Annotated in this window: 214 protein-coding genes, 1 tRNA gene and 4 pseudogenes (1 of these 219 running past the window's edge); 96 read left to right on the forward strand and 123 right to left on the reverse strand. The window is 62.0% G+C overall.

Annotated features, from left to right (window positions below; translation table 11 throughout):
• The 5 genes from AC24R4_RS10455 to AC24R4_RS10475 all read left to right on the forward strand — a co-directional run.
• The coding region (locus tag AC24R4_RS10455; protein WP_487523010.1) for a vWA domain-containing protein at window positions 1-489 on the forward strand (489 nt) is incomplete at its 5' end.
• Complete coding sequence (locus tag AC24R4_RS10460) at window positions 486-1,247, forward strand: PP2C family serine/threonine-protein phosphatase (RefSeq protein WP_487523011.1); 762 nt, start codon at window positions 486-488, stop codon at window positions 1,245-1,247. The genes AC24R4_RS10455 and AC24R4_RS10460, both read left to right, overlap by 4 nt.
• 5 nt (window positions 1,248-1,252) lie before the next feature.
• Window positions 1,253-3,187: a helix-hairpin-helix domain-containing protein gene (locus AC24R4_RS10465; RefSeq protein ID WP_487523012.1), complete on the forward strand. Its 1,935-nt coding sequence runs from the start codon at window positions 1,253-1,255 to the stop codon at window positions 3,185-3,187.
• A gap of 54 nt (window positions 3,188-3,241) precedes the next feature.
• The gene (locus tag AC24R4_RS10470; protein WP_487523013.1) at window positions 3,242-5,179 is read left to right on the forward strand and encodes a DNA recombination protein RmuC; all 1,938 of its coding nucleotides are present in this window, start codon (window positions 3,242-3,244) and stop codon (window positions 5,177-5,179) included.
• Between the two features lie 1,267 nt (window positions 5,180-6,446).
• Window positions 6,447-7,250: a DNA adenine methylase gene (locus AC24R4_RS10475; RefSeq protein WP_487523948.1), complete on the forward strand. Its 804-nt coding sequence runs from the start codon at window positions 6,447-6,449 to the stop codon at window positions 7,248-7,250.
• 377 nt (window positions 7,251-7,627) lie between these two features.
• Here AC24R4_RS10475 and AC24R4_RS10480 read toward each other — a convergent pair whose 3' ends face one another.
• Window positions 7,628-8,788: an IS30 family transposase gene (locus tag AC24R4_RS10480; RefSeq protein ID WP_487523014.1), complete on the reverse strand. Its 1,161-nt coding sequence runs from the start codon at window positions 8,786-8,788 to the stop codon at window positions 7,628-7,630.
• Between the two features lie 130 nt (window positions 8,789-8,918).
• Between AC24R4_RS10480 and AC24R4_RS10485 the strand changes: the two genes are divergently transcribed.
• Both AC24R4_RS10485 and AC24R4_RS10490 read left to right on the forward strand, forming a co-directional pair.
• Window positions 8,919-10,280, forward strand: coding sequence for a hypothetical protein (locus AC24R4_RS10485; protein ID WP_487523015.1), 1,362 nt, complete (start codon window positions 8,919-8,921; stop codon window positions 10,278-10,280).
• The gene (locus AC24R4_RS10490; protein WP_487523014.1) at window positions 10,213-11,373 is read left to right on the forward strand and encodes an IS30 family transposase; all 1,161 of its coding nucleotides are present in this window, start codon (window positions 10,213-10,215) and stop codon (window positions 11,371-11,373) included. The genes AC24R4_RS10485 and AC24R4_RS10490 overlap by 68 nt, the downstream gene beginning before the upstream one ends.
• Window positions 11,374-12,037: 664 nt before the next feature.
• On the opposite strand, the gene AC24R4_RS10495 is transcribed toward AC24R4_RS10490, so the two are convergent.
• Window positions 12,038-12,787: an SDR family NAD(P)-dependent oxidoreductase gene (locus AC24R4_RS10495; RefSeq protein WP_487523016.1), complete on the reverse strand. Its 750-nt coding sequence runs from the start codon at window positions 12,785-12,787 to the stop codon at window positions 12,038-12,040.
• A 105-nt stretch (window positions 12,788-12,892) separates the two neighbouring features.
• Here AC24R4_RS10495 and AC24R4_RS10500 point away from each other — a divergent pair, with 105 nt between their 5' ends.
• Window positions 12,893-13,774: a LysR family transcriptional regulator gene (locus tag AC24R4_RS10500; protein ID WP_487523017.1), complete on the forward strand. Its 882-nt coding sequence runs from the start codon at window positions 12,893-12,895 to the stop codon at window positions 13,772-13,774.
• 236 nt (window positions 13,775-14,010) lie between these two features.
• On the opposite strand, the gene AC24R4_RS10505 is transcribed toward AC24R4_RS10500, so the two are convergent.
• The 5 genes from AC24R4_RS10505 to AC24R4_RS10525 are packed head-to-tail and all read right to left on the reverse strand — an operon-like array spanning window position 14,011 to window position 18,052.
• On the reverse strand, window positions 14,011-14,601 hold the full coding sequence (locus tag AC24R4_RS10505) for a hypothetical protein (protein ID WP_487523018.1): 591 nt from the start codon (window positions 14,599-14,601) through the stop codon (window positions 14,011-14,013).
• On the reverse strand, window positions 14,598-15,278 hold the full coding sequence (locus AC24R4_RS10510) for an SCO family protein (RefSeq protein WP_487523019.1): 681 nt from the start codon (window positions 15,276-15,278) through the stop codon (window positions 14,598-14,600). The genes AC24R4_RS10505 and AC24R4_RS10510 overlap by 4 nt, the downstream gene beginning before the upstream one ends.
• A complete protein-coding gene (locus AC24R4_RS10515) occupies window positions 15,244-15,852 on the reverse strand; it encodes a c-type cytochrome (RefSeq protein WP_487523021.1) in 609 nt (202 codons plus the stop codon). Before AC24R4_RS10515 ends, AC24R4_RS10510 begins: the two co-directional genes overlap by 35 nt.
• A gap of 1 nt (window position 15,853) precedes the next feature.
• The gene (locus AC24R4_RS10520; protein WP_487523022.1) at window positions 15,854-16,465 is read right to left on the reverse strand and encodes a cbb3-type cytochrome c oxidase subunit II; all 612 of its coding nucleotides are present in this window, start codon (window positions 16,463-16,465) and stop codon (window positions 15,854-15,856) included.
• Between the two features lie 3 nt (window positions 16,466-16,468).
• Window positions 16,469-18,052 (reverse strand): cbb3-type cytochrome c oxidase subunit I, encoded by a 1,584-nt coding sequence (locus tag AC24R4_RS10525; protein WP_487523023.1) that lies wholly within the window; start codon window positions 18,050-18,052, stop codon window positions 16,469-16,471.
• Between the two features lie 722 nt (window positions 18,053-18,774).
• Between AC24R4_RS10525 and AC24R4_RS10530 the strand changes: the two genes are divergently transcribed.
• A complete protein-coding gene (locus AC24R4_RS10530; protein ID WP_487523024.1) occupies window positions 18,775-19,176 on the forward strand; it encodes a CBS domain-containing protein in 402 nt (133 codons plus the stop codon).
• A gap of 53 nt (window positions 19,177-19,229) precedes the next feature.
• On the opposite strand, the gene AC24R4_RS10535 is transcribed toward AC24R4_RS10530, so the two are convergent.
• On the reverse strand, window positions 19,230-20,246 hold the full coding sequence (locus AC24R4_RS10535; protein WP_487523025.1) for a LysR family transcriptional regulator: 1,017 nt from the start codon (window positions 20,244-20,246) through the stop codon (window positions 19,230-19,232).
• A gap of 204 nt (window positions 20,247-20,450) precedes the next feature.
• Window positions 20,451-21,068 carry a response regulator transcription factor gene (locus AC24R4_RS10540; RefSeq protein WP_487523026.1) on the reverse strand — a complete coding sequence of 206 codons (618 nt, stop codon included), beginning with the start codon at window positions 21,066-21,068 and terminating at the stop codon, window positions 20,451-20,453.
• Window positions 21,069-21,339: 271 nt separating this feature from the next.
• Between AC24R4_RS10540 and AC24R4_RS10545 the strand changes: the two genes are divergently transcribed.
• From AC24R4_RS10545 to AC24R4_RS10570, 6 genes are all read left to right on the forward strand, one after another.
• Entirely contained in the window at window positions 21,340-21,894 is a 555-nt protein-coding gene (locus tag AC24R4_RS10545; RefSeq protein ID WP_487523027.1) for a TetR/AcrR family transcriptional regulator, read from the forward strand.
• 90 nt (window positions 21,895-21,984) lie between these two features.
• On the forward strand, window positions 21,985-22,992 hold the full coding sequence (locus AC24R4_RS10550) for a bestrophin family protein (RefSeq protein WP_487523028.1): 1,008 nt from the start codon (window positions 21,985-21,987) through the stop codon (window positions 22,990-22,992).
• Window positions 22,993-23,223: 231 nt separating this feature from the next.
• The gene (locus AC24R4_RS10555) at window positions 23,224-23,799 is read left to right on the forward strand and encodes a YbhB/YbcL family Raf kinase inhibitor-like protein (RefSeq protein WP_487523029.1); all 576 of its coding nucleotides are present in this window, start codon (window positions 23,224-23,226) and stop codon (window positions 23,797-23,799) included.
• Between the two features lie 279 nt (window positions 23,800-24,078).
• Window positions 24,079-24,822 carry an acetoacetate decarboxylase gene (locus tag AC24R4_RS10560; protein WP_487523030.1) on the forward strand — a complete coding sequence of 248 codons (744 nt, stop codon included), beginning with the start codon at window positions 24,079-24,081 and terminating at the stop codon, window positions 24,820-24,822.
• A 25-nt stretch (window positions 24,823-24,847) separates the two neighbouring features.
• Window positions 24,848-25,633 (forward strand): 3-hydroxybutyrate dehydrogenase, encoded by a 786-nt coding sequence (locus AC24R4_RS10565; RefSeq protein ID WP_487523949.1) that lies wholly within the window; start codon window positions 24,848-24,850, stop codon window positions 25,631-25,633.
• 67 nt (window positions 25,634-25,700) lie between these two features.
• Window positions 25,701-26,915, forward strand: coding sequence for a DUF3734 domain-containing protein (locus AC24R4_RS10570; protein WP_487523031.1), 1,215 nt, complete (start codon window positions 25,701-25,703; stop codon window positions 26,913-26,915).
• 1,037 nt (window positions 26,916-27,952) lie between these two features.
• Here the strand turns inward: AC24R4_RS10570 and AC24R4_RS10575 are convergent.
• The 10 genes from AC24R4_RS10575 to AC24R4_RS10620 all read right to left on the reverse strand — a co-directional run bounded on the left by AC24R4_RS10575 (window position 27,953) and on the right by AC24R4_RS10620 (window position 38,031).
• On the reverse strand, window positions 27,953-28,696 hold the full coding sequence (locus tag AC24R4_RS10575; protein WP_487523950.1) for a response regulator transcription factor: 744 nt from the start codon (window positions 28,694-28,696) through the stop codon (window positions 27,953-27,955).
• Between the two features lie 248 nt (window positions 28,697-28,944).
• Window positions 28,945-30,153, reverse strand: coding sequence for an NAD(P)/FAD-dependent oxidoreductase (locus AC24R4_RS10580; protein WP_487523032.1), 1,209 nt, complete (start codon window positions 30,151-30,153; stop codon window positions 28,945-28,947).
• Window positions 30,154-30,316: 163 nt separating this feature from the next.
• Complete coding sequence (locus AC24R4_RS10585; RefSeq protein WP_487523033.1) at window positions 30,317-30,724, reverse strand: cupin domain-containing protein; 408 nt, start codon at window positions 30,722-30,724, stop codon at window positions 30,317-30,319.
• A gap of 4 nt (window positions 30,725-30,728) precedes the next feature.
• Window positions 30,729-31,208, reverse strand: coding sequence for a carboxymuconolactone decarboxylase family protein (locus AC24R4_RS10590; protein WP_487523034.1), 480 nt, complete (start codon window positions 31,206-31,208; stop codon window positions 30,729-30,731).
• A gap of 196 nt (window positions 31,209-31,404) precedes the next feature.
• The gene (locus AC24R4_RS10595; RefSeq protein ID WP_487523035.1) at window positions 31,405-31,905 is read right to left on the reverse strand and encodes an Ohr family peroxiredoxin; all 501 of its coding nucleotides are present in this window, start codon (window positions 31,903-31,905) and stop codon (window positions 31,405-31,407) included.
• Window positions 31,906-31,920: 15 nt separating this feature from the next.
• Complete coding sequence (locus tag AC24R4_RS10600) at window positions 31,921-32,670, reverse strand: SDR family oxidoreductase (RefSeq protein WP_487523036.1); 750 nt, start codon at window positions 32,668-32,670, stop codon at window positions 31,921-31,923.
• A 154-nt stretch (window positions 32,671-32,824) separates the two neighbouring features.
• Entirely contained in the window at window positions 32,825-33,796 is a 972-nt protein-coding gene (locus AC24R4_RS10605; RefSeq protein ID WP_487523037.1) for a GlxA family transcriptional regulator, read from the reverse strand.
• A gap of 661 nt (window positions 33,797-34,457) precedes the next feature.
• Window positions 34,458-35,414: a Bug family tripartite tricarboxylate transporter substrate binding protein gene (locus AC24R4_RS10610; protein WP_487523038.1), complete on the reverse strand. Its 957-nt coding sequence runs from the start codon at window positions 35,412-35,414 to the stop codon at window positions 34,458-34,460.
• A gap of 16 nt (window positions 35,415-35,430) precedes the next feature.
• Window positions 35,431-36,960: an argininosuccinate lyase gene (argH, locus tag AC24R4_RS10615; protein WP_011299945.1), complete on the reverse strand. Its 1,530-nt coding sequence runs from the start codon at window positions 36,958-36,960 to the stop codon at window positions 35,431-35,433.
• 165 nt (window positions 36,961-37,125) lie between these two features.
• Window positions 37,126-38,031 carry a LysR substrate-binding domain-containing protein gene (locus AC24R4_RS10620; protein WP_011299946.1) on the reverse strand — a complete coding sequence of 302 codons (906 nt, stop codon included), beginning with the start codon at window positions 38,029-38,031 and terminating at the stop codon, window positions 37,126-37,128.
• 494 nt (window positions 38,032-38,525) lie between these two features.
• Here AC24R4_RS10620 and AC24R4_RS10625 point away from each other — a divergent pair, with 494 nt between their 5' ends.
• Complete coding sequence (locus tag AC24R4_RS10625) at window positions 38,526-39,146, forward strand: hypothetical protein (RefSeq protein ID WP_487523039.1); 621 nt, start codon at window positions 38,526-38,528, stop codon at window positions 39,144-39,146.
• A gap of 667 nt (window positions 39,147-39,813) precedes the next feature.
• Window positions 39,814-40,725: a tyrosine-type recombinase/integrase gene (locus tag AC24R4_RS10630; protein WP_487523040.1), complete on the forward strand. Its 912-nt coding sequence runs from the start codon at window positions 39,814-39,816 to the stop codon at window positions 40,723-40,725.
• A 163-nt stretch (window positions 40,726-40,888) separates the two neighbouring features.
• On the opposite strand, the gene AC24R4_RS10635 is transcribed toward AC24R4_RS10630, so the two are convergent.
• From AC24R4_RS10635 to AC24R4_RS10650, 4 genes are all read right to left on the reverse strand, one after another.
• Window positions 40,889-45,754: a putative Ig domain-containing protein gene (locus AC24R4_RS10635; protein WP_487523041.1), complete on the reverse strand. Its 4,866-nt coding sequence runs from the start codon at window positions 45,752-45,754 to the stop codon at window positions 40,889-40,891.
• 366 nt (window positions 45,755-46,120) lie between these two features.
• Window positions 46,121-47,680 carry a hypothetical protein gene (locus tag AC24R4_RS10640; protein WP_400395588.1) on the reverse strand — a complete coding sequence of 520 codons (1,560 nt, stop codon included), beginning with the start codon at window positions 47,678-47,680 and terminating at the stop codon, window positions 46,121-46,123.
• A complete protein-coding gene (locus AC24R4_RS10645; RefSeq protein WP_400395586.1) occupies window positions 47,677-48,495 on the reverse strand; it encodes a hypothetical protein in 819 nt (272 codons plus the stop codon). The genes AC24R4_RS10640 and AC24R4_RS10645 overlap by 4 nt, the downstream gene beginning before the upstream one ends.
• Before the next feature lie 17 nt (window positions 48,496-48,512).
• Window positions 48,513-49,445 (reverse strand): hypothetical protein, encoded by a 933-nt coding sequence (locus AC24R4_RS10650; RefSeq protein WP_400395584.1) that lies wholly within the window; start codon window positions 49,443-49,445, stop codon window positions 48,513-48,515.
• Window positions 49,446-49,858: 413 nt separating this feature from the next.
• Between AC24R4_RS10650 and AC24R4_RS10655 the strand changes: the two genes are divergently transcribed.
• Window positions 49,859-50,509: a hypothetical protein gene (locus tag AC24R4_RS10655; RefSeq protein ID WP_487523042.1), complete on the forward strand. Its 651-nt coding sequence runs from the start codon at window positions 49,859-49,861 to the stop codon at window positions 50,507-50,509.
• Here the strand turns inward: AC24R4_RS10655 and AC24R4_RS10660 are convergent.
• Window positions 50,452-51,528 (reverse strand): helix-turn-helix transcriptional regulator, encoded by a 1,077-nt coding sequence (locus AC24R4_RS10660; RefSeq protein ID WP_400397452.1) that lies wholly within the window; start codon window positions 51,526-51,528, stop codon window positions 50,452-50,454. The two genes, AC24R4_RS10655 and AC24R4_RS10660, sit on opposite strands and share 58 nt — an antisense overlap.
• A 337-nt stretch (window positions 51,529-51,865) precedes the next feature.
• Here AC24R4_RS10660 and AC24R4_RS10665 point away from each other — a divergent pair, with 337 nt between their 5' ends.
• A complete protein-coding gene (locus AC24R4_RS10665) occupies window positions 51,866-52,192 on the forward strand; it encodes an EthD family reductase (protein WP_487523043.1) in 327 nt (108 codons plus the stop codon).
• Between the two features lie 127 nt (window positions 52,193-52,319).
• Here AC24R4_RS10665 and AC24R4_RS10670 read toward each other — a convergent pair.
• Window positions 52,320-52,634, reverse strand: a pseudogene (locus AC24R4_RS10670) (phosphatidylserine decarboxylase); the annotation flags it as partial.
• 141 nt (window positions 52,635-52,775) lie between these two features.
• Window positions 52,776-53,915: a citrate synthase gene (locus AC24R4_RS10675; protein ID WP_487523044.1), complete on the reverse strand. Its 1,140-nt coding sequence runs from the start codon at window positions 53,913-53,915 to the stop codon at window positions 52,776-52,778.
• A gap of 117 nt (window positions 53,916-54,032) precedes the next feature.
• Between AC24R4_RS10675 and AC24R4_RS10680 the strand changes: the two genes are divergently transcribed.
• The 5 genes from AC24R4_RS10680 to AC24R4_RS10700 all read left to right on the forward strand — a co-directional run bounded on the left by AC24R4_RS10680 (window position 54,033) and on the right by AC24R4_RS10700 (window position 58,030).
• A complete protein-coding gene (locus tag AC24R4_RS10680; protein ID WP_400395428.1) occupies window positions 54,033-54,986 on the forward strand; it encodes a 2-hydroxyacid dehydrogenase in 954 nt (317 codons plus the stop codon).
• A 33-nt stretch (window positions 54,987-55,019) separates the two neighbouring features.
• On the forward strand, window positions 55,020-55,697 hold the full coding sequence (locus tag AC24R4_RS10685; protein WP_400395426.1) for a fumarylacetoacetate hydrolase family protein: 678 nt from the start codon (window positions 55,020-55,022) through the stop codon (window positions 55,695-55,697).
• Window positions 55,698-55,800: 103 nt separating this feature from the next.
• Window positions 55,801-56,559 (forward strand): SDR family oxidoreductase, encoded by a 759-nt coding sequence (locus AC24R4_RS10690; protein WP_400395423.1) that lies wholly within the window; start codon window positions 55,801-55,803, stop codon window positions 56,557-56,559.
• An 86-nt stretch (window positions 56,560-56,645) separates the two neighbouring features.
• Entirely contained in the window at window positions 56,646-57,635 is a 990-nt protein-coding gene (locus AC24R4_RS10695; protein WP_487523045.1) for a Bug family tripartite tricarboxylate transporter substrate binding protein, read from the forward strand.
• Between the two features lie 302 nt (window positions 57,636-57,937).
• A complete protein-coding gene (locus tag AC24R4_RS10700) occupies window positions 57,938-58,030 on the forward strand; it encodes a winged helix-turn-helix transcriptional regulator (RefSeq protein ID WP_487523046.1) in 93 nt (30 codons plus the stop codon).
• A 1,033-nt stretch (window positions 58,031-59,063) separates the two neighbouring features.
• Here the strand turns inward: AC24R4_RS10700 and fahA are convergent.
• The 8 genes from fahA to AC24R4_RS10740 all read right to left on the reverse strand — a co-directional run bounded on the left by fahA (window position 59,064) and on the right by AC24R4_RS10740 (window position 68,158).
• Window positions 59,064-60,335: a fumarylacetoacetase gene (gene fahA / locus AC24R4_RS10705; protein WP_487523047.1), complete on the reverse strand. Its 1,272-nt coding sequence runs from the start codon at window positions 60,333-60,335 to the stop codon at window positions 59,064-59,066.
• A 13-nt stretch (window positions 60,336-60,348) separates the two neighbouring features.
• Window positions 60,349-61,428, reverse strand: a complete 1,080-nt coding sequence (locus AC24R4_RS10710; protein ID WP_487523048.1) for a Rieske 2Fe-2S domain-containing protein — start codon at window positions 61,426-61,428, stop codon at window positions 60,349-60,351.
• Between the two features lie 41 nt (window positions 61,429-61,469).
• Window positions 61,470-62,420 (reverse strand): PDR/VanB family oxidoreductase, encoded by a 951-nt coding sequence (locus AC24R4_RS10715; protein WP_487523049.1) that lies wholly within the window; start codon window positions 62,418-62,420, stop codon window positions 61,470-61,472.
• Entirely contained in the window at window positions 62,417-63,385 is a 969-nt protein-coding gene (locus tag AC24R4_RS10720) for a Bug family tripartite tricarboxylate transporter substrate binding protein (protein WP_487523050.1), read from the reverse strand. Before AC24R4_RS10720 ends, AC24R4_RS10715 begins: the two co-directional genes overlap by 4 nt.
• A 9-nt stretch (window positions 63,386-63,394) precedes the next feature.
• Window positions 63,395-64,471: a porin gene (locus tag AC24R4_RS10725; protein ID WP_487523051.1), complete on the reverse strand. Its 1,077-nt coding sequence runs from the start codon at window positions 64,469-64,471 to the stop codon at window positions 63,395-63,397.
• 125 nt (window positions 64,472-64,596) lie between these two features.
• Complete coding sequence (locus AC24R4_RS10730) at window positions 64,597-66,222, reverse strand: FAD-dependent monooxygenase (protein ID WP_487523052.1); 1,626 nt, start codon at window positions 66,220-66,222, stop codon at window positions 64,597-64,599.
• Between the two features lie 56 nt (window positions 66,223-66,278).
• Window positions 66,279-67,262, reverse strand: a complete 984-nt coding sequence (locus tag AC24R4_RS10735) for a VOC family protein (protein ID WP_487523053.1) — start codon at window positions 67,260-67,262, stop codon at window positions 66,279-66,281.
• Window positions 67,263-67,297: 35 nt separating this feature from the next.
• Window positions 67,298-68,158: a fumarylacetoacetate hydrolase family protein gene (locus tag AC24R4_RS10740; RefSeq protein WP_487523054.1), complete on the reverse strand. Its 861-nt coding sequence runs from the start codon at window positions 68,156-68,158 to the stop codon at window positions 67,298-67,300.
• Window positions 68,159-68,314: 156 nt separating this feature from the next.
• Between AC24R4_RS10740 and AC24R4_RS10745 the strand changes: the two genes are divergently transcribed.
• Window positions 68,315-69,250, forward strand: a complete 936-nt coding sequence (locus AC24R4_RS10745) for a LysR substrate-binding domain-containing protein (protein ID WP_487523055.1) — start codon at window positions 68,315-68,317, stop codon at window positions 69,248-69,250.
• Window positions 69,251-69,556: 306 nt separating this feature from the next.
• Here the strand turns inward: AC24R4_RS10745 and AC24R4_RS10750 are convergent, their stop codons facing one another.
• Window positions 69,557-70,564, reverse strand: a complete 1,008-nt coding sequence (locus tag AC24R4_RS10750; protein ID WP_487523056.1) for an LGFP repeat-containing protein — start codon at window positions 70,562-70,564, stop codon at window positions 69,557-69,559.
• 230 nt (window positions 70,565-70,794) lie between these two features.
• Window positions 70,795-71,913 (reverse strand): helix-turn-helix transcriptional regulator, encoded by a 1,119-nt coding sequence (locus AC24R4_RS10755; RefSeq protein ID WP_487523057.1) that lies wholly within the window; start codon window positions 71,911-71,913, stop codon window positions 70,795-70,797.
• Between the two features lie 2,550 nt (window positions 71,914-74,463).
• Between AC24R4_RS10755 and AC24R4_RS10760 the strand changes: the two genes are divergently transcribed.
• The 4 genes from AC24R4_RS10760 (at window position 74,464) to AC24R4_RS10775 (ending at window position 76,827) form a co-directional block, all read left to right on the forward strand.
• Window positions 74,464-74,841, forward strand: coding sequence for a hypothetical protein (locus AC24R4_RS10760; protein WP_487523058.1), 378 nt, complete (start codon window positions 74,464-74,466; stop codon window positions 74,839-74,841).
• A gap of 428 nt (window positions 74,842-75,269) precedes the next feature.
• Window positions 75,270-75,563: a hypothetical protein gene (locus AC24R4_RS10765; RefSeq protein WP_215531386.1), complete on the forward strand. Its 294-nt coding sequence runs from the start codon at window positions 75,270-75,272 to the stop codon at window positions 75,561-75,563.
• Window positions 75,564-75,613: 50 nt separating this feature from the next.
• Window positions 75,614-76,240, forward strand: a complete 627-nt coding sequence (locus AC24R4_RS10770) for a tyrosine-type recombinase/integrase (protein WP_487523059.1) — start codon at window positions 75,614-75,616, stop codon at window positions 76,238-76,240.
• Between the two features lie 92 nt (window positions 76,241-76,332).
• Window positions 76,333-76,827, forward strand: a complete 495-nt coding sequence (locus AC24R4_RS10775) for a hypothetical protein (RefSeq protein WP_487523060.1) — start codon at window positions 76,333-76,335, stop codon at window positions 76,825-76,827.
• Window positions 76,828-77,079: 252 nt separating this feature from the next.
• Here AC24R4_RS10775 and AC24R4_RS10780 read toward each other — a convergent pair whose 3' ends face one another.
• Window positions 77,080-78,240, reverse strand: a complete 1,161-nt coding sequence (locus tag AC24R4_RS10780; protein WP_487523014.1) for an IS30 family transposase — start codon at window positions 78,238-78,240, stop codon at window positions 77,080-77,082.
• A 449-nt stretch (window positions 78,241-78,689) separates the two neighbouring features.
• Window positions 78,690-79,070, reverse strand: a complete 381-nt coding sequence (locus AC24R4_RS10785) for a LysR substrate-binding domain-containing protein (protein ID WP_487523061.1) — start codon at window positions 79,068-79,070, stop codon at window positions 78,690-78,692.
• A gap of 327 nt (window positions 79,071-79,397) precedes the next feature.
• On the opposite strand from AC24R4_RS10785, the gene AC24R4_RS10790 reads away from it, so the two are divergent.
• Window positions 79,398-80,195, forward strand: coding sequence for a gamma-glutamyl-gamma-aminobutyrate hydrolase family protein (locus tag AC24R4_RS10790; RefSeq protein WP_487523062.1), 798 nt, complete (start codon window positions 79,398-79,400; stop codon window positions 80,193-80,195).
• A gap of 114 nt (window positions 80,196-80,309) precedes the next feature.
• On the opposite strand, the gene AC24R4_RS10795 is transcribed toward AC24R4_RS10790, so the two are convergent.
• Window positions 80,310-81,167, reverse strand: coding sequence for a helix-turn-helix domain-containing protein (locus AC24R4_RS10795; RefSeq protein WP_487523063.1), 858 nt, complete (start codon window positions 81,165-81,167; stop codon window positions 80,310-80,312).
• Between the two features lie 115 nt (window positions 81,168-81,282).
• Here AC24R4_RS10795 and pdxR point away from each other — a divergent pair, with 115 nt between their 5' ends.
• Window positions 81,283-82,692: a MocR-like pyridoxine biosynthesis transcription factor PdxR gene (pdxR, locus tag AC24R4_RS10800; protein WP_487523064.1), complete on the forward strand. Its 1,410-nt coding sequence runs from the start codon at window positions 81,283-81,285 to the stop codon at window positions 82,690-82,692.
• A gap of 28 nt (window positions 82,693-82,720) precedes the next feature.
• On the opposite strand, the gene AC24R4_RS10805 is transcribed toward pdxR, so the two are convergent.
• The 7 genes from AC24R4_RS10805 to AC24R4_RS10835 all read right to left on the reverse strand — a co-directional run bounded on the left by AC24R4_RS10805 (window position 82,721) and on the right by AC24R4_RS10835 (window position 88,494).
• Window positions 82,721-83,233 carry a YkgB family protein gene (locus AC24R4_RS10805; RefSeq protein WP_487523065.1) on the reverse strand — a complete coding sequence of 171 codons (513 nt, stop codon included), beginning with the start codon at window positions 83,231-83,233 and terminating at the stop codon, window positions 82,721-82,723.
• Between the two features lie 251 nt (window positions 83,234-83,484).
• A complete protein-coding gene (locus AC24R4_RS10810) occupies window positions 83,485-84,435 on the reverse strand; it encodes a cupin domain-containing protein (protein WP_487523066.1) in 951 nt (316 codons plus the stop codon).
• A 226-nt stretch (window positions 84,436-84,661) separates the two neighbouring features.
• The gene (locus tag AC24R4_RS10815; protein WP_487523067.1) at window positions 84,662-85,111 is read right to left on the reverse strand and encodes a GNAT family N-acetyltransferase; all 450 of its coding nucleotides are present in this window, start codon (window positions 85,109-85,111) and stop codon (window positions 84,662-84,664) included.
• Window positions 85,112-85,231: 120 nt separating this feature from the next.
• A complete protein-coding gene (locus tag AC24R4_RS10820; RefSeq protein WP_487523068.1) occupies window positions 85,232-85,927 on the reverse strand; it encodes a glutathione S-transferase N-terminal domain-containing protein in 696 nt (231 codons plus the stop codon).
• Between the two features lie 155 nt (window positions 85,928-86,082).
• On the reverse strand, window positions 86,083-86,628 hold the full coding sequence (locus AC24R4_RS10825) for a carboxymuconolactone decarboxylase family protein (protein ID WP_487523069.1): 546 nt from the start codon (window positions 86,626-86,628) through the stop codon (window positions 86,083-86,085).
• 37 nt (window positions 86,629-86,665) lie between these two features.
• On the reverse strand, window positions 86,666-87,301 hold the full coding sequence (locus AC24R4_RS10830; protein ID WP_487523070.1) for a nitroreductase family protein: 636 nt from the start codon (window positions 87,299-87,301) through the stop codon (window positions 86,666-86,668).
• Between the two features lie 266 nt (window positions 87,302-87,567).
• Window positions 87,568-88,494, reverse strand: coding sequence for a LysR family transcriptional regulator (locus tag AC24R4_RS10835; protein ID WP_487523071.1), 927 nt, complete (start codon window positions 88,492-88,494; stop codon window positions 87,568-87,570).
• Window positions 88,495-88,964: 470 nt separating this feature from the next.
• On the opposite strand from AC24R4_RS10835, the gene AC24R4_RS10840 reads away from it, so the two are divergent.
• The gene (locus AC24R4_RS10840) at window positions 88,965-89,387 is read left to right on the forward strand and encodes a tripartite tricarboxylate transporter substrate-binding protein (protein ID WP_487523072.1); all 423 of its coding nucleotides are present in this window, start codon (window positions 88,965-88,967) and stop codon (window positions 89,385-89,387) included.
• A gap of 366 nt (window positions 89,388-89,753) precedes the next feature.
• Here AC24R4_RS10840 and AC24R4_RS10845 read toward each other — a convergent pair whose 3' ends face one another.
• The gene (locus tag AC24R4_RS10845) at window positions 89,754-91,157 is read right to left on the reverse strand and encodes an FAD-binding oxidoreductase (RefSeq protein WP_487523073.1); all 1,404 of its coding nucleotides are present in this window, start codon (window positions 91,155-91,157) and stop codon (window positions 89,754-89,756) included.
• A gap of 124 nt (window positions 91,158-91,281) precedes the next feature.
• On the opposite strand from AC24R4_RS10845, the gene AC24R4_RS10850 reads away from it, so the two are divergent.
• Window positions 91,282-92,217 (forward strand): LysR substrate-binding domain-containing protein, encoded by a 936-nt coding sequence (locus tag AC24R4_RS10850; protein WP_487523074.1) that lies wholly within the window; start codon window positions 91,282-91,284, stop codon window positions 92,215-92,217.
• 682 nt (window positions 92,218-92,899) lie between these two features.
• On the opposite strand, the gene AC24R4_RS10855 is transcribed toward AC24R4_RS10850, so the two are convergent.
• The gene (locus AC24R4_RS10855; protein ID WP_487523075.1) at window positions 92,900-93,229 is read right to left on the reverse strand and encodes a hypothetical protein; all 330 of its coding nucleotides are present in this window, start codon (window positions 93,227-93,229) and stop codon (window positions 92,900-92,902) included.
• Between the two features lie 991 nt (window positions 93,230-94,220).
• Between AC24R4_RS10855 and AC24R4_RS10860 the strand changes: the two genes are divergently transcribed.
• The 5 genes from AC24R4_RS10860 (at window position 94,221) to AC24R4_RS10880 (ending at window position 97,256) form a co-directional block, all read left to right on the forward strand.
• Window positions 94,221-94,451, forward strand: coding sequence for a hypothetical protein (locus AC24R4_RS10860; protein WP_487523076.1), 231 nt, complete (start codon window positions 94,221-94,223; stop codon window positions 94,449-94,451).
• Between the two features lie 55 nt (window positions 94,452-94,506).
• Window positions 94,507-94,716: a hypothetical protein gene (locus AC24R4_RS10865; protein WP_487523077.1), complete on the forward strand. Its 210-nt coding sequence runs from the start codon at window positions 94,507-94,509 to the stop codon at window positions 94,714-94,716.
• 151 nt (window positions 94,717-94,867) lie between these two features.
• On the forward strand, window positions 94,868-95,071 hold the full coding sequence (locus AC24R4_RS10870; protein ID WP_487523078.1) for a hypothetical protein: 204 nt from the start codon (window positions 94,868-94,870) through the stop codon (window positions 95,069-95,071).
• 222 nt (window positions 95,072-95,293) lie between these two features.
• Entirely contained in the window at window positions 95,294-96,046 is a 753-nt protein-coding gene (locus AC24R4_RS10875) for a polysaccharide deacetylase family protein (protein WP_487523079.1), read from the forward strand.
• Window positions 96,036-97,256 (forward strand): glycosyltransferase family 4 protein, encoded by a 1,221-nt coding sequence (locus AC24R4_RS10880; protein WP_487523951.1) that lies wholly within the window; start codon window positions 96,036-96,038, stop codon window positions 97,254-97,256. The genes AC24R4_RS10875 and AC24R4_RS10880 overlap by 11 nt, the downstream gene beginning before the upstream one ends.
• Before the next feature lie 549 nt (window positions 97,257-97,805).
• On the opposite strand, the gene AC24R4_RS10885 is transcribed toward AC24R4_RS10880, so the two are convergent.
• The 10 genes from AC24R4_RS10885 to AC24R4_RS10930 all read right to left on the reverse strand — a co-directional run bounded on the left by AC24R4_RS10885 (window position 97,806) and on the right by AC24R4_RS10930 (window position 106,872).
• The gene (locus AC24R4_RS10885) at window positions 97,806-98,132 is read right to left on the reverse strand and encodes a hypothetical protein (RefSeq protein WP_487523080.1); all 327 of its coding nucleotides are present in this window, start codon (window positions 98,130-98,132) and stop codon (window positions 97,806-97,808) included.
• Between the two features lie 124 nt (window positions 98,133-98,256).
• On the reverse strand, window positions 98,257-98,520 hold the full coding sequence (locus tag AC24R4_RS10890) for a hypothetical protein (RefSeq protein ID WP_487523081.1): 264 nt from the start codon (window positions 98,518-98,520) through the stop codon (window positions 98,257-98,259).
• 557 nt (window positions 98,521-99,077) lie between these two features.
• Window positions 99,078-100,271, reverse strand: a complete 1,194-nt coding sequence (locus AC24R4_RS10895) for an ABC transporter permease (RefSeq protein ID WP_487523082.1) — start codon at window positions 100,269-100,271, stop codon at window positions 99,078-99,080.
• Window positions 100,268-101,758: an efflux transporter outer membrane subunit gene (locus tag AC24R4_RS10900; RefSeq protein WP_487523083.1), complete on the reverse strand. Its 1,491-nt coding sequence runs from the start codon at window positions 101,756-101,758 to the stop codon at window positions 100,268-100,270. The genes AC24R4_RS10895 and AC24R4_RS10900 overlap by 4 nt, the downstream gene beginning before the upstream one ends.
• Window positions 101,755-102,690 carry an efflux RND transporter periplasmic adaptor subunit gene (locus AC24R4_RS10905; RefSeq protein WP_487523084.1) on the reverse strand — a complete coding sequence of 312 codons (936 nt, stop codon included), beginning with the start codon at window positions 102,688-102,690 and terminating at the stop codon, window positions 101,755-101,757. The genes AC24R4_RS10900 and AC24R4_RS10905 overlap by 4 nt, the downstream gene beginning before the upstream one ends.
• Window positions 102,687-103,367 (reverse strand): ABC transporter ATP-binding protein, encoded by a 681-nt coding sequence (locus AC24R4_RS10910; protein WP_487523085.1) that lies wholly within the window; start codon window positions 103,365-103,367, stop codon window positions 102,687-102,689. The genes AC24R4_RS10905 and AC24R4_RS10910 overlap by 4 nt, the downstream gene beginning before the upstream one ends.
• A 156-nt stretch (window positions 103,368-103,523) precedes the next feature.
• Window positions 103,524-104,819, reverse strand: coding sequence for a sensor histidine kinase (locus AC24R4_RS10915; protein ID WP_487523086.1), 1,296 nt, complete (start codon window positions 104,817-104,819; stop codon window positions 103,524-103,526).
• Entirely contained in the window at window positions 104,803-105,492 is a 690-nt protein-coding gene (locus tag AC24R4_RS10920; protein ID WP_487523087.1) for a response regulator transcription factor, read from the reverse strand. Before AC24R4_RS10920 ends, AC24R4_RS10915 begins: the two co-directional genes overlap by 17 nt.
• A 48-nt stretch (window positions 105,493-105,540) precedes the next feature.
• Complete coding sequence (gene dmeF, locus AC24R4_RS10925; protein WP_487523088.1) at window positions 105,541-106,548, reverse strand: CDF family Co(II)/Ni(II) efflux transporter DmeF; 1,008 nt, start codon at window positions 106,546-106,548, stop codon at window positions 105,541-105,543.
• A gap of 45 nt (window positions 106,549-106,593) precedes the next feature.
• A complete protein-coding gene (locus AC24R4_RS10930) occupies window positions 106,594-106,872 on the reverse strand; it encodes a metal/formaldehyde-sensitive transcriptional repressor (RefSeq protein ID WP_487523089.1) in 279 nt (92 codons plus the stop codon).
• Window positions 106,873-107,331: 459 nt separating this feature from the next.
• Here AC24R4_RS10930 and AC24R4_RS10935 point away from each other — a divergent pair, with 459 nt between their 5' ends.
• Window positions 107,332-108,003 carry a zinc-binding metallopeptidase family protein gene (locus tag AC24R4_RS10935; RefSeq protein ID WP_400395548.1) on the forward strand — a complete coding sequence of 224 codons (672 nt, stop codon included), beginning with the start codon at window positions 107,332-107,334 and terminating at the stop codon, window positions 108,001-108,003.
• 64 nt (window positions 108,004-108,067) lie between these two features.
• Here AC24R4_RS10935 and AC24R4_RS10940 read toward each other — a convergent pair whose 3' ends face one another.
• The 4 genes from AC24R4_RS10940 to AC24R4_RS10955 form a co-directional block, all read right to left on the reverse strand.
• Window positions 108,068-109,504 (reverse strand): Shedu immune nuclease family protein, encoded by a 1,437-nt coding sequence (locus tag AC24R4_RS10940; RefSeq protein ID WP_400395545.1) that lies wholly within the window; start codon window positions 109,502-109,504, stop codon window positions 108,068-108,070.
• Between the two features lie 49 nt (window positions 109,505-109,553).
• Complete coding sequence (locus AC24R4_RS10945) at window positions 109,554-110,363, reverse strand: TIGR02391 family protein (RefSeq protein WP_400395542.1); 810 nt, start codon at window positions 110,361-110,363, stop codon at window positions 109,554-109,556.
• Window positions 110,364-110,455: 92 nt separating this feature from the next.
• Window positions 110,456-110,680: a hypothetical protein gene (locus AC24R4_RS10950; RefSeq protein ID WP_400395539.1), complete on the reverse strand. Its 225-nt coding sequence runs from the start codon at window positions 110,678-110,680 to the stop codon at window positions 110,456-110,458.
• Complete coding sequence (locus AC24R4_RS10955) at window positions 110,661-111,224, reverse strand: hypothetical protein (protein WP_400395536.1); 564 nt, start codon at window positions 111,222-111,224, stop codon at window positions 110,661-110,663. Before AC24R4_RS10955 ends, AC24R4_RS10950 begins: the two co-directional genes overlap by 20 nt.
• A 142-nt stretch (window positions 111,225-111,366) precedes the next feature.
• Here AC24R4_RS10955 and AC24R4_RS10960 point away from each other — a divergent pair, with 142 nt between their 5' ends.
• Window positions 111,367-111,558, forward strand: coding sequence for a hypothetical protein (locus AC24R4_RS10960; RefSeq protein WP_487523090.1), 192 nt, complete (start codon window positions 111,367-111,369; stop codon window positions 111,556-111,558).
• A 582-nt stretch (window positions 111,559-112,140) separates the two neighbouring features.
• Here the strand turns inward: AC24R4_RS10960 and AC24R4_RS10965 are convergent.
• The 3 genes from AC24R4_RS10965 to AC24R4_RS10975 all read right to left on the reverse strand — a co-directional run bounded on the left by AC24R4_RS10965 (window position 112,141) and on the right by AC24R4_RS10975 (window position 114,676).
• Complete coding sequence (locus tag AC24R4_RS10965) at window positions 112,141-112,623, reverse strand: DUF4411 family protein (RefSeq protein WP_487523091.1); 483 nt, start codon at window positions 112,621-112,623, stop codon at window positions 112,141-112,143.
• Window positions 112,610-113,758, reverse strand: coding sequence for an ImmA/IrrE family metallo-endopeptidase (locus tag AC24R4_RS10970; protein WP_487523092.1), 1,149 nt, complete (start codon window positions 113,756-113,758; stop codon window positions 112,610-112,612). The genes AC24R4_RS10965 and AC24R4_RS10970 overlap by 14 nt, the downstream gene beginning before the upstream one ends.
• 102 nt (window positions 113,759-113,860) lie before the next feature.
• Window positions 113,861-114,676 (reverse strand): cell envelope biogenesis protein TolA, encoded by an 816-nt coding sequence (locus AC24R4_RS10975; protein ID WP_400397200.1) that lies wholly within the window; start codon window positions 114,674-114,676, stop codon window positions 113,861-113,863.
• 220 nt (window positions 114,677-114,896) lie between these two features.
• Here AC24R4_RS10975 and AC24R4_RS10980 point away from each other — a divergent pair, with 220 nt between their 5' ends.
• Window positions 114,897-115,730: a hypothetical protein gene (locus AC24R4_RS10980; protein ID WP_487523093.1), complete on the forward strand. Its 834-nt coding sequence runs from the start codon at window positions 114,897-114,899 to the stop codon at window positions 115,728-115,730.
• Between the two features lie 32 nt (window positions 115,731-115,762).
• Here the strand turns inward: AC24R4_RS10980 and AC24R4_RS10985 are convergent, their stop codons facing one another.
• The 4 genes from AC24R4_RS10985 to AC24R4_RS11000 form a co-directional block, all read right to left on the reverse strand.
• Window positions 115,763-116,413, reverse strand: coding sequence for an RES family NAD+ phosphorylase (locus tag AC24R4_RS10985; protein ID WP_487523094.1), 651 nt, complete (start codon window positions 116,411-116,413; stop codon window positions 115,763-115,765).
• Window positions 116,413-117,054, reverse strand: coding sequence for a hypothetical protein (locus AC24R4_RS10990; protein WP_487523095.1), 642 nt, complete (start codon window positions 117,052-117,054; stop codon window positions 116,413-116,415). Before AC24R4_RS10990 ends, AC24R4_RS10985 begins: the two co-directional genes overlap by 1 nt.
• 944 nt (window positions 117,055-117,998) lie before the next feature.
• Window positions 117,999-118,226, reverse strand: coding sequence for a hypothetical protein (locus AC24R4_RS10995; RefSeq protein WP_487523097.1), 228 nt, complete (start codon window positions 118,224-118,226; stop codon window positions 117,999-118,001).
• Window positions 118,227-118,815: 589 nt separating this feature from the next.
• Window positions 118,816-119,082, reverse strand: coding sequence for a hypothetical protein (locus tag AC24R4_RS11000; protein ID WP_487523098.1), 267 nt, complete (start codon window positions 119,080-119,082; stop codon window positions 118,816-118,818).
• Here AC24R4_RS11000 and AC24R4_RS11005 point away from each other — a divergent pair.
• Complete coding sequence (locus AC24R4_RS11005; protein ID WP_487523099.1) at window positions 119,075-119,404, forward strand: hypothetical protein; 330 nt, start codon at window positions 119,075-119,077, stop codon at window positions 119,402-119,404. The two genes, AC24R4_RS11000 and AC24R4_RS11005, sit on opposite strands and share 8 nt — an antisense overlap.
• Before the next feature lie 330 nt (window positions 119,405-119,734).
• Here AC24R4_RS11005 and AC24R4_RS11010 read toward each other — a convergent pair.
• Window positions 119,735-120,750: pseudogene (locus tag AC24R4_RS11010) on the reverse strand (IS110 family RNA-guided transposase).
• 138 nt (window positions 120,751-120,888) lie between these two features.
• On the opposite strand from AC24R4_RS11010, the pseudogene AC24R4_RS11015 reads away from it, so the two are divergent.
• From AC24R4_RS11015 to AC24R4_RS11035, 5 genes and pseudogenes are all read left to right on the forward strand, one after another.
• Window positions 120,889-121,041, forward strand: a pseudogene (locus AC24R4_RS11015) (helix-turn-helix domain-containing protein); the annotation flags it as partial.
• A 158-nt stretch (window positions 121,042-121,199) separates the two neighbouring features.
• Entirely contained in the window at window positions 121,200-122,570 is a 1,371-nt protein-coding gene (locus AC24R4_RS11020; protein ID WP_487523100.1) for an LLM class flavin-dependent oxidoreductase, read from the forward strand.
• 24 nt (window positions 122,571-122,594) lie between these two features.
• Entirely contained in the window at window positions 122,595-123,704 is a 1,110-nt protein-coding gene (locus AC24R4_RS11025) for an LLM class flavin-dependent oxidoreductase (protein ID WP_487523101.1), read from the forward strand.
• A 153-nt stretch (window positions 123,705-123,857) separates the two neighbouring features.
• Window positions 123,858-124,856, forward strand: coding sequence for a Bug family tripartite tricarboxylate transporter substrate binding protein (locus tag AC24R4_RS11030; RefSeq protein ID WP_487523102.1), 999 nt, complete (start codon window positions 123,858-123,860; stop codon window positions 124,854-124,856).
• A gap of 12 nt (window positions 124,857-124,868) precedes the next feature.
• Entirely contained in the window at window positions 124,869-126,149 is a 1,281-nt protein-coding gene (locus tag AC24R4_RS11035; RefSeq protein ID WP_487523103.1) for an LLM class flavin-dependent oxidoreductase, read from the forward strand.
• Window positions 126,150-126,323: 174 nt separating this feature from the next.
• Here AC24R4_RS11035 and AC24R4_RS11040 read toward each other — a convergent pair.
• The 3 genes and pseudogenes from AC24R4_RS11040 to AC24R4_RS11050 all read right to left on the reverse strand — a co-directional run.
• Window positions 126,324-126,497 (reverse strand): annotated as a pseudogene (locus AC24R4_RS11040) (TolC family protein); the annotation flags it as partial.
• Window positions 126,479-126,778, reverse strand: coding sequence for a hypothetical protein (locus AC24R4_RS11045; protein ID WP_487523994.1), 300 nt, complete (start codon window positions 126,776-126,778; stop codon window positions 126,479-126,481). The gene AC24R4_RS11045 and the pseudogene AC24R4_RS11040, both read right to left, overlap by 19 nt.
• A 940-nt stretch (window positions 126,779-127,718) precedes the next feature.
• A complete protein-coding gene (locus AC24R4_RS11050) occupies window positions 127,719-128,039 on the reverse strand; it encodes an IS66 family transposase zinc-finger binding domain-containing protein (RefSeq protein ID WP_487523104.1) in 321 nt (106 codons plus the stop codon).
• Window positions 128,040-128,100: 61 nt separating this feature from the next.
• On the opposite strand from AC24R4_RS11050, the gene AC24R4_RS11055 reads away from it, so the two are divergent.
• Both AC24R4_RS11055 and AC24R4_RS11060 read left to right on the forward strand, forming a co-directional pair.
• A complete protein-coding gene (locus AC24R4_RS11055; RefSeq protein WP_487523105.1) occupies window positions 128,101-128,580 on the forward strand; it encodes a helix-turn-helix transcriptional regulator in 480 nt (159 codons plus the stop codon).
• Window positions 128,577-129,776, forward strand: coding sequence for a type II toxin-antitoxin system HipA family toxin (locus tag AC24R4_RS11060; protein WP_487523106.1), 1,200 nt, complete (start codon window positions 128,577-128,579; stop codon window positions 129,774-129,776). Before AC24R4_RS11055 ends, AC24R4_RS11060 begins: the two co-directional genes overlap by 4 nt.
• 189 nt (window positions 129,777-129,965) lie before the next feature.
• On the opposite strand, the gene AC24R4_RS11065 is transcribed toward AC24R4_RS11060, so the two are convergent.
• The 3 genes from AC24R4_RS11065 to AC24R4_RS11075 form a co-directional block, all read right to left on the reverse strand.
• Window positions 129,966-130,241, reverse strand: a complete 276-nt coding sequence (locus AC24R4_RS11065; protein WP_487523107.1) for a hypothetical protein — start codon at window positions 130,239-130,241, stop codon at window positions 129,966-129,968.
• 309 nt (window positions 130,242-130,550) lie between these two features.
• Entirely contained in the window at window positions 130,551-131,366 is an 816-nt protein-coding gene (locus AC24R4_RS11070) for a MetQ/NlpA family ABC transporter substrate-binding protein (RefSeq protein ID WP_084004136.1), read from the reverse strand.
• A gap of 710 nt (window positions 131,367-132,076) precedes the next feature.
• Window positions 132,077-132,199: a hypothetical protein gene (locus AC24R4_RS11075; protein WP_487523108.1), complete on the reverse strand. Its 123-nt coding sequence runs from the start codon at window positions 132,197-132,199 to the stop codon at window positions 132,077-132,079.
• Between the two features lie 37 nt (window positions 132,200-132,236).
• Between AC24R4_RS11075 and AC24R4_RS11080 the strand changes: the two genes are divergently transcribed.
• Window positions 132,237-132,518: a hypothetical protein gene (locus AC24R4_RS11080; protein ID WP_061958609.1), complete on the forward strand. Its 282-nt coding sequence runs from the start codon at window positions 132,237-132,239 to the stop codon at window positions 132,516-132,518.
• Window positions 132,519-133,147: 629 nt separating this feature from the next.
• Window positions 133,148-133,366: a hypothetical protein gene (locus AC24R4_RS11085; RefSeq protein WP_061958610.1), complete on the forward strand. Its 219-nt coding sequence runs from the start codon at window positions 133,148-133,150 to the stop codon at window positions 133,364-133,366.
• 1,085 nt (window positions 133,367-134,451) lie between these two features.
• Here AC24R4_RS11085 and AC24R4_RS11090 read toward each other — a convergent pair.
• Window positions 134,452-134,688 (reverse strand): molybdopterin cofactor-binding domain-containing protein, encoded by a 237-nt coding sequence (locus AC24R4_RS11090; RefSeq protein WP_487523952.1) that lies wholly within the window; start codon window positions 134,686-134,688, stop codon window positions 134,452-134,454.
• A 159-nt stretch (window positions 134,689-134,847) separates the two neighbouring features.
• Here AC24R4_RS11090 and AC24R4_RS11095 point away from each other — a divergent pair, with 159 nt between their 5' ends.
• Together AC24R4_RS11095 and AC24R4_RS11100 are read left to right on the forward strand one after the other, a co-directional pair.
• Window positions 134,848-135,822 carry a Bug family tripartite tricarboxylate transporter substrate binding protein gene (locus tag AC24R4_RS11095; protein ID WP_487523109.1) on the forward strand — a complete coding sequence of 325 codons (975 nt, stop codon included), beginning with the start codon at window positions 134,848-134,850 and terminating at the stop codon, window positions 135,820-135,822.
• An 11-nt stretch (window positions 135,823-135,833) separates the two neighbouring features.
• Window positions 135,834-137,297: an N-acyl-D-amino-acid deacylase family protein gene (locus AC24R4_RS11100; protein WP_487523110.1), complete on the forward strand. Its 1,464-nt coding sequence runs from the start codon at window positions 135,834-135,836 to the stop codon at window positions 137,295-137,297.
• A 22-nt stretch (window positions 137,298-137,319) separates the two neighbouring features.
• Here the strand turns inward: AC24R4_RS11100 and AC24R4_RS11105 are convergent, their stop codons facing one another.
• A complete protein-coding gene (locus AC24R4_RS11105) occupies window positions 137,320-138,231 on the reverse strand; it encodes a LysR substrate-binding domain-containing protein (protein WP_487523111.1) in 912 nt (303 codons plus the stop codon).
• Between the two features lie 135 nt (window positions 138,232-138,366).
• On the opposite strand from AC24R4_RS11105, the gene AC24R4_RS11110 reads away from it, so the two are divergent.
• Window positions 138,367-139,860: an amidase family protein gene (locus tag AC24R4_RS11110; protein WP_487523112.1), complete on the forward strand. Its 1,494-nt coding sequence runs from the start codon at window positions 138,367-138,369 to the stop codon at window positions 139,858-139,860.
• A 192-nt stretch (window positions 139,861-140,052) separates the two neighbouring features.
• On the opposite strand, the gene AC24R4_RS11115 is transcribed toward AC24R4_RS11110, so the two are convergent.
• The gene (locus tag AC24R4_RS11115) at window positions 140,053-140,367 is read right to left on the reverse strand and encodes an H-NS histone family protein (protein ID WP_487523113.1); all 315 of its coding nucleotides are present in this window, start codon (window positions 140,365-140,367) and stop codon (window positions 140,053-140,055) included.
• A 710-nt stretch (window positions 140,368-141,077) separates the two neighbouring features.
• Between AC24R4_RS11115 and AC24R4_RS11120 the strand changes: the two genes are divergently transcribed.
• Window positions 141,078-141,329: a hypothetical protein gene (locus tag AC24R4_RS11120; RefSeq protein WP_487523114.1), complete on the forward strand. Its 252-nt coding sequence runs from the start codon at window positions 141,078-141,080 to the stop codon at window positions 141,327-141,329.
• A 1,156-nt stretch (window positions 141,330-142,485) separates the two neighbouring features.
• Here AC24R4_RS11120 and AC24R4_RS11125 read toward each other — a convergent pair.
• From AC24R4_RS11125 to AC24R4_RS11135, 3 genes are all read right to left on the reverse strand, one after another.
• Window positions 142,486-142,734, reverse strand: a complete 249-nt coding sequence (locus AC24R4_RS11125) for a hypothetical protein (protein WP_153950065.1) — start codon at window positions 142,732-142,734, stop codon at window positions 142,486-142,488.
• 688 nt (window positions 142,735-143,422) lie between these two features.
• The gene (locus AC24R4_RS11130; RefSeq protein WP_487523115.1) at window positions 143,423-144,409 is read right to left on the reverse strand and encodes a PAS domain-containing protein; all 987 of its coding nucleotides are present in this window, start codon (window positions 144,407-144,409) and stop codon (window positions 143,423-143,425) included.
• Entirely contained in the window at window positions 144,406-145,317 is a 912-nt protein-coding gene (locus AC24R4_RS11135; protein WP_487523116.1) for a LysR substrate-binding domain-containing protein, read from the reverse strand. Before AC24R4_RS11135 ends, AC24R4_RS11130 begins: the two co-directional genes overlap by 4 nt.
• A 101-nt stretch (window positions 145,318-145,418) precedes the next feature.
• On the opposite strand from AC24R4_RS11135, the gene AC24R4_RS11140 reads away from it, so the two are divergent.
• The 6 genes from AC24R4_RS11140 (at window position 145,419) to AC24R4_RS11165 (ending at window position 153,304) form a co-directional block, all read left to right on the forward strand.
• Entirely contained in the window at window positions 145,419-146,504 is a 1,086-nt protein-coding gene (locus tag AC24R4_RS11140) for a tartrate dehydrogenase (protein WP_487523117.1), read from the forward strand.
• 273 nt (window positions 146,505-146,777) lie between these two features.
• Window positions 146,778-148,385 carry a BCCT family transporter gene (locus tag AC24R4_RS11145; RefSeq protein WP_487523118.1) on the forward strand — a complete coding sequence of 536 codons (1,608 nt, stop codon included), beginning with the start codon at window positions 146,778-146,780 and terminating at the stop codon, window positions 148,383-148,385.
• Between the two features lie 148 nt (window positions 148,386-148,533).
• Window positions 148,534-149,670: an aromatic ring-hydroxylating oxygenase subunit alpha gene (locus AC24R4_RS11150; RefSeq protein ID WP_487523119.1), complete on the forward strand. Its 1,137-nt coding sequence runs from the start codon at window positions 148,534-148,536 to the stop codon at window positions 149,668-149,670.
• A gap of 31 nt (window positions 149,671-149,701) precedes the next feature.
• The gene (locus AC24R4_RS11155) at window positions 149,702-151,150 is read left to right on the forward strand and encodes an NAD-dependent succinate-semialdehyde dehydrogenase (protein WP_487523120.1); all 1,449 of its coding nucleotides are present in this window, start codon (window positions 149,702-149,704) and stop codon (window positions 151,148-151,150) included.
• 30 nt (window positions 151,151-151,180) lie between these two features.
• Complete coding sequence (locus AC24R4_RS11160; RefSeq protein ID WP_487523121.1) at window positions 151,181-152,158, forward strand: PDR/VanB family oxidoreductase; 978 nt, start codon at window positions 151,181-151,183, stop codon at window positions 152,156-152,158.
• Between the two features lie 57 nt (window positions 152,159-152,215).
• On the forward strand, window positions 152,216-153,304 hold the full coding sequence (locus AC24R4_RS11165) for a porin (protein WP_487523122.1): 1,089 nt from the start codon (window positions 152,216-152,218) through the stop codon (window positions 153,302-153,304).
• Window positions 153,305-153,942: 638 nt separating this feature from the next.
• Here AC24R4_RS11165 and AC24R4_RS11170 read toward each other — a convergent pair.
• Window positions 153,943-154,545 (reverse strand): DUF6036 family nucleotidyltransferase, encoded by a 603-nt coding sequence (locus AC24R4_RS11170; RefSeq protein WP_487523123.1) that lies wholly within the window; start codon window positions 154,543-154,545, stop codon window positions 153,943-153,945.
• Between the two features lie 888 nt (window positions 154,546-155,433).
• Between AC24R4_RS11170 and AC24R4_RS11175 the strand changes: the two genes are divergently transcribed.
• The 9 genes from AC24R4_RS11175 (at window position 155,434) to AC24R4_RS11215 (ending at window position 163,213) form a co-directional block, all read left to right on the forward strand.
• A complete protein-coding gene (locus AC24R4_RS11175; protein WP_487523124.1) occupies window positions 155,434-155,586 on the forward strand; it encodes a hypothetical protein in 153 nt (50 codons plus the stop codon).
• A gap of 150 nt (window positions 155,587-155,736) precedes the next feature.
• Window positions 155,737-157,140: an LLM class flavin-dependent oxidoreductase gene (locus tag AC24R4_RS11180; protein ID WP_487523125.1), complete on the forward strand. Its 1,404-nt coding sequence runs from the start codon at window positions 155,737-155,739 to the stop codon at window positions 157,138-157,140.
• Window positions 157,141-157,158: 18 nt separating this feature from the next.
• Window positions 157,159-157,704, forward strand: a complete 546-nt coding sequence (locus AC24R4_RS11185) for a carboxymuconolactone decarboxylase family protein (RefSeq protein ID WP_487523126.1) — start codon at window positions 157,159-157,161, stop codon at window positions 157,702-157,704.
• Window positions 157,705-157,740: 36 nt separating this feature from the next.
• Window positions 157,741-158,976, forward strand: a complete 1,236-nt coding sequence (locus tag AC24R4_RS11190; RefSeq protein ID WP_487523127.1) for an ABC transporter substrate-binding protein — start codon at window positions 157,741-157,743, stop codon at window positions 158,974-158,976.
• Window positions 158,976-159,746 (forward strand): ABC transporter ATP-binding protein, encoded by a 771-nt coding sequence (locus AC24R4_RS11195; protein WP_487523128.1) that lies wholly within the window; start codon window positions 158,976-158,978, stop codon window positions 159,744-159,746. Before AC24R4_RS11190 ends, AC24R4_RS11195 begins: the two co-directional genes overlap by 1 nt.
• Window positions 159,743-160,552, forward strand: a complete 810-nt coding sequence (locus tag AC24R4_RS11200; RefSeq protein ID WP_487523129.1) for an ABC transporter ATP-binding protein — start codon at window positions 159,743-159,745, stop codon at window positions 160,550-160,552. The genes AC24R4_RS11195 and AC24R4_RS11200 overlap by 4 nt, the downstream gene beginning before the upstream one ends.
• A complete protein-coding gene (locus tag AC24R4_RS11205; RefSeq protein WP_487523130.1) occupies window positions 160,549-161,409 on the forward strand; it encodes a branched-chain amino acid ABC transporter permease in 861 nt (286 codons plus the stop codon). Before AC24R4_RS11200 ends, AC24R4_RS11205 begins: the two co-directional genes overlap by 4 nt.
• Window positions 161,406-162,275 carry a branched-chain amino acid ABC transporter permease gene (locus tag AC24R4_RS11210; RefSeq protein WP_487523131.1) on the forward strand — a complete coding sequence of 290 codons (870 nt, stop codon included), beginning with the start codon at window positions 161,406-161,408 and terminating at the stop codon, window positions 162,273-162,275. Before AC24R4_RS11205 ends, AC24R4_RS11210 begins: the two co-directional genes overlap by 4 nt.
• Window positions 162,276-162,406: 131 nt before the next feature.
• Window positions 162,407-163,213, forward strand: a complete 807-nt coding sequence (locus tag AC24R4_RS11215; RefSeq protein WP_487523132.1) for an HAD family hydrolase — start codon at window positions 162,407-162,409, stop codon at window positions 163,211-163,213.
• A 434-nt stretch (window positions 163,214-163,647) separates the two neighbouring features.
• On the opposite strand, the gene AC24R4_RS11220 is transcribed toward AC24R4_RS11215, so the two are convergent.
• Window positions 163,648-164,304, reverse strand: a complete 657-nt coding sequence (locus AC24R4_RS11220; protein WP_487523133.1) for an eCIS core domain-containing protein — start codon at window positions 164,302-164,304, stop codon at window positions 163,648-163,650.
• Between AC24R4_RS11220 and AC24R4_RS11225 the strand changes: the two genes are divergently transcribed.
• Entirely contained in the window at window positions 164,303-165,841 is a 1,539-nt protein-coding gene (locus AC24R4_RS11225) for an IS3 family transposase (protein WP_134275084.1), read from the forward strand. The genes AC24R4_RS11220 and AC24R4_RS11225 overlap by 2 nt on opposite strands.
• A gap of 242 nt (window positions 165,842-166,083) precedes the next feature.
• Here the strand turns inward: AC24R4_RS11225 and AC24R4_RS11230 are convergent, their stop codons facing one another.
• The 3 genes from AC24R4_RS11230 to AC24R4_RS11240 all read right to left on the reverse strand — a co-directional run bounded on the left by AC24R4_RS11230 (window position 166,084) and on the right by AC24R4_RS11240 (window position 170,036).
• Entirely contained in the window at window positions 166,084-167,496 is a 1,413-nt protein-coding gene (locus AC24R4_RS11230; RefSeq protein WP_487523134.1) for a M20 family metallopeptidase, read from the reverse strand.
• A complete protein-coding gene (locus AC24R4_RS11235; protein WP_487523135.1) occupies window positions 167,489-168,862 on the reverse strand; it encodes an MmgE/PrpD family protein in 1,374 nt (457 codons plus the stop codon). Before AC24R4_RS11235 ends, AC24R4_RS11230 begins: the two co-directional genes overlap by 8 nt.
• A 106-nt stretch (window positions 168,863-168,968) precedes the next feature.
• Complete coding sequence (locus tag AC24R4_RS11240; protein WP_487523136.1) at window positions 168,969-170,036, reverse strand: Bug family tripartite tricarboxylate transporter substrate binding protein; 1,068 nt, start codon at window positions 170,034-170,036, stop codon at window positions 168,969-168,971.
• 152 nt (window positions 170,037-170,188) lie between these two features.
• Here AC24R4_RS11240 and AC24R4_RS11245 point away from each other — a divergent pair, with 152 nt between their 5' ends.
• From AC24R4_RS11245 to AC24R4_RS11270, 6 genes are all read left to right on the forward strand, one after another.
• On the forward strand, window positions 170,189-171,127 hold the full coding sequence (locus AC24R4_RS11245; RefSeq protein WP_487523137.1) for a LysR family transcriptional regulator: 939 nt from the start codon (window positions 170,189-170,191) through the stop codon (window positions 171,125-171,127).
• Between the two features lie 1,581 nt (window positions 171,128-172,708).
• On the forward strand, window positions 172,709-173,335 hold the full coding sequence (locus AC24R4_RS11250) for a tyrosine-type recombinase/integrase (RefSeq protein ID WP_487523138.1): 627 nt from the start codon (window positions 172,709-172,711) through the stop codon (window positions 173,333-173,335).
• 646 nt (window positions 173,336-173,981) lie between these two features.
• Window positions 173,982-174,572 (forward strand): hypothetical protein, encoded by a 591-nt coding sequence (locus tag AC24R4_RS11255; protein ID WP_487523139.1) that lies wholly within the window; start codon window positions 173,982-173,984, stop codon window positions 174,570-174,572.
• Entirely contained in the window at window positions 174,557-175,492 is a 936-nt protein-coding gene (locus tag AC24R4_RS11260; RefSeq protein ID WP_487523140.1) for an alpha/beta fold hydrolase, read from the forward strand. The genes AC24R4_RS11255 and AC24R4_RS11260 overlap by 16 nt, the downstream gene beginning before the upstream one ends.
• A gap of 122 nt (window positions 175,493-175,614) precedes the next feature.
• A complete protein-coding gene (locus AC24R4_RS11265) occupies window positions 175,615-176,055 on the forward strand; it encodes a hypothetical protein (protein ID WP_487523141.1) in 441 nt (146 codons plus the stop codon).
• 628 nt (window positions 176,056-176,683) lie between these two features.
• The gene (locus AC24R4_RS11270) at window positions 176,684-177,844 is read left to right on the forward strand and encodes an IS30 family transposase (RefSeq protein ID WP_487523014.1); all 1,161 of its coding nucleotides are present in this window, start codon (window positions 176,684-176,686) and stop codon (window positions 177,842-177,844) included.
• Between the two features lie 106 nt (window positions 177,845-177,950).
• On the opposite strand, the gene istB is transcribed toward AC24R4_RS11270, so the two are convergent.
• Window positions 177,951-178,724: an IS21-like element helper ATPase IstB gene (istB, locus tag AC24R4_RS11275; protein WP_400397135.1), complete on the reverse strand. Its 774-nt coding sequence runs from the start codon at window positions 178,722-178,724 to the stop codon at window positions 177,951-177,953.
• Window positions 178,725-179,264: 540 nt separating this feature from the next.
• Here istB and AC24R4_RS11280 point away from each other — a divergent pair.
• A complete protein-coding gene (locus AC24R4_RS11280; protein WP_487523143.1) occupies window positions 179,265-179,462 on the forward strand; it encodes a hypothetical protein in 198 nt (65 codons plus the stop codon).
• A gap of 76 nt (window positions 179,463-179,538) precedes the next feature.
• Here the strand turns inward: AC24R4_RS11280 and AC24R4_RS11285 are convergent, their stop codons facing one another.
• From AC24R4_RS11285 to AC24R4_RS11305, 5 genes are all read right to left on the reverse strand, one after another.
• A complete protein-coding gene (locus AC24R4_RS11285) occupies window positions 179,539-180,390 on the reverse strand; it encodes a DUF2971 domain-containing protein (protein WP_487523144.1) in 852 nt (283 codons plus the stop codon).
• Between the two features lie 12 nt (window positions 180,391-180,402).
• The gene (locus AC24R4_RS11290) at window positions 180,403-181,311 is read right to left on the reverse strand and encodes an FRG domain-containing protein (protein WP_487523145.1); all 909 of its coding nucleotides are present in this window, start codon (window positions 181,309-181,311) and stop codon (window positions 180,403-180,405) included.
• Window positions 181,312-181,468: 157 nt separating this feature from the next.
• Window positions 181,469-181,795, reverse strand: coding sequence for a hypothetical protein (locus AC24R4_RS11295; protein WP_487523146.1), 327 nt, complete (start codon window positions 181,793-181,795; stop codon window positions 181,469-181,471).
• 106 nt (window positions 181,796-181,901) lie between these two features.
• Complete coding sequence (locus AC24R4_RS11300; protein ID WP_487523147.1) at window positions 181,902-182,411, reverse strand: 3'-5' exonuclease family protein; 510 nt, start codon at window positions 182,409-182,411, stop codon at window positions 181,902-181,904.
• Window positions 182,408-182,707 (reverse strand): hypothetical protein, encoded by a 300-nt coding sequence (locus AC24R4_RS11305; RefSeq protein WP_487523148.1) that lies wholly within the window; start codon window positions 182,705-182,707, stop codon window positions 182,408-182,410. The genes AC24R4_RS11300 and AC24R4_RS11305 overlap by 4 nt, the downstream gene beginning before the upstream one ends.
• Before the next feature lie 250 nt (window positions 182,708-182,957).
• Between AC24R4_RS11305 and AC24R4_RS11310 the strand changes: the two genes are divergently transcribed.
• Window positions 182,958-183,203 carry a helix-turn-helix domain-containing protein gene (locus tag AC24R4_RS11310; protein WP_487523149.1) on the forward strand — a complete coding sequence of 82 codons (246 nt, stop codon included), beginning with the start codon at window positions 182,958-182,960 and terminating at the stop codon, window positions 183,201-183,203.
• 28 nt (window positions 183,204-183,231) lie between these two features.
• Window positions 183,232-183,489, forward strand: a complete 258-nt coding sequence (locus AC24R4_RS11315) for a helix-turn-helix domain-containing protein (protein WP_487523150.1) — start codon at window positions 183,232-183,234, stop codon at window positions 183,487-183,489.
• A 121-nt stretch (window positions 183,490-183,610) separates the two neighbouring features.
• On the opposite strand, the gene AC24R4_RS11320 is transcribed toward AC24R4_RS11315, so the two are convergent.
• The 7 genes from AC24R4_RS11320 to cysS form a co-directional block, all read right to left on the reverse strand.
• Complete coding sequence (locus AC24R4_RS11320) at window positions 183,611-185,296, reverse strand: site-specific integrase (protein WP_487523151.1); 1,686 nt, start codon at window positions 185,294-185,296, stop codon at window positions 183,611-183,613.
• A 117-nt stretch (window positions 185,297-185,413) separates the two neighbouring features.
• A tRNA-Ser gene (locus AC24R4_RS11325) sits at window positions 185,414-185,507 on the reverse strand.
• 137 nt (window positions 185,508-185,644) lie between these two features.
• The gene (locus AC24R4_RS11330) at window positions 185,645-186,895 is read right to left on the reverse strand and encodes an aspartate kinase (protein ID WP_400393854.1); all 1,251 of its coding nucleotides are present in this window, start codon (window positions 186,893-186,895) and stop codon (window positions 185,645-185,647) included.
• 177 nt (window positions 186,896-187,072) lie between these two features.
• Entirely contained in the window at window positions 187,073-188,566 is a 1,494-nt protein-coding gene (gene tilS, locus AC24R4_RS11335) for a tRNA lysidine(34) synthetase TilS (RefSeq protein ID WP_400393856.1), read from the reverse strand.
• Entirely contained in the window at window positions 188,532-189,503 is a 972-nt protein-coding gene (locus tag AC24R4_RS11340) for an acetyl-CoA carboxylase carboxyltransferase subunit alpha (protein ID WP_092596150.1), read from the reverse strand. The genes tilS and AC24R4_RS11340 overlap by 35 nt, the downstream gene beginning before the upstream one ends.
• A gap of 135 nt (window positions 189,504-189,638) precedes the next feature.
• Entirely contained in the window at window positions 189,639-190,448 is an 810-nt protein-coding gene (locus tag AC24R4_RS11345) for a DNA-3-methyladenine glycosylase family protein (RefSeq protein ID WP_153948895.1), read from the reverse strand.
• Entirely contained in the window at window positions 190,445-191,836 is a 1,392-nt protein-coding gene (gene cysS / locus AC24R4_RS11350) for a cysteine--tRNA ligase (protein WP_400393858.1), read from the reverse strand. The genes AC24R4_RS11345 and cysS overlap by 4 nt, the downstream gene beginning before the upstream one ends.
• A 166-nt stretch (window positions 191,837-192,002) precedes the next feature.
• Here cysS and AC24R4_RS11355 point away from each other — a divergent pair, with 166 nt between their 5' ends.
• The 4 genes from AC24R4_RS11355 to AC24R4_RS11370 all read left to right on the forward strand — a co-directional run bounded on the left by AC24R4_RS11355 (window position 192,003) and on the right by AC24R4_RS11370 (window position 194,797).
• On the forward strand, window positions 192,003-192,704 hold the full coding sequence (locus tag AC24R4_RS11355) for a tetratricopeptide repeat protein (RefSeq protein WP_487523152.1): 702 nt from the start codon (window positions 192,003-192,005) through the stop codon (window positions 192,702-192,704).
• Window positions 192,705-192,783: 79 nt separating this feature from the next.
• Window positions 192,784-193,389, forward strand: a complete 606-nt coding sequence (locus AC24R4_RS11360; protein ID WP_400393862.1) for a peptidylprolyl isomerase — start codon at window positions 192,784-192,786, stop codon at window positions 193,387-193,389.
• Between the two features lie 50 nt (window positions 193,390-193,439).
• Window positions 193,440-193,940, forward strand: coding sequence for a peptidylprolyl isomerase (locus AC24R4_RS11365; protein ID WP_153948899.1), 501 nt, complete (start codon window positions 193,440-193,442; stop codon window positions 193,938-193,940).
• A gap of 65 nt (window positions 193,941-194,005) precedes the next feature.
• Window positions 194,006-194,797: a UDP-2,3-diacylglucosamine diphosphatase gene (locus tag AC24R4_RS11370; protein ID WP_487523153.1), complete on the forward strand. Its 792-nt coding sequence runs from the start codon at window positions 194,006-194,008 to the stop codon at window positions 194,795-194,797.
• Window positions 194,798-194,860: 63 nt separating this feature from the next.
• On the opposite strand, the gene cysE is transcribed toward AC24R4_RS11370, so the two are convergent.
• Window positions 194,861-195,604 (reverse strand): serine O-acetyltransferase, encoded by a 744-nt coding sequence (cysE, locus tag AC24R4_RS11375; protein WP_400396022.1) that lies wholly within the window; start codon window positions 195,602-195,604, stop codon window positions 194,861-194,863.
• Between the two features lie 301 nt (window positions 195,605-195,905).
• Window positions 195,906-196,802: an RNA methyltransferase gene (locus AC24R4_RS11380; RefSeq protein ID WP_400396020.1), complete on the reverse strand. Its 897-nt coding sequence runs from the start codon at window positions 196,800-196,802 to the stop codon at window positions 195,906-195,908.
• 230 nt (window positions 196,803-197,032) lie between these two features.
• Between AC24R4_RS11380 and AC24R4_RS11385 the strand changes: the two genes are divergently transcribed.
• Window positions 197,033-197,866 carry an inositol monophosphatase family protein gene (locus tag AC24R4_RS11385; protein WP_153948903.1) on the forward strand — a complete coding sequence of 278 codons (834 nt, stop codon included), beginning with the start codon at window positions 197,033-197,035 and terminating at the stop codon, window positions 197,864-197,866.
• A 30-nt stretch (window positions 197,867-197,896) separates the two neighbouring features.
• On the opposite strand, the gene AC24R4_RS11390 is transcribed toward AC24R4_RS11385, so the two are convergent.
• On the reverse strand, window positions 197,897-198,355 hold the full coding sequence (locus AC24R4_RS11390) for a pilin (protein ID WP_487523154.1): 459 nt from the start codon (window positions 198,353-198,355) through the stop codon (window positions 197,897-197,899).
• Between the two features lie 376 nt (window positions 198,356-198,731).
• Here AC24R4_RS11390 and AC24R4_RS11395 point away from each other — a divergent pair, with 376 nt between their 5' ends.
• The 4 genes from AC24R4_RS11395 (at window position 198,732) to AC24R4_RS11410 (ending at window position 203,407) form a co-directional block, all read left to right on the forward strand.
• On the forward strand, window positions 198,732-198,914 hold the full coding sequence (locus tag AC24R4_RS11395; RefSeq protein ID WP_487523155.1) for a type II toxin-antitoxin system HicA family toxin: 183 nt from the start codon (window positions 198,732-198,734) through the stop codon (window positions 198,912-198,914).
• A gap of 29 nt (window positions 198,915-198,943) precedes the next feature.
• Window positions 198,944-199,348 carry a type II toxin-antitoxin system HicB family antitoxin gene (locus AC24R4_RS11400; protein ID WP_487523156.1) on the forward strand — a complete coding sequence of 135 codons (405 nt, stop codon included), beginning with the start codon at window positions 198,944-198,946 and terminating at the stop codon, window positions 199,346-199,348.
• A gap of 388 nt (window positions 199,349-199,736) precedes the next feature.
• The gene (gene mutS / locus AC24R4_RS11405; protein WP_400395783.1) at window positions 199,737-202,358 is read left to right on the forward strand and encodes a DNA mismatch repair protein MutS; all 2,622 of its coding nucleotides are present in this window, start codon (window positions 199,737-199,739) and stop codon (window positions 202,356-202,358) included.
• Window positions 202,355-203,407: a hypothetical protein gene (locus AC24R4_RS11410; RefSeq protein WP_487523157.1), complete on the forward strand. Its 1,053-nt coding sequence runs from the start codon at window positions 202,355-202,357 to the stop codon at window positions 203,405-203,407. The genes mutS and AC24R4_RS11410 overlap by 4 nt, the downstream gene beginning before the upstream one ends.
• Window positions 203,408-203,554: 147 nt before the next feature.
• Here the strand turns inward: AC24R4_RS11410 and AC24R4_RS11415 are convergent, their stop codons facing one another.
• The gene (locus AC24R4_RS11415; RefSeq protein ID WP_153948906.1) at window positions 203,555-204,094 is read right to left on the reverse strand and encodes an FKBP-type peptidyl-prolyl cis-trans isomerase; all 540 of its coding nucleotides are present in this window, start codon (window positions 204,092-204,094) and stop codon (window positions 203,555-203,557) included.
• An 11-nt stretch (window positions 204,095-204,105) separates the two neighbouring features.
• Between AC24R4_RS11415 and AC24R4_RS11420 the strand changes: the two genes are divergently transcribed.
• Both AC24R4_RS11420 and AC24R4_RS11425 read left to right on the forward strand, forming a co-directional pair.
• Window positions 204,106-205,314: a ribosomal protein uL16 3-hydroxylase gene (locus tag AC24R4_RS11420; RefSeq protein ID WP_400392554.1), complete on the forward strand. Its 1,209-nt coding sequence runs from the start codon at window positions 204,106-204,108 to the stop codon at window positions 205,312-205,314.
• A gap of 199 nt (window positions 205,315-205,513) precedes the next feature.
• Window positions 205,514-205,753 (forward strand): hypothetical protein, encoded by a 240-nt coding sequence (locus tag AC24R4_RS11425; protein ID WP_082926518.1) that lies wholly within the window; start codon window positions 205,514-205,516, stop codon window positions 205,751-205,753.
• A 98-nt stretch (window positions 205,754-205,851) separates the two neighbouring features.
• Here AC24R4_RS11425 and AC24R4_RS11430 read toward each other — a convergent pair whose 3' ends face one another.
• The 7 genes from AC24R4_RS11430 to AC24R4_RS11460 form a co-directional block, all read right to left on the reverse strand.
• Window positions 205,852-206,640, reverse strand: a complete 789-nt coding sequence (locus AC24R4_RS11430) for an MBL fold metallo-hydrolase (RefSeq protein ID WP_400392556.1) — start codon at window positions 206,638-206,640, stop codon at window positions 205,852-205,854.
• A gap of 67 nt (window positions 206,641-206,707) precedes the next feature.
• Entirely contained in the window at window positions 206,708-207,958 is a 1,251-nt protein-coding gene (gene bamC / locus AC24R4_RS11435) for an NlpB/DapX family lipoprotein (protein ID WP_400392558.1), read from the reverse strand.
• Window positions 207,959-208,016: 58 nt separating this feature from the next.
• Window positions 208,017-208,901, reverse strand: coding sequence for a 4-hydroxy-tetrahydrodipicolinate synthase (gene dapA, locus AC24R4_RS11440; RefSeq protein WP_400392560.1), 885 nt, complete (start codon window positions 208,899-208,901; stop codon window positions 208,017-208,019).
• 168 nt (window positions 208,902-209,069) lie between these two features.
• On the reverse strand, window positions 209,070-209,639 hold the full coding sequence (locus tag AC24R4_RS11445; RefSeq protein WP_400392563.1) for a class I SAM-dependent methyltransferase: 570 nt from the start codon (window positions 209,637-209,639) through the stop codon (window positions 209,070-209,072).
• Between the two features lie 60 nt (window positions 209,640-209,699).
• Window positions 209,700-210,365: a site-2 protease family protein gene (locus AC24R4_RS11450; RefSeq protein ID WP_400392566.1), complete on the reverse strand. Its 666-nt coding sequence runs from the start codon at window positions 210,363-210,365 to the stop codon at window positions 209,700-209,702.
• 103 nt (window positions 210,366-210,468) lie between these two features.
• The gene (locus tag AC24R4_RS11455) at window positions 210,469-211,104 is read right to left on the reverse strand and encodes an L-threonylcarbamoyladenylate synthase (RefSeq protein ID WP_153948910.1); all 636 of its coding nucleotides are present in this window, start codon (window positions 211,102-211,104) and stop codon (window positions 210,469-210,471) included.
• 31 nt (window positions 211,105-211,135) lie between these two features.
• Entirely contained in the window at window positions 211,136-211,981 is an 846-nt protein-coding gene (locus AC24R4_RS11460; protein ID WP_400392569.1) for a 3',5'-nucleoside bisphosphate phosphatase, read from the reverse strand.
• 120 nt (window positions 211,982-212,101) lie between these two features.
• Here AC24R4_RS11460 and AC24R4_RS11465 point away from each other — a divergent pair, with 120 nt between their 5' ends.
• On the forward strand, window positions 212,102-213,169 hold the full coding sequence (locus AC24R4_RS11465; RefSeq protein ID WP_400392572.1) for an NAD(P)/FAD-dependent oxidoreductase: 1,068 nt from the start codon (window positions 212,102-212,104) through the stop codon (window positions 213,167-213,169).
• A 38-nt stretch (window positions 213,170-213,207) separates the two neighbouring features.
• On the opposite strand, the gene AC24R4_RS11470 is transcribed toward AC24R4_RS11465, so the two are convergent.
• Entirely contained in the window at window positions 213,208-214,101 is an 894-nt protein-coding gene (locus AC24R4_RS11470; protein WP_400392575.1) for an alpha/beta fold hydrolase, read from the reverse strand.
• Window positions 214,102-214,246: 145 nt separating this feature from the next.
• Between AC24R4_RS11470 and AC24R4_RS11475 the strand changes: the two genes are divergently transcribed.
• Window positions 214,247-215,986, forward strand: coding sequence for an acetate--CoA ligase (locus tag AC24R4_RS11475; protein WP_400392578.1), 1,740 nt, complete (start codon window positions 214,247-214,249; stop codon window positions 215,984-215,986).
• Here AC24R4_RS11475 and AC24R4_RS11480 read toward each other — a convergent pair.
• Window positions 215,983-216,867 carry a ferritin-like domain-containing protein gene (locus AC24R4_RS11480; protein WP_400392581.1) on the reverse strand — a complete coding sequence of 295 codons (885 nt, stop codon included), beginning with the start codon at window positions 216,865-216,867 and terminating at the stop codon, window positions 215,983-215,985. The genes AC24R4_RS11475 and AC24R4_RS11480 overlap by 4 nt on opposite strands.
• A gap of 132 nt (window positions 216,868-216,999) precedes the next feature.
• Here AC24R4_RS11480 and AC24R4_RS11485 point away from each other — a divergent pair, with 132 nt between their 5' ends.
• The 3 genes from AC24R4_RS11485 (at window position 217,000) to AC24R4_RS11495 (ending at window position 219,154) form a co-directional block, all read left to right on the forward strand.
• Entirely contained in the window at window positions 217,000-217,524 is a 525-nt protein-coding gene (locus AC24R4_RS11485) for a gamma carbonic anhydrase family protein (protein ID WP_066738778.1), read from the forward strand.
• A 47-nt stretch (window positions 217,525-217,571) separates the two neighbouring features.
• On the forward strand, window positions 217,572-218,576 hold the full coding sequence (gene hslO / locus AC24R4_RS11490; protein WP_487523158.1) for an Hsp33 family molecular chaperone HslO: 1,005 nt from the start codon (window positions 217,572-217,574) through the stop codon (window positions 218,574-218,576).
• A 167-nt stretch (window positions 218,577-218,743) separates the two neighbouring features.
• Window positions 218,744-219,154 carry a hypothetical protein gene (locus AC24R4_RS11495; protein ID WP_487523159.1) on the forward strand — a complete coding sequence of 137 codons (411 nt, stop codon included), beginning with the start codon at window positions 218,744-218,746 and terminating at the stop codon, window positions 219,152-219,154.
• A gap of 96 nt (window positions 219,155-219,250) precedes the next feature.
• Here the strand turns inward: AC24R4_RS11495 and ftsB are convergent, their stop codons facing one another.
• The 10 genes from ftsB to AC24R4_RS11545 form a co-directional block, all read right to left on the reverse strand.
• Complete coding sequence (ftsB, locus tag AC24R4_RS11500) at window positions 219,251-219,592, reverse strand: cell division protein FtsB (RefSeq protein ID WP_153948917.1); 342 nt, start codon at window positions 219,590-219,592, stop codon at window positions 219,251-219,253.
• 241 nt (window positions 219,593-219,833) lie between these two features.
• Entirely contained in the window at window positions 219,834-221,123 is a 1,290-nt protein-coding gene (gene eno, locus AC24R4_RS11505) for a phosphopyruvate hydratase (RefSeq protein ID WP_153948918.1), read from the reverse strand.
• Window positions 221,124-221,186: 63 nt separating this feature from the next.
• The gene (locus tag AC24R4_RS11510) at window positions 221,187-221,477 is read right to left on the reverse strand and encodes a DUF1330 domain-containing protein (protein WP_400392732.1); all 291 of its coding nucleotides are present in this window, start codon (window positions 221,475-221,477) and stop codon (window positions 221,187-221,189) included.
• A 133-nt stretch (window positions 221,478-221,610) separates the two neighbouring features.
• Window positions 221,611-222,480 carry a 3-deoxy-8-phosphooctulonate synthase gene (kdsA, locus tag AC24R4_RS11515; protein ID WP_400392731.1) on the reverse strand — a complete coding sequence of 290 codons (870 nt, stop codon included), beginning with the start codon at window positions 222,478-222,480 and terminating at the stop codon, window positions 221,611-221,613.
• A 25-nt stretch (window positions 222,481-222,505) separates the two neighbouring features.
• Complete coding sequence (pyrG, locus tag AC24R4_RS11520) at window positions 222,506-224,158, reverse strand: CTP synthase (protein ID WP_092596280.1); 1,653 nt, start codon at window positions 224,156-224,158, stop codon at window positions 222,506-222,508.
• A 137-nt stretch (window positions 224,159-224,295) separates the two neighbouring features.
• Complete coding sequence (locus tag AC24R4_RS11525; protein WP_400392730.1) at window positions 224,296-225,117, reverse strand: alpha/beta fold hydrolase; 822 nt, start codon at window positions 225,115-225,117, stop codon at window positions 224,296-224,298.
• A gap of 99 nt (window positions 225,118-225,216) precedes the next feature.
• On the reverse strand, window positions 225,217-226,020 hold the full coding sequence (locus AC24R4_RS11530) for a proteasome-type protease (RefSeq protein ID WP_092596288.1): 804 nt from the start codon (window positions 226,018-226,020) through the stop codon (window positions 225,217-225,219).
• A gap of 104 nt (window positions 226,021-226,124) precedes the next feature.
• Window positions 226,125-226,958 carry a transglutaminase family protein gene (locus AC24R4_RS11535; RefSeq protein ID WP_400392728.1) on the reverse strand — a complete coding sequence of 278 codons (834 nt, stop codon included), beginning with the start codon at window positions 226,956-226,958 and terminating at the stop codon, window positions 226,125-226,127.
• A gap of 82 nt (window positions 226,959-227,040) precedes the next feature.
• Window positions 227,041-227,994, reverse strand: coding sequence for an alpha-E domain-containing protein (locus AC24R4_RS11540; RefSeq protein ID WP_153948922.1), 954 nt, complete (start codon window positions 227,992-227,994; stop codon window positions 227,041-227,043).
• A gap of 33 nt (window positions 227,995-228,027) precedes the next feature.
• On the reverse strand, window positions 228,028-228,236 hold the end of the coding sequence (locus AC24R4_RS11545) for a circularly permuted type 2 ATP-grasp protein (RefSeq protein ID WP_092596291.1). The gene runs 1,267 nt beyond the window's last position; the window shows 209 of its 1,476 coding nt (coding positions 1,268-1,476); the start codon falls outside the window, past its right edge; its stop codon occupies window positions 228,028-228,030.

Genomic DNA, 228,236 nt, shown 5'->3' on the forward strand with positions numbered 1-228,236 from the left:
ATGAAGCGTGTCGAAGTTGGCATCATCACCTTCGGCCCGGTCCGCACCGAAACACACTTCCAGACGGCGGCTTCGTTCTACCCTCCGACCCTGACGTCCCAGGGTGACACCCCGATGGGCGAAGCGATCCGCCAGGGCATCGCTATGGTCAACGAGCGGAAGGCGGAGTACCGCCGCAATGGCATCGCCTACTATCGCCCCTGGATTTGGCTGATTACCGATGGCGGCCCGACCGACGAGTGGCAATCTGCAGCGGCCCAGATTCGGGAAGGCGAAGCATCGAAGAATTTCGCCTTCTTCGCCGTTGGCGTAAAGGGTGCGAACATGGACGTTCTTCGTCAGATCAGCGTTCGCGAGCCGCTGTCTCTTCAAGGGATGAAATTTCGCGAGCTCTTTACGTGGCTCTCCAGCTCCATGCGCTCCGTTTCCCAGTCGACACCGGGTACGGAAGTCAAACTTGACTCTCCTTCCGGCTGGGCTTCGGTGTGACCTGGGCAACCGTTTCCGCATCCGTCATCGGAACGTCTCACATAGCGGCTGGCACTCCTTGTGAGGACAGCTGTTACGCGAATGTCGAAAGCGACTTCCACGGACGACCGGTCCTAGTCGCTCTGGTAGCCGATGGCGCAGGGAGCGCTGCCCACGGCGGCAGTGGAGCTGAACGCGCCATCGAGACTGCGGCGGCAGCAGTTCTGAAGCAAATTCAGCAGGTCGAGTACTGCTTGAATGAAGAGTTCGCGACCAATTGCGTCATCGCCGTTCGCGAGCGACTCTATGCCGATGCGAATGCCGAGGGGAACGTTGCACGTGACTATGCCTGTACGTTCCTGGGTCTCGTATCCAGCGGTGCAACCACTGTGCTGTTCCAGATCGGCGACGGCGGGATTGTCGTCGACATCGGCGAAGGGCTAACCCTAGCGGTAGAGCCGATGTCCGGCGAATACGCTAATCAGACCTATTTCGTCACCGACATGGATGCCCTCGATCATCTCGCCGTGAAGATTCTGCCTGGCAGCCTCAAATACGCCGCAGCTTTCAGTGATGGCATACAACGACTCGCATTGAATCTGGAAGTGAACGAGCCCCATGCACCCTTCTTCGCCCCGTTTTTCGGGACGATGGACAAGATGCCGATGGAAAAGGTGGCGGACTTGGACACCCCCTTGCGAGACTTCTTGGGCAGCCCGGCCGTAAACGAGCGGACAGATGACGACAAGACACTGGTTCTTGTAGCAGCCAAGCAGTAGCAGCAATGACTAAGACGTTGTTTGATGCCAAGGGCAACTCCATCCGCCTGGGACGTGAGATCGGGCGCGGTGGAGAGGGATCCGTTTTCGACGTGGAGGGCCGCCCTGGCCTGGTTGCCAAGGTCTATCACAGCGCGCTGAGTGCCGGCAGGCAGTCCAAGCTCGCACACATGGTCTCGGCCGTCGACAAGTCGATTCTCGGATATGCGGCATGGCCCCAGGAAACTCTGCATTCACAGAGGAACGGTGCGATAAACGGCTTCTTGATGGACAAGGTTGTGAATCGTCAGCCGATTCACATGCTGTACTCCCCTGCTCACCGCAAGCAGGAATATCCTCGAGCCGCATGGGATTTCCTGGTGTTCGTTGCACGAAATACTGCGGCAGCGTTCTCCACAATCCATTCACACGGCCATGTGATTGGCGACGTCAATCAAGGAAACGTCGTCGTTGGAACGGACAGCAAGGTCTCGCTTATCGACTGCGACTCGTTCCAGATCAACGCAAACGGAAAGGTGCATCTCTGCGAGGTGGGCGTCCCACACTACACGCCACCTGAGCTTCAAGGTACGAGCGCGTTCGACAAGGTTGCACGCACCGCGAATCACGACAACTTCGGGCTCGCCCTGCTTGTCTTCCATCTGCTGTTCGGCGGTCGACACCCCTTTTCCGGTGTGCCGCTGCGCAACGATGTCGGCAATCAGCTCGAGGCTGACATCAAGGCGTTCCGCTTTGCATACGGCCACGACTCGATAGCCCGAGGTCTGGAACCGCCTCCTAGGTCCGCTACGCTAGCGCTCGTACCTCCCACGTTCGGGAACCTGTTTGAGCGCGCCTTTACTGAAACCGGCGCCTCAAAAGCTGGACGACCAACTGCATCCGAATGGGTAAGCGCTCTCGACCAGCTTCGCGCTGGAACGAAGAAATGCAGTGCATCCTCGGTACATATTTATCCGACCGCCCTGCAGAAATGTCCCTGGTGTGAGCTGGATGCGAAGGGAGTCGTGTACTTCATCGACACCCAGGTTCATCATCACGCAGGTAGTTCGAGCTTCCACCTAGCTCGGGTATGGGCAGCGATTGAGGCAATTCCAACGCCCGCAGCACTCGCCATGCCAACGTCGAACTTCAAGGCTGTACCTCGACCGCTTCCGGCGGAATACCAATCGGCGCGGAATCGCGCCCTGTTCGTCAGAACAATAATCATAGCGCTGGGGATCTTTGCCACCATCACGAAGCCGGCTTCCTTCGTTTTCGCGTTGATGCTGGGTGGCCTCGCCTGGGCGATTTTTGGTAAGATGAACTATGGTCCCGAGCGCGATCGCCGCGCTCAGCAGTTGATCGGTGCCGAGCGGCGCTGGACCTCCATCACCTCTCAGTGGGATGCCGAAACTGGCCCAGGCGGCTTTGCGAAAGCGAAATCGGATCTCGCTCGTTTGAAAGCCGACTATGAGTCGCTCGGCGCCAAGGAGCAGCAAGACCTGGATGAGCTCAAGAGAACTGCAGAATTCCGGCAGAAACAGCGCTATCTGGAGCGCTTCTTCATCTCCGATGCAGGAATCTCTGGGGTCGGTCCTGGACGCACGACAACCCTTGCATCGCACGGCATCGAAACGGCCGCTGATATCACGGCATCTCGCATCAAGAATATCAAAGGCTTCGGCGAAAGCCTCACTCGGGCCCTTGTTGACTGGAGGAAGCAGAAGGAACTCGGCTTCCGGTTCAACGCTAGCGCGGCGGTCACACCCGCCGACATTGCCACTGTGCGGAACAAATTCATGGCAATGAAGATTCAACTGGAGAAATCGCTTAGTGCAGGACCGGAACAGTTGAAGCGATACAGAATGGATCAGCAGAGCAGAGCCGCCTCGCTCCAGAAAAAGGTCCTAGATGCGGCAGCCGACCTGGCCCAAGCGCGCGCAGATATCGCCGCGCTGTAGCGAGGTTTTCCCGATTCCAACGTTAAGCCCCAGCCGACACGGAGAGTAACTCTAATGAACAACATGGTGGCAATCCTTAGCGCTGCGTTCACGGCTCTTTTCATCGGACTGGTCCTTGGCTACTTCGCAGCTCGAAGCCGCGCAGCGGCTATGTCGCAGCTTGCCGCCGCTGAGGCAAAGGCTTCGATGCAGGTCGAGATAGCCTCGTTGACAGAGAAGTTGAACTCGGCATCGACGTCTCTTCATGAAGAGAAGCGACAGCACTCCACCTTCCGCGACACCGCCGAAAAGTGGCGAAAGTCGCTCGACCAAGCTACCAACGAAATCGCGACGCTATCGGAACGCGCCAGCCGCGTACCGACGCTTGAAGCGCGAATTGCCAAGCAAGCGACCACCATCGACGAGCTCGAGGCTGACTTACGTCAGCTCTCGTCGGAGCATGGGCAACAGATGGAAAAGGCTACCCAACTGGCGGCACAGCTTGCAGACGAACGAAGCGTGCACGGCAAGCTGCAAGCCCAGAACGACGAACTGACAATCGGACTACGTCACGCAGAGGAATCTAGGGCGGCTTTCGAACAAACTGCAATCCGCGTCCCAAATCTCGAAATTCAGCTTGAGGCGGCGCGCGCGGAGCTCGAATCGACCAAGAAAGCCAGTGCTGATGCAAAGGAAGCGTCGAGCAGTGAGATCTCTCGGCTAGCCGCGCAACTCTCTGCTGAGCAAGACATCTCGGCTAGGTTGAACGCTCAGCTATCCGATGCGCTTGCAGCAAAGGCGTTGCTCGACGACAAGGTTGTGTCCCTGTCTACGGACCTCAGTGAGTTGCGCACCCGCACGGACGACGAACGGAAGCACGCAGCTGAGAAGCTCCAGCTTCTAGTTGAGGCGAAAGAGCAGCTCTCAAATCAGTTCAAGATTCTGGCGAACGACATCCTAGAGGAGAAAGCGAAGCGATTCTCCGAACAGAACCAGACCACGATTGGCCAGCTCCTTGAACCGTTAAAAACCCAGCTCACCGAGTTCAAGGGGAAGGTCGAGGAGGTCTATGTCCAGGAGGGCAAGGATCGCACCGCGCTGGCCGAGCAGGTGAAGCAGCTCTTCAACATGAACCAGACGCTGAGTCAGGAGGCGAAGAACCTCACTTCGGCACTGAAGGGACAAGCCAAAACTCAGGGTAACTGGGGCGAACTTATCCTTGAACGAGTTCTCGAGGCATCTGGGCTTCGGAAGGGCGAAGAGTACAAGGTACAGGATAGTCAGGTGCGCGAAGACGGAAGTCGTGCGCAACCAGACGTTGTCATTGAGTTGCCCGAAGATCGGAAGCTTGTCGTCGACGCGAAGGTCTCCTTGGTCGCCTACGAGAGGTTTGTCGCGGCGGAAACTGATGAAGAGCGGGCCGTTGCGCTCCGACAGCATCTTGATTCGGTCCGTTCCCACATCAAGGGCCTGTCCGAGAAGCGATATGAAGTTCTGTACGGGATTCAGTCTTTAGACTTCGTTCTGGCGTTCATACCCATCGAGCCTGCATTCATGGCCGCGGTCACCAACGACAGCGAACTTTTCATGGACGCTTGGCAGAAGAGTGTGCTGCTTGTCAGCCCGTCGACGCTGCTCTTCGTCGTTCGTACCGTCGCTCACCTTTGGCGCCAGGAATATCAGAGCAGGAATGCCCAGGAAATCGCGAAACGTGGTGCCGAGCTGTATGACAAGCTCTGTGGATTTGTTGGCGATCTGCAAAAAGTAGGAGACAGGCTGACTCAGGCGCAAGCGGCATATAACGAGGCTCATAGCAAACTGGCCACCGGCAAGGGAAATGCGATTCGGCAAGCTGAGATGTTGCGTGCGTTGGGGGTGAAACCTGGGAAAAACCTGCCCTCAGCATTGATTGAGGGCGCTCGCGCAGATGAGGACATAATCGTTCCGTCACTCCCGGGCCTGCCCTTGGGGGCATCGCAGAGCGAGTCCGACGAGTTGGCGGGGAACGCCTGATCGCGACGCCTCAGAAGGCCAGCTATTGCTTCTGGGTGACCGCCACCCAAAAGTGGGGCAGACGTAACTCATACTAAGCGACGACGCCCACAGCCTGCCTATTTTTTGAGCATTATACCTAGTTCGGATAACGAGGGATAAGGCGGCCTATCCAGCGCCTATCCCGGCGAGGCATCCAGGTTGCTCCGCCATCAAGATGTTGTGATCCCTTTGCAACGAGTGTACATGCCGCACGAAGCCAATGTGGTTATGCTCGCCTCGAGCGCTTCCACAAGCCTCATACACTGATACCAATTGAACCGCTGGAACCGACTCCTCGCTCAGGCTCTCCTTACCACGGCACTCATCGTGGGAGCCGCCATCGTGTCTCGCGGAATCTTTCTCTTCTTCTCGCAACCGCCTACCGTTGAGATGGAAGATGTCAGTGACTTCGACCGACCGGCACAGGATTGCCCTGCTCCGCGATGGGAGCAGACTACCCGTCAAGAAGATCGCAACGTAGGGCGCGAAACGCCGAGGCCGGCTGGTTGTCTCGAATCCTAGATGCGTCATTCGGCCATTGCTTGCACTCAGAAATGCAACCGGTTGCATTTGACGCAGGTCACCCGAGCGCGCCACAACCGCGTACATGCTTGACCGGTGACATCAAGTAATACACGGCTCGCGCCGTTAGTATGGACTCGCTGTGCACACCCCGCTACGGCGCTTTCCAAGGCGAGCAGCACAGTCCCGCTGCTCACCTCTTTCCCGCCGAACCAGCTTGTTATCCAGCAACGGAAGCGGCATTTGCACCGTGACGGAAGCCCCTCTGATATTCATAGACGACTCAGCGACAAAATAACCCGCCAGCGAACTGGCGGGCTACAGGGGCCTCGGGATGGGTCAATATCCCGAGGCGAAGGTTACGGGTTCCGTGTCTCGCATTGTGTCAGAGTCTGTCTGATACGTGCAGAGAGTTTCCGAACCGAGACTTCAGCAAAAAAGGAAGCCCATCACATGGCGATAAGGGGCTTTGCTCAAAATACGGAGTTGAAGCAGGCACGCTCCTGAGTAAGCGCACCGATCTTAATGTAAGTACGCCTTAGCGACTGGATGTCGGTGTTCCGCTGATTCGGCCTTGCTGCCTACCTGGCTGCCCTCCTCATTGTGCGCGCGATCATGAACACTCCGCACACCTATACTGAGGATGCAAAAACATCCTCAATTCCAAGCCGACCAAGCCGGCGCTCCCTCTCTCATCAATATCCCCGCTTCGACTGGGCCGATTTTGAAATGGCCGGGTGGAAAGACGCAGCTCCTGCCAACGCTCCGTGAATTGCTACCCGCCGGAAATCGCCTCGTGGAACCGTTCCTTGGCGGCGCAAGCGTGTTCCTGGGAACCGATTTTCCGAGCTACCTGCTACTTGACGCGCACGTGGACCTCATCGGGATGTACAAGCAGATGGTCCAACGTCCCGAGCGCATCATCGAACTGGCACGACCGTTGTTTTCGCAGTATGCGGCAAACGAGAAAATCTACCTCTATGTCCGCGAAGCGTTCAATCAAGCCACGCCTCCCGATGTCCGCGCCGCCTACTTCCTCTACCTGAATAAGTTTGGCTTCAATGGACTGTCGCGGTACTCAGCAAAGGGCAACTTCAACGTGCCGTGGAATCGGGCTGCCCAGGCTCCGGCGCTGCCAGAAGAGAACATCCGAGCGTTCAGCGAGCGGGCGCGAAGCAAAGCGGTCATCGTGCAAGGCGACTTCACGGACGCGTTCAAGCTTGCTATGCCTGGCGACGTCATCTATTGTGACCCGCCGTATGTCGACTTGGACGATGCGCCGTCCTTTACGAAGTACACCTCGGGAGGCTTCCCGAAAGAACGCCAGCAGGAGCTTGCAGATTTGGCGCGCGCCACTGCGGCGAGGGGCATTCCAGTCGTCATCTCGAACCACCTGACTAGCGAAACCCAAGAACTGTATCGCGGCGCTGAGTGTCACGAGGTCGAAGTCCGACGGAGCGTGGCAGCACAGGCTGGCAGCAGAAAAGTTGTAGCCGAGGGGATTTTTGTGTTTGGAGCATACGAGTAACAACATTCGTCGCTAAAAGTGGCACCAACCAAGTGCGTTGGAATTCCGAACTTAGGGCAGCTTGGATTTATACTCAACATATAGCGACCAGGTCGTGTCGGTCACGTTTTTGACTCGAGGAAAAATGAAATTCGTTGACGCCGTGAGAAGAGACACAGTCGTGGGCCCTCTGCGCCGAAAATTCGATGAGCGCCGATGGCGTGAGCAATATGAACGCCTGCGCGAAGACGAAGCAGATGACAGCCTCTTTCTTGGAGGCCTGTTGATCCACGGCAAGATGGCGAAGATCCGACGCAACGTTCGTCACAGCCCTTCCTCTGAGATCAACAATACGACGAAGATTCGAAGCCTCGTGGCGGCGGCGAACCACTGTGGATTCAACCGGTCAACGCAACAGCTTGATGGAGTCGTTCAGCCGGTGTATCGAAGTTTAGTGTCTTGCGCGGGCGTTCATTGAGGCGCCTGGCCACAGCATTGAGCTTGGCTTGGGAGTATGTAGATAGGTCAATGCCTTTGGGGAAGTACTGCCTCAAGAGTCCGTTGGTGTTCTCATTGGAGCCTCGTTGCCATGGATGCTGAGGGTCGCAGAAGTAGACCTGGATATCGGTCGCGACGGTAAAGCGCTTGTGGTCTGCCATCTCTTTACCTCGATCCCAAGTCAACGATTTGTACAGCTCATTTGGCGATTTTCCGGCGTGCTTGATGAGGGCGTTGACGACGGTCTCCGTGTCTTTGCTGGACACCTTTAACAGCATCACAAACCGTGTCTGGCGCTCGACCAAGGTAACGATCTGGCTATTCGCACTGCCGAAGAGTAAGTCGCCTTCCCAATGACCTGGTATCGCTCGATCTTCAACGGTAGCGGGTCGTTCGCTGATGGAGACGGTTTCACGGATTCTTCCGCGCTCGTCGGTCTTGGCAGAATAGAGGCGCGAGTGACGCATGTTTCGGCATCGCCTCAAGTGTTCAAGCAGCTCCTTCTTCAGGGCGCCACGGGCCTGCACATAGAGGCTACGATAGATGGTCTCGTGTGACACCTGGTAGTCCTTGTTGACCGCATATACATGCTTGAGCCAACCTGCAATTTGCTCCGGGGACCACTGCTTCCTCAGTTTGGCTGCCACAACTTGCGCCAGCGTACGATTCCTGACGAGCTTACAGGTCTTTGGACGGTGCGCGCGAGCCCAGGCAAGTTCATCGGCCTGAGTCGCGCGATACCCTTGGTCTGTGCTATTGCGTCGCAACTCTCGGCTAATGGTAGACGGCGCACGCCCGAGCCGAAGCGCGATCGACCTGATCGACAGCCCGGCCACCACGCTGCGAGAGATCTCGTCGCGTTCGGCGAGTGTCAAGGCAAGCCGAGAACGGTGTCTTTGCGCTGGCTGTATGCCGCCAGTTCTTGCAAGGATCCCCTGTATCGAAGAGTGGTACCGATCGAACAACCTGGCGATCTCGTGAAGCGTGTCACCTTTACGCCACCGCTCCCACATTAGTGCCTTCTGAGCCTCGGTGTAGTAGATCCTGCGCCTTTGTTTCATTTGCAACACCTCCACTGCCTACGCAGCGTCTAGTGTTGCATCGACCCATTGAATCCACGACGCATTTCTGTCAGTCAAGCTTCATACGAATGCCGCGCTCGCTCGTTTTTTCTCGCAGAGTACCCCCCTCTTGATATCAGATATCGCCAAAATCAAGCTTCCAGACATTCTTGGCGTCGAACGCTCCCCGGACGAAATGATTCAAGGGATTGTCGATGGAGTTCACATCTCAGTGCGAGCACTGCTAAGCGGCCCCGAGGGCGTAGCGGGGAATGCAAAGTACAAGCGGGTAGACTGGGAAGATGTGATACGCGAGCTGGGTGCCGGCACATCATTCGTCTTCATAGAGGATCTTTGGGCCGAGCTGCTCTGGAACGACTACCGGATAGTCCAACAAGAAGACGGCGCCTACCACCTCACCCTGTCCAACCAAGAGTGGAAGCGGAAGTATGCAATTTCCCGGGCGCGGCAGGACAGCTTACTACAGCAGTTTGTGGGGAACGCTACAACCGAGATGAATCGCGTAAGCCACGAGATTCTGGCTCTCAAACTGCCACGAGAAGTTCGAAGTATTGAAACGCAATTTGGTAAGCAAAAAATTCACATCGGAGGCCCGCGAGCACCGGATCGCGATGCAACGATCGCCTTGAGCATGGAGTTTCATGCCCAGAAGATTTATTACGGCGCCTTGCTAGATACTTCGTACACTCAGCTAGACAACGCCACCCTGCGCAATCTGATGCAGGCCCGTCTTATCATCGCAGATATCATTGAGCTTACCCATCCCAGTAGGATGCCGCCAGCTGGCTCCGATATGCATCGTTGGGCTGGTGACTTTGTGCCTGTTCTGCAGGTGGACGCGTTGGCGGTGGCTGTCTCCGAAGCTATCGGCGTTCGTTACGCGCAAGCCCGAGCCATGGTTGATTTTTTCGTTTTCCGCGACAAGGATCACGAACCGTATGCACAACCTCTTATTCCGATAAGCGACACGGCGGTGACGGGGTGCTGGGCAGCGACTCAATCCCCAAACCTGTCTCGCTTGGTTGATATCTGGCTAAGGCAGCTTGGGGCAGATTTGGCAGAACGCGGCTCTGCCTTTGAATCTCATGTCAGGCGGGAGCTCCAAACCGAGCTTGATGAGTCCCCTTTACTGCGTGACGGGAAGATTCTCCCGGATGCCTTTGTTTTTTCATCCCCGGACCGGGCCGAGGAGATTGATGTCGTCGCCGTTTTTGGTGACCTCGTGATAATCGGCGAAGCCAAATGCATGGTGCAACCCACCGAACCAAAGGACATCGCCTTGCACCGACAAAAAGTCATTGATGCGGCGCGACAGATTCGGAGAAAAGCTGACGCAGTTCGAATCGTGGATTCAATGGGTCGATGCAACACTAGACGCTGCGTAGGCAGTGGAGGTGTTGCAAATGAAACAAAGGCGCAGGATCTACTACACCGAGGCTCAGAAGGCACTAATGTGGGAGCGGTGGCGTAAAGGTGACACGCTTCACGAGATCGCCAGGTTGTTCGATCGGTACCACTCTTCGATACAGGGGATCCTTGCAAGAACTGGCGGCATACAGCCAGCGCAAAGACACCGTTCTCGGCTTGCCTTGACACTCGCCGAACGCGACGAGATCTCTCGCAGCGTGGTGGCCGGGCTGTCGATCAGGTCGATCGCGCTTCGGCTCGGGCGTGCGCCGTCTACCATTAGCCGAGAGTTGCGACGCAATAGCACAGACCAAGGGTATCGCGCGACTCAGGCCGATGAACTTGCCTGGGCTCGCGCGCACCGTCCAAAGACCTGTAAGCTCGTCAGGAATCGTACGCTGGCGCAAGTTGTGGCAGCCAAACTGAGGAAGCAGTGGTCCCCGGAGCAAATTGCAGGTTGGCTCAAGCATGTATATGCGGTCAACAAGGACTACCAGGTGTCACACGAGACCATCTATCGTAGCCTCTATGTGCAGGCCCGTGGCGCCCTGAAGAAGGAGCTGCTTGAACACTTGAGGCGATGCCGAAACATGCGTCACTCGCGCCTCTATTCTGCCAAGACCGACGAGCGCGGAAGAATCCGTGAAACCGTCTCCATCAGCGAACGACCCGCTACCGTTGAAGATCGAGCGATACCAGGTCATTGGGAAGGCGACTTACTCTTCGGCAGTGCGAATAGCCAGATCGTTACCTTGGTCGAGCGCCAGACACGGTTTGTGATGCTGTTAAAGGTGTCCAGCAAAGACACGGAGACCGTCGTCAACGCCCTCATCAAGCACGCCGGAAAATCGCCAAATGAGCTGTACAAATCGTTGACTTGGGATCGAGGTAAAGAGATGGCAGACCACAAGCGCTTTACCGTCGCGACCGATATCCAGGTCTACTTCTGCGACCCTCAGCATCCATGGCAACGAGGCTCCAATGAGAACACCAACGGACTCTTGAGGCAGTACTTCCCCAAAGGCATTGACCTATCTACATACTCCCAAGCCAAGCTCAATGCTGTGGCCAGGCGCCTCAATGAACGCCCGCGCAAGACACTAAACTTCGATACACCGGCTGAACGACTCCATCAAGCTGTTGCGTTGACCGGTTGAATCCACAGCCGATCTGAGACATAGAGCCGTGGCCGCTGGGCTCGGCGGCAGGCACTCCCACCGTAGTCCGCTATCGGCCATTTGCTGTCGCTCGACATTCAGTTTCTGCAGTCGGCACTATTGCGTTCATCAGCCATTCATGGCTCCGACCAGCTTGTGGGGCGTAGGACAGAGTCGGATATCAGCTTTGAGTTGCAGCGCGCACGATGCCATAAAAGGGGGCGATCGACGCTGCGACAAATGTGACGGTGGGCGTGCCTCGCAAGGACATTTGCTATCGGGGGCCTTCGTCATGGACACGTTCAACATACGAAAGTAGAGCAGTATCGGGGTCTGGTACTGCAGATGGTGGTGTTTCAGAGTGATGCCGATGATGAGCTGTCCGGCCACCATAGTTGGGGATACCGCGTGGCCGTCGGAGAGCCGGCGAATGCAGAGAGTCCGTATTTATGTGGGCCCTACTATCACTCATCTCCATACCCGTCCGTCGCGGAGGCCGATACAGCTTGCGTGCAGCGAGGACACCTTGCCGTTGAAACCTTGCGTCAGCAGCACCGTGGGATCCGCGACCAACAGTACCGGATGGGATGCTAGGATTCACGGGGTCCGAGTGGCTCTGCCTGCGACATTAGCTATGGGGGTCACCGCCCAAGCATGCACCGGATCAGCTCAGGGCAATGCCGCCATCCACGCGCAGATTGACTCCTGTGATGAAACTGCCGTCCCCGCTCGCTAGCAGCAGTGCGGCCGACGCAATTTCCTCCGCGCGGCCCAGGCGTCCCAGCGGGATGGCTCCCGCCACGGCGGCCTCGAATGCAGGACGCTCCGCGGGCGCGACGCCGAGCTTGCCAAGTATCGGCGTATCGACGGGCCCAGGGCTAATCACATTGACGCGGATGCCGCGCGCCTTGAACTCCAACGCCCAGCTCTGCGCAAAAGCCTCGATGGCGGCTTTGCTGCCGGCATATACAGCGTGCCCCTCCAGCACCTTGGCCGTGGCAATCGAGCTGACCAGTAGGATCGCCCCGCCGTCGCGCATCAGAGGGCCGATCTTCTGAACACCGAAAAAGATGGCACGCGTATTGGTCGCGAACTGCATGTCATATTCCTCGACACCGACCCGATCGGACGGCGTGATCTGATTTATGCCGGCATTGGCGACATAGATGTCCACGCCGCCGAACCGCTGCGCCGCCAGCGCCGCCACGCGGTCATGCGTCACCAGATCGGCCAGATCGCCGGTCAGGCCCATGGCTCGCGGGCCCAGGTCGGCCACCGCCGCCGCCACGGCGTCGGCCCGCCGGCCGACGATCATCACCGCGGCGCCTTCCTGCACGAAGCGCCTAGCCATCGCCAGACCGATACCACTGTTGCCGCCGGTGATTACGGCGACCTTCCCTTCAAGCTTGCTCATGATGTGCCTCGACATTGCGTGTTGAATACGCGTGCCAATCTATGGCAGCTCATCTGGCCCTGAAAGCCCTACAATGGACGCTTCACTTGTGCCAGATTGTCAACCATGTCGATGGAACGCCTGCATGGCCTGTCAGCCTTTGTCCGCGCGGTAGAGGCCCGCTCGTTCACCGGCGCCGCGCGTCTGCTAGGCACCACGCCCTCCGCCATATCAAAAAGCATCTCGCGGCTCGAAGCGCGGCTTGGCGTGAAACTGGTCCATCGCTCCACCCGAGCCTTCGCGCTGACCGACGAGGGCCACGCCTACTACAGCCGCGTGGCAGCGCTGGTGCGAGGCCTCGAGGAAGCGTCGGAAGTGCTGGCCAGGCCGGCGGCCGCAGCCGGCAGACTGCGTGTGAGCATGACCAGCGATCTGAGCCGGTCCCTGGTGGGGCCAATCACCGCAAAGCTGATGCCGCGCCATCCTCGACTGTCGCTAGATATTGGGGTCAGCGACCAGCACGCCGATCTCATCCGCGAAGGCTTCGACCTTGCCCTGCGCGCCGGGCATGCCAACGACAGTGGGCTGTATGCAATGGTATTGAGCACGTTGCCGCTGGCGTTAGTGGCGTCGCCAGCGTACCTCGTCACGCATGGTAAGCCTGATTCGGTGGAAGATCTCCGGCAGCATCGCCATGTGCGCTACCGCCTGGCCGGACAAGTGATGCCCATCATATTCGCGGACGGCACGCGGATACCGATCGAGGGGGAGTTCGACACGGACAGCGGCGAGGCGATGCACACGGCGGCCGTCAACGGCCTGGGCATCGCCCAGTTGCTGCGCCACATCGTCCAGGAAGATCTAGACACCGGTCGCCTGAAGGTGGTGTTGCCTGATGCGGCATTGCGTCCAGTACCGCTGCAACTGCTGCATGGCTACGGACGACGCATGCCAGCCCGGGCAAAGGTGTTTATCGATTTTGTGGCGGAGGAGCTCGCAGGGCGGTGACTATGCGCCTGACGCGCTTCCCTCTCCGGCAAAGCGGGACAGCATTGGGGGAGCAACATCCTTAACAGCCGTCAAAGGCAGCTTTTCGTAATAAGCCTTGGGGACTGGATTGTTATCACACGCACTCGCTACGGCGTCCGGCGCACACCTGCGCTGCATGCTTCACCCGACGCGCCGAAGTCCATGGATCAAGGGACTGCTGACGGGGCAGGAGCCACCGCTCAAGCTGACTGCGCTTACCTGTTGGACTCCCGTTCCGAGGCTTGCGCACGCTGCGCCACCCATGCCATCAGCCAGACCCCCAGCCCAAAGGCGTAAACGGCCAATCCCGCGCCGGCCAACCGCTGGTCGCCCAGGAGGTAGTTGGCACAGAGCCGCGTTTGCGCATCGATGAACAGCATGCCGAAAGTCAGTCCCATCCAGACCATGTTGCCGCCAAAAAACAATACCAACGGCCACGGCGCCACGCGCACCGCCGCGACGCTTGCCAGACCCGCCAGAAAAACCGAAAGGTCGCGTGCCACACCCAGCGACGGCAACATGCGCGACAAGTCGATGGCAACCGGCAGCATCCAGAGCCCATATGCCAGCGACGCACCCGCCAAAAGCGCAAGCGCGTAGGGGCGCACCGCGCGGCTGGCGCGCACACGGCATCGGCGCACCACGAGGCTGGGCGCCAGGCATCCGGCCGCAAACAACGAGGGTAGCAGCCCAAGCATCAGCATCGCCATCGACGCCTCGAAGGCGCTGCGCAGCGGGGGCAACGCCGGCAGCACGCACAGCAGCATGATCAGGCGGGTGCGGATATCCCGCCCGCAGATGTTCATGGACGCGCGCCCTCGACATGGGCCCGTGCAAAAGCATAGGCATCGCGGAATCCTTCCAGCGGATAGACGGCCAGCACGCGCCCCGCAGCGTCCACCACATGCAGGCCGCCGTTGTGCTCGAAGCCGCCCAGGCCATCAGGGATCGCAATCACATCGGCCGCCATCAGCACCTGGCGCATGGCTTCCGGCACAACGGGCCCCAACACCAGCCAGCCCGGCGCCCGCGCGCGGTAGGTGATGGCGTAGCCGAGCAAATCCGCCGCGGTATCGCGCGGGTCGAAGGACAACGAGACCAGGCCGATGCGCCCCGTCATGCTTTCGGCTTTGGCCTGGCGCGACAACTGCTCGAACTCCGTGCCCAGCGCCCGGCATACGGTCGCGCAGCGCGTATAGATGAAGTCGACGATATACACACCGGGCGCCGTCACATGACCGCCCAGCCCCCCAAAAAGCCGTACGCGCTGGCCGTTCTGGTCGCGTACGTCGATAGCTGGCAGATGCAGGGTCTGACGCGCGATGCGGACATCGCGCCGCTGGTCCAGCGTCCACGCCGACAGCCCATACGTCAGCCCGTGGACCGCCATGGCGCCGACACCCAGCACGGCACATAGCGCCACCCATGGCGCCACGCGCGGCGCGCGGTCAGCCGCCCGGCGTGCCGAGTGCGGCGTCGCCATCGAACGGCGCCTTCATGGCGGCGGTATCGGCCCGTGCGGTAGCCACCGTTTCGGCTGTGACGGCTGGCGCGGCGTTGCCCCACTGGCTGCGCACATGCGTCAGCACGGCGGCAATTTCCGCGTCGCCGAGCTGGTCGGCAAAGGCCGGCATGGCGCCGTTGTAGGCGGTGCCGTTGACAGTGAGCTTGCCGGTCACCCCGTGCAGAACGATCTGCGCAAGCCTGGCATCGCGGCCGGCCACCCAGTCCGATCCGGCCAGCGGCGGAAACACGCCTGGCAGGCCCTGGCCCGTGGCCTGGTGGCACGCCACGCAACGGCTCTGGTACAGGGCCGCGCCATCCACCGCATGGCCGGCGGTCTCCGGCTGGCCATGCAAATCGGCCACGGTGCGCCGGTCGCCCAGCGCGGAAGGCTGGTCGATGGGTGCCGTCGCGATATACCATGCGCCCCATACGACCAGTACCGCCACCATCGCCAGCACCAGGCGCGGAATGGGCATGCGGTTTTCGTGCGGGTCTTCATATTCCCGCGTGCGCGCAGCGCTGGCGTGTCGATCTTCCCGGGAATCGGCCATCTCACCCTCCAGACTTGCCGGCCGCCGCGCCCGCCGGTGCCGGCAGCACCGCACCGGTACGTTTCAGCGATTGCAGATAGGCCACGAGGTCCAGCGCGGCAGCGGTGGGCACCACCACCTTACCGATGGGTGCATAGCCCGGTGGCAGAGGCACCGCCTTCTCGCCCGCCTCGGGCGTGTCCTTGACGTCGAACAGGTACGGGTAGCTTGGCATGATGCTGCCGCTGACATAGGCACGCGGCTGGTACAGATGGCCCAGATGCCAGTCCGCACTGGGCTGCCGCACGCCGATATTGAGCAGATCCGGGCCGGTGCGCATGGTGCCCAGCAGGTGCGGGCGATCGTAGACGTAGTCGCCGGCCACGGCGGCACGGCCCCATCCGCGCTTGGCATCGGGCGCAAAAGCGCTGTCGCGCGGCTGCTGCGAATGGCAATAGATGCAGCCATTGGCGATATAGATCTCGCGCCCCCGCAATTGCGAGGCCGTATAGGGCTTCACCCCTTCGGTCGGCTTGATGTCGTGCAGCTGGAGATACGGCACCACCACCAAGGCACTGGTCGCGAGGGCCAGCATGGTCATGCCGCCGGCCAGCAGGACGCTTTCGTTGTTCACGGCTCAGACTCCCTGTGCGGGCTTGCGGCCCTGATGGAACAGCGCCGGGCGGTTGCGGTTGGGGCCCAGGCCCAGAATCACGCAGACGAAATTGGCCACGAAGCACAGATGGCTGGTGAGCATCATCATGCCGCCGAGCGACCGGGCCCTGAGGTACGGCACCGTCAGTGCCACCGAATCCATGAACGGCCGCGCGGCGTCGAGCATGGCCAGTCCCTGCAACCAGCCGCCGATAGTCAGGCTCGCAAAGTAGATGCCGATGCCGCCCACGGCCAGCCAGAAGTGGAAGTAGATCAGCCAGCGGTATGGCCATTCCCGCCCCGTGATGCGCGGCACGATGAAGTAGATGGCGCCGAAGAACGCAAAGCTGACGAACGCATAGAGTCCCAGGTGGGCATGTGCGACCGTGTAATGCGTGAAGTGTGCCACACGATTGACAGCCCGCAGCGCCTCGAATGACCCCTGTATCGAGCTGAGCGTGTACATCATCCCACCAAACGTCACAAAACGCAGCGTCGGCGAATCGATGAGCCGGTGGAAGTTGCCGCGCAGCGTCTGATGCTGGTTGATCGAGAACGCGATCACCGGGATCAGCATCATCATGCTTTGCACGACCGACAGCGTGATCAGCCAGCCCGGCACCGGCCCGCCAACCAGATGATGGCCACCCACTTGGCCATAGAAGAACGCCAGCGCCCAGAAGCCTAGCAGCGACAACCCGTACGACCGCACCGGCTGACCGATGACTTTGGGCAGGAAGTAGTAGATCGACGCCAGCGCCAGCGGCGTGTAGAACAGGCCCAGCACATTGTGGCCAAACCACCAGTTCATCGTCGCTTGCTCCACGCCGAAATGCAGCCCCGGAAAGTTGGCCACCAGGAACAGCACCGGAAACCAGAACAGCGCGCAGCCCATGTACCAGACCGAAACGTACAGGTGGCCCACCTTGCGATTGAGCAGCGTCAGGATCAGCGGAAAACCCACGAACGCGCCACCGACCACGAATAGGATGTCCACCTGCCACGGAATTTCGAGCCATTCCAGCCCGTCGGAAATACCGGCCCCGATGCTACCGATCCCGGCAATCAGCCCAGCATTCCACAAGGCCACGCCCAGTGATGCCCAGCGCGCGCCAACCAATTCGGTCTTGAGCAGCCGCGGCAGTAGGAACATGGCAATGCCGAGCCCGGCCATCGGCGCCCAGCCATACGCCACGGCGTTCAGATGGATAGTGCGGATGCGGCCGAACGAGAGCCAAGGCACAGACGCCAGCAGATCGGGCTCGTGGAGCTTGATGGAGGCCGTCAGCCCCGCAGCGGACGCCACCACGAGCCAGACCATCGAACAGCATAGGAACAAAAACACGACGGGCGCCGAAGAGCGGTCGGCCGCCTCACGCGATGGATCGGCCAGGCCGGCCTTCGCCGCCGCCGGATCTTCGGGGTGCCCGGTCTCGGCATCTCCAAAGATCACGCGCGCGGCCGCCGGAGAAGTATCGAAAAGGCCTTTTTGCATGCTCCAAATGAACGCCCCAAGGGCGAAAACGGAGAGCAAAAACGCTGACAGCAAAATGACAATGGTGTTCATGGCAGGCTCGCGGGCGAGTCGGATATCGAGGGCGAGATAGCGAATAGAAGGCAATGGATCTGGCTATGCACGCTGAGCGGGCTCTTGCTGTAATCGCCGCTCACACAGGCGTTGGGTTATAGATACAATCCAGAGCGTTTCGCAACAATCATCCTTAGGTCCTACTAGCGAAAAGGAAGTGAGCCGGGCGTGCACCAATCCATGAGCAGCAGTGCCACCCCTACCGCCACACAACTGCGCGGAAGCCAGCCCATCATGTAGCCACCGAACGCGGCTTACGACGTATTGCGCGATCCGGAAAATCCGCTGCGCAGGATCAGGGGGGGCGCGGCGGAAGTGAAGTGCCGAAGTCGACAAGGCGCGGCGCCACGCCGCAAGCACAGCCAACCACCACCCGCTCAGCAGGCGTCGTAACACCGGCAGGCCGCACGCCCCGCACAGCAAGGCCATGCCGCAAACACTAACAACACCGGCGATGGCATCGTTCTGCGACGCTCACAGCTTCAACGGACCATGCAGTTGGCATGGGCCTCCCGCTACTTCGCGAACCCTGGCGCCAATTGGCGTCTTTCTGGAAACGGTGTTGCGCGCCTCGACGCATTGTGACAAGTGCCCGTGCCAAATACACTCGCAACCTGACCGTTTGTATTGCCACGACGCTTCCCTGCGGTGATGGACCCGCTCGTCCTGGCAATACAGTAACGACATTCAGGAGCCGAACCATGACCGCCTTGCCTCTGCTGAAGCGCATCACCCAGTGCATCCCGGGTGTGCAACAAACGGCGAGCCTGGGCGACGTGTTACGCATCCTCGCAAGATATCCATCCGCCCAGGCCGTGGTCGTACTGAACGGCCATACTCCCGTGGGCATCATCTGTCGCGACCTCGTCGCGGATGTTGTGGGATTGCCGTGTTACAGCGCGTGGATCGATCGCCAGTCTTGCCTACAATTCGTATCGCATCCGGCCTGTGTACTTGGTGTCGATGCTGACGCTTCCGAGGTGGCGCACCTGCTGGCATCGGCGACGAACCGCCACCCGGCGGAGCCGGTGGTCGTGACGAACGGTGGAGCTTACTTGGGCATAGTCGAACCACAGGCATTGATGAGAGCGGCGGCCTCATAGCCCGGCCGCCGCCGCAGATTTCACGGTAGCGCTACACATTGCCAGGCAATGCCCTATAGCCGCGCCATCGTCGGCATTTCGTCGCGTCGCCCTGCGAGGTCCGAGCTACGGATGGCCTCTGTCATGAAGTCAATAAACGCACGGCTGCGTGCGGGAAGGTAATGTCGGCATGGATAGCAGATGTGGTGGCCGCCGTCGTCGGGGGCGTACGGCCCCAGTGCCGCGAGGAGTTCGCCGCGCGCCACGTAGCGCCAGACCTGGTGGACCGGCATCTGCGCGATACCCCGGCCCTCGAGCACAGCGTGCAAGACAAGTCCCGCATCGTTAAAGGTTAACCGCGACGCGGGCATCTGGGAGACTTTTCGCCCTGATATATGGAATTCCCACGGTTGCAGGGTGCCAGTGGAAAGCCGCAGGTTGATGCAGTCATGCTCCGCCAGCGCGTCGGGGGTAGTGGGCATGCCGCGTCCCTGCGCGTAGGCTGGCGAGGCACACACCATGCGTGCCATGGGTATTAGCTGTTTGGCGATGATGCTGGAGTCTTCTAGGTGACCGTCAACGAAAGCCACATCGAAGCGCCCTACACCAAAGTCTGCCGGCTTGTCATCGAGGACGAGCTCGACGGCGATGTCAGGGTGGGCGTCGGAGAACTTCAGCAGAAGCGGCGCCACCACGTTGCGGCCGAATTCGGCGCTCGCTGCCACACGCAACTTGCCGCGAGGCGGGCCGTCGCGCAGATCCAGCATGTCGTTGACCGCGCCCACGATCTTGCCGACGCCGATGCTGCAATGCCGGAAAAAGCGTTCGCCTTCGGCTGTCAGACTCGTGCTGCGGGTGGTTCGCCGGAAAAGCCGTGTGCTGAGCGCATCCTCCAGCCGCTGGATGCTGCGGGATACCGCGGAGCGGCTGACGCCCAGCCGCTCTCCGGCACGAGCGAAACTGCCTTCTGTCGCTACCGCCATGAACGCGAGGATACCCGCGTAGTTGGCAGTCAGAGAGTTTGACAAGGTGTCCATGCGGTTCGGCACACCGGTGCGAAACGCGCGTTGCGAAACATCCTCTCGTATCATCGATGACTCCTGGCCCTGATGGCCAATTCCTCGCAGCGCCGATTTGGACGCCACCTGCGACATCTTGGCTTCGCATGCGCTTACTGTGACCTGTGCAGCGTTGATCCACCATACTTCGCGGAGCTGGAGGCGATTGCTACCTTGGCAGGGAAAGGTAGTACCGGCGGATGAGGGGGAACGTGCCGGGCCCGGATAGCGGGGTGCCTACGCCCCAGGCTGCAGGGACAGGCTCAGCGACTCCGCCTTTCTGACCGGGTCCGCCACCGAGCGCGCGCCCATCTTGCGCATGAGTTGGCCGCGATGACATTTGACCGTGACTAGGCTGATGCCAAGATCCGCTGCGATCTGCTTGTTCATCTGCCCCACCACAACCCGAGCCATGACATCGCGTTCCCGGGGCGTAAGAGACGCGTATGCAGCCCGCACGCTGGCGTTCGCGTGCTCGGCGGCGAGGCGATCCACGTCGCGCGCAAGCGCATTCGCCACGGCGTCTAACAGGTCCTGTTCGCGGCACGGCTTGGCAAGAAAGTCCACCGCGCCGGGCTTCATGGCGCGTGCGGTCATAGCGATGTCGCCATGGCCAGTGATGAACACGACAGGGATATGCCCGCCGCTTCTGGAGATGTGCTCCTGAAACGCGAGCCCGCTCTCCCCCCGCAGACGGACGTCGAGGATCAGGCAACTGGGCGCATCGTACTTCGGGAAAGCAGAAAATTCCCGCGTCGACTCGAACGTCCCCACACGCAGGCCCTCCGATCGCAGCAACCGGTCGACGGCCAGGCGCATAGAAGCATCATCGTCGACGACATATACGACACCCATCTGGGCGTCGTGTGGGTCTATCTCGGGGGGCAGAGACGCGCTCAGGTGAATTCATCGTTACATTTGACATACTTTTTGGTATTCGAATACCATTCTGTATCCGGTTGGAAAATTTGTCCAGCCGTTTGTTTGTCCTCTTGTCTTTCTTCCTCTTAAGTCGCAGCACGGCCATGAGGAAAAAGGCATCGCGGCTGCCTTCGGCATGGCTCAAAATCGCAGGCCCAGGAATCCACTATCGATGGCACGTTTAACGAGACAGGAAAGTCGCGCATTGACGCGTGCGAAGTTGCTGGCTGCGGCCGGCAAGGTGTTTGCGCGGGAAGGATTGGGCGGTGCCTCGATTGACCGCATCGTGGAGGAGGCTGGGTTCACCAAAGGCGCGTTCTATTCGAATTTCACGTCTAAGGAAGATATCTTCCTTCAGTACGTGGAAGACGCCAGCTTCCGCGACGTTGCGGAACTGGAACGCGTGGCCCTCGACATCGAGGATCCGGAGGCGCTGCTGACTGCCATCTGCGACTGGGCGACGGAGACGTCGCGCGAGCCAGGCCCGCGTTCACTGATTCTCGACCTGATCCGGCACGCAAAACAGGATGCCGCGCTCACCAGGCGTCATACCGAAATGTTCACTTGTCAGTGGACCCAGGTCGGGATGGTAGTGACGAGGATCTTTCCGCCTGGGCGCGCGCCGGCCACCCCGCTCGAACTCGGCGCGCTTGTCATGGAGCTGACGTTCGGCATCGCGCTGCAATTCCACGCCGGCCCCTCTGCCGGCGATTTGATCGGCTTGTCGCTGCGGGCAATGATGGAGGCAGCGCGCCCGTGAACCTGCGGAGTAGTGCCCATTTCTGGCATGATGGTGCCACAAGGACGGCAGCGCGTCTTCATGTCTGCCATATCGCCGTGAGGACCGCGCATGCATCTGGGGAAATCGTATTCGATAGCCGAGCTGACGTTCTGGTCAAGGCGGCAGATCTACGCCTCGCTGGCCTGCGCCGTGTTGCCCGTCATCCTCTATCAGTTTCTCGGGCTCAAATGGCTGACGATTCCGATCCCTGTGGTGGTGCTGCTGGGAACGGCCACGTCCTTCATCGTGGGCTTTCGCAATGTGCAGACCTATAGCCGCGCGCTGGAGGCCCAGCAGATATGGACCGAGATACTCAACGGCAGCCGATGTCTTGGCGTGATGAGCCGCGACTTCCTGACCGGGCATCCCGCGGCCCGCGAGCTGATTCAGCGGCATTGTGCGTGGCTCACCGCGCTACGGTATCAGTTGCGCGCACCGCGGATATGGGAAAACGCGGGCAAGCAATCCAACGTGGAATATCGCAAAAATTACCACGTCCCCGAATGGGAGACGCCATTGCCGCAGGAGCTGGCGCATTATCTTTCACCGGCCGAGTTCGATGCCGTCATGCATGCGCCGTGCAAAACCACCCGGCTGCTCGGCATCCAGTCCGCAACGATCAAGCGGTTGCTTGAAGCCGGCGAGATCGCCAACGGATTCTATATGGAGCTAGGCGGCGCGATCCGCAGTTTCTTCCACCAGCAGGGCCGGGCGGAGCGTATCAAGGACTACCCATATCCCAGGCAATATGCGGTGATCAACAAGCTGTTCGTCCGTACGTTCTGCCTGCTGCTGCCGTTTGGCATACTCACCGAGTTTGAGAGGCTCAATGCCAGCGTGTCCGGCATGATGCATGGCCACATGATTTGGTTCGTGATTCCTTTCAGCACGATGATATCGTGGATGTACCTGGCGCTGGAGCAGGTAGGCGAAAGCACGGAAAATCCGTTCGAAGGCAATGCCAACGATGTCCCTATGGCCTACATCTGCCGCAAGATCGAACGTGAACTGATGGACCTGCTTGGCGAGCCATGCACCCTCCCCGACGCTCCGGCCGAGCACGACGTGGTGCTGTAGCGGCGAGCACCGGTTTAACGCTCCGATCCCTTTCCGGCCATACGCCCGATTTGGCCCCAAGAGATTGTTGCCGGCGCGACAACACTGTGAGCCATAGATCCGGCCTATTCGCTTCTGGTGTCCTTTCCTAAGATTTGCCTCGCCATTGGCTCCATTGGCTCCAAATGCTGGCAGCCGTGGCGTGAATCTGTCGGCATCCCCGGCATACCGACATTCTTAAAGGAACCCATCATGCGATCGGACAGTCTTCGGCCCAACAGGATGTTCCCCACGGTGCTTCTTGCCCTGCTTCCTGCTGTTGCCTTTCCCCAGTCGTTCAGTGTCAACGTCGATAACCTTGATCGGCACGGCAATTTTTCAAACGCGCAGGTCTACAACGGGTTTGGATGCCATGGCGACAATGCGTCGCCGCGCATCGCATGGTCCCATGTTCCTCCCGGAACGAAGAGTATCGTCGTGACCGTCCACGATCCCGATGCGCCAACAGGCGGCCTGGGATGGACGCACTGGAAGGTCGTCAACATCTCGCCGACCGTCACGTCGATCGAGACTGGTGCTTCGGGCGACGCCACCCGAATGCCCGCAGGCGCCATCGAGACATTGACAGACTTCGGAAGCTCGGCATACGGCGGGCCGTGCCCACCCGCAGGGGAATCGCACAGATACGTCGTGACTGTCTCCGCGCTTTCCGTCGCCAGCATCGACGTCAAGCCGGATTCCAGTCCGGCGCTTGTCGCCTATGTGATGCACGGCAATATCATTGCGCAGGCGAAATATGTCGCCAGGTATCACCGCGCAGCGAATTGAGGCATGTCCTCTGCGCGGATCCCCAGCCACGGCAACCGCCGTGGTTTTTTTTCGCCCATAGTCGGAGCTTGGGCACCCTGCTGCCGCGGCAATGAGATGGCGCCCAGGCCGCGCCGCGATCCACCGGAAGCAACCCGATCATACGTAAGAATTCCTGCCCCGATACCCAAGTGTGATAGCCGAGCTGCGTCCGGCCTTCCAGAATTATTCTTGTCCGCGCTGACCCGCTGTCATGGGGGCAACGGCATCGCGGCACGGCATCGACGAGGAGGCCGCCACATGGACGTCCAGACCATCCGGGCGCGCGCGTACGCCACGCCGCTCACCAGCCCCGCCTACCCGATGGGACCGTACCGGTTCCTGCATCGCGAGTACTTCATCATCTCCTACCGCACCGACCCCGAACTGCTTCGCGCCGTGGTGCCGGAGCCGCTGGAAATTGCCGACCCGGTGGTGCACTACGAATTCATCCGCATGCCAGACTCGACGGGATTTGGCGATTACACAGAGTCAGGCCAGGTCATTCCGGTGACGTATCAGGGGCGCCCGGGCAACTACACGCATTCGATGTTCCTGGACGACCATCCTCCGTTGGCAGGCGGTCGCGAGATATGGGGGTTTCCGAAGAAGCTGGCCACCCCGCGCCTGTCCGTGGAGAAAGACACGTTGCTCGGTACGCTCGACTACGGCCCTGTGCGCGTCGCCACGGGCACCATGGGCTACAAGCACCAGTGCATCGCCCAAGCGCAGGTACGCGACGCGCTGGCCGGCACACCCAATTACCTGCTCAAGATACTGCCGCATGTCGATGGCAGTGCGCGTGTGTGCGAGCTGGTCTGCTACTTCCTCAAGGATGTCGAGGTAAAGGGCGCGTGGAGTGGCCCTGCCGCGCTCTCACTGTTCCCGCATGCCCTGGCACCGGTGGCCTCACTGCCCGTGTTGGACGTGCTAGGCGCCAGGCACTACGTGGCCGACCTGACGCTTGGTCTTGGCGAAGTTGTCTTTGACTACCTGCAGCAGTAACCATTCTTCCCATTTCCGGAGAACCATCATGAAACTTCAAGGCAAATCGGCCATCGTCACGGGCGCCGCCAGCGGCATTGGCAAGGCCATCGCGGAACTGCTCGCGCGGGAAGGCGCGGCCGTGGCCGTGGCCGATCTCAACGAGGAAGCCGCCATCTCGGTAGCGCGTGCGATCGAGGCCGAAGGCGGCATCGCACTAGGCGTGGCCATGGACGTCACAGACGAAGGCGCGGTAGATCGTGCCACCGATGCAGTGGCGGAGCGTTTCGGCGGCGTCGACATTCTGATCTCCAACGCCGGCATCCAGATCGTCGCGCCGGTGCATGAGTACAAGTTTTCCGACTGGAAGCGCATGCAGTCCATCCACTTGGATGGCGCGTTCCTGACCACGCGCGCGGCACTTCGCCACATGTACCGCGCCAAGACGGGCGGCACGGTGATCTACATGGGCTCCGTGCATTCGCACGAAGCGTCGCCGCTCAAGTGCGCCTATGTGTCCGCCAAGCACGGCCTACTAGGCCTGGCGCGCGTAGTGGCCAAGGAAGGTGGCGAGCACAACGTACGCTCCCACGTGATCTGCCCCGGCTTCGTGCGTACGCCGCTGGTGGACAAGCAGATTCCCGAGCAGGCTCGCGAACTTGGTATCAGCGAGGAACAAGTGGTACGGCGCGTAATGCTGGGTGGCACTGTCGATGGCGTGTTCACCGCGGTCGACGACGTGGCGCAAACCGCGCTGTTCCTGTGCGCATTCCCGTCCGCTGCACTCACGGGCCAGTCATTCGTGGTGAGCCACGGCTGGTTCATGCAATAACCGCGCCCCAGCCCCGCCGGTTGCTTGCCGGCACCGGCACGCGAAATCCGACCCTCCAGGAGCAGACATGTATCAGGAAACACCGGACTTACAGGGCACCTCCGGTGCCGCGACGGCGCGCCCCGCCATCGATAGTGGCTACGCCGTCAAGGCGCTGGTGCTGCAAGGCGGCGGGGCTCTAGGCTCCTACCAGGCCGGCGTCTACGAAGGCCTTGCCGAAGCCGGGATCGAGCCGAACTGGGTGGCGGGCATCTCCATTGGTGCGCTCAATGCCGCGATCATTGCCGGCAACGCCCCCGAACTCCGCGTGGAGCGCCTGCACGCGTTCTGGCAGCACATCTGCCGCCAGCCATGGCTTCCCAGCCTTTTTCCATACGAGGTGCTCGCCGACAGCGCGCGACATTGGCCCGATGCGATGCGCATCTGGCTCGATGGCATCGAGGCCGCTCGCGCACTGGTGGAAGGCCAGAACGGCTTTTTCTCGCCGCGCTTATGGCCGGGCGGCTTCGTGCAGCCCGAGGGCACACATAGCGCAAGCTACTACGACACACGGCCACTGAAGGCCACGCTGGAGCGATTTGCCGATTTCGAACGCATCAACCATCATGAAACGATGCGCGTTTCGGTGGGCGCAGTGAATGTTCGCACCGGCAACTTCGTCTACTTCGACAACACCCACACCACGCTGCGCGCCGAGCACTTCATGGCTTCCGGCGCCTTGCCGCCCGGCTTTCCGGCCGTGGAGATCGATGGCGAATACTACTGGGATGGCGGCCTGGTATCGAACACGCCGCTATCGAAGCTCCTTCGTGAAAGGCCTCGCCGCAATGCACTCATCTTCCAGGTTGACCTGTGGAGCGCACAGGGCGCCCTGCCAGAAACACTGCAGGCCGTGGCCACGCGTCAGAAAGACATCCAGTATTCCAGCCGCACCCGCTTCATCACCGATTACATGAACGAGCAGCAGAATTTCCGCCGACTACTCAGCGATGTACTGGCCCTCGTCCCCGCTGCACAACGAAAGACCGAGGCCTACCAGCGCGCCGTCGAAGACGCCTGCGACGCCCGCCGCAACGTCATACAGCTCATCTACCGAGACAAATCATTCGAAGGCAGCGCCAAGGACTTCCAGTTCGGCCCGCTGGCCATGCGTGAACACTGGCATAGCGGCCTGGAAGACATTCGAGGCACTTTGGCACATCCCGAGTGGCTCGCCATGCCGACGCACGGCGCCCCGTTCGTCACCCATGACATCCATCGATGCCAGTTCAGTCAACGATAGGCACCTGTAGACCTTCGCGCCGCCACATCTGAGGCGCGACGTCGACGTGAGCATTCTGCCTTATCGCCCACTCAATGGCCCCTCACAAAATTGATGGGCTAGCCTACGTCGTGGAGTCTGGCCTCAAAGGAAAATTCAGCGTCCGGTGACACCGGCTGATGCGACGAACTTCGGCCAACGACCCTGACTGCCTTTCAGTCTCCTGGCTGTTGGCGTCTTGTTCCTCGTGCTCGGTGTAAGCTCCGCAAGGCCTATCTCTTGTTGAGGCACCCCATTCAACTGGGAAATGGGGCTGCACTGACGAATTGGCTGATAGTCTTGGCGGCAGATAGTACGTAAGACTCTGGGAACGCAGCCGGCCACCTAGGTGGCCCGTACCAACAGATTTACTAGTGGCGCGGCGCAGTTAACGTCATAGACCATATCCGCGCGCTGGAATGCACACTGACCGAGTCCGCGAGATCCGCCGCGATCTGTACAGGATGTTCCGGGATGCCGGCGGTTAGAGAGGAGATATGACAACCGTGCGGATTAGTGGGAACGAGTTCCCACGGGGCGATGTACTGGACGACCCTCGCCGCCATGCGCGCGTCACCTCGGGCGCGCAAAGACGGTCCAAGGCTTTGCCAATGCGGGTGCAGAACACAACGCCCAAGGCCTAAACATGTTCCGCCGTCACAGGGACATCTTTCTGCTCGCGCGATGGCCAGAATAAGTCAACGGCAAGCCTGCCCACGGTTTGTTCACATCCTGCAGCGATGGGATGCCACCACGGCTGCCCCCTTGTAGTCGCCCAAGGCCTGGCCGCCGCCAAAGACGCCGCGACCTGCCCACACGTCCTCGCCACCGGCCGGCCGGCCGTCAAGTAGAGGTCATCGGATGAAGCACTGCTCTGCTACCGCGCCTATGCTGTCTTGTACTCGGCCCGCACCCGTGTCGCGCGCTGCTACGCCGAGCGCTTTACGGCCGCAGCCGTGACTTTTTTGCACGGATGGAGGCGGGCCGGCCTGCACGGTTCCCGCGTCGGCCTGCTTCCGTCAATGGGCAACCATCGGCTGCACGACCGCGCTCGGGGCTGCACGTTTCGCAAGCGTGGTTGGCGCCTCGCCTACGGAAGCCACGGCATAGGCGGTCTCAGGGTCCAGTTGCAGATCGAGATCGATGGCCATCTTCACCAGTTTGGCAAACGTACGCGCGCCCATCTTGCGCATGGCCCGGCTGCGGTGGATCTTGATCGTGACCTCGCTTCTGCCGATCTTGCCGGCGATCTGCTTGTTCATCAGGCCAGACACGGCCAGCGCCATCACCTCGCGCTCACGGCCGCTCAGCGTGGCAAAGCGAGCCCGCAGGTCGTCCCCGCATTGTACAGCCTGCCGCTTGCTGCGATCCACGGCGATGGCCGCGGTCACAGCATCGAGGAAGTCCTGGTCGCGGAACGGCTTGGCCAGGAAATCGAGCGCACCGGCTTTCATGGCGCGCACGGCCATCTCGATATCGCCATGGCCGGTGATGAACACCACCGGCAGGCAGACGCCGCGCCGGGTCATCTCGCGCTGCACTTCCAGGCCGTTGGCGCCGCGCAGCCTCACGTCCATCACCACGCATCCCGCCGCCGGCTCGGTTTGCGTTTCCAGGAACGCATGGGCCGACAGGAACGAGCGCGCCCGGAGTCCAACCGAGCGCAGCAGATCGGCCAGCGCTTCGTTCATGTCCACATCGTCATCGACGATGTAGACCACAGGTTCGATGGCCTCGCGGCCCCGGCCGGGCTTCGATGTCATGGCGATCACGATGGACTCCGGTATCTCTAAAGGAAAGACCTTGGTGCAACGCGCGCAGGGCTGCGCTGGCGCGCTTCGGGTGTATGGCTGGAAGTCTATATTGCCCGCGATGGAGCAACAAGACGCCGCCGGTTGAAGCCGCGTTTCCATGCACGCACCAATCGCCGGGACCGTGGGGCGTAAAAATAACCGACGCATCCGAAGGCGGAAGGCGTCGGCAAACGGGACCGAACAACGATCGATATGCGCTACACGTAGCTGATATTGGGATCGCCGGCGGCCAGTGCCTGTGCGCGCTCGGGCGCGGGTGGGTAGATCCACTGGGTATTGATCAGCACCTTGCGTTCCTTGCCGGCGGCGTCCGTCAGCTTGACGTCGCGGTCCCAGCCTTCGGTGTACACCGCGCCCCATGCCCCGAGGTCGAGGCAGGTCGCATAGAACGCCTGGCGATATTCCATCGTGGGCATGCCCAGCAAGTCGGCGACGACGTTGTGGCCCGCAAAGCGGCCCATGAACAGCGCGTGCTGGCACGACATCAGCGAGTAGTGGCCTTCGTCGTCGGTCAATGCGCGCACCACGTCGCCCGCGCCGAAGATGTCCTTCACGCCGACCACGCGCAGGTCGCCCGTCACTTCGAGGCGGCCCTGGCGATCCACTGGCGGCCCGATCTGCGCGGTCAGGGCGCTGGCAACCATGCCGCCCGTCCAGATAACCGTGCTGGCGTCGATCCGCTCGCCGGTGCTCGTCACCACGCCCCTGGCATCGAACGACACCACACCGCTGCCCACGCGGGTTTCAATGCCCAGTTGCTCCAGCGCTTCAAGAATCTGCGGACGCGGGCCGGGGCCAAGATCGGGGCCGATGGCATCGGCGCGCTCCACCACCACGATGCGCGGGCGCATGGTGTTGCCAAAGATCGCGCTCAGCCGTTCGGGCAGCTCGGTGGCTACCTCCAGCCCCGTAAAGCCGCCGCCCACCACGACGAACGTATTGCGGGCCGTCGTGTCGGGCTTCGATGCCAGCCCTTCCAGATGCTGGCGAAGCTTAACGGCCTCGTCGATCTGGTCGACGGCAAAGGCATGCTCGGTCAGGCCCGGCAGCGGCGGACGGAACAGGCGGCTGCCGCTGGTGAGCACCAGGCGGTCATAGATCACCGACTTCTCGCCGCCGGCGGCCAGCCCGATATCCACGCTGCGATCGCCCGGATGGATCCGCTCGACCATGCCTTCGATAAACGTTACGCCCACCGCATCCAGCAGCGGCAGGAACGGCACGGCCATCTGCTCGGGGTGCGCTTCATGCAGGCGCGGACGTACGTGCAGCGCGGGCTGCGGCGACACCAGCGTGATTTCCACGTCGGATGCGACAGCGCCTTGCTGGTCGAGGACGCGCGCCGCGCCCAGGGCTGTCCACACTCCGGCGAATCCGCCGCCGACAATCAGGATGTTTCGCTTCATTTGATTACCTCACTTCTTCATTAGCACAGGACGAGCGACGCCGGACGCCTGGGATGCAGGCGGCGGATCGCGGCGGGGGAAAGATGAAACGACGGGTAAAGCGGTGACCCGGCGTGGGCGCTGCAGTACGAAGTACCGGCGCCGGCCGGCCCAATGGGACGGGCTACTTCTCCAGGGTCAGGATCGGCGCGCCCTGGTTCTTGATCAGGAACACGATGAACCTGGCCGGCTTGCTGTTACTGGCGTTGCGCCCGACGGTATGGATGTCGTTGGGGCCTTCATGAAAGGTCTGGCCCGGCTTGAGCGTGACTTCCTTGCCGCCCTTCACGCCCATGATGATGGTGCCATCGAGCACGTAGATGAAGCCGTGGGCGTCATGACGATGCACGGGATCGTAGCCGCCCGGCGGGTACTCCACCATGATCATCTGTACCTCCTTGCCCGGATACTCGGGCAGCGGTTCGGTGGTGAGCGGCGTGACCTTCACCTCGGCCGCCGCGGCAAAGGCTGGCGGCGCCAGCAGCGCACAGGAGGCAGCCAGCATGGCCGCGATGGACAGGACGCGTCTCATGGCCTTACTCCAGTCCGGCCTTGTCGAGACCGAACATCTTGTCGGCCGAGCCCGGCACCATCTGGAATGCCACGTTAAGCCGGTTCCACGCATTGATGGCGCCGATCTGGAACGTCAGGTCGGACAGTTCCTTCTCCGAAAACTGCGCGCGTACGCGCTCGAACACGTCATCGGGCACGCCGTGGGCGGGCAGCTGGGTCAGCGCCTCGGTCCAGGCCAGTGCGGCGCGTTCGCGCGGCGAGAACAGCGTGGACTCGCGCCAGATGGCCACGTGATGCAGGCGCAGTTCGCGCTCGCCGTGGATCTTGGCCTGCTTGACATGCATATCGACGCAGAATGCGCAGCCGTTGAGCTGCGACGCGCGGATTTCCACCAGCTCGCGGATGTGCTGCTCGAGCGTGGTCTTCTGGAACAGGGCACCGAGTTCGACGAGCTTCTTCGTCAGTTCCGGCGATTGTTGGAAGTAGTTCAAACGTTGTGACATGTGTCGCTCCTGCGGAACCAAGGGGAATACGTTCGCCGACCCGCCGCCGCGCGTTGCGCAACGGGATCGGCTTGATATGGATCGTAGTGCGCAGCCCGCCGTGCCGGTAGTACCGCCAAGGTGCGCAGTCTGTTGCCGACCCGGCACCAATGGCGCACTGCCCGGCACGGCGGGCCCTCATGCACCGGTCAGTGGCTCAGTCGATCACGCGCACGATGCTGTAGATGCCCCCGCGGGCCATCTTCGCGTACGGGCACAGCCGCTCGGTGTCACGCACGAGTTCCTCGGCCACGTGCCGGGCCACGCCGGGCATGCGGATGCGGATCTCGGCAATCAGCGCGTAAGCGCCGTCAACGGGATCGCGGCCAAACGAAACTTCGGCCGCAACGGTGGCGTGGGCCATATCCACCTGCGCGCGCCTGGCCAGCAGGCTTAGCGCACCGTGAAAGCACGCAGCGAAGCCAGCGGCGAACAACTGCTCGGGGTTGGTTCCGCCGCCAGGGCCACCCATGGCCACCGGCAGCCGAAGTTCGAGGAAGAGACTGCCATCGTCGGACCTGGCGACGCCGGAGGCGCGGCCATGCGCGGTCTGGCCCCCGCCGACCGTGACGGTCGTCGTGTACAGCGCCGTGAAGCCCTGGCCCCGGTATCTGTCGAGCAGCGTCAATGGCGGAGGCTGCAACCTCTCGTTCTCCATCGCGTCGTCTCCAGACTATTTCTGCAGTTGACGAATCCAGTCTTCGAAATGCATGTGGCCCAGACGCGCCTCGCCTTCGGGCACGAGCGTGCCTTCCTGCAGGTCGGCGCCGAAGTAACGCGCGGCGGGGTCGGCCACGACCGTGCGGCGGTCGCCGGTGGCCTGCAGGTAGCGTTGCACCAGGTCGCTCATGCGGAAGCGTTCGGGCCCGGCGATGTCGATCGTGCCGTTGACGGGGGCGGCCAGCGCGGCATCGGCTACCGCATCGGCCACGTCGTCCGACGAGATCGGCTGGATCAGGGCCGGGGTGAGGCGGATCGTGTCCGCCTGCCCCGCCGACTGGGCAATGCCGGCCAGGAATTCCAGAAACTGTGTCGAGCGCACGATCGTGTACGGAATGCCCGCCTGCCGGATCAGGGCTTCCTGGGCGATCTTGGCGCGGAAGTAGCCGCTTTGCGCGAGCTTGTCGGTACCCACCACCGACAGCGCCACGTGGTGCGCCACGCCGGCTTCCTTCTCGGCGGCCGCCAGGTTGCGGCCCGAAGTCTCGAAGAAGTGCAGCACCGCCTGATCTTCGAACGATGGCGAATTGGCCACGTCCACCACCACCTGGGCCCCGGCCAGCGCCTGTGTCAGGCCTTCGCCCGTCAGCGTATTGACGCCGGTGCCCGGCGACGCGGCCAGCACGTCATGCCCCTGCGCGGCCAGCCGCGCCACCACCTTCTTGCCGATCAGGCCGGTGCCCCCTACGACTACGATCTTCATGATGCGTCTCCATGCTCGAAAGTGGAACGAGTCCACGTGCCTTGCATGCTAGATGCGGCCGGGGCGGCTCACCAGACCGACGCCGGGCGCACGGTGTTTCCCGATTTGCACCAATCGGATCGAAAAAGAACGCAGGGGCGGACGGCGCGCGGACCTAGCGATTGACCTTGAGCCGGTATTCGCTCGGCGACAGCCCGAAATGGCGCTGGAACGTCACCCGCATGCGCTCCTCGCTGCCAAAGCCGCACTCGTGGGCGATCACGTCGATGGGCCGGCCCGGGTCCTGCAACTGCCGCCGCGCCGCTTCCAGCCTGAAGTGCTCCACGCCCTTGGCCGGCGTACGGCCGGTCTTTTCCTTGTAGACCCGCGCAAAGTTGCGCGGACTCATGCCGACGTACCCGGCCAGTTGCTCGACGGACAGGTCCTGCGTGGCCAGGTTCTGCACGATCCACAGGTGCAGCGCCTCGAACACCGGCACCTGCCGGCTCTGGGAGATGAGGATCTCGCTCAGTTGCGGTTGCGCGCCGGGCCGCTTCATGTAGACCGCAAGTTCCTTGGCGGCATTGAGTGCCACCTCGTGGCCATAGTCGGCTTCCACCATGGCCAGCGCCAGGTCGATCCCGGTGGTGACGCCGGCCGACGTCCACAGGTTTTGCTGCCGCACGAAGATCGCGTCGGGATCGAGGTCCACCGTGGGAAACAGTTCGCGGAAGCGATCGAGCATGGCCCAGTGCGTGGTGGCACGCTTTCCGTCGAGCAGGCCCGCGAATGCCAGCAGGAAGGCGCCGCTGCACACCGACGCCATGCGGCGGATCGTGCCCGACGCATTGGCCAGCCAATCCAGCAGCGCGGTCTCGTTCTTAGCAACCTCCAGGATGATGGGCGAACCGGGCACGATCACGGTGTCGATCATCCGCAGGTCGAACGATGCCAGCGACATCGAATCCATCGTGGTGCCCTCCACCGTCGCCACCATGCCGCCGGTGAAGCTGGTCGTGTGGCAGCGATAGCCGGCCAACCCACGCGCGCGTGCGTAGTTGGACGCGGCCCAGAACACGGTCTGGGGCCCGGCTAGGTCGAGCAGGCTGACATCGGGGTATGCCACGAACAGGATGTTGCGCGGCATGTCTTCAATGTTTCCCGACGCGGGGGGCGGATGATTCTGGAGCATGGGAGGTATTGCTGTGGACGAGCGATGCTATGCCAATGGGGCGATCCCTTGCAAGTTCCCCCTGGCCCTTGCCGCGCGGGCGCAAGCCGTGGGCGCCGGCATCGCCAATCCACGGGTTGTCCGCGCGGCATGTCGTCCGCCTCGCACGCCGGGTAGGCCAAGGTCGTGCTCACCCATAAGCCATGACCGTCGAGGGCGATGCGAGGGTAGGCGATAGCGCCCATGTCCGTTGCGATCCGATGGACGCCAACCCGCTTGAGCTGCTGGGGGCAATCGCCTCGCTGAAACGTCTGGTCGGGGACGTGCCATGGCGCCAAGCGGCACTCAGATCGCCCACGTAAGACACTAGAATTCGATACACCGGCTGAACGATTCCAACAAGCTGTTGCGTTGACCGGTTGAATTCGCAGCCGGCCCCAGTCGTTGGCCCTCAGTCACAGGCCAGGCCCGGCTCAGTCGGCAGCTCTCGACCCATCACGGTCGCTCTACCATTGCAATGCCCAAGGCGTTGCATCGCTCGCTGGACGATCAATTCTCGGTCTGTCATTTGTTCATCAGGAAGTGCGGGAACGCTCGGCCTTCAGGCCAGGATGGCATGCCTCGTCAATGCAGTGATTTAGTCCAGTGAAATTTTGGCGTGGTCAATGACTTCACCCCAGCGCTTGGCTTCCTTTTCAATGAGCTGAGCCATGTCTGCACTGGAGCCGGGGTACGGTCGGGCACCTTGCTCCGCCAGTTGAGCAATAAAGCGCCTGTCTTTTGTCATACCAAGCAGAGTATCCTGGAGCTTCTTCACCACCTCCGGTTTCGTACCGGCAGGAGCCATGAGGCCGTACCATGACTCGACAACTGCATCCTTTACACCGGCTTCAGCAAAAGTGGGAACATCCGGAATTGCCGGATCGCGCTTTTCGCTGGCTACAGCTAACAGATGGACTTTTCCCGCCTTTGCAAAGGGCAGCACGTTCGGCAGATTTACGAACATCAGTTGTACTTGACCGGCGAGCAAGTCCACGCCTGCAGGACCAGCACCCTTGTACGGTACGTGTACGAAATCCACTCCCGTTCTGGACATGAATAGCTCACCGATAAGGTGATTGATGGAACCCGTCCCCGCCGAGGCCATATTCAGTTTTCCGGGATTGGCCTTCGAATAGCTGATCAGCTCCGAGACATTCTTTGCGGAAGCTTTGCCGGATACCGCCAGGACATTCGACACCGTCGCGAACGTCGCAACCGGAATGAGCTTCTTGGGGTCGTACGACAGCCTCTTGGTGAGCAGCGGATGAACGGCTTGTCCCATCGAACCCAGCAACAAGGTATATCCATCGGGGGAGGCCTTGGCGACGAAGCCCGCGCCAATTGCGCCACCGGCACCAGCTTTGTTGTCGACGACAACCGGCTGACCCAGCTTTTCCCCCATATTCTCGGCTACCAGGCGACCCATCATGTTCACGGTGCCTCCGGCCGCAAAGGGCACGACAAGCATGATGGGCTTTGAAGGATAGGTCTCCGCACGAGCACCCATGGAAAGTGCGGCGATCGACACAACTACTGCAACAGACTTCAACATAGCCTGCGTCTCCCCTTTAAGCAACGAGTTTGACAACGGCCTCGATGAGCATCCGTTGCGAACGATCCAAATGGGTGCGCGCCATACTCACCCATTGTCGGTCTGCTGCGCGCTCCTGCGCGGCATGCTCGAGCAATCGTGCAACCTGATGCGGCCCGACGCTTCCATCGGTAATCCGGGTCTCGACAAACCGACGTGGATCGAGCGCCTCCTGAACTGCACAGTCGCTCAGACGGAGACGGACTCCAGCCGTTTCGAACGCGGCTTCGTCGAGACGAGCACTGGTCAATTCATTTGGGCTCAGGCCTTGAGCCACGCAATTGCGGACTGCACGGGCGACGATGTGGTGCACTTGGCGGAAGGAAAGGCCACGCTCACGCACGATTACATCCGCGAGGTTGCTTGCCGTGCACCAACTACCCTTGAGCGATTCGGCCATGCGGTCCCGATGCACGATCAGCGTTTCGATGACTCCTGTGAACAGATCAAGCATGCTCTCAGTCGTTGAGAACGCTTCATCGATGTGAGAGACGGTTCGCATCGCTTGGTCCCCAGTCCCCTCGGCCCGGAAAGTCGCCAGCGCAGCGCCCAGCCACGTTACTGCGGGGCCGGCAGCCTTCCTGATGGTCTCCAAAGCTACTGGGTTCTTCTTCTGGGGGAAGATGCTGCTCGTGCCACAGTAGCTGTCATCGCATTCAACCAGTCCAAATTCGGTGCTGGACCAAATATGGAGATCGGTAGCCAGATCGTTCAAGTCGGCCATGATGAAAGAAAGTGCGCAGATGGCATCTGCGGCGTCAAAAGCTTCGCGACCCAGCTTGGAGTTTTCGACCAGACCGTCGAAGCCGAGCAGTTCCGTGGTCCGCTCGCGGTTGAGCGGCCACGACGTGCCCGCAAGGCCGACCGTCCCCAATGGATTGCGGTTGACGCGCCCGTAGGCCTGAGCGAGACGCTCAAAGCTGTCATGCAGGCGAGAGCTGAAACTGAGGAGATAGTGCCCGAAGACCCAAGGCTGTGCCTGCTGCATATGCGTGTAGCCGGGCATGATGGTGTGAGCGTGGCGGCGCGCTTGCTCGGCGACTGCATCCTGAAACTCGTTCAGCCGGTCCATCACATCCAGAATGCGATTGCGCTTATACAGCCGGCGTACGGTAGCGCCCTGGTCAATCCGGCTGCGGCCTGTGTGCATCTGCCCACCGACATCCTCGCCAATCGCGCTGAAGAGATACGACTCCATCTGCAACAGGAAGCTGCCTTTGCGCGCATCAACTGGAAAATCCGAAGGTTCCATGTCGCGAATGGCCAGTAACTGCTCCAGGATTGCGCGTCCGGTAGCTGTGGAAACAATGCCCTGCTCCACCAGCATGGTGGTATGGGCAAGATCGACGGCGACAAACTCGTGGAACTGCCTGCGCTCGCGCTCCAGTCCCGGCAGGGCGTAGTGCTTGGTAAGCCGGGAGGCCGGGGGCGAGCTTAGCCGGGCTTCGGCAAGCAGTGTTTCGTGGGAAGTGGAGGATGTCATGGCATTAAGTGAGGCAGATTCCATGACGAGATGATGAATTCTTGGTCAGGCAGTCACAACTACAGACAGGGTTGGACGCGCATAAGAGATTCTTGTGCTCGCACAGAGGCTTGGTGCGACGGTCGTCCAGCTCTGGGTGTGAACAACCCTAACCCCGGTTTGCTGTTGCGGACACGGGAGTGGGGAGGGCTAGGGCCGAGCCGCGTTGGCTTTGAAGAGCGCCTTGACCACCTTGATGAAATCCTCGACGACTTTTGATTTCGGTTGATGGGAAGGCAGAACGATGGAAAAGTGGAACTCCACTACCGGCCACAAAGGGCGCCAAACCACGCCCGGCTCGCGCACCCTGCGAGCGGTAAAGGGATCGACGACTGTCAGGCCAAGGCCGCCAGCAACCAGACTGCACGCCACATGGCCCAGCGATGTGACCACCGAGGGCTTGCATGTCACGCCGGCGGCTTCGAGTTCCATCTCCAATCGCATACGTACCGGGCTATTGCGGCTCAGGGAAATAAGCGGCTCGTCTTGCAGGTCAGTTATCTTCAAGGATCTTTTGCGGGCGAGAGCATGCCCACGTGGGAGCACGCAGACCGCCGCGACGCTTGGCAACGGAAAAACATCCACGCCTGGGAACTCGTTGCCGGACATCTGCACAAATCCGATGTCGATCTGGTGTGCGGCGGCAAGCTCAAGCACGCCGAGAGAGTTTCGAACGTCGAGCGAGATGGCCAAATCGGGCCGCGAAAGCGAGAACTCCTTGATTCCCTCGCTCAGCAAGCTCAAGCCTAACGTATGCATTGACGCAACCCGTAACGTACCGATGCGTGCAGACTTGAGGTCCATCGCCACGCGCTCGATCTGCTCCATGCCCTGGTAGAACCGGTCCACCTCCCGGAACAGTCGCTGGGCTTCCGCTCCCGGAATGAGCCGATTGCCTTCCCGTCGAAACAGCCGAATCTCAAGTCTCTTTTCGAGCTCCCTGATCAGTGAACTGACCGCAGGCTGACTGATCTTCAGAAGCTCGGCTGCAACAGTCATGCTGCCGGCGACCATGACACTGCGGAAGGCTTCTAGTTGCCGGGGGTTCAGTTGCATTGGGAGTTAGGCTAGGTTCTTCGGAGCATAAGCGTAATGAACGTCTCACACTGCCGCAAGCAGCATGAGAGGCTCCTTTAGGTCCTGGAGCGGCCCAACGAGTTTCCCGGCTGGCGTGCGGGCAAATGTCCCTTACTGGCCGGCCCCAGTCGTTGGCCCTCAGTCACAGGCCAGGCCCGGCTCAGTCGGCAGCTCTCGACCCTTAGCGGGCACTCGGAAACTCTTCGCCGCGATGACCGGTGTCGGTAGACGACTGGTCGGTCACGAGACGGCTCAACCGCGGTTGGGCTTGAGAGGGCGTAACCACCGCTTCCGAAATAGAACTGCCGTTCGATGCATGCGCTCGTATATGCCACTCGTTTGGGGGATGGGACGCGCCGGTATGGCACCCTAGACTTCGATTGATACTCTTCTACTCCCACTCAATACAACTTTGACGGCGCCACGGAATGATATTGCAACGGACGTTTATTTAAGTTGATCCTTGGTGAAATATGTATCAATCATTGATTGAGTCGCTCCTAATAAGGAAGACTGCTTTCCTTAAAATCTCGCTATTTTATTGTGCGGTTGCCTTTGCGACGGAAATCACATCCGATGGGCATTACTATTTCACCATAGGCGCGAACAACCCGGATACGGCGGCGTCGTTTAGCGTTCCAAAAAATTATAATCCGGATGTCAAGGATGAGTTTTTTAGGGTGCTCGTTTACTACCCGTCGATGAAGCCCGCCTTGAAACCTTACCGATACACCAAAACAAGCAAAATCGTGGATATAGTTGTGATGCGTTATCCACCGAACGGAAATGAAGTCGATGACTTGATTAGCGGCAGATGGGGGGCAAAGAAAGTCAGGGCGGAAAACGGGTTAGATATATATTCTGAGCCAGTTGGAAAGAACGGAAGCGTGCAAGTGTTTGTTTTTCGCTCCAAAAATGACAATTATGTTGCCGTGACGGATCTGGGGGATTGGAGCGTTAAATACCAAATGTCATTCTATAAAAATGGAAGGTATGTAGTGAGATGTTTCTTTGGGAAGGAAATTGGATCATCATTTCAACAAGTTCAATCGGTAGTAGCCGATTTTGTTGAGGCACTTGAAGCGCGAAATTAACTTCGTCGCCCTTCTGGAGACACCGGACATTCAAATGTCTTATGGTCGGAGCGCCGGACGGCGCCTCCTGGCCGGATCCCGACGCCGGATCTTCAATGACCGTTGTCAGGCTTTTGTCCGGCAACACGCTGCTCAACAGTCTGCCACTTCAGGCCAGCGCCACCGCCACCGCCACCGCCCCTACACGGGTATCCGTCAATGCTGTGCCGCACAATGAGTGCAGGAACATTGGCTTAGCGCTTTGCAAGTTTCGGCCGCCCCAATCGTGCAGATTACGATTGGCGTTGACACGCTGACCACGGCGGCCCTGCCCTGGCCCAACAAATCAGCTTCCATCCGAACGGCCAGCCGCTCTACAGGACATACTGTGTCTATGCCGTCGGCGACAGCGTGCTTTTCAACGAGCCCGCTCCGGGGCGGTTTGCGCTAAAACTCGCCGTACTGCGAGAGTTGTTCGATGGCCCGACTGGCCACACTGGATGCGCTGAGGTTGATCACACAGTTGCTGCCCCGGCCGTGTGTCGTCTCCAAGTGGATCTCGCTGACCGGTATTCGATGCCGCACTGAGTCCGTGACCCATGGCCCTCCACTTCTGGGAGCAATGACCGCATCGAAGATGCGGTTAGGGTTGTGGGGAGGCGCAACTTTCAGTATATAAATACAAACCATGGATACCCTTTGGCATCTCGACCCCATCCGCGCCTACGCCCACTGGCAGGAACGCGAAGCCGCCGGCGCAGATCGTCGACCGTTCTCCCAGCGATCCATCATCCAGCACCGGGCCATGTTCGACCGGTTCTACCGATACCTGGTCGCTCGCGGCGATACGGTGGCCAGCTTCGGTGCCGATGTTCTCGATGGCTTCTGGCTGGACGGCGATGCCGTGCACTACTCGCCGGCGACGCGCATGCGTTATCTCAAGCTCATCGATCGTCTCTGCAGGCATCTAGTGGCCATCGGCGTCCGCGATGCAAATCCCGCCAGCGCCCTCGTTCTTGGTCAGCACTGGCCTGTTGATGATCCCGACGTACGGTTCCTGTCAGAAAATGTGGACCGGGACCTGCAAGCATTCGTGTGCCCGCAGCCCGACGACGATCCGGCCACGCTGCAGAAGCGCGCGATCGTCGCACTATTCCTCGGCACCGGTGTCACTGCTAGCGAAGGCCGCGCCGTGCGCATCCAGAATCTCACCCCGTATGCATCTCCTCCATATCTCCACGTGCCTGCGCGGCGGCATAGGCTATCCCGTACCATTCATCTGGAATCCTTCGCAGTGGCGACCTTGAACACTTGGCTCGATGTCCGCCGCACGTGGCCAAGCGATGGCGATCTGCTCTTCTCGCTCACGCGCACGGGCACACCCATTACGGACATGAGCTTTGGCAAGATCGTGCGTGAAGCTCTCGCCGGCGTGGGCCACGAGGCTGAAGACATGGGCCCGCGGCTTCTGCGAAACACATACTGCCGGCGCCTGTTGATTCGTGGCGTTGCGCCTGACGCAGCCACGGAAAGGCTCGGCCTGTCCAGCAACAGGACAGTTACGCGCATCGCCGCCACTATCGAACGCTCCGATAGCTAGAATCGCCACATGGTCGAAACTTCGCAGCGGGCAACTGCCTGACGTCAGACTGTATGTCACCGATTTGCGATTTCTGCGCGGCAGCTTCACGCCACACCGAGCCGCGCAGGACCGCCACACGAGCATAATGCTGACAACGCCATGGATTCCCGGCCCGGCACCCTCAGAACGGCGCAGCCAGCGTCAGTCGGACGCCTTGCTGCAGCCCGCCCATGCCGAACATCACGTTGTAGTCCATGCCAAACGTCGCCGTCCGCGTTCGCAGCTTGCCGCCCAGCCAAACCTGAACGCGGTCGCGGCCGAACGGTGTGCCGTTGACGGTATAGACGCGGCCGGCGCCCAGCAGATCGGCATAGGCCAGGTTGGCCACGCTCTGGCCTTCGAAGTCGTGCTGATACTCGACACGCGTGAACGGCAGGAAGGTGCCCCATCGGGTGGGCTGAGCGTACTCGCTGCGCAGGCCCAGGGTGCCCGATACGCTATTCACCGTTTGGCCGAAGTACGTCAGCGCGCCAATGCCGGCGCCATCTTCCCTATACGGGTCCAGCGTGCTCCGGGCAGCCAGTATGCGTCCATACGGTGAAATCAGCCACCGGGTGTCGCGGTACTCGTAGCCCGAGGTGAGCGAGGCGAACCACTGGTGCCCGTCGCGCTTGCCGGTGGCAAAGGCCGATTCGTCGGTGACCCAACGGCGCGAATCGAAGCGCAGCGCGCCGTAGCCGCCCACGCCGTCGACGAAGTAGGACGGCACGGGACGATAGCTGCCATACAGCGCCACGCTGAAGGCGTCGGCGCTGCTGTGGGTGCCAAAGCTACCGATATCGGTGCGATCATGCCCATATCCTAGGCCCGCCCCTAGGGTCAATTGATCAGAGACGCGATAGTCCGCGCCCGCCGTGACGCCCCCGGTGTTGAACCGGAAACCAGAGTGCTGCGCGCTAGCATTGGCGAAACCGAAATCGACGATGCCGGCCGTCCAGAACGCGACGCGGGGATCGTCGGCCGAGTCGCCGCCGGCTGCCCCTGCAGCGCCGGGCAACTCTGGCAAGCGGGGCGCCAGAATGGTGGCCGGCTGACCGGCCGCTCCATCGCTGGCCTGCCGTGCGCCTGCCGGTACGTCCGGCTGACCGCCCGCTGCCGCCACCAATTGCAGCTTTTCTCTCTGGGCGGTGCCTCCTGCCGATGCCATGCGTTCACCGTCTGCCCCATGTGAGACCGCTTTGCCGCGCAGGCAATCGTCATGAGCGACGAGGCCTTCGACGCCCTGGCATGCACGCGAGTCCGCGCCATCCATGCGCGGCAGCGCGACGTTCATCGTATTGCGAAACGCCGGGCGGCCCCCGCCATGCAGTTGCTCCAGGCGCTGGTTGTAGTTGCTGATCTGCGCGGTGGCAAAGCGGCGCGCCGCCTGGATCTGCGCATTGATCAAACCCGAGACATCGGGATCCGTCGACGGGTCGCGCCGCTCTGCCACCGTAATCGTCAGGATCGCCGGCGCCGATGTGGCAACAGCGTTGCTGATCGTATAAGTGACGACAGCGGTGCCAGCAAACGCGGCAGCCGGCGTGAACGTGACGACGAAGTCGCCACCCGACGATGCCGGGCCCATCTGGCTGGCGGATAACATGGGCTTCCGCGCGGCACGCTGGCTCACTGTTGCCTCGCCCGCATTCGCAGGCACCACCGACACCACGCTGACGCCCGTGAACGGACCGCCGCTGGCGTTCTCGGTGACGTTGACCGTCGCGTCCTTGCCTGATGACACACTGGCTTGCGCCGAAGCCACCGGCACCGGCACCGCATCGACGTTTACCGTTGCCACGATGGGCGCCGACTGGCCGGCCACGTTCTGCAGCGCGTAGGCGAACGTGATGGCGCCCGACGACGTTAGCACCGGCGTATAGACGATATCCAGCCCTTGCACCGCCGCTGACCCGCTGGCCGGCGGTGTAACGATGGTGACGCCGGTAAACGGTCCGTTTGCGGCACTGGCAGCGGCATGAATCGTCACCGGCACATTCGCCCTGGTGCCGACGACCACCGGGGGCGCGGTGGGGATGGCCTGGAGCGTGCTGAGCGTGAAGGTACGCGCGGCGCTGTAAGGCGCCCCCGTGCCTGTGCTGCTGTCGGTCGCGCGGATCGAGAACGTGTTGGCGCCCGATGTCGTGGGCGTGCCACGAATTGCACCGGTGGCGGCGTCAAGTGTCAGCCCGGCCGGCAACGCCCCGGCGGTGACAGCATACGTATACGGCGCCACCCCGCCGCTAGCGGTTACGGTTTGACTGTATACAGTACCCACAGTCGGCGCCGGCAGCGATGCCGGGTTCAACACCAGCGTGGGCCCTCCTAGCGTGATCGAGTACGACCGGCTGGCGCTATACGGGCCCGCCCCGCTGCTGGAGTCCGTGGCGCGCACCGTGAAGTTGTAGCTGCCTCCCGCCGTCGGCGTGCCGGACAGCACGCCCGAGGACGACAGCGCGAGGCCCGCCGGCAATGTACCGGTCACCGAGAACGTATAGGGCGCCATGCCACCGCTCGCCGTCAAGGTCTGGCTGTACGGCATGCCGACCGTGGGCGTCGGCAGCGTGGCAGGTGCCACCGCGAGGGTCGGGGCCGTGACGGTCATCGTATAGGCTTGCAAGCCCGAAAATGGCCCGCTTCCGCTGCTGTCAGTGGAAGTCACGGTGAAGCTGAAAGTGCCGCCCGCAGTCGGCCGACCGCTCAGCAGGCCTGTGCCCGACAACGTGATACCAGGCGGCAACGCGCCTGCCGTCACGGCATACGTATAGCCGGGGGTACCCCCGGCCGTGCTGAGCGACTGGGCGTAGTCGACGCCCACCGTCCCCCCGGCCAGCGTGGGTGGAGACACCGTCAGAGTCGCCGCGCCCACCGTCATCGTGTAGGGTCGCGTCGTCGTGAACGTGCCGCCAGTGGTGCTGTCCTGCACCTGGACCGAAAAATTATAGGTGCCGCCCACAGTTGGCGTTCCGGAAAGCGTGCCGCCCGAGGCCAGCGTCAGACCCGATGGCAGCGCGCCGGCGACGACCGAGAACGTGTACGGCGCATTGCCGCCCGTCGCCGTGAATGCCTGGCTATACGGCGCACCCACGGCCGCGCCGGATACCGTCGCCGGCCCCAGACCGATGGCGGGCGCCGCCACAATCAGGTTGATAGCGCGGCTGCCCGTGTAGCCGTTGGTGTCGGTTGCCATGACGGTCAAGGCGAAGGTGCCCACGGCCCTCGGCGTCCCGTTGAGAGCGCCGGCTGCACTGAGCGACAGCCCTGCTGGCAGCGCCCCGGCCGTGATGACGAACTGGTATGGGCTGGCGCCGCCGCTGGCGGTAAACGTCTGGCTATAAGCCAAGCCCGCGGTCGCGCTGGACGGCGTCGCCGGCCCGATCGTCACAGTCGGGACCGCGACGGTTAGCGTGTAGGTCGAAGTGACCGAGAATGGGCCGCCCGTACCGGCGGAGCTGTCGGTGGCCGTGACCGAGAACGTCACCGATCCCGCGCCGGTCGGGGTTCCGGACAGCGTGCCCGTCGCAGTATTGAAGGCCATGCCCGTCGGCATGACGCCGGACTGGACGCTCAGCGCATACCGATACGGACCGGTGCCGCCCGAGGCGCCAAATGTCTGGCTGAATGGTTGGCCCGGCACAGCGTTGAACGTGGTGCCGCCGGGGTTGAGCCCCATCGTCGGCGCGGCCACGCTCAGCGTCAGGACGCCGCTAGTCGTGCTCACCGGCCCATTTCCCGTGCTGCTGTCGGTCGCCACCACGCTGAACGCGTAGTTGCCAGCGCCGGTGGGCGTGCCGGACAACGTGCCCGTCGAAGTCAACACGATGCCCGGGGGCAGCGTGCCCGAAGCCAGCGCATAGTTGTAAGGCGCGGTGCCGCCACTGGCGGACGCCACGCTTTGGCTGTAAGGCGCGCCGACGCTGGCGCCAGGCGGCGATACCGGCGCGTATGCGACCGCAGGTGGATTGACCGTGACCGAGATCGCCGCCGGCGCGGACGTACCCGATCCGTTCGACGCGGTGTACGCCAACGCATCGGGCCCAACATAGCCAGCATTGGGCCGGTACACGATGGTCGTGCCAGACGCCGTGGCCGTACCGTGAGCCGGTGGACTGGCAATCGCCACGGCTGTGGCGGCGCCTCCAGTGATCGATAGCGGGATGGGACTGTCGCCGCTATTGGCCGCTACCGATACCGAGACGGCCCCCGCTGTCGGCGGCGCACTAGCGCGGGCCACGTTGATCTGGTAGGTCTTGGTGCTGCCGTCTTGTGCGGTCACGATTACGTTCAGCAGATTCGTGCCGACGGCCAGCGGTATCGTCGTGGTTGCGCCTGCGGTTGTCGCTGCCCCGTTGACCGTCAGACTGGCGCCGGCATTGGCCGCCGTTGGTGTCAGCACGATGGACGACACACTGTTGGCGACAGCCACGTTGTAACTAGTCGTGCCCGGGGCAAATCCCGGTGCCAGCGTGCCGGCCGACAGCGACAGGGCCGACAGCGTGGCATCGCTGGACAGCGCCGCGCCAGAGCAGCTCACGATCACCGGACTGAGGTAACTCGTGGCGTTGATGCGCAAGTACAGTCCGTTGGTCGTCAGGAACGAGGAATCCACGCTGCCGACATGACTCCCCACTGTCCCTGTATCGCTGGAGTACCGGTACTGTGCCACCGTGCTGTATTGCCCGAGGATTACCACATCGGCGGTAACAGGAGACCCTCCGATGCCGGCCCCGTTGTCGGAGAAGGAGACGGACACGCTTTCGCCCGCCTGGAATGCGCTGGCCTGGAAGCGCTGGGTGTAGGACGTTGTCGCTCCCAACCCATTCAGCGTGCTGCAGGCGGCGGACATGGCATGCGCCTCTGACATTCCGACCAGCCATTGCAAGATCAACACAAGCATCAGCCGCACGACAACCCGGTGGCAATCCCACCACCTCACCCTCAAACCCGTGCTCCGCAACATTCCCTCGTCCTGGTCGTTCGCGCGCAAGACTTTCGCGCTGAACGTCATATATCGGCAAGAGAAGAGCATCCTTGCAGGCCGGACATCGCCCACTCCCCACCGAAGAGGGGCAAAACGACCGGCCAGCACAAAGGACGGCGACAAAGAAACCGGCAGCGCCGACAAAGAAGGTTGCATCCCTAGCAAAAAAGGGCTGTCATGCGCCCGCACGGTCGCTTCTGCCCGCCAGAATCCAATTGAGACCGGCGAGCCTCCGATGCCTGCGCCGAACAGCGGAGTGCGCCCCACCCGCATATCTAGTCGACCATCGCACGTTCGGCGCTGCCGCGCTACCGCAGCCTCACATCGGCCGCGGCGTGAAATGAACTGTGCAAAGGCGGCGCCCTTTAGCGCCTTCGGACCACGGCACCTCGTTCAGATGACCAACGGCCTGCCGCTGCGCAGGTGCGCGCCGAATGCATCCCTGTCTGCAAACCGCAGCGTCATTCCCATGGCCGATGCCACTTGGCCGAGCCCGTCATGAATGCTCCGGCCCTGGACCAGCGCGTCCGACATGGACTGGAAGCCCGCACCGATTCGTTCGCGGCTCTCGGCAAACCAGGTGTCGAACACGGCGTTCATCTCGGCACGATATTGCCGATGCTGCGCGATCAGTGCACTGCACATGGCCGCCGTCTGCTGCCGTTTCCGTTCGGACATTGCAACGGAACGTGCAGAACGCTGCAGCTCCGCATAGAGGCTGCCGCTTAGCATCGTCGCCACCATACCACCGACCAGTCCCCCCACCAGCGTGCCCACGCCAGGCATCACCAGGGTTCCAACCATGGCCCCGAGATTGGACCCCGTCATCGAGGTCGCCAGCAGCACGCCTTCGCGACTGACATGCGCGGCGAACTCGCCGGGGGGCAGATCGTCGTCAAGCATGCGGTAGAACGCCGTGGCAAGCATCGCCCCCGATTGCACGATGGCCGCCGGCGCATTGGTGCGGCCCATATTGCGCACGAGCTGATTACCGGCGCTCTGCATGGCCCCGGCCAACGCGGTGGACGACGCCCCGACGGCGTAAGCGCCCACCGCCGCCTTGCCGGTGTCGATGGCCACGTCGGCAACGGCCTCGCGGATATCCTTGTCGGCGCGCGCAACCTGATACGTGTTCCGGACCAGGCTGAACGTGCCACCAATCATGGCGCTCTGCCCTGCGGCCTCTATCCCGGCGCGATGCGACAAATCAAGCACGTCGCGCGCCACGCTGGTTGTCGGCGCCGTGCGGGCCTCCATCGCTTCGGCGGTGGTGACATCCGATTTTCGCGCGCGACGCCGGGCGTCCCGGATCGCGTCGATCTGTTGCTGCTTCTGCGCCGCAATCTCAGCGTTGCCGCTGCCCGCCAGTTTGTCGCGCTGCTTTTCAAGCGACTTGACCTGCGCGTCCCAGTCCGCCATCACGGCGTCGAACTGATCGGGCGGGAGCACCAGGTCCACGCTCTGGTACTTTTCGAAGTTCTCGCCGTACAACTGCCGGTATTTCTTCAGGTCCTTGTGGACCTTCATCTGGGCGCCATCCGCGAAGGAGCCGTCCGGATTCATTTCCGGCAAGCCCGTCTGCGGGTCCACGGCGACGAAATCGGCCACCGGATGGTTGACGTGCCCGAGGTCATCGGTTCGGATGACGCGCCGCCGATCGCGCGAGGCGATCGATTCGGCGTTCTGCCGCGCAACCTGCTTGATTTCCGCCGAGAATCCGGCCTGCTGCCGCAGGTTCTGCTCGCGATAGTCTGGATTGATCCGATGGCCGGCGATTTTGGACAAGTCCGCGTGACTGCCATAATGCTCGGCAGTCGCGCGGCCGAACCGCTCGATCATGATGGCGATGGTCTGCTGCGCCACCATCGTCGCGCCTGCCGCGTCGCGGATATCCTCATTCAGCCCATCGCTGTCGCCAGACGCCGCCTGGAAGGGAATGGACGCCTTGTTCATGCGGCGGATAGCGCGGGCGTTGCGGCCGTCTGCTGTTCAAACGTCTCGATGGCCTGCCTGTGCCCGGCAAGCTGCGCCATGATATTCGGCACCAGCGCACCGTCGCCGTCCAGCAGAGCCGTTTCAAGCACGCTGCGCAGCAACACGGCCGCGTTGGCCGCATCCATGACAACGGGCTCCAGTTGCGTGACGGAAGCGTCGGCCTCACTGGCCAGCGCTTCAAGGGCCCGACACGCGTCGTCGGCGCCGGCCTGGATGGCATGGGCTTCCGCCACGAACCGATCCGCGGCCATACCGAAGTCGCGGACCTGTACGGCAAAGCCATCAATGACCTGTGCGTTGGCGTGTGCCACGCGATATGCCACGCACATCGCGCATATGAGGGAACCGACGCCCGCCACGGCGGCCGGCACAAGCAGGCTTACAGACGGCACCAACGCAATCGCCGCCGCTGCTACACCCGCCGCACCCAGCACCGATGCGGCGGCACCTGCGCTGGCCGATCGAAGGGAAGGGATTTCGGGCGCAACCGGCACGGCCGCCAGGAATCGCTCTGCCTGCCCCGCGGTCGGCGCCGCGCCCGCCATCACGATATTGCCGCGATGCAGCGCCTGAATCGGCACGATCGATCGTTCGAAGACCGCCGCACGGGTGGCGTCGACCTGCCGTAGCGCTTCGGCGGCCGCCTTGCCGGTTTGCCCGATACGCCCGCGCGTTGCCTCGATGTGTTGTGCCGCGTCTTGCTGCCGGGCCCGGCTGGCCTCGCGCAGATCGGCCCCGAAGCGCAGGAAGCTGGAAAATTTGAAGTTAGACATAATGGAAAGAGGGCTGGTCAGGCGGCAAGCGTGCGGTACCCGTCGACGGCGTCTGGCACGAGCTTGCCGGCGGCATCGACGATTTCGATATCGAGCGCTTTCTGAAGCGTCGCCGCGCGCTGGCCCGTGAAGGAGATGGCGGCATTCATGCGTGCGTTCTGTCCGCGCACGACGGTGTCCAGTGCGCGAATCACCTCGATCATCAATTCGGCGGCTTCTGTCACCTTCGTCATCTGGCTGACCATGGTGTTGACTTCCTCGACGAATACCTCGACCTCGTCGCGGAAATTGCGGGCCTCGTTGAGCTGAACCTTGGCCTTGTTGTGGCCAAAGTACATCGCAAAAATTGCCGCCGGTACCAGTGCAATGCCGCCGAGCACGGCGGCGCCGCCGGCCATGCCTAGTCCGCCAGCCGATGCAGCACCGCCGCCAAGCCATGCGAGCGTGGCATTGGTGGCCGCCGCACCGCTCAGCGTACCAATGGCAGTGCCCGTCGAGGCTGTGCCGACCATGCCGGCCAGGCCCCAGGCGCCGGCAGCCAGCGTGGCACCGCCCACCGCACCTGCACTGCCGCCGACGAGCATGCTCTCCACATGCCCACTGACGGCTTTCAGCTCGCGGACATCGGTGCCGATCCGGTGCGTATCGACCGTCTCCTCAAGACCGTGAAAATCCCTGGCCGACACGCTGGCCAGGCGCTCATAGAGCGAGACAAAATCCTTCACGGTGGTGTGGTACACGTCTACCCGCAATTGCCCGAGCGTGTCGAGCGTTGCCTGCGACGACATGCGGCACGCCTCGATACGCTCTTTGGCCTCGTCCGCTTCATTCTGCGAGGACCGTACGATGCGCTCACTCTTCTTGCGGTCCTGGTAGCCGCCGGTTACGAAGTTCGCGGCCTTTCCCAGCGCGCGGGACGTGTTGTCCTTGATGCTATCCCACAAACTCACGGGTCTCTCCTGATGCATTGCCAAGGGGCTGCGACCGGACGTCGCCCCCACCCTGTCCCTATCGACAGCGACGCGCCACTCTGTAGCACCCGTTGGTGGGGTATGCCATCGCTGTCCTTGGCGAATCGGCGCTGGAGTCTGGAGGTTCAACTGGACAATCGGTGTCCAGTTCGGACGCTCACCGTACTGGACACCGCTCGTCCACCTGCGGCTTAAGACTCGGGGGCATCGCAACAGACGAGATCCAACCCATGCCACATCTTTCGCACCGAGACAGCCATGCCAGCGACGCCGGCCGTCTCGGACGTGCGCTCACGTTAGCCGACGTCGAGCCAGTCCACATTGCTGGCCAGGCACCGGTAATCCGGCTGTCGCTCCAGCGCTGGGGTCTCGCAAGCGGGATACTTCGCGCCATGATCAATACGCTCAATGCCACCGACCCGCGTGTCGTCTGGTCCGACCATGAGGATGGCGCGCCCGCCGACCTGGTCGTGCATATAGTCGACGTGGACGGCCTGGCCGGTCCGTCGCTGCAGGCTCCATGGAATCTGATGGGCCCCGTAGATGCCATGCGCGCGGCGCGGGCGCAAGGCATACCCGCCATCGTACTGGCAAAGGGCAAAGCGCGAGATTTGCCGATGGCGCGCACGGGACACTGGATCGTGGCCGGCTCCGGCAATCTCGTGACGGCCGCCCGCATCCTTGCCGGTGCGGCCTTCGTGAATGCGGACGACGTGAATGCAGGTGCCGTGCCTGGGCGGCTTGCCGCGTTCGCGTCGCGTAGCGCGCTGGCGTGTCTGCATCGCGTCGTTGCAGCTTCTCCCGCGATCCTGGCATCTAGTGTGAGGGCGTTGATCGACAGGGTCCGGGTCAACGGATACGCGGCCGTATCAGGTGTCAGCATCGGCGTCGCCCCGGAATTGGACCTGAACCTTCCACCAGGCAGCACGCCATTGCAAATACTGCGTTCCCAGCTTACCGAGACTGAAGCCGACATACTTGTGTCTTACCCGTGGCCAGACTTCTCCATGTCGTCGCAAGCGGACGAGTCCGCTTGGTCGTAGGCTTCGAGCGCACGCCGCAACCGCCCTGCAATAGCGCCGCGGAGATTGGCCGGCGATACCACTTCGACCGCATCCGCCCGTTCCAGAAGCAGATTGCTCAGTGAAACCGAGGGTGTAACGGTAGCTTCGAGCATGAAGCCACCGGCCATATCGGTGATCACCTGGTCCTCGGAAAACTTCAGCTCCCGGAACGGGCTGAGAAATCCACCCTCCTCGCGCACGCGCAGCACCAGCTTCACGGGTGGTTCGGAGAAAAACTCAAAGGTCCGTTCTTCTCTTACATATGCATCGAGCGAGAACGACGCGTCGCGTGCCAGCACGGCATCGCATGGAGCCACGGCGTGAATCCGATCCATTCGCAACAGGTGCCGCTTGGTCCCACCTTCGGCGCGCGGCCGGTCGGCCACCAGGTACAAGACCGGGCCTTTCTCCACGAGTGCCAGCGGCAAAACGGCGAAATGCCGAGGTCCCACGGTCGATGTGCGTCCATTTTGATAGTGAATCTCGACGCAACCATCCCGATAGAGCGCGTCGAGCACGGCATCGAGCACGCCTGCGCGAACCTGCGGCGCGATCAGCGGATAGCGGCCGTCGAGCCGGGTCGTCTTATCTATCCACGCCCGTGCCGCCGTCAGTCGCGTTGCCGTCGCGCTTTCTTCCAGGACGCGCACTGCGCCGTCGAAGTAATCCGTCAGGCCATCGGCGACCGTGGCAGGCATATGCGCATTGGCAAGTTGCCGCAATTTCAACAATGCCACAGCCAGATCCACGGGCGGTCGCAGCGCATCCCTGTTTACAGGGCCAGTCGACATTGCCCGCCACTCCCGATTGGCATCTTCGCCACGACGCTGCGCGAGTTGCTGGGTTTCCAGCTTTAGGAAAGACCGGGTCACCTTTTTTGGGTAGGCGGAAGCATCTCGCGCGGTGACCTCTCGCACCAGATCGCCCGACCGCTGCCATCTTCCGGCATGCGCCCGAAGCACCTTCAACACCAGGTAATCAAAATCGCCCAAAGGCATGGGGAGTAAGGAAATTGCGGGAAAGCCACTCTAGGGGACTGGTTCCTTCGTGTCTATCCCACCGTGGCGGGTCCCTCTACCGCTACCGTCAGATCGAGCTTTTTTCTGTTCGCCCGTCACGCTGCAGAAGCGAGCGGTCAAAGCCGAAGGACGATTGCCGGCCAGTAGCTGCCCTTGAGGTATGCTCTCGCCGATATGGCCCGCTTCTCTTCAACTTACCGGTACACCACAAGAGTACGCACGCGCCCCGAACACGAGCCAGCCATTGAACCGCTCGCCATGCATGAGCGGCGTTCTACCGTCGGAAATCTCAGTCAGTGCAATGTAGGGGAACTCCATGATCAAGGTCACCGTGATGTACCCGTACACCGAAGGCGCGCGCTTCGACCACGCCTACTACCGCGACAGGCACATGCCGATGGTGAAGGCGAGGCTGGGCAACGCCTGCGCCTACTACACCGTCGAAAAGGGCTTGGCCGGAAGAGCGCCAGGTGCACCGCCCGCCTTCGTGGCGATGTGTGCGTTCATTTGTGGTTCGGCCGAAGGCTACCAGGCCGCCATGCAGGAGCATGCCGCCGAGATCCTGGGCGACATCACCAACTACACCGACATCGCGCCGGTGGTCCAGGTCAGCGAGGTCGTCGTCGAACGGTCGGAGCGTTGAACGCAACAGATCGAGTATGACGACACCCGACGCCTGGCATCGGCCAAAAGCTGCCAAAGCGTGTTCCAATTCCAGCGCCCAGTTTGCATCCCAAGACGGTCGTTGACCATCGAGTGGCTTCTCGGGCCTATCGCAACTTAGCAAGAGACGCATTGACGCGAACCACTTTTCCTGAGCCGGTAGCATGGTGCAAATCAAAACCCAATTCGGCTTCCGTCAGCAGGCACCATGTCGAGCCTCCGTACTGGAAGTGGCCAAGTTCCTGTCCCTTCTCCACTCGCTGACCTTCCTCCACCGCGATGACGCATGACGAAACCTCGGCCATGCCGACGAACAGGCACGCCACGTAGCCCAGCACGGCGTCGCCAAGGTCAATAACAATCACCGCCCGCGTTGCTACCGCGGTGGTATAGCCCTGCGAATCATTTAGCCCTTCCGGGTCCCAGTCTGGTCCGTCGAAACGGCTGCGGCTATCAGCGTTCTTCCCTCCCCGGCCATGCAGGGTGTCGAGCACCCTGTGATATCGAGCCTATAAACCGCCCCAAGGAAATTCGAAGAGAGGCGGTTTAAAGCTCGTCCGGCCTCACTTATCAGGCATCGCACCGACATAGCGGCCCCTCGGGCGAATGACCTGCCCAACCCCCAGCTGCTCCAGGCTGTGCGCCAGGAGCCCAATGCTGCGTGCCGTGGCAAACATGGCGAACGCGGCGTCGTCGCGCAGTGTGCAATGGGTCACCAGTGCCGCCAGCGCCACATCGATATTGGGCTGCAATCCCGTGAGCCGCGTCGCCTGTTCGATAAACCGGGCAATACCCGGCGGCGGTGCGAACCGGCTCAGTAGCGCCAAGGCACGCGGGTCGCCGTCGGGATAGAGATGGTGGCCGAAGCCTGGGAGCGGCTGGCCGGTAGACAGGTACTGCGTGATGACTTGGTCTTCGCCCTGCCGCTCGACTTCTCTGAATAGCGCCTTGACGCGCCCCGAGGCGTCGCCGTGCAGCGGCCCCGACAGCGTGGACAGCCCCGAGAGCAGGCAGGCTGGCAGCGACGCGCCGTTCGACGCCGCGATGCGCGCGGCAAATGCCGAACTGGTCAGTTCGTGATCGACCAGTAGCACCATGGCCACGCGTAGCAATTCCGCCACGTTCGGCCCCTGCCCCCAGCCCTGCGCGAAGCGTTCGTGCAGCGGTGCCTGCCCCGGCTGCGCGCCGAATGCGTTGGCCAGCAGTCCCACCAACGCCTGACCTTCCCCATGCAGCACGCGCGTCATGCGGCCATGTGTGGAATGGCCGGTGGCCGCCAGTTCGGCCAATGCCATGAACGCCGCCACACGCCCCGGCTTGTCGATCCGCACGGACGACGACAGATCCACCGCCTGCGCCGAATCCCACAGCAAGCGCGCCGCGTCTTCCAGCGTGGCTGTGTCGGCCAGCTCCACGGCGTCGCGCCCTCGGAAGTAGAGCCGCTCGCGCACGAACGTCGAGATCGACGTGGGGATGCTGGGCTCGGCACCAAACAGCGTGTTGGTGGCCAGCGTCTCGTGCTTGCGGCCGGCCTGCTTGCGCCTGGCCAGCGTCGCCACATCCTCGGCCCGATACAGGCTGCGGCGGGTATCCGCCGGGTCCGACGTCACCTCGATCTTGCCCCGGCTCACGTACGCATAGACCGTCTGCGGCCGCACGCCAAGGCGCGAGCACGCTTCGTCCATCGATATCCAGGCTCCCATTGCACTCCTGCACGCCGCGCGGCATCTTATTTATGTTGATTTTATATATCAATATTGCGTACTGAATCAACATTTAACTACCATGAGTTCCACATTCCAGCCGACAACCGACCGCTCATGAAGCCTCAGATCCTGCAACTGAATCCCATCCTGATTCCCGCCGCCAATGACGAACTGGCTTCGCTGTACCAGGTACACAAGCTGTTCGAGATCGACGACCAGGACGCCTGGGTCGCGCAGCACGGCGCGTCGATCGAGGCTGTCATCACGGGCGGTCACACCGGCATTTCGCGCGCCATGCTGGAACGCCTGCCGGGCCTGAAGGTAGTGGCCGTCAACGGCGTGGGCACCGACGCGGTCGATCTGGCCTATTGCCGTGCGCGCAAGCTGCCCGTCACCGCCACGATCGGCGCCCTGACCGAGGACGTGGCCGACCTGGCGATCGGCCTGCTGATTGCCGCCTGCCGCAACATCGCCGCAGGCGACCGCTTTGTCCGCGATGGCCAATGGGAACGCTTTCCGCAGCCGTCGGCCATCCCGCTGGCACGCCGCTTCAGCGGCATGCGGGTGGGCATCGTCGGCATGGGCCGCGTAGGCCGTGCGGTAGCCACGCGGGCCGCGGCGTTCGGCTGCCCGATCCGCTACACGGACCTGCGCGCCATGGACGATCTGCCGCACGAATTCGTCCCCGACCTGGTCGATCTGGCACGCCACAGCGACGCCCTGGTGCTGTGCGCCGCGGCCGACAGGGCCGAAGGCATCGTCAATGCCGCCGTGCTCGACGCGCTGGGGCCGCGCGGCTTCCTGGTCAACGTGGCCCGGGGGCGTCTGGTCAATGAAGACGACCTGGCGCAGGCGATCGAGTCCGGCCGCATTGCGGGCGCGGGCCTGGATGTCTTCGTGGACGAACCGCGCGTGCCACTGGCGCTGCGCCGGTCCGACCGCACCACGCTGCAGGCCCACCGCGCCAGCGCCACATGGGAAACTCGCGCCGCGATGATCCGCATGGTGCTCGACAGCGTGGCCGACGGCCTGGCGGGCAAGCGCCCCGCCGCGAGCCTGACCACCTGACACGGCCCGACGGATCCCAACTGGAGCGCGAAGATGGAATTCGTCCTGCCCGCACCGGCGCCCTGCGCCCTGGCCGTGGCCAATAGCAATGCGCATTTCCCGGTCGGCCGGGTGTTCTGCATCGGGCGCAACTACCGCTGGACCGCGAACGAGCTGGCCCCGGCCGACATGCCCGCCTGGTTCATGAAGCCGTTCACCGCCGTGGCGCCCGCGACCGGCACGCTGCCCTACCCGCCCGGCACCGACGATTTCTGCCATGAAGTGGAGCTGGTGGTGGCCATCGGCCGCGATGGGCGCGATATCGACCCCGCGCACGCCGAATCGCATATCTGGGGCTATGCCGTCGGCCTCGACATGACGCGCCGCGACCTGCAGCAGCAGGCCAAGCGTGCCGGAGGCCCCTGGGAGCCGGCAAAGGCCTTCGACCATTCGGCACCGTGCAGTCCGATCGTTCCGGCTGCCACGGTCGGTCATCCGCGCGATGCCGAGATCCGGCTGGCGATCAACGGCGCGCAGCGCCAGCGCGCCACGCTGGCCGACCTGATCTGGCCCGTGGCAGACCTGATTGCCATGTTGTCGCGCTCGGTAACGCTGCGCGCCGGCGACCTGATCTTCACTGGCACGCCCGCTGGCGTCGGCCCGCTGCAGCGCGGCGATGTCGTCGACGCCAGCGTGGCGGGCATCGGCCATATCTCGCTGACGGTCACGTAGCGCCTGCGGCGGCTGCGTGCCCTGACACGTAGCGCCGGCGGCGGCTGCCTGCCCGGACGAACAAGAACGGACAAGACCTCGCATAACGCATTTGGAGACCGTAATGCACCCTTCCCGACGAATCGCGCTAGTCACCGGCGCCGGCAGCGGCGTCGGCCGGCTGACCGCGCTGGCCCTGCTGGACGATGGCTGGACTGTCGTGCTGGCCGGCCGCCGTGCCGACCCGCTGCAAACACTGGCGGCCGATGCCGCCGCGCGCGGCCAGACGGCGCTGGCTGTCCCGACCGATGTCACCGACCCCGCCAGCGTGCAGGCGTTGTTCGACACCATCGAGCAGGCGTTCGGCCGCATCGACCTGATATTCAACAACGCCGGCGTCAACGCGCCGGCCGTACCGATGGACGAACTGCCATTGGACAGGTGGTTCAACGTGGTGAACACCAACGTGACCGGCGTGTTCCTGTGCGCGCGGGCCGCCTTCGGCCTGATGCGCCGGCAGTCCCCCCAGGGCGGGCGGATCATCAACAACGGCTCGGTGTCGTCGCAAACGCCGCGCCCGTTCACCGCACCCTACACGGCCAGCAAGCACGCAGTCAGCGGCCTGACCAAGGCGCTGGCGCTCGATGGCCGTGCCTTCAACATCGCGGCGGGCCAGATCGACATCGGCAATGCCCTGACCGAACTGTCCGAACGCATGACGCGGGGCGTGCTGCAGGCCGATGGCACCACCGCACCGGAGCCGATGATGGACGCGCGCCACGTGGCCAATGCCGTGCGGCACATGGCATCGCTGCCGCTGGACGCCAACGTATTGAACATGACGGTCATGGCCAGCGCCATGCCGTTCGTCGGCCGCGGCTGACACCCGACCGCGCCCCCGGGGCCTCGCATCCCCGGTGGCACCACCCAGAGTTGACTCAAGTTGACCAATTTCCCAAAGGAGACCCCATGCGATTCACTACACGAAAGCTCATCGCCCTGGCCGGCACCCTGGCTGGCAGCGCCGCGTTGCTGGCGGCACCAGGGGCCGCCTCGGCTCAGAATTATCCGACCCGTCCGGTCACGATCATCGTCCCGGCGCCGGCCGGCGGCGGCATCGACCTGATTGCGCGCGTGGTTGGCGAAAAGCTGTCGGTCAAGCTCGGCCAGCCGTTTATCGTCGAGAACCGCCCGGGCGCCTCGAACAACCTCGGCACGGCCGTGCTGGCCAACGCCAAGCCCGACGGCTATACGATCGGCATCGTCGGCGGCAGCCATAACATCAACAAATTCCTGTTCAAGAACCTGGGCTGGGACCCCGAAAAGAGCTTCGAGCCCATCGTGTACACGCACGAAATTCCGCTGGTGTTCGCGGCTTATCCCAAGCTGCCCGTGAAGACGGTGCCCGAACTGGTGACGTGGATGAAGGCCAATCCGACCGAAGCCAAGGTGGCCACCTCGGGCCGCGGCAGCGCACAGGAAATGGCCGCCGAGATGTTCCGCATGGTCAGTGGCGCGCCGGTACTGCTGGTGCCGTACAAGGGCTCGTCCGCGGCCCACCCCGACCTGATTGCCGGTCGCACCGTGCTGTACATCGACACCATCAGCGCCATCCAGGAACAGGTGAAGTCCGGAAATGTGCGCGCGCTGGCGGTGTCCACCCGCAAGCGCTCGAAGGCGCTGCCCAACGTGCCCACCGCCGACGAACAGGGCCTGAAGGGGTACGACGCCAGCACCAACGGCGGCTTCCTGGCCCCGGCCGGCACGCTCAAGGACATCGTGGCCAGGCTCAATGCCGAGATCAACGCCGCGCTGAAGCTGCCGGAAGTGCGCGCCAAGCTGGAGACGGCTGGCATCGAAATCCAGGGTGGCACCCCGCAGGAGTACGCCGCCGTGATCAAGGCCGACTTGGCCAAATGGAGCAAGGTGGTCAAGGAGGCGAATATTCAAGCCGAGTAATCACAAGACCTGCCAGTGCGGCACTGGATGGCGACAGTGAACGAAGGTCCCCTTTGCGGGCCTTTTGCAGCGTGGGCAGCGGCGGCCTCCTCCAGTGCACTGGTTTTTCCCGGTCGGCCGTGGACCATGGGCTACAGCGGGGTCGCCCACCCAGCCGCTCATGTTGTTGCGACGGTTCGCCTCACCGGCCAACGCATTGCGCAGTGAGCTTGCACACGGCATCACTGCACGACCTCGGGGCATGTATGGCCGGGCTGCGCCATGCCGAAATCGGCAGGCGCTTGCACGGGGCGACTCAACGCATGCTGACGCGCACTCTGCGGCAGTTGGAGCGTGACGGATTGGTGTTCCGTCCTGATTCGAAGAGGTTTCCCCCGAGAGCCGAGTACGAATAGTCGGACACGGGCACGGAGCTTCTCATTCGGATGGTCCCGCTGTGGACCTGGATCGTTCAAAATGCGGACCGCTTCCGGCAGGCTAGAGAGGTCTTCGACCGACAGCACGCCGACACAAGCGCTTCAGCGCGCTACAGACTTCTGATACGAGTCGCCTACCGCCCTCCGTGGCCACGTCAGCTAGGTCTATCGGACGCTTCTCGGCCACAAGCGGCCGCCAGGAATTGGACTTGGAATGTGTGCAATCTCGCTCGCGCCACGTTTTCGGTGCGTTACAACCATCAAGCGACGTCCTCTACGAACGCTACTCGGGTGAAGCCCCGAGCGAGTCGGACCCTGAACATGGCTAGAATGGCGTCTTCAACCAACGCCTGCTCATGGCGCCCAACGTAATAGAACTCGACGAGTCTATTCACCAGATGATCAAGGCGCATTGTTCCGAGGGGTGATGCTCTGGCGGACATAGCTCAATATGAAGCTGCTGTCGCAGCCTATAACAAAGCGTGGGCGCTGGTTCCAGATCCGAAGACCGATTGGAACGCGTCCACCGGGATTCTCACCGCCATCGGCGATGCTTGCTTCTTGGAAGGCTATTCGACTTCCAGCAAGGAAGCCCTTTCCTTTGCGCTCGCCTGCCCCGGCGAATTGGGCAATCCAATTCACGTGCGCCTCGGGCAACTGGCCTACGACGCTGGCAATCTTGATGCGGCAGCGAACGAACTCATGCGCGCGTATATGGGAGCTGGTAATGAGATCTTCGAAAACGAGGACGGGAAGTACCTTACGTTCTTAGGCGCGCGCGAAGCTGTAAGGGCTCGTCGGAAGCTGCCTATCCCGCGCGCGCCAGTGGAAAATCGCGAAGGGCCGGCTTCCGCCCACGGCAGCGATCGGCCAGAAGGCGTCATTCCAATTGAACCGAACGACTGTCCGAGACTTCTTCAATCTCGGACGGTCACGTGTGAAAGCTTGGCAAGATTGAAGCCCAATGACCTACGCTGCGGCCGCACCGGTTGCGCGCCACGCCAGGGCGCAACTACTCCGCGAAGTCCTTCCCCTGCCTCACCTCCCCGCTCACTTCACCGAATCCCACACGGTAGCCATTGCCCTGACACCATCCACGGATCGATACCTCATCGCCATCGAGCAGGAAGTGCCGTGTGCTGCCGTCCGGCAGGATCAGCGCCTCCCTGCCGTTCTTCGTGATTTCGAGCAGGCAGCCAAGCGAGTCGGGCGTCGCGCCGCTGAGCGTCCCCGAGCCCATGAGGTCGCCAACACGCACATTGCATCCCGATACGGTGTGGTGGGCGAGCTGCTGCGCCACAGTCCAATACATCGTGCGGAAATTGGTGTGGGTAACCGGAACACGGGCCTTCCCCCCTGCCGGTCTGATCGACGCCTCCAGTGCGATCGCGTAGGCGCCCTCCCCGTCCTGACGGAGATAGTCCAGCGGCGCAGGCTGCTGCACCGGATGGGCGCATCGGAAGGCCTCCAGTGCATCCATGGTCACGATCCATGGCGAGATCGACGTACAGAACGACTTGCTGTTGAAAGGCCCGAGCGGCGCCGATTCCCACTGCTGGAAGTCGCGCGCGCTCCAGTCATTGAGCAAGACCATACCGAACAAGTGGTCAGCCGCCTGTGCGATCGGGATTGGCTCGCTCATCGCACTCGGCTTGCCGATAACGAAGGCCATTTCGAGTTCAAAGTCGAGCTTGCCGGACGGTCCGAAGACTGGCCGCGGCTCACCCGGCTGGCGCCGCTGCCCGCTGGGACGGCGCACCGGCGTGCCGCTGACCACGATCGTACTGGCGCGGCCGTTGTAGCCGATGGGCAGTTCCAGCCAGTTGGGCGGCAGGGCATTCTCCGGCTCGCGGAACAGCCTGCCACAGTTCTCAGCATGGTGGCGCGAAGAATAGAAGTCAGTGTATCCGGTCACCTCCAGCGGGAGGTGCAGCCGGGCTTGCGTCATGGGCACCAACGCGCGTTCGCGCAGCGCGCCGGCGGCGTACGCATCGGCATCCAACGCAAGCCATTCGGTCAGGCGTTGGCGCACGTCGCGCCAGGCGGATTGGCCCAGCGAGATGAATTGATTCAGTGTGCTCGCCGCGAATACCTCTCGCATCGCCTCTGGCAGCAAGCCGGCCGCTGTTAGCTCTTGGAGATCGACGATCTGGTCACCGATCGCGACACCGGCACGGGTGCTCCGTTCGGCCGTGGAGAATACGCCATAGGGAAGGTTCTGCAGAGGAAAGTCGGTCAAGCCGGTATTGGCAGATTCGATCCAGCTCAGTCGAAGTGTGGTCAAGGTGGGGCTCCTGTCAGGCTTGCGCTTGGAGATTCTGAGAGAGCGCACTGCTCTGCATGGGCGGCGCGGCCTCGCGCGCCAGCATGTCGACAACGATCCGCCGGGCAAGCACGAGGCCCGCATCGGAGGCGATCATCACCAGCGGGCCGTCCGGATTAGCGTCCATCGACATCTGCTGGGCCTCGACCACCACCTTGTCCTCACCAAACGTGATCGGAAGGCTGCGCATCAGCGACGCCCGGGTCTCCTCGTGCCTGTCCGGCCCGCAAGTACGCGCCCCGGACCAGAAGTAGTGAGTGGTCGTAGCGGTTTCCGGCGTCTGCAGGTTCAAGCCCATGAATGCGATACCGCCGCTGCGATTGCCTTCACGCGCGCCGGTTCCTGTGTCCACGGCACCGGTATGGATGCGGACCACAGACGGCGGGATGAATTCGATCTCCATCCAGCGGTCAACCTTTGGCGTGCCGAAGGTATGGGCAGCGAGATATGAGGGCGGCGGCACCGATTCCATCATCCAGCGCGTAACGCGCACGCCGTTGTCCAGTCGCGTTGTCTTCGTCTCGGCGTCGGAATGGGCCTCTGGCGTGCCGCCTATGGTGCGGGTATGGACGTAGCCGACATGCGTCAGGTCCATCAGGTTGTCGGTGATCAGTTGATAGTTGGCGTTGACGAGGTAGCGGTCCTTGACCCAGCTCCAGGCCGGATCGCCATGAATCGCGTGGCGCGGCGCTGCAGCCGGATCGGCCTGGGCCGGATCGCCAAGCCAGATCCAGACGACCTGGTCCTGTTCGACGACGCAGTAGCTGGCAACCCGCGCCGCCGAGGGAATGCGGGTCTGGCCGGGGACCTTCACGCAGCTACCATGGCGGTCGAAGGTCAACCCGTGGTAGCCGCACTGTACCTGGTCGTCTACAACGCAGCCGTGCGACAGCGGCAGTGCCCGGTGGCAACACCGGTCTTCCAGCGCGGCGACCGTGCCGTCACGCATCCGGTAGAACACCACCGGCCGGTCGAGCAGCCTGCGTGGCAGCATCTCGCCGACCTTAATCTCATCGGCCCATGCGCCCATGTACCAGGCATTCATCACGAACATAACTGTCTCCTAATTCAAACATGAGGCAACCTTGACAGGTTTCATAGGTCGAGGACGAGGAGCGGCGAATGCGAGCGCGAGCAGCACGGCAGGAAGCAGTCATTGCCGGCACGCTCGTCGTCGCCGAGGAAGGCGTCGCGGTGATCTGGGGTGCCGGACAGCACCCCTGTCCGGCAGGTGCCACAGACGCCCTGCTCGCAGGAATGCGGCACATCAATCCCGGCGGCGGTAAGCGCATCCAAAGCTGACTGGTCGGATTCGACGCGGATTCGTACGCCGGACCGGCGCAGTTCAACGTCGAACGCAGCGTCGCTTGTGCGCACATTCGGCGCCGTGCCGAAATACTCGCGATGCAGGCGCGACTCCGGCCACCCGTTCCGGTGCGCCGCGGCAAAGGCGGCGTCGATCAGTCCCGTCGGGCCGCAAACGTACAGGTGCGTTCCCGTCTCGGGCGATGACAACAACGCGTCCAGCGACAGGCTCTGTGCGGGTGCACCGTCATCGGCGTGAATCGATACCGATCCGGCCAGATCGGCGTGCATCAACCGATCACGGAACGCTGCGGCAGCTTCTGTTCGCACGCAGTAATGCAGCGCGAACGACGCGCCCGTCCGCGTCAGATGCTCCGCCATCCCAAGCAACGGCGTGATGCCAATGCCCCCCGCCAGCAGCAGGCTTGACGTGGCAGTTGCGTCCAACGGGAAATGGTTGCGCGGCACCGAGACCTCCAGGTCGTCGCCGACTTGCGCCTGCGCGTGGAGGGAGCGTGACCCACCGCGGGAATCCGGGGCGTCGAGCACACCGATCACGTACCGGTGGCGCTCGTCCGACCGATTGCAGAGCGAGTATTGACGGGTCAGACCGGCCGGCGTCAGGACATCCAAGTGGGCGCCGGCGGAAAACGGCGGCAGGATTGTCCCGGATGGGTCGACCAGTTCGAACGCGCGGATCGAGGGGGTCTCCTGCCGGATACAGGCAATCCTGAGCTTCATGGCTGCTTCCGGATCTTCATGCCTGCGAGCACGTTGGACCAGCGTGTGCGTTCGGCATGGATGAATTGGCCGACTTCGGCGACCGACATCGGACTGGGCTGCACACCAACACTGGCCATCTGCTCGATCACCGTCTTGTCGGCCACCACCGTATTGAGGTCGCGGTTGATGCGCTCCACGATGTCCGAGGGCGTCCCTTTGCGCGCCAGCAGTACGAACCAGCCGTTCACATCCTGTCCCGGCAGCGTCTCTGCCAGCGCCTGCACGCCGGGGGCCAGCGGCGTGCGAGTCTTTGACGTGACCGCCAGCGCCTTGATACGTCCGCCCTTCAGCATCCCTTCCACACCGGGGATGCCGTCGAACAACAGTTGGACGTCGCCGTTCATCACCGCCGTCAGCGCCGTGCCACTACTGCTGAAGGAGACGATATTCAAGTCCAGGCCGGTACTGCGGCGGAAGGACTCGGCGGCCAGATGGGGCAGCGAGTACTGCCCGTTCACGCCGACATTGACTGCGCCGCCCGCTTGTTTCGCCTGCGCGATGAACGACGGCAGGGAGTCGGCGCCCTGCCGCTTGTCGGCAACAATTACCAGTGGACCCATGGCGACCATCGCCACCGGCGCGAAGTCGGTGTCCATATCGTACCGGGCGCTGGCATTTACCTGCGGCGTCACGGCGATGGCCGCCGCATTCGTCAGGATGAAGGTGTAGCCATCCGCCGGCGCTTGCTTGAGCGCGTTCATGCCGATGATGCCGCCTGCTCCAGGTTTGTTGTCGACGATGACCTGGCCGCCCCAGCGCGAGCCGAGACGCTGGGCGATCAGCCGGGCCATCACGTCTGGGGGACTTCCGGCCGCGCTGGGCACTACCATGCGGACCGGATGGCCGGGCCAGCCCGCGGCCCCGGCGGATAGCGATACCGCCGCCAGTACCAAGGCCGTCAGGGATCGAATACGTCTGATCATGTTGTCTCCTCAGAATCGATGCAGCACACCGGCCACGACGCCGGTCTGGCTCTCGCCCGGCGTCACGCTGTTGGGGGCCGCGAGCCCGACCGTGGAACCGTGGCGATTCTTCGCATAGCCGATGTTGGCGTATACCAAGGTCCGCTTGGAAAAGTTGTACAAGGCCGACAGCGCAAACGTTGTCGCATCCTTGTCGCTGCCCTTCTGATCATTCTGGTAGACCGCGCCAGTCAGGCTGAAGGCCGGCGTGAACTTCCAGGTGAGACCCGCCCAGTAGATATCTGCGATGGCGGTGATGCCGCCCACGCGCGAGCGCAGGTTGCGCACGCCAACGAAGGCCTTGGCGCGCTCCCCGGCATAGGTGGCCGCCACCACCGTGCGGCGGTCGGTATTGTCCTGTGTGGCAACCGCGGCGCCGTGGCGCTCGTCGTAGGCCAGCATCGCACCGAACGGCCCCGCGCCATATTGGATCGAGCCGCCCCATTCCTGGCCCACCTTCAGGTTGCCGGGGACTTCACTGCCGTTGGCGATCGTCGAGTCGTAGCCGAAGCTGTATTGCGCCGACACCGTCACCGGACCGGCTTCCTTGGTGTAGCGCACGGCGTTGTCGACCCGGCCGCCCATCTGCGGATCCTGCCCGAAGACCGAGTACAGGTTGTAGACCATCGGGTCGAATGGGATCGCCACATCGAAGATGGCATTGCGATGGCGGCCGAGGGAGACCAGCCCGTAAGGCGTTTCGATGCCCACGTAAGCCAGTCTTCCAAACAGCCTGCCTCCCTGCTGCAGCGAGCCGCTGTCCATGCTCAGCCCCGATTCCAGCACGAAGAACGCGGAATTGCCGCCGCCGAGGTCTTCGTTGCCACGAAAGCCCCAGCGCGAGCCCGCCTGACCGCCACTGGTCATGCGGGTGATGCTGTGCGAGCCATTGGGCTGGTTGTTGATGACCTCTATGCCGTTGTCGAGAATGCCGTAGATAGTGACGCTGTTCTCCGCATGCGCGGTGCCGGCGGCTGCCAGGCACAGCACCAGTGCTGCCTTGCCGGAACGGCGGCTAATATCCTGTGAGGGCTGCTTGGGTTGCAATGTCTCCTCCTTTTTTCTGGATGTCGGTCAGGACGATCCGTTTATGTAAGCGGGCGTGCCTGCCTGACTGTGCAGGCTTTCGGCTACGCCTCGCATGCTTCAAATCCGTATTGCCGCGGTCGCGGTCAGCCGTGTCCGGTCACCCGCCGGAGCAACGCATCGGGTTCGGCGGGCAGCGCGTCGGCACGCCACGCTACGTGCTGATCGGGGCGGATCAGGGCGTAGCGGGCGTCATAGAGCGCTCGGACTTGTGCGTTGTTCAACCGCACGATCGTCAGCGGGCATCCAAGCCGGGCCGCAGCGTCTTCCAGTGCACCAACCCCGTTCGCGCTGTCGTCCAGCACCAGCAGCGTGAGGCCGCCGCCGAACATGTCGTAGAGTGACGCGCCCCTGCCAGTGCCTTCCGCCAGCCACGCATGCGGCGCGCGGCAACCGGGGATGGCGGACGGCACGAAGCTGCTCGGATGGCAGTCCGCCGCCGCCCCAGCGCCGTAGTCGATCAGCGGCGACGCCGTGTAGCGATAGCCAAGCACCACGCCCAGCGAGTCGAACTCCCGCGCCTTGGCGGTGCGGACCTGCGCGGCTACAGTCTCGCGCGCGGCATCACCGGCCGGGCCTTCGGCCTCGATGTCCGGCACGCACAGGTTGCTGGTCCGTGTAGCGTGATTCAGCACGGCTTCGTCGATCACGCGGCGGTGCACCGGGCGCCGTTCGTACTCGTAGCTGTCTAGCAGGCCAGGGCCGCCCCAACCCTGCATTGTTGCGGCCAGCTTCCAGCCCAGATCAACGGCATCGCCGATGCCGAGGTTCATACCGTAGCCGCCATAAGGTGGATGAAGGTGGCAGGCATCACCGGCCAGGAGCACGCGCCCTTCACGGTAGCGTTCAGCCAGCAATTGGTGCGCTTCCCAGTCGTCGACCGAGAGAATCTCCGGCGCGATATCCAGCCCGGTGGCGCCACGGATGAACCGCACGGGATCCTCGGTCAGTGCCGATACCGCCCCGCCGATGTACCAGCGGTCCCCGGTATCGAGCGGGCCCATCACCGCGGGCGAGTCGGCATTGACGAGCCAGTACATCACGGCTTTTGGCAGGTCGTGCATCGTCTCCAGGCCGGGCTGACGGAAGACGATCATCCGATTCCGCGACAGTCCGCCCGAGCCTTCCATGCGGATCCCCAACAGCCGCCTTACAGCGCTGCGCGCGCCGTCGGCGCCGATCAGGTAGCGGGCGCGAATGGGCTCCGCGCCGCAAACACCGTCGAGCACGGCATTCACGCCATCGATGTCCTGCGTGAACGCCTCCAGCCGCGTGCCGAACGACAGCCTGACACCGGGCTGCGCGAGCACGTGGTCCTGCAGCACCTCCTCCAGCTTGTACTGCGGAATCCACTGCGCGTGCTCCGCATAGAGCGGGTTCTGCCCGGGCCGGCAATAGAATGCGTTCTCGAATGCGGTGATCGGCCAGCCGGCAAGCCGGGTTGCGAAGCAAACGGTCGAGGGATAGTCGACGCCGAAGGGCGCCTTGGCCCGGAATGCGTCGATCAGGCCCCAGCGTCGCAGGTGTTCGCAGCTCCGGACGTTGGTGGTTTTTGCCCGTGGGGCATTGCCCACGCGGGCATTGGCTTCGACGATCCGCACCGTCACACCGCGCTGACCGAGTTCGATCGCCGCTGCCAGGCCTACCGGCCCGGCACCGACGATCAGGACATCGACGTCGCATGCGGCGACGTGCTCATCCTTCATCTGCATGATTTTCATCCTGTTGACTAACGCCGCCGGGCGACGCCGGTGACTGGCTTTAACGTCTATTCGGCGTCGCCCTGAACGCCCGTCGTGCCGCTGGTACCCGGATAAGGCGGCGCCCAGCTTGCGAGCATTTCGATGCTGTTCGGATAGAAGCCCGCAGGCGTGCTCTCGTTGAAGACGTCGCCGTCGGCGTAGTGCTCGACGACATTGCCGGCGGGGTCATGCCAGTAGTCGAACACCTGGCTCCCCAGTACGTGCCGACCTACCCCCCAACGCGGCTTCCAGCCCCGGCTGCCCAGCCAGTGGTGCCCCGCGCTGATCGCGTCGAACGACTCCACCTCGAACGAGGCGTGATGCGCCGTTCCCGCCAGCGGGGCCGGTGCCTCGACAAAGCCTATGGCGTGGTGATCGACGTACTGGTCTGCCTTGGACAGCCGGTAGAATCCGGCCACCATGCGGTCGCCGCCAGGCTCGATCAGGCCATCGGAGAGCCGCAGCCCGAGATGCCGCGTGTACCAAGCGTCAGTGGCCGCGATGTCGCGCACATTGAGCAGCACGTGCCCGAGCCGGAAGACCGGAGCGGGTCCACGCGGCGGGCGCAGCGTCGCGCCGAGCCGAGATTTCGTTGCGGGCGTGTTGGTCTTCGCCGCGCACGCAGGCGGTTGGGCGTTGTCCGCGGCCGCCGCTCGAACGCGCCTCCAGTGCACGAGGTGGATCGCGAAGCCGTCGGGATCGCGCAGCCGCACGCGCAGGCCTGCGCACGGACCGCCGACTTCCTCGATCGCGCTCGCACCTGGAATCGTGACCGCCCGGCGCAGTTCGTCGGCTGATGCGACTTCAAAAGCAACGTAGGCCATGCCGGACCTCTCCCTGCCTGCAGCCAGCGTGACATGCGCGTATGGCTGTACGCCGCTGCCTTTCATGTACAACGCATCGCTGGTTTGCGACAGCGGCGCGAGTCCAAAGTCGGCAAGGAAGACCGACGTCATCGCGAGGTCTTCGGCGTGATACGCCACATGGGCGATGTCTTCGAGATGGATCATGGCGGGATGTCCGTGTATTGGCGCCGGGCTGCCGCTCATTGCGCGGCCGGGTCGCTGACCACGGAATTGCTCAGCACACCGATGCGGTCCACTTCGACCTCGACCACGTCTCCCGCCTTCATCCACAGCGGGGGATTGCGCTTGGCGCCCACGCCACCCGGCGTGCCCGAGACGATCACGTCCCCGGTCTCCAGCGGCATCACCGTGGAGAGATAGGCGATCAGTTGCGGGATGCTGAAGATCAGCAGGTCGGTCGTCGTGCGTTGGACTTCTTCGCCGTTCAGGCGTGTCGTCAACGTCATCACGGTGCCGGGCGGAATCTCGTCAGCCGTCACCATCCACGGGCCGAATCCGCCCGTGCGATAGAAGTTTTTGCCCGGTCCCCACTGCGGCGTATGGACCTGCCAGTCGCGCACGGATCCGTCGTTATAGCAGGCGTAGCCGGCAATGTGATCCCAGGCGTTCGCCTCCGCAATGCGGCGGCCTGGTTTGCCAATGATGACGGCAACCTCGCCCTCGAAGTCGAACTTGTGCGACTCGGTCGGCAGCAGCAGCGGTTGCCCGTGCCCCTGCTGCGAATCAGCTACGCGCAGGAAAATGGGAGGATGGGCCGTTTCGGCCTTGCCAGTTTCGGCCAGGTGGGCGTGGTAGTTGAGACCTACGCACAGAATCTTGCCCGGGTTAGGGATCGTGGGCAGGAAGATGACGTCCTCGGTACGAAAATCAGGACCGTCTACCGAGGCGGTCGCAGCGCGCGCCGTTTCCGCCGGCGCGCCCAGCAATGCCTTCAGGTCAGGATAGCGATCGCCAAAGCGCGCGGAGAGGTCAATGATGCCGTCATCAGTGACGACGCCGTAGGCCGGCCGGCTGTGGGCCAGGAAGGAAGCAAGGCGCATGATGGGGGCTGTCTCGGGTGATGTGTTCGTCGTTTTTGCGGCATGTCGTCGCGCCACGGAACGAAAGGTAGCCCCGCCCCCGTTTCCCCGAAAGATGGCAAAATTGCGCCGGAGATAGCCGACAGCTATCACTGACCCCACACAGGCCCGACTCCGATGAAGCTTCACAACCTCCGCGACTTCGTCGCCGTCGCCCAGACAGGCAGCCTCCGGGCGGCAGCGCGTAAGCTGGAACTGGCACAACCTTCGCTGTCCAAAAGCATCCAGCAGCTCGAAACGGAGCTGGGCGCGACGCTGTTCGAGCGAAATGCGCGCGGCGCGATGCTGACGCCGGCAGGAAAGGCATTCCTCCATCGCGCGCAGGCGGCACTCAATGAGCTGAAACGGGGCCAGGGTGAGGTGCGGCAGATTTCCAGCGGGACGGGCGGCAGCGTCAGCATGGCCGTCTCAGCGGCGGTGGCACTTTCGGTCCTTCCAGACACCATCAAAGCATTCAGCGCAAAATTCCCCGACGCGGCCATCCGCATCATCCCGGCTCAGCCCGGCACGATGCTTCCGGAACTCCGCGCCGGCGCACTGGACTTTGCCATCGGGCCCCGCCCATCCGTACCGCTCGGCGACGACTACAGCGTCGAACTGCTGATGCAAAACAGGCGCGCCATCGTCTGCCGCCGGGAGCATCCGCTGCGCAAGGCGCGCAGACTTCGCGATCTGCTCAGTGCGCAATGGCTTGTGTCGAACGCTACGGGCATGATGGCGACCGACCACGATCAATTCTTCCAGTCGCACGGACTCGACGTGCCACCCCGCGTGGTGCAGTGCGATTACGGCACGGCGACATGGTCGCTTCTGGCTTCCACCGACATGCTTGCGGTGCAGCCCCGGCAGTGGGTCGAGGCCGCGTTGATGAAAGGCGTGCTGATGGAGATCCCGATCGAAGAGAAGCTGCCTTCTGTAGATATCGTCCTTGTGCGGAGGCGAGGTTTGCCGCCAACGCCTGCAGCAGAGACGATGCTGTCTCTTTTGCAACGGCATATCGTGTACTACGCCGGCAAAGCGGGCAGCGGGGACTCTAGCGGCGCTGGCAGCTAGTTCTACCGACTTCGTTGTGTCGTTCTCGAAAGACCTCTACCTGGGTCCGTCTACTTGACACCCGTCGCTAGGCACTAAACTTCGATACACCGGCTGAACGACTCCATCAAGCTGTTGCGTTGACCGGTTGAATCCACAGTCGTCCTGCGACGGTCGCGGTTCGGACAACTCCGAAGCCCGGGTCTCCACCAAGAGTTGGGAGCTGCCAGCTACCCCTTGGCGGCGGCGGGCACGCCTCGATCCAATTCTGAAGCGCACGCCCAAGCCGGCCACTAGTGGCCGGCTCGCCCGTGCGCTTCAATCGATCTAGACGGTGACCACGCTGTAACAAGCCTTGTAGGACGCACCGTCACCCGAGATCAGCGGTGTCTGCACCTTGAAGCCCACGCCGTGATAGGTTTCGACCGGCTTGCGGGCTGCCATGACCACCATGTCTTTCGCCGTGAGCACAAAGTTGCCGTAGCCAATGGTGTCGTCTGCCAGATCCAGCGCATCATTCAAAGCCGAGCTGATCACTGGTACCGTACTTGCCAGTAAGGGTCCTACTACTGTTGCTAGTAACGCTCCAACGGCGGGAATCACCGCCACCGCCGCCGTCACGCCAGTGGCGGCGGCAGCCACTGCCGCACTCATGGCGTCCTTGTATCGATCGGGGTTCTCATCATCATGCTCCATGATCAGCGAGCTGATCGTGATGCCGTACGGAGGTCCGCGATAGATTTCTTTCATGTCAGGGACGCCCTCTCCACCGTCGACATCGTCATAGATCGCACTCCGGTCCGATTCCGATCCGAAAGGGGTTACTGTGCCGATCACCACATAGGGTTCATCCGAGTCCGAAAACAACTGATCGGAGTCGCTCTCACCGAAGCAAAGAAGACCGGTGTAGTGAACTGCGACGTCCCTCAATTCGATCGCACCAACGTCAGGCCACCAATAGACGGCGCCATGCTCGAACTGACTCACCCGACCGCTTTGGGGGAATGCGGCCTCATCCGACAAGGGGAACCCGAGCCACGAGCCAGCGCCGCCCAACTGGTCATAGCGGTCGCCAATCGCGCCGTAGACCCACACGGGGTGTTTCGTCGGGCCACCATAGTAGAGCACGCCGTGCTCGTATCGCTTCCGCTTGCCGCCAGCTATGCTCTCGACGTCGGAGACGGCCTTGCCTGGTGATCCGCCAAGTTTGTTCCAATAACTCTCGAAGATTCGCTCTGGATTGATGATGAGTCGCCCTGGATCGAAGATAGGCGGGCGAAACCCTGTCTTTACGAAAGGCCCTGCGGCTTTCAGATTCGTCGCGACGTTTGGCATACGAGACTCTCCGGATTAATTGACCCGATCATTGAGCCTTGCGTGCCTTCGCTGCACGGGCTCGGGCTAAAGTCTAGAATTCGTGCCGAAAAGGAGTAGCTCCAAGCGGGCGACACGAGCTATGGGCTGACGTCCTCAAATGGAGACGCGGGCGAGAATGTTCGAGGACGGCCACGAACGGAAAAAGGCGGCGCTTCCCGCCAAGCACCGAAAGACTGGCCCCGCCGAAATCAGCAACCCCTCTTCCTTAGCAGCGCAATCAGTTCGCCCTGTCGATGCGTGTCAGTTTTGGCGAACACTCGCCTCAGGTATGTGCGCGCCGTCTCTTTGCTGATGTTCAGGTAGCGGCCGGCATCGTCGAGGGAGTGCCCCTCCAATAGTTGCGCGACCAAGTCCCGCTCCCGCGGCGTCAGCTCGCTCAGCCGTTGCGCTGTGCCTGCCGCCAGCGGCTTGCCCCCCTCCTCTGTCAGCACCATTACCAACCGTGCGGCGTCCATCATCCAGGGCACGTCAGGATCCAAGGGGACTACGGTAATCGAAAGCGGCGGCAAGGGCGACTCGCGTGAAAGATGGCAGCAGAGGCTTCTGTCAATGGCAATTGGCGACCCCCGACGCCCGCGCGAATGGGCAAGGATCGCCGCCCGCGCTATCGTCGCAAACAGTGATTGTCCGTCTTGCGGAACTGCCGCCGAAATGCCGGTGGACTGTACGGTCAGATATTTGCCCGCAAGCTTCAACGCCGTCGCGTCAGCATGAATCGGGCGCAGGTCTTCATCGAGCCAGATCAGGCCGACACCGCTGTCCGTTACCAGCCTTTCCGACACGGCGACCCGCTGCTCGGTCGCCGCAATTCGCGCCCGCAGGTCCAGCGCAGTCTGCAGATGAGGAACAAAGGTTGCCGCCGTCGCCACATCGTGGCTCTGAAAATCACGATGACCGCGGACGCGTCCCGCCACAAGAAGCGCGCTGCGGCGTCGGACTCGGAAGAGCGGCGTCACCATGCCATAGAAGCCATCCACTGGACGGACAGCCTTCTGATAGAGGTCAGACTTGGCGAACTCCGAGTCGGAAATACGCGAGGTCTGCGGTGTGGGCACACCGACAGGTATCGTTGCAATCCAGGCGGGGCATGCAGTCGCCAGTTGCCGGCGAATTTGATCGCATGCATGAACGCTCATGCCATATGCCGCGAGAATCGTGCCGCTCGACGCGTCGCCAAGTGCAATCATGGAGCGCTCGGCCTTAACCAGACGCGAAAATGCCTCAAGCGGTGCGCCCCACGCATCCTCGCAAAGGACCGCCCGATACGTGAGTTGTATAACGTGAAACAACTGATCGGTGGCTGTCAAGGCGGTCTCCCGGACAAGGTTCGTTCGATCAAGCGGACTTCATTCGCACGTCCTCACACGGCCATGGCAATGGTGCGCGAGCTCTGCGCGATTCTTCGATGGACCTTTTGCGCTAACGTGGAACGCATTTTTTCCACAGCCTTCGCGCTTCGTCACACCGGGGAAAATGATGCACCCGCTAAAGGCCATCCATTCGAGAGAGACCACAGTAGCACAGCGGGTGCCGCAGGAATTGGCCGCGCGGTGTGACCCTGAGTGGCGGCAGCCTGCGCAATGTTAGAAGCGCGTTCAAGTCTAGACGATTGTGCAGGGTGTGCAATTTCAAAGCGCTTCCATCTGTTATTGATCGCTTGCAGGCTTTCATTTACATCCAACCGATGGACCGCAGCAACTTGCCATATTCGTGCCCGTTTGATATTCGCCCCATCCAGATTGCAATGTGCATATATCGCATCATGGCGAGAAGCGCGTGGCTTTTGTCAAGGGGATCGCTTGCATCTCGAATAGGTCGAACGGCCCTGTCGCCTACGGCGCATGTCTGAACCGCCAGATCACTGCGCTGCAAAATTCGCCAGGAATCCGAAATCTACGTCTGCAAGCTACGACATCGAAGCGCGACGAATCATGGAGCTGGCGTGCGTTTCGGAAGGTTGCACGGACCTGTCGGCTATGGCGCGTTTTTGTGCGAGCGAGGCTGGGGATAGTCCGGCGACTGCTCTCAAGGCGAAAGAGGCTATGGAAGGCTGACCCATTCTGGCCATTTGCTGTCGCTCGACATCCAGTTTCTGCAGTCGGCACTATTGCGTTCATCAGCCATTTATGGCTCCGACCAGCTTGTGGGGCGTAGGACAGAGTCGGATATCAACTTTGAGTTGCAGCGCGCACGATGTCATAAAAGGGGGCGTTCGACGCTGCGACAAATGTGACGGTGGGCGTGCCTCGCAAGGACATTTGCTGTCGGGGGCCTTCGTCATGGACACGTTCAACATACGAAAACTCGAGCAGTATCGGGGTCTGGTACTGCAGATGGTGGTGTTTCAGAGTGATGCCGATGATGAGTTGCCCGGCCACCATAGTTGGGGATACCGCGTGGCAGTCGGAGAGCCGGCGAATGCAGAGAGTCCGTATTTAGCTGGGCCCTACTATCACTCATCTCCATACCCGTCCTTCGCGGAGGCCGATACAGCTTGCGTGCAGCGAGGACACCTTGCCGTTGACCTGCTACTTGGCACTATCTGAGCCTCTCATGCCGCAGACGACGGAGTTCTGCATAGCCCAGGCGCAGACACCGCAGGGTCCGCATGGCGAGCTTGACGTCGCCGCCTTCGTTGAGCGCCGCCCGGACGCGGCCAATCTGGGCACAGACGCGCTCGCGCGCCCGCCACACTTCATCATCCAGCTCACCGGTGCTCCGCCCATATCTCGCTCGGTATCTTGCCTCGTACATGATCCGTGCCAGTCCCCTCCTATCCCATCGCCACCTTACGGAAAGCCCGGCTGTCAGGCGCTGTCCACAACGCATGGGTTTTAGACATTGCACCCTGTATGGGGTCTGCCTGGGTGGGGCGTTGTTAGTCGCCCCGGCTTTCCGACCTGGCCGGTGATTGCCCTACGGCCCGCGCTTGCCGACGCTGAATTGAACCGTCCGCCCTTCAACAGCGCTCAACTACGGACACGGCCGGCCGGCGGCATCGGCGGGGGGACCGCTACGCCGTCAGAGCTTTCGATGCAACTGGGCGAGGAGATCCTCCATCCCACGCCCTATTTCTAAGTTTCGCCCAGATAATGCGAACCCAACGGCAGAGAAGGGAACGTCCGTTCCGGGAATGCGCTCGGTCATTCAGCGGACTAGGTACCGGTGGCCGCGATGGGTCGGCTGCAGCCGTTGGCGCTGCTCTGCCCGATCGACAGGGTCGACTGCACACACTCCGCCTATGCCCGAAGCGTCCGTAATGATTAGATTAAGTCCACAAGGGCACGCCTTCATCAAAGGCCTCCCTTGTCGATAGATTGGTTTGCTGCGAGCTACCCCGCTACAGCATTGCAGGGCGAGGCAGCTCGACAGCGCTGTCTCGCCTCTTTTTTAGGCGCCCACACCCTTATCATTAGCGCCTGCTGCGAAGGGCCCGCTGACACAAGCTGTCCAGGTGATACCGCCATATTCCAAGAGTGTGTCGAGTGCGTCGGTCGCGTCTTTCAAACTGCGCCCGCGCCGCGAGCTCAAATCGACGCGGGCCCTTCCCCTCCGTACCCCGCGTGATACCAGGGCTTCCTTTTCGCCTCGCGTCAGCTATACTGTATATATATACAGTATCGAGTTCGACGTGACCACGCTTCCAGAACCAGCAAATTGCCCCTTGTGCGGCACTGCCGCTGAGCGGATCCGGTCTTCCGTGCTGAGGGGCTACAAGTACGCTTGCCCTAGATGTGGATCTTTCGGCATAGAGAGTGCGGCATTGCCGGATCTTGAAGCCGTGACGTTGGCCCGGCAAGCCGTGGCCCGCTTGCGGTCGTACGGGCATTTGCCGCTCATCCAGCGAGACAAGCAAGGTGTTCGCGTCGGACCTGGCCGCTCTTAAAACCGCCGCAGCGACGTCGTCCGATTGGCAATCGAAAAACAGCATCATGGGAAACAGCCGCCTGGCAGCGAAATGCCATCTATCTCGCGACATCGCCAGCCAGCCACCAGCGTCCGGGGCAAACGGCATCCTCGGGCGCATTCAGGGGCAGTACATCGCTGAGGCGACAAACCTGCTTCCCCCTGCCGCCACGTCGACCGCGACGCATCAGGAGATCGACCTCGATGCGGGCCCTGCGGGACGCGTGCGCTTTTTCGCAGAGAGGAAGCAGGCCAAGCACCATCGACATTCACATTACTTCTGGTCGGTGTACCGAGCCGAGCCGGTTGACGATGAGAATTCACTCTGAACTTATCGACAATGCAAGCTTGGACTGCGTTTCTTATGCGGATGCTTCTTCTCGTCACCGCGATAGTCCTGGTGGCAATTGCATCGAGATCGATCTATCTGCGTGTCCACTCGCCATCGTTGTCTGAGGCTCAAGAGGACGAGAACGTTCATCGTGAGATGGCAGATTGCGAAGGCCAACGTAGACAGGCGCCGCATTCGAAAGACAACGTCCTCACAACCATTGGTTGTTTGAAGTCCTGACTTTAAACGGATCTTTCCGGTCTCTGGCAGCGACATTTCTGAGCGATCAAGATGCGGCTCTAATACTGATAGCGCAGAGTCGTTCGTGCCCTGTTCGGGCGATGCGAAGTTGATCAGTTATGTTCATGATCCATGGACGCGAGTGCCTCGAACCAGTTCACTGAGCACTCCACACCAGGAGCAACCATGAACTACATCGAGCCAGTTACATGCAAGTGCGGTGTCAAGGTCCAGATCCACGAGTATCTGATGGACCTTGGGGAGGATGAGCCGCTAGATCGGGGCTACTGCCCGATGTGCAGCCGCTTTTTGTTTGAGATGGAGCATCCAGGAATACTGGTCACCGAGATCATTCTCCCTGGGGATCGGACCAAATGCGGGGACGGTGATCGCCATCTGGGGCTACCCCCAGGATATGACGATGAGGACTGGCCATTTCCCACACTGGCCGAACTGCTTCGCCGACAGCAGGGGCGATGATGCATTTTGAGGCGCACACTGGCTCTCCCTTCATCTGAAAGGAGACCATCATGGAAGCCCCCGCCATCCACCGGACGCGCCCGGTTCCATGGAACAAGGGACGACTTACCGGTCAGAAGCCGCCTCTGAAATTGAACGAGATATGGGCAATACGAACGCGACTCCAGCTCACCTCAAACGTGCGCGAGCTGGCACTGTTCAACTTGGCTATCGACAGCAAGTTGCGGGCGTGTGACCTAACTCGTTTGCGCGTTCAGGACATTTGCGTTGGCAGCCAGGTAGGCACCCGCGCAACAGTAAAGCAGCAGAAGACGCACCATCCCGTACAGTTCGAAATCACGGAACAAGCACGGGCGAGCGTTGAATGCTGGATCCGAGCTCGCGGGCTACGGCTCGGCGACTACCTTTTTCCGAGCCGGCTGCATTCCTCGCCGCATTTGTCGACACGACAGTATGCACGGATCGTCCACCGGTGGGTCGCCTCCATCGGCCTGGATGATTCGGCTTACGGAACGCATTCAATCCGCCGCACCAAGGCGTCGCTGATTTATCGGCGCACCAAGAATTTGCGCGCTGACCAACTGCTCCTCGGGCATACCAAGCTCGAAAGCACTGTGCGCTATCTTGGCATCGAGGTTGACGACGCGCTTGAAATAGCAGAACAGACTGAAGTGTAGCTAGGGAAAGTTGGCCGGCCAGCGGTCGCTTGCCGGCCAAATGCGGCCGCCAGGCACCGTCGCGCTTCATGGCCTCGACGAAGGATTCAGCCATGAGATTTAAGGGGCCGTTCCATCAGGTAAGCTCTTGGGATTCGCCCGGCCAACCATTGAGAGGGGATTTCGTGGGATATGACGTTCGTATTACTCGACGTGAAAACTGGTTTGATGAAGTCGGCCCAGAGATTGAGCTATCCGAATGGTTGAAGCTCGTCGAAAGCGATTCAGAAATGCGCCTTGATGGCTGCGCCGAAGCACCCCTCAAGGATGGAGGCGTTCTACGAGTTGAAGAGAGCGGTCTCTCCATATGGACTGCCTATTCTCAGCATGGGAAAGGTCAAGGCATGGCCTGGTTTTCATTTAACAGCGGAAACATCGTGGTGAAGAACCCAGATCCAGAGATCCTTCGAAAGATGTGGACGCTATCGAAGTCGCTGTCGGCCAAAGTTCAGGGAGATGAGGGTGAACTTTACGATCAGGACGGCGAAGTCGTGCTGCACAAGAAAGCTGGTCATCCCGCCTCCAAACCGTGGTGGAAGCTCTGGTAAGCTCGGTGACATCACGCTGCTCGATGAAGGTGCTGCAAGTAGGGATGCCCTTCCCAGACAGCATTACCTAATCTTGGCTGAAGGGCGGCAGATGCCTTCCCAGGCGCGGTCTCCTACAAGAACTGCGAGACTGCGCCCTACTGCACGAATGACTGCTGATGGCGAAACTGACGGGCCGCTCAGGGTCGGGAGCGGAAGTTCGACGCCGCAGCGGCGGTCCGCACCGCTGAACTTCCGCGTTCGGCTGTGGATTCAACCGGTCAACGCAACAGCTTGATGGAGTCGTTCAGCCGGTGTATCGAAGTTTAGTGTCTTGCGCGGGCGTTCATTGAGGCGCCTGGCCACAGCATTGAGCTTGGCTTGGGAGTATGTAGATAGGTCAATGCCTTTGGGGAAGTACTGCCTCAAGAGTCCGTTGGTGTTCTCATTGGAGCCTCGTTGCCATGGATGCTGAGGGTCGCAGAAGTAGACCTGGATATCGGTCGCGACGGTAAAGCGCTTGTGGTCTGCCATCTCTTTACCTCGATCCCAAGTCAACGATTTGTACAGCTCATTTGGCGATTTTCCGGCGTGCTTGATGAGGGCGTTGACGACGGTCTCCGTGTCTTTGCTGGACACCTTTAACAGCATCACAAACCGTGTCTGGCGCTCGACCAAGGTAACGATCTGGCTATTCGCACTGCCGAAGAGTAAGTCGCCTTCCCAATGACCTGGTATCGCTCGATCTTCAACGGTAGCGGGTCGTTCGCTGATGGAGACGGTTTCACGGATTCTTCCGCGCTCGTCGGTCTTGGCAGAATAGAGGCGCGAGTGACGCATGTTTCGGCATCGCCTCAAGTGTTCAAGCAGCTCCTTCTTCAGGGCGCCACGGGCCTGCACATAGAGGCTACGATAGATGGTCTCGTGTGACACCTGGTAGTCCTTGTTGACCGCATATACATGCTTGAGCCAACCTGCAATTTGCTCCGGGGACCACTGCTTCCTCAGTTTGGCTGCCACAACTTGCGCCAGCGTACGATTCCTGACGAGCTTACAGGTCTTTGGACGGTGCGCGCGAGCCCAGGCAAGTTCATCGGCCTGAGTCGCGCGATACCCTTGGTCTGTGCTATTGCGTCGCAACTCTCGGCTAATGGTAGACGGCGCACGCCCGAGCCGAAGCGCGATCGACCTGATCGACAGCCCGGCCACCACGCTGCGAGAGATCTCGTCGCGTTCGGCGAGTGTCAAGGCAAGCCGAGAACGGTGTCTTTGCGCTGGCTGTATGCCGCCAGTTCTTGCAAGGATCCCCTGTATCGAAGAGTGGTACCGATCGAACAACCTGGCGATCTCGTGAAGCGTGTCACCTTTACGCCACCGCTCCCACATTAGTGCCTTCTGAGCCTCGGTGTAGTAGATCCTGCGCCTTTGTTTCATTTGCAACACCTCCACTGCCTACGCAGCGTCTAGTGTTGCATCGACCCATTGAATCCACGGCCATTCTCGGCCGCTCGCTCTCTCGGTCATGCGGTCACTCAAGCGACCGATTCGCTCCGTAAACAGCCCCTCATATTCGGAGTGTGTCGGGCCGCTCGCCAGTCATAGCTGTCTCCCACCGTGCGACCTCAACAAAACGCCAACAAAAAGGCAAAATACTCTGAGGGTGCAGGTGGGCCTCAACTTCTCCGTCAGCGTCGTTGACCCAATACGTCTACTTTGTCGATTCGATTAGGCCTCGGCCAGAATCCAGTCCAGGAATGCGTTTGCGCAGCGCTGCGCGGTTGCTGTGCGTCTACACAGGCGAAATAGCAGCGTCCGGCGTCCACAGTCAAATCAAGAGCCTTCACCAGTTCACCGGCTTCGTCTCTCAATCAGGCGGCGTTGCGTTAGCGCAATAGCCTTGCCGCGAAGATCGAGTTGATGCTCAGGTCGTGGCCAAGGCCCAGCGCGGGTGAGGCTCTGAGTCCGGCTGCTTTCGCCCACAGCGCCCAGTTCTCCGGAAAATTTGTATGGTGCAGCAACACCTCTTTGAGCAACTGGCAGGGACGGCTCAAGCGCTGCAGTAACGATGGTGCGCAGACGGGAACGATTTCGCGGCCGAGAAGGTATTCCACTTGCATCCTGGCCGGCCAACGTCGCTTCGGGCGCTTCACCTCAAGCCAGATGTCTACATCGTCGCGGCCGAAGTCCTCATCGTGTCGAAACTGCCGCATCTCGACTTCCGCCTCTGGATGCGCCGCCCTGAAGCGCGCCAGGCGCGGAAGCAACCATTGACTACCAAGCGTAGGAATACTCAGCCGTAGTTTCCCGTCAGCGCGGCGGACCCTGCAGTCGAATCGCGCCCCGCCACACCCTGCGACGACCGCTCGAACAACTAGCAATCGCCCAGATGATGGGCACTGGATTCTACCGGCGACCGAGGTTTTCCGACTGACGCGGACAATCGACCACAGTCCCCGCTGCGCGCTTCGGACCGCCATTGTTCTTCTCGAGCATGTTTTTATTGAGCCTGCTGTGATATTGCGCTCCAGTATCCAGCCCAGCAAAGTCTTCGCATACCATCGGCTGACTGCACATCATCAAAACGTCTGGCCATGGCATATCCTCCTAACCCTGCGTGTCAGACCATTCCGGCGCTTGTCGGAGTTGTCTGCAACCGGTTCTTTGCCGGTGGACACGACCAGCATGGCGCCAAGGAAAGGTATCGTCGCGCATTGAGCAACGTGGCCGGCGTTACACCGGTCTTCATTCCCGCGACTGGGATGGTTACCGATGCCTCCTCCTATTTGCATGTCCTCTCTGGCTTGCTGTTCCCTGGGGGGTCTTCCATTGTCAATCCGGCTCTCCATGAAGATGTGCTGGCAACGGGATTCCCGCTTGGTCCTGCGCGTGACCATGTCATCGTCCAATTGATGCGTGGCGCCGTGTCACGGGGAATGCCTATACTTGCGATCGACCGTGGCTTTCACGAGATGAACGTCGCTTTTGGAGGCACACTGCACTCTGACCTCTGTGCGGCCGGTTACAACAAACACCATTGGGAAGGTTTGTCAGAGGCACTGGACACGCGCTATCGGTACAAGCACAGAGTTCACCTATCGTCCGACGGCATCCTCAGCGGCTGGCTGGGAACAGATGTAGCCCTCGTGAATTCCCTACACACACAAGGCGTTCGCGCCCTAGGCGAAGGCCTGGTGGCCGAAGCCATTGCGCCAGACGGCTTGATTGAGGCTATGCGGGTCGTGGAGGCCCGCTTTGCAATTGGCGTTCAATGGCATCCTGAAGTCAGCGCGAGCACAGACCGACTCTCGCAATCGCTATTCGTGGGCTTTGGAGACGCATGCCGTCGGTATAGGCGAAGCCAGGGAACGCGTGAAAGTGCGTCGGCATGAGCGACACGCGCTGCCCAGGCCCCGCGCATTGCAATTGTCGAAAGGAAACGTGCGGCTCAGGTGTGCACTGCGCAGGCGCCAGTCCAACGCAAATTCCATGCTTTGCCATGTCACTTACGAGCGCTCCGAGCGGATGCGCCCCGGTGTGTTCCCCGCAATGCGACGAAAGCATGTCGTCATATGCGAACGATCTGCGAAGCCGCAGTCGCGGGCAATCTGGACCAGTGGTGTGCTGGTTTCCAATAGCAATCGCGTGGCCCGGGCCACTCTCCGTCGCATGATGAACCGCAGCGGCGCCTCACCGGTCGAAGTGCGAAAAGCGCGCATGAAGTGCGCGAGACTCACTTTGGATATTGCCGCCAACTCTGTAAGGGCAATGTTCTCACCAAGATGATCTTCGATGTAATCGAGAACACGTCGCAAGCGGAACGGAGCGAGTCCTCCCTTGCAGGCCGCGCCTCGGCCGATTGTCTCGAGCCCGGCCAGCTCCACTGCGAGCATGCCAACCAGACTCTCGCAGTAAAGCCGCTGACCGATGCGCGGCGTGACGCATGCCAGTGCGAGCCGATCGGCCATAGCCCAAATCGGCTTGTTCTCGAACATGAGCCGCGAGCGGAATTCTGCCGCAGCCGTTGCGCTCCCGCATGCTTCACCCAGCAGCGCATCGTCGAAGTGGATCGCCACGCAACGAAAGCCGCGAATGAAACGGGTATAGCCGTAGGCTTCGCCGCCTTGCTCGATCAGACTCAAGTGATCACTGCCGTGATAGGCATCGGCAAGCGGCTTGGATGGCGCGTAGCGTGCCTCGATACGGCCGCCGATCTCTCGCAAGGCCGCCCGCAGACTAACTCGCTGCGATCCAATCGGACGCGCCACATCTTGCAATTCGCCGTATTCGAGCACTTCAACTTCTGTGTTTGCCCAGATGCCGCTGGTACGGCTTTGATGCACGTTTGTGACGATACGGACCACATTCAGTCTCCCACCTGAACGTGGTCCGTGCGCTCCGCTTGACCGACGCAACTGGAGCCCGCGATGGCACAGATATAAGAACCGAGTATTTCAATCAGTGTGTGTACGAAAGTATATGGACGCGACGCTTCAAATCCACCTGGACCGGAAAGCAAAGATTCCCTTGTCAGAGCAGATTCGACTAAGTATTGCAAAGGCAATTGACACCGGGGTGCTCGCGCCGGGTACTCGATTGCCGTCGTGGCAAGACCTCGCGGCGCAACTCGGTGTGGCGCGCGGTACCGTTCAAGCGGCGTATGAGCGCTTGGCCGACGCACAGAGAATCGAGGCCTTTGGAGCGAGAGGCACCCGCGTCGCGCCTTGGCGGAGTACGCCAACGGCTCTGCCCGGAGCGCCCGCTCACGGGGATTTTTTCCGTACCTATCTCGCGATGCATGCGGGTCCCGCCATATTTCAGCTTGGAATTCCGGCGTTAGGCTCATTACCGGACACGCTTTTCGCTCGCGCGCGCTCCTCAAATGTATTGAAAGTAGGATCTTCCTCGTCATTGGTCTATCCCGATCCCCGCGGGGAGTTAGAGCTGCGCCGGGAGATTGCCGCTTATCTCGCGATTTCCCGGAACCTTCACTGCATCCCAGAACAGCTGTTTATCACTTCCGGATACAGCGCCGGTCTCGGGCTCGCACTAAGCGTACTCGGGCTCGACCGTAAAAAGGTCTGGATGGAGGAGCCCGGCTTCATGGTGACCCGAAAAGCGTTGGAACTCGCTCGCCTAGAGCGTGTTTTGGTCCCTGTAGATGCCGAAGGGTTGGATGTCGACTATGGAATCGATAAGGCTTCAGACGCCGCGCTCGCTGTTGTGACGCCCGGCCAACAAGCACCTTTGGGGCCGACCTTGTCGTTACAGCGACGGCTTCAGTTGCTTGAATGGGCAGTATCCAGCGGCGCCTGGATTATCGAAGACGACTACCTCAGCGAATTGCAGTTGGAGGGCAGGGCTGCCCCCGCCCTGGCGTCTTTGGGAGAAAGCCATCGGGTTATCCATATCGGGACGTTCAGTAAGACCATCAGCCCGGGACTGCGGCTTGGATTCTTGGTGGCACCGGTTGGATTGATCAACGAATTCTCTGAAGTGGTGGCCTCGCTTGCCCCGGCGCCCTCGCCGATCATTCAGCTTGCCACAGCCCAGTTTCTGCGCGATGGGCACTACATCCGGCGCGTTCGTCGGCTCAAGCGCCTATATACAGCCCAGCGTGACGCGCTATGCGAGCAGTTGCGAACCCACCATGCGCAATGGACAAACGCGGGCCTAGCCATACTTCTCAGGCTCCCGCATGGCGCCCCCGACATACAAATCGCTCGAGAGGCGAAAAACGCCGGGATGGCACCATCACCGCTTTCCGGGTGGTTCGCGCAGCCGTCTTGTGGTTCGTCTGGCCTTCTTCTCGGGATTGCGACAGCACCTGAATCGCAAGTCGTGACTGCATGCAATCGCCTCTTTGAGATCATCGATCGCCATTGCTAACGCGGGACATTGAACCGGCTTGTACCCGCTAAACGTCAGGCGCTGCGGTGCCCAACCATGTGCTGCGGATAGACGCCAAAAGAAGAGAGATCGATGCGGCGAGCAGAACGAGATCTTTAAGAAGAAACTGACCAGGCAGCGCTGAAATCGCTGGGAAGCCACCCGCTGTCGCTTCTGCTACGCCAGGTGTGCTCAGAAAGAAGGTGAGCGTGATAACATAGGTCGTAGTGGACATCGCTGCGCCTAAAGCGGAGAAACCAGGCTGGAATGCTCCAAGAATCAGCGCCAATGCGGTCGACAACTCCAGTACGCCAACGGCGTAACTTGCGCCTTGAACGCCAAAAAAGGCATGCAGCCAACTCATGATCGGACTGTTGGCGATGAAAGGCGCGATCCCGTGGGCTTCGTATGCGGTGAATTTCATCGCGCCAAACCAAAGAAAGATGACGACCAGTGCCCACCTCAGTGGGGCGAGAAGAGAGAGCGATTGGACGCCCTTTTCGGCGATTCTCAGACGAAATGCGTTTGTATTGGCAGTCATTTTCTTCCCCTTTCAATGACGGTTGGCTGGACGCTTTCACTTTAGCGCTGCACCCTAGCGGTTTCGAGACTGGAATGACTCAATATGATGCTTACAAGGATCAAAAGAAGACGGCCGTCGTCATGTCCGGCCACGGACAAACTACGGTTACGCTGTATCGCAAAGGGCAGCTTGGCATAGTCGATGGCGAGGGCTTGCGGCTGGCGTGTGGCCGGGCTGCACGAGAACGGCGCGTGACAGGCGAGCGGGTATTACTCACCGTTGCGCGCCAGACGTCGCCATTGCCCCGGCGTCATGTTCATCCTGCTAGCGAATACCCGCCGGAAGGCGGCAACGGACTGATATCCGACCGAGTCGGCCACTGCCTCCGTGGTCATCGTCGGCTTCTTCAATTCGTTGGCGGCTATGCTTATCCGGATATCAGTTAGCAGGTCGTTTGCCGAACGCCCGAGCGTGGACTGAAAGTGCCGCATAAACGTGGCGCGGGACATATTGCACAAGCCTGCTAGGTCGGACAGACTCCAGGGCCGAGCCGGATCGGCGAACATGGCTGAAATCGCCGGGGCCAGTCGTGGGTGGCCGGCAAGCGCCAATAAGCCCTCGGGCGACTGCTCCAATTCACTCGCCGCGCGCAGCACGAGCGTGAATAGCGCGAAACTCAGCGCGTTGAGCATGGCGTTGCCTCCCGGCTTGTCGCCGGTAGCCTCCATGCGCATCAGCCCCACGAGGCTTGCAAGATCCGCCGAGGCCGACATGATGCCTTCTTCCCCGACCACGGACCGTACCACCAACGTTTCCGGAAGATAATCGCGGATGATCCGATCATGGGGCGACCGGATACAAAACCGCCCGCAAAGCATGTCGAGACGTTCCCCGTCGCCGTCGTTCTCGCTAAGCATGAATCCCGCGGAGCCCTGTCGATTGTTGGTCTGACGGGGTGCGTGTCCGCTGCCATCGTGCAACACATGGGCCGACCCGTGCGGTAACAGTACGATATCGCCGCTCAGGAGCTCCTTGAATGAGCCTGTCTGTGGATCCTCAAGAATCGCCCTACCCTTGAGGACGACGTGGTAAGGAATTTCATGCGGTGCGGACTGATCCCATGCGACACGCCATGGCGCGCCATAGATGCAGCGAACCTCAAGTTGGCCTGTGACGTTAATCATTTGCAGGAGTTGGCTCAACCAGTCGACTTGGGACATAGGACCTCGAAAACATCAAGCGCTAGAGTGAAATTTACTGATTTGGTCGCACATCTGTTGTACCGGACCGATGGTCTGAGCCCGCACGCGCATCCGCACCCCGCCCCTCTGCGCGGCCGCCCGGCTGCCCGCCTGCGGGAGGGGCGATCACCTTGTCCGGCATAGAAGGGCAGGAGCGATCCCCGCGCTGGCCAGGTCCTGACGATGGTGTATTCGCGTCAGCGGATTAGCGCAAGCGCCTTCGATACTGGACGAAACCCGTACGTTCAGCGACGCGGTCGTAAAGCTGCATGCCGCGATGGTTAGATTCGTGTGTCAGCCAGTGCACACGAGGCGCACCCCGGCGATTCGCATGCGCACAAACATGCTCGATGAGTGCACGACCGATGCCGGCCCCGCGCGCATGGTCCACCACGAACAGATCCTGTAGGTAGCAATCGTCGCCGACTGTCCAGACCGAACGATGGTAGATGGCATGCACCAATCCCAGTGCCTGTTCGCCTACGATGGCCAGCGCTGCATACATTGGTTCGTTGGGGTCTAGAAAGCGCTGCCAGGTATTGTGTGTCACGGAGTCGGCGATCTCTACGTTATAGAATCGCTGATAGCTTTTCCAAAGCGGCAGCCAGGTGTGAAAATCTTTGCAATCGATGGCCCTGACTGTGATGGTTTGCATACGATCTCCCTGCGATACATGGTTTGCGTTGCAGCGCCGGTCGTCACATATGGCATGCCAAGCCTGCTACATAGGCGACGTCGGTCGGCTGTGGGTTGCGGTGACTAGGGCAATCTGTGGCTAGGCCGCCGTCACTTCGAGTCCGCGTTGCACCCCCGGACGGCAGAGGCCACGATCGAGCCACCTTTGAACACGCGCAAAGCGTTCGAAGCCGACGAGCTCGCGGGCTTCGTAAAAGCCGATCAGGTTGCGCACCCAACCTAGCAGCGAGATATCGGCGATGCTATAGTCGCGCCCCATCACCCAGTCTCGGCCTGCGAGCCGTTCGTCAAGCACGCCGAGCAGCCGCGCTGATTCAGTCAGGTAGCGCTCGAGGGGGCGCTTGTCTTCATAGGCTTTGCCGGCAAATTTGTTGAAGAATCCAACCTGGCCGAACATCGGTCCGACACCGCCTACCTGCCACATCACCCACTGAATGGTTTCGTAGCGGGTGGCGGGATCGGTGGACAGAAACTGTCCCGTCTTGTCCGCGAGATAGATCAGGATCGCTCCCGATTCGAACAACGCCAGGGGCTGTTCACCTGGCCCATGCGGATCGTAAATCGCAGGAATCTTGCCATTCGGGTTGAGCGCGACGAAGGCCGGATCATGGTGCTCGCCAGCGATGATGTCGACGCGATGCGGCTCATAAGCGAGACCCGTTTCTTCCAACATGATGCCCACCTTCACGCCGTTGGGCGTCGGTAAGGAAAACAGCTGCATTCGAGCGGGGTGCCGTGCAGGCCAGCGCGAAAAAATTGGATGATTGAGGGTCACTGTCTTCCTCGAGATATTGTCGACTTGTACAAAGAGTACCGAGGCACCCCAAGACACGTGCTTTGGGATACCTCAGACCTTCGTTGTTACTTCAGGCTCCACCGCTCAAAACTTCGGCCGACTCTCGGTGCGAAGCCGATGGCGCTCGATCTGGCTCAGATCGATCCCGCGGGTGCCACCGCAGGGAAGTCCTTATCCGGATCGAACACGTTGTTAAAGTAGTTGGTGAGCGAGTACATGGCTACGAGCGCGACGATCTCCATGAGATTGGCATCTGTGTAACCGGCTTCGCGAACGGCGCTCAGATCGGCGTCGCTGACTTGGCCGCGGGTCAAGATGACCTTGCGTGCAAACTGCAGTGCTGCGTCGCGCTTGGGCTCACTGGCGTGCCCCTTGCGAGCCAGGAGGATTTCGTCGGGGGGCAACTTGGCCATGTGCTCGGCCGTAAAGCTATGCACGGTCAGGCAGTAGTTGCAACCATTCACTTCGGACACAGCCAGGCCGATACCGTCGCGCGTCTTTACATCGAGCGCCTTGCTCAGGCCGCCCAGGAGCGTCGCCCATGCGTTAAACGCAATCGGGCTCTGCGCGAAGCTCGCCATCATGTTCGGTGTGAAGCCAATATTTTTCGTGAATGCATCGAGCGTCGCCCTCGATTCGGCCGGTACCTGTTCCGGGTTCAGCACTGCGGTTCTTGCCATCATGGACTCCTTGGATAAATAGAAAAGTGATTGACGGTTAAACGAGATCCAGCACGTCGGCCACGGGCAGGCGCGGCTTCTGCGCCCAGTTTCCGGGACGCTCGACGCCCACGGAGAGCAGCATGACCGGCACCTCGTTGGCTGCCAATCCAAACTCTCTATGCACCGCCTCGGCATCGAAGCCGATCATCGGGGTCGACCCCAGGCCCAGCGACCGGGCCGCGTAGATCATTGCCGCCGCGCCGAACGTGCCGGTGCGCACGGCTTCATCCCGCTGGCGTTGCGGATAGTCTTGGTACAGATCGCGTGCGGGGTTTTCCCACTCGGGCACCATCGCTGCCGGCATAACGCCAGCCGCCACCAGTGGCGCCAGACGTTCCGGAATCACGCTGGCATCGGCCAGTTGGCCGATGATGATGAAGGTCACGGCGGCGTCGGCGATCGCAGGCTGGCTCCAGGCAATCGGGCTAAGCTTGGCCTTGGCAGCCGCAGTGCGTACGGCGATAAAGCGCCAGTTCTGCATGTGGAACGACGTCGGCGCGGATGTGCCGATGCGCACCAGCTCGCGAATCTGGTCGTCGCTCAGGGTGGCGGCCGGGTCGTAGTACTTGGCCGCGCTGCGGCTTAGGATGCATTCAATAACGGCGTTGGTCATGTTGATTGCGGTGGTCATGTTGATCTCCGAGGTCGAAGTCTTGCGCCGAAGGCCATTGGGCAAGGCGGCGCGAACTTCCGGCGCGAACGTTTCATCAGTTGGTTGTGAGCCTCCACTTTAGGTGTGTCGGGTAGCGATTTCGAGGCTATTTTTGCTCAAAACAGTGCTCAAAAGGATCAGATAGATATGACCTTCAAGGCGCACAGGCAGCACAGGGCCACCGCGCCTCACGGGTGCGTCGTACGTGACATGCGAGGGCGGTAAATCCTTGGTATGTGTCTGGATCAGGCCGCGAGCTTTGGTGCCTCGGCACTGAAATGCGGATGCCGGGAAAATATGTCGGCAGCCCAGTTCACGAACACCCGCACCTTTGCCGACAGGTGCCGGTTCTGCGGATACATCGCGGAGATCGGTATTGGGTCGGTCTGCCACTCGGACATGATTTCCACCAGCCGGCCACTGCCGACATAAGGCGCGGCTGTCGCCCGTGACATGCGTGCAATGCCGTGGCCGTCCAACGCGCAGCCAAGATGGACATCGGTATCGTTCGTGGCAATCACGGAGGGCAGCAGCACTTCGCCGCGTTCGCCGCCGCAAGCGAGCGACCACGGCGTCGCGCGTCCGGTGCGGTTCGACAGAAAATTCACCGCCTTGTGCTGCGCCAGTTCGTTAAGATCCTCTGGCGTGCCAAAGCGGCGCAGATAGATCGGCGACGCATAGAGGGCCAGCCGCAGCCAGCCTATGCGGCGTGCCACCATGGCTTCTTCCAGCGCGCCCACGCGCAGCACCACGTCCACGCCTTCTTTTAGCAAGTCAATTGGCTTGCCGTTGCTGGTCAGTTCGAGCCGGAGCTCCGGATAAGCATTGCAGAAGTCATGCAGTTGCGGCACCAGGACCATTTTCGCGATCCCGCTCGTGGTGTCTACGGTCAGCGTGCCGCGCGGCGAGTTGTTATGGCGCGTTAGCAGATATTCCGCTTCGTCGATATCGGCCAAGATGCGCACGCAGCGTTCGTAGTAGGCGGCGCCATCGGTAGTCACGCTGATGCGACGCGTCGTCCGGTGCAGCAGCTTGACCGCAAGATGCGTCTCCAGCTTCTGGATCAGCCTGGTAAGCGTGGCCTTGGGAAGATTCAGCGATTCCGCGGCGCCCGCAAAGGTGCCCACATCCACCACCCGCGTGAAAGCCTGCATCGAGACGAGACGATCCATGACGACAGCTCTCCAAAGGCGTAGGGCTTAGAGACCGTCTCACGCTTGGCGCTGGCCGAGTGAATAGGAGACCGTCTTGGTGTCCGCATTCTGTACGGTTGGCGGCGCGATTTGAAGAACCAAGATTTTCGCTTTCGTGTGTACCAAGAATGAAATGCACGAAGGTGCGTTGACGGAACCGGCCAAGCACACTAATAGTCAGGACGATGTGCTTGCGCCGCCTCGACTTCGCGGATGCGTCGAACGACGCTGATGGTTCGGTAGTAGCCTAGCGCCTGCCAGCACCCTGCTAAGGGTGGTCTATTGCAGACACCGGATGCGGATTCAACCGGTCAACGCAACAGCTTTTTGGAATCGTTGAGCCATGTATCAGACTCTAGTGTTTTGCGTGGGCGATAGCGTGCCGTCTTCCATGCCACTGGCGACGAGTGGCAAGCTCAAGCACTTGGTGTCGTTGCGGCCAAGTGCCCATGAGCCCGGACATTCCGACGGTGGCCGAAGATGGACTTCCCGGTTCGAAAATGAAGAACTGGTTTGCGCTACTGGCACCCGCCGGCACACCGGGAGAGATTGTCGCTCTGTGCTACCACGTACTTGCTCCGGCAAACTCTGCTTCGTTCGGCTTCGCCCGCCAGCCCAACCTACACATCGAGCGTATCGAGGTAGCGCTTGCCGCGCTTCCAGAGACTGATGTGAAGTTCTTTCGCGAACTAACTAAGGCGTTCCAGTGCTATGGAAAGCTGGCTGCCATCTTTCGCATCTTCATCAGATACCACGATGGAACGCCGCAGGTCGAGGCGTCATCGATCAGCTATTACGATGTGGACAATCCTAACGGCGGAGCAAAGAGACGATGCTCACTCTCGACCGGGCCGGCTTCAACCGACGTTTGATCGGCTTGACATGATGGGCGCTGGGTCCGAAATCAACCCCAAAGGAGACATCCGTGGTGTCGCGCCTGGGTGTCTCACATGGGTCGTTATGCGACGGCCACCGCTTCCGACGGTTCCATCGAAAATACAACGCGCAGGCCAAATTGGGGGACGCTGTTCTCCGCCCGACGATTAGTGGAAATTAAACCGCTGCCAACGACGTGAGATTCGCCAAGGGAGCGGCACCGGGCGTGAGCGGAAAAGAAATGCATGGCACCATATGGCGGCGGCGTGTGGCGGAGAGGCCGTGGTCCCGCGGCGTCTACCTCGTCCGGGCAACTCGGGGGACTGCAAAGCGCCTGCATCGAGAGGGGGACTCATGCAGTGCTAGCCCGCCGCCGGATCGATATTCTGGTTCCGCCGGAACAGGTTTTCCGGATCGTACCGGCGCTTCAGGGCCAGCAGCCGCGGATAGTTCTGACCATAGGCTTCCCGGATTCTTTCCGTGCCTTCCTCGCCGAGGTTGTTTGCGTAGACGCCGCCGCTGGAGAATGGGCGCACCGCCTGCCACGCTGCGCGGACCCACGCGGTCTGTTCGGCGTCGTCGTCCGCATCGTCCCAGATGGCGACAGGGAAGCAGTCGAAGTTTGCCTCGCGGTTCACGTATGGTGTCGCGCCGCGTGGCACTCGGGCGATGGCGCCGCCGACATGCTGGAACACCAGCAGTGACGATGCCGATGGGGCGCGGGCGTATGCCGACTCGACGGCGGAAATGGCGGACGCGTCGATGCTGTGAAGGAACTGCGCCTTCCAGTAGTAGCGACGGTGTCTTGGAAAGATGCTATCGCTTGCCGATTGCATCTCCAGGTAGGGTACCAGCGACAGGCTGGCGTCCGCCGGGTGGCCGAAGTCGAGCAATGGCTGGAGCGCTGCACGCCCGACGGCGGGATCGCCGACATGGCAGGCCGAGATGCTGAAGTACTGCTCACCGTCTGCGTCGGTGATCCAAGCCGCATCCGCGCACACTTCGTCAGGGGCCCCGCGCGCGAACCGGTCGTAATGCCGCATGGCCTCGGCGGCCTGTGTACGCGGATAGCGCACCTTACACACCGGCATGCTGGCTGGCACGCGATGCAACCGGTAGTGGAACGCCGTCACGATGCCGAAGTTGCCGCCGCCGCCACGAATCCCCCAGAACAGGTCCTGGTGCGCGTGTTCGCTAGCGGTGATGTGCTGGCCATCTGCAGTGACAATTTCGGCTGCGATCAAGTTGTCGCAGCTCAGGCCAAACTTGCGGGCGAGCTTGCCGAACCCTCCCCCCAGCGTAAGCCCTGCGATGCCCGTGTCGCCGTTCACCCCCATGGTCGTAGCCAGGCCGTGGCGCAGCGTGGCGCGATCAAATTCACCGAGAGTGAGACCGGCTTCCGCACGGACTTCACGGCGGGCCGGGTCCACCTCGATCTTCTTCATGCGCGACAGGTCGATCACCAGGCCGCCGTCGCATGTCGATAGGCCGGCGACATTGTGGCCGCCGCTGCGGACTGCAAGGCTCGCCGCCGCCCCACGTGCAAAACGCACTGCGGCGGCTACGTCGAAGGCATCGGCGCAGTAGAGGATCACGGCGGGGTGTCGGTCGATGGCGCCGTTCCAGACGCGGCGCGCGGCGTCGTAATCTGCGTCCGTCGGTCCTACGACCGGGCCACGACAGGTCCGGCGCAGCCGTGCTGGCCAGTGAGACCGGTCGCCAACGCCGCCGGGGCTGTCCAGTTCGCGAAATGCTTCATCGGTCATGCTAGCTCCCGGGGATACCACGCGATGCGCGTGCCACTACTGGCTATAGTTGGCGGCCGCATGGCTTCGCGCAAAGGCAAAGAACTCATCCTGTGGATGAGAAAAGCTCACCTACACTGGTTACATGAGAAAGTTGCCGCCCCTCCGGGCCTTACAGGCATTCGAGGCTGTTGCGCGCCACGGCAGTTTCAAAGCCGCGGCAGCGGAGCTTAACGTGACCGCCACTGCCATTAGCCATCAGGTGCAGGCGCTGGAGCAGGCCTGCGGCCGTGGGTTGTTGCAGCGGCGGCCACGTCCGCTGCGCCTGACGTCAGCCGGCGCACAACTGTATCCGGCGCTGCACAGCGGCTTCGAGCAATTCGCGGACGCCATGGCAATGATCGGCACGATGGAGGCCAGAGGATCAGGAGCATACGCGCAGCCGCTGCGCATAACTTGTCCAAATGCGTTCGCCAGCCGGTGGCTTGTGCCACGGCTGCCGCAATGGCAGGCGGCGCATCCAGAATGTCTGCTTGAGATCATCGGCACCGATCGTGTGCTCGACCTCGCTGCTGGAGAGGCCGATGTTGCCATCCGCTACGCGCGTGACGTGCCACGCGGCGTCCTGATGGCCATGGAGATCGCCCGCGATGCCTTCTATCCGGTGGGCAGTGCCGCGCTGCTTGGCGCCGCGCCGGCATGCCTGGTGCCCCGCGACCTGCTCAGATTTCCGTTGATCCATTACGCGTGGACCAGTGGCGATCCGTTGGCGCCGTCGTGGCCGCGGTGGTTTGCCGCTATGGGCGTGCCAGCTTCCGAGGCATGGGCTTCAGTGCCCGGTGAACTGGTGTTTCGCGAGGAATTGCATGCCATCGATGCGGTAGTTGCCGGGCAGGGGATCGCGCTATGCAGCGACATCGTGGTGGCAGACCTGCTGGGCTGCGGCGCGCTTCGCAAGGCGCATGCACAGGCGCTGCCCGGATATGTATTCCACGTGGTGCACGCGCACCAACACGACAGGGCGGCGACGATCGGGGCCTTCGAAGACTGGTTGCGCTCGATGGCCGGCGCTCATGTGTAGCGCCCGCAGCCAGACTGCGAATGCCGGTGCGGCAACCTGCTGATTCCGAAGTTTGATGCCAGGGTCATCGGTCCCTTCGGATAACTTGTTGCGCCCGACCTATTTCGCGCCGTAGAGAATTTTCCTTATAGGAATTGCCATGCCATAGAACTCAGCTATCGCTCCCAGAGGGGCTCAAGGCTTCCGCCGCGGCCCTTACTACATTCAGTCGATTGTTCAGCCGCCGCAAACGTGACTTCCTCTGCGCTGCTCGCTTCGCCCACCATCTGCTAGCCTGAGTCCTTGAGCGGCGCGCCTGTGTACGCTGAAAACAAGGAACAACGATCATGGACCCGTCGCGTGTGCCCAGGGCGTTCCAGTGCGTGGTGCGCGCGTTCATGTCGACGATCCTGATGTGTGGTGTATGGAAGGGCCGGCCCTCGCCGGCGATGTGACCGGCGCCGGTTCCACGTTCGTCTATCCGTGGATGTCCAAATGGGCGGCCACGTATTACTCAAAGACGGGCCAACAGGTCAACTACCAGCCCGTGGGATCGGGCAAGGACTTCCGTTCCCGACCCCGCTCAGCCTTTCATTGCAATGTTCCGGAAGGCCGATGTCCACCCGAAATCCGACGCTGGCCGCAATCGGGCCAGTGATGGACTGGTGCGGAGTAAGGGGCACCTGGCTTACCCATGGGGGTTTCAGGCTGGCGCGCTCGCACCGCGTAGCCAATTCGTAGCACTGACGTCTGCATCCCGGGCGATCTCCTCCATAAAATCTGCCGGCGGTGGTACCTCGAAGGCATGCACCACGCCGTGCACGTCCAGGGCACAGAAACCCTTCTGGAGGATTTCGGCGAGCACCACGGGCGGCGAGATGCTCGGCAGCGGCATGTCGGTCGTCAGTTCGGTCGCGCTCAGCGTGTATGGGGCGCCCAGCCAATGGCGGACCAGCAGCGGGCGGGCGATCAAGTCCATGTCGTGCGGCAGGATCAGCGCGCGTTGGCCGCGGCGCAGCAGGATGATGTGCATGGCGGTCGGCTATACGGGAACGGTCGGGGGTGCATTTCATCATAGTCAGGCCGCGGGGCGCTCGCTAATGCACCACAGTCACAGCTCCTTGATGAGGTTTTCCGGGACGGCGGTATTCCGGACGTGGCGGGCGTGACGGCCACCCTGCATGCCCTTGAACTGCGTCTGGAGACCTTGCGCGGTGCGGCAGCCTATGTCGGCTATGTGAGTCCCGGCGCCCGCGCTGAGCGGCGCGCAAAAAAATGCCCGCCGCGGGGAGCGCGGCAGGTCACGACCGGCCAAGGGGAAGGGCCGATCCCGCAGGCATTTTGACCGGGCGCAGATGCGCCGCGTCCCCCACGCGCGGGGGATTGCATCCCAGGCAGCCCGCGCACGCGGGGGCGGCGGTTAGCATGCCGATTCCGTTGGTGTCAGACCATTTCGTTGCACGTTTCCGACGGTTCCCTGCAGAAGCCTCGGCATGCGCTTAAGGGTCCGTAAATCTTCGGTCGCTACCATGAAGTCGGTAACCCCTACCGAGGGGCCCAAAGGATCCCTCATGACATCAGACCACGCCGTTGTGTTGGATGCCGCAACCGGCGAAGCCGATCGGATCCACTTAGAGGCGGCCCTCGGGAGCTTAACGCGCCTGGGGTGGCTGTCTGGGTGGCAGCGCCTGCAAGATGGTCGATATCGGGTCGAGGTCGATCCCTGTGCGGTCAAGGATTTTGCCGCGCTGACCCGGCCGCAGGACCACCACGCGCCTGTGGTGGGGGCAGCACGGCTTCAATAGGATCGCGTCGGCCGTGGCCGCGAGGCGGTGCGCGTGGAGAAGGCGGAGCTCCGATGGCCCACGCTTTCGCTGACGGCCCCATGCCTTGACGCTCATTCTTTCGATACGCAATCCACGCGCGTCTGGCAGTTGAGCGAGCCACCTGCCGGTCGTGCTACGTGTAGACGGCAGGCAGCAGCAAAAACAATATGACGATTGTTTCGCGGCGAGGGTTCGAACATGCGCAAGGATTTGCCGGGGCGGCCAGGCCTGACTGTTGAAGAGCTTATCCAGGTCTTGCAGAGATTGGCCGATGAGGGAGGTGGTAGGCTGCCGGCGCACGCGTTGATGGGCGATGTGACCGGTCCCATCCGCGGTGCCGGAGCCGTGCCGTCCTGGGGCGCGGAAAATCAGACCGTGGTGCTCGTCATGGCCGACGAGGATGATGTCACCGCAACAACAGGGAAATGATGCCGTGGCGCTCCTTCCGCCAGGCGACACGTCTCGCTAGATCATTAGGCTTGCCATGTTGGACGAGGACGAATGGAAGGCACGCGTGATGGCCACCCGCACCCTACTGTGCCCGCGCTGTGAGTCGACCCGCATTACGTACGGGGCCTGCGCAGTGGCCCCCACCACGATCCACCAGGAATACACCTGCGAAGCCTGCCAGCATGCGTTCTCTGGCCTGTTTGCCCTGGTGACCTACTACGATGACTTTCCACGCGAGCGCTAGGGGGCACGCTGCCTGTGTCGCATTGATCCAGTAAGTCAGATGGCGGGGCGCGACGCCACCGCAAGGGGCGGCGCGTGTGCGTGTCCCAAACACGATGCACCGGCAAACTCCTATGTACGATGGGCGCTGGCATTCCGAAGGGCAGTGAGGCATGGGTTCGATCGAAAAAATTGGCTGGGTCGTTGTAGACATGCTGACGTTCCTGTTTGGCGCCCTGGCATGGATGGGCTTGCTTCTTGTTATACCTATGTACGCGATGGGTGTGGCGGAGGCTACACCAACGCAATTGATCGTCACCGGTACAGGGAAGCGAAACACTGAAGCAGCCATTTCGTCCCTTTCAACGTTCATATGAGATAGCGACCTAAATCGCACGGGATAACCCCGGTTAATGGAAAGGACGGCCGGCGCTAGACTTGGGAAACCGAAGACTAGGGGCTTACACCACTTGATGAGTAAGGAGATTGCCCGCATCCAAGATAGTCCTCAGCTTGGGGGCCACCGCTTGGCCGGCAGTCGGTGCCTGCCTGTCGGCCATTCTGCGACTGCAAATTATGCATAGATAGTGAGATACGACATGATGTCGCGTATTCCCATCCTGATGTATCACCAGATCGACGCCCCACCGCCGCGTGGAACCCCGATGCGCGGCCTCGTCGTAGCGCCTCGTGACTTTTCGTGGCAAATGCGAATACTCAAATTCATGGGCTTTCAAGGGCTGGCCTTAAGGGACTTATTGCCTTACCTGCGCGGCGAGAAGATCGGCAAGGTGGTCGGAATCACGCTCGACGACGGTTATCGAAATAATCTCAAGCATGCCGTGCCGGTGCTGCAACGTTGCGGCTTTACCGCGACCTGCTATGCCGTCAGCAGCTTGGTCGGCAAAACTAACTGCTGGGACGCATCAGTTGGCGTGCCCGCGACGCCGCTGATGACGCTCGATGAACTACGCGAGTGGGGCCAGGCAGGCATGGAGATCGGTGCTCACACGCGCACCCATGTGGACTTGACTTTGGTAGATGGCATTGCCGCTCGCGATCAGATTGCAGGCTCCAAGTACGAGCTAGAGCACGCGCTCGGCGTCCCGGTGCGCCATTTCTGCTACCCCTACGGTCAGCTTGACATGACGATTTTGGATCTAGTGCGTGGGGCCGGCTTCGACAGCGCCGTCACAACCAATCGTGGGCGTGCCGTCGCAGGCAGCAATCTATTCAATCTTCCGCGAGTGCCGGTCTCGCGTTCCACCCATCCAGGACAATTCATACAAAAAGTTGTCACTGCCTACGAAGATCGCCGAAGCATGAAGTCGGTTGACTATGATGCGCTATGACCCCTGTACGGAATCAGCGGCCTGCAGACTGCGCGTGCTTGTGGTCAATTCCCTTCTAGCGGGCGGCGGAATAGATTCGCATACACTTTCCCTTTGCCAAGCCTTGCAGCGTCAAGGTTGCGAAGTCACTCTGGCGGCGCCCTGTACGGCGCGTTGGATTGCGGCCGCAAAAGCAATACAGGGGATAAGCGTATTGGCGGTCGGAGCGACGCGAATCGTCTGGCCTGTGCTCCTGGCACGGCTCATGCGAAAGCAACGGATCCATGTCATCCACGCCCACCATGGGCGCGACTATTGGGTGGCGATCCTGGCATGGCTGCTATCAGGCCGGAAGGCGGTAGTTGTCGTCACGCGCCATCTGATGACCCCGCTCAAGGAAAGAACCCGGCGATACCTTGCCGCATTCTCGAACGCGATAGCGGTGTCCGATGCGGTACATGCTTCTCTTCGCCATGTGGATCCTGGCCGGACTCTCAAAGTCCAGCGTATTTACTGCGGGATCGATACCGAGCGCTTTCGCCCGGACGCTATGCAGCGCGATCTGGCCCGGAAAGCTCTGGGGTTGCCACGTGACGCATGGATATATGCGCTGATCGGAGGAGCACAACGTCCTGACGGAAAAGGACAATCCTACTTCGTCAAAGCCGCCGCGCAGGTACTCGCGCGTTATCCGCAGTCGCACTTCATATGTGTCGGCGACGGTGAACTTATACCGCAGTTGGCCACGGAGGCGAGTTCCCTAGGCTTATCGGGATGCATCCACTTCCGCCCCTTCGAGCACGATGTCGCATCGCTGATGCAGGCGATCGATGTCCTGGTGCATCCTCCTGTAGGCAGCGAAGCGCTCGGCCTTGTCGTCCTGGAGGCGTTGAGTTGCGGAAAGCCGGTGATAGCCACGGCCCTGGACGGCATCTGTGAGACCTTCATTGATGGCGACCACGGCTTCATGGTCCCGCCACGGGATGTGCGCGCTCTGGCCGAGGCAATGTGCCAACTGGCGGCGGACCCGTCTAGCGCGGCGCATATGGGTCGTCGCGGACGTCTTTGGGTGGAGGCGAACTTCTCGCTGGGATCCCTTGGGCGAGAAACAGTGCAGTTGTACCGGGAGCTCTTGTCCGCCGCTGACGTTGTCACTCACTATCGACTCGACCGCCGATCTGTCAGAGGCAGCGCAGGTGACTTGGAGGCGAGGGATAAGCGAATGGAGTAGATGAAATATAGCGACTTTTGATTGCGAGTCGCGCCATTGTTGTAGAAATATTCACCCTATTCGCCCTCATTTTGACAAGGGCTCATACGCCATGGACCAACGCACGCCAGCTTTAATACCGGTTAATTGAAACTGGGCGAACGACGGGCAAGGGCCAGATCGTTCGGCAGGAATTCATTGCCTCCTCTGGAGGTGGTGATCTGCCTAGTCGTTAGGCAGCCCGACGCGCCACACAATTGGAGTCCTGCGTCTAGCCACCTGAGAAGACATCTGTGGGCAGCTTTTATAGTCAATAACCGTCTCAGGGATATTTACCTTCGGCTGTCCGGACGATTTAGCTTCACGTTCCGCTCCAATTTAGGCGTGCGGTTACGGTCTCTACTATTAATGGTGACTTGCTGCGCGGCTTGGCCGAATGGATGCGCCGGAGCGCAGGCCTTTCGCTGGGATTGCCATTCTGTTGGCATCTGTTCAGGGCCACTGCAACGCGCGCTAGCGATGACGGTGCAAACGCGACTCACCGGCGACATTGCCAAGTCCCAGAGCCCGTCAGTCATCGTAGTCGTCATGCCAGCGGCGCCCTTCGCGATGCCGTTCCCACCATTCCCGCTCCCGCCATCTACGCTCGCGCCACTGCTGTTCTCGCCAGGCGCGACGCGCCTGCCAGTCATCGTAATAGCCGGGCGCAACGACAACCGGTGCTGGTGGAACGGCATAGACCGGTGCGGGCTCGTAGTAGACGGGTGGCGGCGGAGGTGCCACGACGGCATAGCCTGGGACGCCAATGCCGATACCCACGTCGACGCGGGCCTGTGCACTGCCTGAAACAGTTACCGCGGTACCTGCCACGGCGAAAGCAGCCAAGACGCTACGCATGATAATTTCCTCCTGACGCCAATGTCGGAGTGCCGCCTGTCCTCCAAAAGAGTCAGCCGACGATGTCGGCTGACTCGTTGCGGGCGCACCTTTGGCGTCAACCCGCAGGTCTACCGGCTCGCGATTACAGCTTCTTGGCGGCCTTTGCCGGCGCGGCGTTTTCTGCCTTGACCGTAGCCTTCTCTGCCTTGGCCGGCGCCGCAGCCTCTTTGGCGCTCACCTTGGTTGCCTTGGTGTGCTTGGTGGCGTGCTTGTGGGTCGCGGTAGTGGCGGGCGCCTTCGCAGCCGGCGCCGAGTGAGAGACTGTGGCGGGAGCCGAGGCAGCCCCTTGAGCAAACGCGGCACCAGTGATGGCGAAAGCGGCAACGGCAGCAAAAAGCTTCTTCATGATCGACAATCCTTCTGAGAGGTCTAGGCGCTGCGATGTGCCGCGCTTAGCCGAAAAAACGGGGCAGCCTCATGCTCAGTTGACTCCTAACTCGTGACAATCCGTAAGCTTTGTTTCTGCATATGCGGTCCGTGCAGCAATGGTAACGGAGCGTATCGAGCAAACCGACGCTTTTGAACTTCTGTGCCGGATCCAATCCTGGGAAACCTCCGATCCGGGCTTCCATTGGCGTTGTTCACTTTCTAATTGCATACTTGCATCTCGTCCTTCCGAAGGCAGATGACAACGTCAGCAACCGTTACTGCCGACGCGGGGCAACATTTCGCATGCCGACGTCCTCGGCGCCAGCAGTCATTCACAAAACGCTCGCCCATGGCTATTTCTGGCCGGACTCGGCCTTGGCCCCCCCCGGGGCTTGGGGGCCGGCGGCGCCAGAGGCGACTTCCGACTCTTCGGAGTCGCTCGCTACCGAGCTGATTGACCGATATGCTGCAAACAACCTCGGACGTCCCGATCATCCATTGGCCAGCGTTCCTCACGCATCTGTGCCGAAGCAGCTAGCGCCCGCCAAACACCACCACCGGCTGCAGCTTCAGCACAGGGCGGGCGCTCAGCACCGCAGCAACAACACTTACCACCAGGACTATCAATCCCCCTAGCAGCGGCGTGAACCACATGATGCGAAACGGGAAGCCAGCCATCACCGCAAAATGCCCGAGAATGCTGCACAGGCCAACGCCCAGGCCCGTACCGATCAAGGCGCACAAGCCCGCCTGGGCGAAGACCATGCGCAGCAACATGCGCGGCGTTGCGCCCATCGCACTGAGCACGGCGTAATGACGCCGGTTCTCCTGGGTGAACATGTAAAGCATGATCCCGGTCACGCCAAAGCCGACGGACATGGCCATGGTTAGCATGGCCACGATATCGCCGACATCTTCCGAGTTCGCCAGAATCCAGTGCACGGTATCGGCCTTGAAATCCGCAGAGGTTCGCGCACGCAGCCCCGTGCTGGATTCGATGCGCGTTGCCAGCGCCCTAGCTGAGACACCGGGGGTGGCGGAAACTAGGACGAACGTCAACTGGCGTCGCTCTGGTGGCAGGATGCGTATGGCGCTGTTCAGCGTCATGTATAGCAGCGGTCGGGGCGGATACCTCGACAGGCCATCGGAGCGCCCAACAACCGCAACCCGGCTATCGTTGACCAGCAATTCATCCCCGGCGGCCAGCTCCCGAGCGGGGACTTGGAGGTGCGGCCCAACGGGCGGCCATTGGTCCGCCTTGCGTATCGGAGTGGAAAGCTTGTCACTCGTACCACCAGCGTCGGCAATCACGGCGTCCGGCAGACGCAGCGCCATCGGGGACACGCCATCGCGTACGGGAGGAATTCCCGGGAGCGACGCTTCGTCGACGCCAATAATCTGGAACGGCTGGAAGCGGCCATTCGGAAAGCGCGCCTGGACCGTTCCCAGCACCAGCGGCACGGCTGAACGCACTCCCGGGACGCTGCGTACGCGATCGAGCGCGGCCCATGACATGTTGGTCGTCAGTTCCACGGATTCCACCGTGGGCTCCATGACCCAGACGTCGGCCATGCCGTTCTCGCTGATCAGCGCGAATCCCTGCGTCATGAAGCCTGTGAAATACGATGCGGCGAAGGTCACGAGGAACGACGTGAAGGTGATTCCCGAGATCAGCCCGGCATACTTGGCGCGATCTCCCAGCAGCATCCTGAGGGCGATGTAGATCATGGCGTCTTGCTTCCTTGCCTAGGCACTTGCCTGGGTTGCGGCATCTCTTGCGAGTTCGCATTCCAGCCTCCGCCGAGCGCCTTGTACAAGGCCACCAGGCCAAGCGACGTCGCGGTGTCGCTTTGCGCCAAGTCGCTTTGCGCCTGGAACAGGCTGCGCTGCGCGCCGAGCACGTCGCGAAAATCGGTCAGGCCACCGACATAGCGGTCGCGCGCGTATGCCGTTGCTCGCTGTTCTGCGGCAACAGCTCTGGCGAGCGAGGCGCGTCGCAATTGTTCGTGCCGGTATGCGGCCATCGCGTTCTCCGTATCCTCGATGCCATTTAGGATGGCGCGCCGATATGCGATCAGCGCCTGTTGCTGCTGCGCCTCGCGCACCTCGATCGTGGCCACGATCTGCCCGCCCCGGAAGATCGGCCAGGTAATCGATGGCCCGACCGACCACAGCGCGCTCGCACCGGTAAAGAAGTTGCCGGCCGCCACGCTTGCCAATCCCACCGTGCCGAGCAGTGAAATCTTGGGATACAAGTCCGCCACAGCGGCCTCGTGCCGTGCATAGGCTGCGGCGACGGCTCGTTCCGCACTGCGGATGTCGGGACGCTGGCGTAACAGGTCCGACGGGAGTCCGACCGGCGGTAGCGCGGACGTGGTCGGAAGCGGACCTGCTGTCCGCAACTCTTCCGCCAACGTGCCCGGTGGCTCGCCGATCAGCACGCCAAGTCGATACAGCGCTCGCTTGTAGGCGCTATCGAATGCGGGCAATTGCGCGGCGGTGTTTTCTAAATGCGCCTCGGCGCGCTCCACGTCCAGGTCCGTTGCCATGCCGCCGGCGTGACGTGCACGAACCAGCGCCAGCGTATCCTGCTGCGCTGCCAGGTTCTCGCGCGCGATCCGGCTTTGCTGCTGAACGCCGCGAAGTTCGATGTAGTTTCTCGACACTTCGGCCAGTAGTGTCAGCAGGACAGCGTCACGATCGTACGTGGCGGCGTCCACGTCAGCCTGTGCCGCTTCGGCGGACCGCCGGGCGCCGCCGAACAGATCGAGTTCCCATCTCGCGTCGAAGCCGGCCTGGAACAAGTTCTCGGGTTGCCCCGGCGCCTCGATTTCGCCGTTCGGCAGTACGCGCAGCGGGTTCGGCGCGTTCTGGCTTTCCTGCTCACGTGCGACGTACGCCCTGGCACCGAGCGATGGCGACAGCGCAGCCCCCGCGATGGCCCGCTTGCCGCGCGCCTCGCGTACGCGCGCCTGCACAAACTGCAGATCGAGGCTGGCATGCCGGGCCCGCTCGATCAGGCGATCGAGTTCGGGATCGCTGAACGTTGCCCACCATGGGGTATCGGCACTTGAGGCTGGCGTGGTGCTGTCGGGTGCCTCGCTCCAGCGCGCCGGCACGTGTGGCGCCGGTGGGTTGTGGTCGGCCGTTGCTGCGCAGCCCGCCACCGCCAGGCAGAGCATTATTGGGACGATGCGGTATTGCCGGACTGTCATGGTGCTTGCACTCCGGATCGACCGGCTGCCGGTGCCGCAAGCGGGGGCGCCTCGATGAATACGTCGACTTGCTGGCCCACATAGGTGCCAGGCAGAGAGGCCGGCTCAAAGCTGTAGAGCACCTGAAGCACGCGCGCGTCAGTGCGCTCGGTGCTGCCACCTCTCAGTGCGGTCTTCGGTACGACGTAAGGCTCGATACGCTCGAAATGCAACGCCGTATGTTGGCCCGTACTGCCGCGAACGAAAACTTCCGCGGCCGCGTTGGGGCGCAGGCGCCATGCGTCGAACTGGTCGATATCGACGCGCACATAGAGCCGCGTGTCGTCGCCGATCACCATCAACGGTGTCGCCAGCGCACCGCTTTGGGCAAACTCGCCGGGACGCAGGTTGACTTGCAGGACCTTGCCAGGCGCCAGCGCACGGACGGTACGGCGCTCGGTTTCGAGCCGGATCTGCTCAATCTGCGCCTTGGCCGTCGCCAAGGCGGCGGTGCTAACTGCCACGGCGGAACGGCGATTGCTCAGGTCTTCGGTGCTGATGGCGCGTTGATCAGGCACGCTCTCGGCCAGCCTGAGCTGAACCCTGGCCTGCTCGGCCCTGGCTTCCGATTCCTTCTCGCGAGCGAGTGCAGGGGGCATTTGCGCCTGCAGGTCGCGATCATCGAGCGCGAAGAGCCGGTCACCGGCTTTCACGTGGTCGCCCCACTTGACGAAGATGGTGGTCACGATGCCGGGCACCGGGGTGCCGATGGCGATATTTCCGCTGCCGGCCTCGATGACGCCGCCACCGGCCACGTACGACGCGAACGTCGGCCTCGGTAGCGGGACTACCGGGCCTGTCTGGGGCGATGGGCGATTCTCGAGGACCACCGCGACAATGGCGGCGATCACGCCAGCCGCCGCAAGCATCGGCAGCAGGAATTTGCGGATCATTGCGATGCTCCCGGTGGCGTCAAGCCAACGATATCGACGATCTGCCCGTCATCCAGATGCGCAATGCGGTCGGCAAATTCGAAGATGCGGTTGTCGTGCGTGACGACGACGAGTGCCCGGCCGGGCCCCTTGGCTTGTTGCTTGAGTAGTGCCATGACTTGATGCCCGGTCGTATGGTCAAGGTTGCTGGTGGGTTCGTCGCACACGATCAACGCCGGCTCGTGGACGAGCGCCCGGGCAATGGCGACGCGTTGCTGCTGGCCGCCGCTGATCTGGGTGGGAAGTGCATGGGTTCGGTTGGCAAGGCCGACTGCATTCAGGGCGTCTTGTGCCCTGGCGATCGCAGCCTTGCGTGCCATGCCCTGGATCAGCAGCGGCACGGCGACGTTTTCAGCGAGCGAGAGCGACGGCAGCAGGTTGAACGACTGGAAGACAAAGCCGATCGATCGGCCGCGAAAGCGCGCGCGTTCGTCGGTGGGGCATTGCTGAAGGTCGCGATCGAGTACGAGGCATTCCCCGGCATCCTGATCCAGCATGCCGGCAATCACCGAGACAAGCGTGGTCTTGCCGCTGCCTGATGGACCCACCAGCATGAGCAGTTCGCCGTGGTGGATGTCGAGATCGATGCCGCGCAGGGCATGCGTGCGCGCATCCCCCGTTCCATAGGCTTTTGTCAAGCCTCGGCAACGGACAGCGACTGGGTTCGGGTGATGTGGCGGGGGATGAATGGACATGCGTAGCTCGGGCGTGAGGCCCACGGCGGGTAACGTGTCGTGCACGCGATCTGCCGTAGTTTCGCCTCGGATGCTACGCGGGCGGTTGTGAAGATTTCGTCAAGAAGGCGTCGACGCACTGGCTGGCGCCAGCCCGACCATCACGCAAGTACCTTGACCAAGCTCGCTTTGGAGTTCGATAGGCCAGCCGTACTGGTCGCAGATCTTCTTCACGATGGCCAGCCCGATACCGAAACCGTGCAGCCGGGTTTCCTCTGGGCCTGCCTGGTAAAGCCGGGTGAAAACGTGCGGCAACGCCTGGCGAGCGATGCCCGTACCGGTGTCCTCGATACGCAGGCTGCCGTCGCCGTATGAAAAGCGGATGTGTCCGTGCGCCGTATGGCGGGCTGCGTTGTTGATGACGTTCGACAGCACGATGGCAAGCGCAGCGCGGTTGGCCGTAACAAGCTGGCCAGGATCGACGTCGAGTACCGCGTTGACATGCTTGGCCGCGAGCTGGTTCACGAATGGGGCGAGCGCAGTATTTATCACTTGTTGAAGGTCGACCGGCTCCTGGGGCTCGGCTGGCGTCTCTCTTGCCAGCATCAGCAGCGCATCGACCACCTCGCGCATATGGTCGGTTGCCTGTTCCATCTGGCGAATCCGTGCACGGGACCTGGCGCCGATCGACGCATCATGTTCGAGCAGTTCGCAACTGGTCTTGATCACGGTGAGCGGCGTGCGCAGTTCATGGCTGACGTTGCCGGTGAACGCCTTCTCGCGCTCTACCATGTCGGCCATCCGCTGGTGGTAGGCGTTAAATGCATCGGCCAGTTCGGCGACCTCCGCTTCGTCATACCTGCCCGGATTGATCGATGCCGTCTTGCCAAACCGAAGTGCCCTGACTTGCTGCGCAAGACCGGCAACCTGCCGGACCAGCACACCTGCCAGTCCGTACGCGAGCCAGATCGTAAGCACTGCGATGATGCCGGTGCCGGTCATGAGGACGTTGATCACGAGCTTGAATCGCCGCTCGTAGGCACTGAAGTCATAGACCCGGTACAGCCTCGCACGATCGAACTGGGAGATCGCGACGTGAATTTCCTGGCCGCCGACGATGATCTCGTGAGTACCGTCCGGCAGATCCCTGGCCGTTGTCGGCAACTCGGCGAGCGCGCGACCCGCCCTGGACACGTAGCCGTTCAACCGCGCGTCGAACTGCGGCAGCAGTGCTGGGTCGCTTTGGTACGACGCCAGCGTGTTGGCGATGTCGTCCTCGATCAGTGCATCGATCAGCCGCTCTTCCTGGGCTTCGGCGAGCGTCTTGACGCCCAGGGCCTGGGCAACGAGCAGCAGGATTGTCAGCACCGAGAAGACCAGCGCGACTTTGAAGCGCAGGCTACGACGCTTTTGCATCGCCCGCCGTCAGTCGGTAGCCGAGACCATGCATGGTCTCGACGAGATTCGCTTCGCCCTCGGTGGCGAGGGCGCGGCGTAGCGTGTAGACGTGCGCACGCAGGGTATCGCTGTCACCCAGTTCCTCGCCCCATACCTGCGTTTCGAGCTCGACGCGGCTGAATACCCGGTTCGGTGCCTGCATCAGGATGCGCAGCAATTGCAGGCACTTCGGCGGAAGCTTGATGGGACGGCCGTTACGCTCCACCGATAGGGTTGCAAGATCCATCCGCACGTCCCCGCAGCAGAGTACCGTCTGCGCAACCTGGCCCTTGTAGCGCTTGATCATTGCGGTCAGCCGCGCGCCGACTTCTTTTAGCGAAAACGGCTTCACCAGATAGTCATCGGCGCCATGTTCAAAACCTGAGAGCTTGTCGTCCAGGGTGTCCCGGGCTGTCAGCATCAACACCGGGGTGTCACGGTGCGCTTCCGCCCGAAGCTTGCGGCAGAGCGTCAGGCCATCCATGCCCGGCAACGCCAGATCGAGCAGGATCGCATCCCACGGCTGGGACAGCGCAAGCTGCAGGCCGGCTGGGCCGTTTGATGCCACGTCAACGACATATCCGGCTGCCTCCAGATAGTCATAGAGGTTCGCCGCAATGCTTGCGTCGTCTTCAATAACAAGTACTCGCACGTTGCTTGCTCCTGAGGCCGCGAGTGTGTGAACGGCCGGATTCAGATGCTATACCGATCGTCCCGCCGTCCTTCGTGCGGGTTCTTCTCCATCGCCGTCGTGATGAATCTCGACCGTCAGATGCGCGATTTCTTCGTGAATGCTGAGCGCGCGCTTGATTGTTTCGGCCGACAGCGTCTCATCGCTAGTCACGAGGCTGATAGCGCACGAAAACTTCTCTTTCCCCACGCGCCAGACGTGAAGGTCGGCCACTTGTGTGGCATGGTCTCCCGCGCTGAACGTGGCCAAGACTTCCCGGATCTCTTCGACGACATGGTGATCCATCTCGCGATCCAGAAGGACGACGCCAGTCTGCCGCAACAAGCCGAATGCCCAGGTGCCGACGAGTACAGCGCCCACCATGCCCATCACCGGGTCGAGCCAGCCCCAGCCGAGTAGCCAGCCACCGGCAAGCGCAAGAATTGCTAACACCGAGGTTGCGGCGTCCGCCAGCACGTGCACGTAGGCCGAGCGCAGGTTCAAATCGTGATGCTTGTGGTCGCGTTCGTGCGCGTGTGCGCCGTGGTGGTGGTGGCCGTGATCGTGTCCATGACCATGATCGTGTGCGCCGCCCAAAATGATTGCGCAGGCGAGATTGACTACTAGTCCGATGACCGTGACGGCCATGGCTTCCTTGTAGTGAATGGCCTGCGGAGTAATCATTCGCTCGATGGAACCAAACACCATGAGCGCGGCAATACCGAGCAGGAAAACAGCGCTCGCGAAGCCGGCGAGCACTTCGATTTTCCAGGTGCCGAAGGCAAAGCGCGTGTCGTTCGCGTAGCGGCGTGCGGCAGCATACGCGAACGCACTAAGCCCGATAGCCAGCGCATGAGAACTCATATGCCAGCCATCGGCCAGCAGAGCCATGGAGTTGTACCAAAGGCCCGCTGCGATTTCCACGAACATCATGGCAGCGGTAATCAGCATAACGAGCCGGGTACCCCGTTCCGCAGCCTGATTGCCGGTATCGAACACGTGGGAGTGGGTCCAATCGGATAGATCTTGAGTTTGCATGGTAGTGAATGGAAAAGGGGCTGCCGGCTTTGGCGGCGTCAATGCTTACTTGAAGTAGCTGCGAACAACTTCAATGAGGACCTCGCGCGGATCGCCTTCACCATTGCTCCTGCTAGGCTCGGCATCGACAAGGTGGCAACGGATGTGCTCTTCCAGCACGACACTCAGGAGTCCGTTCATGGCGCCGCGGCAGCTAGTGATTTGCTGCAGGACGTCCAGGCACCCCTTCTCTTCCTTGAGGGCGCGCTCGATGGCGTCTATCTGCCCGCGAATACGGCGGACGCGGTTGATTAGCTTCTGCTTGTCTTGGATGGTGTGACTCATGACGTGTGGGGCACAAATAGTATAGGGGGGTATGTTATCCTATTCGCGAGGCAACGAAGTCTCCTCGATGGGCAGAAGGGGAAAGGGACGGTCGGGCGATAAGGTTGCCCAAGGATGGATATGCTGCAGCTCGCCCCGATACAAGCAAGGTAATTTTTTGCGGCGGCCGCTGATCGACATTAGGAACAGATGCTGGGAGCCACAAGAGGAAACAGGACGGCTCTTTCGCCAGCGAAGCGGCCCTTCGACGTCGTAACTTCCGAAGTCCGCTTCTGGGCCGGATCCCGACGCCGGATCTTCACTGACCGTTGTCAGGCTTTTGACCCGGCAACACGCTGCTCAAAAGTCTGCGGCTTTAGGCCAGCACCACCGCCCCACAGGGGTATCCGTCAATGCTGTGCCGCTCAATGAGTGCAGGAACGTTGGCTTGGCTCTTTGCAAGTTTCGGCCGCCCCGAACGTGCAAATTTCGATTGGCGTTGACAACCGCACTACCACCCTTTCTCCCAAGGCATTCGCCCTGTTCAAGGATGACCTAATCAGTCACGTGCGAGAGAGAACTTTATTGAAAGGTGGCAGTGCGCTAGTTGCAGCAACACTTCTTGATCGTTGGCTGCAAAGAACCAAGGCTGCTTGCGCCGACGAAGCAATGTCTGACTCAGAGCTACGCGAGATCTTGGTGCTCTCGGATGAAGAGTTCCGCGACGAGCTAGTTCGGACACTCGCAAGATGGACGAAGGAGTCTCCTGCCAAGTATGACGACCAAGTCCTCTACTTTCTGGAGAAAGTATGGCCGCTGCAGAAGATCGTGAAAAATGCTCGTATGACTGCCCGACTCGTGGATCTTGCTTTCGCGGTTTCGGACAGGTTCAGTGAGGCAGTCAAACTCATCGTTCCAAAAGTGGTAATCGCACCGCGGGAACTATCGATGCGATATTACAAAGTCGATGAACGGGTCGTTCAGAGCCACGGCCCGGCATTAGTCGACCTCCTTTGGCAAACACTACCGACAGCGGCATCGATGTGGCCTGACGATGTCGACAACCTACTGACAGAACTCCAGAGACTACCGACATTGAATGGATCGGCTAAGCTCTCGACGCTACTTCGTCGGTCAAAGTATCGCAGGTGAACTAATCGAGCGACGACACTGTACAGCGTCGCGCCCACAGGCCTTTTTCTTCGTGCGGGTAGGATTAAAACGGCACGGTGTCTTCGGTTGTTCCGCTTGACGGAGTTAGATGTTGAAGCAAGAGCCGCAGTTTGCCGAGTAGCTCATCGAACGTCACGACCTCAACGTCTTTACAGGCGTTCCGAAAGAGTTCGAAGCTGCGCCTTTGCGTCTCGTCGCTTGGCATCGTCCCTGCGAGCACTATGCATTTGATGGCATCCGGCTGCGAATCTCTCAGGGCGGCTTCTGCCCGATGCAACAGCCAGTTGCTTTGAATAGCACTTCGCTGGTAGAGCACCTGGGTTATTGCGCCGCTTAGTTCCGCATGTGGACCGAATACCTCGCGATTGCGATACGGGGTAGCCTGCACAAGTGACGACGATGGTTTCTTGATTTCGACGATCGCCAAGGCTTGCCCCTGCTCCGCGAAAAGGAAGTCACCTATTTGGGCCCCGGTACCGTCCAACCGAGATGCTTGCGCGTGAAATTGCGTGTGCAACAGCCGAACGGGCCGCGAAAACACGAGCGACAGAACAAAAAGGTTGTTCTCGAAGAACTGTTGCCATCGTGGTTCTGGCAGGGACTGCTCCAGCATGGTTGCGTACCGGTCGATCATCCTTGCAAGGGTGACCCGCTCGATTTCGGCATGCAACTGCAGGACCTCTGCCGGCGCTTCCGTCGCAATGGTTGCAAGTTCCTGCCGAACAGCTCGTACCGCGGCTTGCCTCTGCGCGCGTTCACTGACATCGGCGCGCCTCCCTCGAGTACGCACGTACTCGACAAGCGGTGCAGCCGCGGCCGCAGGAGCCATGTGAGGGAATCGGTCGGGATCGAGCGTTGCGAGCAGATTATTTCTGACATCCCAGCGCCTAGCAACATGCACGTGCTCGCGGGCTAGCCGCTTGAAACGCTGGAAGCTGCGCCGGAAACGATGGAGATCACTCACCGTGATCCACGCGATGCTTTCCGTAACCGTCGACGTTCCGGACCTGGTGACGCCGATGGCGGTAATCGCTGGAATTCCAGATAGGCTGCGCCACACCTCGTCAAGCTCCGGAACGAGGCCAAGGCCATAGGTACTTTCGGAGAAGCATTTCCATGGAAGCGACAGATCGATTTCCGTAACTGCCGCGTCGGCCGTTTCAGGCAATGGCTCGTCTACTTTGCGGTGAAAGATTACGGAAGTGAGCCGACCATGTTTCGGGCTCAAGTATCGCTGGGCGTGGGGATTGGTAAAGACTGGATAGGTAAGAATCCGGTCTGGATAGACCCGTGCGAGACAGTGCCACTGTTCCCTCGGTTGGGCCACCCATACGTTCGGATCATTCGCTCCTCGCTGATAGGTCTGCAGATACAGATCCCGATACTGCACGCCTTGATCGACCCCCTGCGACAACTCAAAAGACGGGTTCAAGACCTCACTGTTGTCGAACGTTGCGGTAGCTTCCAGCCCAACCTGCATATCCCCTCACTCAAAAATACCTCCCTACACGGCGACTACCGCCCCTGGGTCAGATCCTTGGCGGCATGGTTGCATCATCTAAGCGACGATGAATTAGCGATACCAGCGTCAGCAGGTCCTCAGCGTCTCGTTGCGTCATGTTCCAGAGGATCTTGGGTGTATGGGCGGTTGGGTTACGGAACATCCCAAACACGCCCTTTACTAGGGTCGCGAAGCCACGCTGCTCGCTCCATTGGCTTTCGTCAGCCAACTCATTAATGGCTAGCATCGGAGGATTCCCCGTGAGCCCACGGTCGACAAGTAACGCACCGTCGTCCACCAGTCCCGTTTTATCGCGAATCTTGGCCGCGATACTCTTCGTTGCCTCCAACACGGCGTGAAAATAGTTGTCCGCGACGAGCTCTGCTCGACAATAGGACAGGACATCCTCGTGAAGGCCGCGCGCAGCAAGATCTGTTCTAAGCGTGTCCGCCCTGCGTTTCGCTTCGACTAGTGTAGAGACACCGTCGCTCTCGGCGAGCGCACCCGAGGGCTCCACCTGGAGAGCGGCAAATGCCAAGGCGCGATTTAGATTCGCCCGCAAAGGTTCAAACCGGTGAGCTTCATGTGCGAAGCGCTCAGGTTTCATAGCGAACCGTATGAAAGCAAGTACGTTGCGCCGATGGCCTAGCTGGTTTTGACAATGCGCGAACGCATTGAACAAGCGCTTCCACTTTGTCATCAACGGATCGCTGTCCGTGATGTGGGCCTTGGCCAATAGATACGCAATCTCGGAGCCCGTGAGACCCTCTCCAGTGTCGCCCAAGGCGCGCGCGATCGCTTCCAGTTGGCTAGCGGTGAATGTGATGTTGTCAGTCATGCCGCCGATTCACTCCCCTTTTCCAAGCACGACTGCTCGCGCTTACCAACAAAAAAGCCTCCCGAAGGAGGCTTGTCCGCTAGAGCGCTGCACTACTTAGTAACCGAATAAAGATCGGATAGTGCGACGCGAAGCTTGCCGCTGTATGCACTGCGAGCGGGCGCGCGCGCCTTCACGCTACCCGATTCTTCAGCCCGTGATAGCAATACTTGAACACCACGCTTTTGCATGGTCACGACTTCCGTCCGCAGCCGTTTGCTCGGCTTGCGCGCGGTCGTCAGACCGATCATCGTCGACTTACCTGCGTTCAAAGCCATAGAAACCTCCCGTGTCTGCATTCGGGCGCGTAACACATTCGAACCGGGGACCATAAGCCCCAGCCGCGAAACGCCCTCCAAGTCTATTGTAAAGCAGATCGAGTTGGCTCGACTGCGTCATATAGAAATACTGGGGGATGTCCGGGAAAAACTGACCATGGATCGATAGTGCTCTAGCGAGCACTTCACAGAATTGCCAGATCAGCCGCGGGTGGGGCAGCGGCCAGGCTTCCGGATCGAACATCGTATCCGCGTCGGCATCTGCACGCATGAACTTCACCAAACGAGCTGTCGGAGCAGGCTGAAATCCGTTCGCCCACTCGTCTGCCGTCTCCTCGACCCACTCTGGGTCACCCAGTGCATAGACGAGTACATCGGCAAAGAACACGACGAAACGTAGGCCTGCGAACTGGATTCCAATCACCTCAATGCCCTCGCCCAGCGACAGCGGCTCGGTAATGTTGATCACATCGGGCTGAAGACCTGCCGGTGGCTGGCCCGCAAACAGATCCTCAAGGACCTCCGGGGTAATGTAGTGATACATAATTAATCGGCGGTAGGCATGTGCCCATTGTATCTCCCGGCTTTGAATGTCAAGCCACCAATTCGTCGACTAGGAAAACGCTCCAGGTCGGCGCCGAAACCGCCCCGACAATTGCCGCTTGTCTAACTAGCAGGAGCAATCAATGCCCCTTTCCCGCACCGCCCAAATGTTCGTCAACCTGGCACGCGAACGAGACCGCGCGGATTTGCAGCATCGGTACGTCGAATGCGCCGGCCACGGCCGGCAGACCGAACGTCATCCCCACACTGGCGCAGCACGGGCCGCCAAGATGGAAACGCGCATTCTTGATAATCTTTCTTATTTCGAACCATAAAACAGCGGGGAGATAAACTTTCGGTTTATGGATTGGGCGACATCGCGAGGCACTTGAAAAGCCATTCGTGCGACGTGCTACGATATTTGAGCGAGCCAATACCGCCGGGCGTGCCCGCCCAGGCCGGCCGTCGCCTTATCGCGTGAGCAGTTGGCGAATTGCGATTACCAGCAGCGTAGCCGCCGTAATCAAAAGCGTCATCTCTACCATGCGGTCCGATCTCAATTTGGTAGCGTTTATAAACCGGATCCCGGGTAGAGCTCTCACCCTCTACCCGGACAGTCCGGACCCTCTCGATCGTTTAGTCAAGAATCACACACACCCAAGCGCTTGTGATGCGATAACGATACCGCATCGTAAATGCCTTATTGAGCACAAACGGCATATGAGTGCTTACCTCCCCCTGTAAGCATCTGAATTTAAACGGAAATTTCGAGTGGTTTTGAAACAACACGTGGCATTGCCTGGCTTGTTCGACGAAAGCCTCTCGAGAAGCCGCGAGCTTCTTGGGTCAGGCTGACCTTTGCGACTAGAAAACTGGAAAACCCGACCTCTCCTGCGCTGCCCCTACTACGCGATAGGCTATCCAAACACGGCCGCTGAACGCCGGAGGTATGCGAGAAAATCGAGACACGGCACAGTGACGCCTGCCATTGCGCAGACTGCCGGGATCTTGCGCTTCGCCGGAACATCCGGAGGATTGAGCTGTACGGCCTCATCGCTGACCAGCTCATGGCCATGAATGCGCGCTGTCGCAATAATGAGCAGGTCGTTTTCGCCGACGCCTTTGGGATGGTAGGCGTCCCCGACGACGCCCAACAGCGACTTGATTCGCATGGCGTCTTGCGCGATGGCATTCGTGACGTCCAGTCGCTCAAGGTTGGCTGCCAGTAACCACTCGCCGCATTCCGGCGTACCGGCGCACACCTCCGCGTAAGCCACTGTCGGCATCATGAGGCGCCTCGCTTGAACTTCGCGGCCAATCCAGTCCCAGAGTCCCGGAAATTGGGCAAATGGGTAGTTGTCCCACGCGTAGATCATGGACGACGCATCAAACACCTGCATAGAAGCGTTCCAGTTGATGCAGGTCTTGAACCTTTAGGCCATCGAGGTAGTTACTCGCCTTCGCCAATGTTATCTGCTTGCTATGGAACGCGTCGAGCACGGTCCGCACGAAGCGATCACCAAAAATATGTGTGGGCTCTCGGTGGCGGTACATGCGCGTACCGCTGTCCGCGACGGGCAGCGGCTGAGCATTGCGCCATTGGCGATAGGCCGTGTACTGCTGCGCAGGCAAGCGGCCCACGTCAAGCAACCGGCGCAGGATCACCTCGGCACTGACGCCCCACTGTCGTCGTTGTGGCCGGAGCCATTCGTCGAAAGCTGCAGGCTCGTCCGGTCGCTCGGCGTCGCGAATCCCGTTCAAGAAAGCGTCCGGCACCAGGAGATTTCCGGCAAACGCGTTGGCCTCGCGTTCGTGCCCCTGATGCGAATGCATGTCCGTTTCGTCATCAATGGAGCTGGCACGATGCAGCAAAAGGTGTCCCAACTCGTGCATCAAGGTAAAGCACTGTTGCGCTTCCCAAGGCTGCTTCTTGATCACGATGACCGGACACATGGGGTCGTAGAGACTGAATCCCAGAATCGGGCTCTCGCGGGCGATTTGCCATTTCCCGTTGTAGCCGTTGCTACGGAACACAAGAATGCCGCGCGCCTCCACCGCTGTCCGGTAGCTGTCGAAGTCATTGGCATCCGTGAGCTCGAGCCATTGACGTGCGATGCGCGCAGCGCTCGCCTCGTCGCCCGCTGGCAAAGCAGGCGGAGCAAATGCGGGCATCGCGTCGCCCTCAAGCTCCTCGCGCAACGCCAGATAAATAGCCCGTTGCCGCTCGACCCGCTCAATGAGCACCTTCAGCCTTGCACTCAGCTCAGGCTTCTGATTGGCCAGCGTGCGAAACGCCGGCGTGTGGACCGTTGCGCCATCTATGGGCCCAGGCTCGAGAAAGAACAAGGTACCGCGCCCGAAGTAAGAAGCCACCTTGCTGAGTTGGCTAAAGGTCAAGCCGCTTTCGCCCGCCATGACTCTTGCCATGGTTGCCGGTGCAATGCCGGTCGCCAAGGCGAGTGCATCCACTGTTGTGCCGTGATCGGCACAACACCATGCAATGCGTGCGGGATTGATCGACTGTATGCGCTCCATCACTTCGATTATATGGGCGACGGCCCGTCCAGTCCCGGAGATCGGCTCGGTGCATTGGTACGGCCACCACAGCACACGCCGCACAATTCGGCTGCCGACCGATCACCCTTTCCCTCGCAACGCTTGCCGGTAGGCTTCAGCGCCGGCGCGCGCGGTCTTCAATTCCTCCTCCAAGAACGCCACCCTTCCCGCCAGCGCATCGCGCTCGGCCCGGTACGCCTGCCGCACGTTGTCGGTTTCCAAGGCCCGGCGCCGTTCGGCCGCGGCCTGGCGCTCGCCCATGCGTGCGAGTTCCTCGGTCGCCGCCCGCAGCGCCGCCACCAGGCCCGCTTCCTTGTCGGCCAAGGCCGCCCGCGCGGCGGCGAGCGTCGCCTGCAGCGAAGCCGCCTCGGCCTGCGCCGCCCGGCCGGCTGCTTCGGCTGCCACCGCGCGCTCGCGCAGTTGCCGGTTCTCTTCTTCCAGCGTGGCCACCCGCTGGGTCAGCAGTGCCGCCAGCCCGTTGCCCTCCCCGCCCGACGCGACTTTCGATTGCGATATCGCCGGGCCGGGGACGGCCACGCGCGCGGCGGCCGCGCCGGTCTCGTCCAGGGCAACGCGGATCTCCTTGTGCAGGAAAGCGCGCAGGCCGTCGTCCAGCAACGCGTGCCGCTCGGCCTCGAGTGCGTCCGTCGGCTGGGCCTTGCGCTCGGCGATCACGGCGGCCACGGTCTGGCCGCTCGGTGCGCGGCAGACGCCGGCGGCGGCCAGCAGCCGCCGGTAGACGGAGGCGCCAAAGGTGCGACCGGTGATGCGGTCGATTGCGTCGAAGGCGCGGCGCAGGAAGGCGCGGTTGTCGGCATGGGCGACGTCGAGCTGCTGCAGCGCGCGCGTGATGGCGAGCAGTTCGGCGTCGGCAAAGGCGGTGGGGGTGCGAGGCATGGGCGAACTATCAAACGAGTGGGGATAGTCTACCCTTTATCAGTATGATTAGCAGCATCCATAATCAGTACGATTTGTCATTATCCCACTAATGACAAATGGATGGACAAAACCGCTATACTGCACCTGGGTTGCGGCGAAGCCGCCTCCCGACTGGGCTGGCGGGCACCGCGCGCCGCTTCTGGAACCCGATTTCGGCCCGTCCCTCGCGCTCTGTCCCATGACCGACCTGCTGCCCGCCCTGCCCGACGCTCGCGACGCCCTGCCGAACGCGCTGGCCAGCCCGGTGCTGCCGGCCGGCCAGACCGACGCGCAACTCGTGCGCACCTGGCTCGATACCAAGTACGCCGCGGGCCTCGGCATCCGCGCCAGCACCCGCGCCCAGTACGCGCTGGAGGCGCACCGCCTGCTGTTGTACGCGCATGCGCTGGGCCGCCCGCTGGCCAGCTGGCAGGTAGCCGATGCCAACGGCTACCTCGCCTTTCTCGCCGATCCGCCCACGCACGCGGTCGGCGACGGTCGCGCGCGGCAGGACAGCCCGGCCTGGCGTCCGTTGCGCGGTCCGCCTCGCTGCGGCACCCCGATATCAACACCACCCGGCGCTACACCCATGAAGCGCTGGAGGATGTCGCACGGGCGGTGGCCGGCAGGCTGCCACAGGGCAACGGGCAGGCTTGAACGTATAGGGGGTTCACGTCCGCAACTCGGATTCAGGCTAAACCAATTTGGCTATCGGTCCTTGATGCCGCGAATTGGTCGCGACGTCTCTTCACAAGGACCATTATGGCCATCGAAACCTCCTGTTTTTCCTTCCCCCTGCTCTCCAACTCTGCCTGGGCGTGCTGTTCTTGAACTGGCTTCTGCCGTTTGTCACCGTCCGAAGTGCCTGCGGCGCGAGTGGTCGCGGACTGTCCCGGCCTGCGCGGTGAGCCTCGGTATCGCTGCCGTGACCCTGCTCTTGCCGGATGCGGACGGCGTGACCGCCCTCCTTCGGCTGAGTCTGGCGAGCGGCATTGCCACCGCTGCGACCATCGCTGGCACGCGAGACGCCTAGTTGCGCATCAACCGGCCCCCATGCGGGGGCCCTCACTCATGCCACGGGTCGGCGGGCGGCGCAATGCCGATGCTGTAGGCGTCCAAGAAGCTGGGCAGCATATAGAACCGGTCCAGCGGCACGGGCCCCCCACGCGCGACCATCGGTGCACGGTCGAAGATGGCGACGCTCGGCTCGTTCGCGAAGCGCGACGTGAAGAGGCCGTCGACGTGCGGGAACGCATCGTGAATCGCCCGGCTCCACAGGTTCGGCCCCCGATAGTCGGCCGTCGACAAGACGCGATTGTCCATGCCGAGATGGAAATGCGGCTGGGTCAGGTCGGCCAACCGAAGGGGGCGGCCCAGCGTCGTGCCCAGCTCGCTGATGCTTCGTTGCGTCAGCTCTTCCTCGTCCAACAGCAAGGGCAGCGAGTGACCCTGAAACCGGTCGCGCAAGACGGCCTCCGCCATGCATCCCGCGAAGCTAGGCGACGCATAGAGGACGCCGAACTCGTCGTTTGGCGCATCGAATCGGTACGGACTCCCGCCAGTGGACCGCCGGTTGTAGTGAATCGGCCCGAAGATGGACCGGTGGATGCGCCACATCGGCGTGACCGCCAGGTCCAGTTGGCGCACCGGCATGGCACGGGCCGCCAGGTCCTCGGGCGGCAACGGGCAGCCCAGCGCCTCCGCAGTCAGCGGCATCAGGCCGGCCCTTGCTCGCCGGCGTACCGGTTCCTCACCGCGTCGACCACGGGCCCGACGGGCTTGGACGCATCGAGGATCCAGTCCATCGGTCGCACGTCACCTATGGCCTGGAGCGGCCGCTGCATGAAGTTGTGCAGGACCCAGCAGCTGGCCCCGGCCTCAATGAAAGGCGCTAGGACGGCAGCCAGCCGTTCCGCTTCGGCGTCGAACTGCCATTGCGGATAGCGCAGACCGCGTTGCTTGCCGGGGGGAACCAGGGCGTACAACTCCCCTTTCAGCCGCGCCTCGTTGATGGCACGGTCCGACCGCCCAGCATACGTGGCAGCGTCGCGCAACGACAGGTTTTCCGGCCGCTGGACTTCTGCGAGGGCGTAATGTCGTCCGCGATCGCGGGCGGCCTGCAAAGGTTCCTCGTTGCTCGGCTCAATGGCTGCGTTGTCGTCGTTGAGCGCCTCGGCAGCTCCCATGATCAACCGATCGAGCACGGCCGCCGTCAGTTGTTGACTGGCCGCCTCGTCGCCCGCCAGTTGCATGACACGATCGAGGAGCTTGTCCGCGAAGTCTCGCCGCACAGCTTCTGGAAGCGCGACGGCAGAGCGCGCCACGCTATGGGACAGTGCTGATTTGTATTTGGCCATGTCTCTCACCGAAGGACCTCATCACCAACCGATAATAGTTCATGAACTTCATGAACGCAACCTTGCAAGCAAAGTGTGATTCAGGCGCACGTAAGTTCAGTATATAAATGCTCGATCTCAATGGCGTGCCCCACCCTTCCGCTGTAGGCCTAACTTTTCTTATCACGGTTGCATCAAAACCTCATGCGGTCGGAGGCCTGCAGGCGAGCCACCAGCTCGCGTTAAATCGCCGTGCGATGAATCCGCATGTTGCTTGGACCGCAAAAAACGTCTGTAGGAGTTGGACCGAGGTCTCTTCGTCACGCCCAGCGAAGCGCTTTCGGCGCACTACGCCGATCTGGCTGCGAATACGCTTTCGGGAGTCCTGAAGATGGCGGTCGGCCAGTTCCAGGTGCGACCTTTCTTCCGCCATGGTGAGCATTGCGTTACCCTTGGACTGGCGCCACAGACGGCGCCAGATCCAACTTTACGCCGCTCCATTGTTGAGCGGCGTTTTCTTTTGGCCGCCACCGGTAGTTGAGCAAAAAAACACCCGCCCCTGGGGAGTGGCGGGTGCGAAAGGCGCCGAAACCCCGCGGACAGGCGGGCCGGCGTCCGGCAAATCTAACCCGTCATTCGGCTGAGAAATGTGAGTAAAACCACAGTGCCTTACACTTCCGGGCGGGCTCCGGGCAAAAAAAAGCCACAGCCGGGGTGGCCGTGGCGCATGAATGCAAAGGGCCGATTGCTCGGCCCCTGAAGGTTGCCATAACGCGCTGTGTAGCGCATCGCCCAAACGGGTGGCGTGGGCCTGATGCACAGCACTTGCCCTAATCCCGGGAGCCCGCAACCTTGGATATTCTCAACGCGACGCCTATTGAACCCCAGCGTCGTCGTAGAGCTTGTGCCCGCCGCCACCCTAGCGGCGGGTTTTTCTCGCGCCCCCCGTTCTCCGCCGTCGCGGCCTACGCAGTGATGGCATCCACCAGGGCGCGAAGCCGTTCCTTGTCGCCTGCGCGCTGATAGGCGCTCGTCAGGCTGTCCCAGAAGAAGTAGACGCCGAAGGCGCGCATCGCAATGTCGCGGCGACCTTCATAGTCCAGCGTCGGCACGGCCATCATGCCAAAGAACCGGATTTCCTTTTCCGCGGCGGCCGTCAGTTCGGCGTAGCTCCACTGTCTCTCGCTAGTCATACCCCGCCTCCCTGCTGCCCTCTTTGGGACAGCGCCCGCTCATTTTGCACCCTGCTTTGGGGGGATACTGCCACCGCTCGCCCTGCCGATAACTTTGCAGTGCGAACATTGACCCGTTCTGCAACACCCCGTGTGCCCGCTTCTGTCAAGGAGCGGGCATTTTTTTCGTCAGTGTGTGCCGCCCCTGAACGTCGATCCCGCGAGCCGGTGCGGCGGGGCGTCAGCGGGGGCAATGTTGGCCATCCGTCAATCATACCCTCGTGCCTCGCGTGTTCGCTGCCATCGGCCAGTAGTCGGGTCACCAGGTTGAACCGGACGGCGGGGCACAAACTAAAGTCCCGTATGCAGGAAAACGTCACGGCGGTGCGTCCCTCCGCGACTTCGAAAAGGAAGGGATACCTCAGGCAGTAAGGGTCTTCCCAGAGGGGGGCAGCCCTGCCATGACGCGCCGGGCCTGACAATACGCCGGCGTGGGGTCCTGCGCCTGGACCGCCTGCATTTGGCGCGGCAAAATCGGCCGGTTCGGAACGCGGGGGGCTCAAAACGCGGCTGGGAGCCACTTAGGGCGCCTCTAGGAACGATGTGCCATTCATCGTGAGTCCTCCGTCAGGCTGTTGCCCAGCACCCGTTGCACGGTGCCCGCCTCCTCGCTGTCGTCGTCGGCCAGCACCAGCGCGACGGGGGTGGCTGCCTCGCCCCAGCCCGGGACCACATCGACGCCGCGGATGGGGCCGGTATGGTCTCCCATCAGGGCATGGGCCGGCAGCTTGCCATGGCCCTGGTTCGCGACCGACTGCAAGGCAAAGATCAGCTCATCGACCGTCAGGCCGACCGGCTCCAGAATTTTCGTGGTCATCTTGTTCGCCTTCTCCGAGAAACTGCATGTGGTGACCGTTCATCTCCACGTCATCGACGGCGAGCACCGCCTGAAAGGTATGCAGACGGTGCCCAGTGCCGTCGTCAGTCGTGACGTAGGTAAAGATTACACGACTGCCGCGGTCTGCCAAGGTATGGCGCAGCCGCCGCAGGCCGGGCGCGTGGACCGCAGTGCCGGCTGCATAAATCGCACTGCGACGGCGACGGCCTCGCTCGGGTCCTGGTGGCGCACGGATACGATGATGGCCGCCTGCAGAGTGGCAAAGACCTGGCGAGCAGCGGCGGAGGCCTCACGCATTTGACGTAATGACAAGATATCTGGCTCGCGCGGTGTAGGGGCCAAATCAGAATGTCCGCACCCCCCTTAGGCCAAATAGAAATCTATGGTCAGCCCGATCTTTGCAAGGTTGGCATCGATGATCTGTGGCTTGCCTAAATCTATCCGGAGTCTGCTTGGGGATTGCTCCCCGCTCCACGATGGAAGTCGCGCCTGGTAGTCCTAAAAATGTCCGCAGCTTGTGGCAGCTATACAATTTGTCAGGGTGTCCACCAGGCCACTGGGCCGTTAGGTCATCAAAGTCAACGTCGCAAAACCAGAACTAACAAATAATCCCTTGCGCGGTCAGCCACCTTCAAGTGGCCACGGTCACCGGGATTTGGTAATCACTGCGGTGGTACAGCAACGCCCACGCTATCCTTGCAAGCTTATTGGCCAAGGCACACGCGACGACGTTTGGATGGCGCCGTACGAGCATCTTACGAAGCCAATCCCCAAGCCCATCCATTCGTCGGTGAAGACGTACAGAGCGGGCGCATTGAATCAGCAGGCAACGCATGCTCTTGTCGCCTCGCTTACTGATACCCAGCAGAACTGGACGGCCGCCAGTACTGTACTGCCGTGGCACTAGCCCGATCGACGCGGCAAAGTCACGACCGGAGCGAAAATGCTTGGCATCCCCGAGTTCAGCAGCCAGCAAGCTGGCGGTAATGGTTCCAATGCCCGGGATGGCAAGCAGACGCTGAGCGTTATCGTCTTCCTTAAGCTGCTGCGAGAGTTCAGCCTCCACCTGCTTGGCCTGGTCGTCAAGGTACTTGAAATGGGCGTGTAAGCGCTCCAGCACCTGCACCAGCCTGGGAGGCAGCATGTGATCGCTAACGTGGTCGGCAGCAACTCAATAACACGCATACCGATGCGTAGGCTGATGCCAAACTCGAGCAGAATTCCGTGAATACGATTGACAGTCGCCGTGCGTTCTCGAACCAGGCCTTCCCTGACGCGATGCAGCGCAGCGAGCGTTTGCTGGGTTTCGGTCTTTGGGGTAACGAAACGCATGGCGGGCCGAGCCGCTGCCTCGCAAATGGCCTCCGCGTCCACGAAATCGTTCTTGTTGCCCTTCACAAACGGCTTGACGTACTGTGGCGCGATCAATTTGGCTTCGTGCCCAAATGCCTGCAGTTCTCTCGCAAGGCAGTGAGAGCCTGCGCAGGCCTCCATCACCAGCGTGCAGCGCGGAAAATTGCTCATCAACAAGAGCAACTGCTTGCGCGTTACCTTCTTGCGCCAGAGTTCATGCCCGCTGCGATCCTGTGCATGCAGGTGAAAGATATGCTTGCCGAGATCAATGCCGATCAACGTGACTTCACTCATGGCAGCCTCCTCCGGAAAGTGACGCCTCCAGCCTAGGCGATGCATCGGGGGACCGGGCTGACCATTTCATTATGTCGTACCCCCTTGCCAGGACTGGCATGCTGGTGGCTTTCCGTCTATCCGAGACCGGAGGCCGCGATGCGCGAGCCCGAGACCATCACGATGACGATGCGAGAACTCGATCGACTCAAGGTGATTCAGGTCGTGGTCGACCACGGCCTGACGGTCTGGCGCGCGGCCGAGGAACTCGGTTTGTCGCGGCGTCAGGTGGAACGTCTGGTGCTGCGCTATCACGCATATGCAATGCAGATCGCCGCTCCTGCGCCTGCGGTTTATATCCGAATATCCGTCAAAGGCTGACAGTGGTATCGAAATGCGGTATTCGAGCTTAGTCATGCGACCGAGATTGGTTACGCTGAGAGACTCTTTCGTGCCAGACCTCTCCAGACATGTCGCAACGTACCGGTCAATTGAGCCTGGGGGCCTTCCTGTACCCCTCGGGCCATCACATCGCCGCGTGGCGGTATCCCCAGGCGCAGGCCGATGGTGGCACGGATCTTCGCTTCTATGCAGACCTTGCCCGTGCAGCGGAAGCCGCCAAGTTCGATCTCGTCTTCCTGGCCGACGGCGTCGGCACGCGCGGGGACAACGTCGAATTCCTGAGCCGGGTGGCCCACAACTATCAGGCGCAGTTCGAACCCATCACGTTGCTGTCGGCGCTGTCGGTCGTGACCGACAGCATCGGCCTGGTGGCGACAGCGTCGACGTCGTTCAACGAGCCGTATCACGTCGCCCGAAAGTTCGCGTCGCTCGACCACTTGTCCGGCGGCCGCGCCGGCTGGAACGTGGTCACCACGGGCAACGATCACGAAGCCCGCAACTTCAACCGTGACGACAACCTGCTGCACGCCGATCGCTACGCGCGCGCCACGGAATTCGTAAACGTCGTGGCAGGGCTATGGGATAGCTGGGAAGACGACGCCTTCGTGCGCGACAAGGCCGCCGGCATCTACTTCGAACGCGACAAGCGCCACGTCTTGCACCACAAGGGCGAGCATTTCCAGGTGCGGGGGCCGCTCAATGTTTCGCGGCCGCCACAGGGACACCCTGTCGTCGTCCAGGCCGGATCGTCGGAAGCCGGCAAGGAACTGGCCGCGCGCTGCGGTGAGGTCGTGTTCACCGCCCAGCAGACGCTGGACGAGGCCGTGGCGTTCTATGCCGACCTCAAGTCGCGGTTGGCCCGTCACGGCCGGACGCCCGACGATCTGAAGATCATGCCGGGCGTGTTCCCGGTGGTCGCGGATTCGGAAGCCGAAGCACAGGAGAAATTTGAACAACTGCAGGCGCTGATCGATCCCGTGGTGGGATTGACGCTGGTGTCGAACCTGACCGGCGGCTTTGACCTGTCCTCATATCCGCTCGACGGCCCGATTCCGGATCTGCCCGAAACCAACGGCACCAAAAGCCGCCAGCGGCTGGTGGTGGACCTCGCGCGCCGCGAAAACCTCACCATCCGCCAGCTATACCAGCGGGTGGCCGGTGCGCGCGGTCACTGGCAACTGGTGGGCACCGCCGCGCAAATCGCCGACCAGCTCGAGGAGCGGTTCCGACGATATGGCGCGGACGGATACAACATCATGGCGCCGTTTCTGCCGGGCGGCCTGCATGACTTCATCCGCCTGGTGCTGCCTGAACTGCGCCGGCGGGGCCTGTTCCGCACCGAGTACACGGGCACCACGCTGCGCGATCACCTTGGGCTGAAGCGGCCGCCACATCCGGCGACCCTAGCTCCGAAGGTGCCGCGAACGGCCTCGATCTGACGCCATTCTCACCGGAGACGCACAATGCCTGTAGAACTGTATGGGACGCTCTACCCGCGTCTGTTTTCAGAAGTCATCCCGGCGGAAGGGCCAGCCTTCGATATCGCTCACATCGAGCAGCGCGCCCGCGAGCATGAAGCGGCGGATTTCGACGGGGTACTGCTGCCGCACAACTCCGGTTGGGCCGACAACTTCCTGACGACCGCCCGGGCGGCAGGCGTCACCAAGCGGTTGAAGTTCCTGCTGGCACATCGGCCCGGCTTCCTCTCGCCCACCCTGGCGGCTCGCAAACTCGCCACACTGGATCATTACACGGGCGGGCGCCTGCTGATCCATATGATCACAGGCGGGCGTAACGCCGAACAGCGCCGCGATGGTGACTATCTCGAGCATGACGACCGCTATGCCCGCACGGACGAATACCTCGAAATCCTTCACAACGTCTGGACCCGCCGTGAACCGTTCAGCCACGAAGGCACGCATTACCGCTTTGAGAATGCCTTCTCGGAACTCAAGCCCTTGCAGGCAGCCATCCCCATCTCGTTCGGTGGCGCATCGGAACCTGCCATCGCCGTTGCGGCCCGACGCGCCGATATTTTCGCGCTGTGGGGCGAGTCACTCGACGGCGCCAGGGAGCTGACAGCATCCGTGCGCGATGCGGCGCGGCCGCTCGGGCGCAGTCCCCGGTTCAGCATCTCCATCCGGGTGATTCTCGGGGCGACGGAGCATGAAGCGTGGCAACGCGCGCGCGAGATCGAGCAAGCGACCCGGGATGTCGGACTATGGAGCCCGGCTTCCCGTGTGTTTGGCGGCCATACGCCGTCCGCCAGTGCGGAGAACGAAGGCTCGCGCCGCCTGCTGCGACAGGCCGCGCAGGGCGACGTGCTCGATAAGCGGCTGTTCATGGGCGTGGCAAAGGCCACCAACGCCCCCGGCAACACCACCGCGATCGTCGGCACGGCCACACAGGTGGCGGAATCGCTTCTGGAGTACTACCGCGCAGGCATCAGCGGCTTCTTGTTTCGGGGATTCGATCCGCGTACCGATGCTATCGAGTTCGGCCGTGCGCTGATTCCGTTGCTGCGCGACGGTGCACGGCAGATCGACGCACAGCAGCACCACCACGCGGCCTGACATCGTTCCGAGCCACCGGCCGCTTATCACCAGAGCGGCTAACGACATGACAAATCGGCAGTTCCGGGCCAAGGCGTATCCACCTACGATGACCGGTCTGCTTCACGCATTCACTCCGGCTTCCAAACCTTCCTGCGTCCCCTCCCGATCGTCATGCGTTTCCCCGCCTGCCCCACCGCCCTGCGCGTCGCGCTATCCGTACTGGCGATACCCACCGTACTCCATGTCGCCACTGCTAGCGCGGCGGCCCAACAACCGTTTCCGTCGAAACCGATCAACTACGTGGTGCCCTATACGCCCGGCGGCACCAATGACAACGTCGCGCGGATCATCGCCAAGCGGCTGAACGAAAAGGCCGGGCAACCGGTGGTGATCGAATACAAGGCCGGCGCAGGCGGCACGCTCGGTGCGGGGTACGTGGCGTCGTCGCCGGCCGATGGCTATACGCTGCTCAATACGTCAATCGGCAACCTCGCCATCGCGCCGCAGCTGATGACCGTGAAGTTCGATCCGTTCCACGATCTCGTGCCGGTAGCCTACATCGGCAACTCGCTGGCAACGGTGGCGATCAACCCTTCACTGCCGATCCGCACGCTGCCGGAGCTGATTGCCTACGCGCGCGCCAACCCGGGCAAGATCACGTTCGCCAGCTCGGGGAACGGCACGCCGGGGCACCTGGCCGGGGAATTGCTCAAGCGGCTGGCCAATATCGACATTCGCCACGTGCCATACAAAGGCAGTGCCCCCGCCGTGGCCGACGTGGTGGCGGGACACGTGGACATGGTGTTCGATCCGCTCAGCACGCAGTTCATCAAGCAAGGCAAGCTGCGGGCGCTGGCGTATTTTGGCGGCGCACGTTCGCCGGATCTTCCTAACGTGCCGAGCATCCGCGACGCCGGCGTCACGGGCTGGGAAGACTCGCTGGCCGGGGCTTTCTTTATCACGGCGCCACGCAATGTGCCACCGGAGGTGCTGGCGAAACTGCGCCAGTGGATCGGCGAGATCCTGGCCGAGCCTGACACAGTGGCAGCCCTGAGCCGCGTGCAGGTGGACGTGCAGACGCTGACACCCGAGCAGACGGCGCAGCGTATCCGCCAGGTGCACGAGATTGCCGCGCGTGTCGTCAAGGACAGCACCGCCCAGGGCAACTGAGCCGACGCGATCATGAAACTTGGATTGTTCCTGCTCGCAGCGGGCCACAATGCCGCCGGCTGGCGCTACCCGGGCGCCGAATCCGGCACCGAGAACATCGATCTCGTCGTGCGTATGACGCAGGCCGCCGAGCGGGCCAGGTTCGACATGGTGTTCTTCGGCGACCGGCTGCTGACTTCCGCCGACGCTCACCCGTCGATGATTACGCGCCCCGACCCGTTGGCCATGCTTGCCGCGCTGTCGATGGTGACCAACCGCGTCGGGCTGGCAGCCACCGCGTCGACCACGTACAGCGAGCCATTCAACCTGGCAAGAACGCTGGCCACTGTCGACAAGCTGTCGCGCGGCCGCGCCGCCTGGAACATCGTCACCACGTTCGCGGACGGTTCGGTGAACTTCAGCCGCAGCCGTCATCCCGATCACGCGGAACGCTATGCCATTGCCGAAGAATTCGTTTCGGTTGTGAAGGGACTCTGGCGTTCTTGGGATCCCAACCCGTACATTCAGGACAAGGAACGCGGCGTCTATATCGACGTCGGCAAGATGCACGCGCTGAACCACGAGGGCCGGCACTTTTCCGTCGCCGGTCCGCTCAACGTCACGAACAGCGAGCAGGGCCAGCCCGTGCTGATCCAGGCCGGCTCCTCGGGCCCCGGCCAGGCATTGGCCGCGCGCCATGCCGAAGTCGTCTTCACCGCACAGCAGGACATCGCGTCCGCCATCGAGTTCGCCACTGGCCTGCGCAGGCAGGTGGCCGCAGCGGGACGCGATCCGCGGCACTGCCTGATCATGCCGGGCCTGATGCCGATCATCGGTCGCACCGAGGCCGAGGCACACGAAAAGCTGGCCCAACTGCAATCGTTCACCGACCAGTCCAATGCCTTGGCCATCCTGTCCGAGCAACTGGCGATCGATGTGTCCGGCTTCGCGCTCGATGCGCCGTTGCCACCCTTGTCCACCGATGTGGTCGTGCATAGTCGCAGTGCACTGCTGATCAGGCTGGCGCGCGAGCGCGGGCTGACGCTGCGTCAGCTCTATCACCTTGTGGCGAGTGCGCGAGGGCACCAGATCGTGGTCGGCACGGCCGTCCAGGTGGCCGACCACATGATCGAATGGGTACGTGCCGGCGCTGCCGATGGCTTCAATATCATGCCCGCCAACTTTCCGGGCGGCCTCGACGACTTCGCCCGCGAAGTGGTGCCGATCCTGCAAGAGCGCGGCGTGTTTCGGCGCGACTATGAAGGGTACACATTGCGGGATCACCTGGGACTGCCGCCGCCGCTGCCGAGATAACGCGGCTCACGAGCGTTCTGACCAGCTGACCATGGCCCAGCCGGTGGGCGTCCAGCGCCATCGAAACGATCGGCCCGGACGGGGGTGCCGGAAACTCGATTCACCAGGGAACGTCGACCATACATCGCCTCGCGCTATCGTACGGTACGTTGCGCTGCGGGCATGCCGCCTGGCTCATTGCCTACGATTTCGCACCTTCCGCCTCGGCGGCCTGCCATCCCCACCCAGCGTCTTGAAGGCAGCAATGGCCGCACGGGCCGATTGCGCTTCCGCTCGCGCGTTTGCGTCGGACGTCTTCAGCAGGTTCTCGTCGGCCAGCGGGACTTCGATCAGGCGGACCACACCCTGGGGATCAGGTACACCTGAATGCCTCCATTCCGATTCGACAGAAAGGCAATGTTCCGCCCGTCCGGCGACCGACGGGGCGAATAGTCCTGCTTCTCCCGCAGCCTGCCATGCTCGGCGGTATATAGCCAGATGGCAGATCGATACGTATCGTCTTTTGATGCAGCGGTTTCTATCGCGCAGGCTATCGTCGCATCGATCGGAGAAGCATCGATATCGCGAATCCGCTCGTATTGCAGGAGATCGTCGAGAAGAAATGCATCCCCCCATGGCTCTCTCCTCATTCGCGGCGCCGAGAGTGGGCCGAACAGGTTTCAAGTACATGCGCTCCTTCATTGCATCGCCCATGCCCGGCAATCCCGTTCGACGAGCAGCGCGGTGGATGACCCGAAACACTTCGCGACCCGTGCCTTGACGGACCGGAGATTCAATGCCTTCTGGGAAATGCAGTCCTCATTTTCAAGAACCCAAGCTGCTATACCGCCGACGATCATCCAGTAAGCCCAAAGGGCAGCTGTTTCTGCCGACTGCAAATTCAGGGGGCAACGACTCTGTACCACATCTTTGTATCGAGAGGAAAACAGGTCTTCGCTCTTCGGGCGCGCTAAGAACCAATGGCGGCCGCGCCTCAATAAGACCGGAAGATGTCCTTTGGGCTGAGGACCGTGCCAGCGCGAGACTCACCAGTCCGTTGGAAGTGCGTGCGAGATGCGCCAAACGCTCTAGGCCTTGAGAAATCGATGCGACTCTGGTCCCGGCTTGATTGCGTTTAGTCAGCGCGGCACGCAATGACGGATTAAGGTCGTGTCACGAAGGAGCTCGGCAGACGGTTTCCCGGCATACCGTTCGTCAGAATCTATTAGTTAAGGAACAACCGAATGCCCCTTCTAGCTTCGGCCACGGCCCTACGTCTCAGACCCGCCAGAAGCGGTCGGTAAACCTCGCCATCCAATCCGAATAGCCGGGGGTGTCGTTCGCTCCAGCTTTACGACCGGTTTCCGGTCGAGAGAGTGCCATGCAGCTTACTGCACTTATCAAGTTGTGCTCCGCAGGGGCCACCCGGCACGCTGAGCAATGTCGAGCAGCCGTCGACCCAGTCACCCAGCGTCGATTCAGGAAGGTCCATCCCCTTACGTTTTCAGCGAACGCGCTAACGGTACAGGGCCTGATGATCGCGGAACTTTGAGACCAGTACGTTGGCAAGCGAGTCCAGGCTAGGGATGGCTAGGTCGATGGGACAGCTAGGCGGCGGGAACCTGCACGATGATTACATCCCGTGCAGGCGAGCTTCACGCGCCGATGTCGGATGATACGTAGCCGTGCCCGGACCGGTTCCAGTGGTTCGGACTTGCCTTCGGCGAGGATTTCGGAGGCGCCGCGACATGCGCAGCACGTGGTCTCCGCCGGTGTGTGAATCAAGTCCTCGCGTTCCACGTATCCAGGTAGCGGCTGCTTCCGCCGTTGCCATGGGCAGTGCGGGCGCGAGGCATTGTACCTATCGCCTCGAAGCGCGAGCCTAGTCTGGATGTCAAAAAAAATTGACATAGAATTTGATGTCAATTATTGTTGACATCACATCTGAGGAATCCGCCCGGTAAGGGGCCAAATGGACCATCGACGACAGCTGCATGATAAAGCGGACGAAATGCGGCGCAAGATCGGGGAAGTCTTGCGCTCCGAGCGCGAGCGACAAGGTAGCAAGCAATCCGACATCGCCCAGAAAGTGGGCGTGTCTCGGGCAACCGTCATTGCAATCGAGAGCGGTCAAAGCGTCTCGACGTCGAATCTGCTCCTGGTGGCGGCTGCGGTCGGCGTGAACCTTACCCCTCAACCAGACCCGGCGATCGTCACGCCACCACGTCGCCCCATGCTCAGGGAAATGATGCGAGCGGAGCGGGAGCGCCAGGCAATGCTCCAGGCGAAATTACCCAGCCGGCAGCGCGTGGGATCGGCGTCCTTTACCGCCCCAGTTTCCTACCCGGAAAGCAACATAAGGCGTCGCCCCACGCTCAGGGAAATGATGCGAGCGGAGCGGGAGCGTCAAGCAATGCTCCAGACGAATCTCTTGAACAAAGTATCTCAATGAGTAGCGAACTCGAGGTTTTCGTTTCGAACTATCCTGTCGGCTTGCTCAGTGAAGACATCGAGACAGGCCTGATTGATTTTCGTTACCTTCCGGATGTCCCGGATCAAATGGCAGTCTCGCTACTGATGCCGCCCAGCGCGCCAGCAGAAGAGTATCTTGGATACAACGGGGTGCCCCCACCCTTTCAGATATCCCTGCCCGAAGGCATCGTGCTGGAAGCCATTAGAACCCGCTTCGCCAAGCATATCGACGTTGATAACGATATGTCGCTGCTCCGTCTTGTCGGTCGTCACACTATCGGCCGCAATACCTTCGGCGGCCCGCTCGACTCGGACGCCACGCTTCAACAAAAAATTTTGGATGCCGCCAGAACAGAGGGTGCGGCACAGCGGCTGACCGAAATTCTGAAGACATCTCCGGAGATGTTTGGCGTGTCTGGCGTCATGCCAAAGATGTCGACATTTCAGACGGAAAATACTCGCCCCGGGACTGTCGCCGCGCACGGCTCCATCGTTAAATTCGACTCGCCCCATTATGTGGGCGCGAGTTTGGTTGAGTATGCATGCTTGAAAGCATGCTCGGCAGCGGGACTAGACGTTCCGGCGATTGAATTAAGCCCGGATCGCACGTCGCTGACGACGAGCCGATTTGATATCGCCCCTGACGGATCACGTCGCGGATTCGAAGATGCATGTGCGCTGTCGGGCTTGTTTCGTAGTGGGAAATATAACGGATCGATTGAACACCTGTTTGAGATGATCCGCTTCTTCGTGCATCCAGACGACCAGGCGACAGATTACGTGGCCATGCTGAAACTGGTCATGATGAACGACGCACTACGCAACGGCGATGCACATATGAAAAACTTTGGTTTGGTCTATGACGATGTCATGCGCCCGCGGCTCTCCCCCGTTTACGACGTACTGACCACCAAGGTATGGTTTTCGCAAGACGTGCCCGCGCTGGCGATGCAAAAGACCGACCCGAGGGGTACGGAAAAATGGCTGGATCAGCTTGAGCTGGAGCGCCTCGCCTCTCTCAGTCATTGCCACAATGTTGACGTCGTTCAAATGCAAGCACAGTGTCGCGAGATCGCATTGCAGAGCATGACGGCAACCTTGGATGAGTGCCCAAAATGCCCACCGCGCAAAGCACTTGAGCACGCCTTGAAGATCATCGAGGGGGCCAGCCTGTGACATCATCTGCTAAATCATAGTGGAATCATAATGGTTTAAGTGACAGTGTTGCGTCCACTCCTAGCTCAATAAAAGCGTCACTTCGGCTCGAAGTCCGCACTGAATCTGACACTTTGCGTCACCGCAGGCCCTCGCCGGGATTTCAGCAGATTTATCAACAAGAGTGCAGTTTCGTCAAAAGATACGGGACTACACCGCTGATACCCGGTAGCGACAGGGCCGCGCATTTATCGGCAAAATGGTCGCGTGCATGCCGCTATCAATGGTCGCTCTGGGGCGATACGTCATGCAATAGCCGGCCAAACTCCGCCATTTCTTTTTGGTCAACGCGCGTCTGTTATGCAGACATGAACCGGCGCTGACTCGACGTTCGAAGGCTTCCTTCTGCAACGCCAGTGCCTTGTCGTCGGTGAATCGGCACGATCCGCCCAGGGTCGCTATATCGACTTTTCCGAACAGCCTCAAGGGCGTCTCCTGTCGAATGATTCGGCGAAAAGACAGACCCGAGCATCAGAATGGAGCTCTGGGGCGGTGGTCTGTGAGCATCATCCTACCCATCGAGATCGTGCGCCAGTACATCGAGCAAGAGAAAACGCCGCACTAGCTTCTGCAAAGGACGCCTGCGGCGCTATCCCTCCCCGCCCTGAAGGGCGTTGTTGCGCTATCCGATCAATCACGCCGGCACGACCCAATAGGCACGCACGATGCCGGCGTCTGCAGAGGGTGAGCGTCAGCGATCCGTCACGCTGGGAACATGCCCCATGCCGCAGTCATTCAAAACGCCGGCAAAATCGATCCGTTGAACTGCTTCGCCAGGAAATCGCGCACTTCCTGAGACTGGTATGCGGCGACCAGGTCCTTGACCCATGGCTTGTTGCGGTCCTGTTCGCGCACGGCAATCAGGTTAGCATAAGGCCCCTTCAAATCCTCGATGGCAATCGCGTCGCGTGTGGGCTGCAGTCCGGCCTTGACCGCGTAATCGGTATTGATCGATGCGGCAGAAAGATCATCCAGCGAGCGCGGCAGTATTGCCGAATCGAGTTCGACGATCTTGAGCTTTTTCGGGTTGGACGCGATGTCCAGCGGCGTAGCGTTCCTGCCATTCTCTCCGGCACCCGGCTTCAGCTTCAGCACGCCTTGCGCCTGCAACAGGCGCAGCGCGCGGTTTCCATTTGATGGGTCGTTCTGGATGCCGATTTTTGCCCCTTCGCTCAAGTCCTTGAGCGACTTGACCTTGCGCGAATAGAAGCCCATCGGAGCCACATACGTCAGTCCGACATTGACGATCTTGTAGTGACGAGCCTGGATCTGGCTGTCGAGGAACGGTTGGTGCTGAAAGCCGTTGGCGTCGAGGTCGCCGGCATCGAGGGCGGCATTTGGCTGGGCGTAGTCGTTGAATTCTACGATCTTGATATCGAGGCCCTTTCGCTTGGCCACGGTCTTGACTACTTCCCAGATCTGGGCGTCCGGTCCGCTCATGGTGCCGAGGCGGATGGTCTGGTCGGCGGCAACGGCCGAGCCGCCCGCGGCGGAGCCAGCCACGGCGATCGCGGCGGCCGAAATGAGTTGGATGAGTTTGCGGCGTTGCATAAGAGTCTGTCTTGAAGTTGGCGTTCGTAAGGTGGAGCGTTCACTGCGTCGGGCCATTGTATGGAGACGTAGCTACACAACGAAGCTGCAAATCGTCATGCGGATATGCGCGGACCGCATATGGTCAGCCAAGCCGATCTAGATCGCTTGCAGAAGATCCAAGAGTTCTCGAATGCGTGGAATAGTCCTTCGCTGCTCAGCGCGCTGTCTGCGGCGCCGATAACCCCGGCCGGAAAAATCGTCTTTGCAGAGAGCTAGGTTCCTGGAGCGAGGGGCACCCGCGTCGCGCCTTGGCGGACTGCGCCAACCGCTCCGCCCGAAGCGCCCGCTCACGGGGATTTTCTCCGCGCCTATCTCGCGATGCGCATTTCCACCGAGGGCTCGTCGCAGGCTGCAGCCGCAGCATGGCTAGGCACCTCCACCAGGCAACCTACTGTCGTTGTCCCGCGCGACGACGTAGTAAAACCGACGTCCATTCCACTGCAACGACGAGGCAACATAAGGACCGCAGACGCCAGAATACGGGCCCGTTTCTCGGTGTAGTGCCTGGCCTCATGAAGGTTGACCAAGCGTTACTGCATGGACTCGTCGACCGAGGAAATTGACATGTCACGGCTGCAGGGTTGGCCGCCCGTGCATAGGGGTCGGTCTGAATGTTGAATTATGATTATCGAGCCACGGTCGTGCACACGACACATCGAAGGTTTCTCTTAATGATCAAGAACGGAACCGTTCCGCGGTGCACTAGTGCCTATGATGCCGATGCCGATGCCGATGCCGATGCCGATGCCGATGCCGATGCCGGAGCCATCTTCCCAGTTGTACGTCCTCATGGTTGAATGTCGATAGGCCCCCATTTGGAACTTCCCCATGACTGCCACCACATTGATCAATAGCCCGCTTGAACTCACGACCATCTTGATTCGCCACCATGGGATACATCGGGGTCTATGGGCACTCACGGTCAACTTTCACGTGGAGGGCACACATTTCTGCGCAAGCCACGGCGACGGCACTTCGCTTCCCGGGGCACTTTTAGCGGTGCAAGGCATTGGTATCCGCGAGGTGGAAGTACCGGATGCCCTAACCGTCGACGCCGCCGCAGTCAATCCGGCGCCCGGCAGCAAAGCGAGTGCAATCGTGGCTATGTAAGTAAGGAGACCATGGGACTCCGCGTGCAGCCAACACTAGCAGCATCAGACGGCCGAGCAGACTGGGCAATTCCGCTTTAGAAGCAGTCCTTCGCTCGTGGGAGGACTCTTCCCGACTCTCATAATAAGCAGCGGCGGCAGCAGCCGAACCGCCTTAGTTTCCCCCAGAGGTGTCGCCGAAGTCGCCGAGATCGGAAGCGTCCCGAACCGAAGTCCACTTGTTTGGCGACCGCGGCCATGGATGGCAGTCGCAATCGCGGACGTCGTAAAAGGCGCCTGCCATGCTCACCATTATCGGCAAGTCAGACGGAAAGAAATGCTTGAGTCGCACAGGATGGATGGTGGCGAAGGCAAGCGTGCGATCGGAAGCGAAACGACGACAACCGCCGCGGCGGACAGACCGCAGGCAGGCGTGGCAGCGGTCGAAGCGCAATTGGGGAGAGCCGCAAATGCGTGGCGCGACTTTACACGGCAATTTTTCCGCATTGGCCTTTCGAGAACAGACTCGCCGTGGCTGGCCCTCCAGTGTTTTCGTGAACTTTGCGATGTGAAACGACTTGGCATAGCCCTTGCGAGGTCACGACCAGCGTGGGCCTTTCTCACGCTGAATACATTTCCCAGGAGACCATCATGAGGAAGGACAAAGGGACAGCGAGTGACGATACTAAGAAGAAGGACAAGAAGGTGGAGAAGAAATCCGAAGACAAAAAGATGGACAAAAAGTCCAGCGATCGTGCTTCGGCGTCGGGTAAGAAGTCGAAGAGCGGAAAGAAGGCTAAGAGCGAGACTACGGCTGGTAAGGAAGACCGTGCAGATCGGGGCAAGAAGCAGCGGAAAAGTTCGCGCTAATTACTTCGGACGTATCTTCACGGACGAATCTATCCAGTTTCATCGCACTGACCTTCATCCACTCCATCCCGGTGATACCGCCAGCGCACGGCCGCGGGCTGTCCCGACGTCTACGCCCAGCGCGATGTCAGCCCTGGCGGCGATGGCCTTGCTCGGTATGCACCGGACACAACAAAATGGGTCATGTTGCTGGCTCCGGTTGGCGCCCCCGTCGGACGTGGCGCCCACGCTGGCATCGGCGAGCGGTTCGCCATCGGGCACCGGCAGCACGCGCGACAACGCTTCCACGATTTGCCGTGGCGCCGCAGCAGCATGGGTTACCGCTCGGCGTTCGCGGAACCGAACCGGCCTGCCTGGCTACGACCCTGGACTGATTCGGATTTTGTCTAACGCCGCGCCTCAACAGTAAGCAATGGGGGAAAGACGGCATTTCTACTCGGAAGCAGTCATTGGTATCGTTTGAGAGGCAATGACCGAGAAGGAGAAGGAGTCGGATATAGACCGCTGCCCAGGACAGCATGCGGCCGGCTGGCTATGCCGGGATCGACCGCCGCCCAGAAACGGTGGACACGGACCTGGCCGGAGGACCGGTCGCGCGAGATCTCCGCGACGCCGGCTCCGAGAGTAGTCTTGACAGTCCGTGAGCACGGCCCTCCGGCGCGTTGCCGAAGTTGGACATGGCGACGACGGCGTCAAGCACCGCGCGGCCGCGTGAGCTGTCGGCCAAAAGCTGCTGCCTGAAATCGACCGGGCTAGCGTTGGTCACTTGCGCAAGTTCGTCTAGGGAGCATTCCCGTGCAAAGCAGTTTGGGACCCAGCCGATGTGCCTCGCCATGCCGATATCCGAGCTCGGCGCTCCGTGATGACATGCTCGGCCAGAAAGTCTGGAATGTCATTTAGTCTCGACTTTCAGTGCCCTCCATCACCAGGATGTCGCGGTTGTTGGCATTTGCCCCAGCGCTGCGGTGCGGCGAAGGCCAGGATGGAGGAGCTGCCGACGCGGTGTTTCAGGGCGATAACCCGCCCCCTGTCATAGAGAGCTGCCTGCAACTTGTGCGCTGTCGCAGGCCGCAGCCAGCCGTTTTTCACATCGTCCTCACCGTCCACATCACTTTCACAGGCCGTTTTACCGCGCGGGACAGCAGAAGCGCGTCGCGCAGTATGTCGCGGCCAAAGAAGGTGCGACGCCCGAAGCCTCCGCCCATTTGCATGGCGTGGAAGCGGATGCGGTCGGGCGTGGTCTCTAGCGTCCGGGCGGCAGCCGCGATGAAAGAGCCTGACTTTGTGTGCCGAGCCAGACCTCGGCCCCTTGCTGTCGGGATTCGTGGTGGCGACGCCTAGTATCTGGCAAGGGCGAGAAGGCGCTGAACCTAGCGGATGTATTCCGGCAGGGAAACTATCACCGACAAAACGTCATTGTCCTCCCTTGGACGCGGCGCGGATACTAAATGCCCGTATCTCACAAAACGAGGGGAGAAAGAATGAAGGATTTGGCAAAGAAAGCCCTGGCCTTAGCCATCATCGGCTTCATCACGCTGGGCTCGGGTATTACACATGCGGCGTGGCCAGAAAAGCCGGTGAGGCTCATCGTTCCCACGGCGCCAGGCGGCGCACCGGACATCGTGGCGCGACTTTTCGGGGACGCGTTGTCGCGGCGCCTGGGGCAGGCCGTCGTGATTGAAAATCGCCCAGGCGCAGGCGGCAACATTGGCATGCAGGCCCTCCTCGCGGCGCCGGCCGATGGCTACACCATCGCCTACGGCAACAATGCGACCCTTTCCACAAATCGGTTTCTCTACAGCAAGCTTCCGTATGACCCGGACAAGCTCCTGCCCATCGTGGGGCTAGTCACAACCTATAACATTCTTGCCGTCAACCCATCGCTGCCCGTCAAATCCGTGCAGGAACTGGTCGCCTATGCACGAGCAAATCCAGGGAAGCTCTCGATGGGGTCAGCGGGAAACGGCACCACCAGCCACCTTGGCGGCGAACTGTTCAAGGTCATGGCACACGTGAATATCACCCACGTTCCTTACAAGGGCAGCACTCCGGCCTTGCAGGACCTGGTGGGCAACAACGTCCAGTTGATGTTCGACAACGTCCCTTCGATTGGGCCGTATGTCGCATCGAATCGCCTACGCGCGCTGGCAGTCACATCGAACAAGCGCTCGCCCCATTATCCTGATCTTCCAACCATGGCCGAGGCCGGCCTCAACGGCTATGAGCTGACCGCCTGGGCTGGCCTAGTCGCCGCGCCCGGTACGCCTCGCGAAGTGGTCGAGCGACTCAACCGTGAAGTCAACGCAATCATTCGTGACCCAGCATTTCGCGCGCAACTCGACAAACTTTCGTTCGATCCTCTCGGTGGAAGTCAGCGGGACTTCCAGACGCTGATTGCATCAGAAACCGTGAAATTCGGCGAGCTGGTACGCAAGAGCGGCGCCAAGGTGGATTAAGGACAACGGCAATGCAATACGATCTGATTATCCGCAATGGCGACCTGATCGACGGTACCGGTGCGCCGCGACGGACCGCCGACGTCGCAGTTCGTCATGGACAAATCGCGGCATTGGGAGACCTCAGTGCCGCGGTCGCAGAAACTATCATCGACGCAACAGGGCTTGCAGTCACGCCGGGGTTCATCGATACCCATACCCACGACGACTGGATGGTTTTCCAGTCCCCGGACATGCTGCCCAAGGTGACGCAGGGTGTCACAACCATTATTGCCGGCAATTGCGGCATCAGCCTTTTTCCGTTGGTTACTGATGCGATACCCCCCGCACCGCTCGATATCATGCGTGGTGGCTATCGGTTCGACTCGGTTCGGGCGTATCGGGAGATGTTCACCAAAAACCCTGCGGCTGTAAACGTCGCGGTCCTCATAGGTCAGTCAACACTGCGGGCTAGACACGTAACTCAGCTGGGCGCGGCGGCGAGCGAATCGGAAATCGAGGGTATGCGCCAGGACGTGGAAACCGCATTACGACAAGGCGCGATCGGTGTGTCAACAGGTACGTTCTATCCTCCGTCGTCTGCCGCCCCCGAGGACGAAATCGTGCGCATGTGCGAGCCGATGCGCCGCCTCGGAGGCGTGCTGGTCTCGCATATGCGCGATGAAAGCGACAACATTCGCGAGTCAATCGACGAGACTGCTCGTATCGGGAAGGCGTTAGGTGTATCCACGGTAATTTCCCACCACAAGCTTGTGGGAAAGCAAAATCACGGGCGGAGCCGCGAGACGCTCGCGCAGGTCAGGGAACTCGCCCAGACCATGCCACTTTGCCTGGACTGCTACCCGTATGCGGCATCTTCGACCATGCTCCGCCCGGAGCGGGTAACACAATGTGATCGCATCCTGATTACATGGTCGGCGACTCACCCCGATGCCGCCGGTCGCTATCTGGAAGACCTCGCCGAAGAGTGGGGCCGAACTCGCCACGATGTGGCACAGATGCTGGTGCCCGGAGGTGCCGTGTACTTCATCATGGACGAAGGGGACGTGCGCGACATCCTTGCTTATCCGGACACCATGGTCGGTTCGGACGGGATTCCTTCTGATGAGACGCCTCACCCGCGCCTGTGGGGCACCTTCCCACGTGTCCTGGGCTTATATTCACGCGACCTCGGCCTGTTTCCGTTAGAGCGCGCCGTTCACAAGATGACTGGGTTGGCGGCGCAACGATTCGGGCTGGAGCGCCGGGGCGAGCTGCGAATCGGCAATATTGCCGACATCACGGTATTCGACCCTGCGACGATCGCAGACCGCGCCACATTCGACGACCCACGACAGCCCGCTGTCGGCGTGCGCCATGTCTTCGTGGCGGGCGAGGCAACATTGCGTGATGGGGCGCCCATTGGCAGCCGTCCTGGTCGGTTCGTTTCGTCTACGCTGGTAAAGGCAAGCTTGGAAACTAGTGTGGGCCAGTGACGCAGGAGACTCGTTACCGGTTTCAAGGTACCGACGTTTCTGCCGCGCTTTGCTTTTGGAGCCAAGTGATAAACGTTTGCATCGCTGGGCTGGCAAGCTTCTCTTCCTGACAGACAAAATAGTAGGACTTAGGCGAGACATAGGGCTCCGTCGCCACGCAGAGCAATTTCCCGGCGCGGATGTCGTCGCCCGCCACATAGTCCGGCAGCAGCGCCATACCCAGGCCGCTAATAGCGGCCTGCAGTCCCATGGTGAGCAAACCATAGCGCGGACCGTCTTCGGGGTGCGTCAGCTTGATATCCATTTGCCGCAGATAGGCCGGCCACGCTTCAAGCGCGGCGTTCTGATGCAGCAAGGGCATGCCTCTGAGTGCCTTGGCTAATGTACCGCCGCCAGGCAGCAATTCTGGTGCGCAAACCGGATACAGCTCCAGGGGCATTACCTTTAGCGCGAAATGACGAGATGGAGGTTCGACGCAATACATAATCGCCGCGTCCAACGCGGCACTCTCCAAGTCAACGGGGCCAACTTTGGTGGTGACGTTGAGCTGGATGTGCGGCTGCTCCTTCGCGAATCGGAGCAACCTGGGCAGCAGCCAGATATTGCCCAGCGACACTGGTACCGAGAGGTTTAGGCGCCCGCCGGCACCGCGACCGGACTGTACTTCCAGCGTTGCTTCCTCGAGCATCGCCAGCGCCTTGCGCACACTCCTCAGGTACTCCTCTCCGACGGGGGTGGCGGCCACGGCTCCCTTTCGCCGGCTGAGCAATCGCGTGCCTAAAAAATCTTCCAGTTCCGTAATTTGCTTGCTTACGGCGCTTTGCGTCAGGCATAGCTCCTCGGCGGCCCCTGTGACGCTGCCAATACGGGCGGTAGCTTCAAGGGCCACGAGGTTCGCCAGTGCAGGCAGGTGACGTCCGGTGGTGCTCTTCATACGCTTCCGAGAAAGGGGACACGCCGGGATTGTCGGCCATCTATTCCGGGAAGGAAAGAACGGATGATAAAAGATCGATTGCCCACGCCAAGTTTCACCGTCAAGATGTTTCGATACAGTCGCCCGGGAACACCCATGCCCCCTGCTACTTCAGATGCCAACATTGAGTTTGATCCCTTTGAGCGTTCGATTGCCGAATTAGCTTCCGCCATGTGCGCTGGCCAAACAAGCGCGCATGCGCTGGTAACCACGTACCTCGAGCGTATCAACGCCTTCGACAAAAATGGGCCGGCTATCAACGCCATCAGCCAATTGAACCCGATGGCTCAGGAAGAAGCGACGGCAATGGATAATGAAATGCGCGTCCATGGCCCTCGCGGGCCATTGCACGGCATCCCCATGGTGGTGAAAGACAACATCGATACGGAGGGCATGCCCACTACAGCGGGTTGCTTAGCGTTGAAGAATGCGTTTCCCAACGCAGATGCACCCTGTGTTGCGCGACTTCGGGCAGCAGGGGCGATCGTGCTTGCCAAAGCCAACATGTCGGAATTGGCAGCATCGAATGGGTGGTTCGGATATAGCTCGGCCGGCGGCCTCACGCTGAATCCGTACCGACTGTCGCGCAATGCGAGCGGATCCAGTAGTGGTGCCGGCGCAGCCGTCGCGGCAAGCCTGGCAGCCTTCGGGTTAGGGACCGACTCCTTTGGGTCTGTACGCGGCCCGGCTTGCGTCCACGCCCTTGTTGGATTTCGTCCGACACACGGACTGCTGGACAATACCGGCGTGCTACCGCTGGCGCCCTCGTTCGACACCGTGGGCCCATTGGCTCGAAGCACATCGGACGTGGCGATCGTCATGGATGTGCTGGCCCCGGGTCAGGGGTTCGGCTTGCAGTTCGCGACACTGGCTGGCCGAACGTTGGCCCTCGTCTCGGACTTTGCAGGAGGAAACCCGGAAATCGACGCGTTGTTTGGTGAAGTCGCTACTTCCCTCAAATATGCGGGCGCCAAGTTATGCCACGTACGTTTGCCAACAGCGTTCCTGAATCTTTATGCCGAACTGCTCGGCGAGGTCACCCGCGCTCAGTGGGTGGTAGCGCTTGACCAATACCTGATGCAGTCAGGGGCCGGTGGTCCGCAAAATTCTGCCGAACTGCTGGAGCGTATAGAAGAGGACATCGACAGCGGCGGCCGCCAGACCAATCCCCGGACCGTAGACGCATTGCGCCGGGCAATCGAGACCAGAGGTATGGTATCCGAGGTCGAGGAGGCTGCTTTGCGACGCTTGCGAGCGCTTGTCGATGACATCTTCAACACATACGGCGTGGAGGCGTTGATTTATCCGACTCAGGCATGCCCGGCATCCCCTCGATTCGACCAGGCTGATAGCAGCTATCAATGCCTGGCCTTACAGCCCTTGGCAGCAATGCACATTGCCAGCGCCACAGGGCTTCCAGAAATCAGCGTTCCGATGGGATTCACCAGATCAGGTGTGCCTGCTGGCGTGTCCTGGCTTGGGCGTGCGGGGGCCGACGCCTCCCTCCTTGCCATGACCGCAGCCTTTGAGCAGTTGACACAACATCGCCAACCACCGAAGAGCACGCCTGCGCTTGGTAGACAAATCTAAGGCCCGAATTGCCCGCGACCATCAGGCAATCGCCGGGCGCTGTGCCATGAGTGCGGAGCGGACGCTGCCGAAACATCTACACAACGCGGACGACAGCCGCCGTCCGAGCTCCTTGGCAATTCGCCACCCGTCTTACCTCCGATGCCCTGGCGGAGAACGAGGGTTTCGACGGACACCCGGCTCGTTAGGGAGTTACTCCTGTGCGATCAAGAACCGATTTCGATTCTTACCTAGCCATGCAGGAGCCCGGCCCCGCCCCGACCAAGTGCTACCCGTCTTCGGATCGCGATATTTTGCAGGCAACGGCTCTTTGGCAGCTTTTGGTGCCCCACTTCCCGCAGGTCGTCCACGACGGCGCTTACCTTGTATGTCTTCGACCGAAAGACCATATTGCTCCATTAGAGTGCGGATTTGACCAATAACGCTCGACACCTCATTTGCTCGAACTTCTGCCAACTGCGCCTCCAAAATTTCCTTCTGAGCCAGCAATTGCTTGTACGTTGCCATGCTACATCCTTATTGGAGTGGTGGAATCAAAACGGAATTCTGCTGCGTATTGCGAAGTATAGGCTAACTTTTTAGCCATGCTCATTCCGACGATATCTTCACCGCTGGTTGGAAAGTGGGTGAGCACGTCGTGAAAACCAGCGGTCCTAGTGATGACCGCGGTCTAACTACGCCCGCGACCTACAACGTAGGCTGACGATTGGTGTTAGGCATGTAATCACTGCAAGAGCCGAACCGATTTTTTGGCCGTGCGCCTTACCGATGCTGGCGGTACACCAGAATTATGCTTCGGGTGGCATATCGATCTCGAGCGACGCTACGACTCAAGACACCGTCCTTGCTCGAGAGGAGAGCTCGCAGGAGCGGACATCCGCGAACGGTCGAACTGGCCAGACATCCCATTGCATAACTCCATCGTTGAATTTGAATGATCCTCTTTTTCAGTGTCGCCATCCTCGGCGAGTCGGAGATATAGTTGTCGTGAGGCAACGGCAGCGACCGCCACCAGCGTACAAATGCCGATTCCTCGGACTGTGAGCGACAAGATTGGGGCCATATTTCGAATCAACGATTGGATCTGTCAAGATTCGTTCCTGCGGAGATTGCGAGGGTGAGAGTGCATGGTGCTATCTCTCCCAGCACAGCAGGGCACACGCTTGCAGTAACGTCCCGGAATCGTGTCACAGCAAATCGTAAATCGAACGAAACGCATGACCAAGAAGCAGATTGACGCACTACCAGCGGGACGCTACTGGGCGATTCCTCACGCCCCCTTCCCTTTGGATGGCCCCAACGGTCACGACGAGGTTTTTCCTCGCGCGGAATGTATCAGCGACGGGAAGTGGGCTCGATTTATTCGTGACGGCAACGAGGTGTGGGCGTGCAACGCCACGTATGCAGCAGCACATTTCGATTTTACTCCAGCTGGGGCTGATGAGGCGTCGGCAAATCCAAACTTGTGAACGAGGAAGTCTTTTGAAATCCGTACCTATGGCCCCGGGCTGGCGGCTTGCGCTTGCTGCCCGCACTATTAGCATCCCTCGGGTGAGGAACCCGATTTATGCCACTATCGCCGGTTAATTTTGCCTCTCCAGCCGATGCCGTCTTCGTTCGGGCAAGGGCCGAAGCTATTCTCTGGATCAAATCAGCCATCGCTCGCCATGGCATAACCCCCGCAGCAAATTGAACTCGCTGGGTGCTTTATCTCTGCTGAATCGGAGGCCTCGCCCCAGCAGAGTGCCAGGTACATGGACGCAATCGGCCATGTTTGGGACGGGACCGGATCTGTACCCGATTGGTTGCAACGAGCGATCAATTCGGACCAAAACATCGAGCATTTTCGGGTCTCATAATGGCCCTTAGCGGAGAGCGGGAGTGCCCCGACCTTGAAATTCTGCTTCGCGCCAGCCGCCAAACGGATCCGCGGCAAAGGATACGAAGGCGCCGCAAGATACACAGTGGAAGCCTTGGTAACTGGTGTGTGAGTGCAATCCGATGACGTCCGGCTTATCAAGAGGGGGCCCGGCTGACCACTCTACCTCATGACGCGCGGGTCCACCTGCTCGGAAGCGATTTCACCTACTGCACGATGGCCGCTAGTTTCCGGTACGGGTGGCGAACTGCCACACCGGGATGCCCCTTGCCGCTCGCCTAGCCGTCTGGCGTGACAGTATAGATGCGACCATCTTTTCTGACCCCGGGCCGAGCGTTGCCCCGCGATATGGAAGGTCTAATCTCGAAGAAGTGCTCATAAGTCACTTATTTTAAGTGTGAGCTTTCTCCCCCTCCACTCGATAACCGACACCTTGGGATATTGTGGCCACGATATCTAACATGGCCTCGATATGAACAAAAGTGCGGAAGCTGAGCTGGAAAGACGTCGAACGACGGATAGTACGCATTGACCAGATGCGGACCAAAGAAAGCCGCGGCGCCTATTTCTACTTGGTGGAACGGCACCTTCGTGGCTTAAACCGGTCAACACGGCAGCTTGTTGAAATCGTCCGGTCGGAGGCGTCTGCCAATCGTGCGAGCGAAATAGAAGAAGGCAGCGGAGAACCTCCGAGGCGGCGCCGCTCTCCCCTGCTATCCACCACACAACGTCAGCGGGCAGAAAACTCACTGTCGTTCTGCCTCTTCTCGGATGTTATAGCGCTTGCGCAGGTCATCAATATGGGGCTTTAGCGCCTGCAGGCAGGCAGCGCTAGCGTCGCCCTCCATGGTCGAGATCGACCAATTGCAGCCGTCCGAATCCGCCGGGTGCCAACACACATCTCCAAAGCAGGTGTTTGCACAGACCGCAATCTTGTCCTGCGCCGCGCGGACCATTGCTCGCACCTCCGCCTTGTTTTTCACGACTCTATTCATCATCACCTCCTGGTAACAGGACGTCTCTGAAAAGATCATAGGCGACGCCCGTGCCCTGTTGGCATCTTTGTGCGCCCTGTGTGGTGACCGGTTGAGTCCGCAACTAATGTCGGCAGAAACCGCCATCTGACCCGACAACGGGTATCTGCTTGAGGTCGACGAAGCGCTGACGGAGGAGTTTTCGCGGGCGGAGTCGTGGTTCGGCAGCTGGGTCAGCCCGTTGCACGACGAACGGGCTCGAGGCTTGACTGATTGTTCCCTGAGCTTCCATGCGATCGAAAAACGAGCGACCGTGGTTTGCATCCGGAGTTACCGCGTCTTGATTGTCTCCAAGGACGGCATGCGCTGGGCATTGCCTGGAGGGCGTCCACGAGCGCAAGAACTGATGGACGAAACGGGCATCCGGGAACTGCTCGAAGAAACCGCGTTTGAACGCCAAAGCCGGACCGCCGCCATTTCTGCGTCGGCCTGCGGGTCAGCGTTCGATTCGAGCAGCAGTTTCATCTGCGTCGTTGTTGTGGGCGGCAAATCGGCAATTTTCTGTCGGGCGCACCGGGTAACTGGCCAACGGCAGCGATCTGATTCGTGGCAGTCCTATCCGGCGCCGATCATCCGAGCGACGGAGAGAGGCGAGCGCGGAGGATCGTGCTCGGATCTTTCAGCATGGTGCCCCGAGGAAAAGAGAATCCTAACGGATGCACATTGCCAGCGCGAAATACGACGCGCCATCCTGGTTGTGCTCTAGCTTCGCACGGACCGTCACCGCCAACCCGGTTCCGTCTCCCCGTATCAGGTCGGTGTCAAATTGCGCCCGGTCGCGCGCAGGCGTCATCTTACGAAGACGCGGTGCGGCGTTTGCTAAGCGTTCGATTAAGCCACCGCCCAGAAGCGCGCAGGCCTCGCAGCCGACCAAGGCTGCCATCGCCGAGTTGGCAGATTCACAGAGCAATCCTTCGTCCAACAATGCTATGGCTTCCGAAGTCAACTCGAACACCGCCCGGAACCGCCCCTGCTGGTCGCGCAGCGACTGTTCGGCGAGCTTGCGCGCGGTGTTGTCCATGCTAATGCCGACAATCTTGACGATGCGCCCGTCCAACTCACGCACCGGTGTGGCGCGGGACGAAATCCAGCGGATGCTGCCGTCGGGCTGGTACAGGCGGAAGTCGAACTCGTGGGAACTGCCTGTGCGCAGCGATTCCTCGTAGGCGGCGTTCATCATCGGCACGTCGTCGGCATGCACATGCTTCCAGAAGCTTTCGTTACTGACGATCTGCCAGCCGTAAACGGCCTCGACGTTGGACGAGTAGGTCACGCCGTCCGTAATCAGGTTCCATTCCCACGTGACGATGCGCGCGCCCTCCTGCGCCAGCTTCATGCGCGCCTCGCTCTCCATGATCTCCGCCGTGTAGCGCCGGCGCACGTCGGTCATGGGGATTTCCACCGCGCTCGATGTTTCCGCCTCTTGTCGCGCCTGCTCGCCGTAGCGCAGCCAAATCCAGCTGACGCCAAGGAACGCCGCTAGCTTGCGCAACTTCTCGTAGTCGATCTCACCGCCCTTTGTCCATTTGTGGACTGCCGGGCGCGACACATTAAGCGCATTCGCCACCGCCTGCAGCGTCAGTTTCTTGTGTTCGAGCAGTTCCTTGAGGCGGAATGCAAAGCTGTTTTCTGTCATGTTCTGGCTTCCTCGGTGGCATCCTCGAGATGCAGCATGAAAAACTCGACACAGGCCCGCACCCGTGCGGAGCCGGAAAGGCGCGAAGGATACACCGCCCAGATATCCGCGTCCTGGCGATAGTCCGGCAGTACCTGAACCAGGCGACCAGCCTTAAGGTCGGGTTCGACGTCCCACATCGAGCGCAGCATGACACCATGCCCGGCCAGCGCCCAGCTCGTGACAATCTCCCCGTGGTTGGACGACAGGCGCCCGCCGACCTTGACACTGCGGTCGCCCTCCGGCCCTGTCATACGCCAGACGCCGAAGGGATGGTCGCGCTCCTTGGTGACGAGGCAGTCGTGCTCCGTCAGCGCGTCGAGCGTCTGCGGCACGCCCCGCACCGCGAGATAGGATGGGGCCGCGCACAGCACCCGCCAGTTGCGCGCCAGCCGCCGCGCGATGAGGTGCGGTGCGATGTCGTTGCCAATACGGATGTCAAGGTCGATTCCCTCCGCCACGAGGTCGACCAGCTTGTCGAAAACGTCAAAGCGGATTTCCAGGCCGGGGAATTGCTCACACAGCCTCGCGATAAGTGGCGCGACATGGCGCCTGGCGAAGCCCACGCTGCTTCCGATGCGCACCAGCCCGCGTGCGCCGCCGCCAGCGGAGATATCGTCCATCAACTGCCCGATCTCATCGAGCATGTGACGCGCCCAGCGGCACACGCGGTCGCCGTTCTCCGTCAGCGACACTTGGCGCGTGCTCCGGTGCAGCAGTTGCGCGCCCATCGCCTGCTCAAGTGCCTTGACGCGCTTGCTGACATAGGCCGGCGAGCTGCCCAGCTCCTCCGCCGCGGCGACGAAGCTGGCGCGCTGGGCAACCAGGCAGAACACCCGCAAATCTTCCAGTGGGGGCAGATTGTTCACAATTCGTGTTTCCTGTATGCACGGTTGCGCGGATGATTCGCGCAGGGTTTCCCGGCATCCTCGATCGCGTCCTCACCACCAGATACGAGCGAGACACTGCCATGACCAAACCTTCTCCGAATGCATTCCGCATAGCTGCCATCGCCGGCGACGGCATTGGCAATGAAGTCCTTCCCGAAGGGCTGCGCGTCCTCGAAGCCGCCGCGCGTAAGTTCAGCCTGCCCATTGAAGTGCGTCACTTCGAATGGGCCAACTGCGACTACTTCCTCCGCCACGGCAAGATGATGCCGGACGACTGGAAGGAACAGTTGGACGGCTTCGACGCCATCTACTTTGGAGCAGTGGGCTGGCCCGACAAGGTGCCCGACCACGTTTCGCTGTGGGGTTCGCTGCTGAGGTTCCGCCGCGAGTTCGACCAGTATGTCAACCTGCGCCCAGTACGCCTGCTGCCTGGCGTGCCCTGCCCGCTGGCCAACAGGAAGCCCGGCGACATCGACTTCTACGTGGTTCGCGAGAACACCGAGGGGGAGTACAGCTCGGTCGGCGGCCGCATGTACGAGGGTACCGAGCGCGAGATCGTGATGCAGCAGTCGATTTTCAGCCGCCACGGCACCGACCGCATTCTGAAGTACGCCTTTGAATTGGCCCAATCGCGTTCCCGCAAGAAGCTGACTTCGGCCACCAAGTCCAACGGCATCGCCGTCAGCATGCCCTGGTGGGACGAGCGCACCGCCGCAATAGGAGCCCAGTACCCGGAGGTCAATTGGGACAGCCAGCACATCGACATCCTTTGCGCGCGCTTCGTGCTCCAGCCCGAGCGGTTCGACGTGGTGGTCGCCTCCAATTTGTTCGGCGACCTTCTGTCCGACCTCGGCCCGGCCTGCACCGGTACCATCGGCCTGGCGGGCTCGGCCAACCTGAATCCCGAACGCAAGTTCCCCTCGCTGTTCGAGCCCGTCCACGGCTCGGCGCCGGACATCTTCGGCAAACAGATCGCCAACCCCATCGGCATGATCTGGTCGGGCGCGATGATGCTCGATTTCCTCGGCGGAGAAGCAGGGCGCCAAGCGCATGACGCCATCCTCGCGGCCATCGAGACGGTGCTGCGCGAAGGCCCGCTGACACCGGACGCCGGTGGCAAGGCCGGCACGAGCGACGTGGGCAAGGCTATCGCTGACGCGGTCTGACGCCACTTGCACGGGGGAACGTGACGCACGGTTCGCGTCGCGTCTTCTTCCCCCGCAGCGACGGACGTTCCATCCATCGCACAAGCAGTTTTTTTTAGCGCCGAGCTTGTGCATGTCCGAAATCTTGCCTAAAGTTCTCGTAAACCAAAAGTTACTGTAAACCATTGGTTTACAAAAAACAAGGAAATCTGAACGACACGGGCGGCCCCCGTGCCGGGCAGACAAGTTCCACCCCAAAACACCGTGTGCCAAGACGCATCGGAGGAGACCCACTTGAAAACATCCACGCCCCACCGCGACGGATTCCTGACCATCTGCACGCTCACAGCCGTGCTGGTCACCGTCATCGCCATGGTCCGCTGGCCCGCCGAAGCGGCCGCCACCGCCACCCAACTCTTCGATTGGTCCACGCGCTCCTTCGGGTCCCTGGTCCAGATCTTCGTCTTCGGCTGTGTCATCGCATGCCTGGCACTGGCATTCAGCAAGTACGGCAACGTACGCCTGGGCGAAGGCAAACCTGAATACTCGACGCTATCCTGGGTCTTCATGTTCATCTGCGCAGGCATGGGGTCCTCGACCATGTACTGGGGCGTGATGGAGTGGGTCTACTACTACCAGTCGCCCGGCCTGAACGTGCCCACCGGCACGCGCGAGGCGCTGGAGTACTCCATCAGCTACTCGTTCTTTCACTGGGGCCTGAGCGCCTGGGCGGTGTACGCCCTGCCCTCGCTGGCAATGGCGTACCACTTCCATGTGCGCAAGAACAAGGGACTGAATCTGGCATCCATCATCGAAGCCATCACTGGCTTCCGTGCCACCGGACCGGTGGGCCGCCTGGTCGACCTAATCTTCCTGCTGACGATGTTCGGGGCGTTGACAGTTTCCATCGCGCTGACTGCGTCGACCTTTACTCGGGGCCTGTCCGGCCTGTTTGGCGTGCCCGATACCTTCGTCACGCAATTGATAGTGATCGTCGGTGTGTCGGTGCTGTTCTCCGCCAGTGCCTACATCGGCATCAACGGCGGCATGCAGCGCCTGAGCCATATGGTCTGCTGGGGCGCACTGCTGCTGGCCGCGATCGTCTTCGCAATCGGGCCGACCCTGTTTTCGGGAAACAACATCGTCAACGGCCTGGGCCTGATGTTGCAGAACTACGTTCACATGAGCCTGTTCACCGATCCCACGGGCGACGGCGCCTTCAGCCGCGGCTGGACGGTCTTCTACTGGCTGTGGTGGGTATCGTACTCGCCGGGCGTGGCGATGTTCGTGGCTCGTGTGTCGAAGGGTCGCAAGATCAAGGAAGTCATCTACGCCCTGCTGCTGGGCGGGAGCGTCGGATGCTGGTTTTTCTTCGGCGCACTGGAAAGCTACAGCATGCACCAGTTCATCTCAGGCAACATCGACGTGCCGCGCATACTGAAGGAGCATGGTGGCGAGACGGCAGTAGAAATGCTACTGACTGCGCTGCCGGCCGGCAAGATTTTCCTGACCGTGTACCTGGCGATAATGATCGTTTTCCTCGCGGCCCATGTCGACGCCGTGGCCTATGCCGTGGCCGCAACCACCACGCGCAACCTGAAGGAAGGACAGGACCCGTCGCCGACCAGCCGTGTTTTCTGGTGCGTGATGCTGACGCTGGTACCGCTGGCCATGCTGTTCGTCAAGGCGTCGCTAGAGACCATGAAGACAGCCGTGGTGCTGACCGCCATCCCGTTCCTGGTCATCCTCGGGATCAAGCTTTTCGGCTTGTTCCGCTGGCTGCTGCAAGATCACGACGACACGCCAGCTCACCTGATCGAGTCGGCCCGGTCCAACACCCGGCCCGACGGCGAGCGCGCCGCCGTGGCCACCGATCGCGAATCTCCCATCGCAAGCGTCTGATGGATTAATGGATTGATGGTCGGGCAGCGGTCAGCCGCCCGACACGACTCAGTGCTCAAACTTTGCCCGCCCTCCGGGCATTTTCTTCCGATCTCGCGTTAAATACCATTTAACACGTAACCATAACTTAACCAAAGGAAAACGCATCATGGAGAAGACCCTGGACCACTCCGCCGTCAACTTGCCCGCCGACTTCTGCGCCGACGACGAGAACGCCTGGACCCTGCCCGCCTCGTACTACACGAAGGAAGCGGTCTTCGAGTACGAAAAGGAAAAGATCTTCGCCAATAGCTGGGTCTGCGTGGCCCACCGCAGCGAACTCGCCGAATCGAACGACTACGTGACCCGGGAGGTCATCGGCGAGAGCATCGTTGTGCTCCGCGATCGCGAAGGCGTGCTGCGCGCCTTCTACAACGTCTGCCCCCACCGTGGCCACCAACTGCTGGAAGGCAGCGGCCGCGCGAAGAACGTCATCACCTGCCCGTATCACGCCTGGACCTTCAAGCTCGATGGCGAACTGGCGCTCGCCCGCAACTGCGACAACGTCCCCAATTTCGACAAGAGCAAGTCCAGCCTGGTCCCGGTCAAGGTCGAGGAATACGCCGGCTTCGTCTTCATCAATATGAACCCGGAAGCCGGCACCGTCGAGGAGCAACTTCCCGGACTGGAAGCGCGCATGCGCGCCGCCTGCCCAGTCATTGACGAACTTCACCTCGGCGCCCGCTTCGTCACCGAGACGCCGGCCAACTGGAAGTCGATCGTTGACAACTACATGGAGTGCTACCACTGCGGCCCGGCGCACCCCGGCTTCTCGGATTCCGTGCAGGTCGACAAGTACACCCACACGCTGCACGACAACTGGTCACTACAGTTCGGCCAGGCGAAGTCGTCGGAAAAGTCCTTCAAGCTGGACGAGTCCGTGAAGGACCCGAGCTTCAGCGGCTTCTGGGCCTGGCCCTGCACGATGTTCAACGTGCCGCCCGGCGCCAACTTCATGACGGTGATCTACGAGTTCCCGGTCAGCGCCGAAGTCACCCTGCAGCACTACGAGATCTACTTCCTGAACAAGGACCTGACCGAGGAGCAGAAAAAGCTGGTCGCGTGGTATCGCGACGTGTTTCGCCCAGAAGACCTGCGCCTAGTGGAAAGCGTCCAGAAGGGCCTGAAGTCGCGCGGCTACCGCGGCCAGGGACGGATCATGGTCGACCGCCAGCGCAGCGGCATCAGCGAGCACGGGATCGTTCATTTCCACCGCAAGGTGGCTAAGGAATACGAGGGCGCCTGAGCCCCCGCCCACTGAAACGGAGAACAGACCCATGCAACTGAAGGACAACACCCTGTTCCGCCAGCAGGCCCTGATCGGCGCCGAATGGACCGACGCCCCCGACGGCGCCACTGTCGCCGTATCCGACCCCGCGACGGGCGAACAGGTCGGGACCGTGCCGCTGATGCGCGAGGCCGGCGCCGTGGCCGCGATCGAGGCCGCCAACACCGCCCTCCCCGCGTGGAAGGCCCGCACCGCCAGGGAACGCGCCGCGCTGCTGCGCAAGTGGTTTGACCTCATCATCGAGAAGGAGGACGATCTGGCGGCCATCATGACCCGTGAGCAGGGCAAGCCCCTGGCCGAAGCGCGCGGCGAGGTGCGATATGCCGCCTCGTTCATCGAGTGGTTCGGCGAGGAAGCCAAGCGCCTCTACGGCGACGTGATCCCGTCCCCGGCCGCCGACAAGCGCCTGGTGGTGGTGCGCGAGCCGATCGGCGTCTGCGCGGCCATCACGCCGTGGAACTTCCCGGCGGCAATGATCGCCCGAAAGGCAGCGCCCGCGCTCGCGGCAGGATGCACGATGGTGGTCAAGCCCGCCAACGAGACGCCATTCAGCGCGCTGGCGCTGGCCGAGCTGGCGCTGCGCGCCGGCATCCCGGCTGGCGTGCTGAACGTCGTCACCGGCGATGCGGCGGCCATCGGCAGCCAGTTCACCGGCCATCCGCTGGTGCGCAAGCTGTCCTTCACCGGCTCCACACCGGTCGGTCGCCTGCTGATGCAACAGTGCGCCGACACGGTCAAGAAGGTGTCACTCGAACTGGGCGGCAACGCGCCGTTCATCGTGTTTGAAGACGCCGATATCGACGCGGCGGTCGAGGGTGCGATCCAGGCCAAGTTCCGCAACGCCGGCCAGACCTGCGTCTGCGTCAACCGCCTCTATATCCACGACGCTGTGTACGACCAGTTCATCGAGCGCTACGTGAATAAGGTGGCTGCACTGCGCGTGGGCAACGGCTTCACGGCTGGCAGCGAGATCGGCCCGCTGATCACCGAGAAGGCGGTCGCCAAGGTCGGTGAACTGGTGGCGGATGCCGTCAGCAAGGGCGCGCGCATCGCCATCGGCGGCGGTGTGCATGAGGCCGGTGCGCAGTTCTTCGCGCCGACGGTGCTGGCGGATGTCACCTCGGGCATGCGCGTGCTGGATGAGGAAATCTTCGGGCCGGTCTCGCCAGTCGTCCGATTCACCTCGGAGGCCGACGTCGTGCGCATGGCCAACGACACCATCTACGGCCTGGCCGCCTACTTCTTCAGCCGCGATATCGGTCGCGTCTGGCGCGTGGCGGAGCAACTAGAGTACGGCATCGTCGGCATCAACACGGGCCTGTTCTCGAACGAGGTGGCGCCGTTCGGCGGCGTGAAGCAGTCGGGCCTGGGCCGCGAGGGCTCGAAGTACGGCATCGAAGACTACCTCGAGATGAAATACCTCTGCATGGCGCTGTAACGCGCGGCAGCACACCCGGAAGACAGCAGCATGGGCAATACCTACCAGACTCTCCAAGTGCGGGTTTCGCGCATTGAGCACGTGACTCCGCTGATCAAGCGCTTCACCATGGAAGCAATGGACGGCAGCGACCTGCCGCCCTTCACCGGCGGCAGCCATGTCATTGTGCAGATGCGCGACGGCGAGCGCCAGTACAGCAACGCTTACTCGCTGATGAGTTCGCCCGACGCGCTCGGCAGCTACCAGATCGGCGTGCGGCGCGAGGAGAAGTCGAAAGGCGGCTCGGCGTTCCTGCACGACAGGGTGGCCGAGGGCGACTCGCTCACCATCACCACGCCGAACAATCTGTTCGCGCTGGATAATGGTGCGCCTCACCACGTGCTGATCGCGGGCGGCATCGGCATCACGCCGTTCATGTCGCAGATGCACGAACTGCGCAAGTGCGGCGCGTCGCACGAGTTGCACTACGCATTCCGGGCGGACGAGCACGGCGCGTTCCGCGACGAACTTGCGGCGCTCACGCACGCGTCTTCCGGCGGCCACGTCAGCTTCTATGTCGACAACAAGGGCCAGAAGATCGACCTGCCCGGCCTGCTGGGCGGCATGCAGCCCGGCGCGCATGTCTATGTCTGCGGTCCGGCGCCGCTGATCGATGCCGTGCGTACGGCCGCTCAGGCCGTTGGCCTCGATCCCTCTCGTGTGCACTGGGAACAGTTCGCCGCACCGGAGCAGGCGGGTGACGCCTTCACTGTGGTACTGGCGAAATCTGGCAAGACGGTGGAAGTGGCTGCCGGCGAGTCGATCCTGAAGGCCATCGAGCGCGACAGCACCGTCCCGGTCGAGTGCCTGTGCCGCGAAGGCGTCTGCGGCACCTGCGAGACCCGCATCCTCGAGGGTGAAGCTGTTCACTTCGACCAGTACCTGAGTGGCAAAGAGAAGGCATCGCAGAAGACGATGATGATCTGTGTGTCACGGGCCAGGGGCGGCAAGCTCGTGCTCGATCTGTAAGTCATAAGAAAGGCCGGCGCACGAAACGCCGGCCACCATCCCTCACGAGGAGACCCTATGAGGAAACCAGCCAGCCTCTGGCTGCTGGCGGGCACGCTGCTGCCTGCCGCATTGCCTTCCACATCTCACGCCCAGTCGAACGTGGTGCTTTACGGCGTCGTCAGCACCGCCGTGCGCTACACCTCGAACATCGACGGTCGCCATAACGATCAGGCCGAGCTCGTTTCCAGTGGTATCGGTGGCAGCCGCTGGGGCCTGAAAGGCAATGAAGACCTCGGCGGCGGCAATAAGGCCGTCTTCCTGCTGGAGAATGGCTTCGGCACGGACGACGGCAAGACCGCTTACAGCGCCCTGTTTGGCCGGCAGGCCTATGTCGGCCTCTCCGGCGACTGGGGCGCCCTGACCTTCGGCCGCCAATACAACGCCCTGAACAACATCGGCTGGGCTTTCGACCCACTCGACCAGAGCTGGGGTAACTTTTGGTCGGACCCGCTCTATACAGGTGGCGACATCTTCTTCCAGGGCTACCGCGTCAACAACAGCGTGGTCTACAAGCAAACGGTCGGTCCCGTGAGTATCCAACTCGACTACGGCTTCGGCGAACGGCCGGGCAGCAAGGTGCGGGGAGCGACCTTTGGTGGCGGGGTAATGTACCAGCAAGGGGCGCTGGCCATCGGCGTAGCCTATGACCAGCAACGACCGAGCGCAGGAGACAACACGCTGCACAACTATTCGCTCGGCGCGTCCTATGTCATCGGCAAGGCCACAGGCTACATCGGCTACATGGGCCGCCGCGAGTCCAACCCCGACGCGCGCTTCGGCATCGCCTTCGTCGGGCTCGGCTACCAGGTCACGCCTACCCTGCATCTGTCGGGCGCGTACTACCGCTACAGCCAGAGCGGCAACGTAGTGACGCAGTTCCAATCCACGCCCATCCCGCTCGGGAGGGGAAATGCCGATGCGATATCGGTCGTGGCCGATTATGCATTGTCAAAGCGCACCAGCCTGTTCGTAGAGGCCGACACTACCTTCGCACGAGGCGGTACAGTTGGGCGCGAGACCGAGTACTGGGGCGGAACGCCGGTGACAAATGCCCACAGCTCAACCCGGTTGGGCGTGATGGCCGGAATTCGCCACCTATTCTGAGCCCCTGGCATAGCACAAGTAGATTGCGGTTGTCGAGGAGTCGCGTGGCGGCACGCTGGACAGCGTGTCACTCACAATGTCGGCGAGGGGAGGCTATAAGCGATGGGATGTTGTCTGACACGGCCCGAAGGCCGCCATAGAAACCTCCTGTGTCTGTATGCGGGCGCGTAACACATTCGAACTGGGACCATATACGACGGAAATCGTCGACGACCCCTCGGGGAGTCGTGGAGCGATTTTTAGGCTGCCGGCCATTCATGCATTGCTGACCGGAGAGTCCGAACGGAACATCGTCGAAGACCGGCTCGCGAGCAGTCGGTGCGAAAGACACGTATCACACTGGAAGCCGCTGTAAATGCCATTACTCAGGAAAGTTCCCAGTCGTAACACCGACTGCGCAAGGGTGTTAGCGGCGCATCAGGTAGGTGTAATGTCGCGCGCTAGGCCCCGAGGCCCCGCGTGACGATCTGATGACGACTTTAAGCCGCCGTTTCAAGCTATGCGAGGAATGTGCGTTTCGGGGGCGCCAAATCACGCGCTGGCCATCGGCCTACCGGGAATATAACTTGGACCGCGAGGAGAGCGCGGGCAGCCGCCAGTGTATTCAAGAAACTGGGGGGCCACCACGGCGGCGGCACTTAGTGTTTTGGCCTGTTCACTGACTTGCCCGCGTCCATTGCCCGCTCTTCATCCTGAGCTATGGCGATGGCATCCCGGAGGTTCGCGCGTAGCATCTCAATGCCTCCGACATACCCCCCGAGGGCTTCAGTTGCTCGTGCCTCGATCTCCGCTGCCGACGTCAGGCCTTCCGACACCAGCGCGCGAATATCTTCCCGGTCGTTATCGGCTAGGCGAGCGATCTTGCTGACGGCCAGATCTGTCGGTGACAGGACTCGCACGCGGATTTGTTTGAGACCAAGGTCCACCGGAATCGAGTCTTCCTGGTAGTCCTCGTGCATCAAAGCGAACGTGGGGTTGTAGTTGGTGTCTAGGTAAATCACTTGTGTGACGCCGTTCTCGAGCTTCACGTCCACGAGCAAATCCTGCGGGAGCATCACCCGCCCGGCGAACTCGGCGTCGACGTCTGTAGTCACCCGCCTGGCTGTGTACAGGTGAACAGCCATTCCGCCCGCCAGGTACACAGTCAGGGGCTTTTGCAGCGACAGCCGCCCTTCGAGTTGCGCCATCAAATCACGAAGGCCCTCAGCGAGAGCAGTTTTGGTGTAGAAGCCGTCGGACATATCAAGCGTGGCGCAGACGCAGGGTCAACATGTCCCGGAGGCGCGGAACACTCAGGACCCAACCATTCCGAACGACGTCGCCACTCGCTACAAGATCAGTGGGATGCTGAATGAAATAGGACTCGCTTACGGTCAAAAGCCTGTCCGCCTCTGACGGCATCCGGGGACGAAGGACCATTGAGGCGAGCCGGAAAACGTTGGCTTCGCGTTGATCGGCAGCACGCGCGAGCTCACCCCTTGCAACTGCTGCGCAGCGGCTTAGCAAGGTTTGCTCAACATCTCTGGACGACATTGCATTACTCCGATCGGAGGCGGGACGGATTCCGCCATCGAGATCACTTTACCGGTTTATATTGGCAATCTCAAACACCCGAATTCCCACTCCGTCCACGTGCCTTATCAATCACATAACACGCATTATGCTAAAAAATGATTCGGAGGCGCCCAGATTGCTCACGGCTTGATACTCGAGTGCTGATCTGCGCGCTCAACTCCGCCACGGCTCGCGTGGCGGAGGTCAATTAGATCCTGCTTTCTCTGATGGCAAGTACGGAGTCCAATCCCCGGTGCCCGGAAAAGGCCCGCCCTCTCCCGTCTTCTCGCCTTTCCTCCTAGCCAAAGAACCTAGAACCGGACAGCAGGATCTTGCGTCACCCGTGGCGCATGATTGCGCTCCCTAACGGAGGTATCGCTCCCACGCGGCAATACGCTCGGACTCGGGCACGTCGCATGAGGGACTCTAATCATCCAGGAAAGGCCTTGACGCTCTTGTATGGGCTGTTGGCCCGACGATCAGCTGCTTTAGGATGGTGTGCCCGGCAACGCCACCGGCGCAAACGACTTGACTGCGTCATACGGCAGCTTCGGATTGCAACAGGCGGCAATGGCATGATCCTGCAAATGTCCACAGAACTGCTGCAGCAGCAGGAAAACGTGCGCATGAACCGTCAGCAACCGATGGTCTTCGGCCCCCGTCCCAAGCTCCTGGCCGGCGCGCCAGGCATCGGTGCCACCATAACGCATATGGAAAGGCCACCATGACGCATACGTAATGGAGCTACCCGACCTCCGCCTCACAACGATCAACGCATAAGCCTATGCAAAATCCGCAGTTCCCTTGAAGCCTCGGCGTGGCACACAATCGGTCGCTTGCCTTCGCCACACCGCGCCGCAATCGCGCCCGCATTCAGCATGACCCGCCAGATTCGCCTCAACGCCTTCACGATGAACTGCGTCGTCCATCTTGCCCCAGGGCAATGGACGAATCCGGAGGACCGGTCAGCGGCTTACTTGCATACGCATCACTGGGTCGCGCTCGCGCAACTGCTGGAAGAAGGAAAATTTGACGCGCTGTTTCTTGGCGATATCACCGGCATCTATGATGTGGCCGGCGGCGCGCCAGATGCGGCGTTGCGCACGGCCGCGCAGGTTCCCATGAACGATCCCGCGCCATTGATCCCGCTGATGGCACACGCCACCCGGCATCTTGGGTTCGGCGTAACGCTTTCAGTGTCGTACGAGCATCCGTATCTGCTCGCCCGACGGCTTACCACGCTCGATCATCTGAGCCAGGGCCGGGTGGCGTGGAACATCGTCACATCCTACCTCGACAGTGGCGCGAAGAGCCTTGGCCAGGACGGCCTGCGCGCGCATGATGCCCGCTACGATCGCGCCGACGCGTATCTCGATATCTGCTATCGGCTGTGGGAAGGCGCGTGGGAAGACGGCGCCGCGGTACGCAATCGCGAGACCGGCGTCTACGCGGATCCGGCGCGCGTGCATCGCACCACCTATCAGTACGACGACCTTCGGATCGACGGCGTGTTCCAGTGCGAACCCTCGCCGCAGCGCACGCCACTGCTGTTCCAGGCAGGCGGCTCGGATCGCGGCTCACGTTTTGCGGCGCGCCATGCCGAATGCATCTTTGTCGGCGCGCCCACACGCGAGGGGCTGCGCCGCACCGTTGCCAACCTGCGCGATGCACTGCGCGCTGAAGGGCGAGACCCGGACAGCGTCCTGATCTTCGCAATGTTCACAGTCATCGTGGACGACACGGCGGAGAAAGCGCATGCTCGTCACGCCGCTTACCGGGAACGCGTAAGCTACGAAGGCGCACTGGCCCTGCTGTCTGGCTGGACTGGCATCGACCTGAGCCGCTACGCGCCTGACGACACGCTCGACTACGTGGACACCAATGCGGGGCAATCCGCGCTGGCGTCGTTCAGCAAACTCGACCCGAACAAGACCTGGACCGTGCGCGATGCCGTGGAATTCGTCGGTATCGGCGGTCGCGGTGGCCTGGCCGTTGGCGACGCACAGCAGGTGGCCGACGAACTGCAGGCCTGGATGGCGGACACCGGGATCGACGGCTTCAACCTGGCCTCTGTCGAAATGCCGCGCACGTTCCGGGACATCGTGACCCATCTTGTGCCCGAACTGCAGCGCCGCGGCGTCTACAAGACCGCGTACGCAGACGGCACGCTGCGCGAGAAGTTGTTCCACGCTGGGCCGACACTGCGTGCGCCGCATGTCGGGTCGACGTTCCGTCGCATCACGTCACCAGCGTCGGTCGACGTTCACGCCCTCACGAAATAACCGTCTCCCGGAGTCACCATGCCTCGCGTCAGCGAAATCTCTCCCGATACCTTCGATCCGGCGCGCCGCGCACTGTTCGACGCCTTCACCGGAAACGGCGCCCATTTCGCCGATCAGTTCTCGGTGCTAGCCCATGTGGGTCCCGGAGTCGATCATCTTCCGCAGTTGCTGCTGGAACTGAAAGCACGCAATGGGGTGTCCTATCGCTATATCGAGATGGCAATCGTGGTCGTCTCCCTGCTCAACGACTGCGAATACTGCGTGGCCAATCACGCGCCGCGGCTGGAAGTGGAAGGGATCAGCGAAGCAGGCGCGCGCAAGCTGCTCGACTACGCCGATCACCCCGAACTGTCGGACATCGACAAGCTCGTAGTCGAATACGCGATCGCTGTCACGCAGCAGCCACAACGCATTCGCGACCACGTGTTCACGCGGCTGCGCGCACATTTCAGCGAGGCACAGATTGTTGAACTGACGCTGCGCATCTCGCTGTGCGGCTTTTTCAACCGCTTCAATCAGGCACTGCAGATTGGCGAAGACGCCACCGCGGTACATCCGGCCTGACGCACCCCTTTTTCCAATTCGTTGGTCTTCATTCGCATGTCTGACATTTCGTCGTTTCAACGCCGCGCGTGGCTGCGCGCCGCTGGCGTCGGCGCGGCCGCTCTGGCCCTGCCCACCCTATCCCTCGCACAGGACAATGGTCCGATCCGCATTGGCATCCTCGCGCCGCTGAGCGGCGGTGGCGGTGCCTATGGTGCCGGCATGGCCAACGCCGCGCGCAAGGCCGCCGACTACATCAACAGCCAGGCCGGGGGGCTGCTGGGCGGCCGCAAGATCGAGATCCTGGTCGAAGACGACGAAAGCAATCCGACGGCAGGTGTTGCGGCGGCGCGCAAACTGCTTGACGTTTCGAAGGTGAACGCGATTGTCGGCGTGTGGAGCAGCGCCGTGGCCATGGCCGTCAAGCCGCTGACGATCGAGCGCGGCGTGCCGTTGTTCGTGACCGGATCGGGCGACGAAGTCACGCAGGGCGACAACAAGGGCTTGGTGTGGCGATTCCAGGCGCGCGGCAGCGATTGGGGCACGGTGTTCGCGCGCGCCGCTGCGAAGGACGGCGCACACAAGGCATCGCTGCTGGTGCTGCAGACGCCGTTCACGCTGAGCATGGTCGATCCGTTCGTCAACACGTTTAAGAAATCGGGCGGTCAGATTCTGGACGTCGTCTACTACAACCCGAACCAACCCTCCTACCGCGCCGAAGTGGAGAAGGTTTTCGCCCGCAAGCCCGATGCGGTGTTCATTCCCAGCTATCTTCCCGACCTGTCGGCGATCTCACGCGAGGTATACCGCAGCGGCTTCAATGATACGCGCCTCTACGCCAACTCGTCCGCCGCCGACGCCGAAGGCGCGTTCATCAAGAACGTAGGCAAGCAGGTGGCCGAAGGCATCCACCACATCCAGTCGATCCCGCCCGCCTCGTCCACGGCGTACAAGACCTTCGCGCGCGAAGCCGGCATTCCGTCAGGCACGCTCGCCATCTTCCCGTCGAATGTGTGGGACGAAATCTCGGTGCTGGCACTGGCCATCGAACGCGCCGGCAGCGCCGACCCGAAGGTATTTGCGAAGGCGATCCTGCCCGTGGTCAATGGGCCTGGCAAGACAGTGGAGAATCCGGTGGACGGCCTGAAAGCCATTCGCGCAAAGCAGGCCATCGCCTACAGTGGTGCGGGTTCGCAGTTCCAGTTCACGCCGACCGGCGATCAATTGAATCGCGAGTACGGGCACTTCGTGATTCGCGATGGCGCCAACCACCTGGTGGACGTCCTCAAGTAATGCGTAGTGCTGCCACCCTGTCAGCCACGTCGCTGAACATTGCATTCGGCGGCCTGCGCGCGTTGAACAACGCCTCCCTTACCCTGCAGCCTGGGCGCATCACCGGCATCATCGGCCCCAACGGCGCGGGCAAGTCGACGCTGTTCAACGTCCTTGCGGGTGTGCTGCGGCCCGATTCCGGGCGCGTCGCGCTGGGCGATGTCGACATTACAGCGCTGCCCGTGCATCGCCGCGCCCGCCACGGGGTGGCGCGCACCTTCCAGCTTGCGCGCGAGCTGGACAGCCTGACGGTGCTAGAAAACCTGCTGTTGGCCATGCCGGCGCATCCCGGCGAGTGTTTCTGGAACTTGCTGTTCGCGCGTCGGCGTGTGCAGGCGGCCGAACGACAGGCCATTGATCGCGCACGGAGGCTGCTCGAACGGGCGCGGCTCCTGCCGCTGGCCAACCAGCTGGCCGGCGGCCTGTCGGGCGGTCAGAAGAAGCTGCTGGAGTTGTGCCGCGCGCTGATGGCCGATCCGTCGATCGTCCTGCTGGACGAGCCGGCGGCGGGCGTCAATCCGGTGCTGGTGGAATCGCTGGGGCGTTTCATATCCGATCTGCGCGACGAGGGCATGACCTTTGCACTGGTCGAGCACAACATGGACATGGTCGCCGCGCTGAGCGATCACGTCTACGTCTTCGCGCAGGGCGCCGTGCTCACCGAAGGTAGCTTCGCCGACGTGACGGCCGATACGCGCGTTCGCGCCGCATACCTCGGGGAAATCGTATGACCCTCGCCCTGCAACTGGACGGGATTGGCGCGGGCTACCACGGCAAGCGCATCATCCACGACGTCTCGCTGCACATCCCGGCGGGCGGTGCCGTCACCGTGATCGGGCCCAACGGATCCGGCAAGTCGACCCTGCTGAAAGCCGTCGTCGGCCTGCTGCCGCTTGCATCGGGCACGCTGACCCTAGGCGCGCGCCAGATCGGTCCGCTCGATGCGCCAGCACGCACGCGGCTGGGGATTGGCTACGTACCGCAGGAACACAATGTCTTTCCGAACCTGAGCGTGCTGGACAACCTCAGGCTCGGCTGGGAAGGCGTGCAGGGCAACCGGCCCGATGGAGACCGGAGCAATGGCCCATCACAACGCGCGCATCTTGACGCCGTGCTGGCGCTGTTCCCCGAAATCGCCACGCGGCTGCGAACCGCTGCCGGCCTGCTGAGCGGCGGTCAACGCCAGATGGCGGCCATGGCTGCCGCGCTGATGCAGCGACCCTCTGTGCTCGTGCTCGATGAACCTTCCGCGGGACTGTCACCGCGCAACGCCGCGCTGCTGTTCGAGCGCATCGCCGACGTACGCCGTACCGGCGTGACCCTGTTGATGATCGAACAGAACGTGCGGCTGGGACTCACGGTCGCCGATCACGGCGTGGTACTTGTCAACGGCCAGGTACGAAGGCAGCGTCCCGCGCAGGCGCTGCTGAACGATGACGATCTGCCGCGCCTTTTCTTCGGCCACGACCCCGAGGCACTCACTGACGCTGACACTGCTGATTCAGCCGGCACTTCCGATAGCACCGTTCCTGCATGATCCAGACTTTATTCAACGGCGTGGTCACGGGATTGTTGGTCGCCCTGCCTGCGCTGGCGCTCGCCCTGACTTTCAGTGTGCTGCGCTTTGCCAACTTCGCCATCGGCGCCATGCTGACCGCCGGCGGCTACATCGTCTACGCGTTCAATGCCGGCCTTGGTTGGCCGCTGCTGCCGTCGACGCTGGCCGGCGCCGTCCTCGGCGGCCTGCTCGCCGTACTGGTCGATATCGTCGTGTACCGGCGACTGCGCGATCGATCGGGGGTGACGCTGCTCGTCGCCAGCATGGGCGTCGCATTCGTGCTGGAGAACGCAGTCCGTTTCATAGCGGGCAACGCCGCCGTAGGTTATGAGGTGGATCCCGCGCGCCCACTGCGTGTAGCCGGCTTGCGCGTTAACCATGAACAGTTGCTGATCGCGGCGGTGAGCCTGTTCGCGCTGCTGGCGATCTGGGGCCTGTTGCGGCTGACATCGCTGGGGCGGGCCATGCGCGCCGTGGCGGACAACCCGTCGCTGGCCGCCGCGCGCGGCATCGTCGGTAATCGCGTGATCGGCATCACATGGTTCATCGCGGGCGCGCTGGCGACGGCTGCCGGCACGCTGATCGGGCTCGATGCCACGCTGGACCCGCAGATGGGTTGGAACTACGTGATCCAAGTCTTTGCCGCAGCCATCCTCGGAGGTATCGCGCATCCGATGGCCGCCGTGTTTGGTGCACTGGCGCTGGGCGTGATCGCCGAACTGGCCACGCTGATTCTCTCGCCTCATTACCGGCCGCTCGTCGCGTTCGCCGTGCTCACTGCCCTGTTGCTCGTGCGGCCCTGGGGCGTTTTCGGCACGGCCCGCATTGCAAAATGACAACCTACCTAATCTCCATCCTCGTGCTGGTGTCGATTGCCGGCATCGCCGCGCTGTCGCTCAATCTGCAATGGGGCCTGACCGGCATGGTCAACTTTGGGCTGTTCGGGTTCTACATGCTGGCGGCCTACGTGTATGCGCAACTGGCCGCCACGGGCGCATCGCCCTGGTTCGCGCTGGCCGGCGCGATTGCCGTCAGTGGCATCGCCAGCGCGTTGACCAGCCTGATCTCGATGCGGCTGGCGGACGACTACCTGGCGATCGTGACGCTAGCATTTGCGGAATGCCTTCGACTGATCGTGATCCACGAAGACTGGCTCACGCGCGGCAGCTTGGGCATTGCCAACATCGCGCGTCCCGTGGCCAATGACGGCGCCTTCCTGCTGCTGGCGCTGGCAGCATTACTACAGAGCTTCCTGCTCCTGGAAACGATTTCCCGCTCGCCGTTGGGACGCGCCGCGCGCGGCTTGCGGGACGATCCCCTCGTGGCGGCCACGCTGGGCAAGGACGTGCTGTGGCTACGTGTGCGCCTGTTCGGCATCGGCGGCGCAGTCACTGGCGTGGCCGGCGCGCTGCATGCCGCCTACTACCAGTACATCGATCCCACGCAGTTCGGGCCCATTATCACCGCCTATGCGTTCATGGGCGTCATCATCGGCGGACGCGGCAGCAATCGTGGTGTCCTGCTGAGCGCGTTTACGGTGATCCTATTGCTCGAAGGTACGCGCTTCCTGAACGACCAGGTCGGCTGGATGACGCCCGCGCAACTGGCGGCGCTGCGGCTCATGTTGATCGGGATCGCGCTTATCGCAGCCTTGATAGTGAGGCCCGCTGGACTGTTGGCGGAGCACCGACTGAAGGTATAACTCTCGAGACCGCTATTGGCCGTCAAGGTCGTGTGTATCCACGACCAGTCAACCATGTGCCTCGAAACGGAATCGAAGCGGGGCTGCCCGAGGCCCGCTCGGATTGCACCTATTTTCTGAAACTGGTCCAGATGAAACCCCTTTCCCAGGCAGCAGCAGATCAGTTTTCGACAATCCAGTTCGTGCTAACGGACATGGATGAAACATTGACACATCAAGGCCGTCTATCTGCGGAGACCTACACTGCGCTGGAAAGGTTGCAGACCAGCGGCATTCACGTCGTGCCAGTCACGGCAGCCCCCGCCGGATGGTGCGACCAGATGGCCCGCATGTGGCCGGTAGACGGTGTCATCGCCGAGAACGGCGGCTTGTTTCTACAGCGTAGTCCAGACGGACTCGGCGTAGATAGGCAATTTTGGCATCCGCCCGAACACATCGAGCATGTACGTGAACAACTGAAGTCGATCGCTCAGGTTGTCGAGAAGATGGCGCCCGACGCACAACAGGCCGACGATCAAGTGTTTCGATTGACGAGCCTCGCTTATCGACGCACCGATAACGATGCCGATCACCGCATCGTCGATGTGCTAAGACAGGCGGGAGCAAACGCGACAATCAATAACCTTTGGGTTCTAGGCTGGTTAGGGGACTACGACAAGCTGACAATGTCATTGCGAGTACTAGCCAACGCATACGGCGTCAATGCTGAAACAGCCCACGAAGTTGTCGCCTATTCCGGCGACTCCGCCAACGACGCACCAATGTTCGGGTTCTTTAAGCACACCGCAGGCGTTAGCACGGTGATTGACTGCCTTCCTCAGTTGCCGATTCCACCCCAGTGGATTACACACGGCCCTGGAGGGTCTGGCTTCGTAGAATTCTCCAATGCCATTCTTCGCTCAGCTTCAACGAACGCTCGCGACGCGTCCGAGCGATAGACCTTGGGGCGGCTCCTTCATTACCAAGCCGACTCCTTCAGAGATCCCGGCCGCGGTCCGCGGCTCCGGTAGTTGCCCTAACACCCATACCTTACCAGGATGAGCCGACGGCCATGGCCGGCCAAGGGACTGAATCGCTGGCGCGGAAACGCTACTCTCCAGTTGTAAACCTTTGCAGCTGCAGACTAGCGGGGGCGTTGAAGCTCGGAACACTTTGGCAGATTAACTTCGGAACATGGGCGGACCGACAGTACTCGCCAACCTGGCGTTCAGTACAAGCGATCGAGTAGAAAACGCAACGGCATGCAGTCGCCCTGCGAAGTCTTTTAGCTGATAACGATCATAGTGATCGCGGCCGAGGTTAGTCAAAAGTCCGTGTCGCAGCCTGGCTTATAAATTTCAAAGAACCCAGCCCGACTGCGACAGTCAGTTGATCATGGTTGTGCATTCGCCTCCTCTTCAAAGGGCGAATGATCGTATCCGAAGGTACCAACTTGCCTGACATAGTTGTCCCAGAACCCTTGGCTTCCTAGTGCTCCCCACTGAACAACGTGCGTTAATTCGTGTCGCACAAGCTTCGCAGTTTCATTGGCATTATCATCAGGACGATAAATAACGGTGTTGCCAAATGTCACGCCCGTGCTCTTATCCATACCCTTATTGGTGGTTATCAATAGCGCACCGCGTTGGTCTACATTGAATGTCCATGCGCCGTCCTTGAACAGTGTGGTGTATCCGTAAAGCACCGCACCAACGCCCAAGCCGAAAATCGTTGCCTCCCTGGTCTGATACATACCCACATATCGAGCTACGACTTCAATCTTCGACCAGCCATTGGCCTTTGCGTCCCGCCATAGTTCGTGGAATGCTCCCGTCAAGGCACCATTTGCGAACTTGTCTCCCGTCAACTCGGAGATTGTTCCGTTTGCAGTTGCCCCGATTCCGACTCGGGCAGCAGTGTCCAATGCCGTTTGCCCGTCCACGATATTCTGTGCATCTACTCCGGCACTAATGGCGCCCTGTTGATTTGCACTGAGAACTGACCCATCGGGGGTGCGGACAAAATCTTGGACTACCGGGAGGTAGTTCATGTATTCCTACGAAGACAGAATTCGAGCCGTTGAGCTGTACATCAAGCTCGGCAAACGGGTTAGGCCCACCATCAGGCAGCTAGGTTACCCAACCAAGAATGCTTTGAAGGGCTGGTACCGTGAGTATCAGCAGCGGAACGACCTGCCGCTGGGTTATGCTGGCCGAGAACCGAAGTTCTCGCCAGCGCAGAAGGCGGCGGCTATTGAGTACTATCTCGCGCACGATCAATGCATTGCTGCCACCATCAGGGCACTGGGCTACCCTTGTCGGGGAACGCTGACAGCCTGGGTTCGTGAGGCCCTTGGCGAGACGAGAATGGCCATCGTTGGCAGTGTGAGGCGGAGAAGTTACCCTGCGGCGTTGAAGCAAGCAGGTATCGTCGCGCTTTACGCCAGGCAGGAAAGTGCGCAGGCTGTGGCCGACAAACTCGGCGTGTGCCGCCCTACGTTGTACAACTGGAAGAACCAGCTACTGGGCCGGGAGGCTCCCGCATCCATGAAGCGCAAGAACAACTCTCCGCCGGCGACAGCGCGGGCGGAACTGGAACGCCAGCTTGAAGCGTTGCAGCGCGAAATCCGTCAACTGCAGCTTGAGCGGGACCTCTTGAACAAGGCCAATGAACTGTTAAAAAAAGGCCTGGGCGTCGATCTGCAGCTCCTGTCCAACCGGGAGAAGACACTGTTGATTGACGCCCTGAGGGAGTTGTATGCCCTGCCAGAGCTTCTTGCCCAGTTGGGTCTTGCGCGTAGTTCGTACTTCTACCATCGGGCCCGCACGTCGGTGGAGGACAAATACCTCTCGGTGCGGCAATCCATCACCGACATCTTCGAGTCGAACCATTGCTGCTATGGCTACCGCAGGCTGCAGGCCTCTTTGATCAAGCGGGACGTCGCGATCTCCGAGAAGGTGGTGCAACGGCTGATGAAGCAAGAAGGCTTGGTCGTTGCGAAGCCGAAGCGGCGCAGATACGCGTCCTACCTGGGCGAGATCAGCCCAGCACCTGAAAACATCATCAACCGCGACTTCCAGGCTGCAGCGCCCAATGAGAAATGGTTGACCGACATCACGGAATTCCAGATCCCCGCCGGCAAGGTGTACCTGTCGCCCATCATCGATTGCTTCGATGGGATGGTCGTCAGCTGGAGCATTGGAACCAGTCCAGACGCGGAACTCGTGAACACGATGCTGGATGCTGCCATTGAGACCGTGGCCCAAACTAATGACCGGCCGGTGGTCCACTCCGACCGTGGGGGACACTACCGCTGGCCAGGTTGGCTATCGCGGATGAGCGAGGCGAAGCTCATTCGCTCCATGTCTCGCAAGGCCTGCTCGCCTGACAACGCGGCGTGCGAAGGCTTCTTCGGTCGGCTAAAAACGGAGCTGTTCTATCCTCGAGACTGGCAGACGACGACCGTTGAACAGTTCATCGAGGCGGTTGATTCCTACATCCGCTGGTACAACGAGAAGCGGATCAAGATCTCCCTCGGCTCTCTCAGTCCCATCGAATACCGGGTGAGCTTAGGACTTGCGGCATAAACCAGTCCAAGTTTTTATCCGCACCCCCGCTGGGTCCGTTTTCCGTGCAAATCAACAGGTCGGGATCTTGATTCTAGCGCAGCATAAATCTAGACCCCCGGCCCCTCATTCCAATCATCCCTAGGGCCGGGACCGGCCAATTTGCGTCGGTCGGCAACCCTGAAAGTAGTGGCCGAATCCTTACGCTGTTCGGCCATTAGCAGGTGTCGTTTGGGGGACGCCGCGCACCGGTTTGCAATGGGTCATGCTGATGCTTGTTGACGCTTGCGAGCCTCCGCAGCCGGCGGTTCGCCGAGTTCCCAGAAGACTGAGGTCATGATGTCCAATCCCTGCGCGACGATCGCGAGCGGAAGATGCTCATTCGGTGCATGCTGCTTGCACCCAGGATACGAATGAGGGATCCAAACCGTAGGCAATCCCAGGATGTCCGAGAATGCGTCGTTGGGTACGGTGCCGCCGAGGTTAGGCACAACTGCGGGCTCCTGCACGCTCGCACCACGGAACGCCTCTTTCGCCCACTCAACCCAAGGGCTCGCAGGGTCCAGACGTGTTGCGGGAGAGCCTCTAAGCAATCGCACTTGGACGTCCTTGTATCCGGCCTGGTCCAAGTGCTGGCGAACGACTTCTTCTATTGCTTCCCAGGCGGTTCCGACCACGAATCGAAGTTGCAAATACGCACTCGATGCCGGAGGGATGGCGTTGGCAGGCTTCTCGGGATTCCCGGCCTTCAAGGTCAGCACCTCGAGGGAGTTCCAACCAAGTAGTCGCTCTGCGGCGGTCAGGCCTGCTTCACCCCAATCATCATCGATCTGACGTCCGAGACTCTCGCTGTCGACTTTCAGCTTGGACAGCGCTTCGCGAACTGCTGCAGGAATAGCAGGCGGCAAGAGCCCAGAAACCTGAATGCGCCCTTTCCCATCGACAAGCGACGAGATTGCCCCCGAGAGGATCACCGCGGGGTTCTTCATGATGCCGCCCCAGTTGCCCGAATGGAGCGCGCCGCTGCGCAAAGAGCAAGTGAGTTCGAAGATCGCGGAACCGCGAGAGCCAAGGAACATCGTTGGCTGCTCCTTGCTTACGCGAGGACCGTCGGAGGCGATGAACACGTCGGCGGCCAACGTGTCCGCATGCTGACGACACACCTGTCGAAGCCCCGGGGAGCTGCGTTCCTCCCCGAGTTCGAACAGCGCCTTGACGTTGAACCCAAGCTTGCCATCACGGGCCTTTATCACCTCGCGAAGCACAGTCAGATTGATAAGATGCTGGCCCTTGTTATCGGCTACGCCTCGCCCATACCATGCGTCGTTGCGATCCGCGAGATTCCATGGTGACAGCCCGGCCTCCCACTGCTCGTCCATGCCAGGGACCACGTCGCCGTGGCCGTACGTCAGGACAGTAACAGCATCTGGATTCTCGATCCGCTCGGCAAAGAGGAACGGAGAGCCACCTGGCACCGGATCTTCGATCCTGCGGCAGGAGAAGCCCATAGCGTTCAAGTCAGGCTCCAGCACTTCCGTGTAATACGGGAGGAGGTCGGCATCATTCGCATCGGCTCCGCTGACCGAGCGGTAGGCCACTCGGCGCGCAAGATCGCCCCTGAAATGACCCTCCTCGAAGTACCTCTTCACCCTGGTGAGGGCCAGTTGCTTAGTCATCCGTCTTCCCTCCCAACACTGCAGTCAGCGTACGAATCGACTGCAGGGAACGAAGCGAAGAAAGCTGCGACACGAGCGCGCCGAGATTCTGGTCGTTCATTACCGGCTCGCAGCACTCGAGCACCTTCTCCAGCCGCTCTGCATCAGTGAAGGGATCTTGGATTAGGCCGCGTGCGTAGACGCGTTTCGTCTCCAAAACCGTCCCGTCCTTCAGGACAATCTTGACGATGTGCGGCGGACGTTGATCCGGATCTTTTGGTTCGTCTTCGAACCTTCTGGCATTCAGCGTGACGAGACCGAATAGCTTGCGGACCTCCTTGCGTTTCACGGCGTCTGCAGTGAAGTCGGAGAGCGTGACCTTACCTTGCAGAAGGGCGAGCGCGATGTTGTATTGCATCGAGAATCGCGCCTGGAACTCGTCCTGCGGATCGTCGTAGCGCAGATTCTTCCTATTGCTGGCGCCGACGAGGATGCTGATGGATTCGACATCCTCGGCCGTGAAGCCGTGTTTCTGCTTCAGATCGAGGACACAGTCGATCGAGTTGTGCGCAGAGCCGCAGCAAGCGTGGCGCTTCGGGGCGAGGCCGAATTCTTCCAGTGCGAGTGGATTGTCGAGTTTCTTCAGCGGCTCTTCCCATCCGCGAGGAGCGGGACCACCGTATAAGGTGAGAAAGCCTTGCGGATCTTCAAGAACTTCCGGGTTGCCCTGTACGCCAGCTTGTCCAAGCCGGGCTGCAACTATTGCATTCGAAGCGCCCATGCCGCACTGGAACGATTTTGCCTCCGTTCCAAACTGAGCTTTATTGCCGGACGCCATGCTGACCGCGAGGCTCATGGTGGCCACGGTCGCGGCCTTGTCCAGTTTCAGCAATCGTGCGCACGCGCCTGCCGTTCCGATGCAACCTACCGTAGCCGTCGGGTGCCAACCGGCGAAGTAGTGCGACCGATTGACGCCTCGTCCAAGGACCGCATGAAGTTCGAGGCCCACGATGAAGGCGTCCAAAAGATCAGCACCCGTGGCGTCAACCTCTTCACCCAGAGCAATCAACGCGGGAACCAGAATGGCAGATGCGTGTGTGAGCGCGGGATAATAGTTGTCGTCGATCTCCAGTACGTGGGCAGCGGTGCCATTGATCATTGCGGCCCAAGGTGCCGGGGCTTTCATGTTAGTGCCGATGATAGTCGCAGCGCCTGTGCCCCAAAGGCTGACGCCCGCGCCAACCTTCGTGCTTACGGGATCGACACTTCCGGCGACGATGCATGCAATCGTGTCGCTGAACGCATGGCTCGCGCGCGACAGACAGCTTTCCGGCCAGTCAGTGCTGCGGGTTGTAATCCAATCGGCGAGAGTTTCCAGAACGGACATACGAGTGTTCTCCGAGGCGGTGCGGCCTGAAATAAGTTGATTGGCTGGGAGAGATAAGGAGGGATGGGCCCGTCGTCCAAGGAAACGGGCATTTCTTGTACTGTACTTAGTCAGTCGCGGCGCCAGAGCGCTTAATGATGTCGTCCCATTTCACGCGCTCTTTCTTCACGACGGTGGCGAAATCTGCTGCGGTACCGCCGACAATGACGTATCCGAGATCGCGCATCCCTTCGACGATGTGCGGGTCCTTCAGCGTTTGATTGACCGCGTCGTTGATCTTTTGAGCGATGGCTGGTGGCAGACCTTGCGGCGCGATGACGCCCGACCACGCAACGACTTCAAACTTGGGGACACCCGCTTCCGAGACCGTAGGCAGATCCGGGACTAGCGGGGAACGCGAGGTACCTGTGACTGCGAGCGCCTTTAGCTTTCCGCTCTTGGCGGCCGCAAGGCTACCGGCCAGGTTGTCGAAGACCAGGTCGACGTGACCGGCCATCACATCATTGACGCCAGCGGGTGCAGTCTTGTATGGCACATGGATCATCTCAATACCGGTCAACTTCTTGAACAGCTCGCCGCTCACATGGCCGGAAGTCCCATTCCCTGCCGAAGCAAACATCAACTTGCCGGGATGCGATTTGCCGTATGCGACCAGGTCCTTCACGGAGTTCACGGGCAAGTTCGGCGAGACCGACAGGAGGTTCGGCGTGTATCCGACCTGAACAATCAATTGCACATGGTCCGCCGCGGTGCGTGACGCTTTGTTCATGCTCGGGTTGATACCCAGCGTCTGTGTGTTTCCGTGGCCAATCGTATAGCCATCAGGTGCCGCATTCGCGATCGACTGCATGGCTATAAGACCTCCGCCACCGGGACGATTATCAACCACGATCGTTTGGCCAAGCCGCTTGCCTACGTCCTGCAGCACCAGCCGCATCAACGAATCCGGCCCAGACCCAGCACCTGCACTAAGGACGTACTTGATTGGCTTGTCGGGATAGTCAGCCCAGGCTGGCTGTGCCAGTGCGACTGCAGCTACCAGGCCGGCGAGAACGCAGTGAAGGGGCTTGCGGGGGATAAAAGTGAACATTTGTACGCCTTGCGTAACGAAGAATGCCGCGTAGGACGCTCCTACTTGGTGCGCCACACGAGCCTGTGCCTCGAAAAGTTGCATCAGATTTTCTGATGCCACAGCGTGGATCGCTCTTGGCTCTAGTGCTAAGCCATGCAATCATGTCCATATTATTAAGATGCCGCATTGCCTTACGCAAACGAAGATTTTTGGGTTAGGCATCAATCAAATTAATGACTAACTACCTACCCTCGATGACTGCGCTCCGCTGTTTCGACGCGAGTGCTCGCCTGCTGAGCTTCACCAAGGCTGCCGAGGAAATGCACCTGACGCAGGGCGCGGTCAGTCACCACATTCTTCAGCTTGAGAAGCAGTTGGGAGTCCAGCTCTTCGCGCGTAAGAGATCGGGCCTAGAGTTGACCTTGGCAGGTCAGAAATACTGGAATGATGTGGTTGCCGTGTTGCGCATGTTGGAGCGAGCTACCGAAAGTATCGCGACCACTGGGGGACGCGGTGGAACGCTCAACCTATCTGTGTCATCCAGCTTTGCAAATTATTGGCTGATGCCTCGCCTGTCTGCGTTTGTGCGTGCGAATCCCGACATCACCCTCAATCTCTCGACGCGGGTAGGGCCCGTAGACTTTGCAGCTAGCTCGGACGATGCGTCCATCGAGTTCTGCACGGGCCCGACCCCCGGAATAGAAGCCAGCTTGGTCGCGCCCCTTGTACTTCACCCCTACATTTCGCGAACAGAATATGAGCGTTACAAGGCATCGCAGAACAGCCGCGGCACGTCGCTTTCGAGGGATCAGCTTGTCGACTTGCTGGGCTCCTCTGCGCTGATTCGCCGAGTTACCGTTCCAGAGGCCTGGCCCGGCTGGCTCAAGGAGGCAGGACTGTCCGGCGCACTTCCTGATTCCCATCTGCAGGGTGGGCCGCGGTACGCTCTTCTCTCAATGGCGCTGGCGGGGGCCATCGAGGGATTGGGCATTGCACTCCTCCCTCATTTCATTGTGAGTAGTGCCGTGCAGTCAGGCCAGTTGTGCTGCCTGAGCAGAGTTCCCTGGATTGCTCCTCGCGGATACTACCTTCGTTGGCCCGAGTGGCGCTCCGACCTCGACGCGCTCAAACGCTTTTCCTCCTGGTTGAGCGCTCTACCACGCGAGTCACCCGACGAACCGTCAGAGATTTGACCGGTGAACCCTGCCACGCCGATTGCCGGTGCCGTGTGCCGACGAAAGATGGTCCGCATATCTACTCTGAGCAGCCGCTCAAGCACTGGTACACCGCCGTCGCAGAAGGGTCGCTAAGCGACCACAAGGATTGACGTGAAGCAGTAATCGACCAAACCGCGCGCGCCGATTCGACTTCGGCTTGCGTCCTAGGCGACGCCACTTCCAACCTCAAGCACGGAGCCGAGTCCCCGACGGACCCGCGCCTTCGACGCACACGTCGGCTCAGGGCTTCCCTTTCGCTTGACCTCGGCTATACTGTATATCCATACAGTAGTCGTTGCGTTCGAAACCATGCTTCCAGAACCCGCAAATTGTCCTCTGTGCGGCACTGCTGCTGAGCGAATTCGCTCGTCCGTGCTCCGGGGATACAAGTACTCCTGTCCGAAATGCGGCTCGTTCGGCATAGAGACTTCGGCCTTGCCCGACCTCGAAGCTGCCACTTCGGCCCGGCAGGCCGTGGCGCGGTTACGTTCGTATGGACACCTGCCGCTTATTCAGCGAGACAAGCAAGGCGTCCGCGTCGGACCCGGCCGTACATGATGCCGCGCAGGCGATACAGCTCGACAGGGATCTCGAGGGACAGGCGTCATGGGAAATAGCCGCCTGGCATCGAAATGCCATCTGCCTAGCGAGGTTGGCAACCAATCATCGGCCTACGGGGCAAACGGAATTCTCGGGCGCATTCAAGGACAGTACGTCGCTACGGCGATTGGACTGCTACCGCCTGCTGCGACGTCGCCCACGAAGCATCAAGAGATAGATCTCGATGCCGGGCCCGCTGGGCGGGTTCGGTTCTTCGCAGAGAGGAAGCAGGACAGGCACCATCGACACTCGCATTACTTCTGGTCGGTGTACCGGGCTGAACCCGTTGATACCGACACCCCACTCTGAGAGCGAGACGGTGCAACTTAAACCCCGCTGCTCGGTTAGAACGCTTTTCTCAGTACGGTGATCGTCCCGGTAGCAATTGCATCACCGGATGTCTTACGTATGTACCGAACCGTTGCTGTCCTTGTTGGTTGTGTTTACTGACCACCAAACATCAGCACAGCCACAGACGTCTCCAACACTGATGGCGCAGAGTAGTTCGTGCCCTGTTCGGGCGATGCGAATTTAAAGGAGTACGTTCATGATCCATGGACGGGAGTGCACCAAACCAGTTTACTGAGCACTCCACTCCAGGAGCATCCATGAACTACATTGAGCCAATCACATGCAAGTGTGGCGTCAGGGTCCAGATCCACGAGTATCTGATGGACCTTGGGGAGGGTGAGCCGCTAGATCGGGGGTACTGTCCAATGTGCAGCCGCTTTCTGTTCGAGATGGAGCGTCCGGGAATACTGGTAACTGAGGTTATTCTCCCCGGGGACAGGACAAAATGCGCAGACGGTGATCGCCATCTCGGGCTTCCACCAGGTTACGACGACGAGGACTGGCCATTCCCCACACTGGCGGAACTACTTCGACGACAGCAAGATCGATGATGGTCCTTGGAAAGGGGCGCAGACTTGGTGTCCCTTCACTTGAAAGGAGATCATCATGGAAACCACCTCATGCCACCCGACGCGTCAGGTTCCATGGAACAAGGGGCGACTGACTGGCCAGAAGCCGCCTCTTAAATTGAACGAGATATGGGCGATAAGAACGCGTCTCCAGCTCACCTCAAACGTTCGCGAACTGGCGTTGTTCAACTTAGCGATCGACAGTAAATTGCGCGCGTGTGACCTAACTCGACTCCGCGTTCAGGACGTTTGCGTGGGTAGCCAAGTCGGCGCCCGCGCGACCGTGATGCAGCAGAAAACGCATCACCCCGTACAGTTTGAGATCACCGAACAAGCGCGGATGAGCGTTCAATGCTGGATTCGCGCTCGCGGGCTGGCGCTCAGCGATTACCTTTTCCCGAGTCGTTTGCATTCATCCCCGCATCTGTCGACACGACAATACGCTCGAATCGTCCACCGGTGGGTTGCCTCCATCGGCCTGGACGATTCGGCATATGGAACGCATTCGATCCGTCGCACCAAGGCGTCGCTGATCTATCGGCGCACGAAGAACCTGCGCGCTGTCCAACTGCTTCTCGGCCATACCAAGCTTGAGAGCACTGTGCGTTATCTTGGCATCGAGGTAGACGATGCTCTGGAAATTGCTGAACAGACCGAAGTGTAGTCGGTCGTGAATGGCCGGCCAGCGGTCGCTTGCCGCCAGTCTCAGCCTTTGCCAAATGTCTTGCCAGCGTCCGCGGTGCACATGTGAACGGACACTGCCCGGAGCGCAATGGTTCAACTTAAGCTGTTCGATGTGGACAGAACCACTGCAGCTAGAACAATGACCTCGCGAAATCGGGTGAACGTCCTCTTCCAATTCGTCCCCATAGTAGATCAAACCGTCGCGAGGAAATTAATCATCAACCCTTTGTTGAGATACCCCCATTGGTATTCCGGATGCTCCGGCGTATATGTGCCTGATTCATGGCGCCAAAGCGCCGGTCGCCCGCAGCACGTTATCCTGCAGTTCTGAGGTGAAGGTGCAGTTGGTGCCCTCCGCGCTGAGACGAAGTCCGATGACGAACTCAGTTTTAATCGACCGTATCACTATTCGCCTCGCGGTCATTCTTGTGCCTAAATCGCAGTGATCCCTTCAAATCAGCCAATCAAAGATGACGCGTTTGGCCGTTTCAGCACCCTCGGTGGCAACCTCCTACAATTCTTAAGTCAGACATCTAAAAATATAACTACGATCCAGACTTTTTGGGGGTGGCAAAAATTGCCTGCTCCACCCTAGTCTATAGTCAACTACCCTCACGCAAGGTGCTATGAAGAAGACGACGCTAATCGTATATTCTGCCGCTGCAATTCTGACTGTGACTTTTTCTGTAAAGTTTTTCTCCCACCTTATTTCTGGTGAGTCAGTGGCACCGCACCGAAAAACAAGCGTCCCTCCCGTGGCGAAGCAGAGAGATTCTTTGTCGCAAGGCGGAAATTTTTTAAAAGTACAAAATGAAAGCAGTAAGTCCGGCGTAAAAAGCACGGATTTCACTGCAACCGCAAGAGGAATCGATGCAGATAATAACGGAATTCGTGATGACGTTCAGAAATATATTGATGACATCTACAAAGACCGCAGGCAGCGCATCGCCATGCATCAGTATACCCGCGCTGCCGAAACGTATTTATTTGAAACAGGCTCGGCATCAGACGCAAAACAAAACTGGCAAACATACTCAAAGGCCGCTGCTTGCCTTAACTTGAGGTTTGGCAACAACTGGACCAAAGAGGCGAATGAAATCCAGGCTCAGCTCCTGAACACTCCGGTCAGATTTCAATCTTACATCGAAACAAGACGGATTGCGGCTGGCCACATCTATGATAATTATTCCGGCGAGTCCCCATGCGAAGAGCTTTAATACGTAAAGTTGCATCGTTGGTGATAATTATTTCAATGTTGTTCCCAATATTGGTTGGCGCCCAAACTGAAGAATATTGTGAATCTCAGTACCAAATACTCTTTGGTAACGGGGTTTTAACGACCGAAACCGACTGGCTCGCATCGAGCCTCGCACTACAAAGTCTGATTGGCAATGAATTTCATAAAGTAAAAGTCAATTATGGAATTGCACAAAACCCATCGGACGGCTTTCTACTCGACCTTTATCAGGCCTACCAACAGAAGGTTAGCGAAGACCCTAGCTTATCCTGGGAGGTTTTATTCCGCGTACTACTGGGTGCGACGGACATGCTCACTGGTGGGCTCATAGGTTACGTAACATCTATCATCGCAACCGTCGGAAACGATAATTCTGTGCAGCTAGCGAACAAATTCACACAGCAGTATGACTACGCCGACATTGACCTTGTCTTGCAGGTCGCAGAAATAAAAGATTTGATTTTCAGTCAAGGCCGTCGTGTCTTACTTCTAGGACACTCCCAAGGCGGACTTTATGCCAATGCAGCACACCGAATGGTGTATGCAGATCCCGGCATTAACAGAAAGAGCTTTGCTATTACTGCAGTCGCAACTCCTGCGAATTTCGTTGCAGGGGATGGCCGCTATGCTACCAGCGCAAGGGACGGCGTAGTAAATGCGGTAAGGCAGTTTGTTGCAAGCAACACACTGCCTAGCAACGTAGATAATCCGTTCAATACGAACGATTTTTCTGGCCATCAATTTATCAAAAGCTATCTCCGGTCGGATTTTCCAAGCCCGGCGATTATCGAAAAAAATATCACCGACACGCTCACCCAACTCGAGAGGCCCGACGATACCTATGATTTCGAAGTTGCGCTGAAATACGGGCCGCTACCAACACTTGGTATCAGGATTTAGGCGGGGATGCAGGCGCGTATGGCGCTCTTGACACCTGCTACCAGCGATTCTATTTAGTTTATGGAGGTACAGGCTACGAAGACTATGTTGCGAATATAATTTGCGGACCACGGAGTTGGACATTGATCGATAGAAACAAGGATAAGCTTAATCCATTCGATCCATCGACTTCAGATAAATATAACTCGATAACTGCGCAAATATTGCAGAGACTCTCCCCCCATCTGCCGTCGGCATCGAATTTCACTTCGGCGACGCATGCTTTTTTGGTGGGAAAATCGCCATTTTATGTGCGCAGCGTTTCATATCTGGTAGAAGGGACCACTTATACCTCCCTGGATTACGACGAGAACATGAATCTCCGACGCCCTTTTGAGGACCTTTCCTTCAACGTAACAAGCAGCCCGACCTACTATCCACAGTATCCCGGTGCGAATGATGTGTTTCAGTTAAAGTTCCTTGCACCTCTCCGATCTGAGTTATCCGGACTTCCTCGTTCTGTTGCACAGATTGAAGAATCGCAAGGTCAACTGCAAATGAAGATCTGTAAAGCTCCATCGTAGTATCAATGACGACGCTCATTCGTCTGATGTTTCGCGTGGACTAAATTCTTAGAGAAATGGCGCGCCCGGCCCCCTCCACCTTGCAGACCAGTCGACGGGGGTGTTTGCGCGCACATCGACCGCGAAGATTCAGAGGAGATGTCGAATGCCCGTCATGACTGTCCGCTTTCTTGCCATGCCATGGCAGCCAGGCCGCCCCCCTTTTGGCTATGACTGAGCTTGACTCCACTTAGCGGTGTTAGCCTGGAAAAAGCTGGTCCAGCCTCGGCATACGGAGAAAGCACGGCCATTTGGCGCGTTAGATGGCATTACAGTCCGAGCTCTTAACAGCGGAGCTCGGACATGTCGACAAGCTGTTTATCTCGGCGTAGGGTTAGACCGCATGCTGGCACGTCGCGAAGGCTTTGCGCTAATGCCGGGGCGCCAGCAAGATGCGATTTACTTCGTCCCAATCGTCGTCGCTGAAATTCCCGATTTTCATTTGGGACCTCCAGACGTCGCCGGGTGCTAAATATTACCGGGATGCCTCCTAAGTTCACCTCAGGCTAATCAAATGGCTGCATTGCGTCCGTGGATTCAATGGGTCGATGCAACACTAGACGCTGCGTAGGCAGTGGAGGTGTTGCAAATGAAACAAAGGCGCAGGATCTACTACACCGAGGCTCAGAAGGCACTAATGTGGGAGCGGTGGCGTAAAGGTGACACGCTTCACGAGATCGCCAGGTTGTTCGATCGGTACCACTCTTCGATACAGGGGATCCTTGCAAGAACTGGCGGCATACAGCCAGCGCAAAGACACCGTTCTCGGCTTGCCTTGACACTCGCCGAACGCGACGAGATCTCTCGCAGCGTGGTGGCCGGGCTGTCGATCAGGTCGATCGCGCTTCGGCTCGGGCGTGCGCCGTCTACCATTAGCCGAGAGTTGCGACGCAATAGCACAGACCAAGGGTATCGCGCGACTCAGGCCGATGAACTTGCCTGGGCTCGCGCGCACCGTCCAAAGACCTGTAAGCTCGTCAGGAATCGTACGCTGGCGCAAGTTGTGGCAGCCAAACTGAGGAAGCAGTGGTCCCCGGAGCAAATTGCAGGTTGGCTCAAGCATGTATATGCGGTCAACAAGGACTACCAGGTGTCACACGAGACCATCTATCGTAGCCTCTATGTGCAGGCCCGTGGCGCCCTGAAGAAGGAGCTGCTTGAACACTTGAGGCGATGCCGAAACATGCGTCACTCGCGCCTCTATTCTGCCAAGACCGACGAGCGCGGAAGAATCCGTGAAACCGTCTCCATCAGCGAACGACCCGCTACCGTTGAAGATCGAGCGATACCAGGTCATTGGGAAGGCGACTTACTCTTCGGCAGTGCGAATAGCCAGATCGTTACCTTGGTCGAGCGCCAGACACGGTTTGTGATGCTGTTAAAGGTGTCCAGCAAAGACACGGAGACCGTCGTCAACGCCCTCATCAAGCACGCCGGAAAATCGCCAAATGAGCTGTACAAATCGTTGACTTGGGATCGAGGTAAAGAGATGGCAGACCACAAGCGCTTTACCGTCGCGACCGATATCCAGGTCTACTTCTGCGACCCTCAGCATCCATGGCAACGAGGCTCCAATGAGAACACCAACGGACTCTTGAGGCAGTACTTCCCCAAAGGCATTGACCTATCTACATACTCCCAAGCCAAGCTCAATGCTGTGGCCAGGCGCCTCAATGAACGCCCGCGCAAGACACTAAACTTCGATACACCGGCTGAACGACTCCATCAAGCTGTTGCGTTGACCGGTTGAATCCACAGTCAGATTCCTGCCATTGACGGCGTTGTAGCCCAATGACCCAGTTGGGTCGGGAACCGCCGATTGGAGGCGGATAGCAGTAGTTCGAGCGAATTTTAGACTATGCGGCGCCCGTTATCTCCGTGCGTGTGCGTCGGGCGCGTGACTCACGGTTAAGCTCCCGCGAGAGCTCTGTGTGCTCACGCATGCGATAGCTGCTCCCCTTGATGTTCACGAGATGGAAGTGGTGGAGCACCCGGTCAACGAGCGCGGCAGCCATCACTTCATCCCCGAAAACAGCTCCCCATTCTTCGAATCCCTTGTTGGAAGTCAGTACGGTGGAAGCATGTTCATAGCGTCGGCTGATGAGTTGGATAAACAGCGCAGCGCCGCCGTGCGTGATCGGCAGGTAGCCAATCTCGTCGACGACCAGCAACGCCGGATGGGTTAGCACCGTGAGACGACGAAGCAGTTGTCCCGTCGCCTGCGCTTCCTCAAGTGACAAGATCAAGTCGATCAAGGTCCCGTAGTATACGCGACGGCCCCGCTTGGCTGCGGCGACGGCCAGGCTGATCGCGAGGTGGCTTTTGCCAACGCCAGGAGGGCCCAGCAGGACGACCTTCTCCTTGCGCTCGACAAAGCCGAGCTCGTGCAAGCCCTCGATTTGTTCGCGCTTGATCGATGGCTGAAAGGCGAAATCGAAATCCCCAAAAAAGATAGCAGGGAGCCGGGAAGAGTGCATTGCCGCCATCAGACGGCGGTTGTTCGCAGCTTTATCTGCGCTCCCAGGAGCGCGCTGAGTTGCTTCAGACGCTGTTAGTTGGCCGCTGTCGACCGCGCTGAGGATCTGGTCGATCGCCTCGAGCGAGCCTGGCATCTTCAGATCCGCCAGCATATCGCGGATGGCTTCGCGCGGGCGGCGCTCATCGTTGATCTCCCGCCAGTCTGCCGTATTCGCTCAGGGAACGCCTCTCCACCCTAGGCAAGGCCGCGGCCGGTATCCGGCAAGTCGGGCGGTCTGACAGGGTTGCCACGCCTCTATACGGTGCTCGTGCCGACGGCTGAAGTAAGGCCAACTCGTCGCGTAGAAAGCGGGCATCGGGCGCCTCTCCAGTGGTCCGGCGAATAGCTCAGCACCAAGAACAAGGTGTACCGTTTGCCCCACGGCATCCCAAACTCGGCGAAATCAACTTGCGCCTGCGGTCGGGGCGTCGTCTCGAAACGCACGACTGGCTCTGGGACCGCACCTGGGCGAATTTGTCGCACGAACTCCTTGACCTGCGAATAACCGCCCTCGTAGCCGGCGGCGCAGGTCTCCTCGACCAGCCGCATCGCGGTCAGCCTCGGGTATTCCGCCAAGCGTGCCGTGATGATGCCGCGGAACTTATCAATCTTGTGCGGCCCCGGTGGGCGGCACCGCATCTAACAAGGCACCATGCACCCATTCGACCATGTGCCAACAATTGCTCAGGCAATTGATGACTTGGTAGAAGTATCGGGGCTGCTCCGCCGGGACCATGGCTTCGAGTCGACTCAGTTCCCATTTTTCTTTCTCGAGAAACTCACCTGGTCGCTCGATGGTAAAGGTGTTGTCCGGACGTCAATGCATGCGCGCTTCTCCGTTGTCAATTGAAAAAAGATAGGACGTTACTCCGCCATTGGCGAAATTCCCGCCCAGGAGAATCTCGCCTATGACGGCGAATCCAGCATCAGCGGATGGAATCTGTGAAGAAGAGCTCAAAACGATCCGACCGCTTCCTGGCGTGAAAGAACGGTACGGCCAGTCCGTGCTTTTGACACAAGGCCCGCACCTTCAGTGTCGTCTCATCGCTGCAAGCACAACCGAAGGAAATGCTCCGAATCAGCCGCGTGCTGAGGCGGTGCAGGCCGTAGGTTGCCTTGCGGAGGGCAAAGGTCATCAGATCATGGTCGCTCTCGAGACCCCTCAGCAAATCCAGCCGCCCACTGTTGTCGATTTTCAGGGCCATCAGCCGATACTCGCTCTCGTACGCCCAGAAACTTGCCTTGGTCAGATACATGTTGGCGAAGCCCTCGATGTCATTTGCCCTGAGGTCGTAGACGGGCAAATCGTTTGAGTATCTGACCTTGTTCGCCAACTGGAATGGCCCAACATCGGACGCGAATTCCACGCATACACCCGTATGTTTGTCACCGTAGTGCGACCACATCAAAGGATGGTCGCGCCTGTCCGTCATGCAGAAAACTCCAACATTCTGCACATGCTGGAGCCCTATGTTGTTGTACTTCACTATTTTCAGCGCCGTGGGCTGCGCCATGAACTCGCGTGCGCGCGATCGACGCTCTGACCGACTGTGACCCCGTTTGCGCCCCGCGTTGTTATGTAGCTTGAGGACACTTTTCCGGTCCAGTACCGCGCTCGGGGCGAAACTGGGCGCGCAGTCAAACGGGTCATTGAAGTCTGATGGTTTGGCGAGATAGATTTCCCCATGACTGAGTAGCCGCTCGAACCTAGCCCATTGCACGTCAGCACTCAGTGCATATAGCTTGTAGAGTGAAGCTGGGGGAGATACGAGTTCCATGCGAGCCCTCCATCAATCGCTAAGAAGCATCTCACGAACTGCCACTGTCTCCATCAGACGATCGACGGATCCATACAGTGTGTGGGCGTTCAGGTTGTGCTGGTCTAGGTAGCGAAGCGCCCGTCGCCATTCAGACCTCGGTAGCGTGAATTTTACGAGGACATCCTGTATCGCGTCCCTTCGAGCAAATGCCTCCATATGGCTGCAGATTTCATGCTGCCGCTCCTCACGCTGTTTACGAAGGCACAACGTGTATTCGGCCTGCTGTATATAGTGCCGAGACGCTGTCCGGGTGTATGGGCCCAGTGAATAGATGGTTGGACTGCTCGGCGACGTGGCTTTCCCCCCTCCTGTCGTTTCGAGGTACGCGAAAACCGCGACGCGTTCGTTAGATAGTTGATACGCATTGGAATACGCGAAAAATGCTGCGACATATGGAGATCGAGTCCAGTCCAGGAGCGGCGAGGGAAATCCGTGATGACGCAGGTACACAAGGTAGGCGTACTCGTCTGGCTGGGTATTGAACACGAACGGCAGGGCAACTGCCTGCTGAAGATCGTCCGCAAACTCGTGCGGCGGCCTAATGTCCCACCGCTGCGCCGTGGCCGACTCAATGACATATCGCGGCGAAAAGGCGTACGCGTAGTACTCTTCCAACGTACTGATACGGGGTTCGAAGCGCTCAAGCGCGCTAATCAGTAGCCAATCGCTATGGGCGTGGCCGCGGAAGAGCCATTTCGTCGAACCTAGTGCTGCAGTCTCAGCGATCTCGCGGTCAATGGACTCGAGTCTGGCAAGAGCCAGATGAAACTGCGACCAGTCGTCCAGCACGACTTCGAAGCTCTCAGCCGCGCGATGGGTAATGGTCGCCAACGACAGATCATCGAGTGCGACGGGCTTGAAACCAGAGGGGATCGCCATTTTTGGGCACCATGCCTAAGGAATGCGCAATATTGCCATACCTCAGGGATGGATAGCCGGCACCGCCTTGCGACCGCTGCAATCCAGCAACGTGGCCATTGCGGGAATTGTTGCCTCCCGTCGTGCGCGAGCGGCTAGGGGCTGAGCCCTTTTTGCCTCAGCGGCCCGACCGCCAAGCGCCCTCGCTGAAAAGGTCATCCGGAATGATGTCCGCTCCGGCGTCCTCAATGATCTTCTTCGCGAGGAACGCATCGAATTCGGGCTCATCAGCCGGATGACGAATCGTCTCTAGATAGCGCTCGCCGAATTTCGTGCGCCAGTGGACGAACCGTTCAACGCCGGCATGCCAGCGGGCGATCGTCGCGTTCCGACAACGACCGCGGTAGTAAGCGCCGTGCTGCAGTTCTTCCTTACGCAGCAGCCCGGCAGCGTAGGCCGCTTCTAGCGCTTCTTGGCTCGGATTGGGCGGCAGGCTTGGCAACATCTATTTCCAGATATGGGGAAAAAGGGGATGACGGAATATGACTCGACCCATTGGAAAAACAGGTCAACCCGCACACTGATTGGGGACGCAACCGAGGAAGCAGATGCTAGACGCCGCAAGCGTATGCATTGGCTCGCGCATCCTGTAGCGCGTGATGCCCGCCACCATGCTTTAGAAGGTAAGCCGACCGACGTGCAACGTCAATCTGACGACTAATATCTTCCAGAGACCAACCGTTGGGCAGGTGGCCATTCAACAGGACGCGCAGCATATCGATGTCCAACGCATGGTCGTAGCAAAGAACGGGCTTGGATGCCGTGGGAATTTTTGCAATCCACTCACGCAACTCAAGACTTAGGCGATCAAGCGTCAACGCCCGACCTTCCAATCGTCCGAGCTGCGGCACCACCACCGTTCGGACAAAATCACTACAGCCCGACGCGCTATAGTCCGTACGCTCGCCATAGAACTCACATCCATTTTCACCGACGATCGCAATACTGATGACCTCGGGAGCCTGGAAGTCGCTGAATTCCGTGTCGATGAAGTAGCGGTTGCGCCAACCAGGGTGGCTGTCGCGCCAGTTCATCGTCTCGGGAAAGCGTGTATCGGTCATCGCGTATCCGCTTTCGGGGAGGCATGCCATATGCGACGGCCGCGTCGATACCCTGTTGCGAAACCGTGTGGCACGGAAAACGTGCGGCCTGCCATGGTCGTGAACTGGGTCACGGTCAATAGCGCCTGATGGCTCTTGTTGTATTCGGTAGCGCCGACGCGTATCTCGCTCAAGGGACTCAGGTACCAGTTCTCAGCGAGATGCGCCCCGCCAATGCTCACCACTGCAGCGCCGCGCAGCACGTTCGTGCTACCGAGATATTGATCCAGTGATGCGGCACCGTGGGTGAGATTCATCCACACGGTTCGTGGAATTCCACGAGACCGCTTCTCCGATACGCTAAGAACTAGCAAGTCCCCGGGCACCCACTGCTCCATCACCGCCCATACACCCGCGCCGCCGCCGGCTATCGCAGACTGAAGCGACAAACGATTGCCTTCCTGAATGAGAAACATAAGCCTTGATGCCAGATAGTGACGCACGACCACCTCAAAATGGGTCGTAAATGCCGTGGCCAAATAGGCATCATACCGTGACCATCACGGCATGCAAAGAGTATCGGTCAAACAGGATGAGGCAGGACATCTAGCCGCGATCGGCGCGACGGTTCGCGCTCGCCGCTTGGAGTTCGGCGTATCCCAAGAGGCTCTTGCACACCTGACTGGCATCGACCGCAGCCATATGGGGCGCATTGAGCGAGGCGAGCGCAATCTGTCTGTGCTCAATCTAATCAAAATTGCCTCCGCTCTGGGCGTCGCTCCGTCCACCCTTCTCATGGCATCCGGTCTTTAGGCGCCGATCCGCCATTGCGAGCCAGATCATGACGCCCGAGCAGGCTTTCGGAAAGGCTGTGCGAATCCGCCGCAAGGCAATCGGATGGAATCAGGGGGAACTCGCCGACCAAGCGGGTCTGCAAACCGCCGCCGTAAGTCGAGTTGAACGCGGGGACGGCGCACCCAACCTGCGCACCATGGAACGCATCGCCGCTGCGTTGAACGTGCGGCTTTCCGTGCTGCTCAGGCTCGCGGAAAAACTTCGGTTGACGAACGACGCCGCAACGCCCTCCACGCCAGAATAAGCCAACTCATTCAGGCAGGCCGCGCCAACAACGCTCCCAGACGGCAACCCCGTCCCCAGTCGATACCATCGTGAGCGCTCCCGCACAGCATGGCAATGAGGTGCGCACCGACCAAGCCGCGCTACAGCGGGAACCCCTCAATCACCAGTTTGTTCATGCAACGCGACAGCAGTGACAAAGGCGTTTCGCCGTATTTCGCGCCGACAGATCCCAGTGCATGGCCATCGATCACAAATCGAACATGCTCGGGCAATTCACAAACTTTCCAATTCGTAGCAAAGCCGTGGCGGAACGAATGGAAAACCTTACGCTCGTCTGTAATACCCAACTCGGCACGCAGGAACCAGCTAAACCACTTCGAAAAATTCGCAGTCCGTTTTCCATAGGTGCCCGGCATCAAGTCCGGAAAAAGTGGCGCAGTTGCGCCAGGCAGCGACGCCACATAGTCAAGCAGACCCAACCGAATCAGCGTCGGATGCAGTGGCACCTCACGGTTCGAGCTACGGTTCTTCGTGGTTTTGCCTTTGGCGTTGTCGATCACGAAATAGTCGATCTTGCGCTCGCCCGCACCCTTCTTGAAATCGCCTCGCTCGAGTTGACCGATTTCCTCCAGCCGCGCTCCGGAGAAGCAAGCGATTAAAGGCAGCCAGAAGGCAGCGATGCCGCCCGCCCTGCCCTGGGTCGCGGCAGCATGCGCTGAAAAAATGGGATGGCTGAAAATTCGCTGAATATCATCGGCATCGAAGGAAATACGAGGCTTGGCGGGGTTTCTTGGTAGCGACACCGATACCCCCTCGAGCGGTGAATGCTCGAGCTTGTCGTTGCTGACCGCGAGCCTGAAGACGGCGCTAAGCAAGCCCAGTTTCTTTTGCGCCGTCGCGGCCGATCCATTGTCCAACAGATGCATTTTGAAGGCCACCGCCTTGCGTTTGCTCAGTTCGTTGGCGTGCGTTGTCTGGGTAACCATCGCAAACGAGGCCATTACGGAGCGCATGTGGTGCATTGTGTGCAGATTGTGGCTGCTTTCGCGTATCCAATCTTCCACGAGATCGTCGAGTGTCGGTCCCGCCTTCTCCGTCGCGGGCCCAGCACTGGGGGCAGGCGCCCCGTTTGTCGATGGTACCTGCACACCCACGGGCGGGTGCTGCGACGCCAAGTCTGGCGAGAGCGCCGAGCTCGGCAGCATCGCCCCTGCATTGCGGAGCTGGATTTTGCGATGCGCCTGCAGCAGCGCCTGCATGGCACTGACGCGTAGGCTTTGGTATTCCACCTGGGTGCGATCGACCTCGATATGCAAATGCGGCAGCAAGGCATCGAGAAAGGGATCTACCGCATTGTAGTCATGCAGCGCGGCCTGCCGCCCCAAATCCGCCACGACGCGATCCACGCAAAGCTGGTGTCCGCCGCCGGCGTCAGGCCCGTCGCTTAGCACCCTGCGCGATGACGGCAATCCGGCTTGTACACCAAGCCCCAAACCGGATTGGTGGACCTCCGCATCATTCTCAAGCACACCCTGCTCGAGCATGGTACTGACTTCCGCGCTGAGCGTGCTTGCGTTGGCAGCATCCAGCCTACGCCAGGGGCGCAGATAAACGTCGCGCAGCCGTTGAAAATACGCGTCGTAATGGCTGACATAGTCGGCCACCAACTGACGACAACGCACGGGATCCACGGTGCGCAGGCTCACGCAAATCACCTTGGGGCCACTCCAGAACGGCAGCATGTCCTTGCGCACCGTATAGCGGAAGGCTGGGAATTGGCTGTCCGGGCGAGTGTGAAGATACGTGGGAGTTCGACGGGATTTCATGAGTGCCACCTCTCCATGCATGGTACGCCGTCTGGTACGTTGCGTGGTACGGTGGTCAGAGCGTAAGAGCCCTTTGTGGAACCAGAACCCGGCCCCCGCGGGGGCCGGGCAGTCTTCTGGCGGAGACGGAGGGATTCGAACCCTCGATCCAGGTTTTGGCCCGGATGCTCCCTTAGCAGGGGAGTGCCTTCGACCTCTCGGCCACGTCTCCCAAACTTTTGTTGTGCAAGGGAGGCTGCACAACAGAGCGCGTATTCTAGCTAGGCAGTCTCGACTGGTCAACGAATTTCTCGCGACCCGTGACAAATATCACAGCAATCCTGCCGCGCCAGAATGTTCAGAAGCCGATCACGCCTGATCCAGCTCGAACACCTTGTGCAGCGCGCGCACGGCGAGCTCCATGTACTTCTCGTCGATCAGCACCGAGATCTTGATTTCCGAGGTGGAGATCATCTGGATGTTGATGCCCTCTTCGGACAACGTGCGGAACATCTTGCTGGCGATGCCCACGTGCGAGCGCATGCCCACGCCCACCACCGACACCTTCGACACCTTCGGGTCGCCCGACACGCTGGCGGCGCCGATATGGGCCTTCACGCCGTCGTTCAGGATGGTCAGTGCGCGCTGGTAGTCGCCGCGCGGCACGGTGAACGTGAAGTCGGTCTTGCCGTCCACCGACTGGTTCTGGATGATCATGTCGACGTCGATGTTGGCGTCGGCGATCGGGCCCAGGATCTGGTAGGCGATGCCCGGCTTGTCCGGCACGCCCAGCACGGTGATCTTGGCCTCGTCACGGGCAAAGGCAATGCCGGAGATGACGGCTGCTTCCATTTCAGACTCTTCCTCAAAAGTAATCAGCGTGCCCGAATGCATTTCCTGTTCGAGCGGCATCAGGGGGTCGGTCAGCGACGACAGCACGCGGGTCTTCACGCGGTACTTGCCGGCGAATTCCACCGAGCGGATCTGCAGCACCTTCGAGCCCAGGCTGGCCATTTCCAGCATTTCCTCGAACGTGATCTGGTCCAGCCGGCGGGCGTCCTCGACCACGCGCGGATCGGTCGTGTACACGCCGTCCACGTCGGTGTAGATCAGGCACTCGTCCGCCTCGATGGCGGCGGCGATGGCCACGGCCGAGGTGTCCGAGCCACCGCGACCCAGCGTCGTGATGTTGCCTTCGGTATCGATGCCCTGGAAGCCGGTAACGACCACCACCTTGCCGGAATCCAGGTCGCCGAGGATGCGCTCGTCATCGATCGACTCGATACGGGCCTTGGTGAAGGCCGAATCGGTCTTCACCGGCACTTGCCAGCCGGTATAGCTGACCGCGTCGATGCCTTCGCCGTGCAGCGCGATGGCCAGCAGCGCCACGCTGGCCTGCTCGCCCGTGGAGGCCAGCATGTCCAGTTCACGCGGGTCCGGCTGCGCGGAGATTTCCTTGGCAAGGCCCAGCAGGCGATTGGTCTCGCCCGACATGGCCGAAGGCACCACGACAACGCGGTGACCTGCGCGGTGCCACTTGGCCACGCGCTTGGCGACATTCTTGATGCGTTCCGTGGAACCCATCGAAGTGCCGCCGTATTTGTGAACGATGAGAGCCATCTTCTTGTCGACGCCAGCGATTGTGCAAAGCCGATGAAATTACACGAAGAGTGGCTACCCGTAAAGGCCGAAAGGGTGAAAATCCCGCAAAAACGTCATTCATTTGACGTCATTTTTATGTGAAAAAAATTCACATGCGGAATTATATCTGTCCCCATTTATCGGCCAGGCGCGCGTCTAATCCGGTCGATCCGCCAGATCCGGCAGATCCGGCAGGGATATCCATGCGACACGCCAGCGCGGCGCGTGGGGTGCGTCGGCCGGCCAGCGGCGATGCATGCCCAGCCCTGCCGCCAGCACCAGCGTATCGCCGCTCCAGAGCAGCGGCAGGTGGGCGCGCCGCCAGGCGGGGACATCGGCCTCCTGATACGCCTGCTTCAGCGCCCGTGCCGGTCCGCCCGGGCGCAGCACGATGCGTTCGCCCCCTGCCCTGGCCGCCAGCCGCAGCGGCGCCCGCAGCACGGCCTCCGGCACGCCGAAGGTGTCATCGCGGTCAAAGCGCAGTTCGCCACGCCAGGCCGGCACCACGATCCGTGCCTCGCCGCGCCATTCGAACGCGAACGGCGCCGGCACGCCGGCCGGCACGGCATGGCAGGCCAGTACGCGGCCTCGAAAACGGCGCAGCACCAGGCCATCGTGCGCGATAGCCGGCTCGCCGCCTTCATGTTCGATCAGTTGGGTGCGCATGGCGGCCAGGCGGGCGGTCGATGGCGGCTGGGCGCCGAGGTCGCGCAGCCAGTGCCGCAGCACCGCATCGGCATGCTCGGGCGGCAGGGCCCGCAGGCCCGCGAGGTCCAGCTCGGAAAGGGTATCGGCGTCGCGGCCGCTGCAGACGAGCCTGGCCAGGGACTGTGCGGCCAGTGCGTCGAGCATGCCGGCCGCCTGCGCAAAATGCGCAGCCGCCTGGGCGACGTTGTCGTACAGGCCCGGAAACGCCTGCAGCAGCGCCGGCAACTGGGCGCGCAGCGCATTGCGCGCAAAGCGCGTGTCGGTGTTCGACGGATCGTCGATCCAGCGCAGGCCATGCGCCGCGCAGTAGGCGTCGATGTCGGCACGCGGCACATCCAGCCAGGGCCGCAGCAGCCAGACCTCGCCATCGAATTCACCCAGCGCGTCGAGCGGGCGGCTGGCGGGCATGCCCGCCATGCCGGCGACGCCGGCGCCCCGAAACAGCCGCAGCAGCACCGTTTCCACCTGGTCGTCGCGATGATGGGCGAACAGCAGCAGCCGGGCGCCCTGCTCGCGACACATCCGGCCCAGCGCCGCGTGCCGCGCACGTCGTGCGGCGGCCTCGATGCCCTCGCCGGCCGTGGGCTGCACGGTCACGCGCGTACTGGCCAGCGGCACGCGCAGGTCGGTGCAAAGCGCGGCGCAGAAGCGGTCCCAGTCGTCGGCCTGGGCTTGCAGGCCGTGATGCACGTGCAGCGCCACCACGCGCGCCAGCGGCCATGCCGCAGCCAGCGCAGCGCGTGCCGCGTGCAGCAGCGCCACCGAGTCGCGGCCACCGGACAACGCCACGGCCACGGTAAAGGGCCGCTCGGCCTCAGAAACAACAAAGGCCGCACTGGCCTGGACAGCCTGTGCGACCTTGTCGGTCAGACGCGCAGCGAGGCGCGTCGCATCTTCGGCGCTCACATCACTCCTGGGCGCCGGTTTCCTTGAATTTGCCATAGGCCATCAGGCGCTCGTGGCGGCGCGCCTGCAGTTCCTTGACGCTCATGCCCTGGAACTGGCGCAGCGATTCGGCCAGCGTGCGCTTGAGCATCGTCGCCATGCCCTTCGGATCGCGATGCGCACCGCCCAGCGGCTCGTTGATGATCTTGTCGATCAGGCCCAGCGCCTTCAGGCGATGCGCGGTCAGGCCCAGCGCCTCGGCGGCTTCGGGCGCCTTCTCGGCGGTCTTCCACAGGATCGACGCGCAGCCTTCCGGCGAGATCACGGCGTACGTGGCGAACTGCAGCATCTGCACGACGTCACCCACGGCAATCGCCAGCGCACCGCCCGAACCGCCTTCGCCGATGATCGTGGCGATCAGCGGCACCTTCAGGCCAGCCATCACATAGAGGTTATGGCCGATGGCTTCCGACTGGCCGCGCTCCTCGGCGTCGATGCCCGGGAACGCGCCCGGCGTGTCGACAAACGTGAAGATCGGCAGGCCGAACTTGTCGGCCAGTTCCATCAGGCGCTTGGCCTTGCGGTAGCCCTCGGGCTTCGACATGCCGAAGTTGCGCAGCGCGCGTTCCTTCGTGTCGCGGCCCTTCTGGTGGCCGATGACCATGCAGGCCTGGCCATTGAAGCGCGCCAGGCCGCCCACGATCGACAGATCGTCGGCAAACGACCGGTCGCCGTGCAATTCATGGAAGTCGGTGAAGATCTCGCGCACGTAGTCCAGCGTGTACGGTCGCTGGGGGTGACGCGCGATCTGCGCAACCTGCCACGGGGTCAGGTTGGCATAGATATCCTTGGTCAGCTGCTGGCTCTTGCCGGCCAGCCGCGAAATCTCTTCGGAAATATCGACAGCCGAATCGTCCTGCACAAAACGCAGTTCTTCGATCTTTGCCTCGAGCTCAGCAATCGGCTGCTCGAAATCCAGGAAGGTGGTTTTCATAAAAACGCGGACCTGTCTGTGAAGGGGCGCATTCTACCGGAAAAAATCCAGAAATCCGCCGCCCAATATGTTGATTCTTATACATTTTTGGCAAGAATCAACGCCGTCACTACTGCAACCTGCCCGATCCAGTAACTAATACGTCACTGGCAGCGGGTCCAGACTGCGCCACATATACCAGGTGGCCACCGTGCGCCACGGCTCCCAGTTGGCCGCCACCTCGCGTGCCTCGCTTCGCGTGACGGGTTCGCCACTGAAGTAATTGGTCGAGATGGCATTGATCAGCCCGACGTCATCGAGCGGCAGCACATTGGGACGCATCAGATTGAACATCAGGAACATCTCGGCCGTCCAGCGGCCGATGCCGCGGATCTGGGTCAGCTCGGCGATCACCGCCTCGTCGTCCATGCCGGCCCATTCCTTGACGTGGACCGTGCCGGCCTTGAAATGCTCGGCCAGGTCGGTAATGTACTCGGCCTTGCGCTTCGACAGGCCACAGCCGGCCAGTTGTTCCGTACCGGCCTTCAGGAACTGCGCCGGCGTCAGGCGCGGGCACAGCGTGACCAGGCGCTCCCAGACGGACTGGGCGGCCTTGACCGAAATCTGCTGGCCGACGATCGAGCGGGCCAGCGTAATGAACGGATCGTCGCGCGACACCAGGTGCGCGGGCCCGTACGTGGGAATCATCTTGCGCAGGATACGGTCGCGCTTCATCAAGTCAGCGCAGGCTTCGTCCCAATAGGCCGGCCGCACGGCGTCGACCACCGTCTCCACCGGCAGCGGAACGGCCTGCGCCTCCGGCAGGTCAGGCTTGCGCGACTTGCCGGCGGCCTTGGCCGCGGCGGGCGCCTTCGCCGGCACCTTGGGCGCCTGCCTGGCCGCCGTCTTGCCGGCGGGCCTGGGCGCCACGGCAGCGGCCTTCGGCTTGCGCGCGGCAGCGTTCAAGCACGCCTCCACTCGGTGGCGCCGCCTGGCTTGTCTTCGAGCACCACGCCGGCAGCCAGCAGGTCCGCACGGATGCGATCCGCCTCGGCGAAATTGCGCGCGGCCTTGGCGGTACGGCGCGCGGCGATCTGCGCGTCGATCTGCTCGGCACTCAGGCCGTCGGCGGCTGCCGCCCCACCCTGCAGGAAGGTATGCGGGTCGCGCTCCAGCAGGCCCAGGGTGCCGGCCAGCGCCTTGAGCTGGTGGGCGGCCTGGGTCGAGCCCGTGCGATTGACCTCGCTGGCCAGGTCGAACAGCACCGACATGGCGATCGGCGTGTTGAAATCGTCATTCATGGCGTCGGCAAAACGCCGCGCGTGCGGCTCGGCCCAATCCACCGCGCAACCGCCGGGCTGCGTTTCCTTGAGCGCCGTGTACAGGCGCGTCAGCGCATGGCGGGCGTCGTCCAGGTGGGCGTCGCTGTAGTTCAGCGGGCTGCGGTAGTGCGCGCGCAGGATGAAGAAGCGCACGACCTCGGGGTCGTACTGCTTCAGGACTTCGCGGATCGTGAAGAAATTGCCTAGCGATTTCGACATCTTCTCGTCATTGATACGCACGAAGCCGTTGTGCATCCACATGTTCACAAACGGCTTGCCGCTGGCGCCTTCCGACTGCGCGATCTCGTTCTCATGGTGCGGGAACTGCAGGTCGGCGCCCCCACCGTGGATGTCGAAGTGCTCGCCCAGCAGCGTGCAGCTCATGGCGGAGCACTCAATGTGCCAGCCCGGCCGACCGCTGCCCCACTTCGAATCCCACTTGCTCTCGGGCGGCTCGCTTTCCTTGGCCGATTTCCACAGCACGAAGTCCAGAGGGTCCTGCTTGGCGTCGTTGGCGCTGACGCGCTCGCCCGCGCGCAGGTCTTCCAGCGACTTGCCGGACAGCTTGCCGTAGCCCGGGAACTTGCGCACCGAATAGTTCACGTCGCCGTCGGCGGCCTGGTACGCCAGGCCCCTGGCTTCGAGCTTTTCGATGATATTGAGCATCTGCGGCACGAATTCCGTGGCGCGCGGCTCATAATCGGGCCGGATCACGCCCAGCGCCGCGGCGTCCTCATGCATGTACTGGATGAAGCGCGTGGTCAACTGGCCGATGGTCTCGCCATTCTCGGCGGCGCGACGGATGATCTTGTCGTCGATGTCGGTGATGTTCTGCACGTACGTCACATCGTAGCCCGCGGCACGCAGCCAGCGATGCACCATGTCGAACACCACCATCACGCGCGCGTGGCCCACGTGGCAGTAGTCGTACACGGTCATGCCGCACACGTACATGCGGACCTTGCCCGGTTCGATAGGCACGAAAGGCTGCTTCTCACGCGCGAGCGTGTTGTAGATGTTCAGTTGCTGCATGGAGCGATGTGATTGGGTGACGATGCGGTGCGCGCCATGGCGCACGGGCCCCATATCTTACCGGAAGGTTGTCGGGCCGGCCTCAGGCGGGTCTCGGCATTGCGCCGGGTCCTGCACGCCGTGCCGCTTTGCTAGAATGCCGCGGAGTATAACGGACCGCCCTTACATGAGCCTGCTTCTGCCTTCCACCATCCTTGCAACGGCCCGCCGCCGCGCCGGCCTGTCCGCCCTCCGTGCCGCCGGCGGCACGCTGGCGATGGCGGCAGCCCTGGCGGCGGCCCCGGCCCTGGCGCAGAACGGGCCGGTATCCGTGCCCGCCCCGCCGGCGCCGCCCAGCGGCGTGGTGTCCACGGACCCCGGCATGGTCCCGGCGCAGAAGGCCGTCAACGACAAACGCTACGACGACGCCATCAAGGGCTTCGACAAGGTGCTGGCCACCAACCCGCGCAACGCCCAGGCCCGCTTCCAGCGCGCATGGGCCATGGCGCAGGCGGGCCATGACGACCAGGCCATCCAGGCCTTTGCCGAAATGGCACAGGACTTCCCCGAGCTGCCCGAACCGCACAACAACCTGGCCCTGCTCTACGCCAAACGCGGCGACCTGAAGCGTGCCGAGGCCGAACTGCTGCTGGCCATCGACGCCAAGCCCGACTACGCCATCGCCTACAGCAACCTGGGCGATGTCTACCGCCGCCTGGCCGAAAAGGCCTATGGCGACGCCGTACGGCGCAACCCGGCCGACGCGCGCGCCGCCGCGGGCCTGCGCCAGCTGGGCGCGACCCCCGCGGCAGCCCCGGCGCCGGCTTCTTCGCCGGCCGCTGCCCCGCGTTCGCGCAAGGCACCTGCCAGCGCGCCGGCGGCCCGCTAGACACCCGGGCAATGCCGGCGTCATGGGCGCCGGCGCCTGCCCGAACCGCTCACCTGCATCGCAAGACGGAGTTCCAGAGATGACCCTTTCCCGCCGCATCGTCCTGGCTGGCCTGGTGGCCGCCACCGCCGCACTGTCCCCGCTGGCCGCCCTGGCCCAGGGTGCCAGCCCGGCCGCCGCCCAGAAGACCGAGCGTGTGCAATTCGTCACCAGCGCCGGCAAGTTCACCGTCGAGGTGTATCCCGACGCGGCCCCGAAGACGGTCGCAAACTTCATGGAATATGTGAAAAGCGGGTTCTACAACGGCACCATCTTCCACCGCGTGATCAACGGCTTCATGGTGCAGGGCGGCGGCTTCGACCGCGACATGAAGGAAAAGCCCACGCGCGCACCGATTCCGCTGGAAGCGCAGAATGGCCTGAAGAACAAGGCCGGCACGGTGGCCATGGCGCGCACGTCGAATCCGAATTCCGCCACCGCGCAGTTCTTCGTCAATGTGGTGGATAATCCGAACCTCGACTACCCGCAGCCCGATGGCAACGGATATGCCGTATTCGGCAAGGTGGTGGAAGGCATGGACACGATCGACAGGATCAAGACCACCCCGACCACGGCTTACGGCGCCATGCGCAACGTGCCGGCCGCGCCGATCACGATCGAGTCCGCCACCGTCGTCACCAAGTAATACCGCGCGCATCGCGCGCGGCCATAACCGTCACCGAACAGAGGTAACCCATGAGCAAGGTACAACTCCAAACGACGCAAGGCGTCATCACGATCGAACTGGACGCCGAAAAGGCCCCCAAGACGGTGGAGAACTTCCTGTCGTACGTGCGCAAGGGCCACTATGACAACACGGTCTTCCATCGCGTGATCAAGAACTTCATGATCCAGGGCGGCGGCTTCGAGCCGGGCATGAAGCAGAAGGACACCGATGCCCCGATCGAGAACGAGGCCGGCAATGGCCTGAAGAACGACCGCTACACGGTTGCCATGGCCCGCACGAACGCGCCGCATTCGGCCACGGCCCAGTTCTTCATCAACGTGGTGGACAACGACTTCCTGAACTTCAGCTCGCCCACGCCGCAAGGCTTCGGCTATGCCGTGTTCGGCAAGGTCGTGGAAGGCACCGACGTCGTGGACGCCATCAAGGGCGTGCGCACCGGCACCTCGGGCTTCCACCAGGACGTGCCGATGGAAGACGTGGTGATCCAGAAGGCCACCATCGTCGAATAATCCGACGGCAACGTTCCTTTCGATGGCGGCATGCCGCTCGCGGTGAACACACCCCTCCGAAACGCATGACCGCATCCGACCGCACGCCGGCGGCCGCACCGATCGAGGTGCAGGCGCCGGCGTGGTTCATTTCCGACCTGCATCTGACACCCGGCATGCCGCGCACGCTGGCCGCCTTCCAGCGCGTGCTGGACCAGGCTTCCCGTCAGGCGGGCACGCTCTTCATCCTGGGTGATTTCTTCGAGTTCTGGGTGGGCGACGAGGAAACCGAGACACCGTTCGCGGCCGACGTGGCGGCGGCCCTGCGCCGGCTGGCCCAGGCCGGCGTGCCGGTCTACCTGATGCACGGCAATCGCGATTTCCTGATTGGCCGGCGCTTTGCCGACGCGGCAGGCGCCACGCTGCTGCCGGACCCTTCGGTGATCCATTGCGCGGGGCAACGCGTGGTGCTGAGCCACGGCGACATGCTCTGCACCGACGACCCGCGCTACATCCGCTTCCGCAACTGGACCCGCAAGGGCTGGGTGCAGCGGCTGTTTCTGGCCCTGCCGATGTCCACCCGGCTGAAGATCGCGCGCCGGCTGCGTGCCGACAGCGAGGCGGGCCGGGCCAACCAGCCGGAAGGCGCCGCGCCGCCAGACTATGGCGATGCCGCCCCCGCTGCCGTCGATGCGCTGCTGGCTTCCAGCGGCGCCCCCACCCTGATCCACGGCCACACGCACCGCCCGGCCCGCCACGCGCACGCTCGGGGCGACCGCTGGGTGCTGACCGACTGGGATCTCGATGGCCGCCACCCACGCGCGGCCGTGCTGCAACTCGATTCCGGCGGCTTCACGTTGCTGCCGCAGGTGGACTGACGATGCCGTCCGCCCCGCGATCCGTGCCGCGCCGCACGGCGTGCCAGTCCGTCGCCCAGACGCCTATTTCATCAGCTTGCGCAGTTCGCTCGCGTCGAACCGGTCGTTCGGGGTGTTCTCGAGATGCTCGCCGAGCCGGTCTAGCGCGGCCAGCACGGCCTCGATGCGGTCATGTTGCTTGGCCGCGTTGTCGATCAGGCTCTTGAGCGCCAGCGATACCGGATCGTCGGCGTTCGGCGTGATGCCGTAGGCCGAGAATTCCTGCTTCGCGCCCTGCTGCTGCGGTGGCGCGTCGGGCATGATGATGCGGGCCGGAATGCCCACGGCGGTGGCGCCCGGCGGCACCGGCTTGAGCACCACGGCATTCGAGCCCACCCGGGCGCCATCGCCCACCACGAATCCGCCCAGCACCTTGGCCCCGGCACTGACCACCACGCCGGCACCCAGCGTCGGATGGCGCTTCTGGCCCTTGTAAAGCGACGTACCGCCCAGCGTCACCCCCTGGTAGATCGTGCAGTCGTCGCCAATTTCGGCGGTTTCCCCGATCACCACGCCCATCCCGTGATCGATGAATACGCGGCGGCCAAGCGTGGCCGCCGGGTGGATCTCGATCCCGGTCAGCCAGCGCGACCAGTGCGAGATCCAGCGCCCGAGCCAGTGGAATCCGCTGCCCCAGCACGCATGGGCCACGCGGTGAAAAATCACGGCGTGCAGCCCCGGATAGCAGGTCAGGACCTCCAGGCGGCTGCGCGCGGCGGGGTCGCGCCGCATGATGGCATCGATATCTTCCTTCAGGCGAGTGAACATCTTCGTCGTGTCGTGTTGCCGCGCCGATGCGCCGTTCGCACAACGTGCGAACGGTCGCCGGCGCGGTCAGGAGCCGGTCTTGTGCTTCTTGATTGCTTGGGGGACGGCCTGGGCGCGTGCGAGCAGGGAGTGTAAGAGATTTGTACGCCTGCCGCCGGGCCCTGAGGCCATCAGGGCTTTTCGGGTCGCGACGGCTTCAACATCGCGCCGGCTGACCCACGCGCGCGCGAACGCCGCTCCGGCCGGGGGCGGGGCCGATGGCGTTGCTGCGCATGTCGTATGCCGGGATGGAAATCACGGTTCAGCCTTCCTTGTTGCCGTCTGTCTGCGTGCCGTGCCGGCCGGCACCTTCGTCACCGTCGCGCGCCAGCAGCATGCGCTTGGCGATGCCGCGCAGGATGTTGACCTCTTCGCGCTCAAGCCCGGCGCGGGCGAACATGCGCCGCAGACGCGGCATCAGCTTGCGCGGGTTGTCCGGATCGAGAAATCCGATGGCGACCAGCCCCGCCTGGAGATGGCCGAACATTGATTCGACCTGTTCCGCCGTGGCGGGCTCACCAGCATAGCCGATATTCGGCGTGCCGTCAGACGCCTCGGCCTGCGCCGGCTCGGCTTCCAGCAGCGCCAGCCGCATTTCGTAGGCGATCAGCTGCACCGCCTGCGCCAGGTTCAGCGACGCGTACGCGGGGTTGGCGGGAATATGGGTCACGGCCGAACAGCGCAGTACCGCCTCGTTAGGCAATCCATAACGCTCGTTGCCGAATACGAAGGCAATGATGCCCCCGCCATCGGCCGCCAGCATCGCCTGGCCCCGTGCGGCGGCGGCGCGCGGCAACAGCCGCGGCGGGCCGAATTCGCGCTGTCGCGCGGTCATCGCCACCGTGAACGCCGTGCCAGCCAGCGCGCTTTCCACATCGTCGACGATGCGGGCGCCGGCCAGCACGTCGTCGGCGCCGCTGGCCATCGCCACCGCATCCGGATGCGTCAGCACGCCGGGCTCGCGTGGCGACACCAGCACCAGGCTGCCGGGCTGGCCGCCAAAGCCCATGGTTTTCATCGCCCGCGCCACCGAGCCCACGTTGCCGGGGTGGCTGGTTTCCACCAGCACCACGCGCACGCGCGAGAACATGCCTGATACACCACTTGCAGTGGCCGCTACGGGATTGGGTTCAGCCTGGGAATTCAATGCTTCAGTCATCTGGGATGCCCCTGCCGCGGCGTTTGCCGCCGTCGGCTCGTACAGCGGGCCGGGTTCCTATACAATGGCGCCTTCCAATTGCGGTGCGGCGCCCAACCAGGCGACGCCCCTTGTTCTTCTACAATCCGTTGTGCTGTTCGGCCACTGCCGGGCGGTTCGCGCGCCAACCGCCCATTGCCGGCGGATGCCGCTGCTGCGAATCACGTCCTGCGCGGCCCCTGGAGAGATTCATGCATCCGATGCTCAATATCGCCGTCAAGGCGGCCCGCAAGGCGGGATCCATCATCAACCGCGCGTCGATCGACGTCGATCTGGTCCGCGTTTCGCGCAAACAGCACAACGATTTCGTGACCGAAGTCGATCGCGCGGCCGAAGCCGCCGTCATCGAGATCATCCGCACCGCCTACCCCGAGCACGCCATTCTAGCGGAAGAGTCCGGCCAATCCTGGGCCGAGGGCGACGACCAGCACGAATTCACCTGGGTGATCGATCCGCTGGACGGCACCACCAACTTCATCCACGGCTTTCCGCAATACGCAGTGTCCATCGGCCTGCTGCACAAGGGCGTGCCGTCGCAGGCGGTGGTCTACGACCCGACGCGCGACGAACTGTTCACGGCCAGCAAGGGCGCCGGCGCATTCCTGAACAACCGCCGCATCCGCGTCACGCGCCGCGACAAGCTGGCCGATTGCCTGATCGGCACGGGCTTCCCGTTCCGTGACCTCGAAGGCATGGACGAATACCTTGAAATCTTCGCGCTGATGACGCGCAGCTGCGCGGGCCTGCGTCGCCCGGGCGCCGCCGCGCTGGACCTGGCCTATGTGGCATGCGGCCGCCTGGACGGTTTCTTCGAGCGCGGCCTGAAGCCGTGGGACATGGCCGCGGGCATGCTGCTGATCACCGAGGCCGGCGGCCTGGTGGGCAACTACAACGGCGAATCGCGCCAGATGGAACAAGGCGAGGTGCTGGCCGGCAACCCGAAGGCCTTCGCCCAGATGGTGCGCCTGCTGTCGCCGTTCTCGCTGGATAACGTCAAGCCGTCGCTGAAGCCGATCGGCGAATAAACAGCCGGCGCAGCACGATAAAGCCGGCCCCTAGCCGGCGGAATCGAGCGAACACGCGGTTGGCAGGTGCTGTGCAGTCACGGCGCCGCTGCCGACCCGGACCGCGCAGTTCCACGTGCCGTCAGCCAGCCGGCCCACCGTCAGGCGGGTGCCCCTGAGCGCCGGATGCACGTCACCATCGAGCGTGACGACAATGCTGCCCGATCCGTCCGCATTGAACGCGAACCGGTTGGGCGTGGCGGTCAGCTGCGATGGCACGTAGCCGAGCGACGCGACCGGGTCCGGAAAGGTGTTCTGCCCATCGTGCAGGCGTTCTTCCACCGGAATCTTGTACGCCGATGCCTCCCAGAAGGCGCGGCCGATTTCCGACTTCACCACAAAATTCTGATACGTCGGAATGGCGATGGCGGCAAGGATGCCCACGATCGCCACCACGATCATCAGCTCGATCAGCGCGAATCCACGGCGCAGCGCTGGCCGCCCGGCCATGCACCCCACCGGGACCCCTGCCGCGGCCCTCCCCGGCCATTTTCCCGTCGTTGCCTTTTTCATGTTGCGACCCGTCTTGTTGCCGGCCTCTGCGTGCCGGTACGCCTGATCCATCCACGAACCATGCCAGGCCGGTTTCGCTGGCGAAGTGACAGTTTTCGTCGGAAATGTCCGGTTAGCCGCAGTCGCGACTGACAACTTTGCAGCGCATCGGCGATGCGGGTGACAAATCTCGTCGTCGCCGACGCATTTTGAGAATCCGGCCCGAGACTTCGTGGCCGGCGCCGCATAGAGTCTCCTTCCATAAACAAAATCGCTTGCGCCCCCTTCATTATCGTGTGTATATTTACACACGGATCGCCTGAAGGAGGCACTTTTGCATTCAACGGCCTTGATCCGCCTGCTGGAACGTGAGGGATGGCGCCTGGTGCGCTGCAAGGGCAGCCATCTCACCTACAAGCACCCGTCGCGCGCGCAAATCGTCACCGTGCCGCATCCGAAAAAGGACCTGCCGACCGGCACCGTACGCAGCATCATGAGGACGGCCCGGCTGGTATGACTGGTGCACAACGCATGGAGAGCAACGACATGGAATTTCCGATTGCCATTCACAAGGACCCCGAAAGCATCTACGGTGTGACGGTGCCCGACGTGGCGGGCTGCTATTCGTCCGGTGACACGGTCGAGGACGCCATCCGCAATGCGCGCGAGGCCATCATCAGCCACTTCGAGGTGCTGCTGTCCCTTGGGGAGGCGGTCACCCTGACCGCCACGCCCATCGCCGAACTGGCGGAGCGGCCCGAATTCGCCGGCGCCGTCTGGGCCCTGGCCGACGTCGACCTGGCCATGCTCGACAACCGGCCAGAGCGCATCAACATCAGCCTGCCCCGCTTCGTGCTGCACAAGATCGACACCTTCGTCGGTGCCCGCCACGAAACACGCAGCGGCTTTCTGGCGCGCGCCGCGCTGGAAGCCATGGCCAGTGACGCATGAGCCTGCGCAAAGGCCCCGAATTCCCAAGCAAAAATGAGAATCGGGGACGAGGTTCCGAGAGGGGCTGGCGGTAAAATGCCGCTTTGCGCCGCGAGCCCGAACAGGCTGGTGATGCCGGGGGCGCCCCGCGCGTCCGCTCGACAGCCTGCCTGGCCCGCGGCAACCGATATACCGGCGGCCCCACCGTGGCGCCGCCCGAGAGGAATGCATGTCCGCTGAAGCCCTTTCCAACCTGTCCACGACTTCGCCCGACGACACGCCGCGCGATGACGACATCCGCGCCGCCGGCGACGCCGTCCTGTCGGCCGAAGCACTGGCCGCCGCCGAAGGCACGACGCCGCGCGGCGGCAAATCCGGCAAGTCGGACAAGGCTGAAAAGCACACGCCAATGATGCTGCAGTACCTGCGCATCAAGGCGGACCATCCGGACACGCTGCTCTTCTACCGGATGGGCGACTTCTATGAACTGTTCCACGACGACGCCGAGAAGGCTGCCCGCCTGCTCGACATCACGCTGACGTCGCGCGGGCAGTCCGGCGGCGTGCCGATCCGCATGGCGGGCATCCCGTTCCACTCGGTCGATCAATATCTGGCGCGCCTGGTCAAACTTGGCGAATCGGTGGCGATCTGCGAGCAGATTGGCGATCCGGCTACGAGCAAGGGGCCGGTCGAGCGCAAGGTGGTACGGATCGTCACGCCTGGCACGCTGACCGACGCGGCACTGCTGCCCGACAAGACCGACAGCTATCTGATGGCCGTACACCAGCAGACCACGCGCCGCGGCGTCAGCAAGACAGGCCTGGCGTGGCTGAACCTTGCCAGCGGCGAACTACGCCTGATGGAATGCGATGCCGCCCAGTTGCCGCGCGAGCTCGAACGCATCCGCCCGGCCGAACTGCTGTATGCCGACGGCATGGATCTGCCCGTGCTCGAGTGTGCCCGCACCCGCCTGCCCGAATGGCACTTCGACCAGGACGCCGGCACGCGCCGGCTGCGCGAGCAGATTGGCGTGGCCAGCCTGGAGCCATTCGGCTGCGCCGGCCTGGGCGCCGCCCTGGGCGCGGCGGGCGCGCTGCTCAACTATGCCGCCACCACGCAGGGGCAATCGCTGCGCCACGTGCAGGGCGTCACCGTCGAGCGGGAATCCGAGTTCGTCGGGCTGGATACCGCGACACGGCGCAATCTCGAACTGACCGAAACGCTGCGTGGCGGCGAATCGCCGACGCTGTTCTCGCTGCTCGACACCTGCTCGACGACGATGGGCAGCCGCGCGCTGCGCCACTGGCTGCATCACCCGCTGCGCGACCCGGCGCTGCCGCGTGCCCGTCAGCAGGCCATTGGCGTATTGATCGCGCAAGACCCGGAAACCGTGCGCGCCACGCTGCGCCGGCTATGCGATGTCGAACGGGTCACGGCCCGGCTGGCGCTGCTGTCGGCGCGGCCGCGAGACCTGTCGTCGCTGCGCGACACGCTCGGCGCGCTGCCCGCCGTCCAGGCCAGCGTCAGCGCCGCGCACGAATCGCCGTTGCTGGCGCAAACGATCGACGAACTCGAAGTGCCGGCCGACTGCCTGTCGCTGCTGACGCGCGCGGTGGCCGAGGAGCCATCGACAGTGATCCGCGATGGCGGCGTAATTGCACGCGGCTACGATGCCGAGCTCGATGAACTGCGCGACATTTCCGAAAACTGCGGCCAGTTCCTGATCGAGCTGGAAACGCGTGAACGCACACGCACCGGCATCTCGAACCTGCGCGTCGAGTACAACCGCGTGCATGGCTTCTATATCGAAGTGACGAACGGCCAGGCCGACAAGGTGCCGGACGACTATCGCCGCCGCCAGACGCTGAAGAACGCCGAACGCTACATCACGCCGGAACTCAAGGCCTTCGAGGACAAGGCCCTGTCCGCGCAGGACCGCGCCCTGGCACGCGAAAAGCAGCTTTATGAAGCACTGCTGCAGGCGCTGTTGCCGCACATCGGCAGCCTGCAACGCGTGGCGGGCGCCCTGGCGCGGCTCGACGTGCTGACCACGCTGGCCGAACGCGCCCGCACGCTGGACTGGACCCAGCCGGAGCGGGTCAGCGAAAACGTGGTCGATATCGCGCAGGGCCGGCACCCGGTGGTGGAGGGGCAACTGGCTGCGGAATCGATCGCCTTCATTGCCAACGACTGCCAGCTCAACGAGGCGCGCAAGCTGCTGCTGATCACCGGCCCGAACATGGGCGGCAAGTCGACATTCATGCGCCAGACAGCCCTGATCGTGCTGCTGGCCTGCGTGGGCGCATGGGTGCCGGCGCGGCAAGCCAGGATCGGCCCGATCGACCGCATCTTCACGCGGATCGGGGCAGCCGACGACCTCGCCGGCGGACGTTCCACCTTCATGGTGGAAATGACCGAGGCGGCCGGCATCCTTCATCACGCCACACCGTCGAGCCTGGTGCTGATGGACGAAATCGGCCGGGGCACGTCGACCTTCGACGGCCTGGCGCTGGCGTGGGCGATTGCGCGCCACCTGCTGTCGCACAACCGCAGCCACACGCTGTTCGCCACGCACTATTTCGAGCTGACGCAACTGCCGCAGGAATTTCCGCAGGCGGCGAACGTCCATCTGTCCGCCGTGGAGCACGGCGACGGCATCGTCTTCCTGCATGCCGTGCAGGACGGCCCGGCCAGCCAGAGCTACGGCCTGCAGGTCGCGCAACTGGCGGGCGTGCCGCAGCCCGTGATTCGCGCCGCGCGCAAGCACCTGGCATGGCTGGAGCAGCAATCGGCCGATGCCACGCCGACGCCGCAGATGGACCTGTTCGCGGCACCGGCCACGCCTCCCGATGACGACGACACCGTGTCGGGTCCGGCCTCCGCATCGATCGAGCAAGCAGTCGAACAGGCGGCCGCGCGGGAAGCGCTGGCGGCGCTGACCGCCATCGACCCGGACAACCTGTCGCCGCGCGACGCGCTGGAGGCGCTGTACCGGCTCAAGGCCATTGCGGAATCTGCCGCGCAGGCATGAGCGCCGCGCACGGCTCCGGACGCCTGGCCCTGGCAGCGGCCGTCCTGATTGGCTACGTCTGCCTGACGACACCGGGCGCTGTCCTGGCGGCGCGCACCGGCAAGGTCACGCCGCCACCGGCACCCGCCGTGCAGCCCACGCGCATGGCGCTGATCGCCGACGTGCCGCAATGGCCCGCGGCGGAAGCGGATCTGGCGGCACTGTTCGCCCAGATGAACGCGCGACAGGTCGCGCTGATCGTGCATGCCGGCGGCATCAAGGGGGACACGGAATCCTGCGGAGACGCGGTGCTGGGCGCGCGACAGCGCGCGCTCGACGACGCTCCCGCGCCACTGCTCTATGTCCCCGGGGAAACTGACTGGGCAGAATGCCAGAAGCCGGTCAACGGCAAATTCGATGCGGTCGAGCGCCTGAACCGGCTACGCGAGCTGTTCTTTCCGATGGATACCACGCTCGGTCGGCGCACGATCCCCGTGGTGCGGCAGTCGGACCAGGCCATGTTCCGCAGCTTTCGCGAGAACGTGCGACTGGTGGAAGGCAACGTGATGGTGGTTGGACTGAACCTGCCCGGGGACAACAATCACTATCGCAGCGAAGGTGGCCGTAACGGCGAGTTCGAAGACCGCCGCGAGGCCAACCGGCAATGGCTGCACCGGGCATTCTCGGTGGCTACCCAACGCGATCTGCCTGGCGTCCTGGTGGTGGTCCACGCCGACCCGATGTTCGGCAACGGCTGGGAGAAGCGCGGCAAGCCATCGCTGTTCGATGGATTCCTGCGGCGCAACACGCGCGATGGCTACCTTGAATTCAAGAAACAACTACGCGATTTGACCGTGAAGTTTCCGGGTCAGGTACTGCTTGTCCATGCCAGCGACAGTGGCTTCAGCGTCGACAAGCCGTTGCGCGACACAGCCGGCAAGGTCGTTGGAAACTTCACGCGCGTGGCGTTGCCCATCGGCAATCCTTCGCGCTGGGTCGAATTGACCGTCACACCCGGCACGCGATCGGTGTTCCAGGTGGAGCTGCAGGACGGGCCGAAGCCCAACTAGTGCCAACCAGAGGGCCGGCGGAATTGACCTGCGTCATGCATCGGCCAGCATCCGTGAATCCAAATGAAAAAAGCCGGCAGATGCCGGCTTTTCCCAATTCGCGATGACCTGTCGCGTATCGCTCGACTGGCAGGGATCCGTATCGAGTCAGTGCAGCGTGCGCGGGCTGTCTGCCTCGCCGCCATCGTCCTCGTCTTCGTCGACGACTTCGATGCCCGAGGCGCCATGCGCATGGCCGTGTTCCACTTCCTCGGTGGTGGCTTCACGCACCTCGGACACTTTCAGCCAGAAGCGCAGCGCCATGCCGGCCAGCGGGTGGTTGCCGTCCAGCACAACCTTGTCTTCGGCAACGTCGGTCACCGTGTAGATGATCGAATCCTCGTCGTCACCGTCCTCGGGCACGCCCTCGAACTGCATGCCGACTTCCAGCGGCTCGGGAAAGCGGTCGCGCGGTTCGACCTTCACCAGTTCGGCATCGTAGTCGCCGAACGCGTCATCGGGTTCCAGCTGGAGCTGGGTCTCGAAACCGGCATCGTGGCCGTCGAGAGCTTCCTCGATCTTGGGGAACGTGCCATCATACCCGCCGTGCAAATAGACCATGGGCTCATCGGATTCCTCGATGAGATTGCCCTGCGCGTCCGACAGCTTGTACACAACGGACACCACCGTGTTCTTAGCGATTTTCAATTCTTGACTCCATGAGCGATTCCGCATTATACGCGCAGGCCCTGCCTGCGGGCCCCATTGATCCCGACGCACCGCTCACGCTGCTCGGGGGCATGACGCCCGCGGCATTCATGCGTGACATCTGGCACCGCAAACCGTTGCTGATTCGACAGGCCGTGCCCGGAATTGTGCCCCCTGTGTCGCGCGAATCGCTTTTTGAACTGGCCGATCGGGACGATGTGGAATCGCGCCTGGTGTCGTACTTTCGCAACCGCTGGAAGCTCGAACACGGCCCGTTCGCCGAAGACAACCTGCCGTCACGCAAGACCGGCAAGTGGACGCTGCTGGTGCAGGGCGTGAACCTCCACGCCCGGGCGGCCGCCGAACTGATGAGCCAGTTCCGCTTCGTGCCCGACGCCCGGCTCGACGACGTGATGATCAGCTACGCCACCGATGGCGGCGGCGTGGGTCCCCACTTCGATTCTTACGACGTCTTCCTGCTGCAAGCATCGGGCCGACGCCGCTGGCGCATTTCGTCACAGACGAAGCTCGATCTGATTCCTGACATGCCGCTGAAAATCCTCTCGGACTTCAGCGCCGAAGAGGAATGGGTGCTGGAACCCGGCGACATGCTCTACCTGCCGCCGCAGTACGCCCACGACGGCATTGCCGAAGGGGAATGCATGACGGCGTCGATCGGCTTCCGCGCCCCCGCCTATCGCGAACTGGCGGGCCACTTCCTGGCATGGCTGTCTGAAACGGTCGAGGGCAACGAAGCGCTGGACGGCCGCTACGCCGACGCTGGCGAGGCCGCCACGGCCACCCCGGCCCAGTTGCCGCCCGGCCTGGCGCGCGCTGTCGCGGACCGGCTGCAGGCGCTGAAATGGGACAAGGGCATGGTGTCCGAATTCCTCGGGTCGTACCTGTCGGAGCCCAAGCAATCTGTGCAGTTCGAGGAGATCGCGGAAATCAGCCTGAAGCAGTACGCGAAGCTGGCCAAGGCGCATGGCGTGGTCCTTGCTCCGGGCTCCATTGCGCTCTACGACCGCACGAACTTCTTCCTGAACGGCGAAGCGTATGAACCGCCGCCGGCCCTGGCGAAGTGGCTGCGGCGCCTGGCAGACATGCGCCAGCTGACGGCCGAGGAAATGGCCGCGTGCGCGGCACTTCCCGATCTCATGGACACATTTCACGATTGGGCCATGGAAGGGTGGTTGCAGATCGCGCCGGCACGTGTGTAATTTTGCGTAACAGAATGAACCGGCATATTTCGCCTATACACAAGGCGGGAAAACGCGGATATAATCGCCCGCTGGCTAGTACTGTGGACCACTGCACTGTCGGCACCCGGGAGAGCCTCATATTTGCAGTACAAGAGCGATAATTACCGGTAATTATTCATCGCCTGTTTTCGTTTTATTAAAAGTTAAAGGACGAACAATGAAGAAGTCTCTCCTGATCGCATCCCTGCTGGCTGCTGTTGCTCTGGCCGCTTGCGGCAAGAAGGAAGAAGCCGCTGCCCCCGCTGCTGATACCGCCGCTTCGGCTCCCGCCGCTGCTGCTCCGGCTGCTGACGCTTCGGCTCCCGCAGCTGCTGCTCCGGCTGCTGACGCTTCGGCCCCGGCTGCCGACGCTTCGGCTCCGGCTGCTGACGCTTCGGCTCCGGCTGCCAAGCAGTAATCGGATCTTTCCGAAAAACAAAAAGCCGACCTTCGGGTCGGCTTTTTGTTTTGGCGATTATCTGACGCTGCGCTATTAGCGGGATCGGCGTTCGCCGATTATGCCCGCACGGGCTGCCAGCCCAACCCCTCTTCCTGATCCGCGATCAGAATTTCATCAGGCAGTACTCCCAGCACCGTGGCCAGCGCGCCCGCGGCGAGTTCGCGGGTATTGTTCTGCTTGCTCAGGTGCGCCGCCACCACGCGCGACAAGCCTGCGTGGGTCACCTGCGACAGGATGGCGGCCGCGATATCGTTGGCCAGGTGGCCGAAGTCGCCCCCGATTCGACGCTTCAGCGACCACGGATAGACCGAGTTGGCCAGCATGTCGCGGTCATGGTTGCATTCCAGGACCAGCGCATGGACGCCTGCCAGCCGTGCCGTGACGTAGGGCGTTTCCATGCCGGCATCGGTCAGCACACCAAGCCGGGCATCGCCATCGGTCAGCACGAACTGCAGCGGCTCGCGCGCATCGTGCGGCACGGTATAGGGATGGATCTGAAGGGCACCCACCGAAAACACGTGATCGGCGCAACATACCCGCACGTCGGCCTGGTCCGCGCCACGCATATGCGAGGTGGCCAGCCAGGTGCCGTGACTCGTATGGACAGGCAGCTTGTGGCGCGCGGCAAACGCGTAGGCAGAGCCCACATGGTCGCCGTGCTCGTGGGTGACCAGCACCGCGTCGAGTTGCGTGGGGGATACACCCAGGCGCTCAAGACGACGCGCCGTTTCCTTGATGCCGAAGCCACAGTCGAGCAGCACGCGCGTCACGGACGCGCCCTCGCCGGCCTCGATCAGCAGCGAATTGCCTTCGCTGCCACTTCCCAAAAAAGCAAAGCGCATCATGGATGCGCTCGCCTGGGGAGATGCCCGACGGCGGGCGCCGTCGGGATCGATGGACGACAGACGACCATCAGTGCAGCTGTTCGTCCAGCAGCGACAGGATACGCTTGCTGATCTCGGTGTTTTCCGGCTGGCCGGCATCGTTCTGCACCGTGACCGTCGTACCCGTGCCATTGCCCTTCAGCGACACGCGATACTTCTTCGCGGTCTTGCCGTCGTTGGGCTTGGTGAACAGCTTGGAGAAGAAGCCGCGATCGTCCACTGCCTGCTTCGGATCCACGTAGCGCACGTAGTACAGGCCTTGCGCGCGGTCGCGATCTTCCACCGTGAAGTTCACGCGATCCAGCGACAGGCCGACCGAGCGCCATGCGCGATCGAACGGCTCCGGCAGTTGCAGTGCCGGCGTGCCATTGACCTGCGCCAGGAACGACTTGGTTTCGGCGGCGCTGGCCGTCGCCGCACCCGTTGCCGCGGCGGCACCGATACCCGTGGCGTCGCCCGACGGTGCGGGGGCTGCGGCGGCCGCGGCATTGCCCACCGGCGTCGGGTTCTTGGCCATCTGGTTGGCCTGCTCCTTCTGCACGCCCAGGCGCTGCGCCAGACGCGACAGGAATTCGGCTTCCAATTCCGGATCGGCCGGACGCGGCGTCCAGACCGTGGTCGACTTGTCGACGCCGGTCAGTTGTTCCTGCGCGCCACGGTGGCTGATGAACACTTCGAGCTGGCCGTTCTGGGCGCGCTCCACACGCGTACGGAACTTGTCGCGCTCGGAGGTCGAGTACAGGCCGTCGAACACCTTGCCGATCGTGTTGCGGATGATGTCCTGCGGAATCTTGGCGCGGTTCTCGGCCCAGTCCGTCTCCATGATGCCGGTCTGCGGCGAATCCTGCGTCAGCAGGAAGCCGTTTTCCTGCCAGAAGCCGCGCAGCGACTCCCACAGCTGGTCGGCACGCATGCCATTGCTGATGACGAGCCAGCGCTGGTTGCCATCACGCTCCATGCGGATGCCCTGCGAGGACGGCAGCACGTTGGTAGCCGGTTCGGCTTCGCGCGTCTTGGTGGCCTGCTGGTAGTTCGACAGCGTCGACGTACCGGCGGCGTCGGGCACGGTATAGCGGCGGTCGCCTTCGAGCTTGGTCAGGTCCGGCGGAATGTCCAGCGACGCGGTCTTCTTGCCCTGGGACTTGTAGTCGATCTTGTCGGGCTGCATGGCTTCATTGATGCTGCTGCAGCCGGCAATCAGCGTCAGCGCCAGCACGGGCGCAACCACGGCGACACGGCGGATCTGCGTCGCGCCGCGACGGTTAAGCTTCTGTTTCATTGACACGTAATCCTGGTTTCAAGAATCGGCGAATAGCCGAACGTTCAGCCGGCGAATCTCAGCCCAGCAGGCCGGCCGCTGCCAGCGCGCGGCGCACGGTTTCGTGCTGGCCTTCCGCCAGCGGGGTCAATGGCAGGCGGATGCCGCCTGCCATCTTGCCCATCTGCTGGAGCGCCCACTTGACCGGAATCGGATTGGCCTCGACGAACATCGCACGGTTGAGGTCAATCAGTTCCATGTGCAGGCGGCGGGCCGTCACCACATCGCCCTTCAGGGCCGCGACGCACATCTCGTGCATCTTGCGCGGCGCCACGTTGGCGGTGACCGAGATATTGCCCTTGCCACCGAGCAGGATCAGCGCCACCGCGGTGGGATCATCGCCGCTGTAGATGGCGAAGGTATCGGGGGCGTCCTTGATCAGCTGCGCGGCACGGTCGATATTGCCGGTGGCTTCCTTCACGCCAACGATGCCCGGCACCTGCGCCAGGCGCAGGATCGTCTCGTTGTTCATGTCCGCCACGGTACGGCCGGGCACATTGTAGAGCAGCACCGGCAGGTCCACGGCTTCCGCGATGGTGCGGAAATGGCGGTACATGCCTTCCTGCGTCGGCTTGTTGTAGTACGGCACGACCTGCAGCGACGCGTCGGCGCCCACCTTCTTCGCGAAGGCGGTCAGTTCGATGGCTTCGTTCGTGGAATTGCCGCCGGTCCCGGCGATGATGGGCACGCGGCCAGCCGACTGCTGGACTGCCACGCGGATCAGTTCGCAATGCTCCTCGACGTTGACCGTCGGCGACTCGCCCGTGGTGCCCACGATCACGATGCCATCGGTGCCTTCCGCCGCATGCCAGTCGATGAGGGCGCGCAGGGCCGGGTAATCCAGGCTGCCATCCTCATGCATCGGGGTGACGATGGCCACGATGCTGCCGGTAATCTGTGTCATATCTCAGGGAATTCGGGAAATTCGAACAAACGGGATTGTACCGGAACCGTCAGGGCCTCCGGACCCCCTATCAGTGAGGGAAAACGTTAGCGGGCGTAACGTGTGGCGCGCCGGTCTCGCCAACGGCCTGCGCTGGGCCCCCGGCGCCTCACGGCGGCGGCGCCCGGGTTACGCCACCGGTAACGGATAACGGGGCGGCGGCGCCTCCGGCGGCCTGACGGACGCCTCGCGGACGGCACAAATCCGCTGCACGAAGGCCTCGCGCGGCGCCGCCAGCGTGCCGTCCTCGTAACCCGTCACGCGCAATATGCCCCGGGTCACCTCCAGCAGTTCGCCGGGCCGCAGCAGGAAATCGGGCCGCGACGGCTTGCCGACGGTCTCGTTGCCGGCCGCGAAGGTCTCGTAGATCAGCACGCCGCCCGGCGCCAGCGCGTCCAGCAGATGCGGCCACAGCGGCCGGTGCAGATAGTTGGTGACCACCACGGCATCGAACCGCCCGGCGTCCGCCAGGGGCCAGGCGCCCTGCTCCAGATCGGCCACCCGCCCGTCGATGCCGGCCGGCAGCCCGGCGACGGCCTCGGCATCGCGGTCCACGGCCAGCACCGCAAACCCCTGCCTTGCCAGCCACGCGGCGTGCCGCCCGCTGCCGCAGGCCAGATCAAGGACGCGGCCGCCGGGCCGGATCAGGTGGGCCCATCGGGTCAGCCAGGTGGAAGGCGCGGCAAGCTGGGAGTGCATGGAGCGGAACGGAAAAAGGAGGGAACCGGCAAGCCGGCACGAGTAGGCACCCGGCGCGCGTTACTGCAGCACCATCAGCACCGGGCGCAGCATCAGTTCGACGATCGACAGCAGCACCGTCATCACAGGCTGCATCCAGATCCGCGTGATGACCCCGGCGGCCACCAGCGCCAGCACGATGAAGATGCCGTACGGCTCGACACGGCCCACCGCCTCGGCCATGCGGCGCGGCAGAAAGGCGGTCAGCACGCGGCCGCCGTCGAGCGGCGGGATGGGGAACAGGTTGAACGCGGCCACCACGGTGTTGACCAGCACGCCGGCGCGGGCCATCTGGCTCCAGAACGGCTCCTGGATCTGCGCCAGCGCCAGGCCCACGGCGATCAGGGCCCACAGGAACGCCTGGACGATATTGCTGCCGGGCCCGGCCAGCGCCACCCACATGCCGTGCCAGCGCGGGTTGCGCAGGTGGCTGAACACCACCGGCACGGGCTTGGCAAACCCGAACACGAACTGTCCGGCGGTCAGGAAATACAGCAGCAGCGGCACGGCCACGGTGCCGATCGGATCGATATGGCGGATCGGGTTCAGGCTGACGCGCCCGAGCAGCCAGGCGGTGTTGTCGCCGAAATACCTGGCCACGAAGCCATGCGCGGCCTCATGCAGCGTGATGGCGAACAGCACGGGCAGCGCATATACGGCAAAGGTCTGGACGATCGAGGAATCCATGCGAACTATTCTATTGGGCCGCCGGCGCCGAAGGCTGTCCGGCATGTCCGTGGATGTGCGGTATGTATCAGAAACGACAGGTCAAATGACAAGGCGGGCAGGATCAGGCGGCGGCCGTCAGGCCGAATCGCTCCACATCGCCCCGCCCGGCACGCACCAGTTCCGGTTCACCACTGGTCAGGTCGATCACCGTGGTCGGCTGGGCCGGCGCCGGGCCGCCGCAGATCACCAGGTCGATCTGTTTTTCCAGCCGCGCACGGATTTCGGCTGGTTCGTTCATCGGCGCCTCGTCGCCGGGCAGCTGGAGCGTGGCCGAAATCAGCGGCTGCCCGAGCTCGGCCACCAGCGCCAGCGGAATCAGGTGATCGGGCACGCGCACGCCGATGGTCTTGCGCGCCGGGTGCGACAGCCGCCTGGGCACTTCCTTGGTCGCCTCCAGGATGAACACGTACGGACCCGGCGTGGCGCCCTTGATCCAGCGGTACTGGCGGTTATCGACCCGGGCGAAGTTGCCGAGTTCCGACAGGTCGCTGCACATCAGCGTCAGATGGTGCTTTTCGTCGATGCCGCGCAGCCGGCGCAGGCGTTCCACGGCGGACTTGTCGTCCAGCTGGCAGGCCAGCGCGTAGCTGGAATCGGTGGGCAGCGCGATCAGCCCGCCCTTCTGCACGATCTGCGCGGCCTGCTTCACCAGCCGCGCCTGCGGGTTGTCGGGATGGATCTCGAAGTACTGGGACATGAGGGGCGCGGCTTTCGGGGGAAGGGGCGGATTACCAGTCGTACCAGACCGGTGTGACGTCCGACGGCAGCGGCGGCAGCGTGCCGATTTCCACCCGGCCCTCGCCGGGGCCGTGGAAATCCGATCCGCGCGACGCCAGCAGGCCATAGTGGCGCGCCACATCGGCGTAACGGCGGAACTGGTCGGGCGTATGGCTGCCGGTCACTACCTCCACCGCGCGGCCGCCCAGTTGCGTGAATTCGTCGAACAGCGCGTCGTGTTGCAGATCGGTGTAGTTGTAGCGACCCGGGTGCGCCATCACCGCAATGCCGCCGGCGCCGCGAATCCAGCCCACGGCGTCCTGCAATGCCGACCAGCGGTGCGGCACGAAGCCCGGGCGGCCTTCCGACAGGTATTCGCTGAACACATCGCCGATGGTCTTGCAGCGGCCCTCGTCCACCAGCCAGCGCGCAAAGTGCGTGCGCGAAATGAGGTCGGGATTGCCGACGTGGCGCAGCGCGCCTTCGTAGGCGCCGGGGATGCCGATTTTTGCCAGTGCCTCGCCGATGTCCTGCGCACGGCGCGCACGGCCGTCGCGGGTGCGGGCCAGGCCATCGATCAGGTCCGCGTTGAACGGATCGATCTGCAGGCCGACGATGTGCACGGTCTGCCCGGCCCAGGTGACCGAAATCTCCACGCCAGGCACATAGCGCATGCCCAGCGATTCGGCGGCGGCGCGGGCTTCGGCCTGGCCGCCCACCTCGTCGTGGTCGGTCAGCGCCCAGAACGCCACGCCGCCGGCGTGCGCACGTGCGGCCACCTGGGACGGTGACAACATCCCGTCGGACACGGTGGAATGGCAGTGCAGGTCGGCGTTGATGGCATGGGCGTTTTGCATGGGCATATTCTACTCCCGGCAGGCTTTTTTAGCCCTGCCGTCAAAGGTGGTGTGCCCGGATTGCCGTGGCACGCAAGGTATGATGGGGCCTGTCCACACCGCATTTTTCCGCTTCCCGCCATGTCCTCCACGCCCGCCGCCACGCCCCCGGAAACCATCCAGACCGACGTGCTGATCGTCGGCGCCGGCCCCGTGGGCCTGTTCGCGGCGTTCCAGGCCGGCGTGCTGGGGCTCAAGTGCGAGCTGATCGACGTGCTGGACCGCGCCGGCGGCCAATGCACCGAGCTCTATCCCGAAAAGCCGATCTATGACATTCCGGCCGTGCCGGGCTGCCTGGCGCAGGAACTGGTGGATCGCCTGCTCGAACAGTGCGCGCCGTTCGCGTTTCCGATGCACTTCAGCCAGCGTGCGCAGTCCGTCAGCGACACCCATGGCGCCGATGGCCATCCGCGCCTGCTGATCACGACCGATGGCGGCAAGCGATTCGACGTGGCGGCGGTGCTGATCTGCGCCGGTGCCGGGGCGTTCGCCCCGCAGCGCGTGTCGCTGCCCGAGGCCGCCGCGCTGGAAGACCGGCATGTGCACTACGCCGTGCGCGACGTGTCGCGCTTCGCCGGCAAGCGCGTGATCGTGGCCGGCGGCGGCGATTCCGCGCTGGACTGGGCGCTGGCGCTGCGCAAGGTGGCGGCACGCGTCACGCTGCTGCACCGGCGCGAAGGCTTTCGTGCCGCCGATCACACGGTGGGCGCGATGCGCGCCGCCGTTGACGCGGGCGAGATGGATTTCGTGGTCGGCATGCTCGGCAGCCTGCAAACCGACGACGCCGGCGCCCTCACCCACGCCGGCATCAAGACCCGCGATGGCGACCGCACCATCGAGGCCGACGAACTCGTCGCGCTGTACGGGCTGGTGTCCGAACCGGGGCCGATCGCCCAGTGGGATCTGGACATGCACGCCGGCCGCATCCACATCGAGAACACCACCACCTACGAAACCTCGCGTCGCGGCATCTTTGCGGCCGGAGACATCGCCGTTTATCCAAACAAGCAGAAGCTGATCCTGTCGGGCTTCCACGAAGCCGCGCTGGCGCTGCGCAAGGCGTATCACTACGCGTTCCCCGACAAGGCGCTGGTTCATATGCACACCAGCAACAACCCGGCGCTGAAGGCAAAGCTGACGCACGCTTGAGCCAGCGCGAGTGGCTGGGTGGGGTAAATTTCCAGCACTTACCCCAAGAACTCCTCGATCAACCCCGCCACCACCTTCGGCTGGTCGTGGTGCAGCATGTGCCCGGCGTCATCGACCAGCACTTCCCTGAAATCCGGAAAGGCGCGGAACCGCTCCTTGAACTCGTCGATACTCTGCTTGTGCGCGATGTGCTTGAGCGTCGCCGAATCGCGCGCTTCCACGTGCAGCACCGGTGCGGCCACCTTTTCCCAGATCGCCATGATCTCGTCGATGCGGTACAGCGTCGGGTTGGTCATCTTGTGCGCGCCATCGCCCAGGATCTCCCAGCGGCCCGCTGCATTGCGGCGTGACCAGTGCGCAGCCAGGAAGGCGGCGCGGTCGTCGGGCAGGCGCGGATTGGTCTTCTGCAGCCGTGCGGCCACGGCGGCCTCGCTGTCGTAGGTCTTCAGTTCGGGCGGCGTGCGCAGTTCGTCGAGCCAGCGCGCCAGGCGGGCTGGCGCCTGGTCTGGCCGCGTGCGCGTGAGGCCGAACCCTTCCAGGTCCACCACGCGGCGCACGCGTTCGGGCCGTACGCCGGCGTAGATGCACACCACGTTGGCGCCCATGCTGTGACCCACCAGGTCTACCTGCCCCTCGGGCTGGTAATGGTCGAGCAGCGCCTCCAGGTCGGCCACGTAATCGGGGAACCAGTACGAGCGCGTGCCCGGGTACTGCGTCGGGTAATCGGATTCGCCAAAGCCGCGCCAGTCCATGGCGATCACATGCCAGTCGCGCTGGAACGCATCGACCAGGAACTGGAACGACGCCGCCACATCCATCCAGCCATGCAGCATGAACAGCTTGCGCGCGCCGGGTTGTCCCCAGTGGCGGACGTGCGTGCGCAGGCCGCGCAGCGTGATAAATTCGGAACGCGAAGTTTCCGTGATGGTCATGGTGTCTGCCCTGTTGCCCGGGTCTTCCGATGCGCGCGCAGCCCATGGCCACGCGGCGGCCCGGATAAAAATAGAACGATCGTTCGCTTGCCGGATTATAGCCAAACGGCTATCTGAAGCGAGCGGGAACATTGGAGACAATTGCATGACCGCCTTGCCGGCCACGCGCCGTGACGACTATCACGCGCTGCACGAATCGTTCCACTGGGACGTCCCCGCGTTCTTCAACCTGGCCGAAGTCTGCTGCGGCCGCTGGGCGCGCGACCCGGCCACGGCCAGCCGCGTCGCCGTGCATACCGAACACGAGGACGGCCGGCGCGCGTCATACACATATGCGCATATCCAGGCCGAGGCCAACCGGCTGTCGCGGGCGCTGCGCGCGCTTGGCGTGCAGCGCGGCGACCGCGTGGCCATCGTGATGCCCCAGCGCATCGAGACGGTCATCGCCGGCATGGCCGTATATCAGCTTGGCGCAATTGCCATGCCGCTGTCGATGCTGTTCGGCCCCGAGGCCCTTTCCTACCGCATCGACCACAGCGAAACGCGCGTGGCCATTGCCGACGAAACCTCGATCGACAACCTGCTGGCCGCCCGCCCCGACTGCCCCACGCTGAAGACCATCATCGGCGCCGGCCACGCCACCGGCCGCGGCGACCTGGACTGGGACGCCCTGCTGGCCGCCCAACTGCCCGATTTCACGGCCGAACAGACCAAGGCCGACGAAGCCGCGGTGCTGATCTACACCAGCGGCACCACGGGGCCGCCCAAGGGCGCGCTGATTCCGCACCGCGCGCTGATCGGCAACCTGACCGGCTTTGTCTGCTCGCAGAACTGGTATCCGCAGGATGACGACGTGTTCTGGAGCCCCGCCGACTGGGCCTGGACCGGCGGACTGTGGGATGCGCTGATGCCGGCGCTGTATTTCGGCCGTCCGATCGTCGGCTACCAGGGCCGTTTTACGGCCGACCGCGCGTTCGAACTGCTGGAACGCTACGGCGTGACCAACACCTTCCTGTTCCCGACCGCGCTCAAGCAGATGATGAAGGCCTGCCCGACGCCTTCGGAAAAATACGATCTGAAGCTGCGCGCCATCATGAGCGCCGGCGAGGCCGTGGGCGAGACGGTATTCACCTGGTGCCGCGACGCGCTGGGCGTGATCGTCAACGAGATGTTCGGCCAGACCGAGATCAACTACATCGTCGGCAACTGCACGGCGCAATACGACAACAACCGCCTGGGCTGGCCGGCGCGGCCGGGGTCGATGGGCCGCCCCTATCCGGGCCACCGCGTGGCCGTGATCGACGAGGAAGGCCGCCCGTGCGCGCCGGGCGAGGATGGCGAGGTGGCCGTCTGCGCCACCGATGTCCACGGCCATCCCGACCCCGTATTCTTCCTGGGCTACTGGAAGAACGAGGCCGCCACGGCTGGCAAATATTCGGAATCGGACGGGCTGCGCTGGTGCCGCACCGGCGACCTGGCGCGCATGGATGCCGATGGCTATCTCTGGTATCAGGGCCGCGCCGACGACGTGTTCAAGTCATCGGGCTATCGGATCGGGCCGAGCGAGATCGAGAACTGCCTGCTCAAGCATCCGGCGGTGTCGAACTGCGCCGTGGTGCCGTCGCCAGACCCCGAGCGCGGGGCCATCGTCAAGGCGTTCATCGTGCTGACGCCCGCCGTGGCGCGCTCGTTCGACAACGATGCGGCGCTGGTGGCCGAGCTGCAGCAACATGTGCGCGGCCAGCTGGCGCCTTATGAATACCCGAAGGCCATCGAATTCATCGACCAGCTGCCGATGACGACCACGGGCAAGATCCAGCGCCGCGTGCTGCGGCTGATGGAGCAGGAACGCGCGCAGCAGCAGGCCGGGCATCCGGCGAACTAGCCGGCCGAGGCCTCCAGCCACGCCAGTTCATCCTCGTCGAACCCCGCCGCGCGGCGGGCGTCGAGGTTGAACGGGCCGCGCAGCTTCGGCGCCTTGTACTGCTCGGCCAGCTGCGCATAGGTGGCCACTGGCTCCAGCCCGCGCTGGGTGCAGAGCCAGCGGTACCAGCGATTGCCGATGGCCACGTGGCCCACCTCGTCGCGCAGGATGATGTCGATGATCGCGGCGGCGGCTTCGTCGCCGGCGTCGGCCAGCTTGGCCCGCACCGGCGGCGAGGCATCGAGCCCGCGGGCTTCCAGCGTGCGCGGCACCAGCGCCATGCGCGCCAGCACGTCGCCCGCCGTCTTGTCAGTCATCTCCCACAGGCTGTTGTGCGCCGGGAAATCGCCATAGGTGGCACCCAGCGTCTGCAGGTGATCGGCCAGCAATGTGAAGTGATAGGCCTCTTCGTCGGCCACGCGCAGCCAGTCGCGGTAATAATCGGCCGGCATGCCGGAAAAACGCCAGACGGCGTCGAGTGCCAGGTTGATCGCGTTGAATTCGATATGGCACAGCGCGTGGATCATGTTGGCGCGGCCGGCCGTGGTGTGGATCGACCGGCGCCGCTCCACCCGCATTGGCGGCACCAGTTCGGGACGCGCCGGGCGGCCAGGCACCGCGCCGGGCGCCGCCACAAGGTGTTCATCGGGGTCGACCACGGTATCCCCACCGGCCCGCAACGCGGCATACAGGGCGCGGGCCGCCGCGGCCTTGGCCCGGGCATCGGTCATGCATAGCACGTCCAGTGCGCCCCGGCGCGCCGAGGCCGGCACGGCGCCGGCTGCGGGCAGGGGCTCGACAAGTGGCGGGGACGCGATGTCGGCGGGTGCGATCACTGGCATAGGCGTAAAATTCGGGAAGCCGCCATTGTAGAGCCCCTGCCCGCCCGAAGCTTGTCCCCGGGCCGGCCCTTTCGGCGGGCTCTTTTAATCGGCGCGGCCATCCCCAATTACGCACATTCAGCAGGAGACCCCATGGCGCTTTACCAGCTCGGCGATACCGCCCCGAAAATCCACGAGGACGCCTATGTGGCGGCGGAAGCCACCATCATCGGCAACGTGACGCTCAAGGCGCGTGCCAGCGCCTGGCCGGGTGTGGTGATTCGCGGCGACAACGAGCCGATCGTGGTGGGCGAAGACACCAACATCCAGGAAGGCTCGGTGCTGCACACCGATCCGGGCCGTCCGCTGACGCTGGGCGACAAGGTGTCCGTGGGCCATCAGGCCATGCTGCATGGCTGCACCGTGGGCGAAGGCTCGCTGATCGGCATCCAGGCCGTGGTGCTCAATGGCGCGGTGATCGGCAAGGAATGCCTGGTCGGCGCAGGCGCCGTGATCACCGAGAACAAGGTGTTCCCGGACCGCTCGCTGATTCTGGGCGCGCCCGCCAAGGTGGTGCGCGAACTGACCGACGCCGACGTGGCCAACCTCTATCGCAACGCAGAGACGTATGCGAAGCGGCAGGCCGTATACAAGACCGAACTCAAGCGCATCGGCTGACCGCCCTGGACGCAGCCGATACGCCGACTTAACCGCTAGACAGAACCGTGACCGCCTCCTCGAATCCCGATACGCTTCAGAAATTCCTGTTCGATGCCGCGCCCGTGCGTGGCGAACTGGTCCGCATCGAATCCACCTGGCAAGAGGTGCTGAACCGCCATGCCTATCCGGAGCCGGTGCGGCGCGTGCTGGGCGAGATGATCGCGGCCGCGGCGCTGCTGTCGGCCAATCTGAAGTTCAATGGCGCGCTGGTCATGCAGGTACACGGCGACGGGCCGGTGCGCATGCTGGTGGTGGAATGCCTGTCCGACCTGTCGCTGCGTGCCACGGCCAAGATTGCCGAGGGCGCCGAGATTGCCGACGACGCCACGCTCAAGCAGCTCGTGAACGTGCATGGCAAGGGCCGCTTCGCCATCACGCTGGACCCGCAGGACAAGCTGCCGGGCCAGCAGGCCTACCAGGGCATCGTGCCGCTGGCCGACGAACATGGCCCGCTGGCGACCATGACCGAGGTGCTCGAACACTACATGCAGGCGTCCGAACAGCTCGATACGCGGCTGTGGCTGGCGTCGAACGACCAGGTGGCGGCCGGCATGCTGCTGCAGAAGCTGCCGTCGTATGGTGGCACGGCCGGCGCGCAGATCGGCGAGACCGGCGGCGCGCTGACCGACGAAGGACAGGGCCAGGATCTGGACACCTGGGATCGCGCCTGCCAGCTGGGCGCCACGCTGAAGGAAGACGAACTGCTGGCCGAAACCCCGGATACCCTGCTGCGCCGCCTGTTCTGGGAAGAACTGCAGAATGCGGGCCTGCGCGTGTTCGAGCCAATGACACCGCACTTCCAGTGCTCGTGCTCGCGCGAAAAAGTGGCGGGCATGCTGCAGACGCTGGGCCGGGAGGAAATCGAAGGCATCATCGCCGAGCGCGGCGAGGTGGAGATTCACTGCGATTTCTGCGGGCAACGCTATGCGTTCGACCCCGTGGATGCCGCCCAGCTGTTCACCGCGCCGGTGGCCACGGGCGCTGGCGAGGGTGCCAATCAGCAGCACTGAGCTGCCGCCCGCCCCTTTCTGGCAGATCGGGGCGGGAAAACCGGAAGCGCCCGGGAAACCGGGAAACCGGGGAAAACCATCGGGTCCGCCTACCGTGCGGAACCTCACACACGGGTGGTCGGGTCCAATGGCATGCTTGTTCTTCAGCCGTTCGAACGGAGTCCGATATGACAGCGACCATTCGTTCCACATCGACCCCTGCCCTGGCCTGCCAGCTGGCCAGCGTACTGGCCCTTGCCGGTTTGATCGCCGGCTGCGCGGCGCCGGTGCCGCGCAGCCCCGACGGCGTGCCGGCCACGGCACGATTGCCGGACCATGCCATTCCCCCCGCCCCGCTTAGCGACGCCGAGCGCCAGAGGCTGGGGGTGCTGAACCAGCAGATCCTTCAGGAGCAGGCCACGGTGATGGCCAACCAGCAGTCGGCGGCCGCATGGAGCCGCGCGTCGTACTACCCGAATACGAGCGTCAACATGTTCTACAACGGTTGGGGTGGCGGCGGCGGTGGCTGGGGCGCCGGCGTCGGCTTCGGCTTCCCGGGGTACGGCTACGGCGGTTATCCGTACGGCGGCTGGTGGTGATGCGGTGATGCGGCGTCCGGAAACGATACCGGCCGCATTGCGCGGCCGGCTCTGATACTGGATGACACCCGCTGGATGACGCCCGCTGGCTGATGCCTAGTGACCGCCGCGTCCGGCGACGGAATTGGCAGGCGGCGGCAGTGGCGGCGTGGCGCTGACCTTCGGGGCCGGGGCCACGAACTGGACGAACACCTCGTCGTCCTTGACCATGCCCAGCTCGTAGCGGGCGCGCTCTTCGATGGCGCCCGTGCCATCCTGCAGGTCCTTCACTTCGCCTTCCAGCTTGGCGTTGCGCAGTTTCAGCGCCTGGTTGTGCGTGACCTGCTCGCCCACCTGGCGATTCAGATCCCACACGCGCAGCCAGCCGCCCTTGCCCAGCCAGAGCGGGTACTGAATGGCCAGCAACAGCACGAACAACAGCAGGGAAATCAGGCGCATCGGAGCAAAAGGCGCAATGGAATAATGGCGTGGTCGGAGGTTTCCGATGGGCACCAATGATCCATCATGCGGCCGCAGATTGCAAAACAAAAGACGCTACAAAGCGCAACAACAGTGCGTCCGGCACCGGATATCGGCACAATCGCCACACCAGATCGCAAAAAACGCCGCCCCGGCAAACCCGGGAGCGGCGTTTTTCGTTGGCTCGCCGCCGGCACGCGCCGACGGCAGGCTCGGGGGATCAGCGCAGGTTATAGAACGCGCTCTTGCCCGGGTACGTGGCGATATCGCCCAGATCTTCCTCGATGCGGATCAGCTGGTTGTACTTGGCGATACGGTCCGAACGCGACAGCGAGCCGGTCTTGATCTGGCCAGCGTTGGTGCCCACGGCGATGTCGGCAATCGTGCTGTCCTCGGTCTCGCCCGAACGGTGCGAGATCACGGCCGTATAGCCTGCGCGCTTGGCCATCTCGATAGCGGCGAAAGTTTCCGTCAGCGTACCGATCTGGTTGATCTTGATCAGGATCGAGTTGCCGATGCCCTTCTCGATGCCTTCCTTCAGGATCTTGGTGTTGGTCACGAACAGGTCGTCACCCACCAGCTGCACACGCTTGCCGAGCTTTTCGGTCAGCGTCTTCCAGCCTTCCCAGTCGCCTTCGGCCATGCCGTCCTCGATCGACACGATCGGGAACTTGTCGCACAGGTTGGCCAGGTAGTCGGCGAATTGCGTCGACGACAGCTTCAGGCCTTCGCCTTCCAGCGCGTAGACGTCTTCGGCCTCGTGGTAGAACTCGCTGGCGGCGCAGTCCAGCGCCAGCAGCACGTCTTCACCCATCTTGTAGCCGGCCTTTTCCACCGCCTGCACGATGGTGTTCAGGCACTCTTCGTTCGACGAGAAGTTCGGTGCGAAGCCGCCTTCGTCGCCCACGGCCGTCGACATGCCCTTGTCGGCCAGGATCTTCTTAAGCGCATGGAACACTTCGGCGCCGCAACGCAGGGCTTCACGGAAGCTGGTCTGCGACACGGGCATGATCATGAATTCCTGGATGTCCAGGCTGTTGTTGGCGTGCGCGCCACCGTTGACGATGTTCATCATCGGCACCGGCATCTGCATCGCGCCCGAACCGCCGAAGTAGCGGTACAGCGGCAGGCCAGCCTCTTCGGCGGCGGCCTTGGCCACGGCCATCGACACGGCCAGCATGGCGTTGGCGCCCAGGCGGCCCTTGTTCTCGGTGCCGTCCAGTTCGATCAGCGTGCGGTCCAGGAACGCCTGCTCGGAAGCGTCCAGGCCCATGATGGCTTCGGAGATCTCGGTGTTGATGTGCTCGACGGCCTTCAGCACGCCCTTGCCCAGGTAGCGCGACTTGTCGCCGTCACGCAGTTCGATGGCTTCGCGCGAGCCGGTCGATGCACCCGACGGCACGGCGGCACGGCCCATCACGCCGGATTCCAGCAGCACGTCGCACTCGACCGTGGGATTGCCGCGCGAGTCCAGCACCTCGCGACCGATGATATCTACGATTGCACTCATATTTCCTCTCAGGACTGTTGAATCTTCGTGAATCTTCTACGTGCCAGATGACGGGTGGAAGTCTTAGACGCCTTCCACGACGATCATGTTCATCTTTGCCGCATGCGCGCGGGATTGGCGGGCTGCCAGGTATTCCTCGCTGGCGTAGAAGGCCTTGGCGGCCTCGTAGCTCGGGAATTTCAGCACCACCACGCGCGTTGGCGCCCATTGCCCCTCGAGCGGCTCGGTCTTGCCGCCCCGCACCAGCACTTGCGCGCCGTGCGCCTGCATGGCCCGCGTGGAAAGCACCTTGTACTGCTCGTACTGCTTGGGATCCGTCACGTCGACGTACGCGATGATAAGGCCGGCGGCCATACGCTATCTCCGAATCTTTTGTATTGTCTTTCGATACCAGTGCGTCCGGGGCGACTCACGCGCGCACCCGATCTGACGCATCGGAAGCGACACCGCCCGCGACAGGCGCGGGCGGCGGGTACTGCTGGCTGGATCAGGCGCAGGCCGGCCAGCCGAAGTTGTCTTCCAGAAAGCCGGCGCGCTTGACCAGGGTATCCAGGTCCTTCAGCACGGCCAGCAGTTCCTTCATGCGCGACAGCGGCACCGCGTTGGGGCCGTCGGACATGGCCTTGCTCGGGTCCGGATGGGTTTCCATGAACAGGCCGGCCACGCCGGTGGCCACCGCGGCACGCGACAGCACCGGCACGAACTCGCGCTGGCCGCCCGAGCTGGTGCCCTGGCCGCCCGGCAGCTGCACCGAGTGGGTGGCGTCGAACACCACCGGGGCACCGGTCTCGCGCATGATCGCCAGCGCGCGCATGTCCGACACCAGGTTGTTGTAGCCGAAGGAAACGCCACGCTCGCAGGCCATGAACACGTCATCGGGCAGACCGGCCTCGCGGGCCGCGTCACGTGCCTTGTCGATCACGTTCTTCATGTCGTGCGGCGCCAGGAACTGGCCCTTCTTGATGTTCACCGGGCGTCCGCTCTGGGCGCACGCACGGATGAAATCGGTCTGGCGGCACAGGAAGGCCGGCGTCTGCAGCACGTCCACCACGGCGGCGACGGGCTTGATCTCGTCGATCTCGTGGATGTCCGTCAGCACGGGCACGCCGATTTCGCGCTTCACCGTGGCAAGGATTTCCAGGCCCTTCTCCATGCCCAGACCACGGAACGACTTGCCCGACGACCGGTTGGCCTTGTCGAACGACGACTTGTAGATGAACGGGATGCCCAGTTCGCCGGTGATCTGCTTGAGCTCGCCGGCGGTGTCCAGCGCCATCTGTTCGGACTCGATGACACACGGGCCGGCGATCAGGAAGAACGGCTTGTCGAGGCCGACGTCGAATCCACACAGTTTCATGGCTTGTCTCCTTCGTCGCGACGCGTCAGGCGCCCTTGCGCTGCTGCGAGGCCAGCGCGGCTTCCACGTAGGCCTTGAACAGCGGATGGCCGTCACGCGGGGTCGACGTGAATTCCGGGTGGAACTGCACGCCCACGAACCACGGGTGCATCGACTCGGGCAGCTCCATCATTTCCGGCAGGTTTTCGGTCGGGGTACGGGCCGAAATCACCATGCCGGCCTTTTCGAGCTGGGGCACGTAGTGATTGTTGACCTCGTAGCGATGGCGGTGACGTTCGTTGACTTCGGCGCCGTAGATCTGCGCGGCCTTGGTACCAGCCTGGATGGGCACGCGCTGCGCGCCCAGGCGCATCGTGCCGCCCAGGTCGGATTCGGCCGAACGCTGCTCCACCTTGCCCTCGCGGTCCACCCATTCGGTGATCAGTGCCACCACCGGGTGCTCGGTCTCGAGGTTGAATTCGGTCGAATTGGCGTCCTTCATGCCTGCCACGTCACGGGCGAATTCGATCACGGCCAGCTGCATGCCCAGGCAGATGCCCAGGTAAGGCACCTTGTTCTCGCGGGCATACTGGATCGCGCGGATCTTGCCTTCCGTGCCGCGCTTGCCGAAACCGCCCGGCACCAGGATGGCGTCCAGCGGCTGCAGCACTTCGAGGTGACCCGATTCCAGTTCCTCGGAATCGATGTACTCGATATTGACGCGCGTGGCGGTATGCATGCCGGCGTGGCGCAGGGCCTCGATCAGCGACTTGTACGACTCGGTCAGATCGACATACTTGCCGACCATGCCGATCTTGATCTCGTGCTGCGGGTTTTCCTGCGCGTTCACCAGCTTCTGCCACATCGACAGGTCGGCCGGCTTCGGGTCCAGGCGCAGTTCCTCGCAGATCAGGCGGTCCAGGCCCTGTTCGTTGAGCATCTGCGGGATCTTGTAGATGCTGTCGGCATCCCACACCGAAATCACGGCGTCCTGCGGAATATTGGCGAACAGCGAGATCTTGGCGCGCTCGTCGTCCGGAATCGGACGGTCGGCACGGCACAGCAGCGCCGTCGGCGAAATGCCGATTTCGCGCAGCTTCTGCACCGAGTGCTGGGTCGGCTTGGTCTTCAGCTCGCCGGCGCTGGCGATGAACGGCACCAGCGTCAGGTGAACGAAGGCGCAGTGGTTGCGGCCCATGCGCAGGCTCATCTGGCGGGCGGCTTCCAGGAACGGCAGCGATTCGATATCGCCCACCGTGCCACCGATTTCCACCAGGGCCACATCGGCCTTGCCGTCATGCGAGGCGGCCGCGCCGCGCTCCACGAACGCCTGGATTTCGTTGGTGATATGCGGAATCACCTGCACGGTCTTGCCCAGATACTCGCCGCGGCGCTCCTTGCGGATCACCGACTCATAGATCTGGCCAGTCGTGAAGTTGTTCGACTTGCGCATCTTGGCCGACACGAAGCGCTCGTAGTGACCCAGATCGAGGTCAGTTTCGGCGCCATCCTCGGTCACGAACACCTCGCCATGCTGGAAAGGGCTCATCGTGCCGGGGTCGACATTGATGTAGGGATCGAGCTTGAGGAGGGTGACTTTGAGGCCGCGCGACTCGAGAATGGCCGCGAGCGAAGCAGCAGCGATGCCCTTGCCGAGAGAAGAGACGACGCCACCGGTGACGAAGACGAATTTGGTCATAAACCGAGCTTGCCGGGGAAATCGGGATTATACATGAGACCCCGTCCGCCGCCGACCCGGATTTTGTGACAGGGCAGTGTCCGCGATGCGTTGCCCCGCCGCTGCGGCGCATGCGCCGCTCGGCGCCCTGCCCGTCTTCAGTGGCCGCTGTCGCGCATCTGCCCGATCAGTTCGTGCACGGTGGCGGCGGTTTCCAGCGGCCGCTCCATCGGATAGAGATGCCCGCCTTCCATGAAGCGCAGGCGGTCGCCCACGAGCTTGCGCGTGGCGCCCAGTCCCACCTGCCTGACCTCGCGCGATTTCGTGCCGGCAATGAAGCCCACCGGCACCGGCGCGCCATGGGCCACGCGCCGGCCCAGGCTGGTGGGCAGCGTGCGATAGATGCGGTATTCCACGTCGCGGTCGAAACGCAGGCGGCGTTCCGCGGCCCGGCCGGTCGGCTCGGTGCCATGCTCGGCGTAGTCGCGCAGCACGTCCGGGTCCCAGACCTGGAAATTGCGCTTGGCCTGGAAGTGGGTCCAGACCGATTCGGTATCGGGCCAGTGCGTGCGGCGGTTCTTGGTCACGGCCGCCGGGCCAGGTTTTTCGTCGAGACCCAGGACCTGCGACGCCCGCAGCAGCGACGCCCGCCAGCCGGCGATGATCGGCGAATCGAGCATCACCACGCCGCGCACGCGCTGCGGTGCGCGCAACGCGGCCATCAGCGACAGGAAACCGCCCAGCGAATGCCCGACCAGCCAGACCTTGCGGGTATCGGCGCCGTCGCGACGCGCGCGTTCGATCTCACGTAGCAGTTCGTCCACCAGATTGGGCCATTCGCGCGTGACCGGGTACTTTGGATCGTGGCCGTAGCGCTCGACGGCGCGGATCTCGAAGGCATCTTCCAGCGCCCCGAACAGTTTGCGGTACGTGGACACGGGAAATCCGTTGGCGTGGGAGAACAGCAGGATGTCGCGCATGAGACAAGTGCAATGGGAATGTGACAGTCGCCGCAGAGTGTACTGCGGCGCCCCGCCGTTCGACCCCCGCGCCGGCGCGAATGGGGTAGACGTTTCCCTCTACCGTTCCCGGCGTGCGCGCACGGGCTGGCCCCAGCGGTCGGCCTCGTCGCGCGCCAGCGGAAATTCGGCCGGCTCGGCGGCATCCCACTCGGGATTGGCGATCTCGCCGAACACCTGGCGCAGGCGCTGGCCCCAGGTGTCGCGGATCATGCGGAAGTACGCGTTCTTCTCGTCGATGTTGACAAAGCGCGTCACGCGCAGCGAATCGGCCTCGTATACCAGCAGGTCCAGCGGCAGGCCCACCGAGATATTCGACTTGAGCGTCGAATCCATCGAAATCAGCGCGCACTTGGCGGCCTCGCCCAGTGGCAGCGACGGCGACACCACGCGGTCGACGATCGGCTTGCCATACTTGGCCTCGCCAATCTGGAAGTAGCAGTTCTCGGGCGACGCCTCGACGAAATTGCCCGCCGCATAGATATGGAACAGCCGCGTGCGCTCGCCGCGGATCTGGCCGCCGAAGATCATGCTGACGTTGAAATCGATGCCGGCTTCGCGCAGCGCGTGGGCGTCGCGCTTGTGCACGGCGCGCACGGCGTCGCCGACGATCGTGGCGGCCTCGAACATGTCGCGGGCCGTCCACAGCGAACGCTTTTCGTCGCGCGCCTCGGCCAGCAGTTGCCGCACCGACTGGCTGATGGCCAGGTTGCCGGCCGTCATCAGCACCAGCACGCGGTCGCCCGGCTCTTCGAAGACGGTCATCTTGCGCGAGGTGGAAATGGCATCCACCCCGGCATTGGTTCGGGAATCGGACAGGAATACCAGACCGGCATCCAGCCGCATCGCTACGCAGTACGTCATGAACAGGTGTCTTGTTGGGGGCGCCGTACCTCTGGTGAGGCGGCAAACTTGCATTTTAGCTGCTCGGCAAACCGCTACGCCGTTTGAATGCCGGCGCAGCCGGGTCAGGCCGCGGGCGTGATGGCGATATCGACGTCGAGCGTTTCCCCCGCGCCACCTTCGAGGATGCCCCGGATTGGTGCAGCCGAGGCGTAGTCGCGCCCCACCGCGAGCCGTACATGGCGGGCATCTGTCACGCAACGGTGCGTCACGTCGATACTGCACCACAGGCCCCGGCCGGCATCGAGGCAGACATCGGCCCACGCATGGCTGGCCAGCGCCGTGGCGGCCGGATCGTAGAAGTAGCCACTGACATAGCGCGCCGGAATGCCCAGCGCACGGCAGGCGGCCACCATCACCTGCGCCTGGTCCTGGCAGACGCCGCTCCCCAGCGCGAAGGCCTGGGCGGCCGACGTGCCGACATGGGTGGTATTGGCCTGGTAGCGCACGCGATCGGCAATGCCGCCCGCCAGGGCCAGCAGCGCGGGCACATCGTGGCCCGCCGCCACATAGGGCGCGGCAAACGCCTGCAGGCCGCTCGGCGCCTGGGTAAGAGGCGTAGTCGCCACAAAATACAGCGGCGACACGCGCGCCTCGCCCGCGTCCGGCTGATCGACAAAGGCGTGGTGTCCGCCGTGTTCACCCCCCATCCCGCCCTGCACTTCCACCTCGCCGGTGGCGGTGATGGCGATCGTGCGGGCCGGGCCGGCCATGGTGAAGTTGTGGACGATATTGCCGAAACCGTCGCGCGCCTCGGTCAGGTTGCCCGGCGCCGAAAGCTGCCAGTCCTGCACCGATTGCAGCGGCCCCGAGCGCGGTGCAAGGCGCAGTTCATGCACGCTGCGACGCACCGGTTCGGTGTATTGGTAGAGAGTCTTGTGGTGGATCCTGTATTTCACGATGCGTATCGCGCGCCCGGCACGGCACCCGCCGGTGCTTCACAGGCCCGGCGCGTGATGCACCGGGCACAGGCATGACGATTCAGGCGGCCAGCAGCGGCACGAGGAAATCCCGGCTGATGCCATTGCCGAGATCGCCGATGCGCTCCAGGAAGCTGGTCAGGTAGGCGTGCAGGCCGACGGCGAAGATGTCGTCGATGCGCGCGTATTTGAGGTCGGCGTGGAGTTTACCAGCCTGGCGCTCGGTCTCCGACGATTGCTGGTTGGCCACCAGCGCCAGGATCGACACCACCTCGTCCATGCTCGACACCAGCGAGCGCGGCATGTCCGGCCGCAGGATCAGCAGTTCGGCCACGCGCTGCGGCGTGATCACGGCCCGGTAGATCTTGCGGTAGACCTCGAAGCCCGACACCGACCGCAGCACGGCCGCCCAGTGGTAGAAGTCGTTCTGCTCGCGGTTCGGATCGCTGTCGTCGCGGCCCGATGCCTGGAACTTGACGTCCAGGATCCGCGCCGTGTTGTCGGCGCGCTCCAGGAACGTGCCCAGCCGCATGAAGTGGAACGCATCGTCCTTGAGCATGGTGCCGAACTGCACGCCGCGCGCCAGGTGCGAGCGGAACTTGACCCATTCGAAGAAGCGCGACGGATCGTCGCGCAACTCGCCCTCGGTGATCATGCGCTGCACGTCCAGCCACGTGGTGTTGATGGTTTCCCAGACCTCGGTGGTCAGCGACCCCCGCACCGCCCGCGCGTTCTCGCGCGCCGCGCGCAGGCAGCTCATGATCGACGACGGGTTGGTCATGTCGCGCACCATGAAGTCGATCACGTCGTCACGGTGCAGCAGGCCGTACTTGTGGTCGTAGGCCTGGGTCAGCTCGGAGATGTCGAGCATCGCCCACCAGCCCTGCTCGGCCACTTCGGCCGACTGCGGCAGCAGCGAGGTCTGGTAGTTGACGTCGAGCATGCGCGCGGTGTTTTCCGCGCGCTCGGTGTAGCGGGCCATCCAGAACAGGTGGTCGGCGGTACGGCTCAGCATGATGGGGTCTCCCGGCGATCAGTGTGTTCGGCTTCAGCGTTCCAGCACCCAGGTATCCTTGGTGCCCCCGCCCTGCGAGGAATTCACCACCAGCGACCCCTCGCGCAGCGCCACGCGCGTCAGCCCGCCCGGCACCATGCGCACTTCCTTGCCCGACAGCACGAACGGCCGCAGGTCGATATGACGCGGCGCGATGCCCGATTCCACATAGGTCGGGCAGGTGGACAGCGCCAGCGTGGGCT

The organism is Cupriavidus sp. CER-90 (assembly GCF_057652055.1).

Coding starts and splice junctions, on each gene's coding strand:
- AC24R4_RS10465 (WP_487523012.1), top strand. CDS start 1,253: ATGACTAAGACGTTGTTTGATGCCAAGGGCAACTCCATCCGCCTGGGA.
- AC24R4_RS10470 (WP_487523013.1), top strand. CDS start 3,242: ATGAACAACATGGTGGCAATCCTTAGCGCTGCGTTCACGGCTCTTTTC.
- AC24R4_RS10480 (WP_487523014.1), bottom strand. CDS start 8,788: ATGAAACAAAGGCGCAGGATCTACTACACCGAGGCTCAGAAGGCACTA.
- AC24R4_RS10490 (WP_487523014.1), top strand. CDS start 10,213: ATGAAACAAAGGCGCAGGATCTACTACACCGAGGCTCAGAAGGCACTA.
- AC24R4_RS10495 (WP_487523016.1), bottom strand. CDS start 12,787: ATGAGCAAGCTTGAAGGGAAGGTCGCCGTAATCACCGGCGGCAACAGT.
- AC24R4_RS10500 (WP_487523017.1), top strand. CDS start 12,893: ATGTCGATGGAACGCCTGCATGGCCTGTCAGCCTTTGTCCGCGCGGTA.
- AC24R4_RS10505 (WP_487523018.1), bottom strand. CDS start 14,601: ATGAACATCTGCGGGCGGGATATCCGCACCCGCCTGATCATGCTGCTG.
- AC24R4_RS10510 (WP_487523019.1), bottom strand. CDS start 15,278: ATGGCGACGCCGCACTCGGCACGCCGGGCGGCTGACCGCGCGCCGCGC.
- AC24R4_RS10515 (WP_487523021.1), bottom strand. CDS start 15,852: ATGGCCGATTCCCGGGAAGATCGACACGCCAGCGCTGCGCGCACGCGG.
- AC24R4_RS10525 (WP_487523023.1), bottom strand. CDS start 18,052: ATGAACACCATTGTCATTTTGCTGTCAGCGTTTTTGCTCTCCGTTTTC.
- AC24R4_RS10530 (WP_487523024.1), top strand. CDS start 18,775: ATGACCGCCTTGCCTCTGCTGAAGCGCATCACCCAGTGCATCCCGGGT.
- AC24R4_RS10535 (WP_487523025.1), bottom strand. CDS start 20,246: ATGATACGAGAGGATGTTTCGCAACGCGCGTTTCGCACCGGTGTGCCG.
- AC24R4_RS10540 (WP_487523026.1), bottom strand. CDS start 21,068: ATGGGTGTCGTATATGTCGTCGACGATGATGCTTCTATGCGCCTGGCC.
- AC24R4_RS10550 (WP_487523028.1), top strand. CDS start 21,985: ATGCATCTGGGGAAATCGTATTCGATAGCCGAGCTGACGTTCTGGTCA.
- AC24R4_RS10555 (WP_487523029.1), top strand. CDS start 23,224: ATGCGATCGGACAGTCTTCGGCCCAACAGGATGTTCCCCACGGTGCTT.
- AC24R4_RS10560 (WP_487523030.1), top strand. CDS start 24,079: ATGGACGTCCAGACCATCCGGGCGCGCGCGTACGCCACGCCGCTCACC.
- AC24R4_RS10570 (WP_487523031.1), top strand. CDS start 25,701: ATGTATCAGGAAACACCGGACTTACAGGGCACCTCCGGTGCCGCGACG.
- AC24R4_RS10575 (WP_487523950.1), bottom strand. CDS start 28,696: ATGACATCGAAGCCCGGCCGGGGCCGCGAGGCCATCGAACCTGTGGTC.
- AC24R4_RS10580 (WP_487523032.1), bottom strand. CDS start 30,153: ATGAAGCGAAACATCCTGATTGTCGGCGGCGGATTCGCCGGAGTGTGG.
- AC24R4_RS10585 (WP_487523033.1), bottom strand. CDS start 30,724: ATGAGACGCGTCCTGTCCATCGCGGCCATGCTGGCTGCCTCCTGTGCG.
- AC24R4_RS10590 (WP_487523034.1), bottom strand. CDS start 31,208: ATGTCACAACGTTTGAACTACTTCCAACAATCGCCGGAACTGACGAAG.
- AC24R4_RS10595 (WP_487523035.1), bottom strand. CDS start 31,905: ATGGAGAACGAGAGGTTGCAGCCTCCGCCATTGACGCTGCTCGACAGA.
- AC24R4_RS10600 (WP_487523036.1), bottom strand. CDS start 32,670: ATGAAGATCGTAGTCGTAGGGGGCACCGGCCTGATCGGCAAGAAGGTG.
- AC24R4_RS10605 (WP_487523037.1), bottom strand. CDS start 33,796: ATGCCGCGCAACATCCTGTTCGTGGCATACCCCGATGTCAGCCTGCTC.
- AC24R4_RS10610 (WP_487523038.1), bottom strand. CDS start 35,414: ATGTTGAAGTCTGTTGCAGTAGTTGTGTCGATCGCCGCACTTTCCATG.
- argH (WP_011299945.1), bottom strand. CDS start 36,960: ATGGAATCTGCCTCACTTAATGCCATGACATCCTCCACTTCCCACGAA.
- AC24R4_RS10620 (WP_011299946.1), bottom strand. CDS start 38,031: ATGCAACTGAACCCCCGGCAACTAGAAGCCTTCCGCAGTGTCATGGTC.
- AC24R4_RS10625 (WP_487523039.1), top strand. CDS start 38,526: ATGTATCAATCATTGATTGAGTCGCTCCTAATAAGGAAGACTGCTTTC.
- AC24R4_RS10630 (WP_487523040.1), top strand. CDS start 39,814: ATGGATACCCTTTGGCATCTCGACCCCATCCGCGCCTACGCCCACTGG.
- AC24R4_RS10635 (WP_487523041.1), bottom strand. CDS start 45,754: ATGACGTTCAGCGCGAAAGTCTTGCGCGCGAACGACCAGGACGAGGGA.
- AC24R4_RS10640 (WP_400395588.1), bottom strand. CDS start 47,680: ATGAACAAGGCGTCCATTCCCTTCCAGGCGGCGTCTGGCGACAGCGAT.
- AC24R4_RS10645 (WP_400395586.1), bottom strand. CDS start 48,495: ATGTCTAACTTCAAATTTTCCAGCTTCCTGCGCTTCGGGGCCGATCTG.
- AC24R4_RS10655 (WP_487523042.1), top strand. CDS start 49,859: ATGATCAATACGCTCAATGCCACCGACCCGCGTGTCGTCTGGTCCGAC.
- AC24R4_RS10660 (WP_400397452.1), bottom strand. CDS start 51,528: ATGCCTTTGGGCGATTTTGATTACCTGGTGTTGAAGGTGCTTCGGGCG.
- AC24R4_RS10665 (WP_487523043.1), top strand. CDS start 51,866: ATGATCAAGGTCACCGTGATGTACCCGTACACCGAAGGCGCGCGCTTC.
- AC24R4_RS10675 (WP_487523044.1), bottom strand. CDS start 53,915: ATGGGAGCCTGGATATCGATGGACGAAGCGTGCTCGCGCCTTGGCGTG.
- AC24R4_RS10680 (WP_400395428.1), top strand. CDS start 54,033: ATGAAGCCTCAGATCCTGCAACTGAATCCCATCCTGATTCCCGCCGCC.
- AC24R4_RS10685 (WP_400395426.1), top strand. CDS start 55,020: ATGGAATTCGTCCTGCCCGCACCGGCGCCCTGCGCCCTGGCCGTGGCC.
- AC24R4_RS10690 (WP_400395423.1), top strand. CDS start 55,801: ATGCACCCTTCCCGACGAATCGCGCTAGTCACCGGCGCCGGCAGCGGC.
- AC24R4_RS10695 (WP_487523045.1), top strand. CDS start 56,646: ATGCGATTCACTACACGAAAGCTCATCGCCCTGGCCGGCACCCTGGCT.
- AC24R4_RS10700 (WP_487523046.1), top strand. CDS start 57,938: ATGCTGACGCGCACTCTGCGGCAGTTGGAGCGTGACGGATTGGTGTTC.
- AC24R4_RS10710 (WP_487523048.1), bottom strand. CDS start 61,428: ATGTTCGTGATGAATGCCTGGTACATGGGCGCATGGGCCGATGAGATT.
- AC24R4_RS10715 (WP_487523049.1), bottom strand. CDS start 62,420: ATGAAGCTCAGGATTGCCTGTATCCGGCAGGAGACCCCCTCGATCCGC.
- AC24R4_RS10720 (WP_487523050.1), bottom strand. CDS start 63,385: ATGATCAGACGTATTCGATCCCTGACGGCCTTGGTACTGGCGGCGGTA.
- AC24R4_RS10730 (WP_487523052.1), bottom strand. CDS start 66,222: ATGCAGATGAAGGATGAGCACGTCGCCGCATGCGACGTCGATGTCCTG.
- AC24R4_RS10735 (WP_487523053.1), bottom strand. CDS start 67,262: ATGATCCATCTCGAAGACATCGCCCATGTGGCGTATCACGCCGAAGAC.
- AC24R4_RS10740 (WP_487523054.1), bottom strand. CDS start 68,158: ATGCGCCTTGCTTCCTTCCTGGCCCACAGCCGGCCGGCCTACGGCGTC.
- AC24R4_RS10745 (WP_487523055.1), top strand. CDS start 68,315: ATGAAGCTTCACAACCTCCGCGACTTCGTCGCCGTCGCCCAGACAGGC.
- AC24R4_RS10750 (WP_487523056.1), bottom strand. CDS start 70,564: ATGCCAAACGTCGCGACGAATCTGAAAGCCGCAGGGCCTTTCGTAAAG.
- AC24R4_RS10765 (WP_215531386.1), top strand. CDS start 75,270: ATGAACTACATCGAGCCAGTTACATGCAAGTGCGGTGTCAAGGTCCAG.
- AC24R4_RS10770 (WP_487523059.1), top strand. CDS start 75,614: ATGGAAGCCCCCGCCATCCACCGGACGCGCCCGGTTCCATGGAACAAG.
- AC24R4_RS10775 (WP_487523060.1), top strand. CDS start 76,333: ATGAGATTTAAGGGGCCGTTCCATCAGGTAAGCTCTTGGGATTCGCCC.
- AC24R4_RS10780 (WP_487523014.1), bottom strand. CDS start 78,240: ATGAAACAAAGGCGCAGGATCTACTACACCGAGGCTCAGAAGGCACTA.
- AC24R4_RS10790 (WP_487523062.1), top strand. CDS start 79,398: ATGGCATATCCTCCTAACCCTGCGTGTCAGACCATTCCGGCGCTTGTC.
- pdxR (WP_487523064.1), top strand. CDS start 81,283: ATGGACGCGACGCTTCAAATCCACCTGGACCGGAAAGCAAAGATTCCC.
- AC24R4_RS10805 (WP_487523065.1), bottom strand. CDS start 83,233: ATGACTGCCAATACAAACGCATTTCGTCTGAGAATCGCCGAAAAGGGC.
- AC24R4_RS10810 (WP_487523066.1), bottom strand. CDS start 84,435: ATGTCCCAAGTCGACTGGTTGAGCCAACTCCTGCAAATGATTAACGTC.
- AC24R4_RS10815 (WP_487523067.1), bottom strand. CDS start 85,111: ATGCAAACCATCACAGTCAGGGCCATCGATTGCAAAGATTTTCACACC.
- AC24R4_RS10825 (WP_487523069.1), bottom strand. CDS start 86,628: ATGGCAAGAACCGCAGTGCTGAACCCGGAACAGGTACCGGCCGAATCG.
- AC24R4_RS10830 (WP_487523070.1), bottom strand. CDS start 87,301: ATGACCACCGCAATCAACATGACCAACGCCGTTATTGAATGCATCCTA.
- AC24R4_RS10835 (WP_487523071.1), bottom strand. CDS start 88,494: ATGGATCGTCTCGTCTCGATGCAGGCTTTCACGCGGGTGGTGGATGTG.
- AC24R4_RS10840 (WP_487523072.1), top strand. CDS start 88,965: ATGAGCCCGGACATTCCGACGGTGGCCGAAGATGGACTTCCCGGTTCG.
- AC24R4_RS10845 (WP_487523073.1), bottom strand. CDS start 91,157: ATGACCGATGAAGCATTTCGCGAACTGGACAGCCCCGGCGGCGTTGGC.
- AC24R4_RS10850 (WP_487523074.1), top strand. CDS start 91,282: ATGAGAAAGTTGCCGCCCCTCCGGGCCTTACAGGCATTCGAGGCTGTT.
- AC24R4_RS10855 (WP_487523075.1), bottom strand. CDS start 93,229: ATGCACATCATCCTGCTGCGCCGCGGCCAACGCGCGCTGATCCTGCCG.
- AC24R4_RS10860 (WP_487523076.1), top strand. CDS start 94,221: ATGCGCAAGGATTTGCCGGGGCGGCCAGGCCTGACTGTTGAAGAGCTT.
- AC24R4_RS10865 (WP_487523077.1), top strand. CDS start 94,507: ATGTTGGACGAGGACGAATGGAAGGCACGCGTGATGGCCACCCGCACC.
- AC24R4_RS10870 (WP_487523078.1), top strand. CDS start 94,868: ATGGGTTCGATCGAAAAAATTGGCTGGGTCGTTGTAGACATGCTGACG.
- AC24R4_RS10875 (WP_487523079.1), top strand. CDS start 95,294: ATGATGTCGCGTATTCCCATCCTGATGTATCACCAGATCGACGCCCCA.
- AC24R4_RS10880 (WP_487523951.1), top strand. CDS start 96,036: ATGCGCTATGACCCCTGTACGGAATCAGCGGCCTGCAGACTGCGCGTG.
- AC24R4_RS10885 (WP_487523080.1), bottom strand. CDS start 98,132: ATGCGTAGCGTCTTGGCTGCTTTCGCCGTGGCAGGTACCGCGGTAACT.
- AC24R4_RS10890 (WP_487523081.1), bottom strand. CDS start 98,520: ATGAAGAAGCTTTTTGCTGCCGTTGCCGCTTTCGCCATCACTGGTGCC.
- AC24R4_RS10895 (WP_487523082.1), bottom strand. CDS start 100,271: ATGATCTACATCGCCCTCAGGATGCTGCTGGGAGATCGCGCCAAGTAT.
- AC24R4_RS10900 (WP_487523083.1), bottom strand. CDS start 101,758: ATGACAGTCCGGCAATACCGCATCGTCCCAATAATGCTCTGCCTGGCG.
- AC24R4_RS10905 (WP_487523084.1), bottom strand. CDS start 102,690: ATGATCCGCAAATTCCTGCTGCCGATGCTTGCGGCGGCTGGCGTGATC.
- AC24R4_RS10915 (WP_487523086.1), bottom strand. CDS start 104,819: ATGCAAAAGCGTCGTAGCCTGCGCTTCAAAGTCGCGCTGGTCTTCTCG.
- dmeF (WP_487523088.1), bottom strand. CDS start 106,548: ATGCAAACTCAAGATCTATCCGATTGGACCCACTCCCACGTGTTCGAT.
- AC24R4_RS10930 (WP_487523089.1), bottom strand. CDS start 106,872: ATGAGTCACACCATCCAAGACAAGCAGAAGCTAATCAACCGCGTCCGC.
- AC24R4_RS10940 (WP_400395545.1), bottom strand. CDS start 109,504: ATGCAGGTTGGGCTGGAAGCTACCGCAACGTTCGACAACAGTGAGGTC.
- AC24R4_RS10945 (WP_400395542.1), bottom strand. CDS start 110,363: ATGACTGACAACATCACATTCACCGCTAGCCAACTGGAAGCGATCGCG.
- AC24R4_RS10950 (WP_400395539.1), bottom strand. CDS start 110,680: ATGGCTTTGAACGCAGGTAAGTCGACGATGATCGGTCTGACGACCGCG.
- AC24R4_RS10955 (WP_400395536.1), bottom strand. CDS start 111,224: ATGTATCACTACATTACCCCGGAGGTCCTTGAGGATCTGTTTGCGGGC.
- AC24R4_RS10960 (WP_487523090.1), top strand. CDS start 111,367: ATGCCCCTTTCCCGCACCGCCCAAATGTTCGTCAACCTGGCACGCGAA.
- AC24R4_RS10965 (WP_487523091.1), bottom strand. CDS start 112,623: ATGCAGGTGTTTGATGCGTCGTCCATGATCTACGCGTGGGACAACTAC.
- AC24R4_RS10970 (WP_487523092.1), bottom strand. CDS start 113,758: ATGGAGCGCATACAGTCGATCAATCCCGCACGCATTGCATGGTGTTGT.
- AC24R4_RS10975 (WP_400397200.1), bottom strand. CDS start 114,676: ATGCCTCGCACCCCCACCGCCTTTGCCGACGCCGAACTGCTCGCCATC.
- AC24R4_RS10980 (WP_487523093.1), top strand. CDS start 114,897: ATGACCGACCTGCTGCCCGCCCTGCCCGACGCTCGCGACGCCCTGCCG.
- AC24R4_RS10985 (WP_487523094.1), bottom strand. CDS start 116,413: ATGCCGCTGACTGCGGAGGCGCTGGGCTGCCCGTTGCCGCCCGAGGAC.
- AC24R4_RS10990 (WP_487523095.1), bottom strand. CDS start 117,054: ATGGCCAAATACAAATCAGCACTGTCCCATAGCGTGGCGCGCTCTGCC.
- AC24R4_RS10995 (WP_487523097.1), bottom strand. CDS start 118,226: ATGACTAGCGAGAGACAGTGGAGCTACGCCGAACTGACGGCCGCCGCG.
- AC24R4_RS11000 (WP_487523098.1), bottom strand. CDS start 119,082: ATGACCACGAAAATTCTGGAGCCGGTCGGCCTGACGGTCGATGAGCTG.
- AC24R4_RS11020 (WP_487523100.1), top strand. CDS start 121,200: ATGTCGCAACGTACCGGTCAATTGAGCCTGGGGGCCTTCCTGTACCCC.
- AC24R4_RS11025 (WP_487523101.1), top strand. CDS start 122,595: ATGCCTGTAGAACTGTATGGGACGCTCTACCCGCGTCTGTTTTCAGAA.
- AC24R4_RS11030 (WP_487523102.1), top strand. CDS start 123,858: ATGCGTTTCCCCGCCTGCCCCACCGCCCTGCGCGTCGCGCTATCCGTA.
- AC24R4_RS11035 (WP_487523103.1), top strand. CDS start 124,869: ATGAAACTTGGATTGTTCCTGCTCGCAGCGGGCCACAATGCCGCCGGC.
- AC24R4_RS11045 (WP_487523994.1), bottom strand. CDS start 126,778: ATGAGGAGAGAGCCATGGGGGGATGCATTTCTTCTCGACGATCTCCTG.
- AC24R4_RS11050 (WP_487523104.1), bottom strand. CDS start 128,039: ATGTCAATTTTTTTTGACATCCAGACTAGGCTCGCGCTTCGAGGCGAT.
- AC24R4_RS11055 (WP_487523105.1), top strand. CDS start 128,101: ATGGACCATCGACGACAGCTGCATGATAAAGCGGACGAAATGCGGCGC.
- AC24R4_RS11060 (WP_487523106.1), top strand. CDS start 128,577: ATGAGTAGCGAACTCGAGGTTTTCGTTTCGAACTATCCTGTCGGCTTG.
- AC24R4_RS11070 (WP_084004136.1), bottom strand. CDS start 131,366: ATGCAACGCCGCAAACTCATCCAACTCATTTCGGCCGCCGCGATCGCC.
- AC24R4_RS11075 (WP_487523108.1), bottom strand. CDS start 132,199: ATGAGGACGTACAACTGGGAAGATGGCTCCGGCATCGGCATCGGCATC.
- AC24R4_RS11080 (WP_061958609.1), top strand. CDS start 132,237: ATGACTGCCACCACATTGATCAATAGCCCGCTTGAACTCACGACCATC.
- AC24R4_RS11085 (WP_061958610.1), top strand. CDS start 133,148: ATGAGGAAGGACAAAGGGACAGCGAGTGACGATACTAAGAAGAAGGAC.
- AC24R4_RS11095 (WP_487523109.1), top strand. CDS start 134,848: ATGAAGGATTTGGCAAAGAAAGCCCTGGCCTTAGCCATCATCGGCTTC.
- AC24R4_RS11100 (WP_487523110.1), top strand. CDS start 135,834: ATGCAATACGATCTGATTATCCGCAATGGCGACCTGATCGACGGTACC.
- AC24R4_RS11105 (WP_487523111.1), bottom strand. CDS start 138,231: ATGAAGAGCACCACCGGACGTCACCTGCCTGCACTGGCGAACCTCGTG.
- AC24R4_RS11110 (WP_487523112.1), top strand. CDS start 138,367: ATGCCCCCTGCTACTTCAGATGCCAACATTGAGTTTGATCCCTTTGAG.
- AC24R4_RS11115 (WP_487523113.1), bottom strand. CDS start 140,367: ATGGCAACGTACAAGCAATTGCTGGCTCAGAAGGAAATTTTGGAGGCG.
- AC24R4_RS11120 (WP_487523114.1), top strand. CDS start 141,078: ATGACCAAGAAGCAGATTGACGCACTACCAGCGGGACGCTACTGGGCG.
- AC24R4_RS11125 (WP_153950065.1), bottom strand. CDS start 142,734: ATGAATAGAGTCGTGAAAAACAAGGCGGAGGTGCGAGCAATGGTCCGC.
- AC24R4_RS11130 (WP_487523115.1), bottom strand. CDS start 144,409: ATGACAGAAAACAGCTTTGCATTCCGCCTCAAGGAACTGCTCGAACAC.
- AC24R4_RS11140 (WP_487523117.1), top strand. CDS start 145,419: ATGACCAAACCTTCTCCGAATGCATTCCGCATAGCTGCCATCGCCGGC.
- AC24R4_RS11150 (WP_487523119.1), top strand. CDS start 148,534: ATGGAGAAGACCCTGGACCACTCCGCCGTCAACTTGCCCGCCGACTTC.
- AC24R4_RS11155 (WP_487523120.1), top strand. CDS start 149,702: ATGCAACTGAAGGACAACACCCTGTTCCGCCAGCAGGCCCTGATCGGC.
- AC24R4_RS11160 (WP_487523121.1), top strand. CDS start 151,181: ATGGGCAATACCTACCAGACTCTCCAAGTGCGGGTTTCGCGCATTGAG.
- AC24R4_RS11165 (WP_487523122.1), top strand. CDS start 152,216: ATGAGGAAACCAGCCAGCCTCTGGCTGCTGGCGGGCACGCTGCTGCCT.
- AC24R4_RS11170 (WP_487523123.1), bottom strand. CDS start 154,545: ATGTCCGACGGCTTCTACACCAAAACTGCTCTCGCTGAGGGCCTTCGT.
- AC24R4_RS11175 (WP_487523124.1), top strand. CDS start 155,434: ATGATCCTGCAAATGTCCACAGAACTGCTGCAGCAGCAGGAAAACGTG.
- AC24R4_RS11180 (WP_487523125.1), top strand. CDS start 155,737: ATGACCCGCCAGATTCGCCTCAACGCCTTCACGATGAACTGCGTCGTC.
- AC24R4_RS11185 (WP_487523126.1), top strand. CDS start 157,159: ATGCCTCGCGTCAGCGAAATCTCTCCCGATACCTTCGATCCGGCGCGC.
- AC24R4_RS11190 (WP_487523127.1), top strand. CDS start 157,741: ATGTCTGACATTTCGTCGTTTCAACGCCGCGCGTGGCTGCGCGCCGCT.
- AC24R4_RS11195 (WP_487523128.1), top strand. CDS start 158,976: ATGCGTAGTGCTGCCACCCTGTCAGCCACGTCGCTGAACATTGCATTC.
- AC24R4_RS11200 (WP_487523129.1), top strand. CDS start 159,743: ATGACCCTCGCCCTGCAACTGGACGGGATTGGCGCGGGCTACCACGGC.
- AC24R4_RS11205 (WP_487523130.1), top strand. CDS start 160,549: ATGATCCAGACTTTATTCAACGGCGTGGTCACGGGATTGTTGGTCGCC.
- AC24R4_RS11210 (WP_487523131.1), top strand. CDS start 161,406: ATGACAACCTACCTAATCTCCATCCTCGTGCTGGTGTCGATTGCCGGC.
- AC24R4_RS11215 (WP_487523132.1), top strand. CDS start 162,407: ATGAAACCCCTTTCCCAGGCAGCAGCAGATCAGTTTTCGACAATCCAG.
- AC24R4_RS11225 (WP_134275084.1), top strand. CDS start 164,303: ATGTATTCCTACGAAGACAGAATTCGAGCCGTTGAGCTGTACATCAAG.
- AC24R4_RS11220 (WP_487523133.1), bottom strand. CDS start 164,304: ATGAACTACCTCCCGGTAGTCCAAGATTTTGTCCGCACCCCCGATGGG.
- AC24R4_RS11230 (WP_487523134.1), bottom strand. CDS start 167,496: ATGACTAAGCAACTGGCCCTCACCAGGGTGAAGAGGTACTTCGAGGAG.
- AC24R4_RS11235 (WP_487523135.1), bottom strand. CDS start 168,862: ATGTCCGTTCTGGAAACTCTCGCCGATTGGATTACAACCCGCAGCACT.
- AC24R4_RS11240 (WP_487523136.1), bottom strand. CDS start 170,036: ATGCAACTTTTCGAGGCACAGGCTCGTGTGGCGCACCAAGTAGGAGCG.
- AC24R4_RS11245 (WP_487523137.1), top strand. CDS start 170,189: ATGACTGCGCTCCGCTGTTTCGACGCGAGTGCTCGCCTGCTGAGCTTC.
- AC24R4_RS11250 (WP_487523138.1), top strand. CDS start 172,709: ATGGAAACCACCTCATGCCACCCGACGCGTCAGGTTCCATGGAACAAG.
- AC24R4_RS11255 (WP_487523139.1), top strand. CDS start 173,982: ATGAAGAAGACGACGCTAATCGTATATTCTGCCGCTGCAATTCTGACT.
- AC24R4_RS11260 (WP_487523140.1), top strand. CDS start 174,557: ATGCGAAGAGCTTTAATACGTAAAGTTGCATCGTTGGTGATAATTATT.
- AC24R4_RS11270 (WP_487523014.1), top strand. CDS start 176,684: ATGAAACAAAGGCGCAGGATCTACTACACCGAGGCTCAGAAGGCACTA.
- istB (WP_400397135.1), bottom strand. CDS start 178,724: ATGCTGGCGGATCTGAAGATGCCAGGCTCGCTCGAGGCGATCGACCAG.
- AC24R4_RS11280 (WP_487523143.1), top strand. CDS start 179,265: ATGCACCCATTCGACCATGTGCCAACAATTGCTCAGGCAATTGATGAC.
- AC24R4_RS11285 (WP_487523144.1), bottom strand. CDS start 180,390: ATGGAACTCGTATCTCCCCCAGCTTCACTCTACAAGCTATATGCACTG.
- AC24R4_RS11290 (WP_487523145.1), bottom strand. CDS start 181,311: ATGGCGATCCCCTCTGGTTTCAAGCCCGTCGCACTCGATGATCTGTCG.
- AC24R4_RS11295 (WP_487523146.1), bottom strand. CDS start 181,795: ATGTTGCCAAGCCTGCCGCCCAATCCGAGCCAAGAAGCGCTAGAAGCG.
- AC24R4_RS11300 (WP_487523147.1), bottom strand. CDS start 182,411: ATGACCGATACACGCTTTCCCGAGACGATGAACTGGCGCGACAGCCAC.
- AC24R4_RS11305 (WP_487523148.1), bottom strand. CDS start 182,707: ATGAATCTCACCCACGGTGCCGCATCACTGGATCAATATCTCGGTAGC.
- AC24R4_RS11310 (WP_487523149.1), top strand. CDS start 182,958: ATGCAAAGAGTATCGGTCAAACAGGATGAGGCAGGACATCTAGCCGCG.
- AC24R4_RS11315 (WP_487523150.1), top strand. CDS start 183,232: ATGACGCCCGAGCAGGCTTTCGGAAAGGCTGTGCGAATCCGCCGCAAG.
- AC24R4_RS11320 (WP_487523151.1), bottom strand. CDS start 185,296: ATGAAATCCCGTCGAACTCCCACGTATCTTCACACTCGCCCGGACAGC.
- AC24R4_RS11330 (WP_400393854.1), bottom strand. CDS start 186,895: ATGGCTCTCATCGTTCACAAATACGGCGGCACTTCGATGGGTTCCACG.
- tilS (WP_400393856.1), bottom strand. CDS start 188,566: ATGGCAAATTCAAGGAAACCGGCGCCCAGGAGTGATGTGAGCGCCGAA.
- AC24R4_RS11340 (WP_092596150.1), bottom strand. CDS start 189,503: ATGAAAACCACCTTCCTGGATTTCGAGCAGCCGATTGCTGAGCTCGAG.
- cysS (WP_400393858.1), bottom strand. CDS start 191,836: ATGCAGCAACTGAACATCTACAACACGCTCGCGCGTGAGAAGCAGCCT.
- AC24R4_RS11355 (WP_487523152.1), top strand. CDS start 192,003: ATGAGCCTGCTTCTGCCTTCCACCATCCTTGCAACGGCCCGCCGCCGC.
- AC24R4_RS11360 (WP_400393862.1), top strand. CDS start 192,784: ATGACCCTTTCCCGCCGCATCGTCCTGGCTGGCCTGGTGGCCGCCACC.
- AC24R4_RS11365 (WP_153948899.1), top strand. CDS start 193,440: ATGAGCAAGGTACAACTCCAAACGACGCAAGGCGTCATCACGATCGAA.
- AC24R4_RS11370 (WP_487523153.1), top strand. CDS start 194,006: ATGACCGCATCCGACCGCACGCCGGCGGCCGCACCGATCGAGGTGCAG.
- cysE (WP_400396022.1), bottom strand. CDS start 195,604: ATGTTCACTCGCCTGAAGGAAGATATCGATGCCATCATGCGGCGCGAC.
- AC24R4_RS11380 (WP_400396020.1), bottom strand. CDS start 196,802: ATGACTGAAGCATTGAATTCCCAGGCTGAACCCAATCCCGTAGCGGCC.
- AC24R4_RS11385 (WP_153948903.1), top strand. CDS start 197,033: ATGCATCCGATGCTCAATATCGCCGTCAAGGCGGCCCGCAAGGCGGGA.
- AC24R4_RS11390 (WP_487523154.1), bottom strand. CDS start 198,355: ATGGCCGGGCGGCCAGCGCTGCGCCGTGGATTCGCGCTGATCGAGCTG.
- AC24R4_RS11400 (WP_487523156.1), top strand. CDS start 198,944: ATGGAATTTCCGATTGCCATTCACAAGGACCCCGAAAGCATCTACGGT.
- mutS (WP_400395783.1), top strand. CDS start 199,737: ATGATGCTGCAGTACCTGCGCATCAAGGCGGACCATCCGGACACGCTG.
- AC24R4_RS11410 (WP_487523157.1), top strand. CDS start 202,355: ATGAGCGCCGCGCACGGCTCCGGACGCCTGGCCCTGGCAGCGGCCGTC.
- AC24R4_RS11420 (WP_400392554.1), top strand. CDS start 204,106: ATGAGCGATTCCGCATTATACGCGCAGGCCCTGCCTGCGGGCCCCATT.
- AC24R4_RS11425 (WP_082926518.1), top strand. CDS start 205,514: ATGAAGAAGTCTCTCCTGATCGCATCCCTGCTGGCTGCTGTTGCTCTG.
- AC24R4_RS11430 (WP_400392556.1), bottom strand. CDS start 206,640: ATGATGCGCTTTGCTTTTTTGGGAAGTGGCAGCGAAGGCAATTCGCTG.
- bamC (WP_400392558.1), bottom strand. CDS start 207,958: ATGAAACAGAAGCTTAACCGTCGCGGCGCGACGCAGATCCGCCGTGTC.
- dapA (WP_400392560.1), bottom strand. CDS start 208,901: ATGACACAGATTACCGGCAGCATCGTGGCCATCGTCACCCCGATGCAT.
- AC24R4_RS11445 (WP_400392563.1), bottom strand. CDS start 209,639: ATGCACTCCCAGCTTGCCGCGCCTTCCACCTGGCTGACCCGATGGGCC.
- AC24R4_RS11450 (WP_400392566.1), bottom strand. CDS start 210,365: ATGGATTCCTCGATCGTCCAGACCTTTGCCGTATATGCGCTGCCCGTG.
- AC24R4_RS11455 (WP_153948910.1), bottom strand. CDS start 211,104: ATGTCCCAGTACTTCGAGATCCATCCCGACAACCCGCAGGCGCGGCTG.
- AC24R4_RS11460 (WP_400392569.1), bottom strand. CDS start 211,981: ATGCAAAACGCCCATGCCATCAACGCCGACCTGCACTGCCATTCCACC.
- AC24R4_RS11465 (WP_400392572.1), top strand. CDS start 212,102: ATGTCCTCCACGCCCGCCGCCACGCCCCCGGAAACCATCCAGACCGAC.
- AC24R4_RS11470 (WP_400392575.1), bottom strand. CDS start 214,101: ATGACCATCACGGAAACTTCGCGTTCCGAATTTATCACGCTGCGCGGC.
- AC24R4_RS11475 (WP_400392578.1), top strand. CDS start 214,247: ATGACCGCCTTGCCGGCCACGCGCCGTGACGACTATCACGCGCTGCAC.
- AC24R4_RS11480 (WP_400392581.1), bottom strand. CDS start 216,867: ATGCCAGTGATCGCACCCGCCGACATCGCGTCCCCGCCACTTGTCGAG.
- AC24R4_RS11485 (WP_066738778.1), top strand. CDS start 217,000: ATGGCGCTTTACCAGCTCGGCGATACCGCCCCGAAAATCCACGAGGAC.
- AC24R4_RS11495 (WP_487523159.1), top strand. CDS start 218,744: ATGACAGCGACCATTCGTTCCACATCGACCCCTGCCCTGGCCTGCCAG.
- ftsB (WP_153948917.1), bottom strand. CDS start 219,592: ATGCGCCTGATTTCCCTGCTGTTGTTCGTGCTGTTGCTGGCCATTCAG.
- eno (WP_153948918.1), bottom strand. CDS start 221,123: ATGAGTGCAATCGTAGATATCATCGGTCGCGAGGTGCTGGACTCGCGC.
- AC24R4_RS11510 (WP_400392732.1), bottom strand. CDS start 221,477: ATGGCCGCCGGCCTTATCATCGCGTACGTCGACGTGACGGATCCCAAG.
- kdsA (WP_400392731.1), bottom strand. CDS start 222,480: ATGAAACTGTGTGGATTCGACGTCGGCCTCGACAAGCCGTTCTTCCTG.
- pyrG (WP_092596280.1), bottom strand. CDS start 224,158: ATGACCAAATTCGTCTTCGTCACCGGTGGCGTCGTCTCTTCTCTCGGC.
- AC24R4_RS11525 (WP_400392730.1), bottom strand. CDS start 225,117: ATGCGCGACATCCTGCTGTTCTCCCACGCCAACGGATTTCCCGTGTCC.
- AC24R4_RS11530 (WP_092596288.1), bottom strand. CDS start 226,020: ATGACGTACTGCGTAGCGATGCGGCTGGATGCCGGTCTGGTATTCCTG.
- AC24R4_RS11540 (WP_153948922.1), bottom strand. CDS start 227,994: ATGCTGAGCCGTACCGCCGACCACCTGTTCTGGATGGCCCGCTACACC.